This is a genomic window from Trinickia sp. EG282A, from assembly GCF_040965455.1.
Classification (GTDB): Bacteria; Pseudomonadota; Gammaproteobacteria; order Burkholderiales; family Burkholderiaceae; genus Trinickia; species Trinickia symbiotica.
In genome coordinates this window covers 57,672-288,357 of the sequence record NZ_JBFRCC010000004.1, presented here as the reverse complement: position 1 = coordinate 288,357, position 230,686 = coordinate 57,672, and the positions used below count along the sequence as shown (strand labels likewise).

Sequence of the window (230,686 nt, the reverse complement as noted above, 5' to 3'; positions counted from 1 at the left end):
GTTGAAGAACAGTTGCGTCATCAGTTTTCTCTCGACATCGCTCGCGCTGGCCGTCAGTGTGCCCGCCGCTTATGCACTCGCGCGCTTTCCGTTCGCAGGGCGCGGCGTGTATCGGCAGTTCCTGCTCGTCACGCAAATGCTTTCGCCGATACTGCTCGTGGTTGGCCTCTTCAGGCTCGCTGCGATGATTCCGTATGGCAACGGCAACCTCGTCGATTCGAAGCTCGGTGTAATCGTCTCCTACGCTGCATTCAATATCGCGTTCGCGGTATGGATGCTGTCGTCCTACTTTCAGACCGTGCCGCGCGATCTCGAAGAGTCGGCGTGGCTCGAAGGGTGCGGACGGACGAAGGCCGTCTTCAAGGTGTTCTTGCCGCTTGCCGTGCCTGCGATCGTCGTGACCGCGATCTTCACGTTCATCAGCGCCTGGAACGAGTTCGCGGTGGTCTATACGCTGATCCGCTCGCCCGAGAACAAGACGCTGACCGTGCAGGTGACCGACATGGTCGCCGGCAAGTACACGGTCGAATGGCATCTGGTGATGGCAGCGACGCTTTGCGCGACGCTGCCGGTTTCAGTCGTCTTCGCGTGGCTGCAGCGGTATCTTGTGAAGGGGCTGGCGCTGGGAGCGGTGAAGTAGGGGAACTTCACATCGCGTTGCTTTAGTTGCGGTAGTACCACCGTCTAGATGGCGTGAGACCCAGCGCCGCGCAAAACGAGTTGTTCCGGGGCGACTACTATAGGGAAACCGCCCCCGCTCGAGATAGGTTCGCCATGCGTGCCAATGATGCTTTGCCTCAGCAAGCCAGCATACCCGTGTTCCAAATGAGGGGCGATGCGTACTCATTCGGTAACGACATCATTGCATTGCGCTGGGCGGTCAAGGATGCACGTCTCGCCGAGTTTTCGTTGATCGATTGCGCACGGGACCGCACGCTGCCCATCGTCGCGCCCTTCGCGCTGTTGCTCGCTGACGGAAGCCGCGTAGGCCTGGATGAGCTAAGGATCGTTGCGCCGGTGAGCGAAGCTGCGCTTGTACCCAACCCTCACTCATCCCGCTTGGCCGAACGCATCGCTGGTCGAAGCGTGCGTGCGACGCTTATCGACACTGAAGGGCGTCTACGGGTGGAATGGAGCCTGGAGCAGCGCGACGGTTCGCGGTATCTGCGTGAGCGCTTAGCGGTTACGGCGCTTCTTGGGGACGAAGAGATCGCTGTCGTTTCATTGCTGACGACGCGTGCTGCCGATGCGCAGGCCAGTCGCGAACTAAAGGGCACCCCTGTCATTGCGGGAAACTTCTATCTCGGCTTTGAGCTGCCGATGGCAGTAAGTCATGTGGATGGCGACAGCGTCAGCTTTACCCTGCAATGCTCGTCGCCGCTGAGAAAGGACAGAACGCTGGTCTGCTCGGCAGTGGCAGGCGTAGCGCCCGACGGTCAGTTGCGGCGCGAGTTCGCCACCTATCTCGAACGGGAGCGGGCTCGCGAGTATCGTCCCTTTCTGCACTACAACAGCTGGGGCGACATCGGTTACCTGACGCCATACACACAGGCACAAGCGCTGGAGCGCATCGAAACGATCGGCCGCAAGTTGCATAGCGCGCGCGGGGTGCAGATCGATTCGTTTCTGTTCGACGATGGCTGGGACGATCTTGGCGGCGGATGGCATTTCAGTAAGGAATTTCCGAATGGCTTCCTTCCGCTGCGCGACGCTGCGGCACAATACGGCGCTGCGCCCGGCGTATGGTTGTCCCCTTGGGGTGGGTACGGACCGCCGAAGCAAGAACGCGTGACGCGCGGCCGTGCCGCCGGGTATGAGGTCATCGATGACGGCTTTGCATTATCGGGCCCGACTTACTATCGACGCTTTCATGAAATGGTGATGGCCTTGCTGGATAAGCACGGCGTAAGCCAGTTCAAGTTCGACGGCACAGGCAACGCCGACAAGGCGTTTCCAGGTAGCCTCTTCGATAGTGATTGGCAAGCGGCGATTCACCTCATCGAGGACGTCCGCGCGGCTAAACCCGAAACCTTCATCAGTCTCACGACAGGGACGCATCCGTCGCCGTTCTGGCTACGCTATGTGGACGCTATCTGGCGCGGTGGCGAGGACGACGGTTTCGCGGGAACCGGTACTGACCGCGAACGCTGGATCACGTACCGGGACGCCCAGACCTATCACAACGTCGTCGTGCGCAGTCCGCACTTTCCGCTCAATTCGCTAATGCTGCATGGCATCGTCTATGCGCAATGCAATCCGCGCCTCAATTCGGCGGTAGGCAATGGTTTCGCCAACGAAGTACGGTCCTACTTCGGTAGCGGCACGCAATTGCAGGAGCTGTACATTACGCCGTCGCTGCTGAGCGAAAACGATTGGGATGTACTCGCGGACGCCGCCAGATGGGAGCGCGCGAACGCAGATGTTCTGCGCGACAGCCATTGGATCGGCGGGGCACCTGACCAACGGGCGGTATACGGTTGGGCGGCGTGGACGTCGCACAAGGCGATCGTCACGCTGCGCAATCCAGACAGCCGTGCGCGACGCTTCGCGGTGGATCTGCGGCGACAACTGGAGCTGCCGGCGGCCGCGGCGGGACGATTCGTTTGGCGTCGTGTTTGGGGTGCAGGGGATTCCGAAATTCCTGCGGTGCTAGATGCAGATCTGCCAGAGGAAGTCGAGCTCGCGCCGTTCGAAGTGCTCACGCTGGAACTGTTGCCGATCGATCGAGCGGAGCTATGAAGTGGATGAGGCGTATCCTCGACATCGGCCCACTGCGGTTCCGCTAACACGGTGTATCCGCCAGTTGCACCGGCTTCGCCTGAATCTGGTGCAGGTCGAAAATGAGCACCTCGTTTTCACCTTGGGCAAGCCACGGCGCGGGGCAATATAAGCGCCTTTGCGGACCGATATTCCAGTAGCGTCCGAGATTGTGCCCGTTGACCCAGACGACGCCCTTGGTCCAGTTGCTCATGTCGAGCCAGGTGTCGCCAACTTCATTCAGCCGCAAGCTTGCCTTAAAAAAGAGGCCGGGCTTCAGCGGATTCACACACCTTTTCTTGAGGTTGGCGATAAACGCTTCATCCATCGGCAGCAGGAAAACTTCCCAGCCCTCGAGCAAGGAGAGCGACCCGTCAGCGTTTTTTATCCCGACCGGTTCGAGCAGGCCTTTGCGGTCGACGATCGCGGGGCCGAAGTTCACGCGCCCCATGCCCTCGACGAGGATCTCCAACGATACGGGGTCGCCACGGTTTGACTCGTCCTCGGGCAACGACGATGGAAGGGCGAGCGGTGCGCGGTGCATCAGGTGGAGTGGCTCAGCGTAGCTCTGCGGGGTCTGCGCCCTCGACACGCCGCCCACATAGTGTTCGTCCACAAAAACGGTCGCGTAGTCATGAACACTGCTGATATCCATGACACCGTTCGCGTACTCCTCCAGCCGCGTGCGGTAAAGCACGAAGCCAAATGCCTGACCGTAGCGCTCAAAGGACTGCGGATCGACGCTCTGTTCGCGCGGCAGTGCCGGGGGCAGGTTGTCCCAGATCGACGCGTAGACCGTTGGCATCAACGCATCGGCACCCGAGCATTCAAGCGTGGCGATCGCGTCAGGTATATCCGGCAACGGCTCACGCAAGTAGCTGGCGATGATGTTGCGGTACTTTACGTACTTCGGCGTCGCCACGCCCTGCTCGCTGATCGGCGCCGAATAGTCGTAGCTGGTGATGTCGGGTTGATAGTTGCCCGAACCGTCCACGTTCGCGCCGGCATAAAAACCAAAGCTCGTGCCGCCGTGAATGACATACAGATTGAACGACAGTTTCGACTGCATGAACGCCCTCAAGACGTCGGAGAGGTCATAGTCCACCCCCGCGAAATCTGATTCGCCCCAATGGGTGAGCCACCCTGGGTACACCTCACCCGCCATCGCGGGCACCGCGGGGAATTCGCGGCGGACAGTGGCGATTTGTGCCGCGTCTCCATTGCTCAACGCAATTGCACCGCCGGTCACCGTGGTGCGATTGCGTTGGAGCTGCGCGAGACCGTCTTCCGTATAGAACGGCCCCGTTACGCCGCCTTTGAGCCAGAGCTGCCTGAGCTCTTCGAGGTAAGCCGGATTGCTCGCGCACGAACCGAATTCATTCTCGATCTGGATCATCAGGATCGGTCCGCCGTGCCGGATCAGCAATGGCTTGATGCGAGGTATCAGTTCGTCGATGTAGCGAGCCACCGCCGCCATGTAGTGCGAATCGGTGGCCGAGTCGGTCCTCAACTGGATGTCCGGATCGCTCAGCAGGTATGACGGGAGGCCTCCCAGATCCCATTCTGCGCAAACATACGGCCCCGGGCGCAGCAGGACCCACATCCCTTCGGATTGGCATAGCCGGATGAAGGCCTCGATATGGCGGTTACCGCTCTCGAAATCGAACACGCCTCTACGCGTCTCGTGGTAGTTCCACATGACGTACATGGCGATGCAGTTCATCCCCATTGCCTTGGCCATGCGGATCCGGTGTTGCCAATACTCGCGCGGGATGCGGGCGGGATGCATCTCGCCGCTGCGAATCTGGAGAGGCTCGCCGTCGAGCAGGAAGTGCTCGCCGTCAGGGGCGAAAGAGAAAGTGTGCTTGCGTTCGAGGGGCACGACGCACTCACGGTTGGCGCCTGGCGCGATGTAAGCCAGTGATGTAAGCCATGGAAGGGTAAGGCCAGTATAGTTGGAAATTTCCCGGTTAGGCGTGGGCTGAAATCTTGCACCACGGAAGGCGCTTTCTTCGCTTTTCCCGCAGCCACAGCCATCAGACCGCGCAACGGTTCACATGGCGAAACGCCCGTGACGGATTTTGAATCGACACACCGCATCGCTATCGCTCATGAAAGGCGTCTTTCGTTCGCTGAACAATCGCAACTACCGGATCTGGGCAGCCGGCGCGCTGATCTCGAACGTGGGTACCTGGATGCAGCGCACGGCGCAGGACTGGCTCGTGCTAACGGGGCTCACGCATCGTAACGCGACGGCGGTCGGCATCGTCATGGCGCTGCAATACGGGCCGCAGTTGCTGTTCCTGCCGTGGACCGGATTCGCGGCCGACTATTTCGATCGGCGGAAGTTGTTGCTGGTGACGCAGGCGGCAAAGGGCGTGCTCGCCTTGATGCTCGGTCTGCTGACCGTGTTCGGAGCGGTGGTGCTTTGGCATGTCTATGTGCTCGCATTCCTGCTCGGCACGGTCAGCGCGTTCGATCAGCCGGCGCGGCAGACGTTCGTCTATGACCTCGTCGGCGATACAGACCTGTCGAACGCAATAGCGCTGAACTCGACATCGTTCAATGCGGCCCGGTTGATTGGGCCGGCCGTTGCGGGCGTCGTCGTGGCGGCGGTAGGATCCGGCTGGGCGTTTCTGGTCAATGCGGCGTCGTTCGTCGCGGTAGTGTGGTCACTCACGCTGTTGCGGCGAGACGAGCTTCATGCGCGCGTGAGAATCGCGCGCACACGTGGCCATTTCGGCGAAGGTCTTCGCTACGTCTGGGAGCACCGCGAGCTGCGCGTCACCGCGATCATGCTCTTCCTCATCGGCACCTTCGGGCTCAATTTTCCCATCTATATTTCGACGATGTCCGCATCCGTGTTCCACGTCGGCGCGGACCGGTTCGGTCTGCTGATGTCGATGATGGCGGTTGGCTCGCTGGTCGGTGCTCTTTTGGCCGCGCGACGGGAACGGCCGACGTTCGGTCTGCTGCTCGCCGGCGCCGCCGTATTTGGCGGCGGGCTGCTGATGGCCGCGCTAATGCCCGATTATGTGTTGTTCGGCTTGGCGCTGATCGTCGTCGGCGTCGCGGCCCTGACTTTTACGAATTCATCCAACAGCCTGATGCAACTGTCGGCTGAACCGAGCATGAGAGGCCGCGTGATCGCGATCCGCGCATCGATCGCGCTGGGCGGCACGCCAATTGGCGCGCCGATCGTGGGGTGGGTTGCCGATCGGCTCGGGCCGCGCTGCGGTGTCGGTGTGGGGGCGGCGGCGGGTTTTGCTGCCGCGATGGTGGCGGCACATTACTTGTGGAAGCACCGGCGATCGCAATCGAGCTTCAGCAAAAGCTGGTGAGCGTCGGCGAAGGAGTTTCCGCCCACGCATACGCTCGCTATGCGGCAAATGCCGCGTCGCGAGCCGGTCTGTTTGGGGCGAGGCGATGAAGCGGACATCGCCGACTCTGGCGACGTTTCCCCTCGCGTTGTCCCTCTTTGTCACCAAGACAAACCCTGCCGATTGTTGTAGGTCTCGTCGTAGCGACGTCCCCACCACGGCAGGTAGGCGTCCCCCTCGCCTCGCGCCCTGAACCAGTCCGCATCGGGATCAATCGGGTTCGGTTTCTCGGGTGGAGTGATCACGGCCGCGACTGGTTCGTCAGGGTTAGTCGTGCCCGCCACCAACACACGTTCTCCGAAGTGATTCGCGCGGCCGATCGCGAGCACGACGTTGGTGAGTGCACTGCCGGCACCCATGTCGCCGAGCAAGCTTGGGGTATTGAACGTCTGTTTCTGGAACTCGAATTCCAGCAGCGTTTCCGTCAGCGTACGGCCAAGCGTGCCGATACGGCTCGAAGCCTCATCAGTGCCCATGCCCGCGTCGTGAATGATGTAATCGATGTTGTCGGTTGAACTGTTCGCGTTGCGCGCCGCCGCGGCGATTGCCGCCTTCCATGCTTGGACCGCTCGGGTTGTGCCGGCCTTCTTTTCGTAGTCGCCGACGTTGGCCGTCGCCGCTTTGCCGATCCAGGCCAGCGGCGCGCGCTCCGTCTTCATCTCCGGACCGGCTAGGATGAGTAGCACCATGTTTTCATTGAGCTGGGCGTCGTTCGGTGGGAAGCTCGGTGCGTCCCAGTTCATTACCCAGACGCTTTCTTGGGGGTGCGTTTGCAGATAGTCGAGTGCGGCGTTCAGTGAAGTGAAGCCTGCGTTGGCGCCCCCTTGGGTGATCCGGACGTCGGGTGGCGTGTTTTTGCTCCAAAGGTCGGGGAACCCCTTGCTGCCTATATTGAAGTAATCCACCATTTCATCGCGCAAGAACGCTGCGGCCTCGGTCGCGTCTAGGCGATCAGAAGGAATCGCCAATTCGACGTGTATGCCGGCGAGTTCCCGCCATTGCCTACGGTCCTCCGGGCCGACCGTGTAGAAGTACTTCGGATTCATTGCGTATCTGTCTGCAAAGAGCAGGAGAAGCTTGTCGATGTACTTGTGGTAGAAACCCTTGAATGTTTCCGAACCCTCATTGCCATAGACGAGGGCACCTATTGGCCGAAGTGTCGAGAATTTTTGTGGCTTGGTACGTACCATGTCGTCGTCCTTGTTCGGCTTCACGAGACCAAGCGTCCATAGGATTTGCCACTCTGTTGGGTAATCACGACGCTGTAGCGGGTTCAGCCACTCGAGCCCCACCACCTGAGCTACGAACGGCTTGGGCGCGTCCGTTGGCGCAGGCTTGGTAGCAACAGTTTGAGCTGTCGCGGTATTGGAGATGCAAAGGACAAAATATGTGCTCAGCAGAAGAACACAAACGCCTACCATGAAAGGAAAATGCACCAAACGCTTCATGAGGTCCTCATCGCTTACGGATTGTGGGTCAACGTTCGTAAAGATCATCCAGGTCAACGTCGCCGCGCTCGTCAGCAACATCGCAACGATCGCTAATACGAGCCGCCGTTGCCACGTTCCAATCAACGATTTCATAGAAAGTCTCCGGCGTTGAGGAAGAGCTCGCCCTCGCGCTGGTCCTGAATCTTTGTCGGCCTAACGACCTCAGGATCGCTACAGGCCCAGTCGTGCAGATGCTGATCGTTGAATTTGCCTGTCTCGAAGTACTTCGAGTACTTTTTGACGGGATTGCTGTCGCTCAATCCATTACAGAATCGCCAGTCAGCCTCGATGCGCAGAGTCTTCCAGTCGCGCTCCGACAGGTAGCAAAGGCCAATCGCAATGTCGAAAGCTAGCGCCTTTTCCGCATGCGTCGGATTGGTAAGGATCGTCGAGTGGTTTGTTGGATTATTTTTGATGCCGTCTTTCAGGATCTTGCCGATCTGCCCGTTGCGCCATCTCTTGTATTCGAGCGTCGCCTTGGCCAGATCGTCTTCGCCAAGTACCTTGCCGTCACGGCTGACCCAGCCCTTCGTGGCGCCGAAGTTCTCATTTCGGCGAGCCTCCTGGCGCATCAGCGCGTGGTCCTCGTAGCGTTGCGCCGCCTCGGATTCCAGCGTTCCTTGTCTTTGCAGCGCCGGGTCGCTTGAATGAAAGGTGTCATAAGGGTCATCCGCGTTCTTCTCACCCTCACTCTTTTGCGCATTGCGCGCGGCAGAAGGCGGGTCGTAGGTTTCGTTGAACCGACTCTTCAACCCATCAACGACGATCTCGGACACCCGCCCATAGCGCATCGCTTCGGGTTCGAACGGCTCATCGAGCTTCGGCGCATCAACCGGGATAGTCCATCCGCTCGGTGGATCGGCGTTTATTCGCGGCTTTACGACCAGGGTAGCAAAATAGAGAATCGGCGCCGACGCCAACGTGCCAAGCGCCGCCAGCGGATTTTCATTGGCGCGCAATGCCCGGAGGAGCCCGAACTCGGCACTCGGCGACGGTGGATACCAAAATCCCTTCTGCCGGTTCACCATCGCCCGCCAGTCGTCTTCCCAATAGCGATACGTAGGGCTGGCAGTCGGATCCTTTCCGACTACCCACCCCGATGCGAACACGCGCTGCGTGAAGACACCCTGACCGCCGGTCCGCTAGATCTCCTCGGCGCTCATGCCACGCCAGCCGATGCCTTGCACGGTCGTCGCCGAAATCACCTGATCGTGCGGGCAGCAATAGAGCGTCACGCGGCCAAGCGTGTGGCCGTTCAGGCCGTGACTCGTGCGGTCGTCGCCGGCGCTATACGGCTTACCTTTCGCAGACGTCCGTTTGTTGCCCATGTCTTCGTCGAGTTCACGCGCATCGGGCTCCAGTGCCGCGCGCTTGCGCAATATCTCGAAGAAGGCTTTCAACGTCTCAGCCCGCGCGTTGAACGTCGCGCGGCCGCGGTTGCCATCGGCGTCGCGCACCGTGCGCTGCGCCCAGTTCTCCATGCCCAGCTTTTCGACGAGGCTGTCCGGTGCATTGGCCAACACGTAGGCGTCCGCCACACAGCTTCCGGCCTTGCCCCATGGATCGGTGACATCGGACATCCTGTCCCCGAGAAAGGCGGCCGCCAGCCCGATCATATTGCCCTGGCTGTGACACACAACAGTAATAGGCACATCGGCTTGCTTCTCTCGTATCGATTTGATCAGCTTGGCGAGCCGTAGCGCCGCCATCACCATGTAGGCGCGCGGCGGGGTCTGATAGACCAGGCGCGGCGTGGAATTCAACGCCTGCACTGTGATCCAGCCGAAGATTCGATCGTCGAGCCCGGGGCTCCACAGATCGGCCAGACTCGAGCAGCCATTCGCAAACGGGCCGCCGCCCCAGTAGTTGTGCTCGTTGAGAAACAGGTTCGCGCCGTAGTCCTTGAGATCCTGCTGGTTCGCCTTGTAGCCCCAGCGGAAATGGATCACAGGCGAGAACGACGGATCCGGCTTGATGTAGCTATCGGGCAGCAGGTCGGGGTTGATGTACCCGTCCGGTGTGAGACTTTCCATATAGCGGACCGGTGACATCTGGCCGGCCTCGACGCCTCGATAGGCGAGCTGGTCGTCCAAACGCCCCAACCTCCGGTTCAGGCCTTCGCAGAGTCCTTCCTCTGCAGCGGTGTACCACTCGCCCTCGGAGTTCACGCCGTGCACGAAGATGACGACGCCCGGCAATGGCATCTGTTTGACGCAGATCAGTTCGTTGTCAGTGCCAAAGAGGGTGACGCCCTCCACGCGGCCGACCAGGATGCGAGGCGGCTCGGCACTCTTCTTGGCCGATGTCTCGGCCGCATTGGAATTCGGATGTGTCATGTGTTTGCGTTCCCCATCGTCAATTTGCTTGCGCGCAGCACAATTTCGATCGATGAGCGCAATTCGACTGGAACGGCAAATCCTTCGCACCCGCTTTGTATCAGCCGTCGGTTGTGCATCTCTTCTTCTCCCGCTTTGTTGTTACACCTATGTCCGTTGAATCGCCCGGATCGCGCAGATGCGGCCCACGAAGCGGACCCGGGCTGGGCGACGCAAAAACATAAGCCGCGAAAGTTGGTGGGAGACCTTAGTGCGCTGAAATTAGGACGAAGAGACACAACCGCGCGCCCTGAATGGATCGAGCGACGTCATGCGAATTGGCTAATGGCGCTGGTGTCGACCGCCTGGTTCGTATAGATTCACGGGATAACCGACCCAAGAGCCTCTCGATGATCGACTTGTCCGCCGTTATTGCCGTCTTCTTCATCTATTTAGCCGGGGTCGTCATACCCGGGCCAAATTTCGTGGCGGTGGCTCATACCGCGGCTTCCAGAGGGCGCTCGGATTCCCTCGCGCTCGTCGCTGGAGTCGTAATCGTCAATCTCTTCTGGGCGAGTTGCTCGATCCTCGGTGTCGGCCTCGTCTTTGCGGTTTTTCCCTGGTTGGCGGTGATCGTCAAGCTTGCAGGGGCCGGCTACCTTCTCTGGTTCGGCTTGCGCCTGATCGTCTCCGCGCGGGCAAACAGCGAGAGTCGGATGGAGGTGCAACAGCGCACCGGCTTGTATGCCGCGTTTCTGCAAGGCGTCGCGACGAACATCACAAACCCGAAATCAATTGCGTTCTTCGCCGCGGTGTTCTCTTCAGCCGCCCCCGCGCATGTCTCCGCGGCGACATTCGCTGCCATGCTTGCAATGGTGTGCGTTACGGCTACCTCTTGGTACGGGCTCGTCGCAATCGTTATGTCGCATCCGAGGGTCGCATCGGCTCATCGACGCGCGCGTGGCGTCGTCGATCGCGTATGTGGCGCCGTCATCGTCGCGCTCGGAATAAGGCAACTGATTCGTTGACGGATGGGGTCAACGGAGCTAAAACTCACCGGTTGCCTGCCAAAGGAGATCGGTCATGCCCCGTACCGTCAAAGAAAGAAGAGCCGCCTTCCGAGCCCTGCACGAATCAGGCTGTTTCATGTTGCCGAACCCCTGGGACATCGGTAGCGCACGATACTTGCAGACGCTCGGCTTCAAAGCGATCGCCACGACCAGTTCCGGTTTCGCGTGGTCGATCGGTCATGCGGACAACGCGTCGCCTCGCGAAATGGTGCTGGCGCACTTGCGCGAACTCGTCGAAGCAACGGATCTGCCGGTCAACGCGGACTTCGAGAATGGTTTCGGCGCCACGCCCGCCGAAGTTGCGCAAAGCGTCAAGCTCGCCGTCGATACTGGCGTCGCGGGATTGTCGATCGAAGATTCGACGGGAGATGCCGCATCGCCCCTGTTTTCGGTTGAAATCGCAGTCGAGCGGATCAAAGCGGCACGACGCGCGATCGACGAGAATGGCGGCGATACTTTGCTCGTTGGACGCGCCGAGAACTTCGTGGTCGGCGTATCCGATCTCGCCGATGCCATCGCGCGGCTCAAAGCGTACGCCGCTGCCGGAGCCGATTGTCTTTACGCACCGGGCATCAAGACACGTGAGCAGATCACCGCCGTGGTTTCGGCGGTTGCCCCGAAGCCGGTGAATGTATTGGTCGGCTCGACCTCGGAATTCACGTTGCAAGATCTCGCTTCGATGGGCGTGCGGCGCGTCAGTGTTGGTGGAGCGCTCGCGCGCGTGGCGTGGGGCGGCTTCATGCGCGCGGCCCAGTCATTGGCCGATGGTCGATTCGACGGATTTGCCGGCGCCGCATCGGGCGCCGAGCTCAACGACGTGTTCAAGGTTGGCGGCCGGGGCGAGTAGCTGCTGGATTCGCCGCCCGATCGTTCGAACACCGGAACACCACTTCGCCGGAGCAGGCGACAAAGCCGAGAGCCGGCGCGTGACGCCATTGCTGCTCGATCCGCAATGCGATCGATCGGCGCGGGAGCGAATTTGGTCCGCCAGCACATTCCCGATAGTCTGCGGCGCGCGGCGCATGTCATCGCCGCGCAGGCGAGCCCGTGCGACGAGCTCGTCATACGCTCGCAACCGGCCGGCGCCGGCCGGCCTTGTCAACGGAAGCGCCTCGCATTGGCCGCGACGATCCTCGGCTCGAGCATGGCCTTTATCGACGGCTCCGTCGTCAACGTCGCGCTGCCGTCCATTCAGAGCGAGCTCGGCGCAAGCGTAGCGGCAATGCAGTGGGTGGTCGATGCGTACCTGCTCTTTCTCGGCTCGCTCGTGCTGGTGGGCGGGGCGATGGGCGACAAGCTCGGCCGCCGCAACGTGTTCATCGCCGGCATCGCGCTCTTCGCGCTCGCGTCGATCGCCTGCGCGCTCGCGCCGCATGCAGGCTCGCTCATTGCCGCACGCGCAGTGCAGGGCATCGGAGCGGCGCTACTCGTCCCGAGCAGTCTCGCAATCATCGGCGCTGTATTCTCCGGCGAAGAACGCGGACGAGCGATCGGCACCTGGGCGGGAATCGGCGCGATCACGTCGGCGATCGGTCCAGTGGCGGGCGGCTGGCTCGTCGATGCGTTTTCGTGGCGCGCGATCTTTTTCATCAACGTGCCGCTTGCCATCGCGACGAGCGTTCTGGCCGTCTGGTCGGTGCCCAATAGCCGCGACCCCGATGCGTCGCAACAGTTGGACTGGCTCGGCGCCGCAACCGCGGCCGCAGGGCTCGGAGCCTTCGCCTTCGGTCTGACCGAGGCGCCGACGCATGGGCTAGGCCATCCGCTCGTGCTCGGCGCGATCGGCGCAGGTGTGCTGGTGTTGGCCGCGTTCATGGCAATTGAAGCGAACAGTCGCAATCCGATGATGCCGCTCGACGTATTCCGCTCGCGCGATTTCACCGGCGCCAACCTCGTCACGTTGCTGCTCTATTTCGGGCTCGGCGGTGCGCTCTTCTTCTTGCCGTTCACGCTGATCCGCGCGCACGGCTATACGGCAACGGAAGCGGGTGCGGCGCTATTGCCAGTGCCCGTCATCATCGGCTTGCTTTCGCGCCTGACCGGCGGCTGGACGAGCCGTTATGGTCCGCGCTGGCTGCTCACGGTGGGGCCCGGCATTGCCGGGATCGGATTTGGAATGCTGGCGGTGTTGTCCGTGCGCGGCAGCTATTGGGCCAGCCTTTTCCCTGCGCTGGCGGTGCTCGGTCTCGGCATGACGATCACGGTCGCACCGTTGACGGCAACCGTGATGGGTTCGGTGCCGGGCGAACGCGCCGGCGTGGCATCCGGTATCAACAATGCCGTTGCACGCGTCGCGAGCCTGCTTGCCGTTGCCGTGCTCGGCATCGTGTTCCTGTGGACGCATCATGCGACGCTGGCGGCACGGCTCGATCAGCTGCACGTGCCGCAGGACGCGCGCCGCTCCGGGCAACTGCTTGAACCGAACGCGCAATCCATGGCGCCGCCGGGTGCCGCGCATATGCCACCTGGAACGCCTCTCGCCCGCGCCGAAGCCGAAGCCATCGCCGAGGCGCTGCGCGCAGTCGCGCTGGTGTGCGCCGCATGCGCGTTCGCGGGGGCGGGCCTGGCAGCAGTGACCATTCGCCCCGGCACCTATCCAAGCTCGACCTCGTAGAGCGGTATCTACAACGGTTCGACGAGCCGCCGATCGCTTTTCGCGCAATATTCGTGGCAGGCCGTCCGCGCGGCCGCCGCCGCGGCGTGCACGAGACGCGATGCATCGGCGCGACGCGACATCGACACGACGATCGACGGGGGCGTGGGCTGGAGCGGCAATTCGACCATTTCTCCGGATTCGATCAGTGCGTCGACAAAGAGCCGCGGGATCGCCGCGACTCCGAACCCGTCGCGCACGAGCTGGACGATTACCGAGATCGACGGCGAGCCGGTAATGCGCGTCTCTCCGAGCGGGACGCCGTTCGCGCGCGCGAGCGTGGCGACGATGTCTTCGAGCGCGCGATGCGGGGCGGTGCCGCGGCCGAACGTGAGGATAGGGTGCTCGAGGACGCGCTTTGCAAGACCGCTGCGTGCGACTGGCACCAGGCCCGCGCGCGCAATCCAGTGCACGGGGTAGTTCGCGAGCGCGTCGCAAACGACGCTGGCTTCGTCGCTGCCCTCGACGCGGACGATCAGATCGAGTTCTCCCCCCATGAGCCGGCGCTGCAGCACGACGCTGACGTCGACATTCAAGTCGATGTCGAGATGTGGATAGTCGATCGAGAGCCGCGTCATGTATTGAGGCAGCCAGCTATGCACGACTGTTTCGATGACGCCGAGTCGCAGCTTGCCGCGCACGGCGCTGTCGCTCGCCGCTGCCGCCTGCAGCTGGCGCGTGGCATCGACGACGGCTTTGGCGTAGCCGAGCAGGTACTCGCCATTCGGTGTCAGGCGAAACTCACGGCTTTCGCGGTCGACGAGCACTGTCCCCAGTTCGTCTTCGAGCGCCTTCACGCGCTGTGAAATCGCGGCGGGCGTTGCGTGCAGCTCGGCGGCGGTCGTGCGGAAGCTGCGCAGCTTCGCCAGAGCGACGAAGGTCTCAAGGAAGCGTGTGTTCATGGTGAAGAACGAAGCAATCGACGCGGAGACTGCACGCTACAAAATCTTCACGAGACTAGGGAAAACCCGGCGTTACGTTAAGAAATTCTATTCGTCGAACGCAAGAAAAACTAGGTGGCGTCAAATTTTCGTCTTTTCTATCCTTCGCCTATTCCTGACGACCAACGTCATTCGACTGTCACAGAGATTCATTCATGACCCCCTATGAATTTCGCCGCGCCGTGCGCAACGGCGCATTTCGCGGCCCGACGGCCGGCCACTGCGGCGAATTCGCGCAGGCCAACCTCGCGATCATGCCCGAAGCCTATGCGCATGACTTCCTGCGTTTTTGCAACGCGAACCCGAAGGCGTGTCCGTTGCTGGCGGTCGGCGAGCCGGGCGCCTATGCGATCGACGCGCTCGGGCACGATCTCGACATTCGCACCGATGTGCCCGCGTACAACGTGTACAGAGAGGGGCGCCTGGTCGAACGCGTCGACTCGTTGAACGAGCTCTGGCAGCCCGACTTCGTCGTATTCGCGATCGGCTGCTCGTTTTCATTCGAAGCGATGCTCGCGCGGGAAGGCATACCGCTGCGTCATGTCGAAGAGGGGCGCAATGTGCCGATGTACCGGACGACCATCCCGAACCGCCGGGCCGGCGTATTCGGCGGGGAACTCGTCGTGTCGATGCGGCCGATGCGCGGCGCGGATGCGATCCGCGCGGTGCAGATCACGAGCCGCTTTCCCGGCGTGCACGGTGCGCCCATCCACATCGGGGCGCCGTCAGAACTCGGCATCGCGGATCTGGCACGCCCCGATTTCGGCGATCCGGTCACGATCCGCGACAGCGAACTGCCGGTGTTCTGGGCATGCGGCGTGACACCGCAGACGGCGTTGATGGCCGCTCGTCTGCCGCTCGCCATCGCGCATGCGCCGGGCCACATGCTGATGACGGACATCGAGAACACATCGCTCGCCGTTTTCTGATGCACGCCGCGGGGCGCCTGAAGACCGGTGCTTCGCTTTTACGATTACCACGGCGCGCCAGGCCGTGAGCCGAGGATCCGCGCAGCCGGAGGGAAGCATGCATCCTCGACGCGACAACCGTTCGCCTGCCGCGCGGCGGTGTACTCGAGCGCTTTCGACAAGGAGCAAAAGATGGACAGCAAGACCGCGGCGGCGCAATCCGCCGACATCGAGCAGGGAGGCCGCAATGGCATGTTCGCGTGGTACGCCGATGCGGGGCCGCGCGAACGGCGCGCATTCTGGAGTTGCAAGGTCGGCTACATGCTCGACGGAATGGACACGCAGATGCTCTCGTTCGTGATCCCGACGCTCGTCGCGACATGGGGAATCAGTCTTGCCGACGCGGGCTTCATCGGCACGCTGACGCTGCTCACGTCGGCCGCGGGCGGCTGGCTCGCCGGCATCTTGTCCGATCGCATCGGGCGCGTGCGGACGTTGCAGATCACGGTTTTGTGGTTCGCGGCGTTTACGGGCCTGTGCGGGCTCGCGCAAAACTACGAGCAGCTTCTCGCCGCGCGTGCGCTCATGGGCTTTGGTTTCGGCGGCGAATGGACGGCGGGGGCGGTCCTGATCGGTGAAGTGATCCGCGCGCGCGATCGCGGCAAGGCGGTCGGCCTCGTGCAGGCGGGCTGGGCGATCGGTTGGGGTGCCGCGGCTTTGCTGTATGCGTGGAGTTTCTCCGTGCTGCCCGCCGCGACCGCGTGGCGCGCGCTCTTTCTCTTCGGGCTCGTGCCGGCCCTGCTCGTGCTTGTGATTCGCCGCTATGTGAAGGAGCCGGAGGTCTATCGGCATGCGAAGGCGGCGCAGCAAAGCGAGGGCGACAAGCCGAGCCTCGGCGAAATCTTCTCGCCGCGACTGCTTTCCACGACGCTGCGCGCGGCAATGCTCACGACGGGTGCGCAGGGCGGCTATTACGCGATCACGACGTGGCTGCCGACGTTCCTCAAGACCGAGCGCCATCTGACCGTGATGGGCACGGGCGGTTATCTCGCCACGATCATCGTCGGCTCCTACATCGGCTATCTGTCGGGCGCCTATCTGACCGATCGCCTCGGCCGCAAGCCGAACTTCATTCTGTTCGCGGCGGGCTCGATGGCGATCGCATTCGCGTACACGTCGTTGAACCTGACGGACCACTCGATGCTCTGGCTCGGCTTTCCGCTCGGTTTCTTCGCGTCGGGAATCTTTGCAGGCATGGGCGCGTTCCTGACGGAGCTCTTTCCGACACGCGTGCGCGGCTCCGGCCAGGGCTTTTGCTACAACGTCGGCCGCGCGATCGGTGCGCTGTTCCCGTTTCTGATCGGTGCGCTCGCGAAGCAGTACGGTCTCGGCACGAGCATCGGCCTCTTCGCGGTCGCCGCCTACGGCGTGCTGATCGTTGCCGCGCTCACGTTGCCCGAGACCCGCGGCCGCGAGCTCGAGTCGGCCTGACGTCTGCTCGCATCGCCTGCTCGATTACGCGTTTTCATTTCCAGTCTTCGTTTCCGTTTCCATTTCCGTTTTCGATTCGATCACCATGTCTGAACACTTCTCCAATGCCGACTTCACGGCGCCTCGCTGGCAATTTTGGATCGACCGCGGCGGTACCTTCACCGACATCGTCGCGCGCCGTCCTGACGGTTCGCTCGCCACGCACAAGCTGCTCTCGGAAAACCCGGAACAGTACCGCGATGCGGCCGTCGCCGGCATCCGCCATCTGCTCGGCCTCGCGGCGGGCGAGCCGATCACGCCGGCTCAGGTGGAAATGGTCAAGATGGGTACGACCGTCGCGACCAACGCGCTGCTCGAACGCAAGGGCGAGCCGACCGCGCTCGTGACGACACGCGGCTTTCGCGATGTGCTGCGCATTGCGTATCAGAATCGGCCACGCCTCTTCGATCTCGACATCGCGTTGCCCGAGGCGCTCTACGAGCGCGTCGTGGAAGTGGACGAGCGCATCGGCGCGCACGGCGACATCATCGAGCCGCTCGACCGCGAGCGCGCGGAGGCTGCGCTCGCGGCGGTCTACGACAGCGGCATCCGGGCGCTCGCGATCGTCTTGATTCACGGTTACCGATATACGCATCACGAGCGCGCGCTCGCCGAGCTTGCGCGCCGAATCGGCTTCACGCAGGTGTCCGTGTCGCACGAGGTCTCGCCGCTGATGAAGATCGTGCCTCGCGGCGATACGACCGTTGTCGATGCTTACCTGTCGCCGATACTGCGTCGCTACGTCGAACAGGTCGCGGCCGAGATGCCGGGCGTCAATCTGCAATTCATGCAGAGCAGCGGTGGGCTCACGCGTGCCGATGCGTTCCAGGGCAAGGATGCGATTCTTTCGGGGCCCGCGGGCGGCATCGTCGGGATGGTCCGCGCCGCGCAAGCGGCCGGCTTCGATGAGGTGATTGGTTTCGATATGGGCGGCACGTCGACCGACGTTTCGCATTTCAACGGCGAGTTCGAGCGCGTGTTCGAGACGCAGGTGGCGGGCGTGCGGATGCGTGCGCCGATGATGAGCATCCACACGGTCGCGGCCGGCGGCGGCTCGGTGCTGACGTTCGATGGCAGCCGGCTGCGCGTCGGTCCCGAATCGGCTGGCGCAAACCCGGGACCCGCATCGTATCGACGTGGCGGCCCCCTGGCGGTGACCGACTGCAATGTGATGCTCGGCAAGATTCAGCCCGACTACTTCCCGCGTGTGTTCGGCCCGCACGCCGACGCGCCGCTCGATCGCGACGTCGTGGCCGAGCGCTTCGCCACGCTTGCCGACGAGATCTTCGCCGCGACGGGACGCCGGCAAACGCCTGAGGAACTGGCCGAAGGCTTTCTCGAGATTGCGATTGGAAGCATGGCGAATGCCATCAAGAAGATCTCGGTGCAACGCGGCCACGATGTGTCGCGCTATGTGCTGACGACGTTCGGCGGCGCGGGCGGGCAGCATGCGTGCGGCGTTGCCGACGCGCTCGGGATGACGAAGGTATTCGCGCATCCGCTTGCGGGCGTGCTCTCGGCTTATGGCATGGGGCTGGCCGATCAGACCGCGATGCGCGAGCGCGCCATCGAGGCGGAGCTCGACGACGCCACGCTCGTGCTACTGAACGACACGCTCGACGCGCTCGCCGAGCAAGCTGTGCGCGTGCTGCGCGAGCAGGGCGTGCCGTCGGCGCGGATCGACACCGTGCGTCTCGCGCATTTGCGCTATCGCGGCACCGATTCGGCGATTGCCGTGCCGGCGGGCAGCCTGGATGCCATGCGTCGGTCGTTCGAGCACGCTTACCGGCAGCGCTACGCGTTTCTGATGGAAGGAACACCGCTCGTCGTGGAGCTCGCATCGGTCGAAGCGATCGGCCGCTCCGACGCGCCGCTCGACGTTGCCCCCGTTTCCCGCCGCACGCAGGGCGTGCCAACCGCGGATACCAACGTCCGCTTCTATTCAAGTGGCGCGTGGCACAATGCGCCGCTTTACGTGCGCGAGACACTGTTTGCAGGCGACGTCCTCGACGGTCCCGCGATCGTCGCGGAAAAGAATGGCACGACGGTGATCGAGCCGGGCTGGCGCGGAGAGTTGACCGACGCCGGGAACCTCGTGCTCACGCGTGTGGCTCCGCTGCCGACACGCCGTTCGCTCGGCACCGACGCCGATCCGGTGCGACTCGAGATCTTCAACAACCTGTTCATGTCGATCGCCGAGCAGATGGGGCTGACGCTTCAGAATACGGCCTACTCCGTCAACATCAAGGAGCGGCTCGACTTCTCGTGCGCGGTCTTCGATGCCGACGGCAATCTGATTGCGAACGCGCCGCATATGCCGGTGCATCTCGGCTCGATGGGCGAGAGCATCCGCACCGTGATCGAACGCAACCGAGGACGAATGCGCGATGGTGACGTGTTCATGCTGAACGATCCCTATCATGGCGGGACGCACCTGCCCGATGTGACGGTCATTACGCCGGTGTTCGCGAATGGATCGGCCGAACCGCTCTTCTATGTGGGCTCGCGTGGCCACCATGCCGATATCGGCGGGATTACGCCGGGCTCGATGCCGCCCAACTCGACTCATATTGACGAAGAAGGCGTGCTGATCGACAACTGGCAGCTTGTGTCCGGCGGCGTGCTGCGCGATCGCGAGACGCGCGCGCTGTTCGCGTCCGGCCGTTATCCCGCGCGCAACGTCGATCAAAACATGGCCGACTTGCGCGCGCAAATCGCGGCGAATCAGAAGGGTGTCGAAGAACTGCGCCGGATGATCGCGCAGTTCGGCGAGGACGTCGTGCGCGCCTATATGCGGCACGTGCAAGACAACGCCGAGGAGGCCGTGCGGCGCGTCATCGGCGCGCTGCGGGACGGACATTATCGCTATCCGCTTGATAACGGCGCGGTGATCGAAGTCACGATCCGCGTCGATGCGCGTGCCCGGTGCGCGGAGATCGACTTCCGCGGTACGTCGGCGCAGTTGCCGAACAACTTCAACGCGCCGAAGGCCGTGTGCATGGCGGCGGTGCTCTATGTGTTTCGCACGCTCGTTGGCGACGACATTCCGCTCAACGCCGGGTGCCTGAAGCCGCTGACCGTGATCGTGCCGGAAGGGTCGATGCTCAATCCGGTGTATCCGGCCGCGGTCGTATCGGGGAACGTCGAAACCTCTTCAGCGATCACGAATGCGCTCTACGGCGCGCTCGGCCGTGTCGCGTCGAGCCAGGGAACGATGAACAATTTCACGTTCGGCAACGCACGGCACCAGTACTACGAAACGATCGCGGGAGGCAGTGGCGCGGGGCCCGGATTTGAAGGTGTCGATGCGGTGCAGACGCACATGACGAATTCGCGGCTGACCGATCCCGAGGTACTCGAATGGCGGTACCCGGTGCGGCTCGAATCGCATTTCATCCGCAGCCGGTCGGGCGGCGCAGGGCGCTGGCGCGGCGGCAACGGCGCCATCCGGCGGATTCGCTTCCTAGAACCAATGACGGCGTCGATCCTGTCGAACAACCGCGTGCATGCGCCGTTCGGTGCGGCGGGGGGGGAGGCGGGCGCGCTCGGGCGCAACTACGTCGAGCGAGCCGACGGCACGATCGTGCCTGTTGCACACGTCGGCGGCGCGCAGATGGCGCCCGGTGACACATTCGTCATCGAGACGCCGGGTGGTGGTGGATATGGTGCGCCGGTGGCATAAGCGCGTGTGAGGAGCGCAGCAATCGTCGATGCACTTTGCGCCGCGGGGCGGGCGTGGTCGCGGGCACCGCCCGCCCCGGCACACATCAACGCTCGGCCCCGTAGACCAGTGTCGACGATACTCACCAAGTCGCGGTTAAAGCGAGTCTGCCGCCGGCACCGCGTACCGGCGCAAGACGACTTCGCCGGGAATCGATGTCAGGGCAGGGTTGTCGTAGAGCCCGGCCATCACGACGACAACTAGATCGAGTTGCGGAATGATGAACAACCGTTGGCCACCGTAGCCTACGCCGGCGACCCACCTGAACTCCTTCCGATGCACAAGAGATCGACCGAGCCACCATTGGAACCCATAGAAGAACAGCCCCTCGCCGTTGATGTGAGCGCTCGTGGCGTCGTCGATCCACGCCTGCGAGACGATCGTCTTGCCGTTCCATCTCCCCCGCTGGAGGACGATCTGGCCAATCTTCGCAACATCGCGGGGCCGCATGCGAAGCCCTGACACCGCGTTCGGCGCGCCGTCCGCGTACCGGACCCATTCGACGTCTTCGATACCCAGCGGGCCGAAGAGCACTTCCTTTGCGAGCAGATCGAGAGGCCGTCCCGATGCCTTCTCCAGGATGGCAGCGAGAAGAGCGGTCAATCCGCCGTTATAGAGGTAAGTCGCGCCGGGCGGCCGCACGATCGGCTGCTCGAGCACATAGCGGCACCGGTCAGTCGCGTCGGACATTCGCCGTTCGCTATTGGCAGGGTCGCTATAGGGACAAGCCTCGTCCCACGCCAAGCCAGCCGACATCGTAAGAAGATGTCGGAGACAGATCGCGTCTTTTTCCGCTGTACGCAGGTCCGCATACTCGGGAAAGAACGAGAAAACCGGCTCGTCCAAGTCGCCGATCCAACCTTGGTCGATAGCGATTCCGAACAGCATAGAGACAATGCTCTTTGTAATCGAGCGGACGTCATGCTTGAGTTCAGAATGGTATGAAACGCGGCCGAGCGGCCTGCCCCATGCCTGATCTTTACCCGAGAAATAGTGCTCGCAGACGATCTTGCCATGCCGGACGATCAATATCGAATGGACGTTGGCCTCCGTCCAGGCTTCGAACTGCGGCGCAAGGCCCTCGAGCAGGGCCGCGTTCATCCCTTGTTCTTCGGGGGTAGATACCATCCAGTCGTTGCTATTGCTTGCGTAAGCCAGCTCTTTCATGGCGGACTTGCCCTCGCGGTATCGACATTAACCGTGAGACTGCGTGGTTTCGGACAATTCCGCAAGAGCGTGTAGACCGATTCGCCGGCGCTATTCCGTCGGCAGCGTGACCGGAAGGCGCATCCGGTACAACGAGACAGCTTGAATCGCGAGCGTGCAGAGAATCGCGCCACCATAAGCGGCAAACAAGCTGAACCGCGTCAGCGTCAGGCTCAGCAAATAGAAAAATGCGGCAAAGCCCAAAAGCCCCGTCACCATGCCGCGCATCAATTGTTGTGCGGCCGTATGGCCGATCATGCGGTGAGTGAAAACCGCAAGGATGATCGCCATGAACGGGAACGACGCGAGCACGCCGCTCGCCTCGGGACCGACGTAAGGCGCGATGAGCGTCACACCGACGACCAGGCTCGCGATGAGCGCCATGCGCAGGGGCAAATCCCACCACGGCGGATCGAGCTTGCCCGTTGCGGCTGCCTTGTTAGGGATGAGGATGAGCGCGAGTGCGATGGCTACGATGGCGACGATAAACAGGCCGGTTTCCGGTAGCGCGCTTTGCTGCAAAAGGCCGGCCACGATGGAAAACAGCGCACATGCGCCTGCGAGAGCTATCGGCCATCCCACGCGTGCCAGTCTGCAATAGGCAACGCAAAACGCCGCTTGCGCGGCCGTCGCGACAAGCGATCCCGCCGTAGCCTGTACTGCAAAGGCAGGTCCATGCTCGAGTGTCAGAAAAACCGAGATCGGCCCGGACGTGAGCGGCAGGCCTACGAGGAGCCCGCCGATTGCCTCGCCCCAGCGGCGAACGGCCAGGGTGGCAGCCAACAGCAACAGCGGCGTGACGACGAGCTTGAAGACTAGAAGATTCATGAATTAGCCAAAGAGCACGGGTATGCCGAGGTGAAGACTGCCGCGTGCCTCGTTAAAACACGAACATAACAACAATCGGGATAATGGCAAAGACATCACTGCAGTCCTGGTTAAAGCGCCGGGGCCAGAACCTGGGAGACATCAGTGTCCGAGAACGTGAGCGGCACCGAGGGCTACGCGGAGAACGCGCCGCTGCTCATCGAGCAATGGCGGCGCGTTTCATTTGCCGAACATCACAGATCCATATTGCATCTCATACCAGCCGACCCGTCGTCCGTTCTCGACATTGGGGCGGGCATCGGGACCGACGCGGCTGCGTTTGCGGCAATGGGGCACAGTGTCGTAGCCGTAGAGCCCGTGGATCAGTTGCGCAACGCGGGAATGGAGCTGCATTCCTCGCCTCGAATCGAATGGGTCGACGATAGCTTGCCGGACTTGCCCCTCTTGCGCTCCAGAAAAAAGCCGTTTGAACTTGCGATGCTGACAGCCGTCTGGATGCATCTCGATGAGAAAGAGCGACGTCGATCGATGGCGAGCGTGAGCGCTCTTTTGGCTGGCGGCGGCATGCTGATTATGTCTTTGCGCCATGGTCCGGTTCCAGACGGAAGGCGGATGTTCGATGTTTCGGCCGAAGAGACCATCGAGCTCGCACATGCCTACGGTTTGAAACCCGTGCTCAATCTCCAAACCGAATCGGTGCAAAACGAAAATCGGCGGATCGGAGTGACATGGAGCCGATTGGCCTTTGTCAAAGGCCCGCGAGCCGGCTAAATTGCGTAAAACGCCTGAAGGGAACATCAATACCGCGTCATGTCCGAGGCTGCCTCCGCATCGCTCGTCTTCGTGCTACTGCTCGCTTTTGCAGGCATCGGCGTCATGCTGCGTCCGTTTCTACCCGAGGAGCACAAGGCTCACGAGACGGTGCAACTGGTGACGTTGGTCATCGGGATGCTCGTGACGTTTGCCTCACTTGTTCTCGGTCTGCTGACGGCATCCGCAAAAAGCAGCTTCGATACGGTCGGAAACGATTTGCGCGATTACGCATCGGAGTTGATCCAATTGGATCAGCAGCTGCGGGACTACGGTCGAGACGCTGACGACACGCGTGCCCTCCTGCGCGCTTACACCGCCGCCGTCATCGCATCGACCTGGCCCGCGGAGCCGCGGCCACCCGGCAACTACTACCCCATCGAGCGCACAAGTAATCAACTTGAAAGCGTGCATCTCGGCCAAATGCTCGATTCCGCCGGACGCGAGATCCGACACCTCGCGCCACAGGACGAGTATCACCATCGGCTTGCCGACGATATTCAGACTTCGTTCAGTCGGCTCGGCCGCGGGCGGTGGAAGCTGATCGAAGAAGCACGGGCCGCGATTTCACTCCCCTTTTTCGTGATGCTGACTTTCTGGCTCATTGTGATCTTTCTCAGCTTCGGGCTCGTTGCTCCCCGCAATGCGTTGGCGCTCGTGACTATCCTGCTCGGCGCGCTATCGATCGCGTCGGCCGTGTATGTCATCGTCGACCTTCAGACGCCGCTTACAGGATCGCTCATCATTTCAAGCCGTTCGATGCGGGATGCGCTCGCGCATCTGAGCCGTTAGCGAGCGCTGGCCAACGGAACGTGCTGGCGCGAGGTCGTCCAGCCCAGAGCGCTTGAGACGTCGTATTCAATATCGCAAAGATGCACTCTGTAGCGCTTGATTAACGCGGCGCCGCCTACGACAATCCTTACGACAGATACGCAGTTTCCCGCAGCTTTCGTCACGCCGTCGCTCAGGCATTCCGACTGACGAAAGAACGCCTCGACGCAAGCTAAGATCTGCCTCTCTGAGATTCGAGGCGAACAATGGTTACCATTCGTGGCAATTCCAGGTTTCGCCTCGTCTCGTACGCCGGGATCGTTGCATTGGCGTACTACGCGGGTGCAAGGGTAGGGCTTGCTTATGCGGTCGTGGGCGGCGCGATCTCTCTCGTTTGGCCTTCGAGCGGCATCGCTCTGGTGGCGCTCTTCGCTCTAGGCGTCGCGGCAGCCCCCGGAATTGCCATAGGCTCATTTCTGGCCAACGTGTCCGTGGGCGTGCCCGTACCTGTGGCTGCTGTGATTGGCGTCGGCTCAATGGTAGGAACGTTGACGGCGGCGATCTCGTTGAAGCGTCTGGCTCGATTTCGGATCAGTCTCGATCGCATCAGCGACGTGTTGGCCTTCGTCGGCCTGGCGGCGGTGCTGAGTACGGCAATCAGCGCGCTGATTGGCGCGACGGCCTTACTCCACGTGGGCTTGGTGCAGGTCGACGCGTACGGCGCGGCCTTCCTAAAATGGTGGCTCGGCGACATGATGGGCGTTCTGGTCGTGGCCCCGCCGCTCTTCAACTGCCTTGCCTATTCGAACGCTCTTCGCTCCCCGGGGCACACGATAGAGGCGTGCGTGCTGACCGTTGGGACCTTCTGGGTCAGCTATCTGATCTTCGGCGCCCCGCAACTCGCGGGGCACGGCTACTATCCCGCGGCCCTCGCGATCTTTCCGTTCATTATCTGGGCGGCGCTGCGCTTCGATCGGTTGGGCACCACCATCGCTACCTTGATGGTTTGCGTAGTCGCCATCTGGGGCACGACTCACGGCACAGGGCCCTTCGCGGCGCAATCTCCGGTAGACAGCCTCGTGAGATGGTGCACCTTCGCTAACGTGGTGGCGGTAACCGGACTGCTTCTCGTGGCGGCACGCGCTCAGGAACGGCGTGTCCATAGTTTGCTGCGGGCGTCACATATCGAACTGGAACGGCGAGTCCAGGAGCGTACCCGGGACTTGGAGAAGACGAACAGCGAATTGAAGGAGGAGATGGCACAGCGCCGTTTGCTGGAGGGAGAGCTGATTCGGATCGGCGATGAGCAGCGCAGGGCGATGGGCCGGGAACTGCACGATGGACTTGGGCAACATCTGACCAGCCTGGGCCTCTACTGCGCCGCCCTCAATCAAAAACTGCGAACGCAAGGCCACTCCGCAGCTGACGATACGGGCATCATCGTCGAATTGGTGAAGCAGGCGTCCCTGATGACGCGCAGGATTGCCCATGGCCTCGATCCGGTTGCCATGGAATACGGTGGGCTCGCGGCTGCGTTGCAGTGGCTGGCGGAGACGGCTCGCACGCTCAACGGCGTGGATTGCGTGCTGCAAATCTCGCCGAACGTGGATTTGCCGGATCCGCTGATGCAAAACAACCTGTACCGTGCGGCACAGGAGGCCGTCAACAACGCGCTGAAATATAGCCGCGGCCGTCGAATCTGGATCGACCTGGGCCGAGCGGACGGGAAGCAGACGCTTTCAATCAGCGACGATGGGGTCGGCGTCGGGCTCGAAGAGATGGAGCGCGTCTCGGGACTGGGGCTTCACAATCTGCGTCACCGGGCAAGCCTTCTAGGCGGCTGTTGCACCGTGACGCGCAATGTTTGGGGCGGTACCACGGTCGCTATCAGCTACCCGCTATTGGAGGGCCTCGGCCGTGCACGCGAAATCGTCTAGCCCTGGCTCTGAGACTCGGGTCCTGATCGTCGACGATCACCCCATCATCCGGGAAGGGATGAGGCATTTGCTGAATCTGCAAGGAGATCTGCACGTCTGTTTTGCGGCCGCCAGCACCGAGGAAGCCTTGGCGGCGATGGCCTGCCAGCCTGACATTGCCATCGTCGACATCAGTCTGCAATCGGACTCCGGACTGGACCTGGTGAAGACCCTTCGTCATCGGCACCCGAACTTGCCGATCCTGGTCCTCAGCATGCACGACGAGAGCCTCTTTGCCGAGCGTGCTCTACGGTCCGGCGCAAACGGGTATTTGATGAAGCTGGAGGCCACCGATCATGTCGTCAGCGCCGTTCGCGAAGTGCTGGCCGGCAATATCTATCTGAGCGCAGCCATGCACGAGAAATTGGCGCGGGCGCTAATGATTCCTCAAGAAAGGTCGAAGGGCCCGATTGCAAGCCTCTCGGAGCGCGAGTTCGAGGTTCTGCACCTCATCGGGCTCGGCTTCAGCGCGCGCCAAATCGCCGAGAAACTGAATCGCAGCGTAAAGACCATCGAGGCGCATCAGGCCAACATCAAGGAAAAGCTCGATATCCATAGCGGAAAGGAGTTGATGCGCTTTGCCATTCAGTGGATCGAAAGCCAATAGGGCGCTGCCCGAGTACCGAATAAGGCAATCCCTTAGTCCCTTTTAAGACTGCTGCCTTATTCATACCCGTGAAGTGAGCGCATACAGTCATTGGCACCTGCCGCCGTGCCACGACCCTTTTGTCGGATGAGCGGACGTAGCCGGAAAGCTCTATGAGGGTCGCCGCAATGAACAACAAAATTCAGCGAACCATTGCCGTCCCGGCGTTTGCGCTCATTGCCGTAATCGCCCGCGGCCTATCGCCAATGTGTCGGTGCATCGCGATTGCTTGCTTGGTGGCCGGCCACACGCTGGCGGCACAGGCGGCCGGCGGCATTACGGGCGCCGGTTCGAGCTTTTTCGATCCTCTGGTGCAGAAGTGGGCCGCTTCCTATTTCGAAAGAACCGGTCAGCAGGTGAGCTTTCATGCGATTGGATCGGGAAACGGGATCGACCGATTGAAAGCCGGCGCGGTCGATTTCGGCGCGTCGGACATGCCGCTCGCACCGGCTGAATTGCGCGCCGCGGGCCTCATCCAGTTTCCGGTGGCGGCGGGTGGCCTGGTGCCGGTGATCAACCTCGACGGCATTGCCGCGGGACGGCTTCATCTGACCGGCGCGCTGCTGGCCGATATCTACCTGGGCAAGATCAAGAAATGGAACGACGCGGCCATCAAGGCGATCAATCCCGGCCTCGCGCTGCCTGATCTGCCGATCGTCGTGGTCCATCGCGGCGATCGCTCCGGGTCGACCTTCAATTGGACGAACTACTTATGCGCGGTCAGCGCGCAATGGCGCGACCAGGTGGGCCGCGGCCTGACGGTCAAGTGGCCGGTGGGGAGCAGCGCCACGAGCAATCAGCTCGTCGCCGCCTATGTGAAGCAGATCAAGGGCGCAATCGGTTATGTCGAACTGGCCTACGCCGCGCCCGCGCACTTGGCCTATGCGATCGTCCAGAACAGAAGCGGCGCGTTCGTCGGGCCCTCGGCCGCGAGTTTCAAGGCAGCGGTGGAAACGGTGGCGTGGGGACGCGAGGACGATTTCTACCAGACCGTCACCAATCCGTCCAGCGATCGGGCGTGGCCGATTCCCGGCGTCGTATTCGTCTTGCTGCAGGCCGATGCGAAGGACAAAGCTGGCGCGGCAGCGGTGCTTGCGCTTTTCCATTGGGCTCTCATCGAGGGCCGAACAGAAGCGGCGGTTGAAAATTACGGCACGCCGCCTCTGGAGTTGGTGCAACAAATCGAAGTGTATTGGGCGCAGAGAATGGACAACGGGCAAAGCACCAGCGTCGTCGCGCGTGTCTCGCCCAGGCGCCACTAATCGAAATGTGCAGGGGTGTCACCGCGGTTTCGCGGAGGCGCGCAAATACTCGCCGAGGAAATCCACGAACGTCCTGAGCTTGACCGAAAGCTGATTTCGCTCCAGATAGATTGCGTGGATGTTCGCATTCGGCAGCGACCAATCCTCGAGCAAAGGTATCAGTTTTCCCTCCTCGAGATGGCCCTGGATTTCCCACTGCGACCGCACGACGATGCCGCGCCCTTCGAGCGCCCACTGCAGGACCACGCCACCGTCGTTGCTCGACAACGCCCCATCGACTTTGATCGTCTCCGCGCGCTTGCCGCGGGAAAAGTGCCAAGTGCCATAAGCCGAATCGTTCTCGCGCAGCACGATGCACGCGTGGCGAGTCAGATCGTGCGGCACTGAAGGCTTGCCATGCCGCGCGACATAAGCGGGCGACGCACACACGATGCGCCGATTCTCCAGCAGCAAGCGGGCATTGACGCGCGCATCGGGTACTTCGCCAAAGCGAATGCCAACATCGAAGCCTTCTTCCTGAAGACTCATCGGCCGATCGGTGAGCTGTAGCTGGATCTTCATCGCGGGAAAGCGCGCGACGAACTCCGACACCGCCGGCGCGATACGCGCACGCCCGAATCCGAACGACGCATTCACCCGCAGCAGGCCAGTCGGTTCGCCCCGACTGCGGGCGACTAGCTGCTCCAACTCCGTGAGTTCGTCGAGAATGCGTGAGCCGCTCGACAAATACAGCTCGCCTTCTGGCGTGAGGCTCAGACGCCGCGTCGTGCGGTTCATCAGGCGCACGCCGAGGCGCCGCTCGAGCTGCGCGAGCCGCTTGCTGACGGCGGGCGGGGTCACGCCCAATTCCCGAGCGGCGGCGGCAAGATTGCGATGTCGCGCCACGAGCGCGAACACATTCAAATCGGAGAAGCCGTCCATTGATTCGTTCCCATAAGTTACGATCGGATTGCTTTCTTGGAAACCCAATCGCATGCGTCATCAATTAGACTCGAACCCACTTTGGGAGACAAGCATGTTCGAAGGCTTCAGCGATGCATCGGCGACCGTCGACGGCATCACCATTCACGCGATCAAGGGCGGGCACGGCCCGGCGCTTCTGCTGCTGCACGGGCATCCGCAGACGCACGTGATCTGGCACAAGGTCGCGCCCGCGCTCGCGCAACGTTTCACCGTGGTCGCCGCCGACTTGCGCGGGTACGGCGACAGCGGCAAGCCTTCCGGCGCCGCCGACCACTCGAACTATTCGAAGCGGCGCATGGCGCAAGATCAAGTCGAACTCATGCGGAGTCTCGGCTATGAGTCGTTCGCGGTAATCGGTCACGACCGCGGCGGGCGCGTCGGCGCACGCATGGCGCTCGATCATCCCGCCGCGGTGACGCGGCTCGTCACGCTCGATGTCGCGCCGACACTCGCCATGTACGAGCAAACGTCGTTTGCATTCGCGCGCGCCTATTGGCACTGGTTCATGCTGGTGCGACCCGCGCCGTTTCCGGAAACGCTGATTCGCGCCGACCCGGACCTCTACCTCAAACAGACCATCGGCGCGCGCAGCGCGGGCCTCGCGCCGTTCACGGCGGAAGCCTATGCGGAATATCTGCGCTGCCTGTCGGATCCCGACACGGCGCACGGCATCTGCGAGGACTACCGCGCCAGCATCACGATCGACCTCGAGCACGACCGTGCCACGCTCGATGCAGCTCAACGTATCGCCTGTCCGTTCATGGCCTTATGGGGTGCGCAGGGCGTCATCGAGCAATGCTTCGATCCGCTCGCCGAGTGGCGGGCCTATGCACCCCAAGTGCAGGGCGAGTCGCTGCCCTGCGGTCACTACATTCCCGAAGAAGCGCCGCAACTGCTGCTCGACCGTGTATTGCCCTTTCTGACCCAGTAACGTATGCCCAACCGAACCCTTTACCAAAAGCTCGTCGATTCGCACGTGGTATCGCGTATCGATGGCGAGAACGTCTTGCTGTACGTCGATCTGCATCTGATGAACGAGTACACGAGCCCGCAAGCTTTCAGCGCGCTCGATGCTCGCGGCCGCACGGTGCGCCGTCCGCGCCAGCAGCTTGCGGTCGTGAGCCACATTATTCCGACACATGCGGAATCGCCGCGCGTCATTCGCGATGCGGCGTCGCTCGTGCAGGCGGACAACCTCGCCCGCAATTGCGAGCGCGCCGGCATCCGTCTTTTCGCCGCGAACGATCCACTGCAAGGCATCGAGCACATCGTCGCGCCGGAACTCGGGCTGATCCGCCCCGGCATGGTCGTGCTTTGCGGCGACAGCCATACGACGACGTACGGCGCGCTCGGAGCGCTCGGCTTCGGCATCGGGACTTCGGAGGTCGAGCACGTGCTGGCGACGCAAACGCTTGTCTATCGGCTCGCGCGAACCATGCGCATCACGATCGATGGTGCGCTGCCTTACGGCACATCGGCGAAGGACATCGTCATATGGCTGATCAGCCGCATCGGCGCACAAGGGGCACGCGGCTACGCGGTCGAGTTCCGAGGATCGACGATCGCTTCGCTTTCCGCTGAAGCGCGCATGACGCTTTGCAATATGACGGTCGAAGCCGGCGCACGGGCCGCGCTGATTGCGCCCGACGAGACGACTTTCGACTATGTGCGCGCTCACACGCCTTCGCTCGATGAAGCAGCGTGGCGAGCAGCGGTAGACGACTGGCGCGGCCTTTACTCCGACGCCGATGCGCACTTCGACGTCGAGCACCGGTTCGACGCGCGCCACATTGCGCCCTTCGTCACCTGGGGAACGAGTCCGGATCAGGCCATCGCGATCGACGAGCCGATTCCCGATGAAGCGGCGCAGCCAAGCCCCGAAGCGGCCGCATCGCTGCGACGCGCGCTCGTTTACATGGGACTCGAAGCCAACCGGCCGCTCGCGGGCACGCGCATCGACCGTGTCTTCATCGGTTCGTGCACGAACGGGCGCATCGAGGATCTGCGCACGGTCGCCGCCATCGTGCGGGGCAAGCGCGTGGCTGAGGGCGTGCGAGCGATGGTGGTGCCGGGCTCCGGCAGCGTGCGCCGCGCAGCCGTTCAGGAAGGCATTGCTGAGACGCTGATCGAGGCAGGCTTCGAATGGCGCGAACCGGGCTGCTCGATGTGCCTTGCAATGAACGACGACGTGCTGGCACCCGGCGAGCGCTGCGCGTCGACAACCAACCGCAACTTCGAAGGCCGCCAGGGACGCGGCGGCCGCACCCATCTGATGAGCCCGGCAATGGCGGCGGCCGCCGCGATAACCGGCCGCATCACCGATGTCCGCACGCTCGAGGCCCACGCATCATGAAGCGACTGACGACCATTGAAGGCAGCGCGGTGCCGCTGCCCATCGACAATCTCGATACCGACCAGATCATGCCCAAGCAGTTTTTGCGCATCATCGACAAGGCCGGTCTCGCGGATGGCTTGCTCTACGACTTGCGTTTCGACGAATGTGCCGCGCCCCGCGCGGACTGCGTGCTCAATAAGTCCGCTTACGCGAACGCGCGCATTCTGCTCGGCGGGGCGAATTTCGGCTGCGGATCGAGCCGCGAGCACGCAGTGTGGGGGCTGCAGCAGTTCGGCTTCGACGCTGTGATCGCGCCGAGTTTTGCGGAGATCTTCTACTCGAACGCGATGAACAACCGCCTGCTTCTCGTCCAATTGGAACGCGACGCCGTCCATGCGCTGGTACGTGAAGCGACCCGGACGCCCGGTGCGTCGTTGCTGATCGATCTCGAAAGCCAGACCGTGAGGTCGGCCTCAGGCAGCACCTACACCTATCCCATCGGCGCGCGTCACAAGCGCATGGTGATCGACGGTATGGACGCGGTCGATCTCACGCTCGCGTCGCTTGCCGACATCGAATCGTTCGAACGCGCGCACTTCACGCGGCATCCCTGGGCACAGGTGATGTAAGCGCCACCGCGCCGATATTCTCGCAATCCGCAATGCCGATTCCCTTCCGCGAGAAGAAGGGGGAGCATCGCTTTGCCTCTAAAAATGGAGGAGACATGAAACGCAAGCCGTTCTATACCGTCCTATATGTGCAGGTGCTGGCGGCCATCGTTGCCGGCGTGGCGCTCGGGCACTTCGCGCCCCAGGTTGCCGTCGCTTTAAAGCCGCTCGGAGATCTCTTCATCAAGCTCGTGCGCATGATCATCGGCCCGGTGATTTTCTGTACGGTGGTCACGGGTATCGCCGGCATGCAGGACATGAGGAAAGTCGGGCGCGTCGGCGGCAAGGCGTTGCTCTATTTCGAATTCGCGTCGACGCTCGCACTGGCGATCGGCTTGCTTGCCGCGCATCTGCTTTCGCCCGGCGCGGGCTTCAACGTCGATCCGGCCACGCTCGACGCGAGCGCGGTCAAGGGCTATGCGGCGCAGGCCGCGCACGGTGACGGTATCGTAGGCTTCATCGCGCATGTGATACCGGATACGTTTCTCGGCGCGTTGGTTCAGGGCGATATCCTGCCTGTGCTGCTGATCGCCATGCTGTTCGGGACTGCACTCGCGCTGCTTGGCGAGCCAGCCGCGCCCGTGACGCAATTGATCGAGACGTTATCGAAAGCGTTCTTTCGGATCGTGAGGATGATTACCAGTCTCGCGCCGATCGGCGCCTTCGGTGCGATGGCGTTCACGATCGGCCGCTATGGCATCGTCTCACTGCTGCCGATGCTCAAGCTTATCGGCGTGTTCTACCTCACCGCGTTTTTGTTCGTCGCAATCGTGCTGGGCACCATCGCGCGTTTGTGCGGCTTCAGCCTATGGCGATTTCTCGCGTATATCCGCGACGAGCTGCTGATCGTGCTCGGCACGTCGACGTCCGAGGCGGCGCTGCCTCAATTGATGGACAAGCTCGAGCGGCTCGGTTGCCCACGTGGTGTCGTCGGGCTCGTCGTGCCAACCGGGTATTCGTTCAACCTCGACGGCACCAATATCTATATGACATTGGCAGTGCTTTTTCTCGCGCAGGCGACGAATACGCATTTGACGCTGGCGCAGGAGGTCACGCTATTGCTCGTCACGATGCTGACCTCCAAGGGATCGACGGGGGTGACGGGCGCGGGTTTCATCACCCTCGCCGCGAGCCTGTCGGTCGTGCCGACGGTGCCTGTCAGCGCCATGGTGCTGATCCTCGGCATCGACCGATTCATGTCGGAGTGCCGGGCGCTGACGAATATCGTCGGCAATGGCGTTGCGTCGATCGTCGTGTCGGCCTGGGAAGGCGGTCTCGATCGGAAGAAGCTCGCCGTGGCGTTGAGCCCGGCCGATCTCGAACGAGGCCGTGTCGACTCGAGACCGGCGAGCGTTCTCGAAGCGAGCGCTTCGGATCGAAAGGCCTCTCTCGCCAGGGACTAGTCGGAATGGATCAACGCAGTTTTATTCCCGTCAGTCTTCGGCTCGGACGCCCGCGCGCGTCAACAGCCACTGCCTGAACGCCGCAACTTTCTCAACGCGGGATTCGTTTTTTCGGTAGGAAAGAAAGTGCGTTTCCCGTGCGAAGCGCACGAACGCGTCGCTGCGTATTTCGACAAGATCGCCGCGCGCAATCTCGCGTTCGGCGAGCCGCGTGCTTTCGAGCACGACGCCCATGCCGTCGGCCGCGGCAGAGATACCGAGCGCCGCGCGATCGAACGAAGGGCGAGGCGTTGCCGGCATCTCGAGCCCGTTAGCCGCGAACCAGTCGGACCAGGTAATGCGGCTAAGCTGTGTATCGATCAGCGTCAGCGCGCTCATGCGTCGCGCAGCGGGCATTTCATCGTCGAGCAAAGCGGGAGAGCAGAGCGGCACGATCGCTTCGCGCCCGAGCGGAATCGTTTCGACGCCGGGGCGATCGAGTGCACTGCCATACGAAATCTCGATGTCGACTTCCTGAACGCGCGTGAGGTCGAGCGGTTCGGCGCCTGTCGACAGACGAATGGTGATGTGTGGGTGAGCTCGATTGAACTCGGGCAGCTTAGGCCCTAGCCACTTGACCGCAAAGCTCGGCGCGCAATGAACGACGAGTACCTGTGCGTTGGGCGCGAGCGTCACTTCGCTGCAAGCGGCTTCCACCGCATCGAATACCCGGGTCAGCGTTTCCAGTAGCCGCACTGCCTCGGGCGTGGGCTCGATGCGCCGGTTGCGGCGCAAGAACAGCGCGCGGCCGAAATATTCCTCGAGCTCCTTCACCTGGTGACTGATCGCCGAAGGCGTCAGATGCAGCTCCTGCGCGGCGAGCGCGAAGCTCTCGAGCCGTGCGGCTGCTTCGAACGCGCGCAGCAGCACGAAATTCGGCATTCGCCTCATGCTTTTCCCTGATAGGTGAATGCAATTCATGCTTTCATGAACAACCATCGTTTGTCAACGCGGTTGGCTCCGGACGACCATGTGCCTACCCAATGTCCACATGTTCAAAGGAGCCGACATGTCCGAAGTGATGGAAGCCCCATCGAAAGCGATCGATCTGAAAGGCCGCGTCTCGATCTATCAGCCTGAGCAAGAAGGTCTGATCTTTCCGCAATTGCCGGTGTTCGAAAGCCATGCAGAGCACAGGCAGCACCTGAAGGAACGACTCGTCGGCGCGTGCCGTGCGTTCGCACTGCAGGGATTCGATTACGGCTTCGCCGGCCACCTGACCGTGCGCGACCCGGAGAATCCCGGCCTTTATTGGACGAATCCGATGGCCGTGCATTTCTCTCAGGTCAAAGTTTCCAATCTCATTTGCGCGGACCACGAAGGCAACGTCGTCGAAGGCGAATACGCGATCAATCGCGCCGGTTTCGTGCTGCATGCGGCGGTTCACGAGATGCACCAGGACATCGTCGCGATGTGTCACGCGCATACCGTGTACGGCACCGCGTTCGCGTCGCTCGGCAGGAAACTCGATCCCATCAGTCAGGACGCCGCCGCGTTCTTCGAAGACCACGTCGTCATCGGCGAGGAAGCCGGGCAGGTTGCCGTCGAGGTGAAGGCGGGCCACAAGGTCGCGCATGCATTCCGGGGCGTCAAGGCGGCGATTCACCAAAATCATGGCCTGTTGACGGCAAGCCGGCACAGCATCGAGTCCGCCGCGTTCTGGTTCATCGCGCTCGAACGCTGCTGCCGACAGCAGCTGATGATCGAAGCCAGCGGCATCAAGCCGCGCTTCGTGACCGAAGAGCGTGCCCGCTACAGCCGCGAGCATGTCGGCAGCGAGTACATCGGATGGTTGCACTTCCAGACCATCTGGAACGAGCTCGTGAACACGCAGCCCGATATGTTCGACTGAGCGCCGGGCATCGCGTCACTGCGCGGCGGGCAGCGCGAGGTGCGCGCCTGCCGCAACGAATCATTACACGACGGAGACATCCTCATGAGTTCGATCAGCCAGGACGTGTATCTGCAACGTCTGGAAGCAGGCACCTATGCGAAGGTCGCATGGCGCTTGATTCCGTTTTTGTTCTTTTGCTATCTGTGCGCTTATCTCGATCGCATCAACGTCAGCTTCGCGAAGCTGCAGATGCTCCAGGATTTGGGGATGAGCGACGCGGTCTATGGACTCGGCGCGGGGATTTTCTTCGTCGGCTATCTGCTTTTCGAAGTGCCCAGCAACCTCCTCCTGCTCAAAGTCGGGGCGCGGCGATGGATCGCGCGGATCATGGTGACGTGGGGTGTGATTTCTGCGGCGATGATGTTCGTATCGACTCCGACGCAGTTCTACGTCGTGCGCTTCCTGCTCGGCGTGGCCGAGGCGGGCTTCTTTCCCGCGATCCTGCTCTACCTGACCTACTGGTTTCCGGCGGGCCGGCGCAGCAAGGTCACGGCGCTGTTCATGACGGGTATCCCGATGTCCGGCGTGCTCGGCGGTCCGCTGTCCGGTTGGATCATGCATTCGATGAGCGGCACGCATGGCCTCGCGGGATGGCAGTGGTTGTTCCTGCTCGAAGGCATACCGACAATGATCGTCGGTGTCGTTGCATTCTTCTATCTGGACGACAAGGTCTCGGGTGCGCGCTGGCTGACCACGGACGAGCAAGCGACGATCGAAGCGGATTTGCAGGCGGAAGCCGGTCATCACAAGCTGCACTCGTTGCGCGACGGTCTCGCGAGCCCGCGCGTGCTCTTGTTGTCGGCGATCTACTTCTTCTTCACGATGGGGCTATACGGCGTGAGCTTCTGGCTGCCGTCGCTCGTGAAGGCATCGGGCGTCTCGGGCACGTTGAACATCGGCTTGCTGTCGGCGGTACCGTATGCGGCCGCGGCAATCACGATGGTAGCCGTCGGACGAAGCTCGGACCGCCATGGCGAGCGCCGCTGGCACCTTGCCGTTCCGGGTGTCGTGGGCGCGCTGGCGCTCTGCGCGAGCGTCGTCTATGCGCACGATACAGTGATCGCGATGATCGCGCTGACGGTCGGCACGATGGGCGTCATCACCACGATCTCGCAGTTCTGGACCGTGCCGCCCGCCGTGCTTCAAGGTACGGCCGCCGCCGGCGGGATTGCGCTGGCGAATTCGGTCGGCTCGATCTCCGGCGTGGTGAGCCCGTATCTGATCGGTTGGCTGCAGACGTCGACAGGTTCGACGGGGAGTGGGGTCGTTGGCATCGCCGCCAGCATGGTGGTCGGCAGCGTGCTGACGCTGACGTTGCGCCGTGCTCATGTCAATCATCGCGTGCGGCGCGGTTGATCGAAGCTTCTACGCTGTCAGAATCTCGCCGAGCCGCGCGACCAGATTCTGGCGGGCGCGGCTCGCATGCAGTTCGGTCAGCTCGGCCGCGCGCGCCGGATCGCGCGCTGCGATTGCCTCAGCGATCGCCTGATGCTCGTCCCAAATCGAATCGCGCAGCCGCGACGATTGCAGCACGGCACCCATCACGCGCCGCAAATGCACCCAATGCAATTGCGCGCTCTCGACAATCAGCGGATTGCCTGACGCTTCATAAATGGCCTGGTGAAATGCGATGTCGGCATCGATCATCGCCTTGACGTCCTTGCCCTTCGAAACGAGCCGCCCGCGCATGATGAGCGCATTGTCGATGATCGCGCCGCGCTCCGCGGCGAGCTTCGCCGCGAGCGCATCGAGCGCGCCGCGCACCTGATAGAGCTGGCTGGTCCGCTCGACGTCGAGCGGCGCCACTAGTACGCCACGCCCCGGCGCGTCTTGCACGAGTCCGTCCTTCTTGAGCAGGCGCAACGCCTGCAACACGGGCGAGCGCGAGACGGCGAACTGTTCCGCGATCTCTTCCTGCGTCAAACGCGTGCCGGGCGCGAGCGATCCGTCGCTGATCGCGTCTGCCAACACCCGATACACCTCGTCGACGTAGTCGGGGCGCGTCTGAATTTTTTCGAACTTGAGCGTCATGAGCAAAGTGCCTCTGTGCTTTGGATACAGACTACAAGCGCATTGCTAAGACGTCAAGCGTACGCGTAAACCCATATTGGCCTGCCCTCAGCGTTCGCTTAATCTCTGTATACAGAGTTCGGTATCCGTACTCAGACATCTAAGTCGCAGCGGCAATAGGGATGTCTTCGTTCACACAGTCACGAGGAGCGGTCATGACAATCAAGTCGGAGCAGATGGAAAAGGGCAGCAGTGCAGGCGGCGCGGTGGTGAAAAAGCTGATCCCGTACGGCGGCTACTACACGAACAAGGTGCCGGGGCACGACGTCGAGTTGACCGAGACGGGCCCCGGCACGCCAATGGGCGAATACATGCGCCGTTTTTGGCACCCTATCTGCATGTCGATGGAGCTGACCGATACGCCGCGCTTCCTGAAGATCCTGAGCGAGGAACTGGTCGCGTTCCGCGATGGCAGCGGGCGCGTCGGCGTATTGCACGCGCATTGCGTGCATCGAGGCGCCTCGCTCGAGTATGGCGCGATCGAGGAGCGCGGCATCCAGTGCTGCTATCACGGGATGGTGTTCGATGTCGACGGAACCTGCCTTCACGCGCCATTCCCCAAGGGCGAAGAGGCGGAAGCGGAGAAATACGCATGCTCGATCCGTCAAGGCGCCTATAAGGCCGTCGAGCGTAACGGGCTCGTGTTCGCCTACATGGGGCCGCCGGACGAAGAACCGCCGTTCCCCGAGTGGGAGGGCAATTTCACGGTGCTGCCGACGGACGAACTCGTGCCCTACAGCAACTTCCAGCACTGCAACTGGCTGCAGGTTCAGGACAATGCGGCCGACAACTACCACACGGCCGCCCTGCACGCCGGCAAGAACGTGGTCGATGGCCATTACCAGGGCACGACGTTCGACGAAGTGGGCGCCGCCTCGATGGAAGTGCCGCCCGACATGCAGTTCATCCCCGTGCAGCAAGGCCGTAGTCTTGCTTGCGCGGGCGCACGTCGGGCCGACAAGGATCATCTGTTCGTTCGCGTGCAGCACCAGGTTCTGCCGAATCTGAGCCTGCACGCGTACACATCCGAAGATGGCTTGAACAAGAAGCTGTTCAGCCGTTTCCATATGATCCGCTGGACGGTGCCTGTCGACGACGAGAACAGCAAGATGATCGGCTGGCGCGTGATGGGGCCGGGGATCGACACGCGCGGCGTCGGCAACAAGGAACTGGTCGGCTATGAAACGATCGACTTCCTCGAGGGACAGGTGGCGATGCGCAGGCCCGAGCGCTTCGGCAAGTACAAGCTCGAGGACATGCCGCCGATTCCGCCGAACCATCGAGAGCGTGCCAACTATAAGGACGCGCAGTATGCACCGGGCGATTACGAGGCAATCATCAGTCAGCGCCCGATCGCCGTCCATTCGCTCGAGCATCCCACCAAGTTCGACGCAGGGCTGTATCTGTTCCGCAAAATGTTGCGCGATGCCGTGCGCGGCACGAATCCGGCCGCGGGTCCCGCCGAGTTCGCGCAGTGGCTGCGCGATGTCGGCGCAACGCCGAACAGCTATTGCTCGGGCAATGTCTTCGAGATTCCCGAGGGAGCGACCGTCGAAGAGGAGGTCGCGCAACGCCGCCGCATTTCAAAAGCGGTGGTCGCGATTCTCACGGAGAGCGATCGCTTGAAGGGCGAAGAGCGGGCGGCGTTCGTGCGCGCAAAGATGGAGGAACTCGAGAAGTCGGCGCGCAAGTGAGAGCGATACGCGGCACTCATTGGGCCAGCGCATTGAAGCCCCTTGGGTGCCGCCTCGGTCCATGGCGCGCGGGCAGAATCCAGTCGCAAGGAGAGATCAATTGACAGCAAGTAATCAGGCCGCGACGGCGCCCTCGTCGACACTCGAGCTTTTTGTGCGGCAGATCCGTTACGAAGGCCGCAATATCCAGTCTTATGAGCTGGTCGATCCGGATGGCCGCGAATTGCCGCCGTTCACGGCCGGGGCCCATATCGACGTGCATCTGTCGAACGGGATCGTTCGGCAGTATTCGCTCTGCAATTCGCCCGGCGATCGTCGGCGTTACGTCATCGCTGTGCTGCGCGATGAAAAAGGCCGCGGCGGATCAACGGCCGTTCATGAGCAGCTGCACGTACAGGATCGGCTGCGGGTCAGCTATCCGCGCAACAACTTCGAGCTGGCGGCGGGGGCGCGCAAGATCATCCTGCTCGCAGGTGGAATCGGCGTGACACCGTTGAAGTCGATGGCGCATCAGCTCGCCGCCGCGGGCGATGTCGAGTACGAGTTTCACTATTGCGCACGCGAGGCCCAGTGCGCCGCGTTCATGGAGGAATTGAAGGCGCTGATCGAACCGCATCGACTGCATTTTCACTTCGATGGGGGCGAGCCGTCACGAGGCCTCGACATCGGAGCGCTATTGCGCGACGAAGCGCAAGACGGCACGCACGTCTACTATTGCGGACCAGCCGGCTTCATGCGCGCGTGCGCCGAGGCATGCGGGAATTGGCCGACGGCCGCCGTCCACTGCGAGCACTTCAAGGCGCCCGAGCGCGCGAGCGCGCCTGAGAGCCGAACACCCGGCGAATTTACGGTTGAAATTGCCAGCACTGGGCAACGCCTGCCCGTTCCTGTCGACAAGAGTATCGCGGCTGTGCTCAAAGCTGCGGGCATTGCCGTGCAAACGTCCTGCGAAGCTGGCTTATGCGCGACGTGCAAGGTTCGTTATTTAGCCGGAGAGGTCGAGCACCAGGATTGCATCCTCGATGGCGACGACCAGCGGAATTTCCTGACGATTTGCGTGTCGCGCGGGAAGAGCGAACTGTTGGTGCTCGATTTGTAGAGCCTCTACCGTTAGCGCTGCTTCGCCGTCACTTCGATTTCAATCTTCATGCGCTCGTCCAACAGGCCGGCCTCGATCATCATCGCCGCCGGCCGCGCATTCCCGAGATAGCGGCGCAAAACGGGCCAGCACGCCTTGAAATCGTTGCGGTCAGGCAAAATGTAACGGACGCGCACGACATCGTCGAACGTCGCGCCTGCCTTGCTCAGCGCGTCGCCAATGTTGCGCATGCATTGTTCCGTCTGCTCCACGATGTCGTCGGAGATGGTCCGCGCCTGGTAGTCGAATCCGGTCGTTCCGGAAACGAAGACCCAGTCGCCCTCGACAACGGCCCTGCTGTAGCCAATGAGTTCCTCGAATTCCGATCCCGATGAAATCCGCTGTCGCTCTGTCATGAAAGCCTCCGGCTGTTGATATGCGGCCGAGTGTAGACGCTGGGGAGTTCCTCGTCCAATGCGGCGGGTTCGAGCGATTCTCATTAAGAGGGACGACGGGCTCCGATCGACGGCCCCCGAAGTGAGTGATAATCACGCCTGCGCCCGCATATTCCGGAGATTTTCCATGAGAAGCATCGACGATCCTCTGCACGACAAAGAGGTAGGCGTTGCCGATGTTACGCAGGACACGACCCGCATCGACGACGTCCGCATCGGCGCCGTCCGTCCGCTCATTTCACCCGCGCTGCTGCAGGACGAACTGCCGGTATCGCCCGAAGTGCAGGCGCTCGTCGAGCGCAGCCGCGAAACCATCGGCAACATCCTGCACGGCCGTGACGATCGGCTGCTCGCCGTGGTCGGTCCCTGCTCGATTCATGACCACGACCAGGCCCTCGACTATGCTCACCGGCTCAAAGCCGCGGCCGATGCACTGAAGGACGACCTTTACATCGTCATGCGCGTCTATTTCGAGAAGCCGCGCACGACGGTCGGATGGAAGGGCTATATCAACGATCCGAGGCTCGACGGGAGCTTCCGCATCAACGAAGGGCTGCGCTGCGCGCGGCAACTGCTGCTCGATATCAATGGCCTCGGGTTGCCGGCGGGTACCGAATTTCTCGACCTGCTCAGTCCGCAATACATCGCGGACTTGATTGCCTGGGGCGCGATCGGCGCGCGCACGACCGAGAGCCAAAGCCACCGTCAACTCGCATCGGGCCTCAGCAGCCCGATCGGATTCAAGAACGGCACCGACGGCGGCGTGCAGATCGCCGCCGATGCGATCGTCGCGGCGCGTGCGAGCCATGCCTTCATGGGCATGACGAAGATGGGCATGGCGGCGATCTTCGAAACGCGCGGCAACGACGATGCGCACGTCATTCTTCGCGGCGGAAAGAAGGGGCCGAATTACGACAGCGCCAGCATCGTGGATACTTGCGGCGTATTGAAGGCGGCGGGTCTGCGAGAGCAAGTCATGGTCGATTGCTCGCATGCGAATTCGGGCAAGTCGCATATTCGCCAGATCGAAGTCGCGCAGGATCTGGCGCGACAGCTTTCGCAGGGCGAACAGCGGATCATCGGCGTCATGATCGAGAGCAATCTCGAAGAGGGCCGCCAGGATTTGAAGCCGGGCGTGCCGCTGCGGTACGGGGTTTCGATCACCGACGCCTGTCTGGCATGGTCGCAAACGGAGCCTGTCCTCGATCTGCTGGCGAACGCGGTTCGCGAGCGGCGCAAGGCAGTCAGCGGCCTTTCTTCGTCGAACTGGAAGTAAACGCGGCAACCGCTTCCCGGAAAGCGACGCTGCCGTAAACTTCTTCGATCAGGTCCTCGTCGTCGAGCCGCTGCTCGACGACGATGCGACGCAGGCTTTCCTTGACCACCTTTTGCGTGACCGCCGAAAGTGCCATGAGCCGTTCGGCGAGCGTGCGCGCCGCAGTCTCGAGCGCATCCTGCGCCGAAACCTCATAGACATAGCCGCAATCGAGCGCTTCGCGCGCCGTCAGGTAATCCGCGAGCATCAGCATTTTCTTCACACGAGGCACGCCGAAGGCTGCCTGCAGCCGCGCGATATTGCGCGACGAAAGCGTATTGGACAGGGTCTTCGCGATCGGTGCGCCGAACCGCGAAGTATCGCTGCATACCCGGAAATCGCACGCGGTCGCGAGGGCCAGGCCACCGCCGACGGCCCAGCCGTCGATGACGGCGATCGTGGGTACCGGAATCCGTTCGACGGCGCCGATCACGCGTTCAATAAGGGCCTCGTAGGCCACGCCCTGGCGGCCCTCGCGAAAGTCCTTGAAGTAGCCGATGTCCGTCCCCGAAACGAACGACTTTCCACCGGCGCCTCTGAGCAGGATGCAGCGCACATCGCGGTCACGTGCGCATTGATCGATGAGCGCGAGCAGCGACTCATACATCGCAATCGTCATGGCATTGTGCCGTTCGGGGCGGTCGATCACGATTTCCGCCGCACCCGACGGGTGCACGACAAGCCCGATCTCCTCGCTCATGACGCTCTCCTCTTGATCTCCGCGAAAATCTCGTCGTTGTGCTCGCCGAGGCGCGGCGGGTGGCGGCGCACTTGTTGCGGCGTGCCGAGCATTTTGACGGGGAAGCCGATGTTCTTGACCTTGCCCTCGACCGGATGATCGATTTCCATGCGCATGCGACGGTGCTGAGCGTGCTCGCTCTCGAAGGCCTCGGGATAGGAGAGGAGCGGGCCGGCCGGGATGCCGGCAGCGAGCAGGGCGTCGACCCAATCGGCGCTGTCGCGCCGGGCGAACTCCCGCTCGAGAATCTCGATCATCGCCTCGCGATTCTTCAGGCGCAGCGAGACGGTTTCAAAATCCGGATGCTTCACGAGGTCGGGGCGCTCCAGCAATTCGCAGAGCCTGGTCCATAGCTTTTGGTTCGTTGCGCCCATGACGAAATAGCCGTCGCGCGCCTTGACGGCCTGATAGGGCGCGCTCATTTTATTGCCGGTGCCGAGCGGAGCCGGGGGCACACCCGTGCCCCAGTAATCCGACATCTCCCAGATCGCGAAGGCCATCGCCGAATCGAGGAGCGACGCGTCGATATGCTGGCCGACCCCCGTCTTCTGAGCACCGATGTAAGCGGAGAGCAGGCCATAGACGGCAAAGAGCGCGCAACCGAGATCGGCGACGGGCACCCCGCATTTGACCGGCTTTCCACCTTTATAGCCCGTCACGCTCATCACGCCCGACATGGCCTGCGCGATCAGGTCGAAGCCGGGCCGCGAAGACCAAGGCCCGCTTTGCCCGAAACCAGAAATACTGACGTACACGATTTTCGGATTGATCTTGCGGATCGATTCATAATCGATCCGCAACCGTTGCACGACACCCGGCCGATAATTCTCGACGATGGCGTCGGCGGTCTTCGCCAGCTCGTAGAAGGTCTCGCGCCCGTCGTCGCTCTTGAGGTCGAGCACGATCGAGCGCTTGTTTCGATTCAGGTTCAGGAAGCCCATACTGTCGGGGCCCTTCATCTTGAAGCCCATCGCACTACGCGTCTGGTCGCCTTCGGCCGGTTCGACCTTGATCACGTCCGCGCCGGCATCGGCGAGCATCATGCAGGCGAACGGACCCGCCATGACCTGGGTTACGTCGAGTACGCGAATCCCTTCCAGCGGCAACTGAGCGGCTTTCGTCATTTGGCGTCTCCTCCCAATGGGAATGGGTTGTACGCCCAACTGTCCGCCAGGGCGGCGCCTCTCGCAAGCATCGGCGCATCATGCCTGATTTCGCCGATTGCGAAACCTCGCCGCGCTATTCGGCCTGCGAATGGGCGAGAAGCTCGGCAACGACGTTGCGCAGTGTTTGCTCTTGTGCGTGCCAATCGACGGCAGAGAGGACGTAACTGCGGTGATGCCAGTCGCCTTCGAGCTGCACTGAGCCGAGCGTTTCCTCGGGATGAAAACTGCGCAAGACCTCGGGCGGCATCAAACCGACGCCGAGACCATGGCGCACCATGGCCAGCATCGTGTCGAACCCGTTCGCGGTGAAATTGTTGGGGAAATGCCGTCCGCGGCTCCGATAGGCGCGTTGCAGCGCGGACAAGATCGCCGATCCCTTTCCAAGACTGACGATCGGAATATCGAGAATATCGTCGATGCCGAGGGGCTTCTCGGCGAATCGAAAATGCGGCCGGCTATAAACGAGCACGAGCCGGTCTTGCCTGTACAGTGACTGCGGTAAATCGAGGAAGCCGCTCTTCTTCTCGTATATGCCGATATCGATGACTTTGTCGCGCAGCAATTGCTGCACGATTTTACTGTTCTCCTCGACGATTTTCAGGCTGATGCCCGGGTACTTGCGCTGAAGGCCGGCAATGTCGCGAGCGAGGAATTCGATGATGACGGCTTTGGGCGCGCCGATAATGATGCGTCCGTCGAGACCGTGCTGGAGCGCTTGCGCATCGCCTTCGAGGCGGTCGACGAGATTGTCGATTTGCCGAATGTATTGGAGCAGCTTGTCGCCGGCTTCCGTGATCTGGACGCCATGAGGTACCCGCCTGAAGAGTGTTGCGCCGAGCTGTTGCTCGAGGTCGGACACGCGGCGCGATGCGGCCGCGACGGCGAGATTCAGTTTGTCCGCAGCTCGCGAAATGCTGCCTTCCTCAACGATGGCGAGGACCAGCCGGACGGTGGTCGTGTCGATTTTCACTATGGCTCCGGGGTGGGCGATCGATTCGCCAGACGGTTGTAGCACGCGGACGCGCGAATGACGAGCGCGCTTCGGTTCGCGCGAAGTCGTCGCCGGCGGCGATGACATACACAGCGATCGATCATCGCCTTCGTCGACCCCCTCCTCGCCTTACTGCCATCGTCGATAGCTTTCTGAAAGCTCGTTGTCATTACCGATTCTTACCGATGGCCCACATTCAGCCCTTTACGCAGTCCCGTTCTGTTGCATAACAAGGAGGCAGGAATGACAAATGGCAAGCGGCGGTCTTTGTTCGGCGCGCTATTGGCAACTGGCGCGATTACAGTGGGTGTTCATCCGGCCGCGCACGCGGAACCGAAGCCCGATGTGAAGCACGTGCTGCTAGTCAGCATCGACGGCCTGCACGAGCAGGACGTTGCGCGCTGCATCAGCGCGAACACGTGCCCCAATCTCGCGGTGCTCGCCCAATCCGGCGTGACCTACACGAATGCATACACGCCTGGCTTGTCGGATTCGTTCCCCGGCCTCGCCGCGCTCGTCACGGGCGGCTCGCCGAAGAGCGCGGGCCTCTTCTATGACGTGTCGTACGACCGCACGCTTTACGCCCCCTCGGACACGACCTGCTCGGGCAAGCAGGGGTGGAACGTCGTATTCGATGAGACGACGGGCATCGATGCCGAGAATGGCGGCGCGCTGACCCATCTCGACGGCGGCGGCGCCTTCAATCCGCAGGCGATTCCGCACGCGCTCGTGGGCGGCTCCTGCGTGCCGGTCTATCCGCACAACTACGTCAAGACGAACACGATCTTTGAAGTCGTGAAAGAGCACGTTGCGGGCGCACGCACGGCATGGGCCGACAAGCACGCATGGGGCTACGACTGGCTGAACGGGCCGTCGGGCAAGGGCGTCGACGACCTCGCGCGCACCGAGATCAACTCGATCGATCCCGCGACGGGCACGGACTACACCGACGTTTATTCGCACACCGAGAAGTTCGACAACTACCACGTGCAGGCGATCATCAATCAGATCGACGGCAAAAACTCGACGGGTACGGCGAGCGCTTCGGTGCCGACGCTCTTCGGCACGAATTTCCAGACGTTGAGTGTGGCGCAGAAGGCACCGGTCGCCAAAGGCGGCGGCTACCTCGACGCCAGCTTCACGCCCGGCCCGGCCGTGACGAATGCGATCGCCTATGTCGACGATGCGCTTGGCCGCTTTGTTTCCGAGCTGAAGCAACGCAATCTCTATTCGAGCACGGCAATCATCGTCACGGCGAAGCATGGCCAATCGCCGACGGATCACACGAAGCTCGTCAAGAATGGCGATACGTTGACGAAACTGCTCGAAGCCAACAACTACCTGGACCCGAACGGCAATTTCGGCCAGAACAATACGGCGAGCGGCAACCTTAATGACGGTACGGGCCTCGTCGGCACGGGCTTTGTTCAGACGGATGACGTCGGCCTCATCTGGCTGCGCGACCGCAGCCAGTTGAACGCCGTCGTCTCGACGCTCAACGCGAATCTCGGCTGCAATGCGCCCGGCATCTGCGCTGACGGGCCGCAAGCGTACATCCTCTCTGGGTCTCGCCTCGCGGAGCGCTTCGGCGATCCGGCGGCGGGACGCACGCCCGACATCATCGTGCAGCCGAACCCCGGCGTCATTTATACGTCGAGCACGAAGAAGGACGAAGAGCACGGCGGTAACGCGCCGGACGATAGCCATCTGGGGCTCGTCGTCTCGTTCCCCGGCATTCGTCACGCTCGCACGATCGATGCGCCCGTTCACACGACTCAGGTGGCGCCGACGATCCTGCGTCTGCTCGATCTGAAGCCCGAGTTTCTGCACTCGGTCGCGCAAGAGGGTACGCGTGCCTTGCCGGGGCTGGGCCTGGGTCATGGGCACGAGCACGACGAGTAAGAGAAGCCGAAGCACACGATCGCCGCGCCGCGCTGCGCCGCGCCGCCGCTCACAAGCGAACGCCGGTCTCCGGCTTGCGTTGGCGATCGAATCACCTGTGTGTCATGCATGCTTCGCCTATCATGGTTCAGATCGAATCGATGCGGTACTGACCGCATTCGCTGAACCGCAGTGATAACTGGCGAAGGTGAAGCAGCATGACCACTCAATTTGACGCGATCATCATCGGCACCGGCCAGGCCGGGCCGGCGCTCGCCGCCCGGCTGTCCTCGGCGGGGATGCAAGTTGCTATCGTCGAGCGCAATCTCTTCGGCGGCACTTGCGTGAACACGGGCTGCATTCCAACGAAGGCGCTCGTCGCGAGTGCCTACGCGGCCCATCTCGCGCGTCGCGCGAGCGATTACGGTGTGACCATAGGCGGTGCCGTCGAGGTCGACATGAAGCGCGTCAAGGCGCGCAAAGACGAGATCTCGGGGCGCTCGCGCAAAGGCGTCGAGCGCTGGCTCAAAGGTCTTGCGCGCTGCACCGTGATCGAGGGTCACGCGCGTTTCGAATCCGCCGACACTGTACGCGTGAACGACGAATTGCTTACGGCGAAGCGCATCTTCATCAACGTCGGGACGCGACCGTTCATTCCCCCGATGCCGGGGCTCGACCAAGTCAACTATCTGACAAATTCGACGATGATGGATCTCGACTTCCTGCCCGAGCACCTGATCGTAGTCGGCGGCAGTTATACGGGTCTCGAGTTCGCTCAAATGTACCGGCGTTTCGGCAGCGCGGTGACGGTCGTCGAGAAAGGCGCGCGACTGATTTCGCGCGAGGACGAGGACGTCTCGAAGGCGGTGGAAGAGATCCTGCGCAACGACGGCGTGGGAATCGAAACGCACGCGGAGTGCATGGCGGCCGAAAAGCGCGGGAATGGAATCGCCGTCAACCTCGATTGCAAGGAAGGCAAACGCGAAGTCGTCGGCTCACATCTACTGCTTGCAGTGGGGCGAACGCCGAACACGGACGACCTCGGGCTCGAACACGCGGGAATCGAGGCCAACGACCGCGGCTATATCACGGTCGACGATCAATTGAATACGAGCGTGCCGGGTGTGTGGGCGCTCGGCGACTGCAACGGACGGGGCGCCTTCACCCATACCTCGTACAACGACTACGAGATCGTCGCCTCCAACCTACTCGACGGTGAAAACCGCAGCGTGCGCGACCGTATCGTCGCATATGGTCTCTACGTGGATCCGCCGCTCGGGCGAGCCGGGATGACGGAGAACCAAGTCCGCGATGCGGGCCGCAACGCGCTCGTCGGCATTCGCCCCATGACACGCGTGGGCCGCGCGGTCGAAAAGGGCGAGACGCAGGGCTTCATGAAAGTCACGGTCGATGCCGATACCAAAGAGATTCTTGGCGCTGCGATTCTAGGGGTGGGCGGCGACGAAGCGATCCATTGCCTTCTCGATGCGATGTATGCGAAGGCCCCTTATACGGTCGTTCAGCGTGCCGTCCACATCCACCCCACCGTCTGCGAGTTGCTGCCGACCTTGCTCGGCGATTTGAAGCCAATGACTGAATCGCCGGCCGATCGATCCGAAGATTGACCGCGAGCCAGGCGCCTCGTGATCCGCGGCCCACGCGGCGGCCCTCCAATTACCGATCCCAATGTGCGTGACATCACACAGCGGAGTAACTTTGTCCTGCGGATCTTGCCGCCCCATTATCATTACGCAGCGTTCCCGACGCGGCCGGCAGGCGGCGAAGATTTCGCGGGAATGGTCTGATCGATTAGGAGTGCGAATGTACGGAGACGTGTTGGATCTCGTGAGAAAGATCCGCCGCAGCGAGGGATTCAAATATTTCGTCGGTACGCCTGCGCGCCTTGCGGTACATACCAGGCAGCGTCTCAACAAGGATGTCTTCTCGATCGATATCTACGAGGTATCCGGATTCTTTTCGGTGTTGCAGATGGTGCTGTTCGTCCTCATGCATTGCGAGACAAAGCATCTGACTCCCCGGATCTCCGCGCGCGGAAAGATCTATGGAGACCCCGACGGGAAGGTCGACTGGTTCTCGGAGCTCTTCGAGACGGTCCAGAAGCCGCGCGCCGCGTTGCAGCCCGGACAAATCCGGACGTCCAAAGTCAACGATCTGGTTCACCTCGGCTTACGCAACAAGTATGAAAAAAAGCTGAGGATCGAGAGCGCGAGCAAGTTGTTTCTCTCGCATTACCGTCCCGCCGCGCATATTGCCGAGGAGGTGGCGGCGATCAGCCAGGCACTGGAGCTCGGCGAATCCACGCTCGCGGTTCACTATAGAGGCACGGACAAGAGGCTGGAAGCCGAGACGATTTCGTGGGAGCGCTTTTGCACGCTCGTCGCGTCCGTCCTTGATTCACATCCGCATTTGACGAGCATTTTCATTTCGAGCGACGAGCCCGAGTTCATCGATTATTTTCTGGACTGGCCGTTTGGCGTGTGCGTCAAGGTCGCGCCGGCCAAATACCTGGCGAGCGGCAATGTGCCCGTGCATTTTGCAGGCTACCCCGGATTGGAAATCGCTCGTGAAGCACTGCTGACTTGCCTGCTGCTCTCGAATTGCGGATTTCTCGTGAAGACGCCGTCGTATTTGTCGGCCTGGTCGAAGATATTCAATCCCGCGTTGCCGGTTGTACTCGCTTCGCCCCCTCGTCGCGACGCCTTCTGGTTTCCCGACAGCGAGCTATGGACTGAGGCCGCAGTGCATGCCGGAGCGGCTGGAGATTCGATCGGCGAGGAGTTCGTCGCCGCACAGCTCACCACGAATGCCGAGTAGCGTTGGAGGATCCGTTGCTTAGCGAAGCGAACGGCCTCGTCTGTGATGACGGTGCCTGTGGCATTCCAACAACGCAGCAGTACCGCTGCCGCGCCGCGCGGCAATGCGATTGTTCCAGACATCCGACTGTCACGATTTTTTTACTTGCAGGAGCGGAAGTACCGCGCATAGAATCCGCCCTGTTTTCCAACAGAGGAGTCCTTCGTGGACGCATGTAGTAGTCGATCTTGTCGGCCGGTGAGAGCCGGCAGCCATTTCGCAATCGTGCGTTAGCGACGTCTGATCTCCTGTGCCGCTGACCGTGATTGCAGGGTCAGCGCGCTTGTTTCGGGACCGATGCCCACGGTCCTTCTCGAGCCGCTTCCTTTTTGTTCGACCGTTCGCCGCGTGCTTCGGGCGCGTGCCAGTGTGCATCGACGTTGCCGGTCGCGCCTGCTGGTTCGCGGACGCATGAACCGGCGCGGTTCAAATCCCTATCGAGAAGACCAATGATATTCGTTCGCCAAACCCTGCCAATTCTCCGTGACAGCGCATCCATGCCGGTTCGTCGCGTCTCCGCGTTTGCCGGCGCCGCCTTCGCGACGGTGACGCCGTCCTATTACGCAGGGGCATTGCTCGCGTTCGCGCTCAGCGCGGGCGCGGCTATGCCCGCTTATGCGGAATCCGCGTCGGAGGCGGCCAGTGCGGAAACGCAAAGCACGGCTGTTTCGGCGCCTGTCGTCGCGGCGGCTTCCGCGCCCGCCGAGGCGGCCGCACACTCAGCCGAAACAGCCGCGGCCCCCGCATCTGAAACACCTGCAGCACCGCCGGCCCCGACCGGGTTCTGGGAGCGCTCGAACCTGCTGGGCGATATGGGTGGACTGCGGACCTGGCTGGGCAACTACGGTGTGACGTTGAACATTCAGGAAACGAGCGAGCTTTTCGGAAACCTCACGGGCGGGTTCAAGCGAGGTCTTGCCTACGACGGCGCCACACAGGTCGGCCTCAATGTCGATATGGACAAGGCGTTCGGGATCAAGGGCGGTCAGTTCTTCGTCGACGCGTTGCAGATCCATGGCCGCGGCATCACCGCGTCGCACCTCGGCGCGCTGCAGAGCGTGAGCGGCGTCGAGGCCGAGGCCACGACGCGCTTGTGGGAACTTTGGTATCAGCAGTCGCTTGGCGACAAGCTCGACGTGAAGGTCGGTCAGCAAAGTCTCGACCAGGAATTCATCGTCAGCCAATATTCGGCGACGTTCGTGAACGCGACGTTCGGCTGGCCCGTGCTGCCCGCTGCCGATATGCCCGCCGGCGGACCCGCTTACCCGTTGTCGTCGCTCGGCGTGAGACTGCGTTTCAAGCCGACGAATTCGTTGACCGTGCTGGGCGGCATCTTCGATGGCAATCCGGCGCCCGGCACTGGCGACGTGCAGAAGCTGAACGCCAGTGGCACGACGTTCAATCTGCACAACGGTGCACTCTTGATCGGCGAACTCCAGTACGCGATCAACCAGCCGCCGGCCGACGGCTCAGCGTCGCCACAACCAAGCGGATTGCCGGGCACCTACAAGATCGGCTTTTGGTATAACAACGCGCGCTTCTCCGATCAGCACTACGACAGCGCCGGCGTCTCGCTGGCGAGCCCGCTCTCGAGCGGTGTGCCCGCGACGCATCGCGGCAACTGGAGCGTCTATGCCGTGGCGGATCAGATGGTCTGGCGCCCGAGCCCCGACAGCCCCCGGTCGTTGGGCGTGTTTACTCGCGCGATGGGCGCGCCGGGCGACCGCAACGTCGTCAATTTCAACGTCGATGCGGGCGTCGTGTTGAAGGCGCCGTTCAAGGGGCGCGACAACGATTCGGTCGGCCTTGCTGTCGGCTATGCGAACATCGGTGCGAGCGCGAGCGCCCTCGATCGCGACACGGCCGCATTGACCACGCCCGGCTATCCGGTGCGCTCCGCCGAAACTGTCGTCGAGGCCACGTACCAGTATCAGGTGGCGCCATGGTGGCTGTTGCAGGCGGATTTCCAGTACTTCTTCCGGCCGGGCGGCGGTATTCCGAATCCGAGCGAAGGCGGTGCGCGAATCGGCAATGAAGCGGTGGTGGGGTTGCGGACGGTCGTGACGTTCTAAGTTGCCGCGTTGTCGAATTGCCGGCGCCTCGATGCTTCCCTTCGATAGCCGCATCGAAAGGCTGATTGCGATCGGGTATGCTGCGATTCGACCGTGATCCATCAATTTGGCTGCTGCGATGAACCCGAGATTTACTGCGATTCTGACGGCGCTCGTCGCCGCGGCGCTCTTCGGCGCGGCAACGCCGCTCGCCAAGGCGTTGCTCGGATCGACGTCCGCATTCATGGTGGCGGGGCTTTTCTATCTCGGTAGTGGTTTAGGGTTGGGCATCGCCATTGTCGTTCGCCGATTGTCAGTAGACCGGACCGGCAACAAACACATCGATGGCGCGGGCATTCAAAAAAGCGAACTTCCCTGGCTGGCCGGCGCTATCGTGGCCGGTGGTGTGGCGGGCCCCGCGCTGCTGATGCTCGGCCTGTCGACGACGCCCGCTGCCTCGAGCTCACTGCTGCTCAATCTCGAAGGCGTGCTGACGGCGGTGATTGCGTGGGTCGTCTTTCGCGAAAATGTCGATCTGCAGATCTTCCTCGGGATGATCGCGATCGTCGCGGGAGGAGTCCTGCTTTCATGGCAGCCGGGCGGGCATGGGTTGGCTACCGGTGCGCTGCTGATCGTCGGCGCGTGTCTGTGCTGGGCTATCGATAACAATCTGACGCGCCGAGTGTCGACGAACGATGCAATGGTGATCGCGGGCCTGAAGGGGTTGATCGCGGGGCCCGTGAACCTGGCGATCGCATGTGTCGCGGGCGCGCATCTGCCGTCCGCGCTTGCGATCGCGGCCGCAATGCTGACCGGGTTCGCGGGCTACGGGGTGAGTCTTGTGCTTTTCGTCGTGGCACTGCGCCACCTCGGAACGGCGCGAACGGGCGCTTACTTTTCGGTCGCGCCGTTGTTCGGCGTAGTGCTTTCGCTTGCGATCTGGCCCGCGTGGCCGCCGGCGCTGTTCTGGATCGCGGCAGGGTTGATGGCTATCGGAGTCTGGCTCCATGTGCGCGAGCGACACGAGCATCAGCACACTCATGAACCACTGACGCACACGCATCGGCATCGTCATGACGAACATCACCAGCACGAGCATGACTTTCCGTACAGCGGTGACGAGCCGCATGTGCATCCGCATTCGCATCTGCCGATCACGCATTCGCACGCGCATTTCCCCGACATTCATCATCGGCACCGGCATTGACGAGCGTCCGGTTCCGCGCGGACGGACCACGTCTCCGCGCGAGTTGTCTTCGTGACGTTTCCGTTATTTTTCCTTTTTGTCCAATCCCGCGACGGCTTCATGGGCGCTCGAAACGAAGCAACTATCGGGGCCGGGCTTGCTTGCGCAAGCTGCCGATCGCTGATCGATTCGCGGATTGCCGTTGCTGTCGATGGTCATTGCATCGCCTAAACCCTTCAACTGAACGACGGCGGCCCTCGCTTCCGGTTCGATGTGCTGTTCCGCCATGTTGGCGGCAAGCGTGGTGACTTCCGCGCTTCGCCCATGCGCAATGTCGGCAGCGAGTTCGCGTATGCGTCGCTCATACCAGTCCGCGACACAGGCCTTGTCCGTGCAGTTGTGTTGGCGCCATTGCCATTGAGCGACTCGGTCCGCCTCTATCGCGTCGGGCACCGGGGCGGCATTTTTGGCGAGCCGATAAACGACGGCGAGCTTATCGTCCAGCGCCGACAGTTGTGGATCGCTGCATATCAGCTTTTCGGACACCGAAGCATTGTGCGGACACTTGAAGCTTGCCGCGTGGGCGAGTTGAATCGTCGCCGCTAGCGCGACGAGCGGGACGATAACCGACGCAGCCGCGCGCCGGCGTGGATGAAATGCGGACTTGTCGATGTGACGAATCATGGGCGACCTCTCGTTGTGCAGCTCGGGGATGGCATCGCGGGCATGGCCGCGCCTTTCCGCTGAGAGATCGGCGTCCGTGCCCCGACGGCAACGAAGATAAGCGCGGACGCACCGACCGAAAGCTCGCATGTGCGGCGTGAATCGGGAGCTTGTTACCAGTTCTTGCGGCTCAACCGCGGCGGTCGTGTCGGTGAACCGACAAAAGCTCTTGTTCGTGCAGTGCGGCATATTGGAGCAGCATGATCGTCTTGCCGTCAATAATTTCGCCTCTTTCGATCATCCGAAGCGCCTCTCGTAATGGCACTTCGATGACTTCGAGATCTTCGCCTTCGTCCTTCAATCCGCCGCCGGAGCCGACGCGCATCGATGCGTCGTATTCCCCGATGTAGAAGTAAAGCTTCTCCGTGACGGACCCCGGGCTCATGAATGCTTCGAAGACCTTACGAATGTGCGTCACCCGATAACCGGTCTCTTCTTCCGCCTCCGCACGAATGCGCACATCGGGCGAGGCATCGTCGAGAAGCCCGCCCGCGGCCTCGATCAACATTCCGTCGTATCCATTCACGAACGCCGGCATCCGGAACTGGCGCGTCAATACGACGTTGCTCGAGCGAGGATCGATGAGCAGGATCGTTGCGCCGTTTCCGCGATCGTAGGTTTCGCGGCTTTGACGCTGCCACGTTCCGTCGCTGCGAAGGAAATCGAACGTCACCTTCCGCAGCACGTACCAGTCATCCGCCAGAACTTGCGTATCGATCATGCGCACGCGGTCTTTCATCGACGTCATCGTCATTTTGGTTCCCTCCGTTGTCCGACATCGCTTATACTAGCGTGCATATTCGTGCAATTTCAAGATAATTCGTGCATGACCATGCTGACTAGTCAAAGGAAGAAAGCGATCCTCGATGCGCTCAAGCGCGATGGACAAGTGCTGGCAACCGAGCTCAGCGTCAGATTCGATGTCTCTGAAGATACGGTGCGCCGCGATCTGCGTGAACTGGCGGCCGAGGGCTTGCTTCAGCGCGTGCATGGAGGCGCGTTGCCGGCATCGCCGGCGGTTGCGCCGTTCGCGCAACGCGAGGACATGGAGTCGCCCGTGAAGCAACGCATTGCACGCAGGGCCGCCGCAATGATCGCGCCGGGGCAGGTTGTCATCATCGATGGCGGGACCACTTCGGCGCACCTGGTGCGCAGCCTCCCCGCGGATCTCTCGGCGACCGTCGTGACGCACAGCCCAAGCGTGGCGGTCGCGCTTGCGGATCATCCGTCGATCGAAGTAGTGCTTATCGGCGGACGGCTTTACAAGCATTCGATCGTCACGGTCGGCGCCGCGGCCGTGGAGGCCGTGTCGCACATTCATGCGGACATTTACTTCATGGGCGTAACAGGCGTGCATCCGAAGGCCGGCTTGAGCACGGGCGACTTCGAAGAGGCTTACATCAAACGGGCGCTCGCCGGCCGCGCGGCGGAGACTGTCGTGCTGGCGTCTTCCGCTAAGCTCAATGCCGCCTCGCCGTATGTCATCGGCGATATCGGGTTGGCGCAGACGATCATCGTGGAGGAATCGGCTGACTCGAAGCTGACCGATCCCATCGAGAAAGCGGGGGTGACCGTTCTACGCGCGTAGCGCAGATTCGCGCTATTCGTGCAAGATTTGGCGGTGTCTCCCGCGTGACATGTGTGGCGCAAGGCTTTCCTTCGGTTCCAACGATTTCCGACAGTACGCTTGCCCTCCGTTGGCAGAGCTGAAATACGGAGCGGATATACTGCGCCGATATCGAGGATGACAAGCTCGTTCAGCGCTATTGCCGATGCAAACCGAACCGCGTATCAGTGTTCTTCGACAGATTCCACGCAGTGTATGGATACTGGGCTGCGTCAGCCTCTTCATGGACGTTTCGTCCGAGATCATCCATAGCTTGTTACCTATGTTCCTTATGGCGACGCTCGGTGCCAGCGCGACGGCCATTGGGCTCATCGAAGGTATCGCGGAGGCGACGGCTCCGATCGTCAAAGTGTTTTCGGGCACTCTCAGCGATTATCTCGGCAATCGGAAATGGCTCGCGGTTGCGGGATATGGGCTGGGTGCGTTGAGCAAGCCCCTGTTCGCCGTTGCCCCAAGCATCGGTGTCGTCGTGGCCGCGCGCGTGATCGATCGCGTTGGCAAGGGCATTCGAGGGGCTCCCCGCGACGCGCTCGTTGCCGACGTTACGCCGCCTAATCTCAGAGGTGCGGCGTATGGGCTGCGTCAATCGCTCGACACAGTCGGTGCGTTTCTGGGGCCGCTACTCGCGGTCGCCATCATGTTTGCGTCCGCCGACAACTTCAGGCTCGCGTTCTGGGTCGCCGTCGTGCCCGGTTTGATCGCCGTCGGATTGTTGACCGTTGGGGTGGAAGAGCCGGAGAGGGAGCCCGGCACACGCCGAGTCAACCCGATTCGCTGGCATAACCTCGAGCAATTGGGCGCGCGTTACTGGTGGGTCGTTGTCGTTGGCGCTGTGTTCGCCCTGGCACGGTTCAGCGAGGCGTTTCTTGTGTTGCGAGCGATGGCGAGCGGCGTTCCCGTTGCGTTGGTGCCGCTCGTGATGGTGGCGATGAATATCGTCTATGCGCTGTCGGCCTATCCGTTTGGCAAACTCGCCGATGCAATGAGTCACCGGAAACTATTGGCTGCGGGTCTCATTGTGTTGATGGTCGCTGATATCGTGCTTGCGCACGGCTCGCATTGGACCGTAGTAATCGCCGGCGTCGCGCTCTGGGGATTGCACATGGGTATGACCCAGGGGCTGCTCGCTACGATGGTTTCCCACGCCGCCCCGGCACACCTTCGAGGCACTGCGTTCGGGTTCTTCAATCTGGTGAGCGGGATCGTGACGCTTGTTTCCAGCGTTATCGCAGGCGAGTTGTGGGACCGACTCGGTGCTGCGACTACGTTTTATGCAGGGGCCGGGTTTGCTCTTGCGACCATCGGGCTTCTATTTTCTCGCCGGGCCTCTTCGTAGGCGAGGCTGTCGGGTCGCGATATCTGCGGGACCATCGGGTACTCTGCTCACGATATGAGGCTCGAAATCAAATGACAGCCGCACGTTGCCTTGTGCCCGTGCCTCGCGATCGGAACGCCTTCGTCAGTCATCGATTCGTCGCCTTCGATGATGATGTTTGGCTCGATGCCCGGATGCTTGGGGCATGAGACTTCGTCACCTTTGCGCGCCACGAAGCGGCCATCGAAGCTCATCGTCGGCGAGCCGGTGATCACCTTGCCGCCGTGGTCAGTGTCGTCGCCTACGCGAATGAGATTGATCATGGATGGTTTCCTCGTCTTCCTGCAGTAGATTCATCTACCCTCACTTGTAGCGAAAATAGTAGTTTCCGTAGTTCGGTAGCTTGTTTTCACGGCGGTTCTCGCGCGAAGTTTTTCTCAGGTCGATTTTTTCAACGTCCGGCCATCCATAGGCGCGGAAGATTGTTTCGGCTAAATGCGCAAAACTCATCAATTTGCGTCCCGTGCGATAAAATATTGCGATAAGCACTATTAGTCCGGCTGCTCCATATAGTGTCATATCAGAAAAGAAGCCAACCGGGTCTCCGCCAAACCCATTTCCAGCCAAGTAAAAGGCAACAATAGAGATTGGGTAGACGATACAGAATGTCCACAACATAATTCGCATCATATTCTTATAATGTGCCTTTCGGCCCGCTGTTGCGTGCGGGTAGACCGCCAACAGATCATCGCTTTCCCGCCTTACCGCGAAGGCAAGATATTGGTTTTCACCGGCCTGCTGTGCTACAACTTCGACCTTGTCGCCGTTGCGCATTGGCATCATCCATAGCCATCCTTCGATATGTTTCCCGTCTAGTTCGAACTCGACCCAGTCGGCTTCTTCATCCGAGTTGGCAGCCATATTGATGAGCCCGATGCCGGCTGCTCCCATGCCCATTGCTGCTGCGCCCAAACCGGTGACGCTCACCTGCCATTGTTGGGCCTGACTTAAGACGAAGTCGTGACTGCGCCTCGAGCGCTGCAAGTTTGCGATGCGCCCGCACAACAGCACGGTGGAGATGTCAGGCTTGATTTTCTGCATGAAAGCTTTGAAATCGCGGCGATGGCGTTGTCAACAGGGCCGTCACTTGTAGCGGAAATAGAAGTTGCCGTAATTGGGTAGTCTGTTTTCCCGACGGTTCTCGCGCGAGGTCTTGCGCAGGTCAATGTTCTCAACGTCTGGCCAACCGTAGGCGCCGAAGATGGTCTCTGCCAGGTACGCAAAGCGCACCAATCTTCGAGCTGCGCGATAAAAAAGGATGCTGAACATAAGAAATCCACAAATTCCTATGCAACTATTTAGATAAGCAAAATCAGCTAATGATATCCCGCCGATTCTTTTGCTTGCAAAGTAGGTCATAACGAGAAACATTGGGTAAACAACGAAGAACGATCTCCACATCATTCTTCTCATATTCCTATAATGTGCTTTTCGGCCTGCGGTGGTATGCGGGTAAACCGCTAATAGTTCATCTCCCTCGCGCTTTACCGCGTATGCGATGTATTGATCCTGACGCACTTGTTGCGCCACGACTTCGACTTTATCGCCGTCGCGCATCGGCATCATCCACAGCCAGCCGTCAATTTGTTTCCCATCTAATTCAAACTGTACCCAATCGGCTTCCTCCTCGGAGTTCGTGGCCATATTGAGAAGTCCGATGCCGGCCGCTCCCATGCCCATCGCGGTCGCCCCCAAAGCGGTCGCCCCGACTTGCCAGTGTTGCGACTGCGTCAACACGAAGTTATGACTGCGCCGCGCGCGACGGAGGTTGGAGATAGTCCCGCTCAATAGCACGGTCGGGATGTCAGGCTCGATCTTTTTCATGAAAATTTAGCCATAGCGTCTGTAAAGTCCCTGTCCTGCTGGACGGCGTCAGTGTACTTGTCGACACTATGGTCGGCGACGCGAAACAAGCTTTCGCGTCCAGTACCAAAAGCGCAGCGGGAGCACCACGCTTCTAACGCGTCTGGCGTAAGCCAATCGGCCAAGGCTTGGAGCACAAGCAGGAAAATGGTAGCTTCCCAGCCGATTAGGATCCCCACTGCGCGCATGCCTGCAATGACGACTGCTCGTTCCGTGACGGTTTCGACGGCCGCCATAACAGTCTCAGTGCCGAAGCGCGCGGCTAGTTTCTTGAGCAATGGCGCCGCGGTGCTGATGGAATCGATCAGCATTGCTGTGCCGGAAACAAACTCTCCAAATGATTTGACACCTAAGACCAAGGCAAGATCGAACTCGTTCTTCTTGTACTTTTCCAAAGCACTCCCAAAATCCATCCATGAGGAAATCATTGTTGCCGCGCCGCCAAGCGTGCCGCCGACGAACTTCCAACTTTGCCCGCGGATAGATTCCTTAAGTGTGGCGTAATACGGCGACATAACGATGGTAATAACCGAAGCGCACAGTGACGCGCCCGACTGCACGAGCTTCAGTCGCGTATCGTTATCCGGCGCACCAGCTAACAGGTGCGCGAAGTTGACGGCTTCCAGCAGCGCTGCGACTACGGCGATCCGCTGCGTCCGCAATTGCTTCACGCCATCGTCGTTGAGCTTGACCTTCCCCCATACGTCGTACAACGCCTGCGTAGCTGGAGCAGATCCCTCTGGCGCTGGCGCGCGCAGCAGCCCACGCGTTTTCAGAAGTCGCTGGATCGTCTCCTGCCGGCTCGCATGTTCGACTTCCGCCTGCTTGCGCACCAAGGCCATCGCGTCTTCATACGACACGCCCGCGCGCTGCAGCAGCAGCGTTTGTATGATCTTCTCGCCGACAAAGTCGCCCAATTGATTGACGCGAAATTTGGCGAAGATCGCATCGCCAACGACCATGCCGAACTGGTCGATTTCGAGCCTCCGCAGCAGGTTGCCAATCGGGGTGATCCTTTTCTCGTCGGTTTCGAGCGACAGTTGGGTCAAATTCTTGTAATAGCCGATCAGTGTCTTGGCCCCGGCCGCTGCGCTCGCCACCGTATCGAAACCTTTGTCCAGCGGCGAGTCCTTGTGGGCTCGCGCCGTTTCCAGCACCTTGCGCAACTCGATGCGGGCAGTCATCTTGTTTAACGCAATCACGCGCCAAACCAAACTTTCGGCCTGCGTCGGATCCCACTTGTTGACGAGGGCGTCGACGATGTTCTTTCCCTTAGGGGTATTCGCCAGACCGCAGAGCGCCTCGCTCACCACAATTTCGAGCGCCAGACTATCGGCCATATCGTTCGAGTTGTAATCCTCGAGCGTGTCCAACAGCAACGGCGCCTTCAGCAGCCATTGGCCCACGTCGTCGCTGCGCGTTTCCTGCAACGTATAAACGTCGTGCTGTAGCGCCCGGTAATGCTGGCTGAATAAATTAATCGCGGGTCGATCGAGGCGTGCCTCGTACACGGACCATCGGTAAGCCGTCATCTGGTTCAAGGTGCGATCGTGCGAACCGGGCTTCGCCTGAGCGTAAGCGCGCGCATCGGCCATGATTCGATCGCGCTCGGGATTAGTGTAATTCGCAAACGCAGTAGGGTTAACCGCGTTGGTTGAGCGGGCCAACTGATACAGGCGGGTTTGATAGCTGCCCGGAATCTGGTTGACCGTCATCCAATTCATGTCGTCGTAGTAGGCATTGATCTGCTCGACGCGGGACGGTGACGCGCTAGCCAGCGCCTGCACGCGCTGCGCGGCCAACGCCGCCCGCGCTCCGGGTCGCCCGAGTCCGGTCATCTCCTGTGCCTGTTTCGCCATGTCCTCCTGAGTGTTCAACTCCCGTTCCTCCTTGGAGCGAACGACTCGGTGCGCCGTTTCAATGTCATTGAGCGCCGCGACTTGCAAGCGCCGTTCTTCGCTCGCATATCGGTTCAGCCATGCGAGCGGCTCGTTGCGGAAACCGTTCAGCTCATGCACGACACCGACGGCATCCCACAAGCCGAGCATCATCGGCCGATGGTGTTTCCCGTCGGCCGTCTCGCCGACGGCGTGCATGAGTTTGACGAGCGCCGCGCTCGCGGAATCCGGCGTGGCTTGCCGGATATGCAATGGATAGCGAGTCGTTTCTTTTTGAAGCCATTCCGACTTGTAAGCCCCTGTTGCATCGCTAAACGGTGGCGCCGGCTTTGAGGGATGGGGCGCCGCGGGTAGCTCGAGCTGCTTGGGATCGAAGCCGGGCATGTACTCGACGACGTCATCGATCCGGCGTTCGGTGGCCTCCACGGCATGCCCATGCGGATCCGCGCCGCCGTTAATCCAGCTTGCCGGTTCGATAGCCTGCATGCGGTGCTCGCGCAGAGCCGCGAATGCATCGTTTGCGTATTGCTCGAAAACTTCCTGATGCCAAGTGTGCTCGGAAAACGCGATGTAGACCTTGCCGCACTTGTGCGGCTGCTCGATCGCGATGATGTCCATCGGCACCGCGATGCCCGCCTTAGCGCAGGCTGGATCTGTATGGGGCTCTCGCGGCAGCGGCAGAGATTGCTTCCAGAGGCGACCGTCTTCGGTCACCCGGTACGCCTCCCAGTAGCGATTGCCGCGGGCGCCTCGCTCGTAGAAAAGGTAGACCCAGCCTTCACGCAAGGTCCTACACCGTATCGGTGCCCCGTGAGCGTCACATCGGTCACGCGGTGCCCGCTGAGGCCCTCGGGCAGCTTCACAGGCGCCTTCTCGGGCAGCACTGCGTAGCGCACCGGAAGTATCGGCAAACCCGCCTTTTCGCAGTTATCGCATTTCATTTCGCGTTCTTCATCTCGTCTCACGCCCACGGTCGGCTTATGCCGTTCTTGGTCCGGCGAGCCAGCTGCCGCTCCTGATGTCCCCGATCTCTTCGGGCCCGATCTCGCTGACAGCGGCGGTATAGAAGCAGTCCGTCGAGACTTCGCGTAAAGCCTCCAAGATGCGTGGATGGCTATCGAAGTAGGGATGCCACGCTAGGGCATGTCCGATAAAAGCGATCATGTCGTCTTTGTCAGTCAATCCAAAGTGCTCGGCGCGTTCCGCGCTCGCCACGGCCGCTTTCACTTCGTCAGGCGTCGGTTGCCGGCCCGTTGCCGCCATGTGCAGCGCCAATGCGCGATTGATCAGGCCATGTCGGTGGATCGCATTCCACTGCCCCGGCTTGAGCAGCAGTTCAGCCCGCGACTGCGGATACAGCCCTTTGTACGTACAGAGTTCGGCACAGGCATCGAGTGCATACCACGCTTTGACGGGACCGAGCAGCGTCTCCTGCTGCATGAGCGTCAACACCGGCCAGAGCAGACTCAACGCGCGCGCGTCGTAAAAGCGCAGCGCGCAGGTTCGCGCGCGGCCGTCCTGCTGCAGTAAATATTTGGACCAGTGCGCAGCGACTTCATCGGCCGGTAAAGAGCTTGCCAGCCAGCCGCCGATCCGCTGTCCGAGTCCTTGCACGACGTCATCGGGGCGTCGATCGTGGTAAGCGACGCGCACGCTGTCGAAAAGCAACATGCAATCTTGCGGCTGCGACAAATCGAGTGTCAGGAGATAGGGCCGATGCTCAGCGGGAAACGCCGGATGATCGACCTCGATGACAGCGCGAGGCAAGTCGTCAAACGTCGGCTTGCCCTTTTTTGCTGGTGGTAACGCTCGCATTCCCGAGTCCACTACGAGCAGGCAATGCATATCACGATGCTGGCGCTCGAAATGTCGGCGCAGCGCGATCGTGGCCGCCTCGATTTGCGCGGATTCCGCGTCCGCATGGCGTTGATCGTCGGATGCATTCATGGCCTTTAATCCAGTGCAACGCTAGAGGCGCTGTCGCCCGACGCTGAGGTCAGCTTCCATGCGCAGCCCTTGGGCGCGCTGACGATCTGAGTGGGCATCCGCATCGTGGCCGGTCCCGGCTTGTCCCAGCTCGCACACTTCTCGACGATCTGGCCCGACGTACCGTTCTCGATTCCGTCAGCGGTGATCTTGATGTACGAGCCGCCCGCGCCGATCCAGATTTCCTTCTCGGCCGACAGCACGATTCGGCCATCGGTGCTCGTAATCGTGATGTCCTTCAATGCGGAAGCCGTGATGGCATCGCTTTGCGCTTGTATGTCGACGTTGCCCCTGGCAGCAAACAGCTTCATGCCAGCGTTCTGCACGAACAGGCTGACTTTCTCCATGGCGCTTGCAATCAGTGACTTCCCTGTTGCAATGTGCGTGCTTTGACCGCTGACGACGTTCACGTGCTGGTTCGCCGCCACCTGCATCGAATCCTGCGTCGACAAACCCATGCTTGCGGGGCTCGCAAGCAACATGATCGGCAACGCGAAGCCGTTCGCATTACCGGTGCCGCCCCCAGCGGTACGTCCACCGCTGCCCATGCTGCCCGTCACGCTATAGCGCGTCGCATCCGTGAAGCGCTTCAGCGCGTGCAGACCATCGTCGAGGCTCTCGGCATGGTTTGCCGTACTCGCTTGCGATGCCATGTCGACTACGCTTTCCGCGCCCGTGAGCTGCTCGCTGGCCGCGGCCACGTTTAGCGGCTGGACGGCTGACGCTGGATGCGTCGACACATAGAGTCCTTGGCCCGCTCGGATTGCACCATAGGCATCCGACTTCAAGTCGAAGCCGCTTCCGAGAAATGCTCCACGCGTGTTATTCGTGTGGTCGATGAGATACCCGAGATGAAGCTGCGTCTGGTAGCTGGTGGAGTACAGTCGGACGCGATTTTGTCCGGTCGAGTCGTCCATTGCGAGCTCGTTGTAGCCGCTCCCGCCGTACTCTTTCGAGCGGTAACCCGAGAGGAGCCCGTTGGTGTGCCATACGGGTTCACTGGCGCCGCCGAAGACGCGCGAGACGATGACGGGCCGATCGCAATCGCCGCCGAGGAAGTCGATGAGGACTTCGTCGCCGCCACGCAGCGGGTGGATGGCTCCGCGCTGATCTCCCGCGTCGGCAAACGCCGCCCGCACCCAGCAAGAAGCACGCGAGTCGCGATACCAGGGATAGCGCACCTTGACGCGGTTCAGACGATCGGTCGAGACTTCTTCTCCATTGGCAGCATCGACAATGGCGCTCATGAGCGACATCTCCGGCTTGCGGTGCTCGCGGGGCAGCCGGAACGGTGCGCGACGCGGCTGCAGTTCCACTTTCACCTGAAAGAAGCCCAGACTGCCATCGAAATGTGCAATGGTGGAGCCTGTTTTCGTGAGCGCTTGGGCTTCGATCTCCTCGCGCAGGCTGTCGTCGAAGGCGGGGTAGCTGTTCATGCCGGGCACATTGTTACGGATCGCCCAATCCACACCGAGGATCACATATTCGTTGTCGCCCGAAGAGCCGCCAGTCTGGGTCGTGTTGCGAGACAGCGTGAACCAGTAGCCAGGGAACGCCGCTCGTAGTCCCCCTATGGCGTCGACACGCTGCAGTTGGGATTCCCATGCTTCGACTCGGTTGGCGACCTGACGCTCGCCGTCCTCGCGTGCCCCCCAGCCGTAGGCGCCCGTGTATTCATAAATTTCGCCCTGCGCACGCAGGGATTCGGGAGTCGATGTGTCGGCTTGGACGCGCTTCGACAGATTGGGCCGCTTGTAGTCGAATGTGCTCGCGGTAAACCGCGCGCTTTGCAAGCGCAGCCGTTCCCGCCAGGACACGAAACCATCGAATTCTTCGCCGGCGCCCGCGTGGCCGAGCGATACGACCTGCTGCTCGAGCGGCGGAAGTGCGCCGATACTATCCACGATGACGAGCGTGTGCGACTTGCCGTCGTTGGAAAACTCGAACCGCCCGAATACGCCGGCTTCCTCCAGACTGCGATAGACGAAGTCGAGGTCATACTCCCGCTGCATGCGATAGGAGTAGTAAGGCATCGGTTTGCGCAACTCGAAGCGGTAGCGGCGGACCGCTTGGCGGTGTTCCGCGAACACGTCGGTCAGGATCCCTTCGCCACGCTGCTCCTGCCAGTCGCGCATGTCACGGCGCAGGCCAAGGAAGTAGAGCCACGATGAAAAGCGCAATTGATAGTAATTGCACTCTCCGTCGGTTCCCAGTTCGACGAAGTCATGCACATAGCCATGAATCGGCAGATACGCGCCACCGGCCTGCTGAATCCATAGTGTCACCGCCTCGCCGAGCAGGTCACGCGGATCGATGGGGTCGCCGTCGCGCACCGCGGCCGCTTCGACCGTGAATGTATAGTCTCGGCCAAGCTGAGCTGTGCCTTTTACCATCAACGGGACCAGCCGATCCGGCCCAGCCCGGGTATCGAGCTTGATCAGCCGTTGATATTGCGCATAACCGCCCCGTAACGTACTTGAGATACTTCGCAAGCTCATTCAACGCGCTCCCTCGGCTCTTCTTTTGGCGCGATATTTTTCGCGGATGCCATTCTAGAGGAGGGGCGCGACGGGCCGCAATTCTATTCTTTGCAAAGTTTTGAAAACTCCAGAATTTTATTCATGGAGCATAATGCGCAGTTTTTTCCGATTCATCGTCAATAAATGGTTAATTCGGTAAATATTCCATATTTGCTGGGTGCTATGGAATGACAGGTCAATCTATGCGCGCTTGATTTGCGGCGATGTCCGTTGTATGTCCTGCGGAACCCTCGCAAATCGTAAAGAGCGCGGGTTCCTTCCGTCCGCCAATGCTCGGCAGCTACTGCTCTGCCGCACGCACGGGCAATTCGTCGTAGCCCTTCGCACGATAGATCGCGAACGACGCGAGCCACGCAAAAATGAACACGCCGATGATGACGAAGCCGAGATTGTTGAAGTTGTCGTTGAGCGTACCGATCAGATCCCAAAGCGCGCCCTTGAGATTGAACCGGCCCGCCAGCAGGCCGAGTGTTTCGATGCTGCCGATTAGCACTGCAACGACAACGGATACGAGAGTAATCGTCAAGTTGTAATAGAGCTTGCGGATCGGGCGCACGAATGCCCAGTCGTAGGCGCCGAGCATCAGCACGCCGTCGGTCGTGTCGACGAGCGACATGCCAGCCGCGAAAAGCACCGGGAAGACGAGCACAATCCAGATCGATAGCCCCTGTGCCGCCTGGCTTGCGGAGATTCCGAGCAGGCTGACTTCGGTCGCCGTATCGAAGCCCAGGCCGAACAGGAAACCGAGCGGCAGCATCCAGACCGGCTTCGAGACTAGGCGGAACATCGGGCGAAATAGCCGGGCGACCAGCCCGCGGCTGTTCAATAGCAAGTCGAGATCGTCATGATCGTAAGGTTCACCTCGGCGTACCTTGCGGAACGCGCGCCATACGCCTCGCAAGATAACGACGTTCATTGCGGCGATCAGGAACAGGAACAGCGCCGATACGCTCGTCGACACCACCCCGCCAAAGCCTTTCCAGTCCTCGATGCGGCTTTCCAGGGCGGCCGCGGTCGCGGCCACGGCGGCCGCGACGAGGAGGACCACGGCCGAATGCCCGAGAGCAAAGAAGAATCCGACGGTGACGGGACGCTGCCCGTCCTGCATCAGCTTGCGCGTTACGTTGTCGATTGCGGCGATATGGTCCGCATCGACTGCGTGGCGCAAGCCGAATCCGTATGCGAGGAGCCCTGTGCTCAGGAGCAGAGGGTGACCATGGAAGACGATGAAGGCCCAGACCCAGGCGCCGATGTTGAAGGCGGCGAGGACGCCATAGATCGCGATGACGCGGCGTCTGAGACTTTTCTGTTGGGGTGAAGTGGTTTGCGCAAGGGTAGGCATATAGGAGATCCTGGTGGACAAGCACCAGCGTGCAAGCCTACAGACCCCCTCACATTGGAGTCAATCGCTGGACAAAAAGAAACCGGTCGTGTGAGATCGAGGCGCCGCTTGAGGTCGTGCGAGCGATTCCCCACACTGGTGCCGAGGTCTCAACGGCAAAAGTCGATTGGTGCCACAATGCCTCGCAGACACGAGCTTTCCCGCCTGAAGAGCCAAACTCGAGGAGAGGCGCCATGACGAAGCCAGTGAAGATTCCCGGCCCTGACCATCCGATTTCGATCGAGCGCAATCCGTCTCGCGTGATCGTCACGGTGGCGGGCAAGGTGATTGCCGACACGAAAGACGCATTGACGTTGCGCGAGGCAAACTACCCACCGGTTTTCTACATCCCGCGACAGGACGTGGACATGTCCTCGTTGCAGCGCACCGATCACACGACATACTGCCCCTACAAGGGCGACTGCTCGTACTTCTCGATTCCGTCCGGCGGCGAGCGAGCGGTGAATGCCGTATGGACCTACGAGCACGCCTACGAGGCGGTCAGCGAGATCCGTGGCCGTCTCGCCTTCTATCCGGATCGCGTCGACTCGATCGAAGAGCAGCCGGCCGGCGTCGCCGCCAGCTGAGCGGCCGGCGCGGCACGTCGCTCAGGCTCCGCTATGCCACGTGCGCGGCGAAGCCCGATTGGCCCGGCGCGATGTCGGGCCGCAACGTCAGCTCGGGGATGTCATAGGCGCCCGCGTTTTGCGGGCGAAACGGTATCGGCGTGGTGTTCCAAAGGTCGTCGAGCCGACGTCCGAGCTCGTCGCAGATCTTTGCGTACCTCGCCTCATCCGTCTTGCCCGCGCGATAGATCACGAACGGCGGCAGGACCGAGAATCCGGGGTAATACAAAATCCCATGCTGAATCGGGAAGAGAATGTCGTCGATCGGGCCGTTGACGCCGCGCGGGCCGTAATGCGACTCCCACCCGCCTGCGGTCACGACGAGCATCGCGCGCTTGCCCGCCATCGTGCCCTCTCCGTAGCGGTCGCCCCATCGAACGTCCGAGTGCTCTCCCACGCCGTATCCGAAGCCATACGCGTAGACGCGCTCCACCCAGCCTTTCAGGATCGCGGGGACCGAGAACCACCAAAGCGGGAACTGCAGGATCACCGCGTCCGCCCACAGCAGCTTCTCCTGTTCCGATGCGATATCGTCGGGCTGAGTGCCGTTCTCGAATGCGCGCTTGGAATCAAGTGCGGGATCCAAGCGCGCACCCGGATTGCTATCCGGGAAGTCATCAGCGTCGAGCGTCGGTTTCCATTTCATCGCGTATAGGTCCGATACCTGGACGACGTGTCCGGCATTCTCGAGCCGCTTGACCGAAAAATTCTTCAGCGAGCCGTTCAGTGATTCGGGCTCGGGATGAGCGTAGACGATAAGCACGTTCATTGAGCGAACTCCATCTTGTTGACGAGAGCAAGATAACGTTTCGCCCGCTATAGTTGAAATGAATTGTTGAAATACGAGGCATTGTCGTGGTCAATCTAAGACGGATCGATCTCAATCTGCTGGCGACACTGGACGTCCTGCTGTCCGAGCACAACGTGACTCGCGCAGCCGAGCGCCTGAACCTCTCTCAGCCGTCGGTGAGCGTTCAACTCGCCAAGCTGCGCGAGATTTTCGGAGACCCGTTGCTGCTGCCGGGGCCGAGAGGAATGCGGCCTACCGCGCGAGGCGACGAGTTGCGCGAGCCGTTGCGGCAAGCGCTCGAGGCTTTGGAGCAAGCGGTGGCACCGGCAACCGCTTTCGACCCTGCCGGAGCCGATCACACGTGGCGTGTCGCGGCGACCGATTACACGGAGTCGACCATCGTGCTGCCGACGCTGAATGCGCTGCGCTCGGCCGCCCCACGTACGCGTCTGGCAGTGCTCGAGATGATCCCGTCACGGATAGCGAAGCAGGCAGAGCAAGGGGATATCGATCTCGCGTTTCATACGACGGACGGGTCGCCGTCCGCTTTGCGTCGCCGGGCGCTTTTTACGGAGCGTTACGTGCTCGTCGGCCGCGCAGGTCATCCGCGCCTGAAAAGGCGGCCGACGCTTGCGCAATTCCGCGCGCTCGAGCACGTAATCGTCTCGCCCGACGGCGGCGGGTTTTATGGCATCACTGACGAAGCGCTTGCGGAAGTCGGCCTGTCGCGACGTGTCGTGCTGTCCGTTCCGCATTTCCTGTTCGTCATGTCGGTGATCGCGAATACCGACCTCGTTGCCATGTTGCCGGAACGCCTCGTCCGGAACGTCAACGCGCTCGAAGTCGTGGAGTCGCCCATCGAGGTGCCCGGCTTCGAGATCTCGATGCTGTGGCACGAGCGCGCTCATCGAGACCGCGCGCATCAATGGTTGCGCGAGTGCATCGTTCAGTCGGTTTGACGGTGCGGCCGCACGGGCATTGTTCTTCATTTGAAAACGGTGAATTCATTCCGCGGCGATTGATGCGCGCCGTGAGATTCATAGACTAGAGGCAAGTGTTCGCTGATCTCAGCGTGCGGTGGAATTGAAGAAGGGAGCACAAGATGGACATTCTGGACTTGGCACGAAAATCGGGAATGACGGTTGTCCTCGAAGCGAAGATCGGCCGGCAGGAATATCAATCTGTGCATGGTTCGCTCGAGGCGCTCGAAGCGTTCGCGGAACTCGTGGCGACGGCTGTGCAAGACGAGCTTGCAGGGCAGGAAGCGTAGAAAGGAGAATGTAAGTGAAACGCGATTCTTTGGAAGTCTTGAGCAGCGCCGATCAAAGCTGCGTGAGCAACGAGGGCCGGCTAGCGGTGTCGTCGAACGCAATCTCGCGAAAAGCCGGTGAGCGGTCGAAGACGAGAAACTGGGCATGGGCCCACACCGCCGAGTCCTACGACTGGATGGATTGGCACAGCCCATCTTCGACCGGCGAGTTCTATCAGTGAGCTTTTCGAGCGCGTGGATGCTCGACGAGGCACGGCGCCCCAGGCGCGCAGTTTCATCGTTGACAGAACCGCAGTTGCCAATCTGGAGCAGCGGAGGCGCGCGCTACTCCGCCGATGCGGCGCGATCCAGCGACATCCCCGTCGGAAGGAACGTCTTCACGAACTGCGCCGGCGGCATCGGCCGCCCGAGCAGATATCCCTGAAGGGCGTCGCAGCCGAGCTGAGTCAAAAACGCCTGCTGCTCGCTTGTCTCCACGCCTTCGGCGACGATGTTGAGCTTCAGCGTTTGCCCGAGCGCGACGATCGCCGAAACGATCGCCGCATCCTCGCTATCGTGCTCCAGATCGCGCACGAATCCGCGATCGATCTTGAGTTCGGCGGCCGGCAGCCGCTTGAGGTAGAGCAGGCTGGAATATCCGGTGCCGAAATCGTCGATCGCAATGCGTACCCCCATCGCATGCAGCTCTTGCAAGATCGCGAGACTGGCGGCGGCGTCTCGCATCGCCGTCGTTTCCGTGATCTCGAGCGTCAACCGACGAGGCTCTAGCCCGTGGCGCGCGAGCGTGCCGCGCACGCACTCGACGAGTCCGGGATTTCCGAACTGCAAGGCGGATAAGTTGACGGCGATGCTCCAATCGCTCGCCAACGCCGGGTCGGCGCTGCACCATTGGGCCATTTGCCGGCACGCCTCGTCGAGCACCCATTCGCCGATCGGCACGATCGTGCCGGTGCGCTCCGCGAGCGGGATGAACTGATCCGGCATGACGAGCCCACGGGTCGGATGCGCCCAACGAACGAGCGCTTCGGCGCCCAAGAGCGGCCCACCGGGCGCGGCGAGCTTCGGCTGGTAATGGAGAACGAATTCGCCTCGCGAAAGCGCGAGGCGCAGGTCGTGCAGCAGTTGAAGCTGCTCGCGCGCATCGGCGTTCATCGACGTTTCGAAGAAGCAATAGCCGTTGCGCCCGAGGGCTTTCGCGTGATACATCGCGGCGTCTGCATGCGTGACGAGCGTATGCGGGTCGTCCCCGTCATCGGGAAAACAGGCGATCCCGATGCTTGCCGAGACGCGCAGATCCTGCCCGTCGATGAGATAGGAGTCGCTCAGCAGCGTGACCAGGTTGTCGGCGAGCGTTGCGGCATCCGTCGGCTCAATACCAGGCGCAAGCAGCACGAACTCGTCCCCGCCCATGCGCGCCACCGTATCCTCCGTGCGCGCGGCGCCTCGCAGCCGCTTCGACGCTTCCACGAGCAGCGCATCTCCGACGGGATGCCCAAACACGTCGTTGATGGCCTTGAATCCGTCGAGATCGAGGTACATCAGCGCAAATCGCCGGCGCGATTGCCTGGCGCTGGCGATGGCCTGCTCGAGCCGGTCTTCGAGCAGGATCCGATTGGGCAACTGGGTCAGGCGGTCATGCAGCGCGAGAAACGTCAGTTCGGCATTGGCTTGCGCGAGCGAGGCGGCCAGCACCGCGGTTCTCGATTCCAGCCGCATGTCGAGGACGGAGACGATCAATGCGACCGCGAGCGCGGCCACACTCGCCACGATGATCGCGAGCGCGACCCAACCGGTGTCGATGCCGCCGCGCGCAGCGCCGCATACGGATCCGACAGGAAAATGCGCGGCGGCCATCCCCGTGTAGTGCATACCGGTGATCGCAACGCCCATCACGACGCCGGCGCCCATCTGCGCAAACGGCCGTCGCGTCGCCTGGCGGCGCAGATGGAAGGTGATCCAGAGCGCTGCGCCCGAGGCCGCCACCGCGATGACCACCGACAGCGCGAGCAGCAGCGGGTCATATTGGAGGGCAGGCGTCATCTGCATGGCCGCCATTCCGGTGTAATGCATGCCGGCCACGGCGATGCCCATCACGAGCGCGCCGCAAGCGAGCCGCGCGTATGGCAAGTTCGATTGCGTGACGAGCCATAGCGCGAAACCGGATGCCGCGATGGCAATCAGCAAGGAAAGCAGCGTAATTTCCGGATCGTAGCCGACCGGAATCGGCAAGCTGAAAGCGAGCATGCCGATGAAATGCATCGACCAGATCCCGGCCCCCATCGCGCAGGCGCCGCCCGCCAGCCAAAGGCGCGCGATGCGGCCTCGTGCGGTCGCGATCCGGCCTGACAGGTTGAGCGCGGTATAGGACGTGAAGATCGCGACCGCGAGCGAGAAGAAGACGAGCAAATTGTCATACGTTGTTGGGTACATCGATCTCATCCTTTCCGCTGGTCCCATCTGCGCTACGCGAAACGCCAACCCCTGCCGCTCTATCGGCATGCGTCCGCCATTCTGAACTATCTGAACCGCCAACCACCGAAAAAAATGACTTCGCCCGTTCGCGGTGGCGGCCCGAACAACGTGTCATGGCGTACGCAGACGTCTGGGCACTGGATTTGTAGGACTACTACGGATTCGGTTTTCAGCGCGCGCAAGGATGGCCCTCCGACCCCGACTGTGCTAGCATCCCATGCTCAATCCAACGACAGCTCGCCCAAGTAACGAGCGACCAAGCACGACGCCACGGCAGGAGAGGACCGAAGAGGAAACTCGCGGCAATAAATAAATCACCAATGCCGCTCACAAACAACTCCCGTTTTCAAAAGGAGCGCTAGTGAGCCGTCTAGTCGTAGTGTCGAATCGTGTAGCGGATCCGCGCAAGGCCGCGGCAGGTGGACTGGCCGTAGCGATCAGAGACGGCCTTCAGCAAACGGGCGGTATCTGGTTCGGCTGGAGCGGCAAGACTGTGGATGCCTCCGTTGCGAGCAGTCACAACGGCGTCCATACGCAGACGGTCGGCAAAGTGCAGCTGGTCACCGTCGACCTCAGTCAGCAGGACTACGAAACGTATTACCTCGGCTACGCGAACAACGTGCTGTGGCCGGTGTTTCACTATCGTCTCGACGTCGCGCAGTTCGACGTGCGTTTCGGCAGCGGTTACCGCCGTGTCAATCAGCTGTTCGCGCAGCGCCTTTTCCCGTTGCTCGAGCCGGGCGACATCGTCTGGGTCCACGACTATCACCTTATCCCGCTCGCCGCCGAGCTGCGGGCGATGGGATGCCGCAACCCGATCGGGTTCTTTCTGCACATTCCCGTGCCGCCCCCGCCGCTCTTGGCCGCGATCCCCGAGCACGAGTGGCTGGTCCGCTCGCTCTTCGCCTACGACCTCGTCGGTCTGCAAACCGAGGCCGATATGCGGCACTTGTTCGACTACGCCCACTGGGAACTGGGGGCGGAGCGGCTGACGGACGGCTATCTGCGGGCGTTCAATCGGACGCTGCGCGTCGCCGCGTTCCCGATCGGTATCGACGTGGGCGAATTCGCGGCGATGGCCGACGCCCGCGAGGGCGTCGACATGTTCTCGCGAATGCGCGCCGAGTACTCTCGGCGGCAGCTGCTGCTCGGCGTGGACCGGCTCGATTATTCGAAGGGATTGCCGCAGCGCATACGCGCTATGCGCTATTTGCTGGAGCACTATCCGGAAAACCGCAAGCGTGCAACGCTGATTCAAATCGCGGCGCCGAGTCGAGAGGACCTCGGAGCCTACGACGATTTACGTCGGCAGATGGATAGCCTCTGCGGTGCAATCAACGGGGACTACGGCGAGCTCGACTGGATGCCGGTGCGCTACATCCATCGCAACGTCGCGCGCAGGCGCTTGCCGGGCCTTTATCGTGCAAGCCGCGTCGCGCTCGTGACGCCATTGCGCGATGGCATGAATCTCGTCGCCAAGGAGTTTCTCGCGGCTCAGGATCCGGAGGATCCCGGTGTTCTCGTGCTCTCGCGCTTCGCCGGCGCGGCCGAGCATCTGAAACAGGCGTTGCTCGTGAACCCGTACGATGCGCACGGCGCCGCTGAGGCGATTCAGCGCGCGCTGACCATGCCGCTCGGCGAACGCGTCGAGCGGCATTCGGCACTGATGGCAACGATCCGCAAGTACGACGTCCATTGGTGGCGCAAGGCCTTCATCGAGATGTTGGAAGAGTCCGTTCGCGAGACCGGCTGATGCGCGAAACGTGCGAGCCATGGCTTGTCTTGGTTTCTTGTTGCATCGCGGCACGCGAGCGCGTCGACACTATCGCCCGCATAGAAAATGCCAATTGGGGAACGTGCCCCCGACCTTCTAGATTAGAAAAGGCAGCGCTTGCTCGACGCTGGCGCCGCTTCTCGCGCGACGTTTTTCCGCAAACCCGAACAGATGGCCGGGCGTGCCGTGCCTTCGCGACGTGTCCCGGCCCACGAAGGAGGATGAGATGGCGCAGTTGAAGGGCTCCAAGACGGAAGACAACCTGAAGGCCGCGTTCGCCGGTGAGTCTCAAGCCAATCGGCGGTACCTCTATTTCGCGGCCAAGGCCGACGTCGAGGGGCAAAACGATGTTGCGGCATTGTTCCGCTCTACGGCCGAAGGCGAGACAGGCCATGCCCACGGCCATCTGGAGTACCTCGAGGCGGTGGGAGATCCGGCCACGGGTCTGCCGTTCGGCAGTTCACGGCAGAATCTGCAATCGGCCATCGCCGGTGAAACGCACGAGTACACGGACATGTACCCCGGCATGGCGAAGACCGCTCGCGAAGAAGGCTTCGACGAAATCGCGAACTGGTTCGAGACGCTAGCCAAGGCCGAGCGCAGTCACGCAAACCGCTATACGAAGGCGCTCGAGGCGCTGAACGACTGAAAGAAGCCGTCGAGGACGTACTCGCCGGTCTCGGCGAGGCGTTCTCGCCGCTTGTCCGCTGCTCGGCTCCGCGAGATCGGCTGATTGCATTGCATCTATCCTGCGCGGCAGCGGTCGAGCGAGTTCCTACGAACGGCCGTCACAACGAGTCCTCGCAGGTAGTGCGTCCCCACGGAGGAGCGCCGACTCATGCCCCACAAAGAAGGCAGCCTTGAAGCGCCGACTCGCCATCCGCTCGATTGGCGCTCCGAGACGTTTTATGACCAGAACGCCATCGACCACGAGCTCGCCCGCGTCTTCGACATATGCGCGGGATGTAGGCGCTGTGTATCGTTGTGCGGCGCGTTCCCGACGCTGTTCGATCTCGTCGATGAGACCGACAGCGGCGAGGCGCACGACGTCGATAAGCAGTCCTACGCGAATGTGGTAGACCAGTGCTACCTGTGCGACCTCTGTTACATGACGAAATGTCCGTACGTGCCGCCGCACCCGTGGAACGTCGACTTTCCGCATCTGATGCTGCGCGCGAAGGCGGCCCGCTATAAGCGAGGCGAAGTGGCGTTGCGCGACAAGGTGCTTTCGAACACCGATGCGCTCGGCCATTTCGCGGGAATTCCGATCGTCACGCAGACCGTGAACCGGGTGAATCGCACGAAGGCAGCCCGCAGCATGATGGAATCGGCACTCGGCGTGGATCGCGAAGCCTGGTTGCCGGCGTTCGCCCCGCGCAAGTTTCGCCGCTCGGCGAAATCATCACCGCAGCTACCCGTGCGCGACGGTGAGCGGACGCCGGGAAAGGTCGCGATCTACGCGACCTGCTACGTCAATTTCAACGAGCCCGGCATCGGACACGACCTGCTCGCATTGCTGACGCACAACGAGATTCCCTATGTGCTCGTGGCGAGCGAAGCGTGCTGCGGGATGCCGCTGCTCGAGCAAGGCAACCTCGAAGGCGTGGCCGCGAAAAAGGAAAAGAACATGCCGGTGCTCATGCGGTATGCGCGCGAAGGATACGCGTTGATGGGGGCGATACCGAGCTGCGTCCTGATGTACAAGCATGAGTTGCCGCTGATGTTCCCCGAAGACGAGGATGTGCGCGCGGTGAGCGAAGCATTCTGGGACCCGTTCGAATACTTCGTCTCGCGTCACCGCGACGGTCTGCTGAAGACCGATTTCAAGCGGGCGCTCGGCAAGATTTCGTATCACGTGCCGTGTCACGGCCGCGTGCAGAACCTGGGCCGCAAGACGTTCGATGCGCTTTCTCTCGTACCAGGAACGGAAGTGAAAGTCGTCGAGCGTTGTTCGGGGCACGCGGGAACGTTCGGCGTGAAGAAGGAGTTTCACCGGACCGCGATGAAGATTGGAACCCCCGTCTTCAAAGCGATGGCCGAGGGCGAACCTGCGTTCATCGCGTCCGATTGCCAGCTCGCGGGGCACCACATCGAGCAGGGAATCGAGGAAGCAGGGCTGCGAGAAGCGCAGCTCGCGCATCCGCTGACGCTGCTTCGCAGAGCTTATGACATCTGAGCGAATGCTTTTTATGAAGGCGATTCCATGACGATTTCCCGCAATTCATTGATGACGCTCGAGGCTTATGCCAAAGCAAGAAAAGCAATGCGCGAGCAGGTGATCGAGCATAAAAAGGATCGCGTCGTGCAGCTCGGGAATCATTTGACGCTGCTGTTCGAGGACGACATCACGATTCGCTACCAGATTCAAGAAATGTTGCATATTGAAAAGATTTTCGACGAGGAAGGCATACAAGGTGAGCTCGATGCCTACCTGCCGCTGCTTCCCGATGGCAGCAATCTGAAGGCGACGATGCAAATCGAGTACGAGAACGAAATTGAGCGCCGCGCGGCATTGCGGCGGCTGATCGGCATAGAGGATCACGTATTCCTGCAAGTCGAAGGCGAGTCGCCCATCTATGCCGTCGCCGATGAAGATCTGGAGCGCGAAAACGAAGAAAAGACTTCGGCCGTCCATTTCCTGCGCTTCGAGCTCTCGCCAGAGATGCGGGCGCGCTTGCGCGACGGAGCGCGTCTTTTCGCTGGTTGCGATCACGCCAACTATCCGTCGCCGGTCAAGGAAATCGAGCCGCGCGTTCGCGCATCTCTGGTCAAAGATCTCCGCTAGCGCTAGAGCGGTAATCGTCCGAGGCGCCTTTTCTTACATTTATATTACAGTGCGAAAATAATTCCGCCTCGCCGGGAAATAATACCGGATCCGAGTCGCCGCGAATTGCATTAAGGTTTCGATATTTGCATTGCATGCATTGTTTGCACTTCTGCTAAGAGATGGTGCATTCGGCATTTGCGCACACGCAAAAATATTCTAAGATAGCGACTCGTTGTTCTTTCCGACAGGGCATAGCATCGATACGCCGTCGGCGCCGGCACCGGCCCGACGAGTATCCCGCGGCCGGAAAGAGTATTAAGCCGTGTGCAGGCTCGATTGGTATGTTTTCTGCACACTTTTTCCATGCACGAGCGAGACCGCCTTTTCTGCTTCAACGGAGGGCAAAACCGCACTGCCGCTGTGCGGATTTGGTCGCTGTCACAAAAACAAAAATATTTTGTGCAACCTGCGGCTTTGGCGTTGGACGGAACGCCCAAGCCAAGCGTCGCAGCCAGGCCAGGCTGCGTGGAGAAAAATATGTTCGAAGATTTGAACGACGATGAGTGGGCGCGCATCGCTCCGCTTGCGGCCGATGAGCCTGTCCATCCGCATCGACGCGGGCGGCCTCGCGCCGAAACGCGAATCGTGGCCAACGCGGTGCTCTGGATTCTGACGACGGGGGAGCGCTGGTCGAAGTTGCCGGCGCGCTATCCGTCGGGGCCCACGTGCCGGCGCCGTTTCGACGAATGGCTTGCCGACGGCACGCTGATCGAGATCGTCAAGATCCTCTCGGAGGGCGGGCGCGTCTTCACGTACGTGCCGCAACCTCAACCCGTTGCGCCGGAGCCGCCGAAGCAGATGCCGGCTCCTGAATCGCCGCGTTTGCGCGGCGTGTTCTGGACCAATCCTGAATCGTGGCAGCAGGCGGCGGGGGCGTGCTCGTATCGCGCGGGCGATTTGCCGATCGCGTCCTCGCGGACACTTCACAATTCGGGCAGCGCGCATCCGCCGATGCGTGAATTTGCGCCTCATGGCGCGCCCGCGATCAGCGTCGCGGAGATCCACAAGCGGAGTGACGACTATTGCGGCTATACGATTCACGCGATCGCGCAGCCGGCGACGAGGCAAATGACACTCTCATACCGTGCCTCGGCGGAGATCGTGAAAGACGGCAAGCGGGTCGAGCGGTCCGGTCTCATCGGGCCGCCTTTCCCCGATCATGAGGGCGCGCAACGACACGCGCTCGAATGGGCGCGCGATTGGATCGATCGGCGTACCAGCGCTGTCGCTGTCATGACGAGCGCGGGCGCCGATGCGAATGCCGCGTTCCCGGCGGAGAGAGCCGAGGGGGGCGCTGAACCCGCGCCGAGGGCCGCGACGATCGCGGATTTGGCGGCGGTGGGCACCGTGGGCGAGCTCGGGGCGGACTCTGCGGAACGCCAGGCGAATTGGCTGCTGCATCAGGACGGCCGGGGCGACTCAAAGCCGCCCGAGGTCGTTTATCACGCTTAGTGGTCGGAACGAGTCAGACTTCGACGTAGCGGCGCTTGTCCAATCGCGGCCGATCGGCCAAGCGCCGCATGTCTGGCAGCCGTCGTGCAAGCCGGCGACTCAACTTCGTCCATAGGTATCGTCGAACCGCACGATATCGTCTTCGCCGAGGTACGCGCCGGATTGCACTTCGACGATCTCGAGCGGCAGCTTGCCTGGGTTTTCCAGTCGGTGCGAAACGCCGAGGGGAATGTAGGTCGATTCGTTTTCCGAAAGCAGGAACGTCTCTTCGCCGCGCGTGACGCGAGCCGTGCCGCGCACGACGATCCAATGCTCCGCGCGATGATGATGCATTTGCAGCGAGAGCTGTGCGCCGGGCTTGACGACGATACGCTTCACCTGGAACCGCTCACCGGTATCGATCGAGTCGTAGTACCCCCACGGGCGATGAACCTTGCGGTGGTTCGCGGCTTCGGCGCCATGCTCCGCCTTGAGTCGCGAGACGACCTTTTTCACGTCCTGTACGCGGGACTTATCCGCGACGAGCACAGCATCGGCCGTTTCCACGACGACGAGATCGCGGGTGCCGACGCAAGCGATCAGCCTCCCTTCGGAATGCGCGAGCGTCGATTGGGTGTCCTCCAACAGGACGCGCCCGCGCACGACGTTGCCGCTGGCGTCCTTTCGCGAGATCTGCCATATCGCGTCCCAGGAGCCTACGTCGGACCAGCCGGCCTCGAGCGGCACGGCCACGCCGCCACGCAACGTGTCGTCGCTGGAGAGCCGCTCCATCACCGCATAATCGATCGAGTTCGAAGGCGATGCGGCGAACGCCTCGCGATCGAGGCGGAAGAAATCGCCGTCGAGCGTGCCGTGCGAATGTGCGTTGACACAGGCTTCGTACATCGCGGGCTCCAGACGGTCGACCGCGTGCAGCCATGTCGAGGCGCGCACGACGAAAATGCCGCTGTTCCACCAATACTCGCCCGAGGCGAGGTATTGCTGCGCGAGCTCCAGATGCGGCTTTTCGACGAAGCGCGCGAGCCGCCGGGCCGCGTGAGCGGAGCGGTCTGAGCCGTCTTCGCCGTCCGCTGCGAGCGGTTCGCCGAGCCGCAGATACCCATAGCCGGTCTCCGCGTGCGTCGGCACGATGCCGAGCGTGGCAATCATCCCGTCCGCCGCGTGGCGAATTCCGGCAACGACGGCCGCATGAAAGCGAGCCGCGTCGGCAACGGCATGATCGGCGGGCATCGCGACGAGCACCGCGTCGGAGTCGGCCCCGCCTCGAGCCAATGCGTCGAGCGCGGCGATCGTGAGCGCGGGTGCCGTATCTCGTCCAATCGGTTCGAGCACGATGCGCGCGCGCACTCCGCTCGCGCGCAATTGCTCGGCGGTCGTGAAACGATGTTCGTCGCCGCAGACGACGGTCACTTCATCGGCGAATGGCAGGTCGCTCACGAGGCCCTGGAGGCGGCGCGCCGTCGATTGCAGAAGCGATTCGTCGCCGAGCAATTCGATCAATTGCTTCGGATAGAGCTCGCGCGACATGGGCCACAGGCGCGTGCCCGATCCGCCCGCGAGAATGACCGGATGAACCTTGTATCGCGTCTGCACGCTTGCGGTCGGCTCCGGCGGGGTCGAGGCTTTGCGCTGCCGTCGCTTGTGAGGCAGCGAACGAATCTCGGCGTAGGGGCTATTCATCTTCGCTCCTCGGCGTAGTGATGACGTACCGCTCAGTGTCGCAAGAAGTAAATCGACAATAAAAGCGGCGCGCTCGGCGGCAGCCGTTAGCGCGACTAAGGAAACTCACCGAAGGGCTGGGCAAGGTCCCAGGGCACGCGTCAGCCAGCAACAAAAAATCAAAAAATAATCCGGTAAACCCCGCTGAAATTTTTTCGAATATTCGTCGGCTTGCCGTTCGCTTTTTGATAGCGCTTCATGGATACCCATGAATAGATGCGTCAAATCGAGGTGTTGCGATGCTGGGCCTTCTCTCGCGGTTGATCGACGTCGCGCTGGTGAGCGTTGCGGCGTGTGCGGCGGGCGCGCTGCACGCCGGGCGTCCGGTTTGGCTCAGCGATACGCAGAGCATTGCGGTGGCATTCGACGCCATGCTCGTCGTCGCCTTCTTTCCTGCCTTCGGCATTTATGGCTCATGGCGGGGCAAGCCGCTCGGCGACCTCCTTTGGCGAACGGCGCTTGCCTGGCTCGTCGTGGAAGCCGCGGGCGTGTTGATGAGCTTCAGCGTGCATCGTGTCGACGCGCTTTCGCGCACGTGGCTCGCACTCTGGGCGTGCTCGGCGATCTCGATGCTGCTCGGCGCCAAAGTGCTCGTCTACACGATGCTCAAACGGTTGCGCCGCCACGGCTTCAATCGGAAGTCCGTCGCGATTGTCGGCAGCGGACCTTACGCGACGTCGCTGATCGAGCGAATGAATGCGCATCCCGAGGCGGGCTTCTGGCCTGTTTGCGTCTTCGACGACGAGGACGGCGCGCAGGGTGACGGTGCATCGCAATCGCGGCGCGAGAGTATCGGTGCAATCGAGGGGGTGCCGCTCAGGCGCGACTTCGACGAGCTCCTGGCGCTCGTGAGGCGTCGATCGATTCGCGAGCTGTGGCTGGCGTTGCCAATGTCGCGCGAGCCCATGGTTCATCGGATCGTGACGGCGTTCAGACACGACTTCGTGAACATTCGCTTCATCCCCGACGTGAGCAGCCTGACGCTGTTGAATCAGGAGGTGGTCGATCTGCTCGGCGTACCGGCGATCAATCTCGTCGCCTCGCCGGTGGGCGAGGTGCGCGCGTTGCCGAAGCTCGTCTTCGATCGGCTTTTCGCATTCGCCGCGCTCGTCGCGCTGGCGCCGCTCATGCTCGTCATCGCCATTGCGGTGAAGCTGTCGTCGCCGGGCCCGGTGTTTTTTCGCCAGAGGCGCCTCGGCGCGGACGGCAAGGCGTTCGAGATCTACAAGTTCCGCACGATGAAGGTGCACGCGGAGAGCTCGGGGCGCATCACGCAGGCGACGCGCCGCGATCCACGCGTGACGCGCGTGGGCCGCTTTCTGCGGCGCACGAGCCTCGACGAATTGCCGCAGTTCATCAACGTTCTGAAGGGCGAGATGTCGGTGGTCGGACCACGGCCGCATGCGCTCGAACACGACGATCTCTACAAGGATCTCGTGAACGGCTACATGTTTCGTTATCGGATCAAGCCAGGCATCACGGGCTGGGCGCAGATCCACGGCTTTCGCGGCGAAACCGATCGCATCGAGAAGATGAGCGGGCGCGTCAAGCTCGATCTCTACTACATCCAGAACTGGACGTTCTGGTTCGACATCAAAATCGTCGTCCTTACATTCTGGAAGGGATTTGCCGGCAGCAACGCTTATTGAACGAAACCGCTGCGGGAACGCGAGGCCTTTCCGCTTAACCCCCGCTATGGCTCATCTTATCGAGGGCATCGAAACATGAACGTGACCATCATCGGCTGCGGCTACGTAGGTCTTGTGACGGGCGCATGCCTGGCGGACATCGGCAACGACGTCTGCTGCTACGACGTCGACGCAAACCGGGTCGCCACGCTCGAGCAGGGCGGCATGCCCATTCACGAACCGGGCTTGCGCGAGATCGTCGCGCGCAATCGTGGCGCGGGGCGGCTTACGTTCACGACGCAAGTGCGAGCCGCCATCGAGCACGGGGACATCGTGTTCATCGCCGTCGGAACGCCGAGCGGCGAGGATGGCTCCGCCGATCTGCAATACGTGCTCGCGGCCGCGAAAGAGATTGGACGCTATATGGCCCGCTTCACCGTTGTGGTCGACAAATCGACGGTGCCCGTGGGCACGGCCGAACGCGTGCGGGCAACGATTGCCGAGCAATTGGCGCTGCGCGGCTCAGATGCGTTGTTCTCGGTCGTCTCCAATCCCGAGTTCCTGAAGGAAGGCGCGGCCATCGACGACTTCACGCGCCCGGAGCGGATCGTGCTCGGCTGCGACGACGACGCGCTCGGTGAACGCGCGCGCGAGCTGATGAAACGCCTTTACGCACCATTCAATCGCAATCACGAGCGGACGCTGCATATGGATGTGCGTTCGGCCGAGTTCACGAAGTATGCGGCGAACGCGATGCTCGCCACGCGCATCTCGTTCATGAACGAGCTCGCCAATCTCGCCGAGCGCGTCGGTGCCGATATCGATGCGGTGCGGCGCGGCATCGGCTCGGACTCGCGCATCGGTTATCACTTTCTTTACGCGGGATGCGGATACGGCGGCTCGTGCTTTCCCAAGGACGTTCATGCGCTCATGCGCACGGCGCATGAAAACGAGCAGGAATTGCGCATCCTGCAGGCCGTGTCCGCCGTCAATGCGGCGCAAAAGCAGGTGCTGGCCCGCAAGATCGTCGCGCGCTTCGGCGACGACTTGAACGGGAGATCGTTCGGAGTCTGGGGGCTGGCGTTCAAACCGGAAACCGACGATATGCGCGAGGCGCCGAGCCGTGTGCTGATCGCGACTCTGCTCGAGCACGGCGCGCGCGTGGCAGCCTATGACCCCGTTGCCCTCGAGGAAGCCAAGCGTGCGTTCGCGGCGGATTTGCACTCGAAGCCCGAGGCGCTGTCACGGCTCACCCTCGTCGACGATCAGATGGAAGCGGCCGAGGGCGCCGATGCGCTCGTCGTGCTCACGGAATGGAAGGCCTTCAAGAGCCCCGACTTCGCGGGGCTCACACGAGTGCTCAAGCATCCGATCGTCTTCGATGGACGCAATCTCTACGAGCCGCTCGCCTTGGCCGAAGCCGGCATCGAGTACCACTCGATCGGGCGGCCCGGCGCGTCATGGACCGCCGCGAGATCGAAGCGCCCCGGTGGCCCTGTGCCGGCCTTTTCCGCCTGACTTCTTGCCTCGATCGTCCATGACTCGACGCTTTCTACTCCCGGTCCTTACCGCAGGCTTCGTATCCTGGCTCACGGCCTGTTCCGCGCTGCCAGGCTATTCGCTCGACAGGTCGCATATGCAGGAGGTGAACCAGCCGGCGAACGAAGAGATGTACGACGTGCACCGGATCACGGCCCAAGTCATTGCCAAACTGGCCGCAGACGCGGCGCAGACGCAGCAGCCGTTGCCCGAGTCTCGGTTTTCCAGCGCATCGCAGTACGTCTATCACATCGGGCCTCAGGATATTCTAGGCATCACCGTCTGGGACCATCCGGAGCTGACCACGCCGCAAGGCACGACGTTCTCGACGGGGGGGAACACGACACAAACGATCGCGGGCGCGCTGGCGCAGCCCTACACGACGGCGCTGCCCGGCCAAGCGGACCCGTACGGACAGACGGTTGCCGCCGACGGCACCATCTTCTTCCCGTTCGTCGGACGCGTTCACGTTGCCGGCAAGACGCCGCAGCAGGTCCGCGACCAGCTCGCCGCGGCGCTCGAGCCGTATCTGCACAAGCCGCAACTCGATGTGCGCGTGCTCGCCTATCGCAGTCAGCGCGTGCAGGTGACCGGCGATGTCAAGTCGCCGGGCCCGCTCGCAATCACCGACGTGCCCCTGACGCTCGTCGACGCGATCACGCGCTCGGGCGGCTCGACCGATAACGCGGATCTTCAGCGTGTGCGGCTGATGCGTCATAAACGTTTCTATCAGCTCGATGCGAACGGGCTGCTCGATCGCGGCGACATATCTCAGGACGTGATGCTCGAGGACGGGGACATCATCAACGTTCCCGATCGCTCGGACAGCCGCGTATTCGTGCTCGGCGAAGTGAAGGTGCCCACCGCCGTCCAGCTGATCCGGGGGTCGCTGACGATCGCGGACTCCCTGACCAGCGCGGGCGGCATTCTCGATACGGACGCGAATCCACGGCAGGTGTATGTGATTCGCGGCATGAGCTCGCGTCCGGACGCTCCCGACATCTATCGGCTCGACATGACGCAGCCCGATGCGTTGCTGCTGTCGACGCAGTTCCGATTGCAGCCGTTCGATGTCGTCTACGTTGGCACGGCCAGCGCGGTGCAGTTCAACCGGCTGATCCAGCAGGTGCTGCCGACGCTGGAGACCATTGTTTTGACGAGACAGCTCACGCGGTGATGCTATGAAGACGACTCCTATCGTGCCCCCATCGATCGCGGCGCTGCCGCCGGCTGTGTTTCAGTCCGACGAGGAGGACGTTGTCCTCGGGCAACTGCTGCGCGTCGTGCTCGACGACATCTGGTGGTTGATCGGCATCGCCGCGGCGGTCGTCGCGATGGCGGGGCTCTACTGCTTTCTCGCCAGCCCGACCTATTCGGCCGACGCGCACGTGCGCGTGGAAGCGCCGAGCAATGCCACGCAGGGCCTGCAGACGCAAAACGGCAGTGGGGCGGGCGGCGGCAGTTCGACCACGCTCCCCACCGATGCCGAGATTGAAATCATCAAGAGCCGCGGTGTCGTCGCGCCCGTCGTCGAGCAATACAAGCTCAACTTCTCGGTGACGCCGAAGACTGTACCGCTCATCGGCAGTCTCGCGCAAAAGCTCGCCACGCCGGGTATCCCGTCGCGGCCATGGCTCGGGTTGTCGTCGTACGCATGGGGCGGCGAGATCGCGGACGTCGACGCTTTGCAGGTGACGCCCGCTCTCGAAGGCAAGAAGCTCACGATGACGGCGTTGGGCGGCGATCGTTATGCGCTGCGCGACCCGAACGGAAATCTGCTCATCGACGGCCGTGTGGGCCAAACGGAATCGGGGGGCGGCGTGACAATTTTCGTGAAGCGGCTGGTGGCACGTGCGGGTACGCGCTTCAACGTAGTGCGCTGGAACGATCTTGACGCGATCACCGGCTTTCAGTTGGCGCTCGATGTCGAAGAGCAGGGCAAGCAGACAGGCGTGATCGAGATCGCGCTACAGAACAAGGATCCCGCTCGCGCGGCCGAGCTCGCCAATGCGGTGACGCAGTCGTATCTGCGGGAGTACACGAGCGCGCGGCAGGCCGAGGCGACGAAGATGCTCGACTTCCTGAAAAGCGAGGAGCCGCGCATGAAGGCCGATCTCGAGCGCGCAGAGACGAAGCTGTCCTCGTATCAGCAGAAGGCCGGGTCGATCAATCCGAGCGAGGAAGCGAAGGCTTATCTCGAGGGCAGCATTCAGTACGATCAGCAAATCTCTGCGATGCAACTGCAGATCGCGGCGCTGAAGCAGCGCTACGGCCCGAGCCATCCCGCGATCCTGGCGGCGCAGCAGCAACTCGGCAGGCTCGAGTCCGATCGCAATGCTTTCTCCGAACGCTTTCGCAATCTGCCGAGCTCCGAGGTGAAGGGGGTCGCGCTGCAACGCGACGCGAAGGTCGCCGAGGACATCTATGAGCTGTTGCTGAACCGGATCCAGGAGCTCTCGGTGCAAAAAGCCGGCACCGGCGGCAATGTGCATCTCGTCGATGCGGCATTGCGCCCGGGCGATCCCATCAAGCCGAAGAAGGTGTTGATTCTGTCGGCCGCGACGATGCTCGGGCTCATCGCGGGCACGGGCTTCGTGTTCGTGCGCCGTAACATGCTGAAGGGCATCGAGGACCCAGAGCGCGTCGAGCGCAGTGCGGGATTGCCGCTCTACGGTCTGGTGCCGGCGAGCCACGAGGCGGAGCGGCTCGATGCAGCTTATGCGCGCAGTCGCAAGCTCGGCCCAAGGCCGATACTTGCGCTCGCTCGCCCGAACGATCCCTGCATCGAAAGTCTGCGCAGCTTGCGCACCTCGATTCAGTTCGCGCTCGCGGAGGCCAACAACAACGTGATGGTGTTGACGGGGCCGTCTCCGCGCATCGGCAAGACATTCATGACGGCGAACCTGGCCGTGCTCTTTGCCGATTCGGGCAGGCGTGTGCTCGCGATCGATGGCGATATGCGCCGCGGCACATTGCACGAGTATTTCGGCGGCCTGTCCGAGGGCGGCCTTTCCGAGCTATTGGCCGGCGGGATTGCGCTCGATGAGGCGATTCGCTCGACAGCCGTCGGCACGCTCGATTTCATCGCGTCGGGCGCGCATCCGAGCAACCCTTCGGAACTTCTGATGTCGCCGCGGCTACGTCAGTACCTCGACGCGCTCGCGAAGCGCTATGACGTGATCCTGATCGATACGCCGCCGTTGCTCGCGGTCACGGATGCCTCGGTCGTCGCGGCGCTGGCGGGCAGCTCGTTCGTCGTCCTTCGCTCGGGCATGCATGCCGAGGCGGACATCGCAGCGTCGTTGAAGCGCCTCGCGACAGCGGGCGTGCGTGTGCAAGGCGGCATCTTCAATGCAGTGCCATATCGCTCTCATGCGCTCTCGCGCGCGGGGTATGCAGCGGTTCGCGATTATCTCAACGCTTGAACGACCGCGGCCAGATCCCGCGGATCGCACAAAAACCGGAGCACTCATGAAGTTGACGGTCCTCGTTCCCACGTATCGGCGCCCGGATGATCTCGCCCGCTGCTTGAACGCGCTATCGCGGCAGACGCGTCGGCCCGATCAGGTGCTCGTGGTCTTGCGTCCCGACGACTACGCGAGCCAGGCCGTCTTGATGGACCCCACTTTGCGGGGCGCGCTCGCCCTCGATTGCGTGACGATCGAAGTGGCCGGGCAGGTCGCGGCGCTGAACCGCGGACTCGATGCGGCGGCGGGCGACATCATCGCGATCACCGATGACGATGCAGCCCCGCGGCCCGACTGGCTCGAACGGATCGCGGCGGCGTTCACGGCCGATGCGCGCCTTGGGGCGCTCGGCGGTCGGGACTGGGTCCACGAGCGCGGGCTTGTGCTCGACGCCTCGAGGACGTGCGTGGGGAAGCTCCGTGCGTCGGGCAAGGTCATCGGCAATCATCACCTCGGGGTGGGCGAGGCTCGCGAAGTCGACGTGCTCAAGGGCGCGAACATGAGCTATCGGCGCGCCGCCATTGCCGGCATTCGCTTCGACGAGCGGCTGCGCGGCGGCGGTGCCCAGGTTCACAACGACATGGCGTTCAGCCTGCGCGTGAAGCGCGCCGGCTGGAAGCTCGTCTACGACCCCCTGGTCGCCGTCGACCATTACCCCGCGCCGCGGATTCGCGACAGCCAGCGCGATGCCCAGTCGACGACCGCGATACGCAACGCGGCGTACAACCTCCATCTGACGTTGCGCGAGTATTTGCCACCGCTGCGCCGGGGCATCGCGTGGTGGTGGTACATGCTCGTCGGCACGCGCGTGTACCCGGGGCTTCTTCATCCGCTGCTCGCGCTCGCATCGAGGAACCGTGCGGCCGTGCGTGAGCGATGGCGCGCGGCGCGGCTCGGCGCGAACGATGCGCGCAGGGTGACGCGGTGACGGCGCTTCTCGCTTCCGCGCGTGCGAGCGCTGGGCTGGGTCGGCTGGCTCGATCCGATCCGAAGCACTGGTTGCCGCAGGCGCTGTTGTCCTTGGCGACGGCGATGCTTTGCGCCGCGCATCAGGGCACGCTGCTCACGCTCGCATTCCCCGCGCTCGCGACGCTCGTCGGATTGTGGCTGTTTTTCATGAGCCCGGCGCGCTACGTCGGGTTCGTCTGGTGGATGTGGTTTCTGAGCCCCGAAGTACGACGCTTCGCGGACTACGTCAAAGGCGCTTACACGCCGACGAGCCTCATCCAGATCGCGCCGGTGGCGGTAACGATGATCTGCGGGATCGGCCTCGTACGGCGCTATCGCCTGCTCGGCACGTGGCGCGGCTTGCCGATTCTGTTGATCCTCGTCGCGATCGGTTACGCCTACATCGTCGGCATCGGTTCGAGCGGACCGCTCGCGGCCACCTACGACCTCGCGAACTGGCTCTACCCGGTGCTGGTGGCACTGCACATCATCGCGCATTCTCGCGACTATCCGCAGTACCGTGACGCCATCGTCTCGACGTTCGTCTGGGGGATGCTCGTCATGGGCATCTACGGCGCGGTGCAGTTCTTCTTCATGCCGGCCTGGGACGCGATGTGGATGATCGGCTCGCAAATGAATTCCGAAGGCGACCCGGTCCGCATGGGCGTGCGCGTTTTCAGCACGATGAATTCGTCGGGCCCCTTCGCGTTCGCGATGATGGGTGCGCTCGTCCTCGTGCCGGCGGCAACGCAGCGTTTCCGCTGGGTGGCGGCCGCGGCGGGATTTGCGGCGTTCGGCCTTTCGCTCGTGCGCTCGACATGGGGAGGCTGGATCATCGCGCTCGTCATCCAGCTCGCGAAATCGAGCAACCGCGTGCGCGTTCGCACGATACTCGGTCTGGCCGTGCTGGCTGGCCTGTCACTGCCGCTTCTCGCGGTCGGGCCTGTCGCCGAGCGTCTGTCCGCGCGTTTGCAGACAGTCTCGAACCTCGACAACGATCAAAGCTACGCGGCGCGCAATCAGTTCTACGCGACGTTCGCCGAAACCGCGTTCACGAACGTGGCCGGAACGGGGCTCGGGGCGACGGGAACATCGACGAAGCTGAGCCAGCCCGGCAACGGCAGTCAGCTCGGCAAGTACGGCAACTTCGACAGCGGCGTCATGAACATTCCATTCGTGCTCGGCTGGCCCGGCACGCTCCTCTATCTCTGCGGCATCGGCTGGCTGCTTGCGCGCGCGATACGGGCTTCCTTTTCGCTCGGGGACGACAAGTTTTCGTCGGCGTGCCTCGCGCTCGCCTGCTCTGTCTTCGCGATGCTGGTGTTCACGAACTCGTTCGTCAGTACGGGCGGGTTGCTGCTCTACACGAGCATGGCCTCGTTGATTGCCGGTGCGCACTGGCAAAAACTGCGGGCGCGCGAACTCCGCGAGCACGCCGCTGCTTTGCTTGCTCCCCCCTCAGTCGACGAGGCATCCCGTACATGAAGATCGCGATCGTCACGCACGCTGTCCGTCACAACGACGGACAGGGGCGCGTCAATTACGAAGTCGCCGTTGCCGCGCTCGCGCAAGGGTGCGAGGTCACGCTCGTCGCGTCGCAGGTGTCGCCTGCGCTGCTCGCCGATCCACGCGTACGCTGGGTGCCGATTCGTATCCCGCGTGCATGGCCGACGAATCTGTTGCGTCATCAGCTCTTCGCGATCAAGAGCGCCGCCTGGCTTCGGAAGCACCACCGTGAGTACGACGTGCTTCACGTCAACGGGTTCATCTCCTGGGTCCGTGCCGACGTCAATACCGCTCACTTCGTGCACGGCGGATGGATGAGGAGTCCTTACTATCCGTACGGGCTGACGCGGGGCCTGCATTCGGCCTATCAGTATGTCTACACGCGCGTGAATGCTCGGCTCGAGCGCTGGGCGTACCGTCGATCGCTCGTCGTGGCGGCGGTGTCGCAGAAAGTGGCTGCCGAGCTGAGGGAGACGGGCATAACGGCGGAGAAGATCGAAGTGGTTCACAACGGCGTCGACACGCGGGCGTTTGCCGAGGCGAGCGGCACGAGGTCCGCTTTCGGTTTGGCCGACGACGGGTTCCTGCTGCTCTTTGCCGGAGACCTGCGCACGCCGCGCAAGAACCTCGGCACCGTGTTGCGTGCACTGCCGCGCCTGCCGCCCCATGTCCATGTGGTAGTCGCGGGGAGCGTGAAGGGCAGTCCCTATCCGGACGAAGCGCATGCGCTCGGCGTCGCCGGCCGCGTTCATTTTCTGGACTTCGTCGAGAACGTCCCGGCGCTCATGCACTGCGTCGACGCCTATGTATTCCCGTCGCGCTACGAAGCGATGAGCCTGTCGTTGCTGGAGGCAATGGCGGCCGGGCTGCCCGTCGTGACGGCGCGCACCGCGGGCGGCGCGGAAATCATCGATCCCGAGTGCGGAATCGTGCTCGATGATCCCGACGATGTGGACGCGCTCGCCGGTGCAGTCGGCCGGCTCGCCGGCGACGAACGGCTGCGTTGCGCGATGGGCGCGGCGGCGAGCCGGGTGGCACAACGGTTTGGCTGGGAGCGGATGGGCGCGCAATACATGGAGATCTATCGACGCGTGGTGCGTTTCAAATCGGACCAAGTAGGAGAGCGGGTGGGTTCGACGGACCGTTGGATGCAGATGGAAGGGGGCGAGACCGAATGAAAATCGAAAGGATCGAGATGGGCCGAGGCGCCCTCAAGTCACTGCAGATCGGCATGCACTGGTTTCCCGAGCGAGCCGGTGGGCTCGATCGGATGTACTACTCGCTCGTGCGTGCGCTGCCCGGCGCCGGGGTGGCGGTGCGCGGCATGGTGGCGGGCTCGCCGCGTGTCGCGCACGACACCGACGGCGCCATTCACGGCTTCGGGCCTGCGGCGCAAGCGCTGCCGCTGCGCCTGATGGCCGCGCGCCGCGCGGTGGCCAAGGCGATTCGCGTAGAGCGCCCCGACGTGATTTCGTCGCACTTCGCGCTCTACACGTGGCCGGGGCTCGATGTCACGCGCGACATCGCGCAAGTCTCGCATTTCCAGGGGCCTTGGGCCGACGAGAGCGGCGTGGAAGGCGCGGCGACGCTGGGGCAACGCGCGAAGCATTGGGTCGAGCGCAGCGTCTATGCGCGCTCGACGCGCTTCATCGTTCTTTCCGCTGCGTTTGGTCGGATCCTGACGTCGCGCTACGGCGTGTCGCCCGAACGCGTGCGCGTCGTGCCGGGCTGCGTCGATGTCGCGCGCTTCGATATCGACACGCCCGGCTGGAGCGCACGGCAGCGTTTGCAATTGCCGCAGAACCGGCCGATCGTGCTCACCGTGCGCCGGCTGGTGCGGCGCATGGGGCTCGAGGACCTCATCGATGCGATGGCGCTGCTCAAGAAGCGCCGCGGCTCCGATGCAATGCTGCTGATCGCGGGCAAAGGCCGGCTCGCCGACGAGTTGCAGCGGCGCATCGTCGAAAAAGGGCTCGAGAACGACGTCAAGCTGCTCGGATTCGTGCCCGACGAGCGATTGCCGGAGCTCTATCGCGCCGCGACGATCAGCGTCGTGCCGACGGTGGCGCTCGAAGGATTCGGGCTGATCACGGCCGAATCGCTCGCGGCGGGCACGCCGGTGCTCGTCACGCCCGTTGGCGGGCTCCCCGAAGCCGTGGAAGGGCTCTCACGCGATCTGGTTTTGCCGGCCACGGGAGCCGAGGCGCTGGCCGATGGGATAGCTTCGGCGCTCGCTGGCGGCTTGCGTATGCCCGGCGCGCAAGCGTGCCGCGATTTCGCGCGCGCCAACTTCGACAACGCGGTCATTGCACGGCGCGTGGCGGAGGTCTACCGGGAAGCGGTCGCGCAAGGGTCGGTTTGAGCCGTTCGAACCGGGATGGGCGAACAAATCGTGCACCGCAGCGGTGCGCGACGCGAAATTCAGTACCCCTGAAAATCGGCATTCCTGACGGTATGGTGGCGTGCCGCTTTCGATGGCCTTTTGCCAACGCGTGTATCATCGCACCCGCATCGCTCTATCCTTACGCCGTCCCCATTTTCAATGTCAGTCGCCGAACTCAAGCGCCGCCGCACGTTCGCGGTCATTTCACATCCCGATGCGGGTAAAACCACGCTCACCGAAAAGCTGCTGCTGTTTTCGGGGGCGATTCAAATCGCCGGTACCGTCAAGGGCCGCAAGAGCGGCCGCTATGCGACCTCGGACTGGATGGAAATCGAAAAGCAGCGCGGCATTTCGGTGGCGAGCTCGGTCATGCAGTTCGAGTATGGCGATGCCGTCATCAACCTGCTCGATACGCCGGGCCACGAGGACTTCTCCGAGGATACCTACCGCGTGCTGACCGCTGTCGACGCGGCGGTGATGGTGATCGACGGCGCGAACGGCGTCGAGGCGCAAACGCTGAAGCTGCTCGAGGTCTGCCGCAGCCGCCGCACGCCGATCGTCACGTTCATCAACAAGCTCGATCGTGAAGTGCGCGAGCCGCTCGACCTGCTCGACGAAATCGAGCGCCATCTCGGCGTGGCGGCGGTGCCGTTCACGTGGCCCATCGGCATGGGCAAGGACTTCAAGGGCGTCTATGACATTCAGCACGATCAAGTCCGCGTGTTTCGCGCCGGCGACGATACGGCGAACGGGGTCGTGGAGACGTTGTCGTCGATCGACGACGAGGAAGGCGAGCGACGTTTCGGCTTTCCCTGGAAGCGAGCGAAAGACGAGATCGAGCTGATCGGCGCGGCAACGCCCGATTTCGATCGCGAGGCGTTTCTTGCCGGCGAACAGTCGCCCGTGCTGTTCGGCTCGGCCATCAACAATTTCGGCGTGAAGGAAATTCTCGACGCGCTCGTCGATCTCGCGCCGCCCCCTTCGATGCGGATGGCAGTGGAGCGGCCGGTGCTGCCCGACGAGCCCAAATTCACGGGTGTCGTCTTCAAAGTTCAGGCGAATATGGACTTGGCGCATCGGGACCGCGTCGCGTTCATTCGTGTCTGCTCGGGTCGCTTCGAACGAGGCATGGCGATCAAGGTGACGCGCTCCGGCAAGACGTTTCGCGCGAACAACGTCGTGACGTTCCTCTCGCAGCGCCGCGAGACCGTGAGCGAAGCGTATGCGGGCGACATCATCGGCATTCCCAATCATGGCACGCTGAGTCTCGGGGACACGCTGACCGAGGGCGAGCAGCTTCAGTTCGTCGGCTTGCCGTTCTTTGCGCCCGAGATTTTCCAGACGATCGAAGTCGTCGATCCAATGCGCGCGAAGCAGCTCGGCGAAGCGCTCAAGCAGCTCGGCGAAGAAGGCGCGATTCAGGTGTTCCGTCCGACGCACGGCGGGCTGACGATTCTCGGTGCCGTCGGTCAGCTGCAATTCGAAGTGGTTTCACATAGGCTTTCGGCTGAATACAAGGTCGACGTGCGAATCATGCCCGCACGGTATCGGATGTCGCGTTGGGTGACCTGTGACGACGCGGCCGAGTTGCGGCGGTTCATGGATGCCTATTCGGTGCGCATTGCGCTGGACGCCTCGAATGCGCCGACGTATCTCGCTTCGCACATCTCGGAGATCGAGGTGGCGCAGAAGGCGTGGCCTAAGATCGTGTTCAACGAGTTGCGCGAGCGATCGGGCGCGCCGTTCAAAAAGGCGATGTAGCCGTTCGCCGCATGGCGCGTCAACAATGCGGGCGAATCGGACCAATGACAGTAACGATAAGGAGAGGGATATGTGGAAACGATGGATAGCCATTAGCGTCTCTGCGATGATCGCTTCGGCCGCGCATGCGGCCGGTGCTGTCGAAACCCTGCCGTCCGGCGTCAAAGTGGAGATCACGCGAGAGGGAACGGGTGCGCAGCCGAGCGCCACCGATGTGGTCAAGGTCCGTTATCGCGGGACGCTTGCCGACGGCACCGAATTCGACAATTCCGAAAAACACGGTGGCGTGGCTACCTTCCCGCTCAATCGCGTCATCCCATGCTGGACGCAAGGCGTGCAAAAGCTGAGAGTCGGCGGCAAGGCAAAGCTCACGTGTCCGCCGGAGACGGCGTACGGCAGCCGAGGTATCGGACCGATTCCGCCGAATAGCACGCTCACCTTCGAGGTCGAGCTCGTCGACATCGTCAAGTAGGGCGCGGTTCGATGCCACCCGTTGTCTACCGCGATACCGTGCGCGCCGAGTGGGTCGATTACAACGGCCACTTGCGCGACGCGTATTACATGCTGATCTTCAGCTTCGCGACGGACGCGGTCCTCGACGCAATCGGTCTCGACGACGCGCAACGCAAGCGGCGCCGCCGTTCGGTCTACACGCTGGAAGCGCATATCAACTATCTGCATGAAATCAAGGAAGGCGCGCAGGTGCGGGTAGACGCGCACGTGCAGGGCCACGATGCGAAGCGTCTGCATCTCTACCTCGAGATGTTCGCTGACGAGGGGATCGCGCCCGTCGCCGCTAGCGAGCAAATGCTCCTTCACGTCGATACGGACGGGCCACGATCGGCCGAATTCGACGCCGACGTTCTCGAACGCGTGCGGGCACTGCAAGCCGCCGATGCACCACCGGCGCGGGCCCGCTACTGCGGGCGCGTGATCGGACTGCCCGCGAACCGCGGTTCATAGCCTTCCGCGCCTGCTAGCCCTTCTCGGCGGCAGCGTCCATGCCTGCGGAGCAACGCGGCTCGAAGGATCCGTGCCGGCGCGAGCCGGATAGGCGCACATCGCCTATGCTATGGGCTGTTGCCGAGAGGAGCGCCCATGACCGTCCGCAACCTCGATGCGCTTTTCAAGCCCGAATCCGTCGCCGTGATCGGCGCTTCCTCGCGCGCGGGCACTCTTGGCGCCATCGTCTGGGAGCGCGTGCTGGCCGGCGGCTTCAATGGTCCAGTCTGGCCAGTCAACCCGAAATACGATGAACTCGACGGCCGTATTGTCTTCGCCGATGCCGGCGATCTGCTTGAAGCGCCGAGCGTCGCGCTCGTCTGCACGCCGAGCGCGACCTGGGTCGATATCGTCGGCAAGCTCGGTCGGCTCGGCACTCGCGCGGTCATCATCGTTGCCGACGCGAGACGAGATCACGCGGCCGACCCTGCCGTCGTTCAAGCCACGCTCGCGGCGGCGCGCCCCCACCTGTTGCGTATCGTCGGACCGGCCAGCGTCGGCGTCGTGACCCCGGCGTTGCGCGCGTACCTCGGCGCGCCGCCTTACCTGGTCAAGCACGGCGGCGTCGCATGGGTATCGCAGTCGAACGCGTTGACGAATGCCGTGCTCGGCTGGGCCGACGCGCGCGGACTCGGGTTTTCCCATGCTATCGCGCTGGGCGACGAAACCGACGTCGATGCCGGCGACGTGCTCGACTATCTGGCGAGCGACAGCGCCACGCGTGCGATCCTGCTCGAGCTCAACACCGTGCGCTCGGCGCGCAAGTTCATGTCGGCGGCGCGTGCCGCGGCTCGCAACAAGCCCGTCCTCGTGCTGCGCACCGGCAGAGGCGACGCGAACGACGCGCTCTATACGGCCGCGTTCAGGCGTGCCGGCATGGTACGCGTCGATTCGCTCGACGATCTGCTCGACGAGATCGAAACGCTCGGCGTCGGCCGCATTGCCGCGAGCTCGACGGCAACGCTCGTGACGAGCGATCGCGGTGTCGCTTCGCTCGCCACTGATGCATTTGCGGCGGCGGGCGGCATGCTCGCGCAATGGTCGGACGAGACGGCACGGGCGCTGGCGGGCGCGTTGCCGCATGTCAGTCCGGGCAACCCGCTGCTGCTTGGCGACGACGCGCGACCGGAAGACTTCCGCCGTGCGCTCGAAGCGCTCGCGCCGCGCGGCGATACCGGCACAGCGTTCGTCATTCATTCCACCACCCATGGAGCGCCGGTGGAAGAAGTCGCGCGCGTGGTGATCGATTGCCAATGCATCGCCTATCGCGGCATGTTGGCTTGTTTCTTTGGCGGTCTGAATACGACGACGCGAGACGCGTTGCGCGCACGCGGCATTGCGGTTCATCCGACGCCACAGCGGCTTGCACGCGCGTTCACGCGTCTCGTCGATTACCGGTTGGGCCGCGAGTTGTTGATGCAGACGCCGCAAGGGCTGCCGGCGCGAATACCGGCCGCGATCGAGGCCGCGCAAGCGTATGCCGCCGCCGCGCTGGCTAAGGACGGGCGTGCGGTGCTTACGGATGAAGCCGCCGTGCGCCTTCTCGAGCCTTTCGCGTTGCCGGTGAGGGCGGACAATGAGCCTTGCCCGAGCGATACCATCGTCGACATCGCCGTCGAACTCCACGACGATGCCGAGTTCGGCCCTGTCTTTCGTTTCGCGGCGCCGCCTGTCGATGGCATTTCATCCCCATTCGTGTTCTACGGTTTGCCGCCGCTCAATCCGACGCTGGCTCGTGAGGTCTTGTCGCGTTCACCGTATGCGCACCGTGTGCCAATCGATCCGGTGCTGAACGTGCTGACGGCGTTGTCGGACGCCATATGCGTGATCGAACAGATTGCGGGATTCACGGCATCGCTGCGCATCGCGCCTGCGCGCGTCGATTTACGCTCGCCGCAAATCCGTCTCGCCCCGAAGCGAGGACGTCTTGCCATCGTTCCTTACCCGCGCCGGCTCGAGCAGACGATCGAATGGCGCGGCATGCAGTTGACGATCCGGCCGATCCGCCCCGAAGATGAGCAAGCGCATAGTGCCTTCGCCGCGGCGATGTCACCCGAAGACCTCCGCATGCGATTCTTCGGCGCCGTGCGCGGCTTCGATCATTCTCAGCTCGCTCGAATGACGCAGATCGACTACGACCGCGAGATGGCATTCATCGCGACGGCGGCCGACGCGAAAGGAGCCATGGAGACGCTCGGCGTCGTGCGCGCGGTGGCCGATCCCGACAACGAGTCCGCCGAGTTCGCCGTCGCCGTTCGTTCCGATATGAAGGGAAAGGGGCTCGGACGGCTGCTGATTGAGCGGATCATCGATTACGCGCGTGCGCGCGGCATGCGCGTAATCACGGGCGAGATCCTGCGTGAAAACGCGCCGATGCTCGCGCTCGCAAGAGCGAAGGGCTTCGAGATGCACGCTTCGGAAGATCCTGCAGTCATCTCCGTTCGATTTCCGCTCCAATAAGCACCGACGTCAATACCTCGGCGATGACCGTTGCAACGGCATTGCTCATGGATTTAACGATCCTTTGCAGTTCATTTCAAATTGTTCCGATATATTCCAGCACTCGTGCAGGGCATGGACTCTTAAGTTTGAGCGTACTAGTCCGTTCAATCCTTCGCTTGTGGTCGAAGCATCCGCCTTCTGCACTTCGGACATCGGTATAACAAATTGGAATGGGCATATGCGGAAAGAACGTCTACCTCATGGTGCGTGGGGCCGTCACGCCGGATCACGTGTAAGTCGCCATGGAGTCCTCGATAAAGCTTCGAGCCCACGCCCGAAGGCGACGACCCTCGCCGTTCTCGGCTACGTTGCGGTGATTCCCGCGCTGGCTCACGCAAACTGCACGACATCGGGCACGACGACCACTTGCGACTCGTCTTCGCAATGGACCACCATGATCGGCACAGGCCCGACGACACCCTCGGGTTCCCAGGTAATCGTCGGCACGGGTGCGGTGGTCAATCTCGTCAATAGCAGCGCTATCGCGCTGTCGGACAATGCGAACATCGTGGTTCAGTCCGGCGCGCTCGTACAGAACGCTTCGTCCAACTCGACCGGCACGTACGGAACGGGCGGCAATACGATCGATTTTCGGAACAACAGTACCCTGACGGTCGAGGAAGGCGCGACAGTCCAATCCACCGGTAGCCAGACGACTGCCGAGGCCGTGAACCCGGAGGGGGCCGGCAATACGATCGTCAATAACGGCACCATCAAGGGCGTCAAGTCCGCGGCAATCTGGTTTCAAAACACGTTGGGCACGAATACCGTCATCAACAACGCGACCGGCGTCATCCAGGCGCCGAACAGCGTGATGGGCGCGTCGGGCAATGGCGCGGTGGTGTTCAGCAACCTCGGCAAGGTGATCGGAAACCTGGTTTTCGCGGGCGGCAACGACACGCTCAACATGTTCACTGGATCGAGCGTATCCGGGACGATTGATGGCGGCGGCGGCAGCAATCTGCTGACGCTCGATGGCACCGGGAGCGGCACACTGCCTACGACGATCACGAAATTTCAGACGCTGCAGAAAAACGACAGCGGCACCTGGACGATCACGAACTCGATCGGCGGGATGGGCGTGACCTCGGCCGAGGTCCAGCAAGGCACGCTCGTACTGACGGGCAACAACACAGGCTACACGGGCTCGATGCTGGTCGACCAGGCCGGCACATTGCGCGCGAGCGCGCAAAGCCTCCCGTCGGCCGTCACGGACAACGGCCTCGTTCAGTTCCAGCAAGATGCGGCGGGCACCTACACGGGGCTTCTGAGCGGCTCGGGCGCCGTCGAAAAGGACGGCGCGGGCACGCTGACACTCGCTCCGACGGGAGCCGGCGGCAACACGTATACCGGCGGTACGGTGCTCAAGCAGGGCGTGCTTTCCGTCTCGGCGGACAGCGCACTCGGCGGCGCTTCCGGCGGCGTGACGTTCGACGGCGGCACGCTGCAGCTCGGCAGCGCTTTCGATCTCGCGAGCACGCGGGCTATTTCGGTCACAACGAACGGCGGCACGATCGACACGCAAGGCTTTCAGTCGACGATCGACCAGACCATCAGCGGATCGGGCGCGCTCGACAAAACAGGCTCGGGGACGCTGACGGTCAACGGCGCAGTGGTCGGCTCGATAGCCGCCGAGGTGCAGCAGGGCACGCTCGTACTCAACGGCGACGGCTCGCAATTCACGGGAAGCGTGACGGTCGATCAGCCGGCCGTCCTGCAGGCGAGCGCGCGGAGTCTGCCGCCCGCGGTGACGGACAACGGCCTCGTGCAATTTGAGCAAAGCGTCGACGGCACCTACGCGGGAACGATCGGCGGCACCGGGACGGTCGAGAAAGACGGAGCGGGCACGTTGACGCTCGCCCCATCGGCAGCTTCAGGCAATACCTATACCGGCGGCACGGTACTGAAAGCGGGCACGCTGTCGGTCGCGGCCGACAGCGCGCTTGGCGGCGCATCGGGCGGCATGACGTTCGACGGCGGTGCGCTTCAACTCGGCAGTAGCTTCGACTTGGCCAGCACGCGTGCCGTTACGATCACTTCGAACGGCGGCACGATCGACACGCAGGGCTTCCAATCGACCATTGCACAAGCGATCACGGGTGCCGGCGCCCTCACCAAGGCCGGCACAGGCACGCTCGTGCTCGACGGCGTCAACACGTATTCGGGCGGCACGTCGGTCTCGGCCGGCACGCTCGTCGTCGGCGATGCGTCGAACGCGGGGGCGTCGGTGGCGGGACCGGCGACCGTCGCAACGGGCGCCGTGCTCGGCGGTTATGGCAGCGTCAACGGCGACGTCACGAACAGTGGGACGATCGCGGTGGCCAACGCTTTGTCGACGGCTGCGGCGAGTGCGAATGCGAATGCGAGCGTAGCCAGAGCGAGCATGATCGCGGTGGCCCACGCGCAATCGTCCGTCGCTGCCGGCACGCAGGGCAGTTTCACGATCAACGGGCAATTGACGAACGCGGGCCTGGTGCAACTGGGCGGCGGGGGGCAGGCCGGCAACACCCTGAACGTCAACAGCTATGTCGGGCAGAACGGGACGATCGCGCTCAATACCGTGCTTGCCGGGGACAACGCGGCATCGGACAAGCTCGTCGTCAATGGCGGCACGGCGACGGGCTCGACGACGCTTAAGGTGACGAACGTCGGCGGACACGGAGCGCCGATCCTGTCGAACGGCATCGAGGTCGTCGCGGCGGCCAATGGCGCAACGACCGATACGAGCGCGTTCACGCTTGCCGGCGGCACGGTGAAGGCGGGCGCGTACGCCTACTATCTCGCGAAGGGGGGCGTGACGGCAGGTACGTCGCAGAACTGGTACTTGCGTAATACGGTGCCGGCCGCGAACAGTGCGTCGCCGGCCAACGCGGACGGTAGCGGCGGATCGGTGATCGCGGCGGCCGGCACGCCTGCGTTGCCGGCTGCCGGTGCCGATCCGGTCGCGCTTTACCGCCCCGAAGTCGCGCTCTACGCGCAAATCCCGAGCGTGATGCGTCAGCTCGACTGGATGCAGATCGACGACTTCCATCAGCGGCAGGGCGACCAGTTGCTGCTCGGCGAGAAGGGCCGCTTGCCCGCCTCATGGGGCCGTGTCTGGGGCGCGCATAGCGTGCTGTCCGAAGGCGGCGACGTGAGTCCGCAATTCGAAGGCTCGATGGGCGGTGTGCAGATCGGACAGGACGTGTATGCGGATGGAACGGAAGGCGGCCACCGCAACCACTACGGCTTCTATCTCGGCATGGCCCGCGCGACCGGCGAGGTCAGCGGGTCGGCATTGGGCGTGCAGGGTGTCGACGTCGGGCATCTTTCAGTCAACGCGTACAGCCTGGCGGGCTATTGGACGCACATCGGGCCGGGCGGATGGTACACGGATACGGTTGTTTCGGGCAGCTCGCTGATGGCGGACACGAACTCGAGTGACAACGTTCGTTCGAGCACACACGGTACCGCCGTGACGGCCTCGATCGAAGGAGGCTTGCCGCTCCCGATCGGTCACGGGCTCACGATGGAACCGCAGGCCCAGTTGATCTATCAGCATCTTTCGATCGGAGATCTGAACGACGGTGCGTCAAACGTGGCGTTCGGTAGCGGCAATACCGTGCTGGCGAGATTCGGCGTTCGGTTCTCAGGTACTTGGGAGGCGCTCGGCGCCGCGTGGCAGCCGTATATGGGGTTCAACGTGCTGCACGCGTTTGCCAACGGTGACCACCAGACGTACGACAGCGTGACCTCGATCGCCACGCCGGTCAATCAGACGACGGCGCGGATCGACGCGGGCGTGGTCACGAAGTTGTCCAAGCACGGCAGCGCCTACGCCGCCGTCAACTGGGGCACGAACCTCGACGGGGAGCACGTGCGCACGGTAGGAGGAAATGTCGGCTTGCGTTGGTCCTGGTGAAGGAGGGCGGCCATGAGCGCCGCCGACCGTGCATGAGCTGGGCGGTGCGGACGTCGCCGCGCCGCTCAGGCCTGGCCCGCTTCGAGCTTCTCGAGCCGATATCCGTAGCCGTAGACGGGATAGATGCAGTACCCGTTCTGCGGACGCAGATCGAGCTTGATGCGAACGGACGAGACATGCGTGTCGAGCGTGCGCGACGGGATATCGGCCGTTTGTTTCCAGATCGTCTCGACGATGTGGCTGCGCGAGAGCGGCCGTCCGAGATTCCGAAACAGCAGCAGCGCAACCTGGAATTCCTTCTGCGACAGCGTGACAGGCACGGCTTGACGGTAGACGATGCTCTCGCGCAGGTCGAAGACATATTCGCCGAACTCCTGCGAGGCAACGCTCTCATCGCGGCGATAGGTTCTGCGCAAAAGAGTCGAGACTCGTGCGAGCAGGATCGACGCCGCGACGGGCTTCACCACGTAATCGTCGGCGCCGGCATTCAACGCGGTGACAATGTCAGCTTCGCGCGATCGGCTGGTCATGAAAAGGACGGGAAGCTCTTCATGGCAGTGCTCGCGCACCCAGGCGAGCACCTCGTCGCCTGGCATGTCGGCCACGTTCCAGTCGAGCACGATCAGGTCGTAGCTCTCCCGCCGCAGCTCACGGATCAATGCCCGACCTTCGGTGAAGGCATGACAGGTATGCCCCGCGGGGCTCAGCGATTCGGAGACAAACTCCAATTGGCTCGGGTCGTCGTCGAGGATGGCGATCCGCATTGTCTGACTCGGATAGAAGTGAAGCGTTGTGCCGAAGCAAAGAGGAGCAAGCGACGCCCGGTTCTGGTGCATTCCGCGCGGAGCTGCCGGTTTGACGCCAGCAATGATGGGGCAAATCCTAAGGGTTTGCCAATATCTGGGTGAGAATGATCCGGGCGCTGTTCAATGGGGCATCCTTCCGTTGCCGGCGACTTAACAATTCTTGAGCCAATTGACGATCGTTCCTTTCTATACTGCTTGCCGGATACCAAAAATGACTTGCGTTACGGGGTGCTATGAGAATCGCCGTTCTGGACGATGATCCGGCGCAGGCTCACTTCGTGTGTGAGACGCTGGCGGCGGCCGATCACGTTTGCTGCTCCTTCTCAGCGGGGGATCTGCTCGTCGAGCGGTTAAAGCACGAGACCTTCGATCTTTTGGTGCTGGACTGGAACGTTCCGGGCATGTCCGGTGAAGAGGTGCTGCGCTGGGTTCGGGAGTCGCTTTCGGAAAGGGTGCCGGTCGTCTTCCTGACGAGCTGCGGCAGCGAAGCCGACGTAACCTCGATCTTCGCGCTCGGCGCCGATGATTACCTCGTCAAGCCCGTGCGCGCCGACGTATTGCGCGCGCGTGTGACGTCGCTGCTGCGCTGTGCCTACCGATTCAATCCGTGCGAGGGAACGGAGACCTTCGGCGACTTCGTATTCGACTTGCGGACTTCGCAGACGGCGACCCACGGCATGCCGATCGAACTGACCCGCGAGGAGTTCCAACTTGCGCTGTTGCTGTTTCGGCATCTTGGCCGGCCCCTTTCGCGTGCTCACATTCACGAGGCGGTTTGGCACAATGTCGCCGGCGTATCGTCCCGAATCATCGATACGCATATGTCGGTGATAAGAACGAAGCTCGATCTGCGGCCCCAACACGGCTACCGTCTGGCGTCGATCGCCGGCTACGGCTATCGTCTTGACCGGATGGAGGATGACCAGCCATGAGGCGAGACAACGACATGCCGAAGATGCGGCGGCGATTTTCCGGATGCGAAGGCGATCTTCTGATCGCGCGCCGGTGGCGGCTTCGATGAAATTGCTCGCGCGGCTGATCCGCTCGCGGCTCGGGCCATCGCTGGGGCGCCGCTTCCTGCTGGAGTGGATCGCGACCGGCTGCCTCGGCATTGCATTCGTCGCGTTGAGCTCGAGCTGGCGTCTGACCTCCAGTCTCGATCATCTCGTCTATGACGAATTTCTCGCGTTGTCGACGCGGCCGGTATCGAACGACATCGTCGTCGTCGAGATCGACGACGACAGTATCGAAGCGCTTGGCCGCTGGCCCTGGCCGCGCAACATACACGCTCGCCTTATCGATACGCTCGCGAAGGACGGCGCGGCGGCCATCGTCTACGACGTGCTGTTTACGGAGCCCGGCGCGGACGACGCGGCGCTTGCGCGCGCGATTGCATCGAGCAGGACCTATCTGCCGATTTTGCTCGACTCCCCGGATGCCGCGGGCCATCGTGACGCGGTGCTGCCGATCGCCGAATTGGCTCACGCGGCGGCGGGGCTCGGCCATATCAATTTCGAAGTCGATAAAGACGGCATCGTGCGCAGCGTGGCGCCATACGAAGGCGATGCGCGTGCATGGTGGCCGCAGTTGACGGTTCCTGTCTGGCATGCCGTGGAAACCGGCGTGATACACCTGGCCGGCATGAAGAAGGTGAGGCGCGCAGCGCCCGATCTCGCCGAGATGGCCAATCCGAGCGGCGATCAGCGTTTGCTGATTCCGTTCAGTCCGCTGGGCCAAACCTACCGAAAGGTATCCGTCGCGCAAGTGCTGGCTGGAACAGTGCCGCCCGACGTCGTGCGAGGCAAGATCGTGCTGGTGGGCTCGACGGCGTCGGGGCTTTACGACCATTTCGCGACGCCGATGTCGGGCCGCTCGGGGATCATGCCCGGCGTTTACGCCCATGCGAGCGTGCTCGACATGTTGCTCAACGGTACGGCCATCAGGCCGGCATCGTCTCTCGGATTGCTTGCCGCATGGCTGCTGCCACTTGCCGCGCTGCTCATCGGCTTTCTGGTGCTCTCTCCCATGTTCTCGCTGGCGCTCGCGATCGTGCTCGCCGGCTTGGCGCTCGCCGTCGATGCCATGCTGCTGCACACGCTGCGGCTCTGGGTGTCGCCTGTGCCCGCGATCCTCGGGCTCGTCGCCGTTTATCCGGTATGGAGCTGGCGCCGGCTCGAAATGACGATGGCGTACCTGCGCAAGGAGTTGCGGCATCTCGCCGATGAACCCTACCTGCTGCCCGAAGCGCCGACGCGGCAAAATGAATTCATGGGTGACGCGCTGGAGCAGCAAATGTCGCTGATGGCTCAGGCCGCGCGGCGCGCCAGAGATATGAAGCGGTTCGTCTGGGACAGCCTCGATAATGGACCTGAGCCGATTTTCGTCGCCGACGTGAACAATGTCGTGCTGATCGCGAACCGCGCCGCGCGAGCGTATTGCGCGCGACTGTCGGCGCCCGGCCCGGAGGGCTGGCCATTGCAGGCCGTGCTGACCGACTGCGCATTCTCGAAGACGGTCGGCGCCGAGCCGGAAGACGAGCTGATCGCGCGCCGGGATTGGCCCGCGGTAATGAATCCGACGCGGCCCGAATACAAGCGGATCATGACGAATGGGATCGAGGTGCGCTGCCGCGACGACCGCGACTACTTGCTGCGGTACTCCGAATGCAGCAATGCGTTCGGCGAGGCAACGGGCTGGATCGCTGGCCTTGTCGACACCACGGCGTTGCATGAAGCCGAGCGCCAGCGTGAGGACGCGTTGCAGCTCCTTTCGCACGACATGCGTTCGCCCCATGCGTCGATTCTTGCGCTCGTCGAGATGGAGCGCGCGCGCATCGAGTCGGAGCAGGTGCGCAACGTCATGGATCGCATCGCGCGCTACGCCACGCGCGCACTGACGCTCGCCGACGACTTCGTGCAGCTTGCGCGCGCCGAGTCGCAGGCCTACGAATTCGAGCCCGTGAACCTCGCCGACCTCGTGCTCGATGCGAGCGACCAGGTCTGGCCTCAGGCGCATGCGAAGCGCATCCGCATCGATGCGGAATTGGGCGACAGCGAAGGATGCTGGATTCGCGCGGACCGCTCATTACTGACGCGCGCGCTCGTGAACATCCTGCAGAACGCGATCAAGTACAGTCCGGACGACACGCGCATTGCATGCACGATCCTGCCTGCGAGCGCGTCGTTGGCCGGGGGGCATGTGAGCTGCTCGATTCGCGATCAGGGATACGGCATTCCGCTGGACAAGCAGGGCCGCTTGTTCGAGCGGTTTCGCCGCTTCCACGCGGGCGAGCGTCCCGAAGTGGGCGGTGCGGGGCTCGGCATGGCATTCGTGAAGACCGTCGTCGTGCGACATGGGGGCGAGGTGGCGGTGCAGAGCGAGCAGGGTAAGGGCACCGAATTCGTGATCTCGTTGCCGCCCCTGGTGGAGGAGGCCGAACTCGGGCGGGCCGACGAGCCCGCGTGAGACGTGCTCGCACATAGGGAAAGTCCACCGCGCCCCGCCTTCACCTGACACTTGTTTGCAGTCGTTTTTGGGGTGACTTGGCATAATTGCGACGCTGAACGAAATCCTGCTCGCTGCGTTCGACGATGCCCGTAGCCAAGGCAGAGCGATGACGGGCGTGCCGTTGCGTCATGGATTCCAGGTTACCAAAAATGAGTTCTCAATCGATGCGTGAAGTGTTCTGGCGCGCAGACCAACAAACGCGTAGAGGTACGGCGTGGTTGCCGTCGCTTGCGGCATGGGCTCGCCGCTTGTGCCGCGGTTTCGAGAACGCGGAGCGTGGCCGCTTGCAAGGCAGGATCCGTCAACTGGAATCCGAAGTGGCGCGCCTGTCGCGGCTCGCCGTGACCGATGAACTGACCGGCGCATTCAATCGCCGGCATATCGAGGAAATATTCGAAACTCGCGTTGCATCGCCGGGTATCAACGAACCCCTTGCGTTCTGCCTGTTCGACATCGACGGCTTCAAAGCGTACAACGACACATACGGCCACGGTGCGGGCGACGACGCGCTGAAACAAGTCGCGCAAGCTGTCCACGGTCAGCTGCGCCAATCGGGCGACAGCTTGATTCGCCTCGGCGGCGACGAGTTCTGCATTCTGTTGCGCGCCGAATCGCCGGCTGACGCGCTGGCTGCGATCGATCGCCTGCGATTGGCCGTGCGAGCCCTTGCATTACCGCACCCGACGAAAAGCAATGCGGTGTTGACGGCGAGCTTCGGCTTCGTATGGCGAGGCGCTCGCGGCGCGACGCGCCATCTGCCGCGCGATCTCTATCGCCACGCCGACCGAATGCTGTATGAGGCAAAGCGTGCGGGCCGCGATACGGTGAGGCTCGCGGTCCTGTGACTTGCGCGCGGCTCGCGGGCGACGATCGGCTTCCTGCTTACGCGGCGAGCTTTGCCGCCGCCTCATCGACTTGTGCACGTGAGATCGACAATTCGTCGAGCCACGCCTCGGCATAAACGCCGCCGGTTTCGCGCTCGAGACGTGCAACCGTTGCGGCGTTGCGTGCCGTATCCTTCGGCGTGGCCAGAAAACGCTTGATCGATTCGCCAGCCTTGAACGCATCGAAAAGCGGCACGCGAATTTCGTCGGGCAGCGCGCGAGTCCATTGATAGGGCTTGCCGTTGAACGTCAGCGTCGGCGGCAATACACGCTCTTTTTTCGCCGACGAAGCGATGAGACCGTAGGTCCGCGCCGCTTCGCCGATCTGCTCGGGCGAAAAGAGCTCTTCCGGCGTGATTTCGAATTGCGCGAGATAGCCTTCGATGGTCTTCATCGCGGCCGCGCGGTCGTCGCGCTTTTGTTGAGCGCGCTCGACGATGAGCCGCAGTTCGTCCGCTTCTTCGCTCGTGATCGTGAAGCTCGCCTGCTTTTGCTGCAGTTCGGTGAAGCGCTGAAATTCGGAGTCGGTCAGAAGTTTTGCCATGGATGGGATCACGGGTCGTCATGCGCCGTGCGCGAAAACGCCCGGCGCGAATTGCGAAGGGCCGCCATTCTAGCGTCAGACGGCTCAGCGATCCAGAGGCGTACCCTTCGTCGCCGAGCGGATGAAGTCGACAGTCACCGACAGCACGGCCTCGGGACATTCCTGATGCGGCGTGTGTCCGCAGCCTGGCAGCAGCGCCGCTGTTGCCGACCCGGCGGTTTGCCCGGTGATCGATTGCAATTGCAGCGCCGTGCCGTATTGATCGTGTTCGCCTTGCATGGCAAGAAGCGGCACCTCGATCCGTGGCAACAGCGCTTCGATGTTCCACGTTGCGAATCGAGGATCGAGCCACGTATCGGACCATCCGCGGAAGACCTGTTCCGTCTTCGCTCCGTGATAGCGGGTAAGGTTGGTCAGCTTGCCCGAGTCGTACGCGGCGACGGCATCGCGAATGCCGGCGAGCGTCACTTTTTCGACAAAGACGTGCGCTGCCTCGGTCACGATGCCGAGCAAGCGCTCGGGACGCAAAGCGCCATAGATCAAGGCGATGCTGCCGCCGTCCGAATGACCGAACACGATGAGCGATGCTTCGGCGGGCAGCAGGCTGTCGATCACCTGCGGCAAGTCGCGCGTGGCAGCCGTTTGAAGGTAGTCGGCGGACCAGGGCGGCGGCGGCGATGAACGGCCGTACCCGAGGCGATCATAGACGAGCCCGGGACAGCCGCTCGCTTCGCAGAGGCGTTGCGGGAAATCACCCCACATTGCAGTACAACCGAGTCCTTCGTGCAGAAAGACGAGATGCGGCAGAGCCGGGTCGCCGTCGATTCTTAGATAGGCAATCGTTCCGTCGGCTATTTCCAGTTCGTTCATCGATTAAAAGCGAAAGGTATTGCACTAGGCACCCGGGTCGTCGTGGCAAACCGCCTCGACATTATGGCCGTCCGGGTCGAGCACGAATGCGCCGTAATAGTTGGCATGATAATGGGGCCGCAAGCCCGGCGTGCCATTGTCTTTGCCGCCGGCGGCAATGGCGGCCGCGTAGAAAGCGTCGACCTGCCCGCGATCCTTGGCGCGAAACGCGATATGAATCGGCGGATCGTTCGGCGTGCCCTTGCTGAGCCAGAAGTCCGCCACGCCGTCTGCGCCGAAACCCGCCACGTCGGTATGGCCCGTTACCGATGCCGGGAATTCGCGCAACAGTTCGTAGCCGATGGGCGCTAGAGCGTTCGTATAGAACCGCTTGCTCGCTTCGAAATCGCTTACTGTTACACCTGTATGGTCGATCACGTTCGTCTCCTGAGGGCAGGCACCATTCAACGAGTGGGAAGAAACGACGAGCGGCGAAAGCAGGACCGTCGCGGCACTAGCGGTCCTTGGCGCGACTATCGTCCGGCGCTGTTGCGGGGGGCACCGCTGACGCCTCGGCGCCGCCGTGGGAGTGATTGCCGTCCGTGCCGTCGCCGACGCGATTGATCGTCCCCTGCGCGAGCGCCACGAGCGTTTCCTTATCGCCATCGAGCACATAGACATGGCATTGGCAGGTGGCATGGCCACGCCCCGCGTAGACGAGTTCGGCGCGCGCCAGCAGCGCGCCGCGCACCGCCGGGCGCAGGTAACTGATCTTGTATTCGCCCGTCACGACACGCGGCCCCAGTGCGATCGCGCCCGCGAACGTCAACGCGTTGTCGGCGAGATAGCTGATGACGCCGCCGTGGACGAAGCCGTGCTGCTGCCGCAACTCGTCGCGAATCGGCAATCGCAGCGTGAGCCCGCGTTCGCCGATCTGAACGAGCTCGGTGCCAAGCAGCATGCTGAACGGTTGTGCATGCAGCGCGCCGCGAGCCAAATCGAAGAAATCGGTCATTGGGGACCCCTCGGGGCGGGGGCCCCGTATCGTGTTCGTTCCACGCTAGGAACGCTTCATCATACGCTTGACATCCGCCCCTGCCTAAACGCAGGGCTCATAGCGTGCGGATCGACGCCGGCGATCGACGGCCGGCGACCGGCGTCAGGCCGGCAGCGAGGCATACGCCGTGGCGAGATGATAGGGCGTTGTCGACGGCATGTCGCCACGCGCAATTTCGCCGTCGGCCGTCTTGCATTCGTACCAGCCGAGCGGATGCAGGAAGCGGATGCGGAAATGCTCGATTTGCGAGGCGAGGGCGCCGCGGTCGGCCGGTGTGCCGCGCGTCGCGAGCGCGCGCAGGTATTCCGTCTGCGCCCAGATGCGCTGCGTCGCGTCCTGTACCGAGCCGTCTTCGTTGAGCGCGGCGCATACGCCGCCCGTTTGCGCGTCGACGCCATGGCGTTGCGCAAAGTCGAAGGCTCGCTCCAGCGACGCGGCTAGCCCCGATGCCGCGATGGCACGGCCCGCCCGCGCGACGAGATAAAACCATTCGAACTGGTGGCCGGGCTCGATCCGATTGCCCTCGGTGCCGATCGGCAGCTCCGCGATCGCACCCGTCGGCGCGTGGACGAACGTGCGGGCGACGGCCGTGGCCAGCCCGCCGAGCGCTTGCTCGAACGTGGCGTCGCGCGTCGCTTCGTGCGCGGCGAGATAGGCCTCGGTCAAGTGCATCAGCGGGTTTTGCAGCGGCCCGCTGCGCACGGTCGAAAAGCGCTCGTCGAGCGCCGAGTGGAGCAGCCCTTCCGTCGCGGCGAAGCGTTCGCCAATGAGCGCGGCCGTCCCACTCAGCACGTCGCGCGCATCGCTGTCGCCGAAAGCCGCGAGATAGGATGCACATGCGAAAACGACGAAGGCATGCGTGTAGAGATCTTTCGTCGTCTCGAGCGGAGCGCCCGCCGCATCGACGCTGTAGAACCATCCGCCATGGCGTTCGTCGCGGAAATACCGGCGCAGCGAAGCAAACAGCGTTTGCGCATGCGCTGCATCGCCGGCGAGCGAGAAGACGAACAGTTGCCGCGCGCACGCCATCGCGCGGTAGCGGGCGACAGGCAGCGGCGTCTGGTCTTCGGCTAGTACCGCCTCATAAGGCAACTGCATCGACGCGTTGAAGCCTTGAACACGCCAGAGCGGCAGGACGATCTGCGTAAAGTGCGTGGAAAGAGCGGCGGATTGAGCAGCGATCGCTGCGTCGGTCGGGTTTGACATTGTGCGAAAACGGAGTTCGAAGATCGATTGCACTGGCAATTCGTGCCAATTGATGCGAGATGCGCCAAGGATAATGCAAATCGCTTTCGCTCGATTCGCCCGTCGCGCCCTTGAGCGATCGTGAGACAATGCCGCCGACGCCACGCACGTGGCAATCGAACGAACAAGAGGCTTCGAACCGGGCGGCGCGGGCCGCGACCGGACTTTCACGCTATGGCAGATTCCGCAGCATCTTCGACGTCGGGCCTACGGCGCCCCGCTACGACCAAAAGGCGTGCACGCGCCGCCTCATCCGAGACCGACAATCGGCCGGCCCGCGTCGCGCTCTTTGTCGAGGACGCCGTCCAAACGGTCGCCCGGGCGGCACAAGGCGCGGGTGCAGCGGTCGAAAAGTCCGTCGATCTCGTCCCGCCGGAAGATGCGCTTGCCGTGGCGCATACGATGAACCTCGATCCGCGCCAGGGCACGCTCGACGGCTTCGAGTTGCCCGCCGAGGCGCTCTCGTCGCTTCGTGAGCGGGAGGAAAAAGAGCCGACGCGGCCCGTGAGCGATGCCGGCGATTTCGTCGAGATCGAGGAGGCCGCAGCCAAGTCTTCGCCAAGCGGCGCATCGTCGCGCAGGCAAGCGGCCGCCCGAAAATCGACGGAGCCCGCCGCGCGCAGCGCCAACTTGGCCGAGGCGGCGGATGCGTCCTCGCAGCGCCCGTACGATGCCCTGACGCAAAGCGTGGCGGCGCTTCAAGCGGCGCTGGTCGACGAGCGCCGGGCGGCAGACGCGAGCCGGCGCGGAACCAGGCAACTCGTCGTTGCGGCGCTGGCCATATCGCTGATCGTTGGCGTCCTCAGCGTCGTGCAGACGGTCGTTGCAGTCCGGGCCTCCGAGGCAAGCGCCGCCGCGGAGCAAAAGACGGCAGCGCTTTTGCGCGCCCAGCAGACGGAACTCGCGGCATTCGTCGATGCGGCTTCGGCGGCCTCGGCCGACATTCGCGACGCGGCCGATTCGCTCGATGCGAAGCAGAGTGCGCAGCCGGCCCGCGCCTCAGCGGCCGCGCCGAGCGCCGGCAAGCATGCACCGCGCCCGACGCACCCGCGCAAGACCGCCGAAAAGGCGCGCGGCGCGAACGCCTATTGAGCCGGCGGCACGCGCGGTCAACGCTTCTTCCAGCGCTTCAGCAATAGCGCGTTCGTGACGACGCTCACGCTCGAAAAGGCCATCGCCGCGCCCGCGAGCATCGGATTCAGCATGCCGAGCGCGGCCAGCGGGATGCCGACGAGGTTGTAGACAAAAGCCCAGAAGAGATTTTGCTGGATCTTGCGGTAGGTGCGCCGCGAGATGTCGATGGCATCGGCCACGAGCGTCGGATCGCCGCGCATGAGCGTGATGCCGGCCGCGTGCATGGCGACGTCGGTGCCGCTTGCGAGCGCGATGCCGATATCGGCGGCGGCAAGCGCCGGCGCGTCGTTGATGCCGTCGCCGGCCATGGCGACGATGCCTCCGCTCTCGGCCTTCAGATCGCGGATGACGCGCGCCTTGTCCTCGGGCAGCACCTGCGCATGGAATTCCTCGATGCCGAGTGCCGCCGCCACCGATGCGGCGGCTCCGCGATTGTCGCCGGTCACGAGCACGCTTTTCACGCCGCGCGCCTCGAGCCGTTCGATCGCCGCGCGCGCTTCTGGCTTGAGCTCGTCGCCGAATGCAACGAGCGCGATCGCCGCGGCGCGCGCGCCGGGCGCCGCCGCCCGCATCAGCCACGACACCGTGTTGCCCGCCGCTTCGAGCTCGCGCGCACGTCTCTCGGCGGCCGGGGGCAACGCGATGCCGAGCTCGGCTACCCATCGTGCGTTGCCGAGCATCACCATTTGCCCGTCGATCTGGGCCTGCATCCCGCGTCCCGCCACCGCCTGCGACAGCGCGGGGGCGGGCCGGGTGCCGCGGCTCGCTTGCGCCGACGCTGCTTGCGCGTACTCCGCCTGGAAAGCGGCGACGAGCGCCCGTGCGAGCGGATGGTCGCTGCCGCGCTCGAGGGCGGCAGCGAGCGCAAACGCGGTTTCCCGGTCTAGATCAACGTCGGCGGCGGCCAATGCCGCGCCCTTTGTCGATGCGGCATGCGGCTCCTGATCGGCATTTGCCGCCCTGGCGCTCGCTTGCGCCCCGTCCGACACGCATTCGAACGCCACCACGCGAGGCTTGCCGACCGTGAGTGTGCCTGTCTTGTCGAACGCGACGACCGTCACGCGCTGCGCGAGCTCGAGTGCCTCCGCATCCTTGATGAGCACGCCATGTCGCGCCGCGACGCCGGTGCCGGCCATGATGGCGGCCGGCGTGGCGAGCCCGAGCGCGCACGGGCAGGCGATGACGAGCACGGATACGGCGTCGAGGATCGCCGCTTCGACCGATGCGCCAGCCAGCAGCCAGCCGGCCAGCGTGGCGGCCGCGAGCACGAGAATCGCCGGCACGAAGATCGCGCTCACGCGGTCCACGAGCCGTTGAATGGGCGCCTTCTTCGCCTGGGCCGACTCGACCAGGCGAATGATGCGCGCGAGCGTCGTCTCCGCGCCGGTGGCGCGCGTCGTGACTTCGATCAGGCCTTCCCCGTTGATCGAGCCTGCCGTGACGGTCTCGCCCGGCCCTTTCGCGACAGGCAGGCTTTCGCCGGTGATGAGCGCTTCGTCGACGTGCGTGCGGCCCTCGCGGACGATACCGTCGACGGGCACGCGCTCGCCGGGCCGTACGACGACCACCATGCCGACGCGCACCTGCGCGAGCGGCACATCGCGCTCGCCTTCGCCCTCGCCGAGCTTGATGCGCGCGCGGTCCGGGCGCAAGGCGTTGAGTGCGCGAATGGCGTCGGTCGTTTCGCGCTTGGCCCGCGCTTCGAGCCATTTGCCGAGCCGCACGAGCGCGATGACCACCGCCGAAGCCTCGAAGTACAGATGCATGGTGTCGCCGGGATGCGCGATCATCTGCCAGACGCTCAGCCCGTAGGCGGCCGAAGTACCCAGCGCAACGAGCAAATCCATGTTGCCGGTTCGCGCGCGCACCGCGCGGTAAGCCCCGCCATAGAACCTTGCGCCGCACGCGAACTGGACGATGCTCGCGAGCGCGAGCTGCAGCCCGGCGGGCAGCATCCAATGCCGGCCTGCCGCTTCGGCGAGCATCGGCAACATCAGCGGTAGCGCGAACGCGGCCGCCACGGCCACGGCGACAAGCTCGCGACGGGCGAGTCGGCGTCGCTCTTCGGCAGCTCGCGCGATGTCGGCGACATCTTGCGGCGCCGCCCGGTCGGTGACGACGGGGCGCGCTTCGTAACCCGCGTCGACGACGGCTTTGACGAGCGCGTCGAGCGCCGGCGGTTGTGCCGCGGCGGAGAGATCGACGGTCGCGCGCTCGGTTGCCAAATTGACCGACGCGCGCAGTACGCCGGGCACGCGCGCCAGCGACTTCTCGACGCGCATGGCGCACGAGGCGCAGGTCATGCCGCCGATATCGAGTTCGGCCGTCGAGGAGGCGACGTCGGGAGGGGAGGACAAATCGGTCATGGTGGACGACTGCAACTAGGCCGCGATGAGAGGCAGTGTCGTCCTTCCAATGATGGGAAGGTCAAGCGCGACTGCCGCGGTCCGCGCGGCCCCCCGTTCAGTCAGCGGACAGCGGCGGATAAATATTCCTCGCAAACGCGCCCAAGAGTCGAGAGGGATTGCGTTGCGCCATTGCGCAATCGTTAGCGCATTCTTCTTGCCTACCGACTGAGGATACGATAAAACGCTTTCGCGAACTGATGATTCGACGACTACGTCGTGCGCGACGTCGTGGCCGGACGGCACCGCGCCGCGGAAGTGCTTCGCGGCTCGAGAGCGGCGCCTCGTAAAACTCTGACATCACAATGACAACAACACTCGCTACTGCGCGAAACAGCGTTTCGCTGGCTCGGGTCGGGGCCTGGCTGGCTTGCTTTGCCGTTTTCGCTCTGGCCGGCTGCGCCGCCCGAGCGCCTGCCCCCGCCGTGTCCGCCAACCACGGTTGGACGAAGGACGAAGTATCGGACTCCTACGTATTCGGCTATCCGCTCGTGCTCATGACGAGCGCCCGTGTCGCGGCCAGCGCGCCGGGCGGTCCCGGCGTCAACAAGCTGCAGTACTCGCGGACGCCGCCGGCCGCGGACGATCCGGGCCTCCCGCCTCGCCCCGACGTCGATACGCTGGCCTCCTCCGGCTGGCTCGATCTGAGCAACGAACCCGTGCTGCTGACGCTGCCTGCCACGCGTGGCCAGTACCTCGACGCGCGCGTGCTCGACATGTGGACGAACGTCGTCTGGTCGACGGGTTCGCTCGAGAATGCACGTGGGGCGCTCGCGAAGCCGCGCACGATCGCCTTTGTGGCGCCTGGGTGGCAGGGCGGCCTGCCGGACGGCGTCGAGCGTGTCCAGGCACCGGGCAAGAGCCTCTGGCTGGCCGTGCGCCTCGCCGCGACCGGCCCGCGCGAGCTCGCCGCGGCACGCCGATTGCAAGAGGAAGTCCGCGTAACGCCGCTATCGGCGTTCGATGCCGAGCACAATGGAAGGCCCAGGGTGAAGCGTGTGAAGGGGACGAAGCGCGGCAGGCCGCTCAACGGTGGGAGCGCGGATCGAGCGGACGACGATCCGCCGTCGTTCGACGATACGCCAGCCGGGCAGAGCGCCGCCGTGGCGTCGCTCGACGCGAACGCGTTTTTCAGCCGGCTTGCCGATGCGCTGCAGGACAACCCGCCCTCCCCGAACGATGCGCACGCATTGGAGATTCTGGCGGATCTGGGCGTGAAGCCCGGTGAGCCCTTGCATCTGCCGACGGGCGCGGCACAGGCGATCGCGGGGGGTCTCGCCGAGGCGCGGGCGCGGATCGCGACGGCGCCGAACAACGCGTTGTCCGTGAACGGCTGGATCTGGCTCGGCGATGGTCTCGGACACTACGATGACGACTATGCGCTGCGCGCCTATGCTGCCTATGCACAGCCGGGCAGTGGCACGAAGGACGACGAAGTGGTGGCGACCGCCACGCTCGACGCCGATGGGAAGGGGCTGGACGGCAGCAACCGATATGTGCTGCACTTTCCGGCGAAGGGACTGCCGCCGGTGCGGGCGTTCTGGACGCTCACGGCTTACACGAAAGACGGTGCGCTCGTCGAAGGCGATTTTCGACGCCGTTCGATCGCTTCGCGCGACGCGCTGCGTCGCAATCGTGACGGTTCGCTCGACGTCTATCTACAGGCGGAAACGCCGGGGCGCGCACGACAGGCGAATTGGCTCCCGACGCCCGACGGCGCGTTTCAAGTCGTGATGCGGCTCTATGCGCCGCAAGGCCCGGCGATCGACGGCACCTGGCAGCCGCCGGCGCTCGAGCGCCAATAAACCGGAGCAGCGATGTCCAGCGAAACGAAGGCCGGCGTAGCAAAGACGTTCGTCAAGGTGCGCAAGGCGACCCATTCGCGCCGCCTACGCCGTACCGCAGTTGTAATCGTCGTACTGATCGTGCTCTACGGGCTGATCGGTTTCTTTGCCGCACCGCCCCTCATTCGGCATATTGCCGAGCAACAGATGAGCGAAGCGCTCGGGCGGCCCGCCCATATCGAGCGCGTCTCGCTGAATCCGTACACGCTGCGGCTCGAGGCGGATCGCATCCGCGTCGGCGAGCAAGGCGGCGCCGGCGATTTCGCGAGCATCGAGCGGCTCGTGGTCCAAGCATCGTGGTTCTCGCTGCTGCGTTTCGCGCCGATCGTCGACGAAGTCAAGGTCGATTCGCCGCACGCGAACATCGTGCGCTACGACGCCCAGCGCTTCAATTTCAGCGATATCGCCGACAAGTTCGCGAACGAGCCGTCGAAGCCGTCGAAGGGGCCCGCGCTCTTTTCCGTATCGAACATCGATGTCGAGAACGGGCGCATCGATTTCGACGATCGGCTCGCCGGCCGCAAGCACGTCATCGATCGTCTTTCGCTGGGGGTCCCGTTTATTGCGACGCTGCCGTCGAAGACCAATATTTTCGTCGATCCGCGCTTCATGGCGCGTGTCGACGGAAGCCCGATCCATATCGCAGGCAAGACGAAGCCCTTTGCCGCCTCACGCGAATCGGAAATCGCGTTGAAGTTCGACGATCTCGACGTGCCGCAAATGTTGTCGTTCTCGCCGACGAAGCTGCCCGTGACCGTCGCAAGCGGCAAGCTCGCCGGCGATCTCACGCTGCGCTTCGTCATGACGGGCAGCGCTCCCGCGCTCACTGTCACGGGGACCACCGATCTCACCGATGCGCAGGTCGTCGACGAGCGCAAAGCGCCGCTTTTCGCCGCTCGCGCCGTGCATGTGGCGGCGGCATCGCTCGAGCCTTTGCGCAAAGTGTTCCGTTTCGACGAGATCCGGCTCGATCAACCGTCGCTGCACCTCGCACGGGAGCGCTCGGGCGACCTCAGCATCTCGCGCACACTGGCCGGATCGCCTTCCACGGCCGCCTCGTCCGCCGTGCCGGCATCGGCCCCCGGTGGGGCGGCGAGCACGGCCACCGCACCCAAGGCATCCGCGGCCTCCGCCGCTTCCGCGGTCGGAGCGGCAGCGCAGGCCGTTCAGCCGCTCGACCTTTCGATCAAGCATTTCGCGCTCAACGACGGCGACGTTGGGCTCGAGGATCATGCGCCGGCGCAACCGGTCTCCCTCGGACTCACGCACCTCGACGTGTCGCTCGACGGTTTTTCGACGGTGGGAGAGACGCCTGCGCACTACGACGTCCACACCGTGCTGGCGCAGGGCGGCACGCTTGCCGCGACGGGGGCCCTGAGTCTCGCCGCGAAGGCGGCGGACCTAAAGCTGACGACCGATGGGCTTCCGCTCGCGCTCGTGCAACCCTATCTGTCCGGTTCGACGTCCGCGCGCATCGATGGCGGGACGCTCGGCACGGCTTTGACGGTCAAGGCCGACTGGTCGAAGACGCCGACGAACGTGCAGGTGGCGCAAAGCGACGTCACAGTGAAGTCGCTGAAGGTGACGGGGCCGGCCGTGGCCACCGGGGCGAATGCACCGACGCCCGCGCTCGCGCTCGACGAAGGGCATGTGGCGATCAAACAAGTGGACCTCGCCGCGCGTAAAGCCGACATTTCGGCCATCGACCTGGCGGGGCTGTCGGTCAACGGAGCGCGTGCGAAGGACGGGCGTATCGATCTCATGGCGCTCGCGGGCTCGCCACAGGAAGGGCAGACGCATACGACAAATACGCAGGCGCACGAGCAAAAGCCGCATGGCCGTGAGCGAGGTGCGGCGCGGACAAGCGAAGGCGGCCAGGGCGGAAAGGAGCAGGCGGCCGCGAACGCGCCGCCCGCGGCCGGCGCTCAGTCCGGCTGGCACTATACGATCGGCGCCGTGCGGCTCAAGGACGGCACGGCGCAGATCGTCGATGAGGTTCCGGCACGGCCCGCCACGGTCCGCATGTCGTCGATCCAGTTCGAAGCGCACGACGTCAGCGACGATATGCACCGTGCGTTGCCGATCAAGCTGGCCGCGACGCTGGGCGGCAAAGGCACGCTCGACGTTTCGGGCGACGTTACGCCGAGCCCGCTCGCGGCGTCGGTGACGTTGCACGCGAATCGGCTCGACGTGTCTTCGGCGGAGCCGTATTTCGGCGACGACCTCAACGCAAAGCTTGCGAGCGCATTCCTGAACGCGGGCGGCGACGTGAAGCTCGGTATGGCGAACGACGCGCTGACGGCGACTTTCCGAGGCGGCGTGGCGCTCGTCGACGTGAAACTGCTCGACCGCACCACGTCCGCGCCGCTCGCCGGCTGGCGCGCGCTGTCGCTCGCCCGCATGAATGCACGCTACGACGCGCACGGTACCGATGTCGATATTGGCCGCATCACGTTCTCGCAATTCTTCGGCAGCGTGCTGCTCGACGAGCAGGGCAAGCTGAACTTGCAGGACGTGCTCGGCAATGAGCACAAGCCGTCGCCGGCACCGGGGACGACCGCTACGCATCGCGGCAGCACGACGACGGTCGCCGAGGCGCCCAAAGCCGCGCCATCGCAGACGCAGCCGCCGTTCAAGGCTCACGTCGGCGAGGTCGTGCTTCAGCAGGGGCACGTGAATTACACCGACCATTTCGTCAAGCCGAACTACACGGCGAACCTCGTCGACATCACCGGCACGATCGGCGCGTTCGGCACCGAAAAGCGCGCGCCCGCGCCCGTCGATGTCAGCGCGAACCTGGCTGGGAACGGACCGATCACGATACGCGGCACGGCCGATCCGCTGGCGCCAAAGCCGTCGCTGGATCTCGGCGCGAGCGCGCATGAAATCGAGCTCAAGAGCTTGACGCCATACTCGCTGAAGTACGCCGGCTATCCGATCACGAAAGGCCAGCTCAACGTCGATTTGCATTACAAGCTCGAGAACGATGTGCTGACGGCGAACAATCACATCTTCATTTCGCAGCTGACGTTCGGCGATCACGTGGAGAACAGCACCGAGACGCATCTGCCGGTGAAGCTCGCGATTGCGTTGCTGAAGAACCGGCGCGGTGAGATCGACGTGAACATACCTGTTTCGGGCTCGCTCGCGAATCCGCAATTCAGTATCGGCAGCGTGATCTGGGGCGCGATCCGCAACCTGATCTCGAAGGCCGTGACCGCGCCGTTCACGCTGCTCGCCAACGCGTTCGGCGGTGGCGGTGCGGACAGCGCGCATGCGGCCGAGCAACTGCACTACGTCGCGTTCACGCCAGGCTCGGCCGATCTGAGCGATGCGGCGCGCGGTAAGCTCGACACGATCGCGAAGTTGCTCACCGACAAGCCCGAAGTGAAGCTCGAATTGACGGGCCGTGCCGATCCGGCTATCGATACGCCGGGTCTGCGTCTCGCCTATGTCGACGATCTCGTGAAGAAGGAGAAGGCACAGGATTTGGCGGCCAAAGGGCAGAAAGTCGACCTGTCGACGGTGAAGATCGATCAAAGCGAATACAGCGATTACTTGAAGAAGGCCTATAAAGATGCCGACTTCAAGAAGCCGCGCAATTTCATCGGCATGACGAAGAGCATGCCCGACGACGACATGAAACGCATGCTCGCCAATCATGCGACTGTCGACGAGGCGAGCTTGCGTGCACTCGCAGAGCGTCGCGCCGACGCTGTGCGTCAATATTTGATCGCGAAGGTCGACGCGAAGCGCATCACCGTCGGTGCGCCGAAGCTCGACGCCAATGAAGTCAAGGACAGCGGCCCGACGACGCGCGTCGACTTCGGCCTGCAGTAAGCGACGGCACGGCGCGGCGGCCTCGTGCCGGCGCATCGTGCTTCTTTCACCATATCTCGCAGCCGCACTTCGAAGCACTCAGTCCGTGCAGGAAGAAGTCGAACCCTTCGTAAGTCGCGAATGCCACCTATCGCGCCGCGTTCGAGCAGTTTTCCAGTCCTAGTTTTCGAGAAGCCCGGCCTGCTCGATGACCCTCTGGACCGACGCGGTTATTCGTCGCACCTGCTGCGCGTGATGCGCGGCGCTGATACACTACTCGCTTCCACTCACTCGACACGAACAGGGAGGCGTCAAATGGTAACGACAATGCTCGCGGCCACCCTGGGTATGCCTCGGTTCGTGACGCCACCTTTGCGACGCCTGTGGGGAAATCCCCTCGGAGGACGACCGTAGTTTTCACGGTTCGTTCGTCGCTTCACCTCGGCTTTCGCCCGGCGCTTCGCGCAAGTTCTCGCTTGCGCGGCTAGGGTTTCAGCATCGGGCACGACGTCGTGCCGAGGCTTTTCGGCAGGTACGTTGCGCGTGGTTCGATGTTCGCGCGCCGTGCTTTTCGTATTTCGATTCCATGACCGCCAGCGCCCTGCGCTTGGCGGCTGAACATTTATGATCGCCAAGAATACTTTCGGCGCCCAGACGTTCAAGAGCGTCCTTGGGTACACGTTTTCTCATTGGGGCCGGCAGCGCGTGCGCATCGTCGTCATCGCGCTTTTCGCGCTGACAGGCGCGGTGGCCGACGTGCTGACCCCGCTTTTCGCGGGCCGTCTCGTCAACGCGCTCGCGCATGGCTTGACGGACAAGCACGCGGCCCTTCACCCGGCGCTCGCGGCGTTTGCAGCGATGCTCGTGCTCGGGCTCGGCGCCGCGCTTGCGCGCTACCTCATGTTCGTGCAGATCATCGCATTGACGTTGCGGATGATGAGTGAAATCGCGGGCAATGCCTTCCACCGTGTCCAGCGCTTTTCGACCGATTGGCATGCGAACAGCTTTGCGGGCTCGACCGTCCGCAAGATCACGCGCGGGATGTGGGCGCTCGATTTGCTGAACGACACCGTCTTGATCGGCTTGCTGCCTTCGTTCGCGATGCTCATCGGTGCGACGGTGCTGCTCGGCATGCATTGGCCCGCCATGGGTGCCGTCGTCGGCGCGGGCGCGTTGATCTATGTCGGCGTTACGGCCGGCCTGTCGCTCGGCGTCGTCGCGCCGGCGGCGCGGCTTGGCAATGCGTGGGACACGCGACTCGGCGGCGCGCTTGCCGATGCCGTCACCTGCAACTCCGTCGTCAAAGCGTTCGGCGCCGAGCTGCGCGAGGAGACGAGGCTTTCGCGCGTCGTCGGCAAATGGCGCGAGCGCACGCGGCGCGCGTGGCTGCGCGGCACGGCCAACGGCGGCGTGCAGAACGTAATGCTCGCGGGGATGCAGGCCGCGATACTCGGGGCGGCGTTGATCCTTTGGTTGAACGACGAGGCGACGGTCGGCGACATCGCATTCGCGCTGACGATGTTTCTCGTGCTTCAGGGCTACCTGCGCGACGTCGGGATGCTCGTGCGCAACTTGCAGCGCTCGGTCAACGATATGGAAGAGCTCGTTGCGCTCGAGCGTCAGCCGCTCGGTATAGAAGACAAGCCGGGTGCGCCGCCGATCGTCATCGACAAGGGCGATATCCGATTCGAGCACGTCACGTTTCGCTACGACGCGCACGCGGCGCCGCTCTATTCGAATTTCTCGGTGCGGATCGCGCCGGGCGAGCGCGTGGGTCTGATTGGCCATTCGGGCTCGGGCAAGACGACGTTCATTAAGCTCATTCAGCGGCTCTACGACGTGTCGGGTGGCGCGATCACGATCGATGGTCAGAACATTGCCGAAGTCGGGCAAGCTTCGTTGCGCGCTCAGCTTGCGATCGTCCAGCAGGAGCCGTTGCTGTTTCATCGCACGCTGGCGGAAAACATTGCGTACGCGAAACCGGGTGCGACAGAGGCGGAGATCGAGCGCGCGGCACGGCTCGCGAACGCGCATGATTTCATTTCGGGCTTGCCGAAGGGGTATGAGACGCTCGTCGGCGAGCGCGGCGTGAAGCTCTCCGGCGGAGAGCGTCAACGTGTCGCCATCGCACGGGCGTTTCTCGCCGATGCGCCTGTGCTGATCTTCGACGAGGCGACCTCGAGCCTCGATAGCGAAAGCGAGGCGTTGATCCAGCAGGCGACGGAGCGGCTCATGGTCGGGCGCACGACGATCGTCGTCGCGCATCGTCTATCGACCGTACGCGCTTTGGATCGGCTGCTCGTGCTCGATAAGGGCAGAATCGTCGAGGAGGGCAGTCACGATACGTTGATTCGCATCGAGGGCGGGCTCTACCGGCGGCTCTTTGAGCGGCAGGCGTTCGAGTTGACGAAGGGAATGGATGTCGCGCGCGATGGGGCGATCGGTGAGTCGATGACAGAGGCGTGAGCTGGCGGGCTATTTGATGATCGTTTCGGATGATCGCTGTCGCCAAATTTTGGGGGCGCGAGGGATTGCAGCGGCCGCTTTTCGAAATCGCTATGTGCCCCGCCAGCAGGACGGTTACTTGAGAGCCTTGCTCGATACCTCTATTGAACTGGCGCTAGTTCGACGATGTCGTCAACCGCTTCGTCCGCATCGGGAGGCGTGTGCGTCAACCGGATCTGCTCGATCATCTTCGTCAAGACGTCGAAGGCCGTCTCGGGGGTGGCCTGCGTAGGGGTTGGCTTGTTCGGGTTCTGATGAGCGATCCAATCACGGTATTGCTTGATTTGCTTGACCTGCCCAATCAGATTGGAGTCGACTTCGCCCTTGAAGAGGTCGAGAATCTCGCCGAATCTCCAGTACTCGACCTCGCTTTCGAATTTTTCTGCCAACCTGCTCGAGTATTGCTGCGGATATCCGGCCGCGAGCAGACGATTCGCCGTCTGCAGGTGCTCGATGACGCATCTCTCGAATGTGGCAAACAGCGCCAAAATGGCGAGGTCGGCCGCCTGCTTTACGGCGCCATCGAGGGCGGCGTTTGCTTGCTCCGGAGTTGCGCCAATGAATTCAGTGCGTCGGATGAGTTCCTCGTGCTGGATTTGAATCGTGCGTTCGGCAACCTTGAAGCAATCACTCGCCACGGAGAAAGCCCGGAAGACAGGTTCGAGCGGATTATTCGAATTCATAGTCCGAGACATCGGTCAGCAGGTCAATGAACAGGCCTTCGTCAATGCGTTTCGGTCGACGGACTGTGGCCTCGATCCAGTACCAACCGTCCCCATCGACTCCGGCGAGCATGGGTGTTGGCGATGAGCCTATGGACTTCCCGCCAGATACGGTTTCTGTCGAAATTCCTGGGCCTTTTCCAACGTGGAATAGAAACGCATGTCTCGCCACTCGGCCGATCAGGTCTACTCTCCCACGTGCGCCTATGATCTTGGATCCGACAGGGACGATTTTGGCCACAGACACACCGTCCTTTGCTATGCAAAGACTCGGTGCCTCATATTCGGCCATCCTTTCCTCTCTGAGCGTTACTACACCCGTCTCCACTGACAGGCCATGTTTTTTGCACCAGCCGCCGGCTTCCATCAGGAAGGCTGTGACACGTTCCAAATACTCGTCGGGGTATAAAAGCGCGTGCTCAGTCAATGTTAGTCCTTGCATTTCACGATCCGTTCACTGCGTAGTGCCCCTGCATCTGCTCGCGCGATTCGCATAGCGATCTCGCCAGTCAGAAGCGAGCGCTGATTCCTTGTGCGCGCATCAGAAGTCCAAGCTTAGCACTGACCCCATCTCAAAACATGCGATTTCCGGCGGCTTAGGACAGGCAGCGCCATACCGATCGCCGGTTCACGTCGCCTTTGCCATCGCGGCAAACGCAGCCTCCTGCGATGAAGGCTGTTGGGCCCGCAGCACCAGCCACATCGCCGAGCGCGCTCCTTTCTCCTTCAGCGGCCTGTACACCACGCCATTGGCGTTCATACTGCGCAGCGATTCCGGCACCAGCGCGACGCCGAGGCCAGCCGCAACGAGCCCGACGATCGTCGGCGCGGCGCGCGCTTCCTGCCCTATGCGCGGCGCAAACCCGGCCTGCCGGCACAGCGCGATGATCTGATCGTACACGCCGGTCCCGCTTTCGCGCGGGTACATGACGAACGTCTCGTCCGCCAACGCGCCGATCGTGAGCGGCTTCGCGGCCGCTGTGAGCCGGTGATGAGGCGGCAGCGCGACGATGAGCGAGTCTTCGAACAAACGAGTTGCGCGCAGTGTCGGCGGCAGGTCGGGGGCCGATATGCCGCGCACGATCGCAACATCGAGCCGCTGCTCGAGCAGTGCCGCCAGTTGCTCCTGCGTCGTCAGCTCCTCGATTCGCAAATGCACGCCCGGAAAACGCTGCCGATATTTCAGAATCAGACGCGGAATCAACGCAGTGAAGGCGGCCGACCCCGTCAATCCGACACGAAGCTCCCCGATTTCGCCCCGTTGTGCACGTGCCGCCACCGTCGACACCCGCTCGGCCTGAGCGAGCAGCGCGCGCGCCTCGGGCAGCAACGCCTTGCCGGCTGGCGTCAAGTCCACGCGCCGGTTGCCGCGATCGAACAGTTGCGCGCCGAGCTCCTCTTCGAGCACGCGAATCTGCTGACTGAGCGGCGGCTGCGCGATATTCAGGCGCAGTGCGGCCCGGCCGAAATGCAGCGTCTCGGCCAGTACGACGAAGTAGCGGATGCGGCGCAAATCCATGATATCTCCCATGTATCAATCCGCGCGGAATTGATATTGGACGCGTATGCGGCGACGCGCGATTATTTCACATTATCGAAGCACTCCTCGAGCAGGGCTCGAATATGACTGAACAAGACGTCGACCTTCTGGATCCGCGAAGCGAGACCGCGCGGATGACAGCACCGCCTGCCTCCGGCGCGGCGGTGAACGCTAAAATCGAGTTTGGTACGCCTGCATTCATCCGTACGAACTGCGCACTGTTCGCGGCCGGCTTTGCGACTTTCGCGCTGCTCTACTGCGTGCAGCCGCTGATGCCACTGTTTTCCGACAGTTTTCACGTGAGCGCGGCAAGCGCCAGTCTCGCGCTGTCGCTGACCACCGGTCTGCTGGCAGTCTCGATGCTCATTGCAGGCGTGCTCTCCGAAACGTGGGGCCGCAAACCGATGATGGTCGGCTCGTTGTTCATGTCAGCCGCGCTGGCTGCGCTCAGCGCGATACTGCCGCACTGGCATGCGCTGCTCGCCACTCGCGCGCTAATGGGCGTGGCGCTGAGCGGCTTGCCAGCCGTCGCAATGGCCTACGTCGGCGAAGAGATGCATCCGCGCTCGCTCGGTGTCGCGATGGGACTCTACGTGGGAGGCACGGGCCTGGGCGGCATGGCCGGGCGTCTGCTGACGGGCGTGGTGACGGACTTTTGGGGATGGCGCGCGGCCGTGATGACGATGGCTGTGCTTGCAGTGTTCTGCGCGATCATCCTCTCGCGTTGCCTGCCTGCGTCACGGCATTTCACGCGACGCCCACTGCGCCTCATGCCGGTGGCCACGACGTATGCGCTGCAGTTGCACGATGGTGCGTTACCGTGGCTGTTCGCGGAAGGCTTTCTGCTGATGGGCGCGTTTGTGACCGTCTACAACTACGTTGGCTATAGACTTATCGCGCCGCCGTTCTCAATGAGTCAGACAGGGATCGGTCTGATCTTCGCCGTCTACTTATGCGGAATCGTTAGCTCGGCGTGGGTCGGCAGCCTGTCGGAACGGCTCGGCCGGCAAACGTTGCTGCCGGCGACGCTCGGGCTGATGCTGCTCGGCACCGCGCTCACGCGGGCCAATTCGCTGCCGGTGATCATCGCCGGTATCGCGGTGTTGACGATCGGGTTTTTCGGCTCGCATTCCGTCGCTAGCGCGTGGATCGGGGCTCGCGCTCGGAGCAGCAAAGCACAAGCTTCATCGATGTACCTCTTTGCCTACTACGTCGGGTCGAGCGTGGTGGGGTCGGTCGGTGGCGTGTTCTGGAGTGTCGGCGGATGGCCCGGCGTGACGGGGATGACAGGATCGCTGCTCGTTATCGCGATTGCCATTGCGTTTAGGCTGCGCGCCATCACCATGCAAGCCGCGGATTCGCACTGAAGCCGAGCGGGTGAAAATGACCAAGTCTATGAAAACAATGCCGAAGCATCGAGATCGGACATTTTGTCCAACTCATCGCGGCGTGTATCGCAGATTCGCCTGATCGTCGCGCCTTGCGTAACCCATACCGCGAGAGAGATGGCCGCGAGGCTACCGAGCGCAATGAAGGCTGCTGGATAGCCGAAGCGGCTGGCGAGCCAGCCGCCAAGCAATGGACTGAGGCAACCGCCCGCGGCCTCCACGCTTATCACCGCTCCCTGACCCAGGTTCACCCGTCCGGTGCCGTGCAACAGGTGCACCACCAGCGCCGGTATCGCAACACTTTGCAGGCCGGAGCCGAGTCCGTCGAAAATCTGCACGGGCACTATTGCCCACACCGCCGTCAGCCACGCCGCGGTCAATCCTCGCAGCGGAAGCGTAACCAGCGTGACGAGGATGACCCACCAGAAACCCCAGCGGCGGATGAGGCGGCTGGCATAGACGGCGGCAGCCAGCATCACGACCTGCGAGATGATGATATTGGCCGCGGTAATCCCGCTTGCGCTGTGGTGGTGAGCCGCTGATTGTGCAAGGCTGTAAAGCGGCAGCATGGCGGAGTTGCCCAGGCTGAACGCTGCGAGGGCGATGGCAAGCAACACGAGCGGGCGGCAGCGAAACACGGCGCGCATGCTCTCCGCGCGTACCTGTGATCGGTCCGTATCGTCTTCGTGTACGAGTCCACGCGCATAGTGCCGATGCACCGCACGCGCGGGAATCAGCAGGACGGATACGATGCACGCGAGGCCGAATCCCGCGGCTAGCGCGAACACCCAGATGATGCCGAGCCACCAGCCGATCGCGCCGGACAATGCAGCCGCCGCGATGTTTCCCGCGTGGTTCGCCACCTGATTCCGGCCGTACTGGCGGTCGAAATTTTTCCGCCCGGTCATTCCGAGTGTCAGTCCCGTCAGTGCCGTGCCCATGACCGAGCCGCCAACGGCCGTCGCGATCTGCGAAAACGCAATCGGCCAGTAACCGCGGGAAAACCAGATGACGCACGCGGCAACGATCGTCAGGGAGCTGGCGCCAACCACCACTGCGCGTCGATGACAGGTGGCATCGACGAGCGCGCCGGCCGGCACGGTTGCGATCACTCCGACGATCGCCCCCATGGTCAGCACGGTGCCGATCATATCGGCGGTCCATCCGTGTTCTTGCAGGTAGATGCCGAGAAACGGACCCGCGCCTGCCTGCACATCCGCGGCGAAGAAACTGACTGCCAGTAGGGGGATGCTCGGCTTCGTTTTGCGTCCTTCCATTATTGACGGGCGCGATCGATGAACTGCTGTCGATCGGGCGCCCGTCCGCGCATTGCGCGAAAGACCAGTGCAGTGTCGACGAAGCATCATCCGTGCCTGTGCGCACCCAGCTCGCCCAAGAGCTTCAGCTGAGCGCCATACGAGTACCGGCTACTGCGAATGTCAGGTCACTCAGACAACGACAAATACGGCGACGTGAGCGGTCTCGGCGGGAACGGCTGCAGGCCCATTTCCTTCGTGAAGCTGTAGCGCAGATATACGGCTGCGATCCATTCACGGTACTGATATGCGTTGCCGAGCGAGGCTGTTGCTCCAAGCGACAGTTGCGGGGCGAAGCGGTATTCGGCCTCTGCTTTCAAGGAGTACGCGAGACCGGTCTTGCTCGTGCCAGGATAGGTGAGCTGCGAATCCGGGGCGTTGGTATCGTCGGCTTTCCCCTGAACAGACGCGTTATCAGACAACACGAAGTAATTCGAGCCCTTATTGCGGAAGTGCTGGACGCCGACCGAGCCGAGCAGGTCATACGTGAAATTGCCGTTGCGCCCGGTCCACTCGACCGGAAAGTTCAGGATGATGTATTGCTGCGGGCTGAAATAGCCCCCTTGCCCATAGGTGTAGTAGGAAAGGTCCTTGGCGTAACGCATAAGCGTCGTATTTGCACCGATCGTAAGTGTCTGATTGGCGTCTTTATAGACGCGGGAGTAAAAGCCGCCTCCTCCCTTCAAAGCATTGTTCGATGCGACGTTGTCGCCATGAAAGAACTGGTATGACGCGTTCACGTATGCACCGTTGGTCCCGTCATCCCAATTCAACGCGGCCAGTCCCCCGTTCGAAGTTACACCGCCCCACTTCACGGTAGAGCCCGAGTTCGGATCAAAATAGCGCGTGCCAGCGTAAGACAGCATGCTGTCCGTCACGGCTCTCCGTGCCACTTCGAGCGAGTAGGTGAGCTTATCGGTAACTGCGCCCCGGTACTTGAGCCCGCCGATAGCGTTCATCTCGACGAATCCGAGCGGGGTAACGCCGGCGTCGCCGCTCCAGGAGCGACTCTCGTAGCCGATCGAAAGTCCGACGCCGCTCGCATTCTGCGCGCCATAGGTGCTCGGCGTGTACTTGGCGCCGCCCGTTCCAAACCGGGCGATTGCATTCGCCGTGCCGGCCACTGTGCCCGCATCAAGCAAAACGGGTGTCGCCGTTACTACGATGTGGCCGTTGCCCGCTTTAATGCGTCCCTGGATCGGGGCTTCGATGTCGGTCAGGTTGGAGAGGCCGTCCTCGCCGTCTCGATTGCGAAATACGACGCCGCCGGAGACTGTGCTCGCTCGCTCGCGATCGATGTCGGCAAGCTCCTTCGCGACACTCGTCGTTTGCGAACTAGCGCCGGTCGCACTATCCACGTTAGCGTCCGCACCCATCTCGTCGGCATAGCCTCGCGGCACAGCTTGCTGAGCATAATAGGGCTGCCCATATCCGGCCGGCGGTTGAGGAACATACGCCTGTTGCGACTGCACAGGATACGGTGGCTGCGGCACATACGGCTGTTGCGCGGCATACACCGGTTGCGGCGCGGGCGCGTATGGCGCGTATGGCGTATACGGCTGTGGTTGCTGCCGATACGCCGACTGGCGCGGGTACGGTTGCCCATAGTCGGGCTGCTGCGCATACGCCTGCTGCTGCGCGTACTGAGGCTGCCGCGCATAGGCGGGCTGCGGTGCGTAGGGATACGGCTGTTGCGCGTATGCAGGCTGTTGCTGCGGATAGCTTGGTTGCCCGTAATACGGCTGCGGCGCATATCCGGCCGGCATGCCGTTCCCTCGCGCGTAAGCGCCGCGCGTCGTCCCATTAGCAGCCGAGCCCGCGCTTTTGCGCGCCGCTGTCTTCTTGTTGCCGCGTTGAACTTCCTGCGTTCGCGCAGGCATGCCCTGACCATACGGTGCCCCCGCGGGATACGCCTGTGCCATCTGCGCATCCTGCGCGGCCGGCGACATGGGCCAAGGTGTCGGCGCGTAGCCGTCAGGCACGCCTACATACGGTGCGGCGCCCACCGCTCCCGATTCGGCGGCACCGTACATCTCTGGACCATACCCCCCGGCGGGCGCCGCTGTCGGCGCGTTGTACGGAGCGACGTAGGGAGCGGGCTCGAGCCCCGGCTGAGAGGCAGGCTGGGAAACCGGCGGATAGTAAGGCACGTTTTGCCTCGGAGAAGAAGGCGATAAGAAGGTAGGCAGTGTCGGCAAAGCACTTCGCGCGCCGCCGTTCGCATCTGCCGATGCATCCGCGTCGAGACTCGTCGATTGCGCCGCGCCGGCAACGGGCGTCTTTCCCACGAATGGGTTCGTGCCCGGTAGCGGCGCGGTGCCGATCCGTTGCATCGCGATTTGCCAATTGCGGGGCACGTTGCTGAAGCGGTCGGCGCGTCCGGCTTGATTGCCGGCCGAACTGTTCGCGGCGATCAGCGAGCGTCGCAGGTAGAGTGCCGCGTGCGAGAGATCGCCCTCGGCCCGATACATGCGGCCGACCGCCGCGAGTGTCTGCGGATCGTTCGGCGCCGCGTTGAGCGCCTTCCGAGCGAGCGACTTCGCATAGTCGAATTGCTTCACGCCGCTCGCGGCCCCGATCGCGGCCAACAGCAATCCCTGATCGTCGGGGCGGCGCGCGAGCGCCGCGCGGTAATTCGCGAGCGCGTTGGCATCATCGCCGGCGCTCGAGTAGAGCCGGCCCAGGGCGGCTTGCAGGTCCGGCTCGTCGGGCATGGCCGCAAGCCACGGCGACATGACGTCGTAAGCACCGGCGAGGTCGCCACGCTCGCGGACAGCGTCCGTTCTCTGCACGACGATCGCGATGTTGAGCTTGTCGAGGTCGGCATGCTGGGCCGCCGTCAGCGGCATCGCCGCGAGTCGGCGCATGACGTCGTCGCGCTCGGCGTCTTGCCGCGCCGCGAGCGCGATGCCCGCGTATTGCAAGAGGACGTCGGCGCTGCCGGGCGCCGCTTGGGCGGCGTCGCGAACGAGCGCAAGCGCCTGGCCCGCGTCGCCGATCTGCAGATAGCCCGTTGCGATCGCGCCGATCAATTCGGCATTGCCGCCCGCGACAGGCAGCGCCGATCGCAGCGTCGCCGCGGCATCCTGCGGCCGACCTTCGCGAGCGAGCTGCGCCGCGAGCTCGGCTTGCTGGTGTACCCAGAGACGGTGCTGCAGCGTCGCCATCGCATCCGTTCGCTGTTTTGCCGGCACTTTCTCGAGCAGCGCGAGTCCCTTCGACCAATCGTGCGTTTCCGCGGCAAGCAGCGCACTTGCGTAGATCGCATCGGGCATATCGGGGTTCGTCGCAAGCAACCCGTCCATCATGCTGCGCGCGTTGCCGAGGGCGCCTTCGCGTACGTAAATGCGCGCAAGGTCGAGACGCAGCCACGGATCCGTCGGATTACTCGCGAGCGCATCTTCGAAGAGGCTGCGCGCCGTGCCGAGGTCGCCACGCGCTTCGGCTGCGCGTGCCTGTCCGGCTTCGACGGTGCCGCGCAATCGATCGATGCCCCCGGCCTTTGCCTGCTGCTCGGTCGTGAGCTTGCTCGCGAGCGCGAGCGCTTCGCTGGCGCGCCCTTGCGCGGCCAGCGCACCGATGAGTCCGCGGATCGCATCGGGGTTATCCGCCTGCCGGCGCAGCGCCATCCGGTACGCCTGCTCGGCGCCGGAAGCGTCGCGATTGGCGAGCAGCATATCCGCGAGCAGCACTTGAGCCGTGACGTCCGACGGATCGAGCGCGATGGCGCGCTCGAAGAGCGTCTTTGCTTTCGCGTACTCGCCGTTGCTGCGTGCGCCGATCGCCTCGCTGGTGTAGCTCCAATAGGTTGCGCTCTGCAAAGAGCTCTTCCAGCGTGCGGGGTTGGCGCTTCGCGCGCTCGCACGCTCGAGATCGTTGCGTGCCTCCGCAAAACGCTCTTGCTTGAGCGCGACGATGCCCATGCCGCCAAGCGCGTCGGGATCCTCGGGCGATTTCGAGAGGATCGTCGTGAATTGCCGCTTCGCGGATTCGAGATCCCCGCGGTTCAGCGCATCGAACGCATCGGCAATCGCGCGTCCGTGCGCGCTTGCCGCCGCGGCTTGCTGCGCGCGCGTCCGCGCTTCTTTGTCCTGCTCGACCATCGACTCGTAGCGCGCTTTGACAGCGACATCGTCGCCCGCAATACGAAGATAGTCCTGGTACAACGCAGCATCGGACGCGCGTGCGCCGAGCCAGAGCAACGCCTGGCGCCAGCTTCGGCGCGCGGCCTCGCCGGTCGTTGCATCGTTCGCGAGCTTTTCGAGCCGCGCGATGCCTTCCCGGCGCGTCGCGTCGCGATACGTGAGATGCTGCGCGTAAGCGAGCGCATAGCGCGGATCGTCGGTATGCTCGCGCGCGAGCTGCTCGAGACCGCGGCGCGCCTCGTCCCACCCCTGCGGCGTTGCCGCGAGCGCCTCGTAGTACTCGAGCTGCAGCTCGGCCGACGCGGGCTTTCCCGTCAGCGCTCGCTGATACTCCTGCGCCGCCGCCGTGTTCTGGCCGCTTTGCGCAAGACGTCGTGCCTCGTTGACGGCCTGATCGCGCGGACTGAAGATGCCCAGGCGCCGCGCGAGCTCGTCGAGCTCCGGATAGTTCGGCGCCACTTGACGCAGGTGTTCGAGATACTGCTGCGCCTCGCCGACGTTCTTGCGGTCGGCCAGGACGATACCCATCCCGTAGAGCGCATCGGGCTGGTTGGGATCGATGCCGAGCACCTTGCGCCATGCTTGCTCGGCGAGATCGCCGCGCCGATGCGCCTGCCAATACTTGCCCTGCGAGATGAGGACATTCATCGGATCGATTTTGGCCGGCGCCGTCTGCGCGCGCGGGGTGTTCGTCGCCCCGCAGGCCGCGGCAACGCTCAGTGCGAGTGCAAGGGACTTCAGCCGCATGCAGGTCTCCAATTCGGCACGAGACGGCCGTCTACGTCGAAGCGGAAGCGGCCGTCGATGAATCCGGTGCCGAACAAGCCCAGCACACGATCGTAATAAAGGGGTTGCTTGTCGGGCGCATCGCCGTCGAGCACTGAGAGGTGCAGGCGCGCAAGCGAGGCATTGCGCTTATCGCCGAGCGCGGAAAAGTACGGCGCCAGCGCGCCCCAGTACGAGAGCGGACCCTCGCCGCTCGCCGTTCCGGTTGCGGTCGCGACTTTCTCGGGCGGAAAGCCCGTGCTGTCCACGCGTGCGCGCATGCCGCCGAGCGCGGCGAGCCAGGGCTTCGCAAGCGTGTCGCCGGAGGCGGTCAGGCCCGCCCACAGGTAGACGCGAATCGCGTCGTAGCTCCCCGTATCGCCCTTTTGCGGGTCGACGCCGAAGCGGCCCTGCTGCCAGGCGGCCCAGTCGGGTGCAAATCCCTGCGGCGCGGTCGCCTTGATGAGGGTCAACGAGTTGTTCGCGACGGTATTCCACGGCCCCTTGGGCGCCGCATGCGCGAGGCGGCGCAAGACCGGCAGCGGTATATAGCTGGGGTTGACGCGCGTGACGCCATCTTTGACGAAGCCGTGCGGGCCCGGCAACAGCATCGTGCCGAGACCCGGCAGGTCCGTGATTTCCTCGCTCGCGATCCGTTGCGCGAGTGCCTCGCCCAATTGCCGATACTCGGGCTCGCGCCAAAGGCGGCCGGCCTCGATGAGATCGTAGGCGAGCCAGAGATCCGCATCGGCGGCCGAATTCGGATCGAGCACGCCCCACGAGCCGTCGGGCCTGCGGCCCCACAGCCATGCCGGCAGTGCTACGGCGGTCGCATCGAAGCGGTTCGACGCGAGATTCGCTCGCGTCCAGCCAAGCAGTCGGTCGAACGTGGCGCGGTCGTTCGCGACGAGCGCGAAGAACATGGCGTAGGCCTGTCCTTCGGTCGTCGTTTGTTGCGCGGGCGTCGACGCATCGATGACGCGACCGTCGCCGGAGACATCACGCTCGATAAAGAGGCGATAGGCGTGCCAGTCGTCGCACTGCGCGGCGACATGCGAGGCCGGCTCGGGCGGATTGGCCGCGTGCGCAGCATGCCCTTGGCCGAGCGATAGCGCGAGGGCGACGGTTTGCACCAGGGCTGATCTTGTTGCCATTTCAGCCGCTCATTCGCTCAGACGCCGCGTCGCGACCGCGCGCAACGCTCGATAGAACAGCGCGCCGAAAACGAGCGCCGCGAATACGCCGGACAATGCGAGCAGGATCGGATGCGACGAAAGCGCCCAGCGCAGGTAGTCCAACGGCGAGAGATGGCCCACGTAGTAGGTGTTGCCGTTCGACGTCACCGTGACGGACCGACCGTGAATGACGTCGGTGGCGCCCTGGATCATCGGCACGACGTCGGAATCGAGCAAGGCGGAGGCGAGGTTGGCGTCCGATTGCCCAGCGGCGCCGATCAGCGCGACGACGCTGCGGCCGCGGCGCAGCGGCGATTGAAACGCGGTGACGACGGCGTTGCTTTCCGAGCTGACGAGCGACAGATCCGCTCGCGCGGGCGGGCGCGAGACGCCGCGCTCGCCGCCTTGCCACCAGTCTTCGACCTTGTAGACGACGTCCGAGACGGTGAAACGTGTCGCGTTGCCGTCGCCCGAAAACGACATCGAGTTCGCCCATTTCTGCAAGAGCGGTTGATGTCCGGGTGCGCCGAGAACCAACAGGTCCTTGTCGGCGAACTTGTCGACCTCGCCCGCGCTCGCCACAGTCACGCCGAGCACCGGATAGCCCGTCGACGCTCCCATGCGCCCCATTTCGAGCAAATAAAGGCTGTAGTCGCTCGCGCTCGCGTCGTCGGGCAGGATGACGGCCGTTTCCGACAGATCCGCCATCCGCGTGAACGGGAAGCCGCTGTTGGCGAATGCCGCGAGGTCAGGCAGGGCGATGTAGTGAGGAAACGACGAGACGTCGATGACGGAGTTCGGATCGATCGTGCCCACCACGTTTTCGAGCATGCGTCCGTGACATTCGCCGGTGTTCGGAATGTCATAGAAGAAGTGCAGGCGCAACTGCGCGCGCGGCGTGAGCAGCAGCGGCGGAACGAAGACGCGCTTGTGCGCCTGCGCCGTGCCGTCGGGCAATATGCTGCTCAGGTAACGAGCCGGGTCGAACATCGACGTCGGGCGCGCCGGAATCGGCAGCGATTCCACGAAGCCGTCGTTGACGCTGATGTTGAGCGACGAGCGGTCCGCCGTCGGCCGCACGCTGTAGCGATAGTCGAGATCGATCGGCGCGCCTTTCGAATGCCACATGAAGAGATCGGGCGGAACGCGCAGATTCACGCGCACTGCCCCGGCGCTATAGCCCGATACCGTCAGATCGCGCTCGGCCGCCAGTTCGCCGAAGTGAACGGGGCGATCGGTGGGCAGCCAGTTCGGCGCGTCGTACGGTGCGCGCGGTGCCAGGGACTTGACGTTCGTGATCGTGACGCTGGAGCCGGCCAGCTCGTTGCCGCCCAGACTCAACGCCTCGGCCGCCGTCTTCAGCTCGGCTTCGTTGCGGCCGAGCACGAGAAGGAGCTTGCCTTGAGCGGGCGCCTGCCGGTCCACGATGGCGAGCATCGGTCCCGCGATCTCGGGCAGCGCGATCCCGGTCGGGCGATTGTCCGCGGTCGCGAAGACGACGGCATTGCCCGTGAGCGGCGCGTTATCGAACTGCGTCGGGAAGAGCGCGCCCCGGTAGCCGGCATTCGCGCCGAACCACGACGCCACCGCGCCCGCTGCTTCGAGCGTGCCGATGTCGGGCTTGCCCGGCAGCACGAAGGGCAGCTCGAGCCGGCGTACGTCGCGCCGATCGAAGAACGGCCGCGGCAGATCGGCGAGATCGGGTTTGCTTTGCAGCGTCGCGTAGGTGAGCTCGAGCGAACTGTGATTGCTGACCGACGCCCAGAGCGACGAGTGCGCCGGGTCTTCGCATTTGCGCGTGTAATGGCCGACGAGCTCGACGTTGACGTGATTGAACTCGGTGATGAAGCGCGGATCGATCGAGACGTCGCGCGTGACTTGCATGCCGGCCTGCTCGCGTGGAAGCGGCAGCGTGGCGGCCAGTTCTCCGTTGATGAGCACGTTGAGCTGCGAGAGGTCGGGCAGCAGCGCCGGCGAATAGCTGTAGACTAGGTGCAGTATCGCGCTCGTCACGACTTCGTCGCGACGCACGGAGAACTCGACGCCGTTCTGCCCTTCGACGCCGCGCAACTGCAGCGGATCGAGCGCGCCGAGTTCGGCAAACGTCAGACCCTGGCGCCGCCCGCCCGGCACGACGATGCCCGGGTTCGCCGTTGTCGGCATGGTTGCCGCGGTCGCTTTGGAGGCAAGCGCATCCTGTGGTGCCGGCGTGGCAAGCGCGGCTTGAACGATCGCATTCGGCGTGAACGGCGCGGCGGGCGGCAGGGCGCTCGGCGTGGCACTCGCCGCCATCGACGAGGTCATCGCACTCGCGAGCAGCGCTACGCCCGCGAGGGGCAGCAGATAGAGTGAGCGTCGGGAGTGTTTCATCTCAGGCTGTGCCTTTTTCTTGCTGTTGTGGCTCGCGTTTGCGCGAGAACCGGGCCTTGAGGTCGCTGCCGAGGTGTTCGAACAATCCGGCGATGCCGCTCGAGCCGACTCGCAGCACGTGTGACAGGGCGCGCAGCGGCGTGTCGTGCGCGCGGCCCTCCGACCAGCCGGTCCAGGCATCGGCGCGCGCGAACGTTGCACTGACGAGCTCGAACTCCTGCTCGCGCGTGAGCGCGTCGAACCGCAAGCCCACTCTGCCTGGCTCGCTGTAGCCGACGGTTGCCGGAAACGCGTACTCCTCGGTGCCGCGAAAGAGCGAGACGATCACGCGCTCCTCGGAGGGCACGCTCGTCTGCTGCGGCAGCGCGACGGCGACGCCGCCCTCGGAGTAATCGATCGTTTCGCAGGCAAGCGTGCGGCCTGTCGAGAATTTGAGCGTGACGGGAATGCGCATCGCCACGCGATGCACGGCTCGGATCTGTTTGCGTTCGCGCGCCGCGGCCACGCACGCGCCGAGGATCAGCACGTTGTAGCCTGTCCAGGCGAGGTTCAGCAGCGTCGTCTGTACTTCGCCTTTCACGTGCCAGTTGAAGCCGATGTGCGCGACGCCCGCGACGATGCCGAGCACGTTGAGCAGCAGCAACAGCAGATAGGGCCGGGAAATCGCCCAGTCGAAATAGTTCTTTTCGATCTGACCGCCTTTGGCCGTGACGTTGAACTTGCCGAGCTTCGGGTTGATGAGCGCGAGCAGTGTGGGCAACGTGATGTAGGAGGCGAGCACTGATTCGTAGACTTCCGCCCAGAACGAATGCCGGAACGCGCGTTGCATCCGCGAGTTCGTCACGTTCGCGTGCGCCATGTGCGGCAACGCGTAGATGGCGATGGTGCTGGCCGCGGCGTCGATGATGTGCGCGCCGAAGAAAAGGAACGAGAGCGGCGCCGTCAGGAAGATGAGTCGCGGGATGCCGTAGAAGAAGTGCATCATCGCGTTCAGGTAGCAAAGCCGCTGACTGATCTTGAGCCCGCCACCCCGCAGCAGCGGATTGTCAACGCGGAAGATCTGCGTCATGCCGCGCGCCCAGCGGATTCGCTGCCCAATATGACCCGAGAGGCTTTCGGTAGCGAGCCCGGCCGCCTGCGGAATCGCGAGGTAGGCCGTCGTATAGCCGCGGCGATGAAGCTTGAGGGCGGTATGCGCATCCTCGGTGACGGTTTCGACGGCGATGCCGCCGATCTCCTCGACCATCGAGCGCCGCAACAGCGCGCACGAGCCGCAGAAGAAGGTCGCGTTCCAGAGATCGTTGCCGTCCTGCACGAGACCATAAAAAAGCTCGCCCTCGTTCGGCACTTTTCGGAACGTGCCGAGATTGCGCTCGAATGGGTCCGCCGAGAAAAAGTGGTGCGGCGTCTGCAGCATCGCGAGGCGCTTGTCGCGCAGGAACCAGCCGAGGCAAACCTGCAGGAACGAGCGCGTGGGAATGTGATCGCAGTCGAAGATCGCGAAGTATTCGCCGCTCGTATGCTTGAGTGCCTCGTTGATGTTGCCCGCCTTCGCATGGCGGTTGTGCGTGCGAATCGTCCAATGCACGCCGACCTCCTCGCAAAAGGCCTTGAATTCGGGCCGGCGGCCGTCGTCGAGGACGTGAATCGACAGCTTCGAAGCGGGGTAGTCGAGCGCCATCGCCGCATAGATCGTCGGCTTGACGACGGAAAGCGGCTCGTTATAGGTGGGAATGAAGACATCGACGGTCGGCCATTCGTCGCGCGAGGCCGGCAGCGGCACGGGGGCACGCTTGAGCGGCCACGACGTCTGGAAGTAGCCGAGCAGCAGCACGACGCACGAGTAGAGCTCCGCGGCAACGACGAACGTTCCCCAGATGGCGTCGAGCGCGTGCTCCCACTGCGTCGTGGCCGTCAGCCGCCAGTAGATGTAGCGGCCGGAGGCGACGACCGAGAGCATGACCATCACGAGCGTTGCATAGCGGCCCTCGAGCCGCCGGAAGAAAAGCGCGGCGGCGAAGCAGAGAACGGCGAACAACAACTGCTCGGAGAAGGCGAACGGCACCGTGACGACGAAGTAAAGCGCGACGAGCGCCAAGCCGGTCACGACGAGGCGCATCACACGGGTGTCCCAGAGCGATGCATCGACGAACCGCTCGAGGCGAGAGGGGGTGGCGGCGCCGTCGAGCGCCGGAAGCGGCTTGCTGCTCATGCGATGCTCCGCGTGCGGGCCGGCGCGCAAGCGAGGGCGTTGAGGAGCCACTGCGCGCAGCTTTTAAGATCGGCGGCGGCACGGCTTACCGCATCGTAGGCCACGAGCGTCGTCTGATAGGCGAGCGCTTCGCTGACGCCTTCGTCGTGATGAATGACGCCCGGGAACATCGTCGCGCCGCGCGAATCGCGCAGCACCTTCAGCACGTCTTTCGTCAGCTGGCGGGTTTGATCGACTTGATTGACGACGTACCCGTGGCCGATGAACTCGCTCCGCGGCGCGGCGTAACAGTCGATGAGGCGCTCCATCTGCGGAATCGCCGCGTACGAGGCCGCATCGGCGAGCACCACGTTGACCGCGAACGTGGCTGCGCGCAGCGCCGCGCGCGCGTAGACGGAGGCGCCGGGCGGCGTATCGATGATGACGATGTCCGACGCGTCGAGCGGCAATTCGTCGAGCGCATGACGTACGGCGTCGGGGTTGGCGTCGAGATGGGCTTCGAAGCGGCGCCGGTCGTCCTCGTTGAGCTCGCCGTACGGCGATACGATCACACCATCGGTTCCGCCGACGAGCGCCGTGACCCAGCTTTCGCCGCGCAACGTGGCGCGAGAGAGACCATCGACGCTCTCGAGCGGCACGCCGAAGTGCAAGCGCAGCGCATTTTGCGGATCGAGGTCGACCGCGACGACACGCTGGCCGCCCGCGGCGAGCACGGAGGCAAGGTTGGCGGCGAGCGTCGTCTTGCCGACCCCGCCTTTTGCCGAGACGACAGCGACGATGTTCATGGCAGGTTCCGTTTCGCGCTCGCGAGCTGGCGCAGCGGCGATGAGTCGGTATCGGAGCCGCTGGGGACGGCGGCGAGCCGCCGGAACAGATCCGTCAATTTGCGCGATGAGCCGGCCGCGGGTATCGGCCGCTCGCCGCTCGCGCTCGCGTTCGGGGTACCGAAAAGGCCGGCGAGCGGTGAGCGCTCGGCCGGTTCCGCCGTGTCGGTCCTGTCGGCCGACATTGGCGCTGAGCTTGCGCTATCCGCCGAAGTCGTCGTTGTCGCGGCGATCGCCGCCTTGGGCGGCATCGGCGACGGCTGCATCGGTTGCTCCTCAAGCGGGGGAACCGTGCCTCGAGTCGTCTGCGTCAGGGAGCCGAGCAGCGGCCAACGCCGACGCGCCACCTCGGCACCGTCTTCGCGGCCGACTTCCTGGTAATCCGCGGCGTTTCCGCCAAAACGCCGAAAAAGATTCTCGACATCGCTTGATTGGCTCATGCCTGTAACTCCTGCGAGAGGCGCACGTTCAGAGGCGACCAGCGCCGCCCGGTGCAACGGGGAAGAACGATTTATCGCGCGAGCCGGAACTCGAGCTCGGTGTGTCCGGCGGCGCGTACCTGCTTCAACGTCAGTGCGTCGGCACCGAGCGTTTCGAGCCAACGGCGATAGGCGCCTTCGAGAAACGCCGTTGCCCACGTATCGGCTCCGGGGCCGAACGCCGCAAGCGGTGCACAGAGATGAGTCAGGCTGAGATGATCGGATTCGTCGGCGAGGCGGACAAATCCCCAATCGAGTCGCGCCCAGTTCGCGTTGAGGGCGGTGGCAAGGTCGTCGATCGTCTCGCATTGACCGAGCGGATGCGCATCGGCAAAGCGCTCGCCGATGCGCGCCATCAACTGCCTGAGCTGCGCATGATCGAGCTCGCTCTCGAATTCTTCGGCGAGCGCGGTGAGAAATCCCTGCCATTGCGGCGAGGGATGTGTGCTCGCATAAAAGGCGAGCATTGTCGTAGCGAGCGGCGTTTGCATGGTCTTTGCAAGGCGTTCTTCGAAGTTGTCCAGGGCGTCGATCCGCACCTCCGATCTTTGCCGGCGTTTGGGCGCTCGGTTCGAGCCTTCCGACCGATGATGCGACGCGGGACGCATTATGCCCTGCCAGCGTTAACGCACTGTTGACAATCGTCAAAAATAACTGGCGACAGTTAACGTAGCGCAACACTGTCCGGCATTTGTCAGTTCTTTACTTTTTTTATTTAGCACGCATTGCGTGAGCGGCGGGGCCCGGCAATTTGCCAAATTGCGAAACGCGCAAAGGTTTGCGCTTATTCATCGCATGGCTCGACAGGTTGCACTCGTCTAATTGAGACCCTTCGCATACCGCCTTCGATTTTTTGCTGATTCACTCCTTTCCTGACCGTTTGCGGGCGCTGCGCCCAGGGGCCGAGCGCTCTCGCGTCCGACGGGCTTACGACACCTACGCTCGAGAAAGGAGTTGACAGAATGGACCGCTTGACCAAAAAGGAAGCCCTGCTGGGGCAATCGTCGGCGATGCTTGCCGGCGCGATATCCTTGTTCGCGACGGTGCTCGCGCTTGCCGCCTCATCGATATGCTTCGCCGCTCCCCCAAAGGCATCCGCCGACACGGCGAGCTCGGCCGGGCACTACGCGGCGACCCGCTATCCAATCGTGCTCGTGCATGGACTCTCGGGCACCGACAGCTACGCGAATTTGCTCGACTACTGGTACGGCATTCCGTCGGACTTGGAATCGCATGGGGCCGCGGTATTCGTGGCGAATCTGTCGGGCTTTCAAAGCGACCTGGGCCCGAACGGGCGTGGCGAGCAACTCCTGGCGTTCGTCAAAGAGGTGCTTGCCGTGACAGGTGCCCGGAAAGTCAATCTCATCGGCCATAGCCAGGGCGGCCTCACCGCGCGCTACGTCGCGACCGTCGCGCCCGAACTCGTCGCTTCCGTCACGACGATCGGCACGCCGCATCGCGGCTCCGAGTTCGCGGACTTCGCAATCGACGCGATGCGAAAAGACCCGATCGGCCTTTCGGAGCCCATCGTCGCGCAATTCGCCAAGGTGCTCGGGGCGCTCGTCAGCAGCGACCACAACTGGAACCAGGATGCGGTGGGCGCGCTGCAGTCGTTGACGACGGCGGCCGCCGCGTCGTTCAACGAAGCCGTGCCGAGCGCGGGGCTCGGCGCGCCGGGCTCTTGCCGCACGGGGGCGGCGACGGAAACCATCGACGGCAACACCCATTTCCTTTATTCGTGGACGGGCGACGCGATTCAGCCGTCAGGGACGACGCTCGGCATACGCGGCGCGACCGATACGAGTGTGTCCGGCGCGTTCGATGTCGCCAATCTCGCCGATCCCAGCACGCTGACATTGCGGGGAACGGGGGCGATGATGATCAATCGCGGCGCCGGGCGGAACGACGGTCTCGTCTCCGTCTGCAGCGCGCTCTTCGGCGATGTGCTGAGCACGAGCTACCGGTGGAATCACGCAGATGAAATCAACCAATTGCTCGGCGTGGTCGGGCAGTATGCCGAGGATCCGGTGGCAGTGATCCGGACGCATGCGAATAGGCTGAAGCTGCAGGGGCTCTAACTCATGAACGCCTGTGTAAACCCACGGAAGGCGGCACTGATCGCTGTAATCGTCGCGCTGGCGATGACGGGCGGCGCAAGCGCGGCATGGCTGATCGGCGGGCTGGGCGGACGGGCTTCGCCACGCACGAGCGCGGTTCCCGCGGCGGCACGCAGCGCCGGGTTCGGCGCTCTTGCGAGAGCATCGTTCATTCGTGCGCGACCGCGTCCGGCATCCTCGTCGGCAGAAGTATTGCCGTCATCGCTGAGCGGGTCACTGCCACCCCGACTACCTCTCGATGAGAGCGGACGTCTTGCGCGAGTGCGCGCGGTCCGCGACTTCTTCGATTACTTCCTCACGGCGCAGCACGACGTTTCGGCTGATACGCTCGACGCGCTCATCCGTCGAGAGGTTGCCGCGCAACTCGAGGGTACGGCAGCGCAGACGGAAGCGCTCGACCTCTGGCAGCGATATGGCGCTTATCGCGACGCAGTAGCGCGCGTTGGAGCTTTACAAGCAACTCAGGCGGTACCGGCCGACACTGCGAACGGCGCGCCGATCGATCTCGATACGATGCAATCCACGCTCGACGAGCGCGCTTCGATCGCCGGGCGCACGATGGGCCTGGACTGGAGCGAGGCGTTCTTCGGCAGCGAGTGGCGGCGGGCGCGCTACGATCTCGCACGCTGGCGCACGATGGCCGATTCCGCCCTCACCGATGCGCAGAAGGCTGCGCGGCTGCAGACTCTCGCGGATACCCTGCCGCCCGCCGAGCGGACCGCGCTCGAGCGTGAGGCGCGGCGGCAGGCCTCGGTGACGGCAATTGCGCAATGGCGAACGCAGGGCCTCCCGCCCGATCAGCTGCGGGCGGCGGCCACGGAGGCGCTCGGTGCCGAGGCGGCGCAACGGGTCCTGCAAATGCAGACGGACGAAGATGCCTGGATAACCCGTTACTCGCAGTACGCGGTAGAGCGCGCGCATATCGACGCGATGAGACTTGCGCCCGCGGACCGCGATGCGCAGCTCGGTCGATTGCGCGACCGATCGTTCGCGACAAGGGGCGAGCGGCTGCGCGCCGCGTTGCTCGATCGTGGCTCGGCTTCGCTGCCGAGTGCAGATGCCGAGCCATATCATCGATGAAGGCAGATAGTGAATACCGACGACGTGAGCTGAAACAGGCGCCGATCGTTATGTTGCCGCCGCGTTATGAGCGAGCGCACGCGCCGCGCGAGGCTGCGCTCGCACGAGTAAATAGAAGGCGGCGACGTGCGTGATCATCAGTAGCGGCACGTAGACGATCGGAATCACATAGGCGCTACCTAACTCGCCGGCAATCTTCGGAAGGTCCAGTTGGACCGCAAGCGAATAGTCGACGATGAGGTCGGTCACTCCCACGAGGTTAAAGGCGATAACGAACAGCCAGAAGAGCCTGCGCAGCCTGGCGGTGAGGAGCGCCATCATAGCCAGCACTCCGGTGGCGAGATCGCCGTAGGCCGACCACGTGGCGAAGGCGGGGGGCAGATGAGGGCCGACGACCCCAGGAAGGATGAAGACAAGACCAAAAAACCGAAAGCTGTGCAACGTGGCGATAGCGCGTTGCGCGTCGATGCGATCCATCGATTTCAGCTTAGGCCAGATGTAGGCGCTGAAACAAAGCAGCCACGCCACATAGCCCGCCGCGAGATGGATCCGAAATAGGGTTTCCGTCGACATGCCGTCCTCCATGATTGAAAGCGCCTTCGAGCCGGACCATTGGCTCGTTCCTGTTCGGCAACATAGATGTACCATTGCTTCCACTGATTGACTATTCGCGACAATGTCGACGAGGTATGAAGCAAAACTTCACAGTCAGGCAGGGCGCGCTCGACGGCGTCGAGGCGTTTCTCAGCGTCGCTCAGCACCGCAGCTTTCGCAAAGCGGCCGCCGAACTCGGCGTGACGCCGTCTGCGATGAGCCAGGCGGTGCGGTCGCTCGAGGCGCGTGTCGGCGCAACGCTTTTCATACGTACCACGCGCAGCGTCGGCCTGACGGAAGCCGGGGAGCGTTTCCTTGCGCGCGCCAAGCCCGCTTTCGAGGAACTCGTTGCCGCCGGTGAGCTCGCGCGCGAACTCGGACAGAGGCCGACCGGCCGGCTGCGTCTTTCAGTGCCGCCCGCTGTCGTGCCGATCCTGCTGCAGCCGCTGATCGCATCGTTTTGTCGGGCCTATCCCGAAGTCGAAGTGGAAGTCTCGGCTAGCGAAGAACTCGTCGATCTCGCCGCCGAAGGGTTCGATGCCGGGATTCGGCTAGGCCAGTTCATCGCCGCCGACATGGTGACTGTGCGGCTGACGCCTCCGTTCAGCCTGATCGTCGTTGGCAGCCCTGCCTACCTCACCGATCGTGGCCGGCCCGAACGGCCCGATGATTTGCGCGGGCACGCATGCCTGAGACTGCGTCGATCGAACGGGGCGCTCGCGCCATGGCCCCTCAGCAGCAATGGGCGAGCGGTCGAGATTGCCGTTTCGGGCCCGCTCATCGCGAGCGACTTTCTCACCGTGCTGGGCGCGGCTGTCGATGGTGTCGGGCTCGCGCAAGTGCCCGAGCCGATCGCTGCCGATTTGCTGGCGCAGGGCAAACTGGAACGCGTATTGGAGCCGTTCGCGCCGAAGGTGCCCGGTGTGTTTCTCTATTATCCCGATCGCAAGCAGACGATGCCGAAGCTGCGAGCGTTCATCGATCACGTGAAGAGCGAGCGCGCACGCCGTTGACCGGCTCGTTCAAGGTCGAGCCGCTATTGCGAAAACTCCTCGAAGACTAGCTGCCTGAGCCACTGATTGCTGGGCTCCCGATGATTGCGTGCGTGCCATAAGACGTTGATCGTGATGTCGGGAATCTTCACGGGGCACGGTGCGCTATCGAGGCCGAACGGCGCAAGCGTGCGAGTGGCATACGCCTGCGGGACCACGGCGATCAAGTCCGTTGTCTGAAGAATGTGCCCCACCGCCACGAAGTGCGGCACGCGCAGACAAACGCGCCGCGGCACGCTTGCGCGCTGGATCGCCGCGTCGACCATCCCGTGGCCCGTGCCCTCCGCGACGATGGCAACGTGCTCGGCCTCGAGAAACGCCTTCATCGTCATGCCGCTCTTCGCCAGAGGATGTCCTTTCCGGAAGAGACACACGTATCGTTGCTTGAACAAACGACGTTGAAAGAAGCCCGTTTTCAAATCGGGCATAAAGCCGATGGCCAGGTCGACTTGACCGGTCTCCATGGCATCCCGGAGCGCATCGGGATAGTTGCGCACGGTGCTGATCGTGACGCCCGGCGCTTCCTTCGCCAATCGCTTCATGAGCGCGGGCAGGAAATAAATCTCGCCGATGTCCGTCATGGCGACGGTGAAGGACCGGTTGCTCGACGTGGGCTCGAACGTCGACGTCGCGTTGAGCGTGTTGTATATCGCCCCCAAAGCGTAGCCGATCGGTTCGGCGAGCGATTCGGCGAACGGCGTGGGCATCATGCCTTTCGACGTCCTGAGAAACAGCTCGTCGCCGAGCAGCTTGCGCAGGCGGTTCAACGCATTGCTGATTGCCGGCTGCGAGATGCCTAGCGTCTGCGCCACGGTGGAAACGCGCCGTTGCCTGAGCAGCTCGTTGAATACGACGAGCAGGTTCAGATCGATGTCCTGAAGCTCCATATCCGTGTCTCCTGGTCCCATGCGGCGGTCCGGTTGGGACTCGCGCTCGAGTGCTCGCCGGGCGCTCGCGCTCCTTGGCGGCATTATCACTTTGGGTGATGTGGATTATCAAGGAGTTTCTATTTATCAATACCATGTGCAGCGGCATCATGGCACGACGAATTGACCAGCCCCGGAGACACTGGCGCCATGGAAGTATCGATTTTGCCGCTCAAGCGCGTGCTGGACGCACCGGCCGGCGAAAACCTGCTCGACGTGCTGCGTGCGCACGACGTTCCGGTTTCCTATAGCTGCATGGCCGGCCGTTGCGGCACCTGTCGTTGCCGCGTGGTTTCAGGCAACGTGCTCGTGACGGGCGCCGCCGAGACGAACGCGCCGGCGGCCACGGGGCAGACCGTGCTGGCCTGCCAGACGACCATCGTCGAAGACTGCGCGATCGAATTGCCCGAAGTCGACGAAATCGTCGTCCATCCGGCGAAGATCATCAAGGCCACGGTCGTCGGTATCGAAGACATGACGCACGACATCAAGCGGCTTCGGCTCGCCCTGTCGAAACCGTTCGAATTCTCGCCCGGGCAATACGCGACGCTGCAGTTGACGCCGCAACATAGCCGGCCGTACTCGATGGCGGTTGCACCGAACGCGGGGGAGGTCGAGTTCCATATTCGGCTCGTCCCGGGCGGCCGAGCTACCACCTACGTAGCAACCCAGCTGAAAGTAGGCGACGCCGTTCGCCTGAGCGGCCCGCTCGGCACGGCCTACCTGCGCCGCAAGACGACCGACCCCATCGTATGCATTGCCGGCGGCACCGGCCTCGCACCGATTCTTTCGATTCTGAGGGGCATCGCCGATGAAGGCATGACGAACCCCGTGCAACTGTATTTCGGCGTGCGCTCGCCGGACGACATCTATGGCACGCATTGGATCGACGAGCTTCGCGAACGGCTCCCGAATTTGACGGCGCATGTCGTCGTGGCTGCGGCTGGCAAATCGGACCGATACCGCGGCGGCGTCGTGACCGAAGCCGTCGGCAAGGATTGGTCGAGCCTCAAGGGCTGGCGTGCCTATGTCGCCGGTGCGCCCGTGATGGTCGATGCCGCGTCGATCTTGCTGCGTCAACGCGGCGTCGCTGCCGAGCACGTCTATGCCGATGCGTTCTACGCAAGCGGCATATGACCTCGAAACTCGGCCGATGGCACAGAGAAACCCAGAGATCCCACGAATCCCCAGGAGACAAAGCATGAACGAGGCTCCTATTGCCTTCAAAGAACCCGTATGGAACGGCGCGGGATCGAGCCGCATTCCATTCAGGGCCTATACGGATGCCGACATCTACCGCCGAGAGCTCGAGCGACTCTTCTATACGGGGCACTGGTGCTATGTGGGCCTCGAGGCGGAAATCCCGAACCCGGGCGATTTCAAGCGCACGGTCGTGGGCGAGCGTTCGGTCATCGTCGCCCGGACGCAGGACGGAGACGTCAGCGTGGTCGAAAACGTCTGCGCGCATCGCGGCGTGCGCTTTTGCCGCGAGAAGTTCGGCAACCGCAAGGACTTCACTTGCCCTTACCACCAATGGAACTACGACCTGAAGGGGAATCTGGTCGGCGTGCCGTTCCGGCGTGGCGTCAAGCAGGACGGCAAGATCAACGGCGGCATGCCGTCCGACTTCGACCCGAAGGAGCACGGCCTCACGAAACTCAACGTGGCCACGCGAAACGGCGTCATCTTCGCGTCGTTCGATCCCGATCTGCCTTCGCTCGAAGCGTTCCTCGGCCCGACGATTCTGCGCTATTTCGATCGCGTCTTCGACGGGCGCAAGCTGACGATCCTCGGCTACAGCCGGCAACGTATTCCCGGCAACTGGAAGCTGATGCAGGAGAACATCAAGGACCCGTACCATCCGGGCCTGCTTCATACTTGGTTCGTCACCTTCGGCCTTTGGCGCGCCGACAATAAGTCCGAGCTGAAAATGGACGAGCAGTTTCGCCATGCGGCCATGATCTCGACCCGCGGCGCGGGCGGCAAAGGCGACGTGACGAGCGGCGTATCGAGCTTCAAGGATCAAATGACGCTCAACGACGACCGCTTCCTCGACGTCGTCCAAGAGCCCTGGTGGGGTGGCCCGACGGCGGTCATGACCACGGTGTTTCCAAGCGTCATCATTCAGCAGCAGGTCAATTCCTTGTCGACACGCCATATCCAGCCGAACGGGCAAGGCTCGTTCGATTTCGTCTGGACGCATTTCGGTTTCGAAGACGATAGCGGCGAGATGACGCGCCGCCGCTTGCGCCAGGCGAATTTGTTCGGGCCGGCGGGTTTCGTTTCGGCTGACGACGGCGAGGTGATCGAGTTTTCGCAGGAAGGTTTCGAGCAGAAGCCGTTTCACCGAACCATCGCGGAACTCGGCGGTCGCGAAATCGGCGATACCGATCATATGGTGACGGAGACGCTGATTCGCGGCATGTACGACTACTGGCGTCGCGTGATGGAGATCTGACGATGCTCGATTTCGAAACTTATCAGCAACTCGTCGCGCTCTATACCGACTACGCCGCGACTGTCGACAACAACGAGTGGGACAAGTGGCCCGAGTTCTTTACGCAGCATTGCGTCTACAAAGTTCAGGCGCGCGAGAACTACGACCGGGGATTTCCGCTCGCGACGCTGTCGTTCGAGAGCAAGGGCATGTTGAAGGATCGTGTCTACGGCATGACCGAGACGATTTTTCACGATCCGTACTACCAACGCCATGTCGTCGGTGCGCCACGTGTCATCGGCGTGGAGGACGCGCGAATCCAAGCCGAGGCCAACTATGCGGTGTTCCGCACTAAGCCCGACGAGATGACGACCGTGTTCAACGTCGGCCGGTATATCGACACGATCGTGCGCATGGACAGTGGCTTGAAGTTCGAATCGCGGCTCTGCGTATTCGATAGCGAGATGATCGCCAACTCCCTCATTTACCCGATTTGAGCCTCCTATGACCAAGCAATGGATCAAAGTCATCGATCTGGCCGCTGTGCCGGGCGACGACGTGGTGGCGGTCGAGGCCGCCGGACAAGAGCTCGCCCTCTACGGCGTGGATGGCGCTGTGTATGCCACGGACAACATCTGCACGCACGGCCATGCCCGTCTTTGCGACGGATTTCTGGAGGGACACGAAATCGAATGTCCTCTGCACCAGGGCCGCTTCGACGTGAGAACAGGGAAAGCCCTTTGCGAGCCGCTTGCGGCCGATATCCGCACGTATCCGATCAGGATCGTGGACGGCAGCGTTTTCGTCGAAATCTGAACGGACATCAACGAAAGGAGACGCCGGATGGAGACAGATTCGACACGTGAAGCGCGGTCGGCCTACTACGAGCAACTCGCAGCGCGCGGCCTTTCCCCGCTTTGGGAGTCGCTGCACAGCCTTGTGCCGAAGGAGCCGCGGCCGCAGGCCGTCGCGGCGATATGGAAATATGCGCGGATTCGCGACCTGATCATGCGGGCCGGCACGTTGATCAGCGCAGAGGAAGCGATTCGCCGCGTACTCGTTTTGGAGAACCCGGGCCTTGCCGGGAAAGCGAGCATTACTTCGACGCTCTATGCAGGCCTGCAACTGATTCTGCCCGGCGAAATCGCACCAAGTCATCGGCATACGCAGTCCGCGTTGCGCTTCATCGTGGAAGGCCGCGGCGCGTGGACGGCCGTAAACGGCGAACGCACTACGATGCACCCGGGCGATTTCATCATTACACCTTCTTGGACTTGGCACGATCATGGCAATCCGTCCGTGGAAGAAGGCGGCGAGCCGGTCGTATGGCTCGATGGGCTAGACATTCCATTGATCGCGAGCCTCAATGCGGGCTTCGCTGAAAACTATCCGCGAGCGACTCAGCCTATCGCTCGCCCCGAAGGCGACAGCTTTGCGCGCTTCGGCCACAACATGGTCCCGGTTCGCCATCGTGTCGACGATCCGAGTTCGCCTGTATTTAGCTATCCCTACGATCGTAGCCGCGAAGCGCTCGACATCCTTCACCGCAATGGCGAGCTCGACGAATGGGATGGCGTGAAGCTTCGCTACGTGAATCCGGCCACGGGTGGATGGCCGATGCCGACGATCGCCACGTTCATGCAGCTTCTTCCCGCGGGCTTCTCCGGCAGGCCCTATCGCAGCACGGATGCCACGGTCTACTGCGTCGTGGAAGGGCAGGGATCGGTGCGGATCGGTGATACGTCCTTTGCCTTCGAGCCGCACGACGTCTTCGTCGTGCCGGCGTGGCAGCCGGCCAGCTTGACCGCATCGACGGAAAGCGTGCTCTTCAGCTATTCGGATCGACCGGTCATGTCGGCGCTCAATCTGCTGCGCGAAGAGCGCCAATAACTTCAGTAGTGCTGAATCGATCCGGCAGGCGCTTAGGTCCCCGCTGCCCGCCTTCGATCGCAATTGCAATTGAACTTCCGATGTTCCATTTAATGTGAGGCCTATCGCCATGGCATTCGTTTTTTCTCCCGAGCCGCCCATCGCTGTGCCTGTCGCGGGCAGTGACGACAAATTCGCCGTGCGCCGCGTCTACTGCGTCGGGCGCAACTACGCGGCTCACGCGCGCGAGATGGGATTCGATCCCGACCGCGAGCCGCCCTTCTTTTTTTGCAAGCCGGCGGGCGCGGTGATTCCGGTCGCCTACGGCGAGACGCTCGAAATCCCTTACCCGTCACAGACCGCGAACTACCATTACGAAGCCGAGCTCGTCGCGGCCATCGGCAAAGGAGGCACGGACATCGCAGTGGCTGACGCGCTCGATCATGTCTGGGGCTACGCGGTCGGTCTGGACATGACGCGTCGCGATCTGCAGATGAAGATGCGCGAGATGGGCCGGCCGTGGGAGATCGGCAAGGCATTCGACGATTCGGCTCCGATCGGTCCGATCCATAAGGCAAGCGAAGTTGGCCACTTCGAGAGCGGTGGAATATGGCTGACGGTGAACGGCGCGACCAAACAAGAAAGCGATGTTTCGCACTTGATCTGGTCGGTGGCGGAAACCGTCTCTGACCTATCGAAGTTTTTCCGGCTCGAGCCCGGCGATCTCATCTACACGGGGACGCCTGAAGGCGTTGGCCCGGTGGTCAAGGGCGATTCGATGATGGTTGGAATCGAGCGGCTGGGCGAGCTGAGCGTGCGCGTGGATTGATTGCGAGGGCGCCTTGCATGCAACTTCATAGTTTTTTCAATAGCTCCGCCTCCTATCGCGTGCGAATCGCGCTTGCGCTCAAAGGGCTTGCCAGCGATTACGTCCCCGTGAACATTCGCGCGGGCGCGCATCGCGACGCCGAATATGTCGATCGCGTCAATCCCTCGGCGGTCGTGCCCGCGCTCGTCGACGGCGAGTTCGCGCTCGGCCAGTCGCTCGCCATCATCGACTATCTGGACGCGCGCCATCCCGAGCCGCGCCTGATTCCGTCCGAGCCGACACTGCGTGCGCGCATCCTCGAGTTCGCCTATTTGATCTCCTGCGATATCCACCCTGTCAACAACCTGCGGATCCTTAAATACCTCGACGCGGTGCTTCACGTCACGCCCGAGCAAAAGGACGCCTGGTACAAGCATTGGATCGCGGAAGGAATGGCCGGGGTCGAGCGGATGCTCGCGCGACACGGGCAAGGGCCATGGTGTTTCGGGGGCGCGCCGACTTTGGCTGATTGCTGCCTCGTGCCTCAAATCGCGAACGCGCAGCGGATGGGGTGTGATCTCACTCTCTATCCGTTGAGTCTGGCCGCCTACCGCCACGCCATGGAGCATCCGGCGTTCGACGCTGCTCAGCCGAACAAGCAGCCGGACTATCTGGGCTCGTAAACGAAGTCGCTCGCGGCACGCGCCGCGAGCGAACCCGCACATCCCCGATCAGAACTTGTGGCGTATGCCTAGGCGTACGCCAAGCTGCTTGTCGGTGGCGGACGGCGTGAAGCCACTGATATTGGCGACCGCGGGCTGACCGAGCGAATCGCGACCGGTTGCGCGCTGCAATACCGCCAATGCATAGACGTCCGTTCGTTTCGACAGGCTATAGATGGTGCCGAGGTCGAGCTGAAAATACTTGGCGCCGCCGTCGCCTTTCACCGAATTGCGCCGCGTGTAATCGAACGCCACGCCGGTCAGCAAAGACGGCGTCCAGCGATAACGAACGCCGAGCTCCGCGCTCGTGAAGATGGCGTTGCCCGTGTAGCCGAGCGGGTTCGGACCCGACGAAGAGCCTAGCGAGTCGAAGCGCGTGTTCGTCACGACCGTCGAGATCGTTGCTTGGCCGAGCGTATAGGACGCGCCGGCGCCGAGTATCTCCGTCGTATGCGCGGAGGCGTATCCGGCATAGCCGGGCGAGGACTCGGGCGCCGTGGCGGAACCGAACGACCCGAGGTTGTTCGCCGTCGCTAGGCCCTTGTTGGGCGTGTTTCCGTAGAACGACACATTGGGGTTTCGCGCATTGAGGTACCCCGCCCCGAACGCGAATGCGTTGCCGCTGTAGCTGACGCCGAGCGACCAGATCTGATTTTGGCTCGTGTTTCCAGCAACGCCGCCGAAGCTATAGAGCGCGCCGGCGCGAAACCCGCGATAGGTCGGCGTCGTGAACTTGATCGAGTTGTTGATGCGATTCGTGTTGCTGAGGTTGTCGACATCGTTGAGATGCGACGACATGTAGCCGCCCCATGCGCCCGATGCCCCGAAGGACTGAACGGATTCCACCAGAGGGTCGTACTGGCGCCCGAGCGTGACGGTGCCGAGCCGCGACGAAGACAAGCCGACGTACGCTTGCCGTCCGAACTCGGCCCCGCCTTGAGCAAGGACCCCGCTGTTGGCCATGAAGCCGTTTTCGATGACGAAGACCGCGCTCAGTCCGTTTCCGAGCTCTTCCGTGCCGCGCAATCCCCATCGGCTGCCGGACAGGCCCGTCGTATGAGCGTCGGTCAGCGCGAATTGACTTCCCCCGTGTGGATGGCCGCTTGCGACGCCTGTTTGTGCGCTGTTCGTATAGGTAATGCCGAGATCGACGATGCCGTAGAGCGTGACGCTCGTCTGCGCGTGCGAGGCAGTGGCCGCGACGGCAAAGCCGCAAGCGGCGAGTTGCTTCTTCATCAAGTGTCTCCGTACTTTGTTAGTAGTGCTTACGATACTGCAGGACCTGAGGTGGGTCTGAGGAATGCGGATGGAGGGCGGGGGTCATTGCCGCCTTTGTCCCTTCATCCGCCGGTTCAAGCCGCGTCGATGCCGGCAGATGCGGCAAGCGCGGGGAGGGCTGCGCGGCGTCGAGCCTGCACTCCGCATAGGTAGATGGCGGCGGCCGCGATGCCGGCCGGTACCGCAACGATGAGGAAGAGCACCGGAAACCGGATATGGGCCGCGAGCAAGGCGCCGCCGACGAGCGCGCCGCAGACGGAGCCGAGCCGGCCCACCCCCAGCGCCCAACTGAGGCCGGTCACGCGGTTGGCAGTCGGGTAGTAGCGCGCCGCGAACGCATTGGCGCCGATCTGCGAACCGCTGATGCAAAAGCCGACGCCTGCGACCGTGACGGCAAGCAAGTCGCCCGAGACGCAGCCGGTCAGGGCGAGAAAGACTGCTCCGAATGCGTAGGAGAGGCCGAGAACGCCGGTGGCGGAAAACCTGTCCATGAGTCTTCCCAGCACGAGCGCGCCGAGCGTGCCGCCCACTTGATAGAACACGCCGATTCGCGAGGCTGAGGCGAGCGAGAGGCCGGAGGCATGAACGAGCGTCGGCAGCCAGTTCGTCATGAGATAGACGATCAGGAGGCTCATGAAGAAAACGCACCAGAGAAGCAGCGTTCCGGTGCGGAACGCAGGCGCGAACAATTGTTTCACGGGCGAACCCACCGTCCGGGTTTCGTGCAAGGTGAAGCGTGTATCGACGTCAGCCCGGAGCGGGGCGATGCGGTTGAGCAACGCGGCGATCTTGCTTGCGTCCGCGCCCTTGACGACGAGGTAGCGTACCGATTCGGGCAGCCATACCGCGAGCGCGGCGGCGAGCACGAGCGGGGCAATGCCGCCGAAGAGGAAGACGCCGCGCCAACCGTAATCGGGAATCAGCTCTGCCGCGACGACGCCGCCCAGGCCCGACCCCATCGTGAATCCACAGAACATGACCGTCGTGAGAAACGCCCGGCGGCGCTCGGGGCAATATTCAGACGTAAGCGCAATCGCATTCGGCATGGCCGCGCCGAGTCCGAGCCCGGTGGCGAAGCGCAACGCGATCAGGATCGCCACGCTTGGCGAATGCGCGGTCGCGAGGCTCGCGAGACCGAAGAAGGCGACGGTGGCGATCAAGGTCTTCTTTCGCCCGATTCGATCGGCGACGGGCCCGAGCAGTAGAGCGCCCACCATCAAGCCGCCGAGGCCGGCGCCGAACAGCATGCCGAGTACATTAGGACCGATATGCCAGTCCCGCATCAGCAGCGGTGCGATGAAACCGACGCAGGCCGTATCGAAGCCGTCGACCGCGACGATGCAAAAGCATAAAAGCAGGACCCGCCATTGAAAAAGCGAGAAGGGGCGCTCGTCGAGCCAGGCTCGAACGTCGATAGGGGGCGGTGCCGAGGACATCAGGGGTGTCTCCTTTCATCATGGCCGCGCGGTTGTCGGCCTTTCGTTATGAAAGGGAACTTAAACTGCGCCGCACCACGCGTCGACATAGGAACGTGAATTCGGCGCATTCACCGAATCAATATTGCGGGCCTTGCGTGCCGAAACGTCAATCCGCGAGTACGATGGAAAACTGACTCATCGATGAATTTCGGGAGGTGCCATGAACGCGGTGTGCCCGCTGCATGGGCCAACGACTATCATCGGCACGAACGCATACGGGTTCCCGGTCTATGCGTGCTGCCGCAACGACCTTCCTTACGTCACGCCACCGGACGCATGTACGAGGGCCCCGACCGAGCGCGGACTGGAGCCGCAGGAGCGTGCCCAGGAACCAAAGACGAAAAAGGAATGATGCGGAGATCGGCCTGCTATCCGTGTGCTGACGAGTTTTGAGGCTCGCGCTTTACCGATACGCCGCAGACCGATCATGACGACTTCACTGCTTGCCGCTGACGCGATCGATCGTCGCAACGAGTTCGGTTAGCGCCTGTTTGCAGGATGACTGCTCGGGCTTGGCGGCGCGCAATGCCGCGAGCGCGCGGTCGATCGCCTTGTCGACGGCATGCCAATCTGCAGCCGCGCGTGGTTTCAGCGAAGGCTCGGCGTCGTCCCAAGAAGTTTCGAGGTCTTTGATGCGTGTCTTCGCGCCGGCAAGGTCGCCTTTGTCGACGAGCGTGGCGGAGTCGCTAGCGATCTTGCGGAAGGGCGCGAGATCGCCAAGCTTCGAGGGCGTCGCGGCGCGAGCCGACGCGACGATGATGCCGCCGCCCGGAAGCTGCGCCAAGCCTGCGAAGGCGAGTGCGGCAGCCGACGCGAAAGTGATCGTGGTTTTTTTGATGCTCACTGATTCGTTCTCCTTAGCATTGAATCCGCTTGGCGCGGGGGAGAGGGCGGTATCGCCCCCGTTCATTGAAACCAGTCGAAGGTCCGGCTCAGCGTGAGGTTTGTCCGCGAGGCGCGCGTTCGATGGCGCTCTGCCAAGCCACGAGGGCGACGATGACGGCGAGGAATGCGATGCTCGTGCGAACCGTGCCCAGGCCCACTCCGCCGTATTCGCTGGCTTGCGAAAGCAGATCGCCGAGGGAAGCGCCCAACGGGCGCGTCAATATGTAGGCGACCCAAAACGTCAGCACGGCGTTGCCGCCCAGGTAATAGGCGAGTGCCGTGATGCCGATAAGCGCACTAAAGACCACTACGCCGAGCCTGAATCCGAGGCCGAGCGCTTCGGTCGCGAGATCGCCGGCAGCCGTGCCGAGCGCGAACGTCAGCAGGATTGCGGCCCAATAGAACAGTTCGCGGCGACGCGTGACGATCGTGTGAATCGAGAGCGTCCGTTCGCAGCGATACCAAAGAAGAAAGGTGGCCGCGAGCGCGACGGCGAAAACGGCGGTGCTGGCGTAGAGGCTCACGCCGAGCGTATCGGTGAGCGCATCGGTGATCTGAGTCCCGACGATGCTGACGAGCACGACCATGAGCCAGTAGGTCGATGGTACGTATCGGGTGGCATTGAGCTGCCGAAAGAGCGCGAGCACCAATAGTGCGAGCATGAGTGCGCCCGTCACCGCGGTGCCGAGACCGACATGGACAGCGAGGTAGTCGGCGCCGGTCTCGCCGACGGTCGTGGACAGGATCTTGATCAACCAGAAAACGGCGGTGACTTCGGGCACCTTGTTCAGCATCTCGGCGGCGCGGCCAGTTCCAAGCTTGTTCACATTCTTCTCCTAGGTCTACGCATCGTTCGGTGGCCGATCGGGCGGGGCGCGACGATGCGCATCTCGCAAGGCCGGGAACCGTGTGCGAGAGTCTGCTTGGACTTTGCTTACGGGAAGCTTATGGAGGGGAATGTGCGTAAAGCGAGTGTTGGAACTTCACCGGCGATGGCGCCGATTGTCTAGACCATGATGAATCCGTGCCGCATACCGAGCATCACCGCTTCGGTGCGGTTGGTCGCACCGAGCTTGCCGAAGATGGAGGAGAGATGGAACTTGACCGTGTTGTCCGAGATGTCGAGTCGCCGCGCGATGTCCTTGTTGCCGAGTCCGTCGGCGAGCATCGCCAGCACTTCGATCTCGCGTAAAGTCAAGGCTTCGAACGGTTCGCCGGATGCCGTCTGGCGCGACGGTCTTCGTCGGGTCAGTAGCCTTGCGAGGGTGTCGGGCGACAGCACGCAAAGGCCCGCGGCGACTGCTTCGATGGACATAACGATTTCGGCCGGCATCGCGTTGCGCGGCAGGATCGCCGCCGCATCGGCGGGCAGCACATCAAGGAGCCAGTCGCTGTCCGTATCGTCGCTCAACAGAACGAGCGACGGTGGCGCGTGCCCGAGTTCGAGTAGCGTTTTGATCGCGTCGCTCGCCTCCGGCTCGATGTCGGTTACGATCACATCCGGCGCCGACCCGGCGAGGCAATCGACGAGCGTTTCAGCGTCGGCTGCGCTACCTAAGAACGCAAGTGCCGGGTTCTCCTCGACAAGCGATTGCAGGCTAGCGCGCACCTGCGACGATGCCGCAAACACCAGCACCCGAACCGGCGCCGTGTGTACCGTTTGTCCATCCGACATTTCGTCGCTTCCCGGACATCACCTGCACGAATTCCGTTGGGGGCGTTCGCCCACTGTTACCGCACACGGGTGGCGTTCGCCACCTCGGATCAACGCGATTTGCAACTGCTGCCCAATGCTTGCGGAGCCCAGCGCGGCATGCAAGTCATTCATGTCGCTGCAAGGCTTGCCGTCCAGTTCGATCATCACATCGCCTATCAGCACGCCACCCTGTTCCGCAGGACCGCCCGGTGCAAGCGAATTGATCAGCAATCCGCTACTGAACGGAAGATTCATTTTTTTGACCCATGCGTCCAGCAGGCTGACCTGCTGTGTGCCGACGCCAAGGTAGCCCCGTGAAACGTGCCCTTTAGCCAACAACTCATCGGCGACGCGTTCCACGGTCACCGCCGGAATCACGACGCCGGCGCCGCGCATCAGTGCCGACGTGCAGATGCCCATGACCTGCCCGCGCATATCCGCGAGGGCCGCCCCGGAGAAACCCGGGCGTAGACCGCCGTCCAGGCGCACGAACGCATCGAGTTGTCCGTTTCTCCAGGTGCGCCATGGACCACCCGTGCTGCCGATCACGCCAAAATCAGCGCTGGTGCCGAACTCGTCCGCCCGCGCGACGGCGAGCGCAAGATGACCCGGCTTCAGTGAGCTGGCATCGCCCGAATCGATTGGGTCCAGGTCCACGCCGTCCAGTTTCAGCACGCCGACGTCGGAGCCCAAATCCAGGCCCGCGAGGACTGCGGCGACTGTGCGGCCGTCGGTCAATGTGACCTCGATCCCGTCCTCACGCCTGATCGTGTGTGCAGCCGTCACGACTACGCCATTTCGCCAGATTACCCCACTCGACGGCATGCGATGTCGGCCGTGTACTGCCACGACACTTCGCCCGACTCGCGCGACAATGTTTGCCAGATTGTCCGACAGATCCATTAAAGGATTTCCGCTCGAGGATGTGGTTTCCATTTCAAGTCTCCTGCCAATTGCATGCGAGCTGCTTGCGCTTCTCGTCATCGTCAATTGCTCACTTGCCCTATGCGGGTAGCGCGTTGTGACGACGGTTTCACAATGACAGAAGGACAGGGGGCGCACATCACCCAAATGGGTAGCCGGGGAGATGTGCGACAAGCTTCGCGAAACAGCGCGCATGACCACAGGCCGCGGAATGCAAAAAATAGAAGGCCTCGACACCTCTCGAAAGACGCGCCAGTTACTCGGTCCTAAAAGCGAGTCTTTCAGCAGAATCGCTAGTCGTCCAGCCTACTATCGCTGGCATCGCGCGTAGTCGGCCATTCTGCCGTGCGGCTTCCAGTGCAAGCTCGGACTGCGGTTTCGCCGCACTCCGATCAGTTTGTGCATGATGCGATCGCATCGGTGGTCACACTGTCGGCATGCGTCTCGACAGGTGCGTGCGAATGCGCCCCGATGATCGGCGCTCCCTTCGAAGCAAAAGCGGTCAGGTCCACGACTTTCGTCCTGCGGTCTTGCGAGCAGAGATGGGAAGGACGACAGGCCGCTCCTATCGGCGGCCTACTGACAGCCGTAGCCAAGGGCACGTGTGGTCATCGGTTTCGATCAAAAACTATTCCCTTGACGGAATACACCCTGCCGGCTATATTTTCATGACGTGGGACGTTGAATATACCGATCACTTTGGTGCTTGGTGGGACGAGCTAGTCGAGGCAGAACAGGAGTCCATTGCGGCGTCCGTTCGGTTGCTCGAAAACTACGGCCCCAACTTGCGACACCCATACTCAAGTGGGATCAACAGTTCTCGCCATGGCCACCTGCGCGAGCTACGAGTGCAACACGAAGGCCGCCCCTACCGAGTGTTGTATGCGTTCGACCCGCGCCGCACTGCGATTCTTTTGCTTGGCGGCGATAAGACGGGCAATGACCGCTGGTACGACGTAAGCATCCCGCGTGCCGATGCGCTGTATGAGGAACATCTGGCGCAACTCAAACAGGAGCGTTTCGACGATGGCTAGGAAGTTTTCCGAGTTAAGAGCGAGAATGTCGCCCGAGGCGCGGGCTCGGTCGGACGCAAAGGCGCGCCAAATGATCGCGGAGATGGCCTTGAGCGAGTTGCGGCGCGCGCGTGGTCTGTCGCAGCAGGCTCTGGCGGCGGTGCTGAATGTGAAACAACCGAGCATTGCGAAGCTGGAACAACGCACCGACATGTACATCTCGACGCTCCGCGCGCACATAAAGGCGATGGGAGGCGAGCTTGAAATCGTTGCTCACTTCCCGGATGGTGATGTGAGGATCGCCAATTTCTCCGAGCTTTGAGAGCCCGAAGGGCCGAGGCGGCCTCTCATTGAGAGAGGCTGAGGCAATTCATTCGCGGCCCAGATCAGCACTGACCGATCTTTTGCGCTTCCGCAACTTAGGATGAGGCCGGGTCCTAAAATAACGCCTTGTGTCCTTTTAGGATCGAAGCTGCCGATACAGCGAAGCCTTTCTTCGAGCGGCCCGGTCCTGCGTCGAACGGCTACGCGCGGCTTGTCACGCCGACATCGGCAAGCCATCGCGCGACACGCAAGAGCAAGGCCGACTGATCTTCAAACTGTTCGATTCCCTGCACCTGCGGCGCGCCGCAGATTCCGAACACCGGCTTGCCCCATTGGAGACCGAGTGCGATCTCAGAAAGCGTGCCGAGTCCTCCCCCCACGGCAACCAGGCAGAGCGATGCTCGCGCGATCAATGCATTACGCGTGATGCCGAGTCCCGTCGGCAATGCCACGCTGAGATAGGGATTCGCTTGACCATCATCGTCTTCGGGAAGCAAGCCGACGACGACCCCGTTTGCTTGGCGTGCGCCTCGGGCAGCCGCCTCCATGACGCCGCCTTTACCTCCGCAGAGAAGCGCGACGCCTGCGCCTGCGAACGCATGCGCAACCGCTTCGGCCGTGCGCAGCTGCTCCTCGGTAGCAACGCGCGGCCCGATCATCGCCATCGGCATCGCGAGCCGATCCGGTCCATGTTGACGCAACGCCACGCGTTCAAGTGCCGCCGCGACCGTAGTCCCCTCATCCCTACCGACGTCTGACAATGCATTCTCCGATTGCAAGCACACAGGTGCATAACGCGGTCAGTATGATCGACAGCACGGCCACCTGTGAAAAATCCGTCTGCCCGTCAGACATTTTCAAATACATCAAGAGCGGCAGCATATCGATCTGCGTGCCGGCCAATGCGAGGGCAGTCCCGTACGTCCCGAGCGCGATCGCGGTGACGAGGCACCAGGCCGACAGCACCGACGGCCAAAGCTCGCGCCATGCGACGTCGATCCATGCCCGCCAGGGGTGCGCGCCCAGCGTCATCGCCGCCTCGAGCGGTCGCCGGTCTAGATTCGCGAACGCTGGAAAGAGCATGAGCGCAACGCGCGGAATGAGGTAATAGGCGTATGCGATGACGAGGCCTGTAATCGTGTAGATCAAGCCGCCCAATTTCGCCGCATCGGCGCCGAAACGAGCAAGCAGCATCGTCACGAACCCGGCGCGGCCGAACGTCAGAATGAAGCCGTAGGCGATCACGAGCCCCGAAAACGCGAGCGGCACCCCAAGGATGGCCAACAACCAGCGCCGCTCGCCAGGAGGCCGTCCCGCAAGCTCGAAGGCGAGAACGAGACCGACGCCGGTCGACAACGTACCGGCGCCGAGCGCCAGCGCGAATGAATGCGCGATCGCACTCACGATGAGCGGGTCGCGCGCAATGACGGCGAACGCAGCACCACCGTTGCCGCAGGCTGCGACGACGAGCGCGGCGAGCGGCAGTGCGAAGCACACCGCCAACAGAACGCCTGCCGGCGCCGAACCGAAGCGCCGAATCAGGCCCTCTCGCTCTAGTAACGAGCCGCGCATTGCTACGTCCTCACTTGCCGAGCGTGGCTTGCGACCAGAGCTGATCGATTTCGCCCTTGTGCGCCGCGGCCTTCGCGACATCGAGCGGGTGAACTTGCGGTGCGTTCGGCATCTTCGCGGCGATCTCGGGGGCGAGCGTGACGCTGGGCACAGCCGGCCGCACGTAGCCCTGCGCGAACAATGCCTGACCGACGTCGCTCATCACCAGGTTCAGCCACAACTGCGCAGCGGCGGGATTCGGACCTTTCTTGACGAGACTCATCGCATAGGGCGCCGAGACGCTGCCGTCCTGCGGAATCACGACATCGACCGCGTCGCCCATGCCGTCCGTGTACTTCGCCTTGAGGCCGTCGTTTTCATAGCCGATCAAGATCGGAATTTCGCCTTTGACGAACTTCGCGTAAGGCGTCGTGCCTTCGACGCGCAGCACGTTGCCCGCCGACGTCAGCTTCCCGAAGAAGTCGGCACCAGGCTTCGGGTTGTCGACGTTGCCGCCGAACGCGTAGGCGGCGGCGAAGACGTCGACTTGTCCCTGGCCTGTCGAGCGCGGATCAAGGTAGACGACCGCATTCCGGTATTCAGGCTTCAGCAGATCGGCCCATCGCTGCGGCACCTCCTTCACGAGTTTCTTGTTGACGAGGAAGGCGATGTTGAGCGAATGCACGGTGAACCAGCGGCCGTCGGCTTCGCGAAACACGGTGGGCAGCTTGTCGAAATTGACCGGCTTGAACGGTTCAACGACGTCCTTGCCGACCGCATCGAGCGCGGAAGCCGCGAAGTAATAGGCGGTATCGGCCTGCGGGCGACGGCGGGACTTGTCGAGGGCGACGACCGTCGCGGCCGAACCTATGTCGTTGTACGTGAGCTCGACCTTCGGATAGCGCTTGCGAAATTCGGCAAAGAGTGACTTCCAGTTCGCCCATTCGGGACCGGTATCGAACGAGACGACGATTCCCTCATCGGCGGCTTTGGCGTAAAGCGCATCCTCGCCGGGATAAAGCGACGCGCCATGCGCCGTGGTCGCTGCAAGCGCTGCGCACGCGCCGAGCAAGACGCCGATACGGCGCAAGGCGGTCGAGAGGGTCAGGACTGCAGACATTCGGGTTCTCCGTTGGGCAAAGGGATGGATTGAGTGTCGGGCGACGCATTCAACGTAACGAGATGGCACGGATCGATGGCGATGCTGCTCGTCGGAAGTGATCGGCCTTCGCATAGCAGCGGCTTTGATGAGCCGCTCGGTAAAAAGTCGTAGCGTTGCGTAGCGCCGAAGTACCGAATTTCGCCGAGTGCGCCATCAATGCGATTGGCGGTACCCACAGGCGGATCCGGTCGGATATGCTCGGGTCGCAATAGCAATTCGACTTGATCGCCGATGCGGCGAATGCCCGTATCGGCAGTCAGCAACGCGAACCCCACGTCGACCGTGTCTTTGGCGCTGATGCGGCCAGGCAGGATCGTCGAATGGCCGACGAAACGCGCGACCTGCACGGAAACGGGGCGCTCATATAGGTTGCAGGGGGTGTCGACCTGCAGCACGCGGCCGCTTTCTACCACTGCGACGCGATCGGCCATGCTGAGTGCTTCTTCTTGATCGTGCGTGACGAGCAGCGTCGTGGCGCCGCTTGCCCGTTGCAACGCACGAATCAAATCACGGAGTTGATGGCGAATGCCGGCGTCCAGGGCGGCGAGCGGCTCATCGAGCAGCAAGACGCGCGGCGCGATCACGAGCGCGCGAGCGAGCGCGACCCGTTGCTGCTGCCCGCCCGATAGCATCGTCGTGCCGCGGTCCGCATGCGACGAGAGTCCGACGCGCTCGAGCATCTCCAGCGCGCGGACGCGCCGCTGCGCGGCCGGCACGCCACGCATGCGCAGGCCGTAGGCGACGTTTTCGACGACGGACAGGTGTGGAAAGAGCGCGTACTGCTGAAACACCATGCCGACCTCTCGACGCCAGACCGGCACGCCCGCCATGTCATCGCCTCCAATCGCGATGCGTCCGTCGTAGCCGTCGAGCAGGCCGGCAGCAAGGCGCAGCAGGGTCGATTTGCCCGATCCGCTGCGGCCCATGACGGCGAGCAGTTCGCCGGGCTGCGCTGCGAGGGTGACGGCATCGACGCCATGCCCGCCGCGCGGATATTTGAAGCTGACATTGTCGAAATTGAGGCTCATGCTGATTACAGCCTGTTGACGGTGTTGATCGACGCGAGCGTGGCCGCCACGGCCAGGACGAGCAGGACGACGGTTGCGGCGCAAGCCAAGCCGGAAGCGCCGTAGAACGCCTGGAGCAACACGACCGGAAAATTGCGGTAGCGAAAGCCCGCGATCAAATTGGATATCTGAAATTCGCCGATCGAGAGAGCCGAGACCATCACGAGGCCCGAAAACAGGCTCTGCCGTAGGTTCGGTACGACGATCGAGAAGAACTGACGTGAGGGCGTGGCGCCCAACGTCGCGGCACAGTCCTCGAGTTTTGTCAGATCGAGGTGGCGCAAATCGCTGAGCAGCGTCTGCACCAGGTAGGGGAGGGTCAGCACGGCGTGCGCGGCGATCATCAACGGCAGCGTTCCGAGCCACGGCAGCGTATCGCCGCCGAATACGGCGATATAGCCGAAACCGAGGGTTAGCGCCGGTACGGCGACCGGCATCAGCATGACGACGCGCGAAGCGGCTCCTCGCCCGCTCCGCGCGCGGTAATTCAACGCATAGGCGAGCGGCAAGCCGATGCAGGCATCGACTGCGCAACAAGCCAGCGCAACGACGAAGCTCACGCCAAATGCTCGCCGGAAACTGACATCCGTTGCCAGCTCGACAAACCAGCGCCAGGTGAAGCCGCTAGGGAGCAAGGTATTCGTCCAGCTCTTGCCGACTGAGCCGATCAGCAGCAATACCATCGGCGTCAGCAGATAGAGCGCGAACAGCGTGACGACGGCGCGAACCGCGATTCGCCCGATGGACGGCTGGGCGCTCCTTTGACGAAACGGCACAGTGGGGGCTGGCGCGGTGTTCGATGACAAGTCTTTCTCGCGTGTGTTCGATAAATGGCTCGCCGCGGCCCGCTGTGCAAAGCTGCCGGAGGCGACGACGCAACGGGCAGTTTGCGGGGTGGACATTGCATCGTCATGAAACGAGGGTAAAAAGCGCGCAATGTACTGTGCGGATTTGGAACAGCTCGAATGAAGTCTTCTTGCCCGAGTACCGTGGAGTTGCTCACGTTCCTGGCGTCCGCGAAGCATCTCAACTTCTCGCGCGCGGCACGCGAGCTGGGACTGACGCCGAGCGCGGTCAGCCGACAGGTATCGAATCTCGAAGCCCAGGTCGGCGTCCGGCTTTTCGTACGCGACGGCCGCCAGCTCGCGCTCACGCCGGCCGGGGCCACGTATCACGCACGAATCAAGGAGCCGCTGCGTGAAATCTGTCACGCTTCGCTGGAACTCCTCGCCTCACGCGAGGAAGCCGATTTGCTCACGATCGCGAGCGTGCCTACCTTCACGACAAGATGGCTCGTGCCGCGTCTGCCGCGCTTCCTCGCGTCCGCGCCGAACGTCACACTGAGCTTTCGGCGACATCTGGCGCACGGCGATGCGTTTCCGCCGGAGCTCGATGCGGCCGTTCGCTACGGAGACGGCCGTTGGGAAGGAGTGCTAAGCGACTACCTGGACGGACATACGTTCGCGCTTGTCTGTTCGCCCGAGTTCGCGCAGCGGCATCCGGTCCGCGAGCCGGCCGACGTTGCCGACGCGCCTCGGCTCGTGCATGAGCAAGCCGCAACGGCATGGATCAAGTGGGCGGAGCGGCATGGCGTGACGCGGATGCGAGCCCTGGCGGGACCACGCTTCGAGCAATACGCCGTACTGATACAGGCGGCGTGCGCGGGGCTCGGTCTCGCGCTCGTCCCGGCGTTCCTGATTCGCGATCTGCTCAGCTCGGGGGCGCTCGTCGAGCCGATCGATGCGCCGGTCGACGTCGATGACCAGGGCCACTATCTCTGCTACTCGGGGGAGCGTCTCGCTACCAGACCCGGGTTGCAACGCTTCAGAGCGTGGATGCTCGAGGAATGTCGGGGCTGAGGTGTGTCGGCTGTCGCGCCGCCGCTGCTGTTAGCCTGCAGCGCGCCGGTCGCCGATATCTTTTCAAGTGATCGCGGCTAGCCTGGCCGCCCGGCTTCGATCCATGCCTTCGTTTCCGCCATCGTCAACCGATACCGCGCACAATTGAAAACTTCCAGCTTCGCCAACTCATCGGCGAGTATGGCGCTGAACCCCGGCGCGGATTCCTCGGTGAGTCCAAGCTCGGACGCCGCCTCGACCGCGGCTTTCCGACCGCGCACGACGAGTCCGATTGCCTCGCTCAGTGCTTGCCGATAACGCAGGCGCATCGTATCGGGCACTCCCATCGATTCGAGCACGACCTTGTATTTGTCGATCGAACGCCGATAGGTCCACTCGAACATATCGACAGCGAGCGAGACGTCGCGCAGTTCGTAGACGCCTATCATCGCAAGCGCGTAATCGTGTATGTCGACGTCCAGAAACGATAGCGGCGCGCAGTTGTATAGCATCAGCGGAATGTTCGCCGCCAGGCGGCTCGTACGCTTGTTGCCATCCTCGAACGGCTGCAGATAAGCAAGGTTTGTCCATAGGAAAAACGCCGCTTCGACAGGGTTCCTGATCAATCGAGCTTTGGTGACGATGAGGTCGAGCATTTCCTCCAGGACGGACGGCACCTGCATCGGCAGGTAGGTGGTATCGCTGATGTTGACGACCTTTTTGCGGATCGTTCCAAGACCTTCTTCATCCACGAGCAGATTCTGCATCAGCACCGCGTGTAGATTGCGGATAACGGGTGTGGACAGGCCTTCCGTCGGCACGGCGTCGACAAGGAACTCGATAGCGCTCTTGTGGTTGAGCAGCATGACGGCATCGAAATCGCCGTCGGCTATGCCGCTTTCGAACAGTTTGCGTGTGTCGAGCAGCGTGAACCGATTGCCTTCAAGGCGCGACGACGACCATGACAAGTCGATCAGCAGCTGCTCCAGCACCTTACGAGCGTAGGTGCCCGCCGGCTGTTGCCCCTGCATGCGCCCGGCGTTTGCCAGCTGGATGGCGAGCGGCTCGGGGATCAGCGATGACTTGTTCGGTTCGTAGTGGTCGACGAAATCGCGTTTGTAAGAAACGGGGGCGCGGGTCGCCAATGGAGCGGCCAATCGCCGACGCACGGCAACGCTCGCAGGAGACCATTGCATCTCTGTCGGACTGAGCGTGCCGAGCGCCAGTTCCGCCGAAGGTATGTCCGAAGCAAGCGTGTAGCGCGTTGCACGACCCGTCCCGTGGCGGTTCACTCGGCCTGCCGCGCGCAGGTCGCCAAGAAGCCGCTTTATCGTCGCGAGACTTTTCCCCGTGGCGTTGGCAAGTTCGGAAGACGTGACCTGGCTATGGCCCTGTGCCGTAAAACGGCGCAAGGCTTCAATGACGTCTTCGGCGGGCAGTAGTCCAGTGCTCATGCAAATCGGCTCAGAATCGGCTCATATCGGCTCACGTTGGAGCTGATTTTGAGCCGATTTGAGCCGATTCGCAAGACTTTGAGCCGATTCAGCCCGCAATGAGCCGATTCGTGAGCCGATGAGTCGATATTCCGCTCGGCAACACCCACGTGACCGTCAAGTTTGCCGCCAACCCCAATGAAAAGGCCCGGCAGGGCAGCCGGGCCTTCGAACGGCCGCGCTTCGACGATCGAAGCGCGGCAATGACTACCTCAGACGGCAGAGCGCGCCGGCGCCCGCGCCACGCGCCAAACGGCTTACGCCGCCAACAGCGACCGCAGCACGAACGGCAGAATCCCGCCGTGCTTGTAGTAGTCGACTTCGATCGGCGTATCGATGCGCAACAACACCGGCACGCGCTGCTCCTTGCCGTCCTTGCGATGGATCACGAGCGTGACTTCTTGCTGCGGCTTGAAGTCGTCGGCGAGGCCTTCGATGTCGAACGTCTCTTCACCGGTGATGCCAAGCGACTGGATGCTGTCCGAGCCCTTGAACTGCAGCGGCAACACACCCATGCCGACCAGATTGGAGCGGTGGATCCGCTCGAAGCTGCGGGCGATGACAGCCTTCACGCCGAGCAACTGCGTGCCCTTCGCGGCCCAGTCGCGCGACGATCCCGTGCCGTACTCCTCGCCGGCGAAAATCACGGTCGGCGTGCCGGCATCGATGTACTTCATCGCGGCATCGTAAATCGACAGTTGCTCGCCGCTAGGCTGATGAATCGTCAGCCCGCCCTCCACACGCGTGCCGTCGGCCTTCGGCGGGATCATCAGGTTCTTGATCCGCACGTTCGCGAACGTGCCGCGCATCATCACGTCATGATTGCCGCGGCGTGAGCCGTAACTGTTGAAGTCGGCCTTCTGTACGCCGTTGGCCTTGAGCCACTTGCCGGCCGGCGAATCTTCCTTGATCGAACCCGCGGGGCTGATGTGGTCCGTCGTGACGGAATCGCCGAAGACGCCGAGCGCACGCGCACCCTTGATCGTCGGAATCGCGTCGGTCGGCTGCATCGAAAACTGCTCGCCGAAAAACGGCGGTTCGGCGATGTAGGTCGACTTCGGCCAGTCGTAGACTTGACCTTCCTCGCCCTGGATCTTGCTCCAGAGGTCGCCTTCTTGCGTGAGCTGCGAGTAGTTCTTGCGGAACGCTTCGGGGTCGAGCGCGTATCTGAGCAACGCATGAACCTCTTCGCTCGACGGCCAGATGTCGCCGAGATAGATGTCCCTGCCGCCCTTGCCCTTGCCGACGGGCTCCGTCATCAGATCACGCGTGATCGTACCGGCGATCGCATAAGCGACGACGAGCGGCGGCGAGGCGAGGAAGTTCGCGCGGATGTTCGGGTGAATGCGCGCCTCGAAGTTGCGGTTGCCCGACAAGACGGCGGCCGCGACGATATCGTTCTTCGTGATCGTCTCGTTGATCTCGGGCGTGAGATCGCCGGCGTTGCCGATACAGGTCGTGCAGCCGTAGGCCGCGAGCTCGAAACCGAGTTGCGAAAGGTAGGGCAGGAGGCCCGTCTTGGTCAGGTACTCGGTCACGATCCGCGATCCCGGCGCGAGCGAGGTCTTGATATGCGGCGCCACGGTCAGGCCGGCCTCGACGGCCTTCTTCGCCAACAGGCCGGCGGCCAGCAGCACGCTCGGGTTCGACGTGTTCGTGCACGACGTGATGGCGGCGATCACCACGTCGCCGTTCTTCAGCTTGATGCCGTTCGATGTCTCGTACACGGCGTCCAGTTCGGCCGGCTTCTTCGCAAAGCCGTTTTCGCCGACGGGCTTCGAGAACAGATCCGCGAACGTCGACTTCACATAGCCGATCTCGATGCGATCCTGCGGACGCTTCGGACCGGCGAGTGACGGGGCGACGGTTGCGAGGTCGAGCGTGACGACCTTCGTGAAGTCGATCTGGCCTGCCTTCGGAATCCCGAAGAGCTGCTGCGCCTTGAAGTAGTTCTCGAAAGCGGCGATTTCGGCATCGGTGCGGCCGGTGCCCCTGAAGAAATCGATCGTCTTTTCGTCGACCGGGAAAAAGCCCATCGTCGCGCCGTACTCGGGCGCCATGTTGCCGATCGTCGCGCGATCTGGAACCGCGATCGATTCCGTGCCCTCTCCGAAAAACTCGACGAATTTGCCGACCACCTTCTCCTTGCGCAGCAGCTCGGTGATCGTCAGCACGAGGTCCGTCGCCGTGACGCCTTCGCGCAGCTTGCCCTTGAGCTCGACGCCGACGACATCGGGCGTGAGGAAGTAGACGGGCTGGCCGAGCATGCCGGCCTCGGCTTCGATACCGCCCACGCCCCAGCCCACGACGCCGATGCCGTTGATCATCGTCGTATGGCTATCGGTGCCGACGAGCGTGTCGGGGTAGTAGACCGTGTCGCCGTTCTCGGCCTTCTTGTGCACGCCGCGCGCGAGGTACTCGAGGTTGACCTGGTGCACGATGCCGACGCCGGGCGGCACGACCTTGAACGTGTCGAACGCTTGCATGCCCCACTTCATGAACTGGTAGCGCTCATTGTTGCGCTGGAATTCCAGCTTCATGTTGAGATCGAGCGCATCCTTCTGGCGGTAGTAGTCGACCTGCACGGAGTGGTCGACGACGAGATCCACGGGTACGAGCGGCTCGATCAGCTTGGGGTTCTTGTCCATGCGCTGCGCCACGCCGCGCATCGCGGCAATATCGGCGAGCAGCGGAACGCCCGTGAAGTCCTGCAACACGACACGGGAGACGACGAACGGAATCTCGTCGACGCGCGGTGCATTCGGCTTCCAGTTGGCAAGCTGTGCGACGTGCTCTTCGGCGACTTTCTTACCGTCGAAGTTACGCAGCACCGATTCCAGAACGATGCGGATCGACACGGGCAGGCGCTCGATCTTGACGTTCAATGCCTTGCCGAGCTCGGGCAGCGAGTAGAACTTCCCTTTTCCTGAGCCGCTGTCGAATTCCTTGAGCGTGTTGTGGAGGTTGTGGGCCATGGTTTGTCCTAGGTTTGGAGCGAGGAAACAACGATCTTGTTGCCTTTCTTTCTGAAACCTTACTTGAACCTTGTAACGAACTACTGTATCCGATTCGATGCTCGATCAAATGACGTACAGATCGACGTACTCGTTGACCGGCATGGCTTCGAGTCGCGTCTGGTCGAGCGAGACGTCGAGGATCGCTTGCTGTTGCTTGGCCGGAAAGCGCCTCGCGAGGTTCGTCCTGAACTTCTCGACGAGCAGCGGCACACCTTCGGCGCGCCGACGCCGATGGCCAATCGGATATTCGACGACGACTTCATCGATCGTCGTCCCGTCGTCGAGCTCGACGGTCAACGCGTTGGCGATCGAGCGCTTGTCCGGATCGTGATAATCCTTCGTGAACTGCGCGTCTTCGACGCACTGCATCTTGGCGCGCAGCGCGTCGATGCGCGGATCGGCCGCCACGGCGTCTTCATAATCGGCCGCGGTCAGTCGTCCGAAAAGCAGCGGCACCGCGATCATGTACTGAATGCAGTGATCGCGGTCGGCCGGATTGTTCAGGGGGCCTTTCTTGTCGATGATGCGAATCGCCGCTTCATGCGTGCGAATCGTGATCTTCGCGATGTTCTCGGCCGTCTTCCCTTTCCCTTTCAGGATGCCGTGCAGCGTCATCGCCGCTTCGGCGGCGGTCTGCGCATGAAACTCGGCCGGAAACGAGATCTTGAACAGCACGTTCTCCATCACGTACGAACCGTAGGGGCGCTGAAAGCTGAACGGGCGGCTTTTGAACAGCACGTCGTAAAAGCCCCAGGTTGGAGCCGTGAGAACGGACGGGTAGCCCATCTCGCCCGTCTTCGCGATCAGCGCAAGGCGCACGGCGCGCGAGGTGGCGTCGCCCGCCGCCCATGATTTGCGCGAGCCTGTGTTCGGCGCATGGCGATAGGTGCGAAGCGAATGTCCGTCGACGAACGCGAGCGAAACAGCGTTGATGAGTTCGTCGCGCGACAGTCCGAGCAGCCAGCCGACGACTGCCGTCGAAGCCACCTTCACGAGCAGCACATGATCGAGCCCGACGCGGTTGAACGAGTTCTCGAGCGCGATGACGCCCTGAATCTCGTGCGCCTTCACCATCGCAATCAGCACGTCCTGCATGGGGAGCGGCTTCTTGCCCGACGCGACGGCAACGCGCGAAAGCCAATCGGCCGTCGCGAGAATGCCGCCGAGGTTGTCGGAGGGATGACCCCACTCGGCCGCGAGCCATGTGTCGTTGAAATCGAGCCAGCGGATCATCGCGCCGATGTTGAACGCGGCCTGTACCGGGTCCAGCTGAAACGGCGTGCCGGGCACCTTTGCGCCGTGCGGCACGATCGTACCCGGCACGATAGGGCCGAGCAGTTTCGTGCATGCGGGATAGGAGAGCGCTTCCAGGCCACAACCGAGCGTGTCGATGAGGCAATGGCGCGCCGTTTCGAGCGCGAGCGCGCTGTCCACCTCGAAGCCGAGGACGTAATCGACGATATCGACGAGCACTCGATCAGGCTCTGGCCTTACGTTCGAAGTCGAGGCGGACATGGTGGTCGGCTCGTGCAGAAAGAAAAACGATCAGTCGCCCTTCTTCAACGCGTTCGCTTGCGTCGGAGCGGGCGCGCCTTGCGCCATCGCGGCGGTTTGGCACTCGTCGGCGAGACGCGCACCGTCGTGATCCGAGAACAGCATCGCCTTCCCCGGAATCACGACGAGGTCGAGGCCGGTCGCCGCGTCATGGAAGCGGTCCGCGCCCGTCGTCGTCGATTCGCGCGGCAGGTTGTAGTTCTTGTTCGCCCAGTGAACGGTGACGATCTGGTCCTTCTTCATGTCGCCCTTCAGGTCGAACGAAAGCCCTTCACTGCACTTCCACTCTACGGAGCCTTCGGGGATCGGGTCGGTCTTGGCGGCAGCCGTCGTTTCGCGCGACTTGCGTTTCACGAGCCGGTGCTTCGGCGCGGGCGCCTTGCCTACCTTCTTCGTGGCAGTCGTCGACTGCGTTTGAGCGGCCGCGTCCGCTGCTGCGAGCGACATCGTGGCGGAAATCGTGCCGATAAGGGTTGCGATCAGCAATTTTTTCATGGGAATGCCGGACCTTTCGATTTTGGAATAGATGACAGAGACAAATACCGAGCCCCTTGGTTGCAGCGGCGCCGCGCGAGAGCCGCGGGGCGCCGGGCGGGGATGCCGCGCGTGCCGTCCACCTGGCTAGGGCGCGCGCGGCGGTCGCTATTTTCTCCTATTTAGCGGGACGAACTTCATACTTTCTGGGCCGGTGTAGTTCGCGCTCGGCCGGATGATCTTGTTGTCGATCCGCTGCTCGATGATGTGCGCGCTCCAGCCGGAGGTGCGCGAGATCACGAAGAGCGGCGTGAACATCGCCGTCGGCACGCCCATCATGTGATAAGAGACGGCGCTGAACCAGTCGAGGTTCGCGAACATTTTCTTCACGTCCGCCATCACCGATTCGATCCGCTCGGCGATGGCGAAGAGCTTCATGTCGCACGCGTCTTTCGAGAGCTTGCGCGCCACTTCCTTGATCACCTTGTTGCGCGGATCGGCAACGGTATAGACGGGATGGCCGAAGCCGATCACCACCTCTTTGTTCTCGACGCGGCGGCGAATGTCGGCTTCCGCTTCGTCGGGCGTCGCGTAGCGCGACTGGATCTCGAACGCCGCCTCGTTCGCGCCGCCGTGCTTCGGCCCGCGCAGCGCGCCGATCGCGCCCGTGAGGGCCGAGTAGATATCCGAGCCGGTGCCGGCGATCACGCGGCCGGTGAACGTCGAGGCATTGAACTCGTGCTCGGCGTAAAGGATCAGCGACGTGTGCATCGCCTGCACCCACTCCTTCGGCGGCGCCCAGCCATGCAGCAGATGCAGGAAGTGACCGCCGATCGAATCGTCATCGGTTTCGACTTCGATGCGCCGGCCGTTGTGCGAGTAGTGGTACCAGTAGAGCAGCATCGAGCCGAGCGAGGCCATCAGGCGATCGGCGATCGCGCGCGCCCCGGCGATCGAATGATCGTCCTTCTCGGGCAGGACCGTGCCGAGCACGGAGACGCCCGTGCGCATGACGTCCATCGGATGGGCGCTCGCCGGCACCCATTCGAGCGCGGCCTTCACGTTCGCGGGCAGCCCGCGCAGCGCTTTGAGCTTCGTCTTGTAGGCGCTGAGCTCGGCGGCCGTCGGCAGCTTTTCGTGCACGAGCAGATAGGCAATCTCCTCGAACTCGCAGGTGGTCGCGATATCGAGGATGTCGTAGCCGCGATAGTGCAGATCGTTGCCCGTGCGCCCGACCGTGCAGAGCGCCGTGTTGCCGGCCGTCACGCCCGAAAGCGCGACGGATTTCTTCGGTTTGAAGCCTGACGGGCTGGGTGTCGTGTTATCGGCTTCACTCATGGTGTTTGACCGTCTCCTCGTACTCGGCTATTCGGACGAGCCCATGCCGAAAAGCGGCGCCGTCTCGGGCGGCAGCGCCTTGCCTGTGGCGCGCGCCCTGCGCAGCACGGACCAGTAATAGCGATAGCTCGCGCGATCGTGCAGCGTGTCGCCGTGGCGTATCGGACCCCACTGCGCGCCTTGAGCGGCGAGCAGGATATCGGAAGCCGTCGCGATCGCGTCGTCGCGTGGGGCGAATGCGGCGACGATGACGGGCACCTGAGCGGGATGGATGCTCCACATCCTCGTATAGCCGAACTCGTCCCGTGCGCGCGCGGCGTCGTTCGCGACAACTTCCATGTCCCGCACTTCCGTGCTCACGTTGTGCGAAGGAACGCGCCCATGTGCATGACACGCTGCCGCGATTTCGAGCTTGGCCCGCCGCACGAGCGGATGATCGAACTGGCCCGGCGAGCGCATCGCCGTGTCGGGAATCGCGCCGTCGTGCGCCGAAACGAAATCCATGAGGCCGAACGAAAGTGATTCGACCGTTGGCAGTGCCGCGAGCTGGAATACATTGGCGAGCGCGCCGTGCGTCTCGATCAGCAATTGCACCGGTATCGCCTTCGCGATGCCGAGCTCGCGCCGCATGCCTTCGATGAACGCGCACATTTCGGCTGCGTCGGCCGTGCGGCGGATCTTCGGCAGCGTAATGTAGGCAGGTGCGCGCTTCGCGGCGCGTAGAATCAGGCGGACGTCGTCGCGCCAATGCGGGTGATCGAAGCCGTGGATGCGCACGCCGACGCGACCGAACCGATCGTGCTCGCCGCCGATCATCGAGGCGACGAGCTCGGCATGCTCTTGCTCGCGGCCGACCTGCGCGCCGTCTTCGCAATCGAGCGTGACGTCGAAGACGGGCCCGAGCTGCGCCTGCAGCGCGAGCGACTTCGACATCAGCTTCTCGCTGCCCGCGTAGTGATCGCAAACGGGCAGAACGGTGGGAGGGGCTTCGCCGTCAAACAGGACTTCGGCGGGAGTGAGGGCGCGCATGTTCGGCGTCGACGGGCATGCCGGCCTGCCCGCCGCGCTAGCGCGATGCGACGGCGGCCGGCATGCGATGCATCAGCCGAGCAGATGCTGCACGCCGTCACGCTCCTCGAGCAGCTCTTGCAGCGTGAAGTCCATTTTCTCGCGCGAGAAAGCGTCGATTTCAAGCCCCGTCACGCGCTTGTACTCGCCGTTCTCGCAAGTCACCGGCACGCCGTAGACGATATCTTCGGGGATGCCATACGAACCGTCCGACGGTACGCCCATCGTGACCCACTTGCCGTTCGTGCCGAGCACCCAGTCGCGCACGTGATCGATCGCCGCGTTGGCCGCCGACGCTGCCGACGAGAGGCCGCGCGCCTCGATGATCGCCGCGCCGCGCTTGCCGACCGTCGGAATGAAGACGTTGCGATTCCACTCGTCGTCGTTGATGAGCTTCGTGAGCGACTGGCCTTCGACCGTGGCGAAGCGGAAGTCCGGGTACATCGTCGGCGAGTGGTTACCCCAGACGGCAAGCTTCTCGATCGCGGCGACGGGCTTGCCCGACTTGGCCGCAAGCTGCGAGAGCGCGCGGTTGTGGTCGAGGCGCAGCATCGCCGTGAAATTCTTCTTCGGCAGATCGGGTGCCGACTTCATCGCGATATAGGCGTTCGTGTTCGCCGGGTTGCCGACGACGAGCACCTTCACGTCGCGGCTCGCCACTTCATTGAGCGCGCGGCCTTGCACCGTGAAGATCTCGGCGTTGGCGGACAGCAGATCCTTGCGTTCCATGCCCTTCGAGCGCGGGCGAGCGCCGACGAGCAGGGCGTAGTCGACATCCTTGAAGGCGACTTTCGGATCGTCCGTGACGACGACGCCGGCAAGAAGCGGGAATGCGCAGTCTTCCAGCTCCATCACGACGCCTTTGACGGCGGCTTGCGCTTGCGGCAGATCGAGCAGTTGCAGGATGACGGGCTGGTCTTTGCCGAGAAGATCGCCGTTGGCGATGCGAAAGAGCAGCGAGTAACCGATTTGACCTGCGGCGCCGGTGACGGCAACGCGCTTTGCGGGCTTAGCCATTGAGAACTCTCCAGGACGATGCGTTGATGCGTTTGGTGCAGTCTTACGCTAGGGGAAACGCCATTTTATGCGCGTTACGCGAAACGTGGGGCCGAAGCGGGACCGGCGGCCACCTCGGCGGAGTGCCGCGAGGACCCGGCTGGCATTGCTTCGCGATGATCTGCATAAATCGTGCGAAGCTCGCGCGCCCGCGGGTGCGAGGCCGGCCCGGAACCGTTGCTCGCGACGGAGTTTAGGATCGCGTCCCTACAAAAGTCAACCGTATCTTATGTCTTATATAAGACACAGGAATTGGCCGGGAAAATCTGGACGCGCGAGCCGCGTTTGTGTTGAAATGCGCGCCATGAATGCGAACCAGGCGAGCAACGCGAATCCGAACGGCCAGACCGGCGACGGGACGGCTGGGAGCGCGCCTTCGCCGACGTTCAGCCCGCTTTACCAGCAGATCAAGGGGCTCATCACGCAAAGCCTCGTGTCGGGCGAGTGGAAGCCGGGCGAGATCATACCGAGCGAGCTCGAGCTCGCCGCGCGCTACAAAGTCAGCCAGGGCACGGTCAGAAAGGCGATCGACGAGCTCGCCGCCGAGAACCTGCTCGTGCGCCGTCAGGGGAAAGGCACGTTTGTTGCAACGCACAACGAGGATCGCGCCCAGTTTCGCTTCCTCAGATTGCTGGCCGATGACGGAATCGAGCATCCGCACGTCAGCAAGCTGCTCGAATGCAAGCGGCTGCGCGCGCCGGCCGAGATCGCGCGCCAGCTGGAGCTGAAGCCGGCCGACCCGGTGGTGCAGATCAAGCGGCTCTTGCAGTTCGACGGCGTCACGACCGTCTTCGACGAGATCTGGCTGCCGGGCGCCATATTCCGCGGCCTGACGTTCGAGCGGCTCTCGGAGTACAAGGGGCCGATGTACGCGATGTTCGAAGCGGAGTTCGGCACGCGCATGATTCGCGCGTCCGAGAAGATCCGGGCGATCGCAGCGGAGCCGGCCGTCGCCGAATTGCTCGGCGTGCCCGAGGGATTTCCGTTGTTGTCGGTCGACCGTGTGTCTTACACGTACGGCGATCGGCCCGTCGAAGTGCGCCGCGGTTGGTATGTCACAACCGGGTACTACTATCAGAACGATTTGAGCTGAATGCCGGCGGGGAGGCGTCCGCGAGCGCCGCGCCGGAATATGACAGAAGCGTTTCTTTTGCCGACTGCGCAACGGTGTTTGCACTTCATTCGCTGCGCTGCGGTATGAAATGGCGCTAAAATCGCGGGTTAGTTGACTACACAGTAGGGGTCTAGCATGGCAGAAGCCGTAAGAAAGCCGAGGCCGGAGTTCCGGAACATCGGATTGGGTGACATCACGATGACGTATCGCCTACCGCTGGCGGCGAAGGTGTCCATCCTCCACCGAGTCAGCGGCGCGCTGCTCTTTCTCTTTCTTCCGTTCCTGCTCTACCTCTTCGATCGAAGCCTCACGTCCGAATTGAGCTTCGAAGTCTTCAAGGCGTTCCTCTCCAACATCGTCGTCAAGCTCATCACGCTCGTGCTCGCGTGGGCTTTCCTTTTCCATTTTTGCGCCGGCATCCGCCACCTCTTGATGGACTTGCACCACTCGGTGACGAAGGAAGGCGGTCGGCAAACGTCGCTCGTCGTCTTCGTCGTGTCCTCGGTGCTGACGATCGCTTTCGCGCTCAAACTGTTCGGAGCTTTCTGACAACATGGCAGCCAACAATCGAATCGGCCCGAAGCGTCTCGTCGTCGGCGCGCATTACGGCTTGCGCGACTGGCTCGCGCAACGTGTCACCGCCACCATCATGGCGATCTACACGATCATTCTGCTCGTCTGGTTTTTCGGCGCGCAGGCATTCTCCTACGAAGGCTGGGCGTCGATCTTCGCCACGCAATGGATGAAGCTCGCGACGTTCGTCACGCTGCTGTCGCTCTTCTATCACGCGTGGGTCGGTGTGCGCGACATCTGGATGGACTATGTGAAGCCCGTCGGTGTGCGCCTCTTCCTGCAAGCGCTGACGATCGCCTGGCTGCTCGCGTGCGCGGGCTACGCCGCACAGATTCTCTGGAGAGTGTAAAAGAATGGCTGCAATCAAGAATTCTCTGCCGCGTCGCCGCTTCGACGTGGTCATCGTCGGCGCGGGCGGCTCGGGAATGCGTGCTTCGCTGCAACTCGCGCGCGCGGGCCTGTCCGTTTGCGTGCTCTCCAAAGTGTTCCCGACGCGCTCGCACACGGTCGCCGCGCAAGGCGGGATCGGCGCTTCGCTCGGCAACATGAGCGAAGACAACTGGCACTACCACTTCTACGACACGATCAAGGGTTCCGACTGGCTCGGCGATCAGGACGCGATCGAATTCATGTGCCGCGAGGCGCCGAACGCGGTGTACGAGCTCGAGCACTTCGGCATGCCGTTCGACCGCAATGCCGACGGTACGATCTATCAGCGCCCGTTCGGCGGCCACACCGCGAACTACGGCGAAAAGCCCGTGCAGCGGGCCTGTGCGGCGGCCGACCGTACCGGTCACGCGCTGCTGCACACGCTCTACCAGCAGAACGTCGCGGCGAAGACGCAATTCTTCGTCGAGTGGATGGCGCTCGACCTGATTCGCGACGCGGACGGCGACGTCCTCGGCGTCACGGCGCTCGAAATGGAGACGGGCGACGTCTACATCCTCGAAGGCAAGACGACGCTCTTCGCCACGGGCGGCGCGGGCCGCATCTTCGCCGCATCGACGAACGCGTTCATCAATACGGGTGACGGCCTCGGCATGGCGGCGCGCGCGGGCATCGCGCTGCAGGACATGGAGTTCTGGCAGTTCCACCCGACGGGCGTGGCGGGTGCGGGCGTGCTGATCACCGAAGGCGTGCGCGGCGAAGGCGGCATTTTGCGCAACGCGAACGGCGAGCGCTTCATGGAGCGTTATGCGCCGACGCTGAAGGACCTCGCGCCGCGCGACTTCGTCTCGCGCTCGATGGACCAGGAAATCAAGGAAGGCCGCGGCGTGGGTCCGAACAAGGACCACGTGCTGCTCGACCTCTCGCATATCGGCGCCGAGACGATCATGAAGCGTCTGCCGTCGATCCGCGAGATCGCGCTGAAGTTCGCCAACGTCGACTGCATCAAGGAGCCGATCCCCGTCGTGCCGACCATCCACTATCAGATGGGCGGCATTCCGACGAACATGCACGGCCAGGTCGTCGGGACGTCGCGCGATCACGAAGAGCCCGTCAACGGCTTTTACGCCGTGGGCGAGTGCTCGTGCGTCTCGGTGCACGGCGCGAACCGCCTCGGCACGAACTCGCTGCTCGACCTCGTGGTTTTCGGCCGCGCGGCCGGCAACCATATCGTCAAGCACGTGAAGGACATCAAGGAGCATAAGCCGCTGCCGGCCGATGCGGCCGATTTGTCGCTCGCGCGCTTGGCGAAGCTCGACAGCTCGAGCTCGGGCGAGTACACGCAGGCAATCGCCGGCGATATCCGCTCCACGATGCAGTCGCACGCCGGTGTATTCCGCACGTCGAAGCTGCTCGCCGAAGGCGTCACGAAGGTGAAGGAGCTCAGCGAGCGCGTCGAGCATGTCCATCTGAAGGACAAGTCGAAGGTGTTCAACACGGCTCGCGTCGAGGCGCTCGAGCTCGCCAACCTGATCGAGGTGGCGCGCGCGACGATAGTCTCGGCCGAAGCGCGCAAGGAAAGCCGCGGCGCGCATGCGCAAAGCGACTACGAACACCGCGACGACGAGAACTGGCTGCGTCACACGCTTTGGTTCAGCGAGGGGGATCGCCTCGATTACAAGCCGGTGCACATGAAGCCGCTGACGGTCGAATCGGTGCCGCCGAAGGCGCGTACTTTCTGAGACGGACGGCATTCCAAGGACAGCAGAAATGGCAAAACGCATTTTCGAAATCTACCGCTACGACCCGGACAAGGACGCGGCGCCGCGCATGCAGACTTACGAGCTCGAAATCGAACACGAGCGTATGCTGCTCGATGCGCTCGTCAAATTGAAGTCGATCGACGAGACGCTGTCGTTCCGTCGCTCGTGCCGTGAAGGCGTTTGCGGCTCGGACGCGATGAACATCAACGGCAAGAACGGCTTGGCTTGTCTGACGAATCTGAACGAGCTGCCCCAGAAGATCGTGCTGCGTCCGTTGCCGGGCCTGCCCGTCGTACGCGACCTGATCTGCGACTTCACGCAGTTCTTCAATCAGTACCACTCGATCAAGCCGTACCTGATCAACGATGCGCCGCCGCCCGAGAAGGAGCGTCTGCAGTCGCCCGAAGAGCGCGACGAACTCGACGGGCTTTATGAGTGTATCTTGTGTGCAAGCTGCTCGACGTCGTGCCCGAGCTTCTGGTGGAATCCGGACAAGTTCGTCGGACCGGCCGGGCTGTTGCAGGCCTATCGCTTCATCGCGGACAGCCGCGATACCGCGACGGGCGAGCGTCTCGACAACCTTGAAGACCCGTATCGTCTCTTCCGTTGCCATACGATCATGAACTGCGTCGACGTGTGCCCGAAGGGGCTCAATCCGACGAAGGCGATCGGCAAGATCAAGGAACTGATGGTACGCCGTACCGTTTGACGTTTTAGACGTATGGAAACCTCGCATCAGTCCGACCCGCTGCGCCGCGCGCGTCTGCGCTGGCGCGCGCGGCGCGGCTTGCTGGAAAACGACCTCATCTTCGAGCGTTTTTTCAGCCGTTACGAGGATAGCCTCAGCGATGACGACGTGGGGGCGCTCACGCGCCTCTTCGAGCTGAGCGATAACGACCTGATGGACTTGCTTCTCGCTCGCAAGGAACCGGAAGGCGAGCTTTCCGACCCGGCCATTGTCCGGGTGCTGGGGCTGTTGCGCGCCGTTTGAGCGGCGCATCTCGGGCGCCGCGCGCGCATGACACGGAAACCCGTTCCAACTTCGATTGAGGATGCTATGACTCCGTCAGATGTTAAAGCCACCCTGTCCTTCAGCGACAACTCGCCGAGCGTCGAACTGCCGATCTACAAGGGCACGATGGGCCCGGACGTGATCGACATCCGCAAGCTCTACGGGCAGACGGGCAAATTCACGTACGACCCCGGCTTCATGTCGACCGCGTCGTGCAATTCCGCGATCACCTACATCGACGGCGACAAGGGCGAGCTGCTCTACCGCGGCTATCCGATCGACGAACTTGCCAAGGTCGCGGATTTCCCCGAGACCTGCTACTTGCTGCTGAAGGGCGACCTGCCGAACGAGGCGCAGAAGAAGGAGTTCGTGGATACGGTCACGCGTCACACGATGGTGCACGAGCAGATGCAGTACTTCTTCCGCGGCTTCCGTCGCGATTCGCACCCGATGGCGACGCTCGTCGGCACCGTTGGGGCGCTGTCGGCGTTCTACCACGATTCGCTCGACATCACCGATCCGCGTCACCGCGACATCTCGGCGATTCGCATGATCGCGAAGCTGCCGACGCTCGTGGCGATGGCGTACAAGTACAGCATCGGTCAGCCGTTCGTCTATCCGAAGAACGACCTTTCGTACACCGCGAACTTCATGCGGATGATGTTCTCGAACCCGTGCGAGGATTATCACGTCAACGACGTGCTCGTGCGCGCGCTCGATCGCATCCTGATCCTGCATGCCGATCATGAGCAGAACGCGTCGACCTCGACCGTGCGTCTCGCCGGCTCGTCGGGTGCGAATCCGTTTGCGTGTATCGCGGCCGGCATCGCGTGTCTGTGGGGCCCTGCGCATGGCGGCGCGAACGAAGCGGCGCTCAACATGCTCGAGCAGATCGGCTCGCCGGACAACATCAGCTCGTTCATCAAGCAGGTCAAGGACAAGAACTCGGGCGTGAAGCTGATGGGCTTCGGCCACCGCGTCTACAAGAACTACGATCCGCGCGCGAAGCTCATGCGCGAAACATGCCACGAAGTGCTCGAGGAGCTCGGCCTGCACGACGATCCGCTCTTCGCGCTCGCCATGCAGCTCGAGAAGATCGCGCTCGAAGACGAATACTTCGTATCACGCAAGCTCTACCCGAACGTCGACTTCTACTCGGGCATCGTGCAACGCGCGCTCGGCATTCCGACGTCGATGTTCACCTGCATCTTCGCGATGGCGCGCACGGTCGGCTGGATCGCGCAATGGAACGAGATGATCGCTGACGACGAGCAGAAGATCGGTCGTCCGCGTCAGCTCTTCGTCGGCCACACGGCTCGCGAGGCGAAGCCGATCTCGCAGCGTTGATCGGAATGGTCGGTTCGTAGCCGCCGCGTGCTTCGGCGGTGGCGGCGACGGATTGAAGCAGATTGCGCCCCGGCGGGTACAACCGTCGGGGCGCGTTGTTTATCGGGACGTCGTTCCGAGCATGGACCGGAGCGCGATGCGCGTCGCAATGTCCGGCGCGAGCAGAGACAACGGCGGCGCGAGCATATGCATGACGTGGAGCAGTCGCCGGTAAACGTCGCCGCGTTCGGCAGCGAGCGCGACGACGTGATCCATATAGCGCTGCATGACACGCATGTGCCAGGCGCGCTTCGGTCCCTGCGTTTTCTCGTATCGGTAATCGACGCCGGTCGAAAGCGTCCACGCGGCGCGACGCGCGGCGGCCACGTCGCGTTGAAACGCATGCCCGATCGCGTGCTTGCCCGCGGCCTCCCTCAGATGCGTGTGGAGCAATTGTGCGTCGATCGCCGCGATGGTCATGCCTTGACCATAGACGGGATTGAATCCGCAGACCGCGTCGCCGACGACTGCAATTCCTTCGGGCCAGCGTGCGACGCGCTCGTAGTGGCGTAGCCGGTTTTCCATGCGCCGATAGTGATGCACGGCGCTGAGCGGCTCGGCGGCAACGATCGATTCGTAGAGCGCTTGCGAGCGGAGGCTGCGCGCGAACTCGAGAAAGCCCGCGTCGTCGGCGGGCGGGTAGTCCCTCGAGGCGCCTGTCAGCGTAACGATCCAGCGCTTGCCTTCCATGGGAAAGATCGTGCCGCTGCGCAGGCAGAGCGGCGGTCGGCTGTGAACGACGAGCGCTTTCCAAGCCGCATCCGCGTGCTTCGACGGAATGCGATAAATGCGGCTTGCATAGCCGACGAATGCATTGACGACGGTTTCTTGCGGCGTCTCGCAGCCGAGATCGCGCAGCCAGACGGGCATATGCGACGATCGTCCGCTGGCGTCGACGACGAGTGCCGCATCGATTCGGGCGAGGCTCGAAGCGGGCGGCTCGGGTGTGTGCCAGCGAACGCGCAGGGAAGCGGCCGCTCCCGGTGCCGCCGCTTTCACGAGTCCGACCACTTCACACGACTTATGCAACGTGATTCGGTTGTTCGACAGCACGCGGCGGCGCACGACGAACTCGAGCAGGTCTCGGCTCGTCGACCAGGTGGCGAACCCGCGCTCGGTGCGCGCCATCCAGCCGGCGGGCCCGAACCAGTGCACGTCGGCATACCAGTCGAGCGGCACCGCGCCGAAGCCGAGGAGCTCGTTCTCGATGCCAGGAAAGAACTGTTCGAGGATCAGCCTGCCGCGCATCAGCAGCTGATGCACATAGCGCGCTTGCGGCACGCCCTTGCGGCTCGACGGCTCGTTGGGCAGCTCGTCGCGCTCGACGATGTGGACCGAATCGAAGTGATCGGCAAGCACGCGGGCGGCCAGTAAGCCCGCCATGCCTGCGCCGATCACGATTGCTCGCCGTGCCGCGCGTTTGTCCGCATCCACTGTCAGGGGCGCGTTCATCGAAATACCTTGTTCAGCGGCGTGTCGGACGGCGGTGCCTTGATGCGCGCAGCGATCTGCCGGTGAAATTCCGGCAGCTTGGTCCAATGAAGCCCCGGCCGCAGGTGATGGGCGAGGTGGTAGCCGTTGTTGAAGAAAACGAGATTCAACCAACGGTTCGTCTTCGTATGCGACGCGGCGTAGGGGTCGTCGGAGAAGAGGTCGATATGATCGTCGTAGGTGAGATGTATGAAGTTCAACCAGACGATGACGATTGGCGTGATAAAAAAGATGGCTGCTGAAACGGGTTTGGCATAGATGAGCGCCGCGACCACGGCGTAGGTCGACACGACCTGCAGCGCGCATTGAAGTAGAAGATGACGGTGTTTCAGCCCGATCCCGATGACGTGATAGTTGTAGCTGAAGAAGTAGTGCGCGATATAGACCAGCCGCGACATTGCAGCGCCGTCCGCCCCCACCCATGTGGACGGATCGAGCTTCGGATTGCGGTAATGCTGATGATGCCCGTGATTGTGATGAAGCGCGAATTTCGTCGTGTACATGCCCGTTTGAAGGAACATCAGCAGCTCGACCATGCGGTTCATCGAGCGCCGCTTGAACATGCCGACATGAGACTGATTGTGCACGACGGTCGATACCGCGATTTGCGGCAATAGGAGCAGCGCGGCGCAGGCGAGTGCCGGGCCGATCGCATGCACTTCGAAATAGCAAAGCCATTGAGCCGCGCTCGTCGTAACGACGAGCGCGAGCGGATACCGGTCCTCGCGGTATCGCAGCAGCCGAGTGGCGGTCGTCGTGGTGGTCATGGCGTCAACTCTCCCGTCTGTTGATCGTCGGCCAAGGGCGTGAACGAGGAGTGAATCGCGCTATGACGCAAGCGCGAAAGGATGGCCGGCGAGGAAAAGCTCCACTCGGCATCCATCGTTCCGAGCGATCGTCCGTCCTGCAGCCATTGACTTTTGCACGCGAGACCGTTGAGGCGCCGATGCCGGTAGGCCTTCTCGGTAATCGTCATTTGAACGGCCACGGGGCTCGTCAGCTCCGCGAAGTTCGTGAAGCGCACTTCGAGCCAATTCAATACGAAGCTGAGGTCGAACGAGACGTCATAGAAAAGATGCGAAATCGCGGTTCCGACTTGGCGCGTGCCTTCGATCAGCATGAGCCCGGGCACATGGTCGAGCGGGTGCTCGAAGAAAAACGGATGACGGCTGTCGATGACGAGCGGTGCCAGGAAGCGGTCGAAGCCGTCGTCGGTTCGCGGCAAGGCCTCGATGTGCTCGACGAAGACATGTGCCAGTTCGGCTTTGTGCACGAGCTTGCGATGAATGTGCTTGCGGTTGTCCGCGTCGAATTCGCTTCCGAATTCGAGCGATCGTTCGAGACTGCTCATGGTGGTTCCTCTTACTTCGTCTGAGGATGGGGGCGAGAAGACGCCGACGTGTTCGTTCTAATGTGAGGCGATGTCTTCAACGGGGTGCTCGCCCGGCGACGTAGATCGACGCTGACGGCGGGGACTTGCGTCGACGATCTGCGCGGCGGTTTCGCGGGCCGCGCGCAGGCACGCTTCGATGGATGCGCCCCGCACGTAATCTCCCGTGAGGTGAAGGCCTCCTATAGAGTGCGGTACCGCATCGATTGCTTCGAGCACGCGTTCGTGATGCGGCGCATAGGCGGTCAGCCCCGGGTCGAAAGTGCGGGCGACGAATGCGCGGCGTTCATTTCGCCTGACGCCGATGTGACGATTGAGAATGTTTTCAGCGGTATCGAGCAGTGCTTCGGCGGTTACGCATTGCTCGATCAGCGGCCGCGCCGCGCGGCCGCTGAAGGTATAGCGCACGATGTGACGATCGTCGATGCCGTAGGCGCCGGCGTTGCTGAGCGGTTGTTCGGGCCCGAACGTCAATGCACGCACCGTCTCCGAGAAAATTTCCCGCTTGTACTCGGCGACGACTACCGCGACCGGAAAATAACGCACCTCATCGAGCAGCGCGGCGGTCTTCGATAATGCGTCGCGAATTAGACACGCTGACACGCTGGCCGGCGTGGCGAGCACGACGGCGTCGTAGTGGCGCGTGATCGTTTTGCCGTCGGAATCAGTCACGCACAAGCCCGCGATGTGACCGTTGCGGACGATCAATGCATCAACGCGCGAGGAGAGCCGCACCGGCATCGTTCGCGCGAAATCGCTCAGTAGCCCCGCCATGCCGCCGCGAAGCTGATCGTAGCTGTCGAGCCACATCCCGAGATTCGTGCCGATATTGCCCGCGTAGACCTCGTCCGGCTCCGCGCCGTTCATTCGAACCGACATGGGGCGCAGCACCGCGTTGCCGAAATGTGGGCTGAACCGCTGGGCAAGCGGAGCATCGTCGAGGCGCCGAGCGAGCGAATTGAAGAACGGGGAGCCGAGGTATCGGTTTCGATGTCGGAGCAGGACGCGCGCGCACAGATGCGCGAACCGGAGAACGTCGGCCTTTGGGCAATCCCGCAAAAAATCGATGGTCGAGCGCCAGCGGCGCGAGCTGTCGAGCGTGACGATACGGCCTTGCCGCACGCGCGAGGTGTTGATGCCGAACGGTTCGTAATCGCAATGGCCGAGAGATGCGGCGAACGCCCGAAACACGGCGTACTTGTGCCCGATATTCTTGCCGCCGAGATCGATGGTTCGATTGCCGAGCCTCGCCGATCCGACGCGGCCGCCCAGCGAGTCGTCTTGCTCGAGGATTTCGACGTCGAAATGGCGCAAGCGCAGAAAATGCGCGGCGGCGATACCCGAAATGCCACCGCCGACCACTGCGCAACGTCGGTGCCGCTCGATCTCTGTCATGGCTGGCGTCCTTGCGCACTTCGACGGACCCGTCGATCGAGCCGTGCTCTGTGCGTTGATTGTTCATACGATAGGTCGCCCCAGACCGCTTTGAAACCTGTCGCTTTTGCTAGGCAATTCCCAAATAGTGGCGAAACCGTCTCGGAGCGAGCCTGGCTTGCCTTCGCCGAACGAAACGCTCAAGCTGATTGGAATCCGACTTCCTCCTCCGTTGCCTGGATGTGCCGATGTCGATCCCGCCACGCTGCGTGACTGTTCTTTCGAGCAAGCGGTTGCTCGCCGTGGGGCTGCTATGGTGTGCCGCGTTGAGCGCAGCGCAGCCGGCCTCGTCCATCGGCTCGTCTGCCGCTCGCGCGCGGCCGTTGAGCGTCACTGAAATTGCGCGGGGCCTCTTCGCCCATCGCGGCCACGACGACGTTGCGACGCGTCAGAACGGCGGCGACATCGCCAACATCGGCTTCGTGATCGGTGCGCGATGCGTCGCGGTGATCGATACCGGCGGCACGCTGGCCGAAGGGCGCGCCTTGCGTGCCGCGATTCGTGCCGTTACGCCGTTGCCCATTTGCTATGTGATCAACACCCATATGCATCCCGATCACATCTTCGGCAACGCGGCGTTCGTCGACGATCATCCGCAATTCGTCGGCAGCGCCAAACTGCCGGAAGCGGAGCTTTCTCATTCGGAAAGTTACCTGCGCGTGCTGACGAGAGAGCTCGGCGACGTTGCCGCCGGTAGCCGCGTCATTCCTCCGACGTTGCTCGTTCACGGCACGCTCGACCTGGACCTCGGTTCACGCGTTTTGACGTTGCGCACCTGGAAAACGGCACATACGAACAACGACCTGACGGTCTACGATGTAAACACGGGTACCTTGTGGCTTGCCGACCTCCTCTTCGCCGGCTGCCTCCCGGTCATCGACGGCAGCGTACTCGGCTGGATCGACGACCTCGCGACAATCCGGGCGCTGCCGGGGGTGCGGCGCGCGGTGCCGGGGCACGGCCCGCTTCGCGTGCCGTGGCCGATGACGCTCGATAAAGAGAATGCCTACCTGACTCGACTGGCGCATGATGTACGTGCGGCCATTCGCGCGGGGAAAACGATGCAGCAGGCGGTGGACACGATCGGTCTCGACGAACGCAGCCGATGGCGGCTCTTCGACGTCTACCAGCGCCGTAACGTGACGGCGGCCTATGCTGAGCTCGAGTGGGAGCCGTAGCGCCTGACGATGCGCGCGGATGTCACTCGATGGAGGGAAGGGTCATGAACGACCTCAATCCGATGAAATTCCAGACGATTCGTATGGCGACATGGGTCGCTATCGCCCTCGTCGGCGTGATCTCCGGGGCGAACCTGGCCCGAGCGGCGATGGCTTCCCCGGAGGACGATCCGAACAAGGTCGAGCGCTGGACCGATTTCCGCGCCGGACTCTTCCAGAACCGACCGATCGAAGCGCACGGCGACGCCATCATCAAGTTGGATGCGCCGGCTCGAGCGGCCGATGCGGCCATCGTTCCGATTTCGATTACCGCGCAATTCCCGCAAACGCCGACGCACTACATCCGCAAGATTTATCTCTTCATCGACCAGAATCCCGAGCCGTACGCCGGCTGGTTCGAGTTCACGCCCGACTCGGGGCGCGCGAGCATCGAAACGCGCGTTCGGGTCGAGGACTACACGTTCATGCGCGTCATCGCGGAAACGAACGACGGCCGCCTCTACAGCGCGGTGCGTTTCATCAAGGCGTCGGGCGGCTGCTCCGCGCCGGCCGGCAAAGACGACGAAGCCGCTGCCGCCAACGCGGGCAAGATGCGCCTCGCCACCGTCGGCCAAGCGCAGTCGGGCGGACCGCAGCTCGCGCAATTGATGATCAGCCATCCGAACCGCACCGGCATGGCGATGAACCAGATCACGCGGAGGTATGCATCGGCGTACTTCGTTCGCAAGGTCGAGGTGACCTACGCTGGCAAGCCGGTGATGACGGCGAACGTCAACTTCACGATTAGCGAGAATCCGAACTTCCGGTTCTACTTCATGCCGCACGGCAGCGGTGAGCTCAAGGCGACCGTGGAGGATTCGCAGAACCACCTCTTCGAAAGTGCGATCAGCGTTCCCGGGCAAGGGGCGACGATATCGCAGGCGCCCGCGCCGAAGTGATCGGCGAGCATGGACGAAGGCCCGCAAACTCGCCCGACTCGATCTCGATCCGCGCTTGGCAAGTATGGCGCGAGGGCCTCGCTCGGGGGCGCGTGCGCGACGCGATCGTTGCTTGCCTTGCTTGCGGCGTTTTTGCTGCTCGCACCCCGTCTCGGGGCGGCTCAGGCGCCGATCGCGACTGACCGCGTTGCATCCGCCACGGCGCAGGCAACCCAAAATGCGGCGGGCATTGCCACGTTACCCGCGGTAGCGACGGAGCAGGACATTCCGCATCCGCTGCAAGTCGCGCCCGGCGTCTACGTCATGCTCGGCAATGGCGATGCCGTTGCGCCGCGCAATCATGGCATCGTCGCCAACAGCGGGTTTCTCGTTGGAACGAGCGGCGTCGTCGTCGTGGACACAGGCTCGTCCTATCGCTATGGTCGCGCGATGATCGAGACGATTCATCGCGTGACGCCTCTGCCGATCGAGCTTGTCATCCTCACGCACCAGGCGCCCGAGTTCGTCTTTGGCGCATCGGCGTTCCGGGACGCGGGGATACCGATTCTCGCTCATCGGCGCACGGCTGAATTGATCCGTGAGCGCTGCTCGATCTGCCTCGCGAACCTGCGTCGCACGCTGGGCGAGGAAGAGATGAGCGGCTCGCGCGTGACCGTGCCGGATCGCACGGTCGACGGCACAACGCGTATCGAAGCCGGTGGCCGTGCGATCGAACTGCTTAACTTCGGTGTTGCCGCGACGCCCGGCGATCTTGCCGTGCGCGACGAGCGGACGGCTGTGTTGTTCGCGGGCGCGCTCGTCAGCATCGGACGCATTCCCGAGCTTCGCAATGAGTCGATCCCCGGCTGGATCGCGGCGCTCGACCGACTCGGTGGGCTCGAAATCACGAAGGTCGTGCCGGGGTTCGGTCCAGTCGTCGGACTGGAGCGCATCGGTGCGACGGGCGACTATTTGCGCGCGCTAGATGCGTCGGTACGCCGCGCGTACGCGTCGGGCAGGGGACTCGTCAGTGCGAGAGAGCATGCCGAGACCCCGGATTTCCGCACGTGGAAGCTGTATTCGACAGTGCATCCGCAAAACGTGCAGCGGGTATATCTCGAGTTGGAACGTCAATAGAAGCGGCGCCATATCCAGGTAGTGAAACTACTACCCAACTTACTGTTTTTTCAGGGTTTTTTCGCGCCGGGGATGCATGTGGCCGGATACGGTGGCATAATCGACCACAGTCGAACCGTCGTATAACCACCCCGCATAGCCATGCCAAAGACCCTCTACGACAAGCTGTGGGATTCGCACGTCGTCCACACGGAAGACGACGGCACCACTTTGCTCTACATCGATCGCCATCTCCTGCACGAAGTGACGAGCCCACAGGCGTTCGAAGGCCTGAAGCTCAACGAGCGGCCGCTCTGGCGTGTCAGCGCCAACCTCGCCGTTTCGGACCATAACGTGCCTACGACGGATCGCAGCCACGGCATCGCCGATCCGATCTCGAAGCTGCAGGTCGACACGCTCGACGCGAACTGCGACGCCTACGGCATCACGCAGTTCAAGATGAACGACATGCGCCAGGGCATCGTCCACATCATCGGCCCCGAGCAGGGCGCGACGCTGCCGGGCATGACGATCGTCTGCGGCGACTCGCACACCTCGACGCACGGCGCCTTCGGCGCGCTCGCGCACGGCATCGGCACGTCCGAGGTCGAGCACGTGCTGGCCACGCAAACGCTCTTGCAGAAGAAGAGCAAGAACATGCTCGTGAAGGTCGAGGGCTCGCTGCCGCGCGGCTGTACGGCGAAGGACATCGTGCTCGCGATCATCGGCAAGATCGGCACGGCCGGTGGTACGGGCTACGCCATCGAGTTCGGCGGCTCGACGATCCGCGCGCTCTCGATGGAAGGCCGCATGACCGTCTGCAACATGGCGATCGAAGCGGGCGCGCGCGCAGGCATGGTCGCCGTCGACGATACGACGATCGAGTACCTGAAGGGGCGTCCGTTCTCGCCGCAGGGTGTCGAGTGGGATCAGGCGGTCGAATACTGGAAGACGTTCACGTCCGGCCCGGATGCGCATTTCGATCGCGTCGTCGAGCTCAATGCGGCTGAGATCGTGCCGCAGGTCACCTGGGGCACCTCACCGGAAATGGTCACATCGGTCGATGGCCGCGTGCCCGATCCCGAGCGCGAGAAAGACGCGGTCAAGCGCAGCGCGATGGAGCGCGCGCTGCAATACATGGCGCTCGAGCCGAATACGCCCATCGAGTCGATCAAGCTCGACAAGATATTCATCGGTTCCTGCACGAACGCGCGCATCGAAGATCTGCGCGCAGCGGCCTACGTCGTGAAGAAGCTGGGGCGCCGCGTCGCCTCGAACATCCGGCTCGCGCTGGTCGTGCCGGGCTCCGGGCTCGTCAAGGCACAGGCCGAACGCGAAGGGCTCGACAAGGTCTTCGCGGAGGCGGGCTTCGAATGGCGCGAACCGGGGTGCTCGATGTGCCTCGCGATGAACGCGGACCGGCTCGAGCCCGGCGAGCGCTGCGCATCGACGTCGAACCGCAATTTCGAAGGGCGCCAGGGCGCGGGCGGGCGCACGCATCTCGTGAGCCCGGCGATGGCGGCGGCAGCGGCGATCGAAGGGCATTTCGTCGACATTCGCAGGCTGGGGTGACAGATGAAGGCTCGTGTTTTCGGTCGCGGCGCAGCGCTGATTCTGCTGCTGGCAGCGTTGATGTCGATGGCGGGCTGCAATACCGTGGCGGGCTTCGGCCAGGACATCCACGATTCGGCCCGCACCGTTCAGCACGCTCTATGACGTTCCCGATTTGACGTTGCTTATTCTCGCGCCGGTCCGGCAACGCCCGGGCTGGCGGTGCCTTGCATAACCGAGGCGATATCCATCTGGATGACGGATCATGGAAAAATTCATCGTGCATACCGGCGTTGCCGCGCCGCTCGATCGCGAGAACGTCGATACGGACGCGATCATTCCGAAGCAGTTTCTGAAATCGATCAAGCGCTCGGGCTTCGGCCCCAATCTCTTCGACGAGTGGCGCTACCTCGATCATGGCGAGCCGGGCCAGGACAACTCGCGTCGCCCGCTCAATCCCGACTTCGTGCTCAATCAGCCGCGCTACCAAGGCGCGTCGGTGCTGCTTGCGCGCAAGAATTTCGGCTGTGGGAGCTCGCGCGAGCATGCGCCCTGGGCGCTGCAGCAGTATGGCTTTCGCACGTTGATCGCGCCGAGCTTCGCCGACATCTTCTATAACAACTGCTTCAAGAACGGCTTGCTGCCGATCGTGCTTTCGGAGCAGCAGGTCGATCATCTGTTCAACGAGACGTATGCCTTCAACGGCTATCAGTTGACCATCGATCTCGCCGCGCAAGTCGTTCGGAGTCCTGATGGTCGCGAGTACCCGTTCGAAGTCGACGCATTCCGCAAGTACTGCTTGCTGAACGGCTTCGACGACATCGGCCTGACGCTTCGGCACGCGGACAAGATTCGCGCCTTCGAAGCGGAGCGGATCGCGAAGCAGCCGTGGCTCGGCCATCGGATCGTCCGCTGACGCATATCCTCGGCGGGCTCGTCGATCGATGTCCGCGGCTCGGATCGAAGCGGTCGTTACTTGCTCCGCTGCTGCCGTCTCTGGTTCGAGATTGACTAGAGAATCTCAACGAACAACGCAATACAGGAATTACGCATGAAGATCGCAGTGCTGCCCGGCGACGGCATCGGCCCCGAAATCGTCAAGGAAGCGGTAAAGGTACTCAACGCGCTCGGTGAGAAGTTCGAGCTCGAGGAGGCGCCCGTCGGCGGTGCCGGTTATGAAGCGAAGGGGCACCCGCTGCCCGATTCGACGCTCGCGCTGGCGAAGGAAGCGGACGCTATCCTGTTCGGCGCCGTCGGAGACTGGAAGTACGACTCGCTCGAGCGCGCGCTGCGCCCGGAGCAGGCCATTCTTGGCCTGCGCAAGCATCTGCAGCTCTTCGCGAACTTCCGTCCTGCGATCTGCTATCCGCAGTTGACGGGCGCTTCGTCGCTGAAGCCCGAGATCGTTTCGGGGCTCGACATTCTGATCGTGCGCGAACTGAACGGGGACATCTACTTCGGCTCGCCGCGTGGAATCCGCCAGGCGCCGGACGGCGCCTTCGAAGGCGCGCGCGAAGGCTTCGATACGATGCGCTATTCGGAGCCTGAAGTGCGCCGTATCGCGCACGTTGCCTTCCAGGCGGCGCAAAAGCGCGGCAAGCGGTTGACGTCGGTCGACAAGGCGAATGTGCTGGAAACGTCGCAGCTCTGGAAAGAGGTGATGATCGACGTGGCGAAGGAGTACGCCGACGTCGATCTCTCACACATGTACGTCGACAACGCGGCCATGCAACTCGTCAAGGCGCCAAAATCGTTCGACGTGATCGTGACGGGCAATATGTTCGGCGACATTCTCTCCGATGAAGCCGCCATGTTGACGGGTTCGATCGGCATGTTGCCGTCGGCCTCGCTCGATAAGAACAACAAGGGCCTTTACGAACCTTCGCACGGCTCCGCGCCCGACATCGCCGGCAAGGGCATCGCGAATCCGCTCGCGACGATTCTCTCGGCCGCGATGATGCTGCGTTACTCGCTCAATAAGGCCGAGCAGGCCGATAGGATCGAGAAAGCGGTGCAAAAAGTGCTCGAAGCGGGCTACCGCACGGCCGATATCGCGACGCCCGGAGGCAAGCAGGTCGGCACCGTCGAAATGGGCGATGCTGTTCTCGCTGCTCTGTAGGAGCCGACGCCAGTCGAAACCGGTGCGGGTGCGCGCCGGATGATCGGAATCTAATGCCGATTTTGCGTAAAATCGACGCAAAATCGGCATTTTCGTGTAGACTGTCGCGATGGCGCGAATCCCCCAAATCCCCTCGATTTCAAACCTGGACGGCATGACTGTTCGTGCGGGCGGGTTCGCCATTGCCGGCGCCATCGGCGCGGCCGGCATTATTTCGATCAAATCGATTACCCCCAAAACGATCACGACGAAACGCTGATCGTCCGCCGTGCCCGCCCGTCTTCCCCGCGCGGTCACGCCGGGCAAGATTGCGGGGAAGCGTCCACTCGAAGGGTAAATCATGAATGTAGGTCTCGTAGGTTGGCGCGGCATGGTCGGCAGCGTCCTGATGCAGCGGATGCGGCAGGAGGGCGACTTCGACCTGATCGAACCGGTGTTCTTCAGCACGAGCAATGCGGGCGGCGCCGCCCCGTCGTTCGCCAAGAACGAGACCAAGCTCAAAGATGCCGCCAGCATCGACGATCTGAAAAAGTGCGACGTCATCATCACCTGCCAGGGTGGCGACTACACGAATGAAGTGTTCCCGAAGCTGCGCGCGGCGGGCTGGAACGGCTATTGGATCGATGCGGCTTCGTCGCTGCGGATGAAGGACGATGCGGTCATCGTGCTCGATCCGGTCAACCTGAACGTGATCAAGGACGCGCTCGTCAAGGGCACGAAGAACTTCATCGGCGGCAACTGCACGGTCAGCTTGATGTTGATGGCGCTCGGCGGGCTCTTCCGCGAGAACCTCATCGAATGGATGACGGCGATGACCTATCAGGCCGCCTCGGGCGCCGGCGCGCAAAACATGCGCGAACTGCTCGCGCAGATGGGCACGCTCAACGGCGCCGTAAAGGACGAACTCAAGGATCCGTCCTCGGCGATTCTCGATATCGACCGCCGCGTGCTCGCCGCCATGAATGGCGATGCGATGCCGACCGAGCACTTCGGCGTGCCGCTCGCGGGCTCGTTGATCCCCTGGATCGACAAGGATCTCGGCAACGGCATGTCGAAGGAGGAATGGAAGGGCGGCGCCGAGACGAACAAAATCCTCGGCAAGCCGGCCATGGGCGCGCCGGGCTCGATTCCCGTCGATGGCCTCTGCGTGCGGATCGGCGCGATGCGCTGCCACTCGCAGGCGCTCACGATCAAGCTCACGAAGGACGTGCCGCTTGACGAAGTGAACGCGATTCTCGCCTCGGGCAACGATTGGGTGAAGGTCGTGCCGAACGAGCGCGAAGCTTCGATGCGTGATTTGTCGCCGGCCGTCGTGACGGGCACGCTCACGGTGCCGGTCGGCCGGTTGCGCAAGCTCGCGATGGGCGGCGAGTATCTGTCCGCCTTTACCGTCGGCGATCAATTGCTGTGGGGCGCCGCCGAGCCGCTGCGCCGCATGCTGCGCATCCTGCTCGACAAGTGAGGCGATGGCGTGGCCTTGCCGGCCGTCCTCGCGTAAACTACGCGCTGACTGGCGCGTAAAGCCGCAAAGGCGCCGCACCGCGGCGCCTTTTTCGTTGCCGCTCCGAACCGAATCTTGTCTTCCCACAACGCCAATCAAGGCCGCGCTTCGTGGCGCGGAATGCATTCATGACGGTACGTTCGACGCTCCGCCTGCGGGCCGTGCGTGTTGTTGCCCGTTCGACTGTCGCCGCGTGCGCGCTCTTGGGCGCGCTGGGCTCGTCGGCCGCGCGCGCCGACGATGCGGCGAGCGCCGCTGCTGCCTCCGTAACCGCCTCCGCAGCGACGCAATACACAGTCAAGCCCGGACAATCGCTCAACGATGTCGCCATCGCCGCGACGCAATCGCACGACAAAGCGATCCTCGCACGCGCCGCGAAAGCGATTTTCGACGCCAATCCGTCCGCGTTCATGCGCGGCGATCCGAGCCTCATGAAGCTCGGCGCCGTCCTCAACGTGCCGCCGCTCGATGCGTCGGGCGCACCCGTGGCGGGCGGCGCATCGGCGCCTTCGGCGTCGTCGGCGGCAGTCGCGAGTGCCGGGGCGGCCGGCACGGCCTCGGCTACCGCCTCGCATCCGGCGTCCGCGGGCGTGGCCGCTGGCGCGTCAGCGAGCGCAGCGCAGAAAGCGGCGGGGGCATCGGCAGGCCAATCCGCGAGTGCAAGCCTCGCGCCGGCTTCCACTGCGGCCGCGGCGGCCAGCAGCGCCGCGCAATCGGCACCGCATTCACAAGGGGCGGCTGCTTCGGCAAGCGCGCCGCTGGCAGCAAGTGGCACAACGGGACATGCGTGGACCGGCACGATCCAATCGGCGCCCGCCACTTCCGCGCAGGCCCCAGCAAGCGGAACCGGCGAAGCGCCCGCGGTCGCCGCGCCAGCGCCGGTTAGTGCAACAGGCAGCACCGCCGTTGCGCCGACGCCCGGAGCGGCGTCATCCGCCACAGGTGCAGCCGCCGCGCCAGTCTCGGGTGCATCACCCGCCAGCACGCCGCATCCGCGTTTTTCGAGTTTGCAGCAGTTGCTCGCGCTGAAGAACCGCGTGCTGATGGACCTGCAGCGGCATGGATTTGCTTCCAAGCAATCCCATGAATCATCGGCGAGCAGCGAGAATGCGGCGAGCGGAGCAACGGGCGCGCCGCAAGGCGGCTCGGCGCCGCAGGCGGGCATGCCGCCTGCGCCCGTTCATGTCCCGAATGCTCGCGGGTCAGCCGTTGGCGAGCAGTTCATCGGCATTGGGGACTACGGCATCCGCGTCCCTCACGGTTCTATTCCGGTCGTCGCAGCCGTGGCTTCGGCCGTTGTCGCGGCGTTGCTCGTGCTCGCCGTCGGCTTTTCGATCGGTGGCCGCAAGCGCCGAGCGGCGCGCGCCGCAGCGTCGGCGGAAGTGGCCGCCGCCGGCGGCGCCGCGTCGACGCAAGGGAGCGACGCCGCGAAGCCCTTCGTGGCCGATACGTCGAGCCAGGATCCCGTCGAAGCCGAGTACCTCGCCGCCCTTGCACGGACACCGACGAGCAAACGCGCGCTGATGGGGCTCGCCGGCCATTACGCCGAGCGTCGCAATATCAAGGGCTTCGACGAAATCGCACAGCGAATCTGGCATCTATCGGGCGGTCAAGGTCCCAATTGGTTGCATATCGCCTCGCTCGGGCGCCAGCTCGACCCCGACAACCCGCTGTTCGCGCCTTCGGGCGAGGGGCGGGAAGCGGCTGCGCCGGCAGTGCTCGATGAGCGCGAGGAAGGTGTGTTGCCCGAGCATTCGGCCGCCGCCGAGCAACGGCAGTCCGTGGATCACGACGCTAAGCCGGCCGTCGCCGAGGAAGGCCCGCCCGATACTTCGAGCTCGCACGAACAGACGCCTCATTCGCCGGCTCCAGATGAGGTTCGCGCAACGTCACCAGCGGCTGAGGACGAGCCGCCCGCTGTGCCTGCAAGCGAAGCCCATGCGCAGCGCGATGAGCAGGGGTCGCCTGTACGCGAAGAAACGCACGAGGCGAGTGCTGCTGCCATTGCTGATGACGCGTCAACCGTCGATGCATCAACCTCCGATGCCACGGCAGGGGCCGAGGCGGCAGCGGTGACGCCCGACGGGCGCGACGCGACGGAGCACGCCGCGCAAGCCGAGGCGGACAATCCGCCGGTCGCAAATGTCAGCGAATCCGAACCGCCGCACACTGTACTGCCTGCGGAGGCCGTCGATGCGCTGAACGATCTCGATATGGCCTTGCCGCCTCGCGCTGAAGGCTACGATCGGTCTCGGGTCGACGATGTTGCCTCGGCGCCGGACCCGGCAGCTGGCGCCGGTGCGGCAGACTCGGCTGACGAGGAGCTGGAGCTCGACGAGTCCTTGCATAGCCCGCTCCCCGAGGAACAGTCGCACCTTGGCGATAGTGAGATCGAGAGGGCTCGAGCCTCCGATTTTGGCGAGGACCGCGCCGCCGCTCCCGCGCACGAGGCGCCCGACGTAAACCGGATGCACGATGGCCAGAATGCGCACGAGGCGCGTGAGGTACACGAGGCGCACGAGCCCCACGACGAGCCTGAAGGCGAGCCGATGCCCCCGCCGCCCGCGGTGGCGGGCCTCGGCGCCGCACGCTTCGGCGGGCTGAACCTGGCGTTCGACCTCGATTTGCCCGGTGACGGGCAGGGCTCGCCGACGACGGTGGCCACGCCCGCGCAACCGATGTTCTCGGCCGAGCAGATCGCCAAAATCGCCCGCAATAAGCTCGAGCTGGCGCACGAGTACATCGCGCTCGGCGACGTGGGCGGCGCGCGGACGTTGATCCACGAAGTGATCGAATCGAACGACGCGGGCACGCGCGCCGAGGCGCATGCGCTGCTCGCCACGCTCGCTCCGCTGTCGTGAACGACAAAGACGGCCGCCCGATGCGCATCGCCTTAGGCATCCAATACGACGGCACGGCGTTCTGCGGCTGGCAATCGCAGCCGCACGGCAAGACGGTGCAGGATGTGCTCGAGCGGGCGCTCGCCGATTTCGCGTGCACGCCGATCCACACGATCGTGGCCGGACGGACCGACACAGGGGTGCACGGGCTCGGCCAAGTCGTGCATTTCGATACCGACCTCGAGCGCGCCGATTTTTCATGGGTGCGCGGAACGAATGCATTCCTGCAGCCCGAGGTGGCGGTGCAGTGGGCGAAGCCGATGCCGGAGACGTTTCATGCGCGGTTTTCGGCATTCGAGCGGACCTACTACTACGCGCTGCACGTGCACCCGGTCCGCTCGCCGATGCTCGCGGGCCGCGCCGGCTGGGTCCATACGCCGCTCGATATCGACGCGATGCGCGCGGCGGCGGCCTGCCTCATCGGCGAGCACGACTTCTCGGCGTTCCGCTCGTCCGAATGTCAGGCGAAGACACCCGTCAAGCACCTGTATCAGATCGACATCCGGCGTGCCGGCGACCTGATCCACTTCCGCTTTCGGGCCAATGCGTTCCTGCATCATATGGTGCGCAACCTGATGGGATGCCTCGTCGCGGTGGGCCGAGGGCGCTACCCTGTGTCGTGGCTCGCCGAGGTCCTGGCCAGCCGCGACCGGGACCGCGCCGCGCCGACGTTCATGCCCGAGGGGCTCTATCTCGCGCACGTCGGCTATCCGGAAACGTTCGGCGTGCCGGCCGCGAACCTCGGCAGCGTGCCGTGGAGCGTTGTTTGGACCGACTGATGCTGACGCAATCCCATCGAAAGCAAGGTAATCTGAAGCCCGCGAAGACGAGACCATGAACGCAACCGCCCCCTCATCGACACCCTCACCGTCGCCGTTTGCCGGCGATGTCCCGCACCGCACGCGCGTCAAGCTATGCGGCCTTTCGCGCGAATCCGATGTCGAGCTGGCCGTCGAGCTCGGCGCCGATGCGATCGGCCTCGTCTTCTATCCCCAGAGCCCGCGTTTCGTCGGCGTGGCCGAAGCCATCGATCTCGTGAAGCGGCTGCCGCCGTTCGTTTCCGCGGTCGGCCTCTTCGTCAACGCATCGCCCGAATGGATGAGCGAGGTCACGAGCAACGTGCCGCTCGCGATGCTGCAGTTCCACGGCGACGAGACGCCGGCGCAATGCGAGGCGCTTGCCAACCTCGCCGGCCTGCCGTGGCTGCGGGCGCTGCGCATCGGGGCGGATACGAAGCGCGCCGATTTGGTAGAATCGGCGCTTAATTATTCAGCAGCCGGCGGCCTGCTCTTCGATACGCACGTCGAAGGGTACGGCGGCGGCGGGAAGATTTTCGATTGGTCACTTATCCCCGAAGAGCTCGGGCGTCGGGCCGTTTTGAGTGGTGGCTTGAACGCGCAAAACGTCGGTGACGCGATTCGTCGCGTGCGCCCGTTCGCTGTCGATGTCTCGAGCGGCATCGAAGTGCCGGGCGCCAAGGGCGTGAAGGATCCCGCCCGGATGGCGGCGTTCGTACGCGCGGTGCGCGACGCGGACGCCGGATGAATCGAAGGCGGCGCGGCATGGATGTCCCGGCAGAGCGCCGGCGCCGCCGCTCATCGGAGTGACGAATATGTACAACCTTCCCGACCAAAGAGGCCATTTCGGCCCCTACGGCGGCACGTTCGTGGCGGAAACGCTCGTCCATGCCCTCGACGAACTGCGCCTCGCCTATGAGAAGTTCCGCGTGGATCCGGCGTTCGTCGCCGAATACGAGCGCGAGCTGAAGCACTTCGTCGGCCGGCCGTCGCCGATCTATCATGCGCAGCGTTGGAGCGAGCTGCTCGGCGGCGCGCAAGTCTATCTGAAGCGCGAAGATCTCAATCACACGGGCGCGCACAAGGTCAACAACGTCATCGGTCAGGCGCTGCTCGCCAAGCGCATGGGCAAGCCGCGCGTGATCGCCGAGACTGGCGCGGGCCAGCACGGCGTCGCGACGGCGACGATCGCCGCCCGCTTCGGCATGGAGTGCGTCGTCTACATGGGCGCCGAGGACGTGCGCCGGCAGGCGGCCAACGTCTACCGGATGAAGCTGCTCGGCGCGACCGTGGTACCGGTAGAGTCCGGCTCGCGCACGCTCAAGGACGCGCTCAACGAAGCGATGCGCGACTGGGTGACCAACGTCGAAAGCACGTTTTACATCATTGGCACCGTGGCCGGGCCGCACCCGTATCCGATGATGGTGCGCGACTTCCAACGCGTGATCGGCGACGAGTGCCGCGTGCAGATGCCCGAGATGACGGGGCGTCAGCCCGATGTCGTCATTGCCTGCGTCGGCGGTGGATCGAACGCGATGGGCATCTTCTATCCGTACATCGATGACGAGGCGGTCAAGCTCGTCGGCGTCGAGGCGGCCGGGGACGGGCTCGAGACGGGGCGTCACGCGGCGTCGCTGACGGGCGGCCGCCCTGGCGTGCTGCACGGCAACCGGACGTACCTTCTGCAAGACGAGAACGGGCAGATCATCGAGACGCATTCGGTTTCGGCAGGGCTCGACTATCCGGGCGTCGGTCCCGAGCACGCGTGGCTCAAGGATAGCGGGCGTGCTCAGTACGTGACGATCACGGACGAAGAGGCGCTGAAGGCTTTTCACGATTGCTGTCGCATCGAGGGCATCATTCCCGCGCTCGAGTCGAGCCATGCGCTTGCGTATGCGGCGAAGCTCGCGCCGACGCTCGGACGCGACAAGCATCTGCTCGTGAACCTCTCGGGGCGTGGCGACAAAGACATGCATACCGTCGCCGAGCGTTCGGGTATTCACTTCTGAGCCTCGCCGCGATGCGCGACGTCCTCGACGACTTCGACGAACCGCAGCCGGCCGCGGGCAGTGCGCCCGCGCCGGTCGCGGCCGTGCCTGCCCGCATCGATCTGCGTCATCGCGATTTTCTGGCCGATGCCGCGAACGTCGCCGATGCCTCGATCGACCTGATCGTTGCCGACCCGCCCTATGGGCTCGGCAAGGACTACGGCAACGATTCGGACATGCTGGCAGGGGAGGCGTTTTTGTCGTGGACGCGCCAATGGCTCGAGCTGGCGATTCCGAAGCTGAAGGAGAGCGGGTCGCTCTATGTTTTCTGCACGTGGCAGTACGCGCCTGAGATCTTCTCGTTCCTGAAGACGAAGCTGAAGATGGTGAACGAGATCATCTGGGACCGTCGCGTGCCGAGCATGGGTGGCACGACGCGCCGCTTCACGTCGGTGCACGACAACATCGGCTTCTTCGCGGTTTCGAAGGATTACTACTTCGATCTCGATCCGGTGCGCATCCCGTACGACGCCGCAACGAAGAAGGCGCGCTCGCGCAAGCTCTTCGAGGGCAGCAGGTGGCTCGAGCTCGGCTATAACCCGAAGGACGTCTGGTCGGTTTCGCGCTTGCATCGGCAACATGCCGAGCGCGTCGACCACCCGACGCAAAAGCCGCTCGAGATCGTCGAACGGATGGTGCTCTCGAGCTGCCCGCCGGGCGGCCGCGTGCTCGATCCGTTCATGGGCAGCGGTACGACGGCTGTCGCATGCGCGCGTCACGGGCGCGCGTTCGTCGGCTACGAGATCAACGAAAGCTATTGCGCGATTGCGCGCGAGCGCGTGGCCGCGGCCTGCGGCGAGCGCTCCGGCGCGAGTGCCGTCGCCTGAACTGGACGCGGGCTCGATGCAAAGCGCCCGACGACCGAAGGCTCGGCCGATGCAACCCGATTCAAGAGAAAAAATCATGTCCCGTATCGAAAAGACTTTTGCGGCGCTCGCCGCGCAACAGAGAAAAGGGTTGATCCCGTTCATCACGGCCGGCGATCCGGACCCGTCGAAAACGGTCGACTTCATGCATGCGCTCGCCGCGGGCGGCGCCGACGTCATCGAGCTCGGCGTGCCGTTTTCCGATCCGATGGCCGACGGTCCGGTGATCCAGCGTTCGTCGGAGCGGGCGCTCGCGCGCGGCGTCTCGTTGCGCCAGGTGCTGGCGGACGTAAAGCGCTTTCGCGAGCGAGATGACAAGACGCCCGTCGTGCTCATGGGCTATGCGAACCCGATCGAATGCATGGGCATCGACGCCTTCGCGGCCGCCGCGGTGGACGCGGGTGTCGACGGGGTCCTTGTCGTCGACTATCCGCCCGAGGAATCGGCCGATTTCGCCGAGCGGATGCGCGCGGCCGGCGTCGATCCGATCTTCCTGCTCGCGCCGACGTCGACCGACGCGCGTATCGCGGCCGTCAGCCAGGTGGCGAGCGGTTACGTCTACTATGTGTCGCTCAAAGGGGTGACGGGCGCGGCGCATCTGGACGTTTCCAGCATCGCGAGTAAAATCCCGGCCATCAAGTCGCATGTGCCCCTGCCGGTGGGCGTCGGTTTCGGTATTCGCGACGCGCGAACGGCGCGCGCCGTGGCCGAAGTGGCCGATGCGGTGGTGATCGGCAGCCGTATCGTGCAGCTGCTGGAAGAAACGCCGCCCGAAGCGGCCGTGACGACGCTGACGGAATTCATCGCCGAAGTGCGGCGCGCGCTCGACGGGGCGTGACTTCCAAGACCAATTAAAAGGAATGACGATGAGCTGGCTCGATAAACTGCTGCCGCCGAAGATCAAGCAGACTGATCCGAAAAGCCGCAAGGGGATCCCCGAGGGGCTGTGGGTCAAGTGTCCGTCGTGCGAGGCGGTGCTCTACCGCAACGACGTCGAGGCGAATCTGCATGTGTGCCCGAAATGCAGCCACCACATGCGGATCGGCGCACGCGCGCGGCTCGACGCGCTGCTCGATGCCGAAGGACGTTACGAGATCGGCCAGGAAATCGTGCCCGTCGACGCGCTCAAGTTCAAGGACAGCCGCAAATATCCCGATCGCATCAAGGATGCGATGGACGAGACTGGAGAAACCGACGCCATGGTCGTCATGGGCGGCGCGATTCATACGCTGCCCGTCGTCGTGGCCTGCTTCGAATTCTCGTTCATGGGCGGCTCGATGGGCTCGGTGGTCGGCGAGCGCTTCGTGCGCGGCGCGACGAATGCGCTCGAGCAACAGGTGCCTTTTATCTGCGTCACGGCTTCGGGCGGGGCGCGCATGCAGGAAAGCCTGCTTTCGCTGATGCAGATGGCGAAGACCACGGCGTTGCTGACGAAGCTCTCCGATGCGAAGCTGCCGTTCATTTCCGTGCTGACCGATCCGACGATGGGCGGTGTCTCGGCGAGCTTCGCGTTCCTCGGCGATGTCGTCATCGCCGAGCCGAAGGCGCTGATCGGCTTCGCCGGACCGCGCGTGATCGAACAGACCGTGCGTGAGAAGCTGCCCGAGGGCTTCCAGCGCGCCGAATTCCTGCTGCAAAAGGGAGCGATCGACATGATCGTCGATCGCCGCAAGCTGCGCGAAGAGATCGCCAGACTCATCGCGCTGATGACACGGCAGCCGGCCGACGCAGTGGCGTAAATCGACGACGTTGTGACTACTTTTTCGACGCTCGACGCCTGGCTCGCGCATCTCGAGTCGGCACACCCAGTCGGCATCGACATGGGGCTCGCCCGCATCGGCAAGGTGAAGGATGCGCTGCGGTTGACGCTCCCATGTCCGGTCATCACCGTCGGCGGCACGAACGGCAAGGGCTCGACCTGCGCGATCCTCGAATCGATCCTGCTCGCCGCGGGCTACCACGTCGGCTGCCACACCTCGCCGCACCTGCTCGAGTTCAACGAGCGCGCGCGCATCGACGGGCAGAGCGCCACCGATGCCGAGCTGCTCCCGCATTTCGAAGCCGTCGAAGCCGCGCGCCGAAGCCTGACCGAGCCGGTTTCGCTGACTTATTTCGAGTTCACGACGCTGGCGATCCTCCACCTCTTCGCGTCGCGCGGGCTCGACGCGGTCATTCTCGAAGTCGGCTTGGGCGGGCGGCTCGATGCGGTCAACGTGATCGATACTGACTGTGCAATCGTGACGAGCATCGATCTCGACCATACCGAGTACCTCGGCGACACGCGCGAAAAGATTGCGCTCGAGAAAGCCGGGATTTTCCGGGCGGGCAAGCCGGCGATTTGCGCCGATCCCGCCGCCCCGCACACGCTTGTCGACCACGCTGACGCGATCGGGGCCGATCTGTGGCTCTTCGGACGGGACTTCCGCTACGAAGGCCAGGCCGGCAGCGAGCGGCAACAATGGAGCTACGTCGGGCGCGGTCTGCGGCGATCGTCGCTCGCTTACCCGGCGCTGCGCGGCGCGAACCAGCTCATCAATACGTCGGCGGCGCTTGCGGCGCTCGAAGCACTGCGCGCGCAACTGCCGGTTTCGGCGCAGGACGTGCGGCTCGGTCTTGCCAATGTCGAGTTGCCCGGGCGGTTCCAGGTGCTGCCGGGCCGGCCGGCGATCATTCTCGACGTGGCCCACAATCCGCATGCGGCCGCGGTCCTTGCCCAGAATCTCGGCAGCATGGGCTTTTACCGGTACACGTACGCCGTCTTCGGCGCCATGCGCGACAAGGACATCGAGGCTATCGTCGGACTGTTGAAGGGCGAAATCGATCACTGGTGTGTGACGGATCTGCCGATCGGGCGCGCGGCTTCCGCGGAGCTGCTCGAGGCGGAATTGCGCCGCGCCGGCGTGACGGATGGGCCCGACAGCAGCGTGACGCGCTTCCCGAACCCCGCCGATGCCTTCCAGGATGCCATGAGCCGAGCGACAGACGATGATAGAATCTTGGTTTTCGGCAGTTTCTATACGGTGGGCGGTGTGATGGCCTACCGCAAGTCGCGGCAACATTGACGGTTCCGAGGCGCGCCAGGAATTCAGCGATTCATGGGATTTTTCTCGTTCGGCAATAAAGACGACGCGCCGCGCCGGCGCGGCGGCAATGCCAAATCCTCCGCGCGCGGCGAGCCGCGTCGTCGCCGCACGGAGCGCAGCGGCGAGAGCGCCGCGGGCAATACCGGTTACGACGCCGATGCGATGCTGCTCGACCCGACGTTGCCTGAAAAGCAGCGCGCGCGCCGCCGGCTGGTTGGCGCGATCGCGCTCGTGATTGCGGCGGTGGTCGTGCTGCCGATGGTGCTCGATTCGCACCCGAAGCCCGTCACTGACGACATCGCCATCGATATTCCAAATCGGCCCATCAGTGTGCCGCGCCGCGCGGCGGACGACCAGGCCGACACGCAGGCAGGCGTCGCACCCGATTCCGATACGGGCGCGCAGGCCGCGGCAGGCGTGACGCCGCCGGGCGCCGATGCGGGAAAGGCATCGGAAGCCCAGGCATCGACTCAATCGAAGGCGGAACAGTCAGCGGACTCCACGGCCCGATCGACCAAATCGACCAAATCGACCAAATCGACCGAATCGACGCAGTCGGCCAAGCCCGCAACGCCGCCGCAGCCCACTGCCCGAGCCGGGCAGTCCGCGCAGCAGGCGCCCGTTGCGCCGGCCGCGAAACCGCAGGCTCAGACACAAGCGCAGACCGCGAAGCCCACGCCGATGCCCGCGCCGAGCGCGGCAAATGCCGATTCGGGCACGCCGGCGGCACCGCCGGGCGCGCGTTTTGCCGTTCAGCTCGGTATCTTCTCCGACGACGCGAGCGCGCGCCGCTGGGAAAGCAAGCTGAAAGCGGCGGGCGTTCCGGCATACATCGAAAACCGCAAGCAAGCTGACGGATCCACGCGGGCGCTGTTGCGCGCGGGTCCGTTCCCCGACCGCGCCGCGGCCTCGGCCGCCATCGCCAAAGTGCGCGAGGCGGGGCTCACGGCCAATGCGGCGCAGTAACGCGTGAGCATGCTGACCGCGTTCGACTATGCGGCACTGGCCGTCATCTTGCTTTCGGCGCTGCGCGGAGCGTGGCGCGGTTTGCTGTCGGAGATTTTCGGCCTGATCGGCTGGATCGCGGCTTTTTTTGTGGCGTGCCGTTACGTCGACCGTTTGGTGCCCTATATTCCAGCTGACTGGCCCGGCGGTGCGTTGACGCAATGGCTGCTGGCTTTCGCCGCGGTCATGGTCGGCGTGGTGATCGTCGCGGGCGTGCTCGGCGCGCTCGTCACGCGCGTCGTGGCCGCTAGCGGGCTGAATGGCGTCGATCGGTCGCTCGGCCTGATGTTCGGCTTTGCGCGCGGCGTGGCGATGGTGCTCGTGCTCGTCGCGCTGGCGGGGCTGACCGAGCTGCCGACAAAGGAATTCTGGCGCGACGCGCTGCTGCGGCCCTATGCCGTGGACGGCGTGCACAAGCTGAAACCGTTCTTGCCTCAGGCGCTCGCCGAGTACGTGCGGATTTGAGGCGATGACGGGCGGGCCCTCCGGGCCTCACGGCTCCGAGGCGCGTGCGCCAACCTGGTTTTCGTATTCTTGAAGGACCTGCCATGTGCGGCATCGTAGGCGTAGTCTCCCACTCCCCGGTCAACCAGCTGATCTACGACAGCCTCCTGCTGTTGCAGCATCGGGGCCAGGATGCAGCCGGCATCGCCACGGCGAACGGCAGCACATTTCATATGTACAAGGCGAACGGCATGGTGCGCGACGTCTTCCGCACGCGCAACATGCGCAGCCTGCCCGGCACCGTCGGCATCGGCCAGGTGCGCTACCCGACGGCCGGCTCGGCGACGAGCGAAGAGGAAGCGCAGCCGTTTTACGTGAACGCGCCGTTCGGCATCATCCTCGCGCATAACGGCAATCTGACGAATTGGCGGCAGTTGAAGGACGAAATGTTCCGTATCGACCGCCGTCACGTGAACACCGATTCGGACACCGAAGTATTGCTGAACGTGCTCGCGCACGAGATGCAGCTTGCGACTTCGGGCCTCCAACTCGATCCCGAGACCGTGTTCAAGGCGGTGGCCGGTGTTCATCGGCGAGTGCGCGGCTCCTACGCGATCGTTTCGCTGATTGCGGGCCACGGCCTGCTGGCTTTTCGCGATCCGTTCGGCATCCGGCCGCTTTGTATCGGCAAGCAGGAAACGAACGAGGGGGTGGAGTGGATCGTGGCGTCGGAATCGGTGGCCGTGGAAGGCATCGGTTTCGAGTTCGTGCGCGACGTCGCGCCGGGCGAGGCAATCTTCATCGACAACGACGGCCGCCTGCATAGTCAGCAATGCGCGGAGAAGCCGAGCCTGAACCCCTGCATCTTCGAGTACGTCTATCTCGCGCGTCCCGATTCGGTGCTCGACGGCGTGCCCGTCTACAACGTGCGGCTGCGCATGGGCGACTATCTCGCCGAGAAGATCAAGCGCGAGCTGCCCGACGTGAAGATCGATGTGGTGATGCCGATCCCCGATTCGTCGCGGCCCGCCGCGATGCAGGTGGCGGCGAAGCTGGGCGTTGAATACCGGGAAGGCTTCTTCAAGAACCGCTATGTCGGCCGCACGTTCATCATGCCGGGGCAGGCGGTGCGCAAGAAGTCGGTACGCCAGAAGCTCAATGCGATGGCGATCGAGTTCAAGGGTAAGAATGTACTGATCGTCGACGATTCGATCGTGCGCGGCACGACTTCGCACGAGATCGTGCAGATGGCGCGCGATGCGGGCGCGAACAAGGTGATCTTCGCTTCGGCGGCGCCGCCCGTGAAGTTTCCGAATGTCTATGGCATCGATATGCCGACGCGCGGCGAGCTGGTCGCGCATGGGCGGACGGATGATGAGGTCGCGAAGATCATCGGCGCCGATTACCTCGTGTATCAGGACGTCGATGCGCTGAAGCAGGCGGTGCGCGATATCAATCCGTCGCTGTCGCGGTTCGAGGCGTCTTGCTTCGATGGCGATTACATCACAGGGGACGTGACGACTGAATATCTCGACGTCATCGAACGCGCACGTACAGCGCCGGCTTCTCAGGCCGATCGTGATTCGGCCGGCGATGTCACCGATAGTACGGTGACGCGGTCTCAGCTGCATTTGCAGTTGTCGGTGGAGTAGTTGGCAGCTTTTGGCCGCGTAATCGAGAGCGGGTGATCACGCGCTGTCTTTTTGCAAGCCCGCTTCGGCTTACGCCAAGCGGGCTTGTCGTCATTGGGGCATCTATCTTGCCTATGCGGTACCCATGGCATCCAAAGCAAATCGATTCTAACCTTCGATCGCGCACGCCTTGACATGCTCGGTCTGCGCCGGAAGTTACGGCTATCCTGATGGACTAGACAGGTTGCCACATCAACCCGCCGGTGAAACCTAGTTATTTTGCCAGGTCTTCGAGCTCGATCTTCGAGTACAGTGCGTTTAAAGAGGCGCACTAATTTGCGCCGGCCGATAAAGTCGCTGATGTCTCAATGGAAAGCGGTGGAGCGAGGTGACGGCTCGCTATGTGTCTTTTAATCGAACTTTTCAAATTAAAAACTCGCCCATGATAACTGTGGTTTTTATGGGGTCATAGAAAATCCGACGCGATCGAAATGATGTGAGAAAAATCTGATATTGACATCCGATGATCGTTGTGAGCTGGGCATTGCGTTAATATCGCCGGTCATGTTCACGTTGTGTATTGGACTCGCTCCATAAGGGGCGATCTGTTTCCTGCGTGTTCGTTGTTGACGTTTGGCGGCGAACGATCCGTTGGTCTCGCCAAATTCGGAGCCAGCTTTTGCTGTCCGTGGAGAGGCGCGGCGACGCGCGTCCTCGCGGCGATGAGTGTATGAACGCTACGAGACACCCTTGATGTTGCGAGGTGTTGAGCAGCGCCCGGCACCTACGAGTCCGCTCCGGCTACTGAAAAGCATTTTTAGTCGGCGCGTTGTCCCCAGTGGCGTGCCCCTTTTCAACGCTCAAAATATAAGCGACATCGGCGTGAGAAATCAAAAGCATTCTATAGGCTCGTCAAAGCGATTCGTGGAATCTCCGACATCGAGCATGGTCGGCTCACGCGGCCGTTTTTTTCAAAAGACCCTTGGTTTGCCAAAGCAGGCAGACACGGCGCGACCGGCGACGCCTCGCCGTCGCCTCGTTGCGTTGATAGCCATGATTCTGCACTGCGGTTTGCTTGTCGATATCAAGAAGGCGGAGGCTTCGCCCCCTGGCTATTGCGGCAGTCCGCTGAGCAATGCAGTAGTCGAAAATGCCAGCCCCACAGACGGTACGTGTTATCAGCCTAACCTTTTGCAGACTACGCACGGCGGTATCGTCGAACAATCGGCGGCAGGGACATTAACAACAGCTAGTCGCAATTACTACACCGACACGGGTAACACGGCGCTGAGCTTCGGCATTGGCGTCTGGTCCGGAACCATTGCGGGAAGCTATGCCGTCGAGATTGCTGGCGCGCAAACGCTTGAGCTTGTCAACAACGACAGCAAGGGCCTGTTCAACAACGGGAACAATACCTACCGTAGTGGCGTCACGTCGGCCCTTGACATCCGGGCAGGCAGCAGTGTGATCGTCAAAATGTCCGGTAACGCAGTTAATAATCAAGTATGGGGGCTCTTGACGCAAGGCGCCAATATCAACGGTGCCACCGATCCCGGTTTCGGAGACAGCCTGACCAAGCTCGACGGCAATCTCAGCATCACGCTCACAGGTCTGGGGGCGTCGTATGGGGTCAATGCCATCAGAGATGCCTGGTTACAGGGTAGCGGGACGCTGACTGTCGACGCGCAGGGGAACGGGATTCCGACTGACCAGGCCAGAACCGGAACGACCGCTGCGACTGGCAAGTGGTGGTCGCAGGGATTGGCAAGCGACTTTGGTTCTCACGTCGATTTCACCGGCGACGTGCACATTAAAGCTTCGCAAGGCGTAGTTGTAGGCCAAAGGACGGACAGTTTCATCCTAGGCAGCCTCGCCGCCCCTCAAGGCATCGTGACCACCAACGCCACGGATGGTGCAGGCGTCATCATCTTCAATACTCAAAGTACCACCCTGACCAACCTGCAAGTTTCCTCGCAAGCGGATGGTGCGGTGGGCGTGGTCGCCTACAGCGGCACGAACACGCTGGAAAACTTGCAAATCGGTACCTCGGGAGGGAAGACCACCACCACCGGTGATCCGGGTTTCTACGATAGCTACGGACTATTGTTGAGGCAATATCAGAGTCTGGCTCAGCCCACCGTTACCGCATCTGGTATGAGTATCACGACCACCGGCGAGGGTTCCCACGGAATCGAAATGGAGGCCGGTGCGCTTACCTACAGCGGCGACGTAACGACGAACGGCCCGGGGGCGCACGCGGTGAATCTGCAAGGCGGCACCGTGACTTTGAATGCCGGCACTTACGAGACGACGAACACCGATCCCAGTGCACCCTCGTATGCGCTGCACTTGGTCCAAGGAGCGCTCAGCACCGGTACAGGGGTGACCTTCAAGACGTCGGGCACGGGCACGGCTGTCATCGACTACGCTCCCGCGGGGCCCGGCATGCTCAGAGTGACGTTGGACCCCAGCACCGTAATAGAGGCAGACGGCGTAAATGCCTTCGGTGTCCTTGCCGACGGCACGAATTTGTCCGTCGGTATCGGAGGGGATATTGGCGGTCTGGCGTTGAGCAACATCAAGGCGTTGGGCACGAACTCCGTGGCGGTGGCCGCCAGGAACGCCACCCTTACCCTCAACGGGGGCCAGTTCCAGAACGATGCCGCCCATTTCGGTCCGCAGTCCTGGGCGGCTGAGGCGGCCCGAGGGGGCACCGTCAAGTTCAGCGCGGGCGCACAGACTGGCGGCGCGGGGATATGGGCGGCGGAGGGCGGCACACTGGATTTCAATGAGGACGGCACCGGTGCGTCTCAGTCGATCGTCAGAATCGACCAGGGAAACACGGCGGGCGGCAAGCTCGATTTGAGCGGGCGGACTTCGGCGCTGAACGTCGGTCTGCTTTCATCGGCCAACACCACCGGCGCAACCAACGGTATCGTCAACCTCGGCGCCAATACCCTAGACCTCGACGGCCCATCCGCGCTCGGTATCCAAACGTTCAACGGCACAATCGCAGGTTCGGGCGGTATTGCTGTGACGGGCGGTGGGGTGCAGGTTCTGTCGGGTGCCCACGTATTCGACTACGAGGGGGCGACTCAGATCAACAATGGGGCGCTTCAGGTCCAGGGTGGCGCGGTGGGCCGCGACGATACGGGAAATTGGAAGGCATTCCAAGTCAACCCGAACGGCGTTTTGGACATCAGCGGCAACGGCAGCTCATTCGATCTCGGCACGGTCGACGGCCAAGGAACAGTCAACCTTGGCTCGGCGAACCTCGTGGTACACGGCGCGGCCAGCGATCCGACGCCGACTTTCTCCGGTGCGATCACGGGCAGCGGTGGCCTTGAAGTGCAGGGCGGCACCCTGACGCTGGCCGGTCCTAATGTGTTCGGTTACACCGGGTCCACCACGGTGAGTGGCGGAACGCTCGCGGTGTCAGGCAGCGACATTTCGGCGAGTCACCGTCTCTTCGACGTGGAAGGGGCCGGTAAGCTCGACATCAGCGCGGCGGCTGCCAGCGTCGCAAGCGTCGTCCCGGGCGGTGAAGGTTTTCAGGCGGGACTGATCGAAGGGAACGGCCATGTCGATCTCGGCAGCGGCGGCAAATACCTCTTGCTCGACGGTCTTGACGCGGGCAACGCCGTGCCCGGCACGACGAAGACTTTCTCCGGCACGATTACCGGAAATGGCGGCTTGGCCAAGAACGGTGGCGGCACCCAAGTGTTCTCCAACGCCGGTGTCTTTGGCTACAGCGGCGCGACCATCCTCAATGGCGGTGTGCTCGCGCTCGAGGGTAACGGCTTCGATCCCGCCACATTCAACCGGGCGTTCATATTGGATGGCGGCTGGCTGGATCTTTCGCAAGTTCCCAATTCGGGCGGCCTCAAGGACTGGCAACAACTGACGGTGTCCGATTCCACTAATGGCCGGGCGGGCCTGGGCGGTGTCATCACCGCTGATGACATCATTCACTTTTCGATTTCATCCGGTACGCAGACGGAAAGCGGCCACTTGGGCGGCGATGGTTCATCCTGGCAACCGGCCGACCCGGTCGGCTATTTGGTCAAAGATGGCGCTGGCGCGCTCGATCTCGACGGGCAGAACTATTACGTCGGCATCACCCGCATCGACGACGGCGATCTGATCGTCCACAACGATCACAATCTCGGCGATCCCCGGTACGAGCGCGCGGTTGTGCTGAACGGTGGAAACCTGATCATCTCGCCGAACAGCGGCACATTCGAATCCGGCCGCACGCTGCAGATGCAGAAGGACGGCACCGTCACCGTCGAAGGAGCGGGCGCCACCGCCAGCTTGGGCAACGTCGACGGCGCAGGGATGACGCTCACGAAGGAGGGCATCGGTGCGCTGACCTTAAGCTCGCCGGGCGTGCTTGGGCGCGCCGAGGTCAACGCGGGAACGCTCGAGCTCGCGCAGACGACCGTGGACGGCACCGCCACGACGAACGCGTCCGCCCCTGCGATCGAGCAGGCCGCGGGGACCACGGTGAGGCTCGACGGCGGTTCAGTGATCAGCGATGGCGACGCGATCGTAGCGAACGGTACCAGCACAACGGAGCTTCACAATACGAGCCTCGTCGCTGGATCAGGCAAGGCGCTCTATCGCGTGACCAGCGGCGCCGGAACCTTGAACGCCTACGGACAGACGCTATCCGGCGTGCTGCAAGCCGATGGCAACGGCAACGCGCTCTCCGTCGCGCTATTGGACGGCAGCACTTATACGGGGACGCCAGTGCTTACGGCCGGCGCTACAGCCTCGTTGTCCACCGACGCTAGCAGCGTGTGGAACGTGAATGGCGACGCCACGCTGTCGAGCTTGAGCAATCAGGGCCGGTTGCAGTTTATCGACGATGCGTCGGCGAGCCCGAGCCCCTCATACCACAGTCTGCGCGTCAATGGGCAGTATAGCGGGGGCGGTGCGGTCACGATGCGCACGGAACTGAACGAAGGTGGCAACCCATCGAACCAGCACACCGATCGTCTACTGATCGCCGGCAATGTGACAGGCGAGACCGTGCTGGACGTGCAAGCCACCGGCAACGGCGCCAATACGAACGTGGCGGGCAATCACAAGCCGATGCCGGAGGAAGGCATATCGCTGGTGCAAGTGGGCGGAAGCGCCGAACAGAACGCGTTCAAGCTCAGTCGGGACTATGTGACCAGCGAGGGCAGCGCCTTCCAGTATCGGTTGTTCGCCTATGGGCCGGACAGCGCGAACGGCATGCCATCGCAGAACCTCCTGGGAGACGGGCAGACCGTGCAATGGGACTACCGCTTGCAGACGGCGTGCACCGATTCCACCGGTCGTGTCTATGCCGGCGCTTGCGATCCGAACGTCGATAACGGTGGCGGCGGTGGCGGCGATGGCGGGCGCCCCGTGCTCGTCCCTCAAGGCAGCACCTACCTCGTCGCTCCGCTAGCGCTGCTGAACTACGAGAGTGTCGTGATAGACAGTCTCGTTCGCAGGCTGGGTGACGTGCGTCTGAATCGCTTTCAGCAACCGGGGGAAACCGCCGAGATGTTCGTGCGCCCGCTGGCAAGCCGCAGCAGCTATAGCAGCAACCTGAGCTTTCGCGATTACGGCTACGGCTTCGGTCAGGATATCTACGCCGTCCAAATCGGTGGCAATCTGTTGCGCCTCATGCGTGGCAACCAGGAGATGCGGCTGGGTGCGGCCGTCACCCTGGGTTCGACGACGATCAATCCGGACGCCAACTCCGTCGAGTCCAGCCGGGCCACGGTGGACGCGCGCGGCCTCGCGCTGACCGGCACCTGGCGCAATGATCGCGGTTGGTATGTCGATGGAGTGCTCTCCGCTGCGCACTATTCGGGCGATGTCACCACGACGCAGAGCCAGAACGCGGGAAGGGTCGTCGCAAACGGTTTTGACTTCTCACTGGAGGGCGGGCGCACCTTCGTCCTCAAGAACGGTCTCGAGATCGAGCCGATGGTGCAGGTGCTGGGCCAGGTTCTGCGGTTCAAGGCCCACGAGGATGTCGACGGTATCGTCGCCCAGCCCGGTGACGTGCGCGCATTGACTGGGCGGCTCGGCGTTCGTTTCGCGATGCCCATCCCCTCGACCGATTCCTGGATCCCCTACGTCCGCCTGCAGTACCAACAGACCTGGATGAGTGCGCAGGACACGAATCTGTCTGGAACGGTGTTCGATGTCGGGGCACCTGGAAAGGCCCTTCGGTTGGGGATGGGCGCGAGCGGTATGCTGACGCCCAAGTTGTCGTTGTACGGTGAGATCAGCGGGCAACGCCGGCTCGGGAACGGATTTAACAACATCAGCGCCACCGCGGGTCTGCGGTACGACTTTTAGTCCGGCATCCGTCACAGGCCCTGGGGTTCCCGTCCGTGTTGGGCTTGCCTCCGGGCAAATTCCCCTTTCAACGGCGGCGAGGGAGTCGCCGCTGCTTAAGGGCGCCTCCCGGCCGCCTCTCAAATAGATCACGTTCGCCTACCTGCAAGCTTGCGTGGTGTCCAGTCGGCGGCCTGCTACACCCCAGCAGAATTGATAGGTTCACTCAGTAGCCGCTGATCTAAAATGCATTTCAATTGACCATGCGCGAGTGAATGCGCCTCAAAAATAGGTATATTTCAAATCGATTGGTTTTTGAATAAAAATCTGACTCTTCACGAAAAAGTCGTATTGAAAATAATTTGCCCATCAAGCACGACTTCAGTGATTCTGGAATAACGGTATACCGTTGAAGCAATAGGGTGCTGTCGTTCAGCGCATCGTCGTCTATCGTCAACAACACTGAAGCATTGGTCATTGAAAGGGGGTTGCCATGGGGGTTACCACTAATCCTATCGCGGGCGCTGACATTGAGCGGGGCCAAGTCATTACGTTACAAGTGACGACAACAAGCCCGGATTCCATCAAGGTGGGCGACGTCATCAGGTTCTGGCTCTACAGGTCGAGGGACGGCAAGAGACCTGCCGACGGCTTTCTGCCCACTGACCAGGACTCGCGGAACAGCAATATGTGGAGCAGCGCCAAAACGCCGTATGTCGACGTAAAGGCGACGGCTGCCGATACGGCGGAGCTGGAGGTGTTTCATATCGACACGGAAGATGGTAGTGATCCCGTCTGGTGTGTGGAGAACACGACGACGCCGTGGGCGACGCCGATCGTCAACGTGGCCATGACGTTGAATGCCTATGAGCTGGAACCTGTAAGCGTAGGCATTGCACCCGACGAAGTCCATTTGACGCAAAGCAATGGCGCTCCTCCGGACAACACTACGAACAACTACTTCACGATAGACTTTCAACTTGAGATTCAAGGCGACCCTCCGACAGCGATCAATGATGTGCGTATGGGACCAGCATATTTAGCCAAAGATCACGAGTCGGGCCAGAGCCTGGACCTTACAGCGGTCGCCCTATGGACGGGTACGGTCGGTTCGACGACTTCGGTTTCCGCAGACGCCGACGGCAAGTACTATTTCAGGTCTGACAGCGGTGGCCACGTGAATTTCTTCATCACGGGGAAGACTCAAGCGGTATTTCAACAATTCGATCTCGCCCTCGGCAATACCACCATGGGTGGAGCCGAGGCTCTTCTCTTCGTGAATTTGGACCGTAACGGGGCAATCAATGCGCCGGAGATCTCGGGCCCGGGCGTGGAAGGGAACCAATACGAGCCACCAGCGAATACCGGGACTTGTCCGATTGCCGTCAGGCAGGGGACAGGAGCAGGCGTCTACGTGGCAGGCGATGTAGTTTACGTGTTCAATAAGACCAAGAAAAGACTATTGCAAACCGTGTACATCAAAGATCCCGATACGGATCTGGCGACCGGTTACGATTCGACGTTCGAGTCGCCCCTGACGACCGACAACTTCGTGCTGGTGGGAGACAACGTACTGGTAGGCGGGGTTGTGCGCGGTAGCAAACTTTTCGTCACCCAATCGAAGTCATACCTGTTCAATGTCACCGAGGCGATCGATCCAAATGAGCCCCCTTACCCCGGCGGTTATCCGAAAGGCTTCACGCTGAAGAGGCCACAAATAGAACAGCTCGGCGCTTCTCAGGTCGGGCCCGTGGATTACGACGTCTGTAGGTACGGTCTTACGATCAAGGCCCAATGGGATGCAAATGCACAGGCGACTTTGAGGCCGGACGCCGGCGACAAACTAACCGCCAAGCTATATCTGAACGGCTGGGCCGCCGGCACGGATGACGAACGGCATGGGGCGCCCAGTCGCCCGCTAGACGTCGATGCCACATTGGCAGCCTCGGGCACGGCCGAGTTTTCCTTCACCTACGCGGACATCATGGGCTACGGCCCCCGGCTGCACGTGCCGGACGATCCCAACCAGAGGCAAGACAGCCTGATATCAGTGCAGGTCAGCGTTGCGCGCAGCGATGGCACACCGAAGGGCTATTCGACGGTCCTCGGTCCCCTGATTTTCAGTTCGGTGATTCCGGGCATGACGCGTCGCGACCGCAGCAGTAAGAAGTGACGACGGCGCGGCGACGGGAAGCCCCGCAGGGGCTTCTGCGCGCCGCACCTTCCCTTTTCCATCTGCGAGGACGACGACAATGAGGCTGGACATGCCAGTCATGGAACGGCCGTCGGGGCGAAACTTGCTCAAGGCGCTGGATCCGCCCGTACTGCCGGACATCCTCGATCTGCAGGATCCGGACATCGCGGCGCAAGGAGCAGTGGAGGTGAACATTCCCTTCTACTCGCAGCGAAACTGGGGCGACCGGATCATGTTGCAGTTCAGCCCCGCGTTGGGCGAAACGCTGCCGCAGGTACGCCGCTACTACTATCTGGCCGTGCCGAACGAGCTTACCTATGGCAAGACGTTGCCGGTCTACGTCGCCCCGCTTTGGGCGTTGCAAGACGGCACATATAACGTTTCGTATGTCCTGGCGGATAGGGCGGAGAACATGTCGACGAGTCCCGCGAAGTCAGTCACGGTCAAGAACGCGCCCGCCGCCCCGGTGGCCGGCTCGGTGCAGACCAGCTTCTTTGGAACGTACAGCGGGGGCCTTACAGCCGAGCCGATCGAAAGCTGGATCGTTGCTTCGGACTATGATCTGCCGCTGGATGCGAGCGGGATCCTGCTGCGATCGCTCGACGACCAGGCCTCCGTCTCAACCATCGGGGCCAAGCTGGGTTTGTATCTGGCGGGAAGCGAGAGGCCTTTCGTCACACTCAGCTGCCAGCGCGACGGGAACTGGAGCATCGAGCCCGAGCCTGGGGTGTCTTCGCCCATGCGTTTGAGCCGCGGAGACATGGTGTCGATCATGCATGAAAGCAGTCAACCGGAGCGGATCTACCTGGCTCTGACGCTTTGACTCCGGTCGGCTCGATACTTCGGAAGGCAATAGCCAACAGAGGCGAACCATGCCCAGTATAAACATCACCGTCGACGGCAAGGAACCGTTGCCCGACGAGCGGCGGCCTTTCTTTACCGGCAAGATCGTTACCGTCGTCGCCTATGTTCGCATCGATAACGGCTCCATCGGGGACAGCGATACGGTCGGCTTTCAACCGTTCGGAACTGGCGCGTCGATGCTTCCCTATGACGGGTTCAAGAAGATCGACAAGGGACTCGTCATCGTCGGCCTCACGCGGGATTCAGTCGACTCCAAGGCGGGGACCGCCACCTTCCGGGCACTGGTTTGGACGACCAATCCCGACGAGTTCTATGCCACCTACGACAAGATCCCGACGCTGACTTCCGATCCTTACCGTTACAAGGTAATTGAGCCGAGTGCGACTTCGCTGGTGCCGCAGGCGACGATGCTCAGCATTCCGCCAGCCGGAGATGTGGCTACGCCGGCATCGGGCAACCATGCGCATTACCGGTTCTTCGTGTGGGATCCGGATCAGAACAACAACTACGCGCCGCTGAGAGATATGTGCATCCGGCTGATTTGCCAAGCGGAACCGCCAAATATCAACCGCTATGCGTTCTACAGGGAAATGACCGACGGCCCGAATCAGCAGTTGGAGGTGGACAGTAACAACTTTGTCGAGCTCGTGACCGACGCATCCGGAGCGGCCGAAGTGTTCGTGTGCGGCAAGTTCAATGCATCTGCGGTCCCTGACGTGCCCATTGCCACGGCCGACAAGCTTTTCTGGCAGCTCGGTGTGGCCTCGGACAGCGGATACGCTTTCGACTGGCTCATCATGCTGGACCTTTCCAAAAAGGCGAATATCGCGCCACCGGAAGTCCCCCAGCAACTGAACCTGACCAGCAATCCGAGGGTGACAATCGGAATCCCCTTCTACCAAGGTGCGACGCCTAGCGATATCGCATTTCTTTTCTGCAACGGAGAGTTCCAAGGGGCAAGCCCCGTGGTGCCGAAGGGCGAAGCCAACGACGTAGCGACCTTCAACATCAGTACCTCCAGTCTGCGCAGCAAGGACTACAACGACCGCTCGAACAACAGCCTGCAGTACGCAATCAAGCTGAGGGCTGGCGATGTCATCGTCTCGTTTGCGGCCTCCGTTTCGGCGGACGGCATTCCTCCCGCGATTCATCCCCCTGCTGTCGAAGGTGAGACTCCGGCACCGCCGCCATTGCCGGTCGGCGGCTCCGGTTTCGTCGCGGGATGGCCGATCAATGGCCGCGGGGGCATGTTGCAGCTTCGCGTGCCTCTGGAAGATCCCGCGCTCGATAGCGTCAAAGTGAAGGACATAGTGGAAATGTACGTGTACCTGAACGGGTATCGCCCCTGGGCGGACGGCCTGGACGAACCTCGCGGCAAGGTGCTCCAAGGCGTGTACTACTTCACTGTCACGCCGATGATAAAGAACGGTCAACCTATGATTTTCGATTTCCAGGCGGCCGATCTGACCGGTTTCGGAAACAAGTTCACGACCGGCGAAATGGGTACGCTCGAGGCGCAATACACCATCTTCAGCAGCGACGCCAAGGACAAACAGACACGGGCGGCCCTCTACCGTTCACTGCCGCTGACGCTGGGCTTGGATACTGTTCCGCCAGCTGGCGCAGGCGTGAGAGACGGTGACGCCATGGCGGATCCGCTTTTCGAAGCCGGGCATGGCGCACGCGGGAGCGCGACATGAGCGGGATACTGGTAGCGTCAAAGAGCGTCGACCCGAGCGGCCTATGGCGGCCGTGGATCTTCCAGTCCGGCGGAGTGCCAGGCTCTGAGCAGCCTGCGGAGCAGACCGTGGATGTCCAGACCATCGATCCGGCGAGCCAGAACATCGTCGTCAGCGCTTATCTTCCGGATGCAAGGCCTGGCGATACAGTCAAGGTCCACATGGGAGCATTGCCAACGAAGACGTATCCCGAGGAGGGAAACTCTCTGCTGCCTCAAAAATACGTTCACGACGTGGCGTTCTTTTCCTTGAGCGATATCGATGCGCCCGGGGTATACGACGTCTATTACAACGTTTACCGGACCGGCCAGGACGAGCTGTCGTCGCCGGTGCTGAAGTTGAGCGTGATCGATTCAGGCCTCGCCAGTTGGCGGCCCCATCAGTGTTGCTGCTATGGTTTGTACGCTCCGGGCCTCGTGGATGCCTGGGTGGTTTCGATATCGCGTCGCATGCCACAGGCCGATGCGCTCATCCGCCTCATTGATTACGGCAACCCTCCAACCGCGAACGTGACTCTGCGGATTACTGTGCAATCGGTCCGAGGGGAGCCTTTCCGGACAATCGGTACTGTCACTCGCGTGGATGGCCAGTGGCAAGTGAACTTTACCAATGGTAGGGCCAATTTCACGCGAGGCGACCTGGTTGCACTGCAGTTGGACAGCGCCGCATTCCTGAATTTCGCTGCGGCTTTTTGATGGAAGGCGGCGCATCGAGCGACATCGAACTTGTCTTCGAGCAGGTGCATGCGCAGTTGCTGCAGTTCGAGGGCAGGCAAGACAACGACGGTTTCAACGTCAATAGAGGCGACATGTTCGCTTTCACGGGCTTCTTGGAGTGAGGATATCGATGCCTGTTCCTTGGACGGTTTCGTGGAAGCCGTACATGCGCGTCGATTTCCTGCAAACCTGCATGAACTCGCGCAATGTAACGATGCCAGGCCAGACGTTCCTGGTCGCCACGCCGGGCAGTGCCGTGCAACTCGGTATTGGCGCCGCCGGGATGATTACGCCGAATCTGTCGATGTATGGAGAAGTGAGCGGAAAACAGCGACTCGGCCATGGCTTCGAGAGCATCGGAGCGACGCTCGGGTTGCGCTATACGTTCTAACGCTTAACAGCCAAAGGCGATTCAAGGAGAAAGCAAATGTTGCCGGTAGCCACGAACGACGATTTGGGTGCCATCAAGCTCAGTGACGATTTCACTATGGATGCCGAGAGCAAACTACATATCAAGGGAGGCGGCACGGCGCTCTTGCTCGACGTGGTGGCTGCTTACGGCAGTCCTCCGCTCGACGAAGGCCATCATCCGGACTGGCAACCATCGAGTGTGCTGACAGTGTATGGCCGGCCCAAGTTGCGCTGTGTGCTGGTGGTCGGCAACGGCGCCACAATTGTCGGGCAGAACGTCGACCCGACCAAGCAGAACTTCGCGATCGGAGACGATGGGACTTGGCAATGCAGTATTCAGATGCCTGGTACCGCGAAGAACTGGCTCGCAGCGGTTGCCGTTGCGCCGTTCTATCAGGGCAGCGCAGATAAAAACGCGTTGGCGATGTTGGGGGTGATCACGCCGGTGCAAAAGATGGTGCCCTTCCTGCCGATGCAAATTCCTAGTCTGGATGTGGACTACGTCTTGAGCTACGGCTATACGCGTGCCGCACCATGCGATGCCATCTCGCAATGCCAGATCAGCGTCTTCGGTCCGGCGAACACCTCAGTCAATATGGGAATCTCCTCAGGCCCAGGCGTATTCGAAAAAAATGGACAGAAATCCATTACCGCGACGATAAATTCCTCGGGATGGGTAATGGTCGGCGTGAAGAGTAGCGACGGTGTGACGCCTGGAGCGGTGGAGGTGGAGATTTCAGATCCAACCGGACAGGAAGAGAGCATCTACGTGTACCCGTCGTTTGTTTCGCCCCCCAAGGTGAGCGGCGCGTGGTGAATGGGCAGGTGACAGTTGTCGTCCTGGATTTAAGAGAAAGTTCTTGTTTTGACTTTGTGATTGACAGCGTACCGCTGGGAGATTGCCATGGGGAAGAACCAGAAGAACCAGACGCCTGAGATTCGGGTCTTCGTGAAGGGCAGTCCGCAGCCAGCGGATGGTGTTAGCCCTATCGACGTTCGCGCGCGCATTGTGTATGTAGACGGCGATGTGAATAATGTGCCGGGGTCCGGCCAGCAAGTTCAGTTCACTATTGAAGACTCGGGGTCCGCATACTTCGACGAGGAGGGCGGACACAGCACGACTGCAACGCGGGATTGCGATAGCTCCACGGGATTTACGACCGGGCGTAAGGTGTCGCTTTACAGTCAGACCGCTGATGACGGGACGGTAACTGGCAAATGGCTGCAAACAGGGGCGTCAGACGAACGACCTTTCAAGTTCACTGCTGCGCCAACGCCAACGCCAACGCCAACGCCAACGCCAACGCCAACGCCAACGCCAACGCCAACGCCAACGCCAACGCCGACACCGACACCGACACCGACACCGACACCGACACCGACACCGACACCCGCCCCAATACTCCAGGGGTATGTGCAGTTGCAAGGTACGAATTGGTATTGGGAAGCTTATGACTCGCCCAACCTGACGACCAGCGAGCAAAAGGTCGACCTATTTACGTTTCTAAGTGCCGGCGGCAACCAAGTACAGATCCGCCGCGAATCCAGTGGGCGTTATCTCACGTTACACGAAAGCGACCCGGCACTTTGGTTTACGTCCGATCCATCGGATGCGGCCACTTTCACACTCAACTACGTGTCAATGTCAGATTCGATCATAAGGTTGTCACACGGAAAAGACGATGTGTATGCGTTTCTGAATAACGGTACTTATTACATGTTGTGCGCCTCCAGTAGTTACGAAACGGGGGTACAAATCTTCGAGTTCAAAATCATTGCGGCAACGCCAACGCCAACGCCAACGCCAACGCCAACGCCAACGCCAACGCCAACGCCAACGCCAACGCCGACCCCGACGCCGACGCCGACCCCGACGCCGACCCCAACGCCCACGACAAGCTATTCATTGACGCTATGGCCGCTTGTTCCGCAGTTTGACGAAAACCATAGCTACACGGTCACGGCGACTTTGAAGGACGGGGACGCGGTTTTCGGTAACCCTGTGAAGGGCGCTTTGTGCGGTATTCACTGCGAGAGCCCGTTGCAATGTCTGCCATCGCAACAGGTGACCGACGACAAAGGACAGGCGTCCTTCACGATCTTTTACAACCCTTCGGACGTGTCCGATAGCAAGGGCGATGGGGAGACATGCAACATAACTGTCTCGTATCCGCCTGACGATGGTCAGCATACGGTGCTCGCACACGCTTCGCAAACCGCGGTCTTGTACTGACGAGGATGCTCCAACATCTTTGAGCTGATTCACTCCACCGCGCAACCACGTGGTGTCCGGGCGTGGTGACGGGTGGTCAGCGCGCGATACGTTCGCGCGCTGCCCGGCGCGAATGATCGGCTGCGGACGATAAAGAGGGGGTGCAATGTGAAAACCGAGGACTTCGACTTCACACTCGAGCCCGCCCTCGTACCAGAGTTCCCTGCCGAATTGCGGGGCCGGCAGCGCGATTGCGGACGGATGATCGTGCTCGACAGGGCACGCGGAACAATCGCGCATGAGGTGTTCTCGTCCATTTGCGACCATCTTCGCGACGGCGACCTTCTAGTTCTGAACGACAGCTATGTATTGCCGAACATGCTTTTGTTCCAGCACGCCAATCGTGCGGCGTGGGTGATCATCTGCGGTCATGAGCCGGAGGGTACGGCCATCGTCGCCATCCGGCCGATCGACATGCCCGAATCTGGCCTTGTCCTAGTGTCGGCCGACGACGACCGACTTCGATGCACTTTGACCGCGCCGCTGCCGCGTGGGCTTTGGAGGGCCACGTTTGATCCTATGGACCGATTGACGCAGACATTGGAGCAGTACGGGCAGCGCTTTTACCGCTCGGCCTTGCCGGCGGAACGCGGCTCGGCGGCTGCAAGCCCCGTGTCGTCGTCCTGGCGTTCGACGCCGGCTGCATATCGTTCGGTGTATGCGAAGACGCCCGGCTCGCTGCAAATTCCATCGGCGGGTCTTCACTTTTCCGAGGCGTTGCTGGGGCGCTTAGCCAGCAAGGGTGTCGAAATCGCGTACATCACGCTGCACGTGGGCGCGACCGAGCTTCTCTCGGTGCGTGCCATTGGCGAGCCTGGAATCGAACAGCACCAAGTGAGACCGGAGTTCTTTTCTGTCGGTCCAGTAGCCGCGGCTCAAATCAATCGGGCGATGGACGAAGGGCGGCGCGTAGTCGCAGTCGGGACGACCGTTTTACGGACTCTGGAAACATTGGCGGTCGGCAAGACGTCAAAGGCGGCAATAGAGCCGCAGACGGGATGGACCGATCTTTACATTTACCCCGGTTTTCGCTTCAACGTCGCGGATGCATTGCTTACGAACCTTCACCGGCCGAGGTCGACGCACCTTGTGCTGACGGCGGCGTTCGCCGGTAAAGACCTCGTAATGAAAAGCTACGCGGAGATGCTCCAAATGAGGATCTATGAATTCGACATGTTCGGAGATAGCATGTTAATCGTTTAGCGCATCTCGTGCGCTGAGGGTGCCAATGCGTTGCGAGCGTCCCGGTCGAAAAATCACATTCGAACGCGCCCAAAGATTGTGCGGTTGCTAAAGATTCGGAGCATCTGATGCCTGTTCTAGACGACACTTGGCGAGATTGGCTGACCCTCAACCAAAACCGCGGTTGCACGCCGGAATCGATGATCGAGGCAATGATCAAAGCGGGTTTCGATCAGGTAGCAGCTAGTGCCGCAGTAGCGCGATCGACGCGACTCGCTGCTGCCGAATCGACGGAATTCGCTGCCCCCGAAGTCGGCACCGAAGCGGCGATTCCCGAACGGACGTCACGAGAGTATCAATATGATCCATTACCCGTTGCAAGCGGCCACGTCATCCGCGCGGAGGACCGCAACATCAAAGTGTTGCTGCGTTGCGAGAAGCCACAAATCATCGTATTCGGCGACGTGCTCACTGATGATGAATGCCAGGCGATCATCGAGCGCTCACGCGACCGGCTTCGACCATCGACAACGGTCAATCCCGAGACGGGCTCCCAGGATGTCATCCCCAATCGAACCAGCGATGGGATATGGTTCCAGCGCGGTGAGAACGAACTCATTGCGCGCCTGGAGCGGCGTTTCGCGAGCTTGATGAATTGGCCCGTCGAGAACGGAGAAGGTCTTCAAGTGCTGCGCTATCAGCTCGGCGGCGAATACTGCCCGCACTTCGATTACTTCCCACCGAATCAACGGGGCAGCAATGTGCATGTCAAGCGTGGCGGGCAGCGCGTCGCCACGCTGATCGTCTACCTCAATGACGTCGAGGCTGGTGGCGCGACGATCTTCCCGGAGGTTGGGATATCGGTGGTTCCGCGAAAAGGCAGCGCTGTCTATTTCCGCTATATGAATGAAGCGCGCCAACTCGATCCGCTCACTTTGCACGGCGGCACCCCTGTGGCGGGCGGCGAGAAATGGATCATGACCAAGTGGGTGCGCGAACACCCTCATCTATGAACATTGACGCGTTGTAGTCAGAAGCGGGGTCGTCACGGCTCTTGCACGCGGCATCGGGTATGATGTCCTGATTGCCGTTCAACGCCCCAAGGCATCGCCCCGATATGAACGATCCGCTGAACTTCGACACGCTTGCTGTGCGCGCCGGCACCACGCGCACGGAATTCAACGAACACTGCGAAGCGCTTTTCCTGACCTCGAGCTTCTGCTTCAAAAGCGCCGCCGAAGCCGCCGAGCGCTTCAAGCATTCCGAGGACTACTACACGTATTCCCGCTTCACGAACCCGACGGTCACGATGTTCCAGGAGCGCCTCGCCGCGCTCGAAGGCGGCGAGGCTTGCATCGCGACGGCCTCGGGCATGAGCGCGATTCTCTCCGTCGTCATGGCCGCGATGCAGGCGGGCGACCATATCGTCAGTTCGCGCGCGCTTTTCGGCTCGACGCTCGGCATGTTCTCGCAAATTTTCTCGCGCTTCGGGATTACAACGACGTACGTCGACCCCGTCGACCTCGATGCATGGAAAGCCGCCGTGCGGCCCGAGACGAAGATGTTCTTCGTCGAAACGCCTTCGAATCCGATGACCGAGCTTTGCGATATCGAAGCCGTCGGCAAGATCGCGAAAGCGGCGGGCGCGATTTACGTGGTCGATAACACGTTTTGCAGTCCCGCCGTTCAGCAACCGTTGAAGCTCGGCGCCGACGTCGTCATGCATTCGGCCACGAAGCTCATCGATGGGCAGGGCCGGGTGCTGGGTGGCGCGCTCGTCGGTACGCGTCAGTTCATCATGGAGAAAGTCTTCCCGTTCGTCCGCACCGCTGGGCCGACGATGTCCGCGTTCAACGCCTGGATCCTGCTCAAAGGGATGGAGACGCTTGCACTGCGTGCGGAGCGCCATTCCGCCTCCTCGTTGACCGTCGCCCGGTGGCTCGAGGCGCATCCCACGGTGAAGCGCGTTTTTTATCCGGGGCTCGAATCGCATCCGCAGTATGAGCTGGCAAAGCGGCAGCAACGCTCGGGCGGCTCGGTGCTGGCATTCGAGGTGGTCGGCGAGACACCCGAGCAACAACGTGAAAATGCTTGGCGTGTGATCGACAACACGAAGCTCTGCTCGATCACGGCCAACGTCGGCGATACGCGTACGACGATTACGCATCCGGCAACGACGACGCACAGTCGCATCACCCCGGAAGCGCGCGCGCAGGCCGGCATTACCGAAGCGCTGCTGCGCGTCGCGGTGGGGCTCGAGAATGCGGACGATATCTGTGCGGACCTCGGTCGAGGATTGAACCGCTGATTTGGACCACTGACGACGCTGTGTCAACCGGCCCCGATTAGCCTCGGTCTCAATAAAGGAGCGCACAGCGACGCGTGCGCGCTCAATGAGCGCGCATCGCCCGCCACTGCCCGGGTGCAAGCCCGAATCGACGCGTGAACGCATGCGTGAACGCGCTCTGATCGCCAAAGCCGACGGCCAGCGCGACGTCAGTCAGCGTGTTGCGAGGATCGCGCAGCAACGCGAGGGCCGTGTCGAGCCGCAGGCGCTGCAAATAGCGATGCGGCGTCGTGCCGAACGCTTCTTCGAACAACTGATGGAAGCGCCGCGTGCCGAATCCGCAATGTGCCGCAAGATCGGGCACCCGCAACGGCTCGGACAAATTCGTCCGCAGCCACTTGTCGATACGAGGAAAATCGAGCCCGACAGCGGGTGGTTCGATGCCGATTGCCGTGGCGAGTGCGGCAGCGAGACGCGTCGCGGTATCCCACGCGAATTGCCGGGAGTGCGACGCCCCGAACGTCGACGCGGGTTTCGCAATCGGCGCACCGCCCGTTGCCACGTCCATGACGAGTCGGGCAAACGCGTCATCGAGGGTGACCACGAGCGGGCGAGCAAAGAGCCGCTCGGGTATCGCGAGCGAGGCGGGCGACAAATCGAGCACGACTTGTCGGTTCTCGCCGATTCCCGCGTATTCGTGCCGCGAGCCCGCCGGTATCAGCCACGCATAGCGCTTGTCGATGCGTTGCGCAACACCGTCCACGGCCATCTCCATCGCGCCGTCGAGCCCGAGCACGACTTGATGGAAATCGTGCTCGTCAGCTGCGCTCGCCTCCTCGAAGCAGCGCAGCGTCACGCTGGGCGCACGGATCGCCTGCTCGCTCATGCGTCTCTCAGTCCTTCACGTTACGTCTTCACGCGCGGCTCGCATTCCGGCCCCGCGTGCTCAATCACGCTTCGAGCAGTTCGACTTCGAACACGAGCGTCGCATTCGGCGGAATGACGCCGCCCGCGCCGCGCGCACCGTACCCGAGCTGAGGCGGGATGGTGAGCCGCCGCACGCCGCCCACCTTCATGCCCTGCACGCCTTCGTCCCAGCCCTTGATAACCATGCCGCCGCCGAGCACGAACGCGAACGGATCGTTGCGGTCCTTGCTCGAATCGAACTTCTGCCCGTCGGTGAGCCAGCCCGTGTAGTGCACGCTGACGGTGCGGCCGGCGGTAGCTTCGGCGCCGGCGCCTTCGGTCAGGTCTTCATACTTGAGGCCGGAAGCGGTTGTCACGATCGACATCGGAGAACTCCTCGAATCACGGTTAAAAGCGCCATTGTAGGCGCTCACCGTTGGCATCGGTGCCTATAATGTCAGTCTCATCAACGTGCTACCCGGTCCTGCCCATCGCCGCGAGGCTGAGCAAATGCCGTGCCCCGACGGCGCGGCGATCAATGGGCCGTCGAGCGCTTCATACGAGGGGCCGATCGTGTCGACGTCTTTCAGTGCCGTTGCCGCTGCCACATCCGACGAACGCTTTGCGCGTATGCGCGCCGAGACGGCGCTTTTTATGCGCGACCACGTGCTGTCGATCGTATCCCACGATCTGCGGAGTCCTCTGAACGCCATCCATAGCTGGGCGTATGTGCTCGAACGCAAGCTGGACCCGAACGACGCCGCGGCGCAACGCGCGCTCGCAGGCATCCGGTCGGGCGTCGATCAACAAGTGAAGTTGTTGGAGGAAGCCGTCGACAGCACGCGCGCCGAGACGAAAGCGCTGCCGCTCACGCGTGCGCCGTTCGCCATGAGGCAGGCTCTCGACCGCTCGCTCGACGATGTCCGGCGCGCGCTGGCCGATGCGCGCGGGGTTACGATCAAGCTCGATTCGCAACTCGATGCCGAGCAGTGCGATGGCGACCGCGAGCGGCTTTCGCAGGCAATATGGGTGATGCTGGCATTTGCCGTCGAAGCCAGCGCGCCTGGCGGCTCCGTGGCGCTCGCGAGCAGTGTCGAGTCCGGTTCGTGGCGTGTCGACGTCGCCTATACAACGAGTTTCGCCGCGTTGAGCGATGCGGAGCTGCCGCACGCGTTCGACGCTTTCTCCCGCAAGCAGGCGATGCTTGCGCGCGAAGCGGGGCGCATCGCCTGGGTTCTTGCGCTGCCGCAGCGCGTAGCATCGGCGCATGGCGGGATGTTCGAGCAAGGCGACACGCTGGACGGGCAACCGTCGGCGCTTTCTCTACGCGTGCCGCTCGTGGCGGTTTGATGTTCGCGGGCAGGGCGAAGCGGATAGCTCACAACGTCACCGCCCCGGCACGCCCTCCTCGACAAGTAGTGCGACGGGCAACGCGGTCAATACGTCTTGCACGAAAAGATTTCCGTCGTCATCGACCTTCGGCGCGCCGGGGCTCAACCAATCGAACAGGGCACGCGAGGCGAGCGCCGGCGGCAGTTCGACGCGTGTGTCCTGCCACACCGCTGGATCGACGAGCGGTACATCGCTTTCAGGCGCGAGAAGCCCACAGGCAAACCGCGTGGCGATGGCAATGGCGTACGCATCCCCGTGCCGACGCGCGAACGCGACGACGTGCCGTGCGTAAGTCCCCTGCACGGAAAGCGGGATATACGACCCTTCGAGGAAAAGCGCCGGCGATACGGCGCGCAGCGTCAATGCGCGATGGATGACGCCAAGCTTCACGCGCCCGTCGCGCCAGTTCGAAAGCTGTTCGCTCGGCGGCGTATCGACGAGCATCGCTCGACGCAGCGCGAAATCGACAGGCCGGCGATTGTCGGGATCGACGAGGCTGAAGTCCCAAAGCTCGGTGCCTTGAAAAAGATCGGGCACCCCGGGCGACGCGATGCGCAGCATCGTTTGCAACAGACTATTGACGGCGCCCGCGCGGCTCACGCGAGCAACGAACTGCGAGAGCTCGCGCAGGAAACCGTCGCGCCGCTGCGGCGCGAGTATGTCGAAGAGAAAGTCGCGCGATGCCGCTTCGTATTCCAAGTCGGGCGCATACCAAGTCGTCCTTAGCTTCGCTTCTCGCAGCGCTTTCAACTGCCACTGCGCGACGCGCTCGGCGAACGCTTCGACGCCCGCGGCGTCGGATGGATCGAGATCGTACGGCCAGCAACCGACGAGCGTTTGATAGAGCATCGCCTCGGCCGCGGCGCCGGGAGCCCATCCGTGCGAGAGGCGGTAGGCTACGTCGCCCGCCGGCGGCTCCGCGGCCGCCCGTGCCAGTGCCCCTGGCGCTTCGCGACGATGAGGCGCATTCAATGTCGACCAGGCACGCAGGGTGGCACTCCATTCGCTTGCGATTTCGCTCAACACTGCGAGCCGCGCACGAACGTCTTCGCCGCGCTTGTGATCGTGCGTGGCCGTCGCGACGAGCGCGTGCGGAAAGCGTTGCTGGCGGGCGAGATTGGTTTCGTGAAACGCTTCGACCGAAAGCGAAAAGTCGCCCGGATCGGCCCCGACTTCGTTGCGCGAAAGCAGCCGGCCATATCGATAGAATGCGGTGTCCTCGACGGCCTTCGCCGCAAGCGGCGCAGTCAGTTGCGCAAAGAGCGCGCATGCGGTGCGCCGTTCGCGATTCGGGGTCGGCGTCCTGGCGGCCTCCGCTCCGCTCGCCGCTTCCGTGCCTGTACCTGCCGGCGCTTGCGCTTGCGCCGGCGCCTGCGTTCGCGCTTGCGGTCCAAGGCCGCCGAGCCATTCGTCGAGTTTAGCCAGCACGCCGTGATAGGCCGCCGGCAATACCGCGCGTGCGGCTTCGTAGGCCGTGCGGAAGTAGCGCTCATCGGCCTCCGTACGGAGACCGTTGACCGGGTAGAACCGATACACCGGGAAATGAACGGCCAGCTCGGTCAGCGCGCGACGAATCGCAAGGAACGTGAAGTCGCGCGTGGCCGGCTGCTCGCGCGCCAGCCGGTGCAGGGCGCGCGTTGCTCTATCGAGCTCAGCCGGGAGGTTTTCGGCGAGCACCTGCCGGCGCGCGGCGAGCACTTCCTGGGCGAAGGTCGTTTCGCTCGCGGCCAACTCGTTCCATGTGGCCGTCAGCGCGGCCTCGCCCTCGGGATCGTGCAGCAGCGCGCCGATGTCGTTCATGAAGTCGTAACCCGTCGTGCCATCGACCGGCCAATCGGCGGGCAACGCCTCGCCGCGCGCAAGAATCTTTTCGACGACGAGATAGGCGCGTGTGCCGTCGAGCTGGGGCGGACGCTGCGTTTCACGTTCGGCGAGTCGCTCGCGCAGGCGTTGACAGTACTCGCGCGGATCGAGCAGGCCATCGATATGGTCGATGCGCACGCCGTCGATGACGCCTTCGGCGAAAAGCCGCAAGATGAGCGCGTGCGCGGCCTCGAACACTTCAGTGCGTTCAGCCCGCACGGCCGCGAGCGTCGAAATGTCGAAAAAGCGCCGCCAGTTCACCTCGTCGGCGGCGGTGCGCCACCAGGCCAGGCGAAAGTACTGCCTCTCGAGCAGCCGATGGAGGCGCTCGCGCGAGGCGGGCGTATCGGGCGAATAGGCGGCGAGCGCGTTGTCGATGGCAGCGCGGCCGTGCGCGTCGACGAACGCGTGCAACGCTTCCAACGCATCTTGCGCGCGCGGCCGTTCGTCGGGCTGCGCCGTGAGTCCGTCGAAATGCGCGGCCAACACCTTCAGCGCCTCGCGTTCGCGGTCTTGCTCCGCCGTCGGCCGAGCCTTGCCGGCCTCGGCGCGTTTAGCGTCATCCCTGAGCGCCTTGCCATCGATAGCGGTCCGCAAGATCGTCGCGTAATCGACGGGACAGATCGGAAACAGGTGCTCGGCGTAGCGCGCGACAATGCGCGTGAGCTCCGTGTCGAACGACAGCGTGATGCGACCGGCCATCAACTCCTCGCCGTACTGCGCACCGAGGCAAGGCGCGAGCACTTTGCCGCGCAACGCGGGGTCGGGCGAATGCCAGTCGATGTCGAAGTAACGGGCATGCGCGCTGTGCCTGCCCCATTCGAGGATGTCGAGCCACCACGCGTTGTGGCTGCCCGCGATGCCCATGTGATTCGGCACGATGTCGGCGACGATGCCCATCTGCCGCGCGCGCAATTCAGCGGCGAGCCGCTTCAATGCGGGCTCGCCGCCGAGTTCCGGGTTGACGTTGCCGTAGTCGACCGTGTCGTAGCCGTGCATCGAGCCGGGCACGGCAGTCGTGATCGGCGACAGATAGAGATGGCTCACGCCGAGCGCCGAGAAGTAGTCGACATGCGCGGCAGCATCGTCGAACGTGAAGCCGCGATGCAACTGCAACCTGAGCGTGGAGCGCGGCAGCGTCATGATGCGCGGGGCGGCTCGGGCGCCGCGGGGCCGCCCGCCGCGCTCGCCCGGACGCGCGCAATCGCAAGCAGGCGATCGGCGAACGCGGCGTCGGCGAACAGCGTGTCGACAGGGGCGCCTACGCGGCGGCGCCAGTTCGGATGCTCGTCGATCGAGCCGGGCAGGTTCGGCTGCTCGGCGAGCCCGAGCAGATCTTCGAGCGGGTACAGGGCGAGCGGCGTCGGCGTCGACGCGACGAACGCGAGCGCTTCGTCGACGGGCGGCTCTTCGAGCGGCGGCGCGCCGACATCGCGCGCGGCAATGCCGGCCTGCTGCAACGCATGCCAGAGCGCTTCGCGGTCCGTCGCACGCTCGGCTTGCGCTACGGCGACGGGGTCTTTGCCGTCAGGGCGCGCCGCGGTCTGGCCTATGCGGCTGCGCCACTCGATGTCATGTCCTTCCCACCAGCCGGCAACGGTCGGCAGATCGTGCGTCGTCGTCATTGCAACCGAACTCGCTCCCCATTGCTCGGGCGCGCGGAATCCGCCGTCCTCCTCGTTGCGCTCGAACCAAAGAACGCGCATCCCGAGCAGACCATGCTCCGCGAGGCGATCGCGCAGGCCCGCCGGCACGGTGCCGAGGTCTTCGCCGATCACGATCGCTCGATGCCGCCACGATTCGAGCGCGATAAGTCGCAGCAAATCGTCGATGGGGTAGCTGAGGTAAGCCCCATCGGCCGGGGACGCGCCTTCGGGAACGAGCCACAGACGCCGCAGACCGAGTACGTGATCGATGCGCAATCCGCCCGCATGCGCGAACGTGGCACGGAGCATATCGATAAATGCCGTGAAGCCCTGGTTGCGCATCGCGCGTGGCGAGAACGTCGTCAAGCCCCACGCTTGTCCGGCTTGATTGAAGAGGTCGGGCGGGGCGCCGACGGAGACGCCCTCCAGCATGTCGTCGCGGTACGACCAGGCGTGGCTGCCGGCTCCGTCGCAACCGACCGCGAGATCGGCGACGAGCCCGATCGCCATGCCGGCATCGCGCGCGGCCCGCTGAGCCTCCGAGAGGCCTGCCGCCGCGAGCCATTGCATGAACAGATGGAAGTCGATTTCCTGTCTGTGTTCACGCGCAAACGCGTCGACTTCGGCACGTCGCGGGTCGGTCAATTCGGCCGGCCATCGGCGCCAATGCGTTTGTCCGTGCTCGGCTCGCTGGCGCGCGTCGAGCGCCTCGAAACGCGCGTGGTCTTCGAGCGCTCGGCCGCCCTGCGCGCAAAAGGCATCGAATTGCGCTGCCAGTGGGCTGCGTTGGTTGCAATCGTGAGCCCTGAAGCGGTCGAACAGCGCCCTCAAAACCTTGAGCCGCAGCGTAACGGCGCGAGGCCAATCGACGAGCGGCTCGCTCTCGAGCGCGGCCCACGCTGCGCCGGCGCCGAGCGCGTCCAGCGTTTCGCGCAGAGCCTCGTCGCCGAGCACGGCCGCGGGGTCGATGTGAGCCACGTTCAGGAAAAGACGTGAAGACGGCGAGTAGGGGCTGAACTTGCCCGGGTCGGCACTGAACATCGCATGCGCGGGACTGATCGCCAGCGCGTGCGCCCCTCGGCGCGCGCTCTCGGCCGCGAATGCGGCGAGCGCCGAATAGTCGCCGATGCCCCCATCGCCTGCGCGACGCAGCCCGTAAAGTTGGGCACCGATGCCCCATAGCGCCGGCGCTTCGCCGCCTTCCACGCCTGCCGCGAGGCACGCGTCGCTGACGGTGTGGCACCGCGAGGGCGCAACGGCAAGCGCGATGCGGCGATCGTTGAGGAGGAGCTGGTGGTAGCCCGGCTCGGCGATCGGCGCAAGCAGCGCCGATTGGGCTCTCGGCGCGCTGAGACGGCCGTCGATGACTTCGCCGCTCTCGAGCTCGATTCGATATCGAGTGCCCGCTTCGATGGCTGCGGCGGGCAGCGCGATGGCGCGATCGCATTCGGCGGTGACGAGCGGAGGCAACGCGCCATGTTGGTGTTCGGCGTCGAGCGCGGCAAGGCTCTCGGCGGCTTCCTCGCGCGTGGCGCAGGGCAGTCCGAGCGCGGCGAGCAGGGCCGCCAGCGTTTCGGATGGCACGCGGCGCTTGCGGCGGTGTGCGTCTTCCCAATGCACCGAGAATCCCGCTCGCGTGGCGACGCGCTCGATGGCTTGACGCGCGGAGCGAGCGGAACGCCGCGACTCGAGCGAGGGCGCGGGTGTTGGCGGTTGCGTCGGCGCATTCACGCGGTGTTCTCCCGCGGCTGAAGCACGCGCGAATCGTGCCGCAATGCGTAGCTGTTGACGTCCCCGGTCAGCCACGCGATGCATGCGTAGGGGGGCAAGTCACCCGCTTCCACGGTATCGCGCGAACGCGGAGGCGTTTCGAAAACGACCATGCCGTCGGGGCGCTCAGCGAACGGCAGTGCATCCGGCGTCAGGTTCAGCGCGATGGCGAGCGTCTCGCCGTCCGAAAGCCGCCAGCGCGCAACAAGCGCGTTCGCTTCGTGGCCGTTGCGCATAGCGAGCACCGAGGCGCCGAGGGAGCGTGCTTGCGCGATGCGTGGCGCAATCAGCTTGGCCCGCACGGCAAGCGCCGAGCGGTAGAAGTGAAGCCATGCATCGCGCTCGCCGCCGGCATTGCCGTTACCCGTCGTCGTCGCTTCGCAACTGCCGTTTTCGGCGGGCGGCGACGATAGCGCGAACGTCTGTACGGCGTTGGGATCGGGAATGCGCGCACGCCGCTCCGCATCGCTGAATGCAGAAAATTTCGCGAACTCGCGGCGGCGTCCCTCGCGCACCGCATCGGCGAGTTCGCCGTCGTAGTCGGTGAAATAAAGGAACGGTTGCGTCGAGCCGTGCTCTTCTTCCATGAAGAGGAGAGGAATTTGCGGCGACAGCAGCATTAGCCCTGTCGCCGCCAGCAGTGCCTGCGGCGCGCAGAGCGTGCGCAGCCGTTCGCCGAACGCGCGATTGCCGATCTGATCGTGATTCTGCAGGAACATCACGAACGAAGTCGGCGCAAGGTGGCCGCTGGGCTCGCCGCGCGGCGCGCCGTCGTGGATCGGCGACGGCTCTCCTTGGTAGGCGAAACCCTCGGCCAACACGCGCGCGAGTTTGCGGATCGGCTCGTCGGCATACGCGCGATAATAGCCTTCGTGCTCGCCGGTCAACAGCACGTGTAACGCGTTGTGCGCATCGTCATTCCATTGAGCGTCGAAATGGCCCTGCAAAAGGCTCGCCGTGTTGTGCTCGTTCTCGAGCACGAGATGCACGTGGCGCCCCGGCTCCGTGGTGCGACGTATTCGGTCCGCCAGC

At 63.0% G+C, this 230,686-nt stretch carries 184 protein-coding genes and 2 pseudogenes (2 of these 186 only partly in view); 113 read left to right on the top strand and 73 right to left on the bottom strand.

What is annotated here, in order from left to right; translation table 11 throughout:
* Both AB4Y31_RS20545 and AB4Y31_RS20540 read left to right on the top strand, forming a co-directional pair.
* A protein-coding gene (locus AB4Y31_RS20545) for a carbohydrate ABC transporter permease (RefSeq protein ID WP_368675539.1) crosses the window boundary here: on the top strand, positions 1-640 show its 3' portion. It extends 206 nt beyond the left edge of the window; the window shows 640 of its 846 coding nt (coding positions 207-846); its start codon lies beyond the left edge, outside the window; its stop codon occupies positions 638-640.
* Between the two features lie 134 nt (positions 641-774).
* A complete protein-coding gene (locus AB4Y31_RS20540; RefSeq protein WP_368675538.1) occupies positions 775-2,739 on the top strand; it encodes an enterotoxin in 1,965 nt (654 codons plus the stop codon).
* A 43-nt stretch (positions 2,740-2,782) separates the two neighbouring features.
* Here AB4Y31_RS20540 and AB4Y31_RS20535 read toward each other — a convergent pair whose 3' ends face one another.
* Positions 2,783-4,639 carry a beta-galactosidase gene (locus tag AB4Y31_RS20535; RefSeq protein ID WP_368675537.1) on the bottom strand — a complete coding sequence of 619 codons (1,857 nt, stop codon included), beginning with the start codon at positions 4,637-4,639 and terminating at the stop codon, positions 2,783-2,785.
* 229 nt (positions 4,640-4,868) lie between these two features.
* Between AB4Y31_RS20535 and AB4Y31_RS20530 the strand changes: the two genes are divergently transcribed.
* The gene (locus tag AB4Y31_RS20530; protein WP_368675536.1) at positions 4,869-6,098 is read left to right on the top strand and encodes an MFS transporter; all 1,230 of its coding nucleotides are present in this window, start codon (positions 4,869-4,871) and stop codon (positions 6,096-6,098) included.
* Between the two features lie 140 nt (positions 6,099-6,238).
* Here AB4Y31_RS20530 and AB4Y31_RS20525 read toward each other — a convergent pair whose 3' ends face one another.
* Together AB4Y31_RS20525 and AB4Y31_RS20520 are read right to left on the bottom strand one after the other, a co-directional pair.
* Entirely contained in the window at positions 6,239-7,720 is a 1,482-nt protein-coding gene (locus tag AB4Y31_RS20525) for a virulence factor (RefSeq protein WP_368675535.1), read from the bottom strand.
* A pseudogene (locus AB4Y31_RS20520) lies at positions 7,717-9,963 on the bottom strand (hypothetical protein). The gene AB4Y31_RS20525 and the pseudogene AB4Y31_RS20520 overlap by 4 nt, the downstream one beginning before the upstream one ends.
* 389 nt (positions 9,964-10,352) lie before the next feature.
* On the opposite strand from AB4Y31_RS20520, the gene AB4Y31_RS20515 reads away from it, so the two are divergent.
* The 3 genes from AB4Y31_RS20515 (at position 10,353) to AB4Y31_RS20505 (ending at position 13,626) form a co-directional block, all read left to right on the top strand.
* Positions 10,353-10,970 carry a LysE family translocator gene (locus AB4Y31_RS20515; RefSeq protein WP_368675534.1) on the top strand — a complete coding sequence of 206 codons (618 nt, stop codon included), beginning with the start codon at positions 10,353-10,355 and terminating at the stop codon, positions 10,968-10,970.
* 55 nt (positions 10,971-11,025) lie between these two features.
* Positions 11,026-11,859 (top strand): oxaloacetate decarboxylase, encoded by an 834-nt coding sequence (locus tag AB4Y31_RS20510; RefSeq protein ID WP_368675533.1) that lies wholly within the window; start codon positions 11,026-11,028, stop codon positions 11,857-11,859.
* A gap of 105 nt (positions 11,860-11,964) precedes the next feature.
* Positions 11,965-13,626: an MFS transporter gene (locus AB4Y31_RS20505; RefSeq protein ID WP_368675532.1), complete on the top strand. Its 1,662-nt coding sequence runs from the start codon at positions 11,965-11,967 to the stop codon at positions 13,624-13,626.
* Positions 13,627-13,634: 8 nt separating this feature from the next.
* Here the strand turns inward: AB4Y31_RS20505 and AB4Y31_RS20500 are convergent, their stop codons facing one another.
* Positions 13,635-14,567: a LysR family transcriptional regulator gene (locus AB4Y31_RS20500; protein WP_368675531.1), complete on the bottom strand. Its 933-nt coding sequence runs from the start codon at positions 14,565-14,567 to the stop codon at positions 13,635-13,637.
* Positions 14,568-14,761: 194 nt separating this feature from the next.
* On the opposite strand from AB4Y31_RS20500, the gene AB4Y31_RS20495 reads away from it, so the two are divergent.
* From AB4Y31_RS20495 to AB4Y31_RS20485, 3 genes are all read left to right on the top strand, one after another.
* Positions 14,762-15,535 carry a putative hydro-lyase gene (locus AB4Y31_RS20495; RefSeq protein WP_368675530.1) on the top strand — a complete coding sequence of 258 codons (774 nt, stop codon included), beginning with the start codon at positions 14,762-14,764 and terminating at the stop codon, positions 15,533-15,535.
* A 171-nt stretch (positions 15,536-15,706) separates the two neighbouring features.
* Positions 15,707-17,005, top strand: coding sequence for an MFS transporter (locus tag AB4Y31_RS20490; protein WP_368675529.1), 1,299 nt, complete (start codon positions 15,707-15,709; stop codon positions 17,003-17,005).
* An 85-nt stretch (positions 17,006-17,090) separates the two neighbouring features.
* On the top strand, positions 17,091-20,726 hold the full coding sequence (locus tag AB4Y31_RS20485) for a hydantoinase B/oxoprolinase family protein (RefSeq protein WP_368675528.1): 3,636 nt from the start codon (positions 17,091-17,093) through the stop codon (positions 20,724-20,726).
* A gap of 135 nt (positions 20,727-20,861) precedes the next feature.
* Here AB4Y31_RS20485 and AB4Y31_RS20480 read toward each other — a convergent pair whose 3' ends face one another.
* Positions 20,862-21,932 carry a serine hydrolase domain-containing protein gene (locus AB4Y31_RS20480; protein ID WP_368675527.1) on the bottom strand — a complete coding sequence of 357 codons (1,071 nt, stop codon included), beginning with the start codon at positions 21,930-21,932 and terminating at the stop codon, positions 20,862-20,864.
* Between the two features lie 90 nt (positions 21,933-22,022).
* Positions 22,023-22,799, bottom strand: a complete 777-nt coding sequence (locus AB4Y31_RS20475) for a hypothetical protein (RefSeq protein ID WP_368675526.1) — start codon at positions 22,797-22,799, stop codon at positions 22,023-22,025.
* A 144-nt stretch (positions 22,800-22,943) separates the two neighbouring features.
* On the opposite strand from AB4Y31_RS20475, the gene AB4Y31_RS20470 reads away from it, so the two are divergent.
* The 5 genes from AB4Y31_RS20470 to pstS all read left to right on the top strand — a co-directional run bounded on the left by AB4Y31_RS20470 (position 22,944) and on the right by pstS (position 28,264).
* Positions 22,944-23,570 carry a class I SAM-dependent methyltransferase gene (locus tag AB4Y31_RS20470; RefSeq protein ID WP_368675525.1) on the top strand — a complete coding sequence of 209 codons (627 nt, stop codon included), beginning with the start codon at positions 22,944-22,946 and terminating at the stop codon, positions 23,568-23,570.
* A 39-nt stretch (positions 23,571-23,609) separates the two neighbouring features.
* Positions 23,610-24,401: a hypothetical protein gene (locus tag AB4Y31_RS20465; RefSeq protein WP_368675524.1), complete on the top strand. Its 792-nt coding sequence runs from the start codon at positions 23,610-23,612 to the stop codon at positions 24,399-24,401.
* A gap of 305 nt (positions 24,402-24,706) precedes the next feature.
* Complete coding sequence (locus tag AB4Y31_RS20460) at positions 24,707-26,317, top strand: MASE1 domain-containing protein (RefSeq protein ID WP_368675523.1); 1,611 nt, start codon at positions 24,707-24,709, stop codon at positions 26,315-26,317.
* The gene (locus AB4Y31_RS20455) at positions 26,298-26,963 is read left to right on the top strand and encodes a response regulator (protein ID WP_368675522.1); all 666 of its coding nucleotides are present in this window, start codon (positions 26,298-26,300) and stop codon (positions 26,961-26,963) included. The genes AB4Y31_RS20460 and AB4Y31_RS20455 overlap by 20 nt, the downstream gene beginning before the upstream one ends.
* A gap of 167 nt (positions 26,964-27,130) precedes the next feature.
* Positions 27,131-28,264, top strand: a complete 1,134-nt coding sequence (gene pstS / locus AB4Y31_RS20450; RefSeq protein ID WP_368675521.1) for a phosphate ABC transporter substrate-binding protein PstS — start codon at positions 27,131-27,133, stop codon at positions 28,262-28,264.
* A gap of 18 nt (positions 28,265-28,282) precedes the next feature.
* Here the strand turns inward: pstS and AB4Y31_RS20445 are convergent, their stop codons facing one another.
* A complete protein-coding gene (locus tag AB4Y31_RS20445) occupies positions 28,283-29,185 on the bottom strand; it encodes a LysR family transcriptional regulator (protein ID WP_368675520.1) in 903 nt (300 codons plus the stop codon).
* A 94-nt stretch (positions 29,186-29,279) separates the two neighbouring features.
* Here AB4Y31_RS20445 and AB4Y31_RS20440 point away from each other — a divergent pair, with 94 nt between their 5' ends.
* The 4 genes from AB4Y31_RS20440 to AB4Y31_RS20425 all read left to right on the top strand — a co-directional run bounded on the left by AB4Y31_RS20440 (position 29,280) and on the right by AB4Y31_RS20425 (position 33,633).
* Complete coding sequence (locus tag AB4Y31_RS20440) at positions 29,280-30,158, top strand: alpha/beta fold hydrolase (RefSeq protein ID WP_368675519.1); 879 nt, start codon at positions 29,280-29,282, stop codon at positions 30,156-30,158.
* 3 nt (positions 30,159-30,161) lie between these two features.
* Positions 30,162-31,580 (top strand): 3-isopropylmalate dehydratase large subunit, encoded by a 1,419-nt coding sequence (gene leuC / locus AB4Y31_RS20435; protein WP_368675518.1) that lies wholly within the window; start codon positions 30,162-30,164, stop codon positions 31,578-31,580.
* Positions 31,577-32,191 carry a 3-isopropylmalate dehydratase small subunit gene (gene leuD, locus AB4Y31_RS20430; RefSeq protein WP_368675517.1) on the top strand — a complete coding sequence of 205 codons (615 nt, stop codon included), beginning with the start codon at positions 31,577-31,579 and terminating at the stop codon, positions 32,189-32,191. The genes leuC (AB4Y31_RS20435) and leuD (AB4Y31_RS20430) overlap by 4 nt, the downstream gene beginning before the upstream one ends.
* A 95-nt stretch (positions 32,192-32,286) precedes the next feature.
* Positions 32,287-33,633, top strand: a complete 1,347-nt coding sequence (locus AB4Y31_RS20425; protein ID WP_368675516.1) for a dicarboxylate/amino acid:cation symporter — start codon at positions 32,287-32,289, stop codon at positions 33,631-33,633.
* Positions 33,634-33,663: 30 nt separating this feature from the next.
* Here AB4Y31_RS20425 and AB4Y31_RS20420 read toward each other — a convergent pair whose 3' ends face one another.
* Entirely contained in the window at positions 33,664-34,563 is a 900-nt protein-coding gene (locus AB4Y31_RS20420; protein ID WP_368675515.1) for a LysR substrate-binding domain-containing protein, read from the bottom strand.
* A gap of 118 nt (positions 34,564-34,681) precedes the next feature.
* Between AB4Y31_RS20420 and AB4Y31_RS20415 the strand changes: the two genes are divergently transcribed.
* On the top strand, positions 34,682-35,524 hold the full coding sequence (locus tag AB4Y31_RS20415) for a class II aldolase/adducin family protein (protein WP_368675514.1): 843 nt from the start codon (positions 34,682-34,684) through the stop codon (positions 35,522-35,524).
* Between the two features lie 84 nt (positions 35,525-35,608).
* Positions 35,609-36,922 carry an MFS transporter gene (locus tag AB4Y31_RS20410; protein ID WP_368675513.1) on the top strand — a complete coding sequence of 438 codons (1,314 nt, stop codon included), beginning with the start codon at positions 35,609-35,611 and terminating at the stop codon, positions 36,920-36,922.
* 9 nt (positions 36,923-36,931) lie between these two features.
* Here the strand turns inward: AB4Y31_RS20410 and AB4Y31_RS20405 are convergent, their stop codons facing one another.
* On the bottom strand, positions 36,932-37,597 hold the full coding sequence (locus AB4Y31_RS20405; protein ID WP_368675512.1) for a GntR family transcriptional regulator: 666 nt from the start codon (positions 37,595-37,597) through the stop codon (positions 36,932-36,934).
* 194 nt (positions 37,598-37,791) lie between these two features.
* Here AB4Y31_RS20405 and AB4Y31_RS20400 point away from each other — a divergent pair, with 194 nt between their 5' ends.
* Both AB4Y31_RS20400 and AB4Y31_RS20395 read left to right on the top strand, forming a co-directional pair.
* Entirely contained in the window at positions 37,792-39,330 is a 1,539-nt protein-coding gene (locus tag AB4Y31_RS20400) for a Rieske 2Fe-2S domain-containing protein (RefSeq protein WP_368675511.1), read from the top strand.
* A gap of 100 nt (positions 39,331-39,430) precedes the next feature.
* Positions 39,431-40,429: a 2Fe-2S iron-sulfur cluster-binding protein gene (locus AB4Y31_RS20395; protein ID WP_368675510.1), complete on the top strand. Its 999-nt coding sequence runs from the start codon at positions 39,431-39,433 to the stop codon at positions 40,427-40,429.
* Positions 40,430-40,440: 11 nt separating this feature from the next.
* On the opposite strand, the gene AB4Y31_RS20390 is transcribed toward AB4Y31_RS20395, so the two are convergent.
* On the bottom strand, positions 40,441-40,824 hold the full coding sequence (locus tag AB4Y31_RS20390; RefSeq protein WP_018440114.1) for a RidA family protein: 384 nt from the start codon (positions 40,822-40,824) through the stop codon (positions 40,441-40,443).
* 166 nt (positions 40,825-40,990) lie between these two features.
* Here AB4Y31_RS20390 and AB4Y31_RS20385 point away from each other — a divergent pair, with 166 nt between their 5' ends.
* Positions 40,991-42,139 carry a 3-deoxy-7-phosphoheptulonate synthase gene (locus AB4Y31_RS20385; protein ID WP_368675509.1) on the top strand — a complete coding sequence of 383 codons (1,149 nt, stop codon included), beginning with the start codon at positions 40,991-40,993 and terminating at the stop codon, positions 42,137-42,139.
* On the opposite strand, the gene AB4Y31_RS20380 is transcribed toward AB4Y31_RS20385, so the two are convergent.
* The 3 genes from AB4Y31_RS20380 to AB4Y31_RS20370 form a co-directional block, all read right to left on the bottom strand.
* Positions 42,108-42,878, bottom strand: a complete 771-nt coding sequence (locus AB4Y31_RS20380; protein WP_368675508.1) for an enoyl-CoA hydratase — start codon at positions 42,876-42,878, stop codon at positions 42,108-42,110. The genes AB4Y31_RS20385 and AB4Y31_RS20380 overlap by 32 nt on opposite strands.
* Complete coding sequence (locus AB4Y31_RS20375; protein WP_368675507.1) at positions 42,875-44,041, bottom strand: CaiB/BaiF CoA transferase family protein; 1,167 nt, start codon at positions 44,039-44,041, stop codon at positions 42,875-42,877. Before AB4Y31_RS20375 ends, AB4Y31_RS20380 begins: the two co-directional genes overlap by 4 nt.
* 115 nt (positions 44,042-44,156) lie before the next feature.
* Entirely contained in the window at positions 44,157-45,053 is an 897-nt protein-coding gene (locus AB4Y31_RS20370; RefSeq protein WP_368675506.1) for a LysR family transcriptional regulator, read from the bottom strand.
* 264 nt (positions 45,054-45,317) lie between these two features.
* Between AB4Y31_RS20370 and AB4Y31_RS20365 the strand changes: the two genes are divergently transcribed.
* The 5 genes from AB4Y31_RS20365 (at position 45,318) to AB4Y31_RS20345 (ending at position 53,087) form a co-directional block, all read left to right on the top strand.
* Positions 45,318-46,976 carry an alkaline phosphatase family protein gene (locus tag AB4Y31_RS20365; RefSeq protein ID WP_368675505.1) on the top strand — a complete coding sequence of 553 codons (1,659 nt, stop codon included), beginning with the start codon at positions 45,318-45,320 and terminating at the stop codon, positions 46,974-46,976.
* 197 nt (positions 46,977-47,173) lie between these two features.
* Positions 47,174-48,580 carry an FAD-containing oxidoreductase gene (locus tag AB4Y31_RS20360; protein ID WP_368675504.1) on the top strand — a complete coding sequence of 469 codons (1,407 nt, stop codon included), beginning with the start codon at positions 47,174-47,176 and terminating at the stop codon, positions 48,578-48,580.
* Positions 48,581-48,776: 196 nt separating this feature from the next.
* Positions 48,777-49,790 (top strand): hypothetical protein, encoded by a 1,014-nt coding sequence (locus AB4Y31_RS20355; RefSeq protein ID WP_368675503.1) that lies wholly within the window; start codon positions 48,777-48,779, stop codon positions 49,788-49,790.
* A 644-nt stretch (positions 49,791-50,434) separates the two neighbouring features.
* Complete coding sequence (locus AB4Y31_RS20350) at positions 50,435-51,901, top strand: carbohydrate porin (protein WP_368675925.1); 1,467 nt, start codon at positions 50,435-50,437, stop codon at positions 51,899-51,901.
* 118 nt (positions 51,902-52,019) lie between these two features.
* Complete coding sequence (locus AB4Y31_RS20345) at positions 52,020-53,087, top strand: DMT family transporter (RefSeq protein ID WP_368675502.1); 1,068 nt, start codon at positions 52,020-52,022, stop codon at positions 53,085-53,087.
* Between the two features lie 63 nt (positions 53,088-53,150).
* Here the strand turns inward: AB4Y31_RS20345 and AB4Y31_RS20340 are convergent, their stop codons facing one another.
* Both AB4Y31_RS20340 and AB4Y31_RS20335 read right to left on the bottom strand, forming a co-directional pair.
* The gene (locus AB4Y31_RS20340) at positions 53,151-53,750 is read right to left on the bottom strand and encodes a lysozyme inhibitor LprI family protein (RefSeq protein ID WP_368675501.1); all 600 of its coding nucleotides are present in this window, start codon (positions 53,748-53,750) and stop codon (positions 53,151-53,153) included.
* Positions 53,751-53,919: 169 nt separating this feature from the next.
* A complete protein-coding gene (locus tag AB4Y31_RS20335) occupies positions 53,920-54,537 on the bottom strand; it encodes a GDP-mannose pyrophosphatase (RefSeq protein ID WP_368675924.1) in 618 nt (205 codons plus the stop codon).
* 36 nt (positions 54,538-54,573) lie between these two features.
* On the opposite strand from AB4Y31_RS20335, the gene AB4Y31_RS20330 reads away from it, so the two are divergent.
* Positions 54,574-55,377 (top strand): DeoR/GlpR family DNA-binding transcription regulator, encoded by an 804-nt coding sequence (locus tag AB4Y31_RS20330; RefSeq protein ID WP_368675923.1) that lies wholly within the window; start codon positions 54,574-54,576, stop codon positions 55,375-55,377.
* A gap of 184 nt (positions 55,378-55,561) precedes the next feature.
* Positions 55,562-56,752: an MFS transporter gene (locus tag AB4Y31_RS20325; protein WP_368675500.1), complete on the top strand. Its 1,191-nt coding sequence runs from the start codon at positions 55,562-55,564 to the stop codon at positions 56,750-56,752.
* Positions 56,753-56,799: 47 nt separating this feature from the next.
* On the opposite strand, the gene AB4Y31_RS20320 is transcribed toward AB4Y31_RS20325, so the two are convergent.
* The 7 genes from AB4Y31_RS20320 to AB4Y31_RS20290 all read right to left on the bottom strand — a co-directional run bounded on the left by AB4Y31_RS20320 (position 56,800) and on the right by AB4Y31_RS20290 (position 66,420).
* Positions 56,800-57,054, bottom strand: coding sequence for a PAAR domain-containing protein (locus AB4Y31_RS20320; RefSeq protein WP_368675499.1), 255 nt, complete (start codon positions 57,052-57,054; stop codon positions 56,800-56,802).
* A gap of 40 nt (positions 57,055-57,094) precedes the next feature.
* Positions 57,095-57,832, bottom strand: a complete 738-nt coding sequence (locus tag AB4Y31_RS20315) for a putative type VI secretion system effector (protein WP_368675498.1) — start codon at positions 57,830-57,832, stop codon at positions 57,095-57,097.
* A gap of 42 nt (positions 57,833-57,874) precedes the next feature.
* Complete coding sequence (locus tag AB4Y31_RS20310) at positions 57,875-58,615, bottom strand: putative type VI secretion system effector (protein ID WP_368675497.1); 741 nt, start codon at positions 58,613-58,615, stop codon at positions 57,875-57,877.
* Positions 58,612-61,338, bottom strand: coding sequence for a T6SS effector BTH_I2691 family protein (locus AB4Y31_RS20305; protein WP_368675496.1), 2,727 nt, complete (start codon positions 61,336-61,338; stop codon positions 58,612-58,614). Before AB4Y31_RS20305 ends, AB4Y31_RS20310 begins: the two co-directional genes overlap by 4 nt.
* Positions 61,339-61,530: 192 nt before the next feature.
* Positions 61,531-62,499: a DUF4123 domain-containing protein gene (locus tag AB4Y31_RS20300; RefSeq protein WP_368675495.1), complete on the bottom strand. Its 969-nt coding sequence runs from the start codon at positions 62,497-62,499 to the stop codon at positions 61,531-61,533.
* 5 nt (positions 62,500-62,504) lie between these two features.
* A complete protein-coding gene (locus tag AB4Y31_RS20295; protein WP_368675494.1) occupies positions 62,505-65,036 on the bottom strand; it encodes a type VI secretion system Vgr family protein in 2,532 nt (843 codons plus the stop codon).
* Positions 65,037-65,358: 322 nt separating this feature from the next.
* Positions 65,359-66,420 (bottom strand): HoxN/HupN/NixA family nickel/cobalt transporter, encoded by a 1,062-nt coding sequence (locus AB4Y31_RS20290; RefSeq protein WP_368675493.1) that lies wholly within the window; start codon positions 66,418-66,420, stop codon positions 65,359-65,361.
* Positions 66,421-66,653: 233 nt separating this feature from the next.
* On the opposite strand from AB4Y31_RS20290, the gene AB4Y31_RS20285 reads away from it, so the two are divergent.
* The gene (locus tag AB4Y31_RS20285) at positions 66,654-67,046 is read left to right on the top strand and encodes a DUF427 domain-containing protein (protein WP_368675492.1); all 393 of its coding nucleotides are present in this window, start codon (positions 66,654-66,656) and stop codon (positions 67,044-67,046) included.
* Between the two features lie 31 nt (positions 67,047-67,077).
* On the opposite strand, the gene AB4Y31_RS20280 is transcribed toward AB4Y31_RS20285, so the two are convergent.
* On the bottom strand, positions 67,078-67,854 hold the full coding sequence (locus tag AB4Y31_RS20280) for an NAD(P)H-dependent oxidoreductase (protein WP_368675491.1): 777 nt from the start codon (positions 67,852-67,854) through the stop codon (positions 67,078-67,080).
* 86 nt (positions 67,855-67,940) lie between these two features.
* On the opposite strand from AB4Y31_RS20280, the gene AB4Y31_RS20275 reads away from it, so the two are divergent.
* The 3 genes from AB4Y31_RS20275 (at position 67,941) to AB4Y31_RS20265 (ending at position 69,366) form a co-directional block, all read left to right on the top strand.
* Entirely contained in the window at positions 67,941-68,834 is an 894-nt protein-coding gene (locus AB4Y31_RS20275; protein ID WP_368675490.1) for a LysR family transcriptional regulator, read from the top strand.
* A gap of 143 nt (positions 68,835-68,977) precedes the next feature.
* Positions 68,978-69,145: a hypothetical protein gene (locus AB4Y31_RS20270; protein WP_018440098.1), complete on the top strand. Its 168-nt coding sequence runs from the start codon at positions 68,978-68,980 to the stop codon at positions 69,143-69,145.
* A gap of 14 nt (positions 69,146-69,159) precedes the next feature.
* Positions 69,160-69,366 carry a hypothetical protein gene (locus AB4Y31_RS20265; protein WP_368675489.1) on the top strand — a complete coding sequence of 69 codons (207 nt, stop codon included), beginning with the start codon at positions 69,160-69,162 and terminating at the stop codon, positions 69,364-69,366.
* Positions 69,367-69,469: 103 nt separating this feature from the next.
* Here AB4Y31_RS20265 and AB4Y31_RS20260 read toward each other — a convergent pair whose 3' ends face one another.
* Positions 69,470-71,575, bottom strand: coding sequence for a putative bifunctional diguanylate cyclase/phosphodiesterase (locus AB4Y31_RS20260; RefSeq protein WP_368675488.1), 2,106 nt, complete (start codon positions 71,573-71,575; stop codon positions 69,470-69,472).
* A 403-nt stretch (positions 71,576-71,978) separates the two neighbouring features.
* On the opposite strand from AB4Y31_RS20260, the gene AB4Y31_RS20255 reads away from it, so the two are divergent.
* The 5 genes from AB4Y31_RS20255 to AB4Y31_RS20235 all read left to right on the top strand — a co-directional run bounded on the left by AB4Y31_RS20255 (position 71,979) and on the right by AB4Y31_RS20235 (position 77,670).
* The gene (locus AB4Y31_RS20255; RefSeq protein WP_368675487.1) at positions 71,979-73,370 is read left to right on the top strand and encodes a trehalose-6-phosphate synthase; all 1,392 of its coding nucleotides are present in this window, start codon (positions 71,979-71,981) and stop codon (positions 73,368-73,370) included.
* A gap of 247 nt (positions 73,371-73,617) precedes the next feature.
* Positions 73,618-74,040: a rubrerythrin family protein gene (locus tag AB4Y31_RS20250; protein ID WP_018440094.1), complete on the top strand. Its 423-nt coding sequence runs from the start codon at positions 73,618-73,620 to the stop codon at positions 74,038-74,040.
* 189 nt (positions 74,041-74,229) lie between these two features.
* The gene (locus AB4Y31_RS20245; RefSeq protein ID WP_368675486.1) at positions 74,230-75,567 is read left to right on the top strand and encodes a heterodisulfide reductase-related iron-sulfur binding cluster; all 1,338 of its coding nucleotides are present in this window, start codon (positions 74,230-74,232) and stop codon (positions 75,565-75,567) included.
* Positions 75,568-75,594: 27 nt separating this feature from the next.
* Entirely contained in the window at positions 75,595-76,176 is a 582-nt protein-coding gene (locus AB4Y31_RS20240; RefSeq protein WP_368675485.1) for a DUF3501 family protein, read from the top strand.
* Positions 76,177-76,695: 519 nt separating this feature from the next.
* Positions 76,696-77,670 (top strand): transposase, encoded by a 975-nt coding sequence (locus AB4Y31_RS20235; protein ID WP_368675484.1) that lies wholly within the window; start codon positions 76,696-76,698, stop codon positions 77,668-77,670.
* Positions 77,671-77,769: 99 nt separating this feature from the next.
* Here the strand turns inward: AB4Y31_RS20235 and AB4Y31_RS20230 are convergent, their stop codons facing one another.
* Entirely contained in the window at positions 77,770-79,350 is a 1,581-nt protein-coding gene (locus AB4Y31_RS20230) for a mannose-1-phosphate guanylyltransferase/mannose-6-phosphate isomerase (RefSeq protein ID WP_368675483.1), read from the bottom strand.
* A 278-nt stretch (positions 79,351-79,628) separates the two neighbouring features.
* Between AB4Y31_RS20230 and AB4Y31_RS20225 the strand changes: the two genes are divergently transcribed.
* From AB4Y31_RS20225 to AB4Y31_RS20165, 13 genes are all read left to right on the top strand, one after another.
* Complete coding sequence (locus AB4Y31_RS20225; protein ID WP_368675482.1) at positions 79,629-81,038, top strand: undecaprenyl-phosphate glucose phosphotransferase; 1,410 nt, start codon at positions 79,629-79,631, stop codon at positions 81,036-81,038.
* A gap of 75 nt (positions 81,039-81,113) precedes the next feature.
* A complete protein-coding gene (locus tag AB4Y31_RS20220; RefSeq protein WP_368675481.1) occupies positions 81,114-82,535 on the top strand; it encodes a UDP-glucose/GDP-mannose dehydrogenase family protein in 1,422 nt (473 codons plus the stop codon).
* Between the two features lie 19 nt (positions 82,536-82,554).
* Positions 82,555-83,733 (top strand): polysaccharide biosynthesis/export family protein, encoded by a 1,179-nt coding sequence (locus AB4Y31_RS20215; protein ID WP_368675480.1) that lies wholly within the window; start codon positions 82,555-82,557, stop codon positions 83,731-83,733.
* Between the two features lie 4 nt (positions 83,734-83,737).
* A complete protein-coding gene (locus tag AB4Y31_RS20210) occupies positions 83,738-85,981 on the top strand; it encodes a polysaccharide biosynthesis tyrosine autokinase (protein ID WP_368675479.1) in 2,244 nt (747 codons plus the stop codon).
* Between the two features lie 46 nt (positions 85,982-86,027).
* Positions 86,028-86,951 carry a glycosyltransferase family 2 protein gene (locus tag AB4Y31_RS20205; protein WP_368675478.1) on the top strand — a complete coding sequence of 308 codons (924 nt, stop codon included), beginning with the start codon at positions 86,028-86,030 and terminating at the stop codon, positions 86,949-86,951.
* Positions 86,900-88,456: a glucose-6-phosphate isomerase gene (locus AB4Y31_RS20200; protein WP_368675477.1), complete on the top strand. Its 1,557-nt coding sequence runs from the start codon at positions 86,900-86,902 to the stop codon at positions 88,454-88,456. The genes AB4Y31_RS20205 and AB4Y31_RS20200 overlap by 52 nt, the downstream gene beginning before the upstream one ends.
* Positions 88,453-89,655: a glycosyltransferase family 4 protein gene (locus tag AB4Y31_RS20195; RefSeq protein ID WP_368675476.1), complete on the top strand. Its 1,203-nt coding sequence runs from the start codon at positions 88,453-88,455 to the stop codon at positions 89,653-89,655. The genes AB4Y31_RS20200 and AB4Y31_RS20195 overlap by 4 nt, the downstream gene beginning before the upstream one ends.
* Before the next feature lie 17 nt (positions 89,656-89,672).
* Complete coding sequence (locus AB4Y31_RS20190) at positions 89,673-90,839, top strand: glycosyltransferase family 4 protein (protein ID WP_368675922.1); 1,167 nt, start codon at positions 89,673-89,675, stop codon at positions 90,837-90,839.
* 180 nt (positions 90,840-91,019) lie between these two features.
* Entirely contained in the window at positions 91,020-92,621 is a 1,602-nt protein-coding gene (locus AB4Y31_RS20185; RefSeq protein WP_368675475.1) for a peptide chain release factor 3, read from the top strand.
* Between the two features lie 106 nt (positions 92,622-92,727).
* On the top strand, positions 92,728-93,093 hold the full coding sequence (locus AB4Y31_RS20180; protein WP_368675921.1) for an FKBP-type peptidyl-prolyl cis-trans isomerase: 366 nt from the start codon (positions 92,728-92,730) through the stop codon (positions 93,091-93,093).
* Between the two features lie 11 nt (positions 93,094-93,104).
* On the top strand, positions 93,105-93,584 hold the full coding sequence (locus tag AB4Y31_RS20175; RefSeq protein WP_368675474.1) for a thioesterase family protein: 480 nt from the start codon (positions 93,105-93,107) through the stop codon (positions 93,582-93,584).
* 135 nt (positions 93,585-93,719) lie between these two features.
* A complete protein-coding gene (locus AB4Y31_RS20170; RefSeq protein WP_368675473.1) occupies positions 93,720-96,083 on the top strand; it encodes a GNAT family N-acetyltransferase in 2,364 nt (787 codons plus the stop codon).
* Between the two features lie 436 nt (positions 96,084-96,519).
* Complete coding sequence (locus AB4Y31_RS20165; RefSeq protein ID WP_368675472.1) at positions 96,520-100,026, top strand: autotransporter outer membrane beta-barrel domain-containing protein; 3,507 nt, start codon at positions 96,520-96,522, stop codon at positions 100,024-100,026.
* 65 nt (positions 100,027-100,091) lie between these two features.
* Here AB4Y31_RS20165 and AB4Y31_RS20160 read toward each other — a convergent pair whose 3' ends face one another.
* Positions 100,092-100,790, bottom strand: a complete 699-nt coding sequence (locus AB4Y31_RS20160) for a response regulator transcription factor (protein WP_368675471.1) — start codon at positions 100,788-100,790, stop codon at positions 100,092-100,094.
* A 275-nt stretch (positions 100,791-101,065) separates the two neighbouring features.
* Here AB4Y31_RS20160 and AB4Y31_RS20155 point away from each other — a divergent pair, with 275 nt between their 5' ends.
* The 3 genes from AB4Y31_RS20155 to AB4Y31_RS20145 all read left to right on the top strand — a co-directional run bounded on the left by AB4Y31_RS20155 (position 101,066) and on the right by AB4Y31_RS20145 (position 105,184).
* On the top strand, positions 101,066-101,764 hold the full coding sequence (locus AB4Y31_RS20155) for a response regulator transcription factor (RefSeq protein ID WP_368675470.1): 699 nt from the start codon (positions 101,066-101,068) through the stop codon (positions 101,762-101,764).
* Between the two features lie 85 nt (positions 101,765-101,849).
* Complete coding sequence (locus AB4Y31_RS20150; protein WP_368675469.1) at positions 101,850-104,297, top strand: CHASE2 domain-containing protein; 2,448 nt, start codon at positions 101,850-101,852, stop codon at positions 104,295-104,297.
* A 191-nt stretch (positions 104,298-104,488) separates the two neighbouring features.
* Positions 104,489-105,184, top strand: a complete 696-nt coding sequence (locus tag AB4Y31_RS20145) for a GGDEF domain-containing protein (RefSeq protein ID WP_368675468.1) — start codon at positions 104,489-104,491, stop codon at positions 105,182-105,184.
* 37 nt (positions 105,185-105,221) lie between these two features.
* Here AB4Y31_RS20145 and AB4Y31_RS20140 read toward each other — a convergent pair whose 3' ends face one another.
* From AB4Y31_RS20140 to AB4Y31_RS20120, 5 genes are all read right to left on the bottom strand, one after another.
* A complete protein-coding gene (locus AB4Y31_RS20140) occupies positions 105,222-105,767 on the bottom strand; it encodes a hypothetical protein (protein WP_018440072.1) in 546 nt (181 codons plus the stop codon).
* 84 nt (positions 105,768-105,851) lie between these two features.
* Positions 105,852-106,637 carry an alpha/beta fold hydrolase gene (locus AB4Y31_RS20135; RefSeq protein WP_368675467.1) on the bottom strand — a complete coding sequence of 262 codons (786 nt, stop codon included), beginning with the start codon at positions 106,635-106,637 and terminating at the stop codon, positions 105,852-105,854.
* Between the two features lie 24 nt (positions 106,638-106,661).
* The gene (locus AB4Y31_RS20130) at positions 106,662-107,054 is read right to left on the bottom strand and encodes a VOC family protein (protein WP_368675466.1); all 393 of its coding nucleotides are present in this window, start codon (positions 107,052-107,054) and stop codon (positions 106,662-106,664) included.
* Positions 107,055-107,130: 76 nt separating this feature from the next.
* Positions 107,131-107,631: a PaaI family thioesterase gene (locus tag AB4Y31_RS20125; protein ID WP_368675465.1), complete on the bottom strand. Its 501-nt coding sequence runs from the start codon at positions 107,629-107,631 to the stop codon at positions 107,131-107,133.
* A 144-nt stretch (positions 107,632-107,775) separates the two neighbouring features.
* The gene (locus tag AB4Y31_RS20120) at positions 107,776-108,879 is read right to left on the bottom strand and encodes an AGE family epimerase/isomerase (RefSeq protein WP_368675464.1); all 1,104 of its coding nucleotides are present in this window, start codon (positions 108,877-108,879) and stop codon (positions 107,776-107,778) included.
* A gap of 213 nt (positions 108,880-109,092) precedes the next feature.
* Here AB4Y31_RS20120 and AB4Y31_RS20115 point away from each other — a divergent pair, with 213 nt between their 5' ends.
* Positions 109,093-110,010: a hypothetical protein gene (locus AB4Y31_RS20115; RefSeq protein WP_368675463.1), complete on the top strand. Its 918-nt coding sequence runs from the start codon at positions 109,093-109,095 to the stop codon at positions 110,008-110,010.
* Between the two features lie 17 nt (positions 110,011-110,027).
* On the opposite strand, the gene AB4Y31_RS20110 is transcribed toward AB4Y31_RS20115, so the two are convergent.
* Positions 110,028-112,418, bottom strand: a complete 2,391-nt coding sequence (locus tag AB4Y31_RS20110; protein WP_368675462.1) for a heavy metal translocating P-type ATPase — start codon at positions 112,416-112,418, stop codon at positions 110,028-110,030.
* 464 nt (positions 112,419-112,882) lie between these two features.
* Here AB4Y31_RS20110 and AB4Y31_RS20105 point away from each other — a divergent pair, with 464 nt between their 5' ends.
* The 3 genes from AB4Y31_RS20105 to AB4Y31_RS20095 all read left to right on the top strand — a co-directional run bounded on the left by AB4Y31_RS20105 (position 112,883) and on the right by AB4Y31_RS20095 (position 120,586).
* Positions 112,883-114,262: a DUF1254 domain-containing protein gene (locus AB4Y31_RS20105; protein ID WP_368675461.1), complete on the top strand. Its 1,380-nt coding sequence runs from the start codon at positions 112,883-112,885 to the stop codon at positions 114,260-114,262.
* 12 nt (positions 114,263-114,274) lie between these two features.
* A complete protein-coding gene (locus tag AB4Y31_RS20100) occupies positions 114,275-118,141 on the top strand; it encodes a DUF748 domain-containing protein (protein WP_368675460.1) in 3,867 nt (1,288 codons plus the stop codon).
* 603 nt (positions 118,142-118,744) lie between these two features.
* Positions 118,745-120,586, top strand: coding sequence for an ABC transporter ATP-binding protein (locus AB4Y31_RS20095; protein ID WP_368675459.1), 1,842 nt, complete (start codon positions 118,745-118,747; stop codon positions 120,584-120,586).
* A 140-nt stretch (positions 120,587-120,726) separates the two neighbouring features.
* On the opposite strand, the gene AB4Y31_RS20090 is transcribed toward AB4Y31_RS20095, so the two are convergent.
* From AB4Y31_RS20090 to AB4Y31_RS20080, 3 genes are all read right to left on the bottom strand, one after another.
* Positions 120,727-121,308, bottom strand: a complete 582-nt coding sequence (locus AB4Y31_RS20090) for a hypothetical protein (RefSeq protein WP_368675458.1) — start codon at positions 121,306-121,308, stop codon at positions 120,727-120,729.
* Positions 121,295-121,774, bottom strand: a complete 480-nt coding sequence (locus AB4Y31_RS20085; protein ID WP_368675457.1) for a hypothetical protein — start codon at positions 121,772-121,774, stop codon at positions 121,295-121,297. Before AB4Y31_RS20085 ends, AB4Y31_RS20090 begins: the two co-directional genes overlap by 14 nt.
* Before the next feature lie 201 nt (positions 121,775-121,975).
* The gene (locus AB4Y31_RS20080; RefSeq protein ID WP_368675456.1) at positions 121,976-122,866 is read right to left on the bottom strand and encodes a LysR substrate-binding domain-containing protein; all 891 of its coding nucleotides are present in this window, start codon (positions 122,864-122,866) and stop codon (positions 121,976-121,978) included.
* Between the two features lie 155 nt (positions 122,867-123,021).
* Between AB4Y31_RS20080 and AB4Y31_RS20075 the strand changes: the two genes are divergently transcribed.
* Entirely contained in the window at positions 123,022-124,254 is a 1,233-nt protein-coding gene (locus AB4Y31_RS20075; RefSeq protein WP_368675455.1) for an MFS transporter, read from the top strand.
* A 26-nt stretch (positions 124,255-124,280) separates the two neighbouring features.
* Here the strand turns inward: AB4Y31_RS20075 and AB4Y31_RS20070 are convergent, their stop codons facing one another.
* From AB4Y31_RS20070 to bcsD, 8 genes and pseudogenes are all read right to left on the bottom strand, one after another.
* On the bottom strand, positions 124,281-125,552 hold the full coding sequence (locus AB4Y31_RS20070; RefSeq protein WP_368675454.1) for an MFS transporter: 1,272 nt from the start codon (positions 125,550-125,552) through the stop codon (positions 124,281-124,283).
* A gap of 167 nt (positions 125,553-125,719) precedes the next feature.
* Positions 125,720-130,483, bottom strand: a complete 4,764-nt coding sequence (locus AB4Y31_RS20065; protein ID WP_368675453.1) for a cellulose synthase subunit BcsC-related outer membrane protein — start codon at positions 130,481-130,483, stop codon at positions 125,720-125,722.
* Positions 130,474-131,655 carry a cellulose synthase complex periplasmic endoglucanase BcsZ gene (bcsZ, locus tag AB4Y31_RS20060; RefSeq protein ID WP_368675452.1) on the bottom strand — a complete coding sequence of 394 codons (1,182 nt, stop codon included), beginning with the start codon at positions 131,653-131,655 and terminating at the stop codon, positions 130,474-130,476. Before bcsZ ends, AB4Y31_RS20065 begins: the two co-directional genes overlap by 10 nt.
* A 30-nt stretch (positions 131,656-131,685) precedes the next feature.
* Positions 131,686-134,166 (bottom strand): annotated as a pseudogene (gene bcsB, locus AB4Y31_RS20055) (cellulose biosynthesis cyclic di-GMP-binding regulatory protein BcsB); the annotation flags it as partial.
* Positions 134,048-136,258, bottom strand: a complete 2,211-nt coding sequence (bcsA, locus tag AB4Y31_RS20050) for a UDP-forming cellulose synthase catalytic subunit (RefSeq protein WP_368675451.1) — start codon at positions 136,256-136,258, stop codon at positions 134,048-134,050. The gene bcsA and the pseudogene bcsB, both read right to left, overlap by 119 nt.
* Positions 136,255-137,043, bottom strand: a complete 789-nt coding sequence (bcsQ, locus tag AB4Y31_RS20045; protein WP_368675450.1) for a cellulose biosynthesis protein BcsQ — start codon at positions 137,041-137,043, stop codon at positions 136,255-136,257. Before bcsQ ends, bcsA begins: the two co-directional genes overlap by 4 nt.
* Positions 137,040-137,522 (bottom strand): cellulose biosynthesis protein BcsP, encoded by a 483-nt coding sequence (bcsP, locus tag AB4Y31_RS20040; RefSeq protein ID WP_368675449.1) that lies wholly within the window; start codon positions 137,520-137,522, stop codon positions 137,040-137,042. The genes bcsQ and bcsP overlap by 4 nt, the downstream gene beginning before the upstream one ends.
* A 71-nt stretch (positions 137,523-137,593) precedes the next feature.
* On the bottom strand, positions 137,594-138,028 hold the full coding sequence (gene bcsD, locus AB4Y31_RS20035; RefSeq protein ID WP_368675920.1) for a cellulose biosynthesis protein BcsD: 435 nt from the start codon (positions 138,026-138,028) through the stop codon (positions 137,594-137,596).
* Between the two features lie 495 nt (positions 138,029-138,523).
* Here bcsD and AB4Y31_RS20030 point away from each other — a divergent pair, with 495 nt between their 5' ends.
* A complete protein-coding gene (locus AB4Y31_RS20030; RefSeq protein WP_368675448.1) occupies positions 138,524-139,639 on the top strand; it encodes a triacylglycerol lipase in 1,116 nt (371 codons plus the stop codon).
* Here the strand turns inward: AB4Y31_RS20030 and AB4Y31_RS20025 are convergent.
* The gene (locus AB4Y31_RS20025; protein WP_368675447.1) at positions 139,636-139,830 is read right to left on the bottom strand and encodes a hypothetical protein; all 195 of its coding nucleotides are present in this window, start codon (positions 139,828-139,830) and stop codon (positions 139,636-139,638) included. The genes AB4Y31_RS20030 and AB4Y31_RS20025 overlap by 4 nt on opposite strands.
* A gap of 109 nt (positions 139,831-139,939) precedes the next feature.
* On the opposite strand from AB4Y31_RS20025, the gene AB4Y31_RS20020 reads away from it, so the two are divergent.
* Complete coding sequence (locus AB4Y31_RS20020) at positions 139,940-140,758, top strand: lipase secretion chaperone (RefSeq protein ID WP_368675446.1); 819 nt, start codon at positions 139,940-139,942, stop codon at positions 140,756-140,758.
* Between the two features lie 48 nt (positions 140,759-140,806).
* Here AB4Y31_RS20020 and AB4Y31_RS20015 read toward each other — a convergent pair whose 3' ends face one another.
* Positions 140,807-141,331: a hypothetical protein gene (locus AB4Y31_RS20015; protein WP_368675445.1), complete on the bottom strand. Its 525-nt coding sequence runs from the start codon at positions 141,329-141,331 to the stop codon at positions 140,807-140,809.
* Between the two features lie 116 nt (positions 141,332-141,447).
* On the opposite strand from AB4Y31_RS20015, the gene AB4Y31_RS20010 reads away from it, so the two are divergent.
* Positions 141,448-142,365, top strand: a complete 918-nt coding sequence (locus AB4Y31_RS20010) for a LysR family transcriptional regulator (protein WP_368675444.1) — start codon at positions 141,448-141,450, stop codon at positions 142,363-142,365.
* Between the two features lie 23 nt (positions 142,366-142,388).
* Here AB4Y31_RS20010 and AB4Y31_RS20005 read toward each other — a convergent pair whose 3' ends face one another.
* Entirely contained in the window at positions 142,389-143,291 is a 903-nt protein-coding gene (locus tag AB4Y31_RS20005) for a LysR family transcriptional regulator (RefSeq protein ID WP_368675443.1), read from the bottom strand.
* A gap of 189 nt (positions 143,292-143,480) precedes the next feature.
* Between AB4Y31_RS20005 and AB4Y31_RS20000 the strand changes: the two genes are divergently transcribed.
* From AB4Y31_RS20000 to maiA, 7 genes are all read left to right on the top strand, one after another.
* The gene (locus AB4Y31_RS20000; protein ID WP_368675442.1) at positions 143,481-144,467 is read left to right on the top strand and encodes a 2Fe-2S iron-sulfur cluster-binding protein; all 987 of its coding nucleotides are present in this window, start codon (positions 143,481-143,483) and stop codon (positions 144,465-144,467) included.
* A gap of 64 nt (positions 144,468-144,531) precedes the next feature.
* Positions 144,532-145,788 (top strand): aromatic ring-hydroxylating dioxygenase subunit alpha, encoded by a 1,257-nt coding sequence (locus AB4Y31_RS19995; RefSeq protein ID WP_018440040.1) that lies wholly within the window; start codon positions 144,532-144,534, stop codon positions 145,786-145,788.
* Between the two features lie 2 nt (positions 145,789-145,790).
* Positions 145,791-146,264 (top strand): nuclear transport factor 2 family protein, encoded by a 474-nt coding sequence (locus AB4Y31_RS19990; RefSeq protein WP_368675441.1) that lies wholly within the window; start codon positions 145,791-145,793, stop codon positions 146,262-146,264.
* 7 nt (positions 146,265-146,271) lie between these two features.
* On the top strand, positions 146,272-146,583 hold the full coding sequence (locus tag AB4Y31_RS19985; protein ID WP_018440038.1) for a non-heme iron oxygenase ferredoxin subunit: 312 nt from the start codon (positions 146,272-146,274) through the stop codon (positions 146,581-146,583).
* A gap of 27 nt (positions 146,584-146,610) precedes the next feature.
* Positions 146,611-147,657, top strand: coding sequence for a gentisate 1,2-dioxygenase (gene gtdA / locus AB4Y31_RS19980; protein WP_368675440.1), 1,047 nt, complete (start codon positions 146,611-146,613; stop codon positions 147,655-147,657).
* Between the two features lie 109 nt (positions 147,658-147,766).
* Positions 147,767-148,465, top strand: a complete 699-nt coding sequence (locus tag AB4Y31_RS19975; protein ID WP_368675439.1) for a fumarylacetoacetate hydrolase family protein — start codon at positions 147,767-147,769, stop codon at positions 148,463-148,465.
* Positions 148,466-148,482: 17 nt separating this feature from the next.
* Positions 148,483-149,127 carry a maleylacetoacetate isomerase gene (gene maiA / locus AB4Y31_RS19970; RefSeq protein WP_368675438.1) on the top strand — a complete coding sequence of 215 codons (645 nt, stop codon included), beginning with the start codon at positions 148,483-148,485 and terminating at the stop codon, positions 149,125-149,127.
* Positions 149,128-149,175: 48 nt separating this feature from the next.
* Here maiA and AB4Y31_RS19965 read toward each other — a convergent pair whose 3' ends face one another.
* The 6 genes from AB4Y31_RS19965 to AB4Y31_RS19940 all read right to left on the bottom strand — a co-directional run bounded on the left by AB4Y31_RS19965 (position 149,176) and on the right by AB4Y31_RS19940 (position 155,406).
* On the bottom strand, positions 149,176-150,402 hold the full coding sequence (locus AB4Y31_RS19965) for a porin (RefSeq protein WP_368675437.1): 1,227 nt from the start codon (positions 150,400-150,402) through the stop codon (positions 149,176-149,178).
* A 116-nt stretch (positions 150,403-150,518) separates the two neighbouring features.
* Positions 150,519-151,880, bottom strand: a complete 1,362-nt coding sequence (locus tag AB4Y31_RS19960; protein WP_368675436.1) for an MFS transporter — start codon at positions 151,878-151,880, stop codon at positions 150,519-150,521.
* A 478-nt stretch (positions 151,881-152,358) separates the two neighbouring features.
* Positions 152,359-152,766 (bottom strand): histidine kinase, encoded by a 408-nt coding sequence (locus tag AB4Y31_RS19955; protein WP_368675435.1) that lies wholly within the window; start codon positions 152,764-152,766, stop codon positions 152,359-152,361.
* 88 nt (positions 152,767-152,854) lie between these two features.
* Entirely contained in the window at positions 152,855-153,601 is a 747-nt protein-coding gene (locus AB4Y31_RS19950) for a hypothetical protein (RefSeq protein WP_368675919.1), read from the bottom strand.
* A 212-nt stretch (positions 153,602-153,813) separates the two neighbouring features.
* Complete coding sequence (locus AB4Y31_RS19945) at positions 153,814-154,482, bottom strand: LuxR C-terminal-related transcriptional regulator (protein WP_368675434.1); 669 nt, start codon at positions 154,480-154,482, stop codon at positions 153,814-153,816.
* An 18-nt stretch (positions 154,483-154,500) separates the two neighbouring features.
* Entirely contained in the window at positions 154,501-155,406 is a 906-nt protein-coding gene (locus tag AB4Y31_RS19940; protein WP_368675433.1) for a S1C family serine protease, read from the bottom strand.
* Between the two features lie 689 nt (positions 155,407-156,095).
* Between AB4Y31_RS19940 and AB4Y31_RS19935 the strand changes: the two genes are divergently transcribed.
* Complete coding sequence (locus AB4Y31_RS19935; RefSeq protein ID WP_368675432.1) at positions 156,096-156,461, top strand: type II toxin-antitoxin system RelE/ParE family toxin; 366 nt, start codon at positions 156,096-156,098, stop codon at positions 156,459-156,461.
* Positions 156,454-156,762, top strand: a complete 309-nt coding sequence (locus tag AB4Y31_RS19930) for an XRE family transcriptional regulator (RefSeq protein WP_368675431.1) — start codon at positions 156,454-156,456, stop codon at positions 156,760-156,762. The genes AB4Y31_RS19935 and AB4Y31_RS19930 overlap by 8 nt, the downstream gene beginning before the upstream one ends.
* 202 nt (positions 156,763-156,964) lie before the next feature.
* Here AB4Y31_RS19930 and AB4Y31_RS19925 read toward each other — a convergent pair whose 3' ends face one another.
* From AB4Y31_RS19925 to AB4Y31_RS19905, 5 genes are all read right to left on the bottom strand, one after another.
* Positions 156,965-157,435, bottom strand: a complete 471-nt coding sequence (locus AB4Y31_RS19925; RefSeq protein WP_368675918.1) for a TIGR00725 family protein — start codon at positions 157,433-157,435, stop codon at positions 156,965-156,967.
* A 73-nt stretch (positions 157,436-157,508) separates the two neighbouring features.
* The gene (locus AB4Y31_RS19920; RefSeq protein WP_368675430.1) at positions 157,509-158,336 is read right to left on the bottom strand and encodes an ABC transporter permease; all 828 of its coding nucleotides are present in this window, start codon (positions 158,334-158,336) and stop codon (positions 157,509-157,511) included.
* 10 nt (positions 158,337-158,346) lie between these two features.
* Positions 158,347-159,435, bottom strand: a complete 1,089-nt coding sequence (locus tag AB4Y31_RS19915; RefSeq protein WP_368675429.1) for an extracellular solute-binding protein — start codon at positions 159,433-159,435, stop codon at positions 158,347-158,349.
* Entirely contained in the window at positions 159,420-160,505 is a 1,086-nt protein-coding gene (locus AB4Y31_RS19910) for an ABC transporter ATP-binding protein (protein WP_368675428.1), read from the bottom strand. The genes AB4Y31_RS19915 and AB4Y31_RS19910 overlap by 16 nt, the downstream gene beginning before the upstream one ends.
* Positions 160,506-160,510: 5 nt before the next feature.
* The gene (locus tag AB4Y31_RS19905) at positions 160,511-161,446 is read right to left on the bottom strand and encodes an ABC transporter permease (RefSeq protein ID WP_368675427.1); all 936 of its coding nucleotides are present in this window, start codon (positions 161,444-161,446) and stop codon (positions 160,511-160,513) included.
* Between the two features lie 63 nt (positions 161,447-161,509).
* Here AB4Y31_RS19905 and AB4Y31_RS19900 point away from each other — a divergent pair, with 63 nt between their 5' ends.
* Complete coding sequence (locus AB4Y31_RS19900; protein ID WP_368675426.1) at positions 161,510-162,403, top strand: LysR substrate-binding domain-containing protein; 894 nt, start codon at positions 161,510-161,512, stop codon at positions 162,401-162,403.
* 77 nt (positions 162,404-162,480) lie between these two features.
* Here AB4Y31_RS19900 and AB4Y31_RS19895 read toward each other — a convergent pair whose 3' ends face one another.
* The 7 genes from AB4Y31_RS19895 to AB4Y31_RS19865 all read right to left on the bottom strand — a co-directional run bounded on the left by AB4Y31_RS19895 (position 162,481) and on the right by AB4Y31_RS19865 (position 172,343).
* Positions 162,481-163,836 carry a Fic family protein gene (locus AB4Y31_RS19895; protein WP_368675425.1) on the bottom strand — a complete coding sequence of 452 codons (1,356 nt, stop codon included), beginning with the start codon at positions 163,834-163,836 and terminating at the stop codon, positions 162,481-162,483.
* Positions 163,837-164,132: 296 nt separating this feature from the next.
* Positions 164,133-166,850, bottom strand: coding sequence for an aconitate hydratase AcnA (gene acnA / locus AB4Y31_RS19890; protein WP_368675424.1), 2,718 nt, complete (start codon positions 166,848-166,850; stop codon positions 164,133-164,135).
* A gap of 105 nt (positions 166,851-166,955) precedes the next feature.
* Positions 166,956-168,407 (bottom strand): bifunctional 2-methylcitrate dehydratase/aconitate hydratase, encoded by a 1,452-nt coding sequence (locus AB4Y31_RS19885; protein WP_368675423.1) that lies wholly within the window; start codon positions 168,405-168,407, stop codon positions 166,956-166,958.
* Positions 168,408-168,437: 30 nt separating this feature from the next.
* Positions 168,438-168,941, bottom strand: a complete 504-nt coding sequence (locus AB4Y31_RS19880) for a hypothetical protein (RefSeq protein WP_368675422.1) — start codon at positions 168,939-168,941, stop codon at positions 168,438-168,440.
* Between the two features lie 147 nt (positions 168,942-169,088).
* Positions 169,089-170,258 carry a 2-methylcitrate synthase gene (gene prpC, locus AB4Y31_RS19875; protein WP_368675421.1) on the bottom strand — a complete coding sequence of 390 codons (1,170 nt, stop codon included), beginning with the start codon at positions 170,256-170,258 and terminating at the stop codon, positions 169,089-169,091.
* Positions 170,259-170,285: 27 nt separating this feature from the next.
* Entirely contained in the window at positions 170,286-171,287 is a 1,002-nt protein-coding gene (locus AB4Y31_RS19870) for a CoA ester lyase (protein ID WP_368675420.1), read from the bottom strand.
* 72 nt (positions 171,288-171,359) lie between these two features.
* The gene (locus tag AB4Y31_RS19865; protein ID WP_368675419.1) at positions 171,360-172,343 is read right to left on the bottom strand and encodes a malate dehydrogenase; all 984 of its coding nucleotides are present in this window, start codon (positions 172,341-172,343) and stop codon (positions 171,360-171,362) included.
* 334 nt (positions 172,344-172,677) lie between these two features.
* On the opposite strand from AB4Y31_RS19865, the gene AB4Y31_RS19860 reads away from it, so the two are divergent.
* The 7 genes from AB4Y31_RS19860 to gltA all read left to right on the top strand — a co-directional run bounded on the left by AB4Y31_RS19860 (position 172,678) and on the right by gltA (position 178,578).
* Positions 172,678-173,475, top strand: coding sequence for a GntR family transcriptional regulator (locus tag AB4Y31_RS19860; RefSeq protein ID WP_018439832.1), 798 nt, complete (start codon positions 172,678-172,680; stop codon positions 173,473-173,475).
* 156 nt (positions 173,476-173,631) lie between these two features.
* Positions 173,632-174,045 carry a succinate dehydrogenase, cytochrome b556 subunit gene (gene sdhC / locus AB4Y31_RS19855; RefSeq protein WP_018439831.1) on the top strand — a complete coding sequence of 138 codons (414 nt, stop codon included), beginning with the start codon at positions 173,632-173,634 and terminating at the stop codon, positions 174,043-174,045.
* A 4-nt stretch (positions 174,046-174,049) separates the two neighbouring features.
* Positions 174,050-174,418 (top strand): succinate dehydrogenase, hydrophobic membrane anchor protein, encoded by a 369-nt coding sequence (gene sdhD, locus AB4Y31_RS19850; protein ID WP_018439830.1) that lies wholly within the window; start codon positions 174,050-174,052, stop codon positions 174,416-174,418.
* A gap of 4 nt (positions 174,419-174,422) precedes the next feature.
* Positions 174,423-176,198 carry a succinate dehydrogenase flavoprotein subunit gene (gene sdhA, locus AB4Y31_RS19845; RefSeq protein ID WP_018439829.1) on the top strand — a complete coding sequence of 592 codons (1,776 nt, stop codon included), beginning with the start codon at positions 174,423-174,425 and terminating at the stop codon, positions 176,196-176,198.
* A 28-nt stretch (positions 176,199-176,226) separates the two neighbouring features.
* Positions 176,227-176,928: a succinate dehydrogenase iron-sulfur subunit gene (locus AB4Y31_RS19840; RefSeq protein ID WP_018439828.1), complete on the top strand. Its 702-nt coding sequence runs from the start codon at positions 176,227-176,229 to the stop codon at positions 176,926-176,928.
* A 12-nt stretch (positions 176,929-176,940) separates the two neighbouring features.
* Positions 176,941-177,210 (top strand): succinate dehydrogenase assembly factor 2, encoded by a 270-nt coding sequence (locus AB4Y31_RS19835; RefSeq protein ID WP_018439827.1) that lies wholly within the window; start codon positions 176,941-176,943, stop codon positions 177,208-177,210.
* Positions 177,211-177,276: 66 nt separating this feature from the next.
* A complete protein-coding gene (gene gltA / locus AB4Y31_RS19830) occupies positions 177,277-178,578 on the top strand; it encodes a citrate synthase (RefSeq protein ID WP_018439826.1) in 1,302 nt (433 codons plus the stop codon).
* Positions 178,579-178,677: 99 nt separating this feature from the next.
* Here gltA and AB4Y31_RS19825 read toward each other — a convergent pair whose 3' ends face one another.
* From AB4Y31_RS19825 to AB4Y31_RS19810, 4 genes are read right to left on the bottom strand one after another with little or no spacing between them, the layout of a single operon-like run.
* Positions 178,678-180,069: an FAD-dependent oxidoreductase gene (locus tag AB4Y31_RS19825; RefSeq protein WP_368675418.1), complete on the bottom strand. Its 1,392-nt coding sequence runs from the start codon at positions 180,067-180,069 to the stop codon at positions 178,678-178,680.
* The gene (locus AB4Y31_RS19820; RefSeq protein ID WP_368675417.1) at positions 180,066-180,875 is read right to left on the bottom strand and encodes a fatty acid desaturase; all 810 of its coding nucleotides are present in this window, start codon (positions 180,873-180,875) and stop codon (positions 180,066-180,068) included. The genes AB4Y31_RS19825 and AB4Y31_RS19820 overlap by 4 nt, the downstream gene beginning before the upstream one ends.
* Entirely contained in the window at positions 180,872-181,459 is a 588-nt protein-coding gene (locus tag AB4Y31_RS19815; protein WP_368675416.1) for an AfsA-related hotdog domain-containing protein, read from the bottom strand. The genes AB4Y31_RS19820 and AB4Y31_RS19815 overlap by 4 nt, the downstream gene beginning before the upstream one ends.
* Before the next feature lie 57 nt (positions 181,460-181,516).
* Positions 181,517-182,893, bottom strand: coding sequence for an NAD(P)/FAD-dependent oxidoreductase (locus AB4Y31_RS19810; protein WP_368675415.1), 1,377 nt, complete (start codon positions 182,891-182,893; stop codon positions 181,517-181,519).
* 227 nt (positions 182,894-183,120) lie between these two features.
* Between AB4Y31_RS19810 and AB4Y31_RS19805 the strand changes: the two genes are divergently transcribed.
* The 32 genes from AB4Y31_RS19805 to AB4Y31_RS19650 all read left to right on the top strand — a co-directional run bounded on the left by AB4Y31_RS19805 (position 183,121) and on the right by AB4Y31_RS19650 (position 222,098).
* Complete coding sequence (locus AB4Y31_RS19805) at positions 183,121-184,110, top strand: quinoprotein relay system zinc metallohydrolase 2 (protein ID WP_368675414.1); 990 nt, start codon at positions 183,121-183,123, stop codon at positions 184,108-184,110.
* Between the two features lie 44 nt (positions 184,111-184,154).
* Positions 184,155-185,048, top strand: coding sequence for a quinoprotein dehydrogenase-associated SoxYZ-like carrier (locus tag AB4Y31_RS19800; protein WP_368675413.1), 894 nt, complete (start codon positions 184,155-184,157; stop codon positions 185,046-185,048).
* A gap of 108 nt (positions 185,049-185,156) precedes the next feature.
* On the top strand, positions 185,157-186,164 hold the full coding sequence (locus AB4Y31_RS19795; RefSeq protein ID WP_368675412.1) for an MBL fold metallo-hydrolase: 1,008 nt from the start codon (positions 185,157-185,159) through the stop codon (positions 186,162-186,164).
* A gap of 141 nt (positions 186,165-186,305) precedes the next feature.
* Entirely contained in the window at positions 186,306-187,715 is a 1,410-nt protein-coding gene (gene leuC / locus AB4Y31_RS19790; RefSeq protein ID WP_368675411.1) for a 3-isopropylmalate dehydratase large subunit, read from the top strand.
* 3 nt (positions 187,716-187,718) lie between these two features.
* The gene (locus AB4Y31_RS19785) at positions 187,719-187,859 is read left to right on the top strand and encodes a hypothetical protein (protein ID WP_018439813.1); all 141 of its coding nucleotides are present in this window, start codon (positions 187,719-187,721) and stop codon (positions 187,857-187,859) included.
* A gap of 100 nt (positions 187,860-187,959) precedes the next feature.
* Positions 187,960-188,610 carry a 3-isopropylmalate dehydratase small subunit gene (gene leuD / locus AB4Y31_RS19780; RefSeq protein WP_368675410.1) on the top strand — a complete coding sequence of 217 codons (651 nt, stop codon included), beginning with the start codon at positions 187,960-187,962 and terminating at the stop codon, positions 188,608-188,610.
* A 135-nt stretch (positions 188,611-188,745) separates the two neighbouring features.
* Positions 188,746-189,813 (top strand): 3-isopropylmalate dehydrogenase, encoded by a 1,068-nt coding sequence (leuB, locus tag AB4Y31_RS19775; RefSeq protein WP_368675409.1) that lies wholly within the window; start codon positions 188,746-188,748, stop codon positions 189,811-189,813.
* A 340-nt stretch (positions 189,814-190,153) separates the two neighbouring features.
* Positions 190,154-191,275 (top strand): aspartate-semialdehyde dehydrogenase, encoded by a 1,122-nt coding sequence (gene asd / locus AB4Y31_RS19770; RefSeq protein WP_368675408.1) that lies wholly within the window; start codon positions 190,154-190,156, stop codon positions 191,273-191,275.
* A gap of 167 nt (positions 191,276-191,442) precedes the next feature.
* Positions 191,443-194,175 (top strand): FimV/HubP family polar landmark protein, encoded by a 2,733-nt coding sequence (locus AB4Y31_RS19765; protein WP_368675407.1) that lies wholly within the window; start codon positions 191,443-191,445, stop codon positions 194,173-194,175.
* Positions 194,176-194,195: 20 nt separating this feature from the next.
* Positions 194,196-194,993 carry a tRNA pseudouridine(38-40) synthase TruA gene (truA, locus tag AB4Y31_RS19760; RefSeq protein ID WP_368675406.1) on the top strand — a complete coding sequence of 266 codons (798 nt, stop codon included), beginning with the start codon at positions 194,196-194,198 and terminating at the stop codon, positions 194,991-194,993.
* 55 nt (positions 194,994-195,048) lie between these two features.
* The gene (locus AB4Y31_RS19755; protein ID WP_368675405.1) at positions 195,049-195,759 is read left to right on the top strand and encodes a phosphoribosylanthranilate isomerase; all 711 of its coding nucleotides are present in this window, start codon (positions 195,049-195,051) and stop codon (positions 195,757-195,759) included.
* Positions 195,760-195,826: 67 nt separating this feature from the next.
* Entirely contained in the window at positions 195,827-197,020 is a 1,194-nt protein-coding gene (trpB, locus tag AB4Y31_RS19750; RefSeq protein ID WP_368675404.1) for a tryptophan synthase subunit beta, read from the top strand.
* A gap of 11 nt (positions 197,021-197,031) precedes the next feature.
* The gene (locus AB4Y31_RS19745; protein ID WP_368675403.1) at positions 197,032-197,886 is read left to right on the top strand and encodes a site-specific DNA-methyltransferase; all 855 of its coding nucleotides are present in this window, start codon (positions 197,032-197,034) and stop codon (positions 197,884-197,886) included.
* A gap of 76 nt (positions 197,887-197,962) precedes the next feature.
* Entirely contained in the window at positions 197,963-198,763 is an 801-nt protein-coding gene (gene trpA / locus AB4Y31_RS19740) for a tryptophan synthase subunit alpha (protein ID WP_018439803.1), read from the top strand.
* Positions 198,764-198,791: 28 nt separating this feature from the next.
* A complete protein-coding gene (gene accD, locus AB4Y31_RS19735) occupies positions 198,792-199,664 on the top strand; it encodes an acetyl-CoA carboxylase, carboxyltransferase subunit beta (RefSeq protein ID WP_020566089.1) in 873 nt (290 codons plus the stop codon).
* 12 nt (positions 199,665-199,676) lie between these two features.
* Entirely contained in the window at positions 199,677-200,987 is a 1,311-nt protein-coding gene (gene folC, locus AB4Y31_RS19730; protein WP_368675402.1) for a bifunctional tetrahydrofolate synthase/dihydrofolate synthase, read from the top strand.
* Positions 200,988-201,020: 33 nt separating this feature from the next.
* The gene (locus tag AB4Y31_RS19725) at positions 201,021-201,974 is read left to right on the top strand and encodes an SPOR domain-containing protein (protein WP_368675401.1); all 954 of its coding nucleotides are present in this window, start codon (positions 201,021-201,023) and stop codon (positions 201,972-201,974) included.
* A gap of 9 nt (positions 201,975-201,983) precedes the next feature.
* A complete protein-coding gene (locus AB4Y31_RS19720) occupies positions 201,984-202,478 on the top strand; it encodes a CvpA family protein (RefSeq protein WP_018439799.1) in 495 nt (164 codons plus the stop codon).
* An 83-nt stretch (positions 202,479-202,561) separates the two neighbouring features.
* Entirely contained in the window at positions 202,562-204,109 is a 1,548-nt protein-coding gene (gene purF, locus AB4Y31_RS19715; RefSeq protein ID WP_368675400.1) for an amidophosphoribosyltransferase, read from the top strand.
* A 924-nt stretch (positions 204,110-205,033) separates the two neighbouring features.
* Positions 205,034-210,433, top strand: a complete 5,400-nt coding sequence (locus AB4Y31_RS19710; RefSeq protein WP_368675399.1) for an autotransporter outer membrane beta-barrel domain-containing protein — start codon at positions 205,034-205,036, stop codon at positions 210,431-210,433.
* Between the two features lie 472 nt (positions 210,434-210,905).
* The gene (locus tag AB4Y31_RS19705; protein WP_368675398.1) at positions 210,906-212,585 is read left to right on the top strand and encodes a hypothetical protein; all 1,680 of its coding nucleotides are present in this window, start codon (positions 210,906-210,908) and stop codon (positions 212,583-212,585) included.
* A 91-nt stretch (positions 212,586-212,676) separates the two neighbouring features.
* Positions 212,677-213,429, top strand: a complete 753-nt coding sequence (locus AB4Y31_RS19700; RefSeq protein ID WP_368675397.1) for a hypothetical protein — start codon at positions 212,677-212,679, stop codon at positions 213,427-213,429.
* A 49-nt stretch (positions 213,430-213,478) separates the two neighbouring features.
* Entirely contained in the window at positions 213,479-215,170 is a 1,692-nt protein-coding gene (locus AB4Y31_RS19695) for a hypothetical protein (protein WP_368675396.1), read from the top strand.
* Between the two features lie 107 nt (positions 215,171-215,277).
* Complete coding sequence (locus AB4Y31_RS19690; protein ID WP_368675395.1) at positions 215,278-215,904, top strand: hypothetical protein; 627 nt, start codon at positions 215,278-215,280, stop codon at positions 215,902-215,904.
* Positions 215,904-216,047 (top strand): hypothetical protein, encoded by a 144-nt coding sequence (locus AB4Y31_RS19685; protein WP_368675394.1) that lies wholly within the window; start codon positions 215,904-215,906, stop codon positions 216,045-216,047. The genes AB4Y31_RS19690 and AB4Y31_RS19685 overlap by 1 nt, the downstream gene beginning before the upstream one ends.
* Before the next feature lie 8 nt (positions 216,048-216,055).
* Complete coding sequence (locus AB4Y31_RS19680; protein ID WP_368675393.1) at positions 216,056-216,316, top strand: autotransporter outer membrane beta-barrel domain-containing protein; 261 nt, start codon at positions 216,056-216,058, stop codon at positions 216,314-216,316.
* A gap of 36 nt (positions 216,317-216,352) precedes the next feature.
* Positions 216,353-217,153, top strand: a complete 801-nt coding sequence (locus AB4Y31_RS19675; RefSeq protein WP_368675392.1) for a hypothetical protein — start codon at positions 216,353-216,355, stop codon at positions 217,151-217,153.
* Between the two features lie 401 nt (positions 217,154-217,554).
* Positions 217,555-217,791, top strand: coding sequence for a hypothetical protein (locus tag AB4Y31_RS19670; protein WP_368675391.1), 237 nt, complete (start codon positions 217,555-217,557; stop codon positions 217,789-217,791).
* The gene (locus tag AB4Y31_RS19665) at positions 217,757-218,569 is read left to right on the top strand and encodes a hypothetical protein (protein WP_368675390.1); all 813 of its coding nucleotides are present in this window, start codon (positions 217,757-217,759) and stop codon (positions 218,567-218,569) included. The genes AB4Y31_RS19670 and AB4Y31_RS19665 overlap by 35 nt, the downstream gene beginning before the upstream one ends.
* 147 nt (positions 218,570-218,716) lie before the next feature.
* Positions 218,717-219,811, top strand: a complete 1,095-nt coding sequence (locus tag AB4Y31_RS19660; RefSeq protein WP_368675389.1) for an S-adenosylmethionine:tRNA ribosyltransferase-isomerase — start codon at positions 218,717-218,719, stop codon at positions 219,809-219,811.
* A gap of 107 nt (positions 219,812-219,918) precedes the next feature.
* Positions 219,919-220,803 carry a 2OG-Fe(II) oxygenase gene (locus AB4Y31_RS19655; RefSeq protein ID WP_368675388.1) on the top strand — a complete coding sequence of 295 codons (885 nt, stop codon included), beginning with the start codon at positions 219,919-219,921 and terminating at the stop codon, positions 220,801-220,803.
* A gap of 104 nt (positions 220,804-220,907) precedes the next feature.
* A complete protein-coding gene (locus tag AB4Y31_RS19650; protein WP_368675387.1) occupies positions 220,908-222,098 on the top strand; it encodes an O-succinylhomoserine sulfhydrylase in 1,191 nt (396 codons plus the stop codon).
* A gap of 82 nt (positions 222,099-222,180) precedes the next feature.
* Here AB4Y31_RS19650 and AB4Y31_RS19645 read toward each other — a convergent pair whose 3' ends face one another.
* Positions 222,181-222,963 (bottom strand): helix-turn-helix domain-containing protein, encoded by a 783-nt coding sequence (locus AB4Y31_RS19645; protein WP_368675386.1) that lies wholly within the window; start codon positions 222,961-222,963, stop codon positions 222,181-222,183.
* A gap of 64 nt (positions 222,964-223,027) precedes the next feature.
* Positions 223,028-223,369 (bottom strand): FKBP-type peptidyl-prolyl cis-trans isomerase, encoded by a 342-nt coding sequence (locus AB4Y31_RS19640; protein WP_018439781.1) that lies wholly within the window; start codon positions 223,367-223,369, stop codon positions 223,028-223,030.
* A 124-nt stretch (positions 223,370-223,493) separates the two neighbouring features.
* Here AB4Y31_RS19640 and AB4Y31_RS19635 point away from each other — a divergent pair, with 124 nt between their 5' ends.
* Complete coding sequence (locus tag AB4Y31_RS19635; protein WP_368675385.1) at positions 223,494-224,333, top strand: sensor histidine kinase; 840 nt, start codon at positions 223,494-223,496, stop codon at positions 224,331-224,333.
* A 36-nt stretch (positions 224,334-224,369) separates the two neighbouring features.
* Here the strand turns inward: AB4Y31_RS19635 and treY are convergent, their stop codons facing one another.
* The 3 genes in view from treY to treZ are tightly spaced (each overlapping or abutting the next) and all read right to left on the bottom strand, a layout consistent with a single transcriptional unit that may run on beyond the window.
* Complete coding sequence (treY, locus tag AB4Y31_RS19630) at positions 224,370-227,381, bottom strand: malto-oligosyltrehalose synthase (RefSeq protein ID WP_368675384.1); 3,012 nt, start codon at positions 227,379-227,381, stop codon at positions 224,370-224,372.
* Positions 227,378-229,615, bottom strand: a complete 2,238-nt coding sequence (malQ, locus tag AB4Y31_RS19625; RefSeq protein ID WP_368675383.1) for a 4-alpha-glucanotransferase — start codon at positions 229,613-229,615, stop codon at positions 227,378-227,380. Before malQ ends, treY begins: the two co-directional genes overlap by 4 nt.
* On the bottom strand, positions 229,612-230,686 hold the 3' portion of the coding sequence (treZ, locus tag AB4Y31_RS19620) for a malto-oligosyltrehalose trehalohydrolase (protein WP_368675382.1). Its footprint extends 869 nt past the window's final position; the window shows 1,075 of its 1,944 coding nt (coding positions 870-1,944); the start codon falls outside the window, past its right edge; its stop codon occupies positions 229,612-229,614. Before treZ ends, malQ begins: the two co-directional genes overlap by 4 nt.

Bases quoted from the DNA above. Each gene is read 5' to 3' on its own strand.
- AB4Y31_RS19870 (WP_368675420.1), bottom strand. From the start codon at position 171,287: ATGCGCGCCCTCACTCCCGCCGAAGTCCTGTTTGACGGCGAAGCCCCT.
- AB4Y31_RS19935 (WP_368675432.1), top strand. From the start codon at position 156,096: ATGACGTGGGACGTTGAATATACCGATCACTTTGGTGCTTGGTGGGAC.
- AB4Y31_RS19720 (WP_018439799.1), top strand. From the start codon at position 201,984: ATGCTGACCGCGTTCGACTATGCGGCACTGGCCGTCATCTTGCTTTCG.
- AB4Y31_RS20080 (WP_368675456.1), bottom strand. From the start codon at position 122,866: ATGGATTTGCGCCGCATCCGCTACTTCGTCGTACTGGCCGAGACGCTG.
- AB4Y31_RS20115 (WP_368675463.1), top strand. From the start codon at position 109,093: ATGGCAGATTCCGCAGCATCTTCGACGTCGGGCCTACGGCGCCCCGCT.
- AB4Y31_RS20480 (WP_368675527.1), bottom strand. From the start codon at position 21,932: ATGAAAGAGCTGGCTTACGCAAGCAATAGCAACGACTGGATGGTATCT.
- AB4Y31_RS20235 (WP_368675484.1), top strand. From the start codon at position 76,696: ATGTTCGAAGATTTGAACGACGATGAGTGGGCGCGCATCGCTCCGCTT.
- AB4Y31_RS20540 (WP_368675538.1), top strand. From the start codon at position 775: ATGCGTGCCAATGATGCTTTGCCTCAGCAAGCCAGCATACCCGTGTTC.
- bcsA (WP_368675451.1), bottom strand. From the start codon at position 136,258: ATGAGCAGCAAGCCGCTTCCGGCGCTCGACGGCGCCGCCACCCCCTCT.
- AB4Y31_RS20390 (WP_018440114.1), bottom strand. From the start codon at position 40,824: ATGACAGAGCGACAGCGGATTTCATCGGGATCGGAATTCGAGGAACTC.
- AB4Y31_RS20100 (WP_368675460.1), top strand. From the start codon at position 114,275: ATGTCCAGCGAAACGAAGGCCGGCGTAGCAAAGACGTTCGTCAAGGTG.
- AB4Y31_RS20170 (WP_368675473.1), top strand. From the start codon at position 93,720: ATGACCGTCCGCAACCTCGATGCGCTTTTCAAGCCCGAATCCGTCGCC.
- AB4Y31_RS20530 (WP_368675536.1), top strand. From the start codon at position 4,869: ATGAAAGGCGTCTTTCGTTCGCTGAACAATCGCAACTACCGGATCTGG.
- AB4Y31_RS20315 (WP_368675498.1), bottom strand. From the start codon at position 57,832: ATGCAGAAAATCAAGCCTGACATCTCCACCGTGCTGTTGTGCGGGCGC.
- AB4Y31_RS20320 (WP_368675499.1), bottom strand. From the start codon at position 57,054: ATGATCAATCTCATTCGCGTAGGCGACGACACTGACCACGGCGGCAAG.
- AB4Y31_RS20420 (WP_368675515.1), bottom strand. From the start codon at position 34,563: ATGAGGCGAATGCCGAATTTCGTGCTGCTGCGCGCGTTCGAAGCAGCC.
- AB4Y31_RS20405 (WP_368675512.1), bottom strand. From the start codon at position 37,597: ATGACGCTCAAGTTCGAAAAAATTCAGACGCGCCCCGACTACGTCGAC.
- AB4Y31_RS19990 (WP_368675441.1), top strand. From the start codon at position 145,791: ATGCTCGATTTCGAAACTTATCAGCAACTCGTCGCGCTCTATACCGAC.
- AB4Y31_RS20510 (WP_368675533.1), top strand. From the start codon at position 11,026: ATGCCCCGTACCGTCAAAGAAAGAAGAGCCGCCTTCCGAGCCCTGCAC.
- AB4Y31_RS20005 (WP_368675443.1), bottom strand. From the start codon at position 143,291: ATGGAGCTTCAGGACATCGATCTGAACCTGCTCGTCGTATTCAACGAG.
- AB4Y31_RS19755 (WP_368675405.1), top strand. From the start codon at position 195,049: ATGAACGCAACCGCCCCCTCATCGACACCCTCACCGTCGCCGTTTGCC.
- AB4Y31_RS20190 (WP_368675922.1), top strand. From the start codon at position 89,673: ATGGGCCGAGGCGCCCTCAAGTCACTGCAGATCGGCATGCACTGGTTT.
- AB4Y31_RS19725 (WP_368675401.1), top strand. From the start codon at position 201,021: ATGGGATTTTTCTCGTTCGGCAATAAAGACGACGCGCCGCGCCGGCGC.
- AB4Y31_RS20500 (WP_368675531.1), bottom strand. From the start codon at position 14,567: ATGAACACACGCTTCCTTGAGACCTTCGTCGCTCTGGCGAAGCTGCGC.
- AB4Y31_RS20410 (WP_368675513.1), top strand. From the start codon at position 35,609: ATGAGTTCGATCAGCCAGGACGTGTATCTGCAACGTCTGGAAGCAGGC.
- AB4Y31_RS20015 (WP_368675445.1), bottom strand. From the start codon at position 141,331: ATGTCGACGGAAACCCTATTTCGGATCCATCTCGCGGCGGGCTATGTG.
- AB4Y31_RS20070 (WP_368675454.1), bottom strand. From the start codon at position 125,552: ATGGAAGGACGCAAAACGAAGCCGAGCATCCCCCTACTGGCAGTCAGT.
- AB4Y31_RS19945 (WP_368675434.1), bottom strand. From the start codon at position 154,482: ATGTCGGATGGACAAACGGTACACACGGCGCCGGTTCGGGTGCTGGTG.
- AB4Y31_RS19965 (WP_368675437.1), bottom strand. From the start codon at position 150,402: ATGAAGAAGCAACTCGCCGCTTGCGGCTTTGCCGTCGCGGCCACTGCC.
- AB4Y31_RS20445 (WP_368675520.1), bottom strand. From the start codon at position 29,185: ATGGACGGCTTCTCCGATTTGAATGTGTTCGCGCTCGTGGCGCGACAT.
- AB4Y31_RS19930 (WP_368675431.1), top strand. From the start codon at position 156,454: ATGGCTAGGAAGTTTTCCGAGTTAAGAGCGAGAATGTCGCCCGAGGCG.
- AB4Y31_RS20365 (WP_368675505.1), top strand. From the start codon at position 45,318: ATGACAAATGGCAAGCGGCGGTCTTTGTTCGGCGCGCTATTGGCAACT.
- leuC (WP_368675518.1), top strand. From the start codon at position 30,162: ATGCCCAACCGAACCCTTTACCAAAAGCTCGTCGATTCGCACGTGGTA.
- sdhA (WP_018439829.1), top strand. From the start codon at position 174,423: ATGGCTGCAATCAAGAATTCTCTGCCGCGTCGCCGCTTCGACGTGGTC.
- AB4Y31_RS20355 (WP_368675503.1), top strand. From the start codon at position 48,777: ATGTACGGAGACGTGTTGGATCTCGTGAGAAAGATCCGCCGCAGCGAG.
- AB4Y31_RS20260 (WP_368675488.1), bottom strand. From the start codon at position 71,575: ATGTACCCAACAACGTATGACAATTTGCTCGTCTTCTTCTCGCTCGCG.
- AB4Y31_RS19700 (WP_368675397.1), top strand. From the start codon at position 212,677: ATGCCAGTCATGGAACGGCCGTCGGGGCGAAACTTGCTCAAGGCGCTG.
- AB4Y31_RS19975 (WP_368675439.1), top strand. From the start codon at position 147,767: ATGGCATTCGTTTTTTCTCCCGAGCCGCCCATCGCTGTGCCTGTCGCG.
- AB4Y31_RS20385 (WP_368675509.1), top strand. From the start codon at position 40,991: ATGAGAAGCATCGACGATCCTCTGCACGACAAAGAGGTAGGCGTTGCC.
- maiA (WP_368675438.1), top strand. From the start codon at position 148,483: ATGCAACTTCATAGTTTTTTCAATAGCTCCGCCTCCTATCGCGTGCGA.
- AB4Y31_RS19915 (WP_368675429.1), bottom strand. From the start codon at position 159,435: ATGTCTGCAGTCCTGACCCTCTCGACCGCCTTGCGCCGTATCGGCGTC.
- trpA (WP_018439803.1), top strand. From the start codon at position 197,963: ATGTCCCGTATCGAAAAGACTTTTGCGGCGCTCGCCGCGCAACAGAGA.
- purF (WP_368675400.1), top strand. From the start codon at position 202,562: ATGTGCGGCATCGTAGGCGTAGTCTCCCACTCCCCGGTCAACCAGCTG.
- AB4Y31_RS20250 (WP_018440094.1), top strand. From the start codon at position 73,618: ATGGCGCAGTTGAAGGGCTCCAAGACGGAAGACAACCTGAAGGCCGCG.
- AB4Y31_RS20285 (WP_368675492.1), top strand. From the start codon at position 66,654: ATGACGAAGCCAGTGAAGATTCCCGGCCCTGACCATCCGATTTCGATC.
- AB4Y31_RS19910 (WP_368675428.1), bottom strand. From the start codon at position 160,505: ATGAGCCTCAATTTCGACAATGTCAGCTTCAAATATCCGCGCGGCGGG.
- AB4Y31_RS19640 (WP_018439781.1), bottom strand. From the start codon at position 223,369: ATGTCGATCGTGACAACCGCTTCCGGCCTCAAGTATGAAGACCTGACC.
- AB4Y31_RS20340 (WP_368675501.1), bottom strand. From the start codon at position 53,750: ATGATTCGTCACATCGACAAGTCCGCATTTCATCCACGCCGGCGCGCG.
- prpC (WP_368675421.1), bottom strand. From the start codon at position 170,258: ATGAGTGAAGCCGATAACACGACACCCAGCCCGTCAGGCTTCAAACCG.
- AB4Y31_RS20030 (WP_368675448.1), top strand. From the start codon at position 138,524: ATGGACCGCTTGACCAAAAAGGAAGCCCTGCTGGGGCAATCGTCGGCG.
- AB4Y31_RS20360 (WP_368675504.1), top strand. From the start codon at position 47,174: ATGACCACTCAATTTGACGCGATCATCATCGGCACCGGCCAGGCCGGG.
- AB4Y31_RS20310 (WP_368675497.1), bottom strand. From the start codon at position 58,615: ATGAAAAAGATCGAGCCTGACATCCCGACCGTGCTATTGAGCGGGACT.
- AB4Y31_RS20345 (WP_368675502.1), top strand. From the start codon at position 52,020: ATGAACCCGAGATTTACTGCGATTCTGACGGCGCTCGTCGCCGCGGCG.
- AB4Y31_RS20175 (WP_368675474.1), top strand. From the start codon at position 93,105: ATGCCACCCGTTGTCTACCGCGATACCGTGCGCGCCGAGTGGGTCGAT.
- AB4Y31_RS19655 (WP_368675388.1), top strand. From the start codon at position 219,919: ATGCCTGTTCTAGACGACACTTGGCGAGATTGGCTGACCCTCAACCAA.
- AB4Y31_RS19680 (WP_368675393.1), top strand. From the start codon at position 216,056: ATGCCTGTTCCTTGGACGGTTTCGTGGAAGCCGTACATGCGCGTCGAT.
- AB4Y31_RS20515 (WP_368675534.1), top strand. From the start codon at position 10,353: ATGATCGACTTGTCCGCCGTTATTGCCGTCTTCTTCATCTATTTAGCC.
- AB4Y31_RS20140 (WP_018440072.1), bottom strand. From the start codon at position 105,767: ATGGCAAAACTTCTGACCGACTCCGAATTTCAGCGCTTCACCGAACTG.
- AB4Y31_RS20200 (WP_368675477.1), top strand. From the start codon at position 86,900: ATGGCGCGCGGCGCGGCTCGGCGCGAACGATGCGCGCAGGGTGACGCG.
- AB4Y31_RS20135 (WP_368675467.1), bottom strand. From the start codon at position 106,637: ATGAACGAACTGGAAATAGCCGACGGAACGATTGCCTATCTAAGAATC.
- AB4Y31_RS20325 (WP_368675500.1), top strand. From the start codon at position 55,562: ATGCAAACCGAACCGCGTATCAGTGTTCTTCGACAGATTCCACGCAGT.
- AB4Y31_RS20495 (WP_368675530.1), top strand. From the start codon at position 14,762: ATGACCCCCTATGAATTTCGCCGCGCCGTGCGCAACGGCGCATTTCGC.
- AB4Y31_RS19635 (WP_368675385.1), top strand. From the start codon at position 223,494: ATGCCGTGCCCCGACGGCGCGGCGATCAATGGGCCGTCGAGCGCTTCA.
- AB4Y31_RS20065 (WP_368675453.1), bottom strand. From the start codon at position 130,483: ATGCGGCTGAAGTCCCTTGCACTCGCACTGAGCGTTGCCGCGGCCTGC.
- AB4Y31_RS20475 (WP_368675526.1), bottom strand. From the start codon at position 22,799: ATGAATCTTCTAGTCTTCAAGCTCGTCGTCACGCCGCTGTTGCTGTTG.
- leuB (WP_368675409.1), top strand. From the start codon at position 188,746: ATGAAGATCGCAGTGCTGCCCGGCGACGGCATCGGCCCCGAAATCGTC.
- AB4Y31_RS20150 (WP_368675469.1), top strand. From the start codon at position 101,850: ATGAAATTGCTCGCGCGGCTGATCCGCTCGCGGCTCGGGCCATCGCTG.
- AB4Y31_RS20335 (WP_368675924.1), bottom strand. From the start codon at position 54,537: ATGACGTCGATGAAAGACCGCGTGCGCATGATCGATACGCAAGTTCTG.
- AB4Y31_RS19985 (WP_018440038.1), top strand. From the start codon at position 146,272: ATGACCAAGCAATGGATCAAAGTCATCGATCTGGCCGCTGTGCCGGGC.
- AB4Y31_RS19835 (WP_018439827.1), top strand. From the start codon at position 176,941: ATGGAAACCTCGCATCAGTCCGACCCGCTGCGCCGCGCGCGTCTGCGC.
- AB4Y31_RS20295 (WP_368675494.1), bottom strand. From the start codon at position 65,036: ATGAGCTTGCGAAGTATCTCAAGTACGTTACGGGGCGGTTATGCGCAA.
- AB4Y31_RS19645 (WP_368675386.1), bottom strand. From the start codon at position 222,963: ATGAGCGAGCAGGCGATCCGTGCGCCCAGCGTGACGCTGCGCTGCTTC.
- AB4Y31_RS19960 (WP_368675436.1), bottom strand. From the start codon at position 151,880: ATGTCCTCGGCACCGCCCCCTATCGACGTTCGAGCCTGGCTCGACGAG.
- AB4Y31_RS19880 (WP_368675422.1), bottom strand. From the start codon at position 168,941: ATGAAAAAATTGCTGATCGCAACCCTTATCGGCACGATTTCCGCCACG.
- AB4Y31_RS20245 (WP_368675486.1), top strand. From the start codon at position 74,230: ATGCCCCACAAAGAAGGCAGCCTTGAAGCGCCGACTCGCCATCCGCTC.
- bcsD (WP_368675920.1), bottom strand. From the start codon at position 138,028: ATGCTCGCCTTTTATGCGAGCACACATCCCTCGCCGCAATGGCAGGGA.
- AB4Y31_RS20490 (WP_368675529.1), top strand. From the start codon at position 15,707: ATGGACAGCAAGACCGCGGCGGCGCAATCCGCCGACATCGAGCAGGGA.
- AB4Y31_RS20210 (WP_368675479.1), top strand. From the start codon at position 83,738: ATGAAGACGACTCCTATCGTGCCCCCATCGATCGCGGCGCTGCCGCCG.
- AB4Y31_RS20195 (WP_368675476.1), top strand. From the start codon at position 88,453: ATGAAGATCGCGATCGTCACGCACGCTGTCCGTCACAACGACGGACAG.
- accD (WP_020566089.1), top strand. From the start codon at position 198,792: ATGAGCTGGCTCGATAAACTGCTGCCGCCGAAGATCAAGCAGACTGAT.
- AB4Y31_RS19905 (WP_368675427.1), bottom strand. From the start codon at position 161,446: ATGTCCACCCCGCAAACTGCCCGTTGCGTCGTCGCCTCCGGCAGCTTT.
- AB4Y31_RS20300 (WP_368675495.1), bottom strand. From the start codon at position 62,499: ATGAATGCATCCGACGATCAACGCCATGCGGACGCGGAATCCGCGCAA.
- AB4Y31_RS20145 (WP_368675468.1), top strand. From the start codon at position 104,489: ATGAGTTCTCAATCGATGCGTGAAGTGTTCTGGCGCGCAGACCAACAA.
- AB4Y31_RS20165 (WP_368675472.1), top strand. From the start codon at position 96,520: ATGATCGGCACAGGCCCGACGACACCCTCGGGTTCCCAGGTAATCGTC.
- AB4Y31_RS19885 (WP_368675423.1), bottom strand. From the start codon at position 168,407: ATGTCCGCCTCGACTTCGAACGTAAGGCCAGAGCCTGATCGAGTGCTC.
- AB4Y31_RS20425 (WP_368675516.1), top strand. From the start codon at position 32,287: ATGAAACGCAAGCCGTTCTATACCGTCCTATATGTGCAGGTGCTGGCG.
- AB4Y31_RS20465 (WP_368675524.1), top strand. From the start codon at position 23,610: ATGTCCGAGGCTGCCTCCGCATCGCTCGTCTTCGTGCTACTGCTCGCT.
- gltA (WP_018439826.1), top strand. From the start codon at position 177,277: ATGACTCCGTCAGATGTTAAAGCCACCCTGTCCTTCAGCGACAACTCG.
- AB4Y31_RS20120 (WP_368675464.1), bottom strand. From the start codon at position 108,879: ATGTCAAACCCGACCGACGCAGCGATCGCTGCTCAATCCGCCGCTCTT.
- AB4Y31_RS19865 (WP_368675419.1), bottom strand. From the start codon at position 172,343: ATGGCTAAGCCCGCAAAGCGCGTTGCCGTCACCGGCGCCGCAGGTCAA.
- AB4Y31_RS20220 (WP_368675481.1), top strand. From the start codon at position 81,114: ATGAACGTGACCATCATCGGCTGCGGCTACGTAGGTCTTGTGACGGGC.
- leuC (WP_368675411.1), top strand. From the start codon at position 186,306: ATGCCAAAGACCCTCTACGACAAGCTGTGGGATTCGCACGTCGTCCAC.
- AB4Y31_RS19745 (WP_368675403.1), top strand. From the start codon at position 197,032: ATGCGCGACGTCCTCGACGACTTCGACGAACCGCAGCCGGCCGCGGGC.
- AB4Y31_RS20350 (WP_368675925.1), top strand. From the start codon at position 50,435: ATGCCCGCTTATGCGGAATCCGCGTCGGAGGCGGCCAGTGCGGAAACG.
- AB4Y31_RS20230 (WP_368675483.1), bottom strand. From the start codon at position 79,350: ATGAATAGCCCCTACGCCGAGATTCGTTCGCTGCCTCACAAGCGACGG.
- AB4Y31_RS19860 (WP_018439832.1), top strand. From the start codon at position 172,678: ATGCGCGCCATGAATGCGAACCAGGCGAGCAACGCGAATCCGAACGGC.
- AB4Y31_RS20160 (WP_368675471.1), bottom strand. From the start codon at position 100,790: ATGCGGATCGCCATCCTCGACGACGACCCGAGCCAATTGGAGTTTGTC.
- AB4Y31_RS19650 (WP_368675387.1), top strand. From the start codon at position 220,908: ATGAACGATCCGCTGAACTTCGACACGCTTGCTGTGCGCGCCGGCACC.
- AB4Y31_RS19805 (WP_368675414.1), top strand. From the start codon at position 183,121: ATGTCGATCCCGCCACGCTGCGTGACTGTTCTTTCGAGCAAGCGGTTG.
- AB4Y31_RS19705 (WP_368675398.1), top strand. From the start codon at position 210,906: ATGGGGGTTACCACTAATCCTATCGCGGGCGCTGACATTGAGCGGGGC.
- AB4Y31_RS19825 (WP_368675418.1), bottom strand. From the start codon at position 180,069: ATGAACGCGCCCCTGACAGTGGATGCGGACAAACGCGCGGCACGGCGA.
- AB4Y31_RS20525 (WP_368675535.1), bottom strand. From the start codon at position 7,720: ATGAAATCGTTGATTGGAACGTGGCAACGGCGGCTCGTATTAGCGATC.
- AB4Y31_RS20095 (WP_368675459.1), top strand. From the start codon at position 118,745: ATGATCGCCAAGAATACTTTCGGCGCCCAGACGTTCAAGAGCGTCCTT.
- AB4Y31_RS20205 (WP_368675478.1), top strand. From the start codon at position 86,028: ATGAAGTTGACGGTCCTCGTTCCCACGTATCGGCGCCCGGATGATCTC.
- AB4Y31_RS20505 (WP_368675532.1), top strand. From the start codon at position 11,965: ATGCGATCGATCGGCGCGGGAGCGAATTTGGTCCGCCAGCACATTCCC.
- AB4Y31_RS19995 (WP_018440040.1), top strand. From the start codon at position 144,532: ATGAACGAGGCTCCTATTGCCTTCAAAGAACCCGTATGGAACGGCGCG.
- AB4Y31_RS20075 (WP_368675455.1), top strand. From the start codon at position 123,022: ATGACAGCACCGCCTGCCTCCGGCGCGGCGGTGAACGCTAAAATCGAG.
- AB4Y31_RS20415 (WP_368675514.1), top strand. From the start codon at position 34,682: ATGTCCGAAGTGATGGAAGCCCCATCGAAAGCGATCGATCTGAAAGGC.
- AB4Y31_RS20025 (WP_368675447.1), bottom strand. From the start codon at position 139,830: ATGAACGATGCTCTCGCAAGAGCGCCGAACCCGGCGCTGCGTGCCGCC.
- AB4Y31_RS19925 (WP_368675918.1), bottom strand. From the start codon at position 157,435: ATGCCGATGGCGATGATCGGGCCGCGCGTTGCTACCGAGGAGCAGCTG.
- AB4Y31_RS19815 (WP_368675416.1), bottom strand. From the start codon at position 181,459: ATGAGCAGTCTCGAACGATCGCTCGAATTCGGAAGCGAATTCGACGCG.
- leuD (WP_368675517.1), top strand. From the start codon at position 31,577: ATGAAGCGACTGACGACCATTGAAGGCAGCGCGGTGCCGCTGCCCATC.
- AB4Y31_RS20440 (WP_368675519.1), top strand. From the start codon at position 29,280: ATGTTCGAAGGCTTCAGCGATGCATCGGCGACCGTCGACGGCATCACC.
- trpB (WP_368675404.1), top strand. From the start codon at position 195,827: ATGTACAACCTTCCCGACCAAAGAGGCCATTTCGGCCCCTACGGCGGC.
- AB4Y31_RS19800 (WP_368675413.1), top strand. From the start codon at position 184,155: ATGAACGACCTCAATCCGATGAAATTCCAGACGATTCGTATGGCGACA.
- AB4Y31_RS20375 (WP_368675507.1), bottom strand. From the start codon at position 44,041: ATGACGAAAGCCGCTCAGTTGCCGCTGGAAGGGATTCGCGTACTCGAC.
- AB4Y31_RS19820 (WP_368675417.1), bottom strand. From the start codon at position 180,875: ATGACCACCACGACGACCGCCACTCGGCTGCTGCGATACCGCGAGGAC.
- AB4Y31_RS19920 (WP_368675430.1), bottom strand. From the start codon at position 158,336: ATGCGCGGCTCGTTACTAGAGCGAGAGGGCCTGATTCGGCGCTTCGGT.
- bcsP (WP_368675449.1), bottom strand. From the start codon at position 137,522: ATGAGCCAATCAAGCGATGTCGAGAATCTTTTTCGGCGTTTTGGCGGA.
- AB4Y31_RS20185 (WP_368675475.1), top strand. From the start codon at position 91,020: ATGTCAGTCGCCGAACTCAAGCGCCGCCGCACGTTCGCGGTCATTTCA.
- sdhC (WP_018439831.1), top strand. From the start codon at position 173,632: ATGGCAGAAGCCGTAAGAAAGCCGAGGCCGGAGTTCCGGAACATCGGA.
- AB4Y31_RS20280 (WP_368675491.1), bottom strand. From the start codon at position 67,854: ATGAACGTGCTTATCGTCTACGCTCATCCCGAGCCCGAATCACTGAAC.
- AB4Y31_RS19950 (WP_368675919.1), bottom strand. From the start codon at position 153,601: ATGCTGAACAAGGTGCCCGAAGTCACCGCCGTTTTCTGGTTGATCAAG.
- bcsQ (WP_368675450.1), bottom strand. From the start codon at position 137,043: ATGAACATCGTCGCTGTCGTCTCGGCAAAAGGCGGGGTCGGCAAGACG.
- AB4Y31_RS20380 (WP_368675508.1), bottom strand. From the start codon at position 42,878: ATGAGCGAGGAGATCGGGCTTGTCGTGCACCCGTCGGGTGCGGCGGAA.
- AB4Y31_RS19785 (WP_018439813.1), top strand. From the start codon at position 187,719: ATGAAGGCTCGTGTTTTCGGTCGCGGCGCAGCGCTGATTCTGCTGCTG.
- truA (WP_368675406.1), top strand. From the start codon at position 194,196: ATGCGCATCGCCTTAGGCATCCAATACGACGGCACGGCGTTCTGCGGC.
- AB4Y31_RS20010 (WP_368675444.1), top strand. From the start codon at position 141,448: ATGAAGCAAAACTTCACAGTCAGGCAGGGCGCGCTCGACGGCGTCGAG.
- AB4Y31_RS19810 (WP_368675415.1), bottom strand. From the start codon at position 182,893: ATGACAGAGATCGAGCGGCACCGACGTTGCGCAGTGGTCGGCGGTGGC.
- AB4Y31_RS19940 (WP_368675433.1), bottom strand. From the start codon at position 155,406: ATGGATCTGTCGGACAATCTGGCAAACATTGTCGCGCGAGTCGGGCGA.
- AB4Y31_RS20270 (WP_018440098.1), top strand. From the start codon at position 68,978: ATGGACATTCTGGACTTGGCACGAAAATCGGGAATGACGGTTGTCCTC.
- AB4Y31_RS19670 (WP_368675391.1), top strand. From the start codon at position 217,555: ATGGCTGCAAACAGGGGCGTCAGACGAACGACCTTTCAAGTTCACTGC.
- bcsZ (WP_368675452.1), bottom strand. From the start codon at position 131,655: ATGGCAACAAGATCAGCCCTGGTGCAAACCGTCGCCCTCGCGCTATCG.
- AB4Y31_RS20400 (WP_368675511.1), top strand. From the start codon at position 37,792: ATGACAATCAAGTCGGAGCAGATGGAAAAGGGCAGCAGTGCAGGCGGC.
- AB4Y31_RS19675 (WP_368675392.1), top strand. From the start codon at position 216,353: ATGTTGCCGGTAGCCACGAACGACGATTTGGGTGCCATCAAGCTCAGT.
- AB4Y31_RS19900 (WP_368675426.1), top strand. From the start codon at position 161,510: ATGAAGTCTTCTTGCCCGAGTACCGTGGAGTTGCTCACGTTCCTGGCG.
- AB4Y31_RS19710 (WP_368675399.1), top strand. From the start codon at position 205,034: ATGGTCGGCTCACGCGGCCGTTTTTTTCAAAAGACCCTTGGTTTGCCA.
- AB4Y31_RS19840 (WP_018439828.1), top strand. From the start codon at position 176,227: ATGGCAAAACGCATTTTCGAAATCTACCGCTACGACCCGGACAAGGAC.
- AB4Y31_RS19695 (WP_368675396.1), top strand. From the start codon at position 213,479: ATGCCCAGTATAAACATCACCGTCGACGGCAAGGAACCGTTGCCCGAC.
- AB4Y31_RS20215 (WP_368675480.1), top strand. From the start codon at position 82,555: ATGACTCGACGCTTTCTACTCCCGGTCCTTACCGCAGGCTTCGTATCC.
- AB4Y31_RS20000 (WP_368675442.1), top strand. From the start codon at position 143,481: ATGGAAGTATCGATTTTGCCGCTCAAGCGCGTGCTGGACGCACCGGCC.
- acnA (WP_368675424.1), bottom strand. From the start codon at position 166,850: ATGGCCCACAACCTCCACAACACGCTCAAGGAATTCGACAGCGGCTCA.
- AB4Y31_RS19685 (WP_368675394.1), top strand. From the start codon at position 215,904: ATGGAAGGCGGCGCATCGAGCGACATCGAACTTGTCTTCGAGCAGGTG.
- AB4Y31_RS20155 (WP_368675470.1), top strand. From the start codon at position 101,066: ATGAGAATCGCCGTTCTGGACGATGATCCGGCGCAGGCTCACTTCGTG.
- AB4Y31_RS20125 (WP_368675465.1), bottom strand. From the start codon at position 107,631: ATGACCGATTTCTTCGATTTGGCTCGCGGCGCGCTGCATGCACAACCG.
- AB4Y31_RS19765 (WP_368675407.1), top strand. From the start codon at position 191,443: ATGACGGTACGTTCGACGCTCCGCCTGCGGGCCGTGCGTGTTGTTGCC.
- AB4Y31_RS20110 (WP_368675462.1), bottom strand. From the start codon at position 112,418: ATGACCGATTTGTCCTCCCCTCCCGACGTCGCCTCCTCGACGGCCGAA.
- sdhD (WP_018439830.1), top strand. From the start codon at position 174,050: ATGGCAGCCAACAATCGAATCGGCCCGAAGCGTCTCGTCGTCGGCGCG.
- AB4Y31_RS20225 (WP_368675482.1), top strand. From the start codon at position 79,629: ATGCTGGGCCTTCTCTCGCGGTTGATCGACGTCGCGCTGGTGAGCGTT.
- AB4Y31_RS20240 (WP_368675485.1), top strand. From the start codon at position 75,595: ATGACGATTTCCCGCAATTCATTGATGACGCTCGAGGCTTATGCCAAA.
- gtdA (WP_368675440.1), top strand. From the start codon at position 146,611: ATGGAGACAGATTCGACACGTGAAGCGCGGTCGGCCTACTACGAGCAA.
- pstS (WP_368675521.1), top strand. From the start codon at position 27,131: ATGAACAACAAAATTCAGCGAACCATTGCCGTCCCGGCGTTTGCGCTC.
- leuD (WP_368675410.1), top strand. From the start codon at position 187,960: ATGGAAAAATTCATCGTGCATACCGGCGTTGCCGCGCCGCTCGATCGC.
- AB4Y31_RS20180 (WP_368675921.1), top strand. From the start codon at position 92,728: ATGATCGCTTCGGCCGCGCATGCGGCCGGTGCTGTCGAAACCCTGCCG.
- AB4Y31_RS20090 (WP_368675458.1), bottom strand. From the start codon at position 121,308: ATGAATTCGAATAATCCGCTCGAACCTGTCTTCCGGGCTTTCTCCGTG.
- AB4Y31_RS20485 (WP_368675528.1), top strand. From the start codon at position 17,091: ATGTCTGAACACTTCTCCAATGCCGACTTCACGGCGCCTCGCTGGCAA.
- AB4Y31_RS19895 (WP_368675425.1), bottom strand. From the start codon at position 163,836: ATGAGCACTGGACTACTGCCCGCCGAAGACGTCATTGAAGCCTTGCGC.
- treY (WP_368675384.1), bottom strand. From the start codon at position 227,381: ATGACGCTGCCGCGCTCCACGCTCAGGTTGCAGTTGCATCGCGGCTTC.
- asd (WP_368675408.1), top strand. From the start codon at position 190,154: ATGAATGTAGGTCTCGTAGGTTGGCGCGGCATGGTCGGCAGCGTCCTG.
- AB4Y31_RS20290 (WP_368675493.1), bottom strand. From the start codon at position 66,420: ATGCCTACCCTTGCGCAAACCACTTCACCCCAACAGAAAAGTCTCAGA.